This is a genomic window from Peribacillus aracenensis (genome assembly GCF_025175645.1).
In the GTDB taxonomy this organism is placed as follows: domain Bacteria; phylum Bacillota; class Bacilli; order Bacillales; family DSM-1321; genus Peribacillus; species Peribacillus aracenensis.
In genome coordinates this window covers 1-230,686 of record NZ_JANZMJ010000003.1, presented here as the reverse complement: position 1 = coordinate 230,686, position 230,686 = coordinate 1, and the positions used below count along the sequence as shown (strand labels likewise).

At 41.7% G+C, this 230,686-nt stretch carries 248 protein-coding genes, 1 pseudogene, 2 riboswitches and 1 other annotated feature (1 of these 252 cut by a window edge); of the genes and pseudogenes, 201 read left to right on the top strand and 48 right to left on the bottom strand.

The window, feature by feature from the left end:
- From mltG to N0M92_RS05365, 8 genes are all read left to right on the top strand, one after another.
- Positions 1-1,102 carry the 3' portion of an endolytic transglycosylase MltG gene (gene mltG / locus N0M92_RS05400; RefSeq protein WP_260284766.1) on the top strand. It extends 35 nt beyond the left edge of the window, so only the last 1,102 of its 1,137 coding nucleotides appear in the window; its start codon lies beyond the left edge, outside the window; the stop codon is at positions 1,100-1,102.
- 482 nt (positions 1,103-1,584) lie between these two features.
- The gene (locus N0M92_RS05395; protein WP_133352886.1) at positions 1,585-2,250 is read left to right on the top strand and encodes an O-methyltransferase; all 666 of its coding nucleotides are present in this window, start codon (positions 1,585-1,587) and stop codon (positions 2,248-2,250) included.
- On the top strand, positions 2,237-3,166 hold the full coding sequence (locus N0M92_RS05390) for a peptidase U32 family protein (protein WP_260284765.1): 930 nt from the start codon (positions 2,237-2,239) through the stop codon (positions 3,164-3,166). The genes N0M92_RS05395 and N0M92_RS05390 overlap by 14 nt, the downstream gene beginning before the upstream one ends.
- 32 nt (positions 3,167-3,198) lie before the next feature.
- A complete protein-coding gene (locus N0M92_RS05385; RefSeq protein ID WP_260284764.1) occupies positions 3,199-4,470 on the top strand; it encodes a peptidase U32 family protein in 1,272 nt (423 codons plus the stop codon).
- Position 4,471: 1 nt separating this feature from the next.
- Positions 4,472-5,110 carry a uridine kinase gene (udk, locus tag N0M92_RS05380; RefSeq protein WP_260284763.1) on the top strand — a complete coding sequence of 213 codons (639 nt, stop codon included), beginning with the start codon at positions 4,472-4,474 and terminating at the stop codon, positions 5,108-5,110.
- 305 nt (positions 5,111-5,415) lie between these two features.
- Positions 5,416-5,892: a transcription elongation factor GreA gene (greA, locus tag N0M92_RS05375; protein ID WP_192205694.1), complete on the top strand. Its 477-nt coding sequence runs from the start codon at positions 5,416-5,418 to the stop codon at positions 5,890-5,892.
- A 122-nt stretch (positions 5,893-6,014) separates the two neighbouring features.
- Positions 6,015-7,766 carry a peptidoglycan D,D-transpeptidase FtsI family protein gene (locus N0M92_RS05370; protein WP_260284762.1) on the top strand — a complete coding sequence of 584 codons (1,752 nt, stop codon included), beginning with the start codon at positions 6,015-6,017 and terminating at the stop codon, positions 7,764-7,766.
- An 87-nt stretch (positions 7,767-7,853) separates the two neighbouring features.
- On the top strand, positions 7,854-8,546 hold the full coding sequence (locus N0M92_RS05365) for a YrrS family protein (RefSeq protein WP_260284761.1): 693 nt from the start codon (positions 7,854-7,856) through the stop codon (positions 8,544-8,546).
- A gap of 65 nt (positions 8,547-8,611) precedes the next feature.
- Here N0M92_RS05365 and N0M92_RS05360 read toward each other — a convergent pair whose 3' ends face one another.
- Positions 8,612-8,824 (bottom strand): DUF2536 family protein, encoded by a 213-nt coding sequence (locus N0M92_RS05360; protein WP_048682770.1) that lies wholly within the window; start codon positions 8,822-8,824, stop codon positions 8,612-8,614.
- A 157-nt stretch (positions 8,825-8,981) separates the two neighbouring features.
- On the opposite strand from N0M92_RS05360, the gene N0M92_RS05355 reads away from it, so the two are divergent.
- From N0M92_RS05355 to N0M92_RS05330, 6 genes are all read left to right on the top strand, one after another.
- Entirely contained in the window at positions 8,982-9,620 is a 639-nt protein-coding gene (locus tag N0M92_RS05355; protein WP_260284760.1) for a class I SAM-dependent DNA methyltransferase, read from the top strand.
- A 16-nt stretch (positions 9,621-9,636) separates the two neighbouring features.
- Positions 9,637-10,332, top strand: a complete 696-nt coding sequence (mtnN, locus tag N0M92_RS05350) for a 5'-methylthioadenosine/S-adenosylhomocysteine nucleosidase (RefSeq protein ID WP_098369738.1) — start codon at positions 9,637-9,639, stop codon at positions 10,330-10,332.
- A 94-nt stretch (positions 10,333-10,426) separates the two neighbouring features.
- Positions 10,427-11,350, top strand: a complete 924-nt coding sequence (locus N0M92_RS05345) for a PLP-dependent cysteine synthase family protein (protein ID WP_260284759.1) — start codon at positions 10,427-10,429, stop codon at positions 11,348-11,350.
- A gap of 1 nt (position 11,351) precedes the next feature.
- Positions 11,352-12,488: a bifunctional cystathionine gamma-lyase/homocysteine desulfhydrase gene (locus tag N0M92_RS05340; protein WP_260284758.1), complete on the top strand. Its 1,137-nt coding sequence runs from the start codon at positions 11,352-11,354 to the stop codon at positions 12,486-12,488.
- Between the two features lie 114 nt (positions 12,489-12,602).
- Positions 12,603-12,866 (top strand): YrhC family protein, encoded by a 264-nt coding sequence (locus tag N0M92_RS05335; RefSeq protein ID WP_260284757.1) that lies wholly within the window; start codon positions 12,603-12,605, stop codon positions 12,864-12,866.
- Between the two features lie 481 nt (positions 12,867-13,347).
- A complete protein-coding gene (locus N0M92_RS05330) occupies positions 13,348-13,488 on the top strand; it encodes a YrzI family small protein (RefSeq protein WP_260284756.1) in 141 nt (46 codons plus the stop codon).
- A gap of 291 nt (positions 13,489-13,779) precedes the next feature.
- On the opposite strand, the gene N0M92_RS05325 is transcribed toward N0M92_RS05330, so the two are convergent.
- Positions 13,780-13,968 carry a hypothetical protein gene (locus N0M92_RS05325; RefSeq protein WP_260284755.1) on the bottom strand — a complete coding sequence of 63 codons (189 nt, stop codon included), beginning with the start codon at positions 13,966-13,968 and terminating at the stop codon, positions 13,780-13,782.
- A gap of 189 nt (positions 13,969-14,157) precedes the next feature.
- Between N0M92_RS05325 and sigK the strand changes: the two genes are divergently transcribed.
- Positions 14,158-14,880: an RNA polymerase sporulation sigma factor SigK gene (gene sigK / locus N0M92_RS05320; protein WP_048682796.1), complete on the top strand. Its 723-nt coding sequence runs from the start codon at positions 14,158-14,160 to the stop codon at positions 14,878-14,880.
- A gap of 192 nt (positions 14,881-15,072) precedes the next feature.
- Here the strand turns inward: sigK and N0M92_RS05315 are convergent, their stop codons facing one another.
- Entirely contained in the window at positions 15,073-15,375 is a 303-nt protein-coding gene (locus N0M92_RS05315; protein WP_260284754.1) for a hypothetical protein, read from the bottom strand.
- 162 nt (positions 15,376-15,537) lie between these two features.
- Between N0M92_RS05315 and N0M92_RS05310 the strand changes: the two genes are divergently transcribed.
- On the top strand, positions 15,538-17,328 hold the full coding sequence (locus N0M92_RS05310) for a M3 family oligoendopeptidase (protein WP_260284843.1): 1,791 nt from the start codon (positions 15,538-15,540) through the stop codon (positions 17,326-17,328).
- Between the two features lie 68 nt (positions 17,329-17,396).
- On the opposite strand, the gene pssA is transcribed toward N0M92_RS05310, so the two are convergent.
- Positions 17,397-17,936 carry a CDP-diacylglycerol--serine O-phosphatidyltransferase gene (gene pssA / locus N0M92_RS05305; RefSeq protein ID WP_192205680.1) on the bottom strand — a complete coding sequence of 180 codons (540 nt, stop codon included), beginning with the start codon at positions 17,934-17,936 and terminating at the stop codon, positions 17,397-17,399.
- 136 nt (positions 17,937-18,072) lie between these two features.
- Between pssA and N0M92_RS05300 the strand changes: the two genes are divergently transcribed.
- Positions 18,073-18,858, top strand: coding sequence for a phosphatidylserine decarboxylase (locus tag N0M92_RS05300; protein ID WP_260284753.1), 786 nt, complete (start codon positions 18,073-18,075; stop codon positions 18,856-18,858).
- A gap of 52 nt (positions 18,859-18,910) precedes the next feature.
- On the opposite strand, the gene N0M92_RS05295 is transcribed toward N0M92_RS05300, so the two are convergent.
- A complete protein-coding gene (locus N0M92_RS05295) occupies positions 18,911-19,051 on the bottom strand; it encodes a sporulation histidine kinase inhibitor Sda (protein ID WP_034311351.1) in 141 nt (46 codons plus the stop codon).
- Between the two features lie 465 nt (positions 19,052-19,516).
- On the opposite strand from N0M92_RS05295, the gene N0M92_RS05290 reads away from it, so the two are divergent.
- The 8 genes from N0M92_RS05290 to N0M92_RS05255 are packed head-to-tail and all read left to right on the top strand — an operon-like array spanning position 19,517 to position 24,530.
- The gene (locus N0M92_RS05290) at positions 19,517-20,038 is read left to right on the top strand and encodes a YqeG family HAD IIIA-type phosphatase (protein ID WP_192205677.1); all 522 of its coding nucleotides are present in this window, start codon (positions 19,517-19,519) and stop codon (positions 20,036-20,038) included.
- A complete protein-coding gene (gene yqeH / locus N0M92_RS05285) occupies positions 20,035-21,144 on the top strand; it encodes a ribosome biogenesis GTPase YqeH (RefSeq protein WP_397443805.1) in 1,110 nt (369 codons plus the stop codon). The genes N0M92_RS05290 and yqeH overlap by 4 nt, the downstream gene beginning before the upstream one ends.
- Positions 21,145-21,164: 20 nt before the next feature.
- Positions 21,165-22,007, top strand: coding sequence for a shikimate dehydrogenase (aroE, locus tag N0M92_RS05280; protein WP_260284751.1), 843 nt, complete (start codon positions 21,165-21,167; stop codon positions 22,005-22,007).
- Positions 22,001-22,291, top strand: a complete 291-nt coding sequence (yhbY, locus tag N0M92_RS05275) for a ribosome assembly RNA-binding protein YhbY (RefSeq protein WP_076365174.1) — start codon at positions 22,001-22,003, stop codon at positions 22,289-22,291. Before aroE ends, yhbY begins: the two co-directional genes overlap by 7 nt.
- 11 nt (positions 22,292-22,302) lie before the next feature.
- Complete coding sequence (locus N0M92_RS05270) at positions 22,303-22,872, top strand: nicotinate-nucleotide adenylyltransferase (protein WP_260284749.1); 570 nt, start codon at positions 22,303-22,305, stop codon at positions 22,870-22,872.
- Complete coding sequence (gene yqeK / locus N0M92_RS05265) at positions 22,862-23,434, top strand: bis(5'-nucleosyl)-tetraphosphatase (symmetrical) YqeK (protein WP_192205660.1); 573 nt, start codon at positions 22,862-22,864, stop codon at positions 23,432-23,434. Before N0M92_RS05270 ends, yqeK begins: the two co-directional genes overlap by 11 nt.
- Positions 23,434-23,790: a ribosome silencing factor gene (gene rsfS / locus N0M92_RS05260; protein ID WP_034308569.1), complete on the top strand. Its 357-nt coding sequence runs from the start codon at positions 23,434-23,436 to the stop codon at positions 23,788-23,790. The genes yqeK and rsfS overlap by 1 nt, the downstream gene beginning before the upstream one ends.
- Positions 23,787-24,530: a class I SAM-dependent DNA methyltransferase gene (locus tag N0M92_RS05255; RefSeq protein ID WP_260284748.1), complete on the top strand. Its 744-nt coding sequence runs from the start codon at positions 23,787-23,789 to the stop codon at positions 24,528-24,530. Before rsfS ends, N0M92_RS05255 begins: the two co-directional genes overlap by 4 nt.
- 105 nt (positions 24,531-24,635) lie before the next feature.
- On the opposite strand, the gene comER is transcribed toward N0M92_RS05255, so the two are convergent.
- Entirely contained in the window at positions 24,636-25,466 is an 831-nt protein-coding gene (gene comER / locus N0M92_RS05250) for a late competence protein ComER (protein ID WP_260284747.1), read from the bottom strand.
- A gap of 110 nt (positions 25,467-25,576) precedes the next feature.
- Here comER and N0M92_RS05245 point away from each other — a divergent pair, with 110 nt between their 5' ends.
- The 3 genes from N0M92_RS05245 (at position 25,577) to N0M92_RS05235 (ending at position 29,182) form a co-directional block, all read left to right on the top strand.
- Positions 25,577-26,212 carry a helix-hairpin-helix domain-containing protein gene (locus tag N0M92_RS05245; protein ID WP_260284746.1) on the top strand — a complete coding sequence of 212 codons (636 nt, stop codon included), beginning with the start codon at positions 25,577-25,579 and terminating at the stop codon, positions 26,210-26,212.
- An 84-nt stretch (positions 26,213-26,296) separates the two neighbouring features.
- The gene (locus tag N0M92_RS05240; RefSeq protein WP_192205654.1) at positions 26,297-26,857 is read left to right on the top strand and encodes a ComE operon protein 2; all 561 of its coding nucleotides are present in this window, start codon (positions 26,297-26,299) and stop codon (positions 26,855-26,857) included.
- Between the two features lie 18 nt (positions 26,858-26,875).
- The gene (locus tag N0M92_RS05235; protein ID WP_260284745.1) at positions 26,876-29,182 is read left to right on the top strand and encodes a DNA internalization-related competence protein ComEC/Rec2; all 2,307 of its coding nucleotides are present in this window, start codon (positions 26,876-26,878) and stop codon (positions 29,180-29,182) included.
- A 76-nt stretch (positions 29,183-29,258) separates the two neighbouring features.
- Here the strand turns inward: N0M92_RS05235 and N0M92_RS05230 are convergent, their stop codons facing one another.
- Positions 29,259-29,393, bottom strand: a complete 135-nt coding sequence (locus N0M92_RS05230; RefSeq protein WP_034308559.1) for a YqzM family protein — start codon at positions 29,391-29,393, stop codon at positions 29,259-29,261.
- A gap of 342 nt (positions 29,394-29,735) precedes the next feature.
- Here N0M92_RS05230 and holA point away from each other — a divergent pair, with 342 nt between their 5' ends.
- Positions 29,736-30,749: a DNA polymerase III subunit delta gene (gene holA, locus N0M92_RS05225; RefSeq protein WP_260284744.1), complete on the top strand. Its 1,014-nt coding sequence runs from the start codon at positions 29,736-29,738 to the stop codon at positions 30,747-30,749.
- 88 nt (positions 30,750-30,837) lie between these two features.
- Here the strand turns inward: holA and rpsT are convergent, their stop codons facing one another.
- Entirely contained in the window at positions 30,838-31,104 is a 267-nt protein-coding gene (gene rpsT, locus N0M92_RS05220) for a 30S ribosomal protein S20 (protein ID WP_034308554.1), read from the bottom strand.
- A gap of 274 nt (positions 31,105-31,378) precedes the next feature.
- Here rpsT and gpr point away from each other — a divergent pair, with 274 nt between their 5' ends.
- From gpr to deoC, 13 genes are all read left to right on the top strand, one after another.
- Entirely contained in the window at positions 31,379-32,497 is a 1,119-nt protein-coding gene (gene gpr / locus N0M92_RS05215) for a GPR endopeptidase (RefSeq protein WP_260284743.1), read from the top strand.
- 86 nt (positions 32,498-32,583) lie between these two features.
- A complete protein-coding gene (gene spoIIP / locus N0M92_RS05210) occupies positions 32,584-33,783 on the top strand; it encodes a stage II sporulation protein P (protein ID WP_260284742.1) in 1,200 nt (399 codons plus the stop codon).
- 21 nt (positions 33,784-33,804) lie between these two features.
- Positions 33,805-34,128 carry a YqxA family protein gene (locus tag N0M92_RS05205; protein ID WP_098369759.1) on the top strand — a complete coding sequence of 108 codons (324 nt, stop codon included), beginning with the start codon at positions 33,805-33,807 and terminating at the stop codon, positions 34,126-34,128.
- A gap of 175 nt (positions 34,129-34,303) precedes the next feature.
- Positions 34,304-36,139, top strand: a complete 1,836-nt coding sequence (gene lepA / locus N0M92_RS05200) for a translation elongation factor 4 (protein WP_260284741.1) — start codon at positions 34,304-34,306, stop codon at positions 36,137-36,139.
- Between the two features lie 89 nt (positions 36,140-36,228).
- Positions 36,229-37,380 (top strand): radical SAM family heme chaperone HemW, encoded by a 1,152-nt coding sequence (gene hemW / locus N0M92_RS05195; protein WP_260284740.1) that lies wholly within the window; start codon positions 36,229-36,231, stop codon positions 37,378-37,380.
- A gap of 124 nt (positions 37,381-37,504) precedes the next feature.
- Entirely contained in the window at positions 37,505-38,533 is a 1,029-nt protein-coding gene (hrcA, locus tag N0M92_RS05190) for a heat-inducible transcriptional repressor HrcA (RefSeq protein WP_260284739.1), read from the top strand.
- A gap of 99 nt (positions 38,534-38,632) precedes the next feature.
- Positions 38,633-39,229 carry a nucleotide exchange factor GrpE gene (gene grpE / locus N0M92_RS05185; RefSeq protein WP_260284738.1) on the top strand — a complete coding sequence of 199 codons (597 nt, stop codon included), beginning with the start codon at positions 38,633-38,635 and terminating at the stop codon, positions 39,227-39,229.
- Between the two features lie 37 nt (positions 39,230-39,266).
- On the top strand, positions 39,267-41,099 hold the full coding sequence (gene dnaK / locus N0M92_RS05180) for a molecular chaperone DnaK (RefSeq protein ID WP_260284737.1): 1,833 nt from the start codon (positions 39,267-39,269) through the stop codon (positions 41,097-41,099).
- A 296-nt stretch (positions 41,100-41,395) separates the two neighbouring features.
- A complete protein-coding gene (gene dnaJ, locus N0M92_RS05175; protein ID WP_260284736.1) occupies positions 41,396-42,511 on the top strand; it encodes a molecular chaperone DnaJ in 1,116 nt (371 codons plus the stop codon).
- Positions 42,512-42,547: 36 nt separating this feature from the next.
- A complete protein-coding gene (prmA, locus tag N0M92_RS05170) occupies positions 42,548-43,489 on the top strand; it encodes a 50S ribosomal protein L11 methyltransferase (protein WP_260284735.1) in 942 nt (313 codons plus the stop codon).
- A 137-nt stretch (positions 43,490-43,626) separates the two neighbouring features.
- On the top strand, positions 43,627-44,379 hold the full coding sequence (locus N0M92_RS05165; protein WP_260284734.1) for a 16S rRNA (uracil(1498)-N(3))-methyltransferase: 753 nt from the start codon (positions 43,627-43,629) through the stop codon (positions 44,377-44,379).
- Positions 44,380-44,385: 6 nt separating this feature from the next.
- Positions 44,386-45,723, top strand: a complete 1,338-nt coding sequence (gene mtaB, locus N0M92_RS05160; protein WP_260284733.1) for a tRNA (N(6)-L-threonylcarbamoyladenosine(37)-C(2))-methylthiotransferase MtaB — start codon at positions 44,386-44,388, stop codon at positions 45,721-45,723.
- Between the two features lie 156 nt (positions 45,724-45,879).
- Complete coding sequence (gene deoC / locus N0M92_RS05155; protein WP_260284732.1) at positions 45,880-46,551, top strand: deoxyribose-phosphate aldolase; 672 nt, start codon at positions 45,880-45,882, stop codon at positions 46,549-46,551.
- Between the two features lie 534 nt (positions 46,552-47,085).
- Here the strand turns inward: deoC and N0M92_RS05150 are convergent.
- Positions 47,086-48,018 carry a Na/Pi symporter gene (locus tag N0M92_RS05150; protein WP_260284731.1) on the bottom strand — a complete coding sequence of 311 codons (933 nt, stop codon included), beginning with the start codon at positions 48,016-48,018 and terminating at the stop codon, positions 47,086-47,088.
- Positions 48,019-48,254: 236 nt separating this feature from the next.
- Between N0M92_RS05150 and rpsU the strand changes: the two genes are divergently transcribed.
- The 26 genes from rpsU (at position 48,255) to N0M92_RS05020 (ending at position 72,494) form a co-directional block, all read left to right on the top strand.
- A complete protein-coding gene (gene rpsU, locus N0M92_RS05145; protein ID WP_028391853.1) occupies positions 48,255-48,428 on the top strand; it encodes a 30S ribosomal protein S21 in 174 nt (57 codons plus the stop codon).
- A 14-nt stretch (positions 48,429-48,442) separates the two neighbouring features.
- On the top strand, positions 48,443-48,886 hold the full coding sequence (locus N0M92_RS05140) for a GatB/YqeY domain-containing protein (RefSeq protein ID WP_192205606.1): 444 nt from the start codon (positions 48,443-48,445) through the stop codon (positions 48,884-48,886).
- A 306-nt stretch (positions 48,887-49,192) separates the two neighbouring features.
- Positions 49,193-50,512, top strand: coding sequence for an NfeD family protein (locus N0M92_RS05135; RefSeq protein ID WP_370662594.1), 1,320 nt, complete (start codon positions 49,193-49,195; stop codon positions 50,510-50,512).
- A 50-nt stretch (positions 50,513-50,562) separates the two neighbouring features.
- On the top strand, positions 50,563-51,552 hold the full coding sequence (gene floA, locus N0M92_RS05130) for a flotillin-like protein FloA (protein ID WP_387598227.1): 990 nt from the start codon (positions 50,563-50,565) through the stop codon (positions 51,550-51,552).
- 22 nt (positions 51,553-51,574) lie between these two features.
- Positions 51,575-52,078 (top strand): hypothetical protein, encoded by a 504-nt coding sequence (locus N0M92_RS05125; protein ID WP_260284730.1) that lies wholly within the window; start codon positions 51,575-51,577, stop codon positions 52,076-52,078.
- A 127-nt stretch (positions 52,079-52,205) separates the two neighbouring features.
- Positions 52,206-52,490, top strand: a complete 285-nt coding sequence (yqfC, locus tag N0M92_RS05120) for a sporulation protein YqfC (protein ID WP_034308511.1) — start codon at positions 52,206-52,208, stop codon at positions 52,488-52,490.
- 15 nt (positions 52,491-52,505) lie between these two features.
- Positions 52,506-53,693: a sporulation protein YqfD gene (gene yqfD / locus N0M92_RS05115; protein WP_260284729.1), complete on the top strand. Its 1,188-nt coding sequence runs from the start codon at positions 52,506-52,508 to the stop codon at positions 53,691-53,693.
- A 3-nt stretch (positions 53,694-53,696) separates the two neighbouring features.
- Positions 53,697-54,659 (top strand): PhoH family protein, encoded by a 963-nt coding sequence (locus N0M92_RS05110; RefSeq protein ID WP_260284728.1) that lies wholly within the window; start codon positions 53,697-53,699, stop codon positions 54,657-54,659.
- A gap of 178 nt (positions 54,660-54,837) precedes the next feature.
- Positions 54,838-57,012, top strand: a complete 2,175-nt coding sequence (locus N0M92_RS05105) for an HD family phosphohydrolase (protein WP_260284727.1) — start codon at positions 54,838-54,840, stop codon at positions 57,010-57,012.
- A complete protein-coding gene (gene ybeY, locus N0M92_RS05100; RefSeq protein ID WP_034308501.1) occupies positions 57,009-57,485 on the top strand; it encodes an rRNA maturation RNase YbeY in 477 nt (158 codons plus the stop codon). The genes N0M92_RS05105 and ybeY overlap by 4 nt, the downstream gene beginning before the upstream one ends.
- Positions 57,463-57,840, top strand: coding sequence for a diacylglycerol kinase family protein (locus tag N0M92_RS05095; protein WP_260284726.1), 378 nt, complete (start codon positions 57,463-57,465; stop codon positions 57,838-57,840). The genes ybeY and N0M92_RS05095 overlap by 23 nt, the downstream gene beginning before the upstream one ends.
- Before the next feature lie 39 nt (positions 57,841-57,879).
- A complete protein-coding gene (locus N0M92_RS05090) occupies positions 57,880-58,278 on the top strand; it encodes a cytidine deaminase (RefSeq protein WP_260284724.1) in 399 nt (132 codons plus the stop codon).
- Positions 58,271-59,200, top strand: coding sequence for a GTPase Era (era, locus tag N0M92_RS05085; RefSeq protein WP_260284723.1), 930 nt, complete (start codon positions 58,271-58,273; stop codon positions 59,198-59,200). Before N0M92_RS05090 ends, era begins: the two co-directional genes overlap by 8 nt.
- Before the next feature lie 97 nt (positions 59,201-59,297).
- Positions 59,298-59,441 carry a YqzL family protein gene (locus N0M92_RS05080; RefSeq protein ID WP_076365246.1) on the top strand — a complete coding sequence of 48 codons (144 nt, stop codon included), beginning with the start codon at positions 59,298-59,300 and terminating at the stop codon, positions 59,439-59,441.
- 33 nt (positions 59,442-59,474) lie between these two features.
- Positions 59,475-60,227 (top strand): DNA repair protein RecO, encoded by a 753-nt coding sequence (gene recO / locus N0M92_RS05075; RefSeq protein ID WP_260284722.1) that lies wholly within the window; start codon positions 59,475-59,477, stop codon positions 60,225-60,227.
- 58 nt (positions 60,228-60,285) lie between these two features.
- Positions 60,286-60,462 (top strand) — a binding site (T-box leader).
- 100 nt (positions 60,463-60,562) lie between these two features.
- A complete protein-coding gene (gene glyQ / locus N0M92_RS05070; protein WP_034308488.1) occupies positions 60,563-61,459 on the top strand; it encodes a glycine--tRNA ligase subunit alpha in 897 nt (298 codons plus the stop codon).
- Positions 61,446-63,515, top strand: coding sequence for a glycine--tRNA ligase subunit beta (glyS, locus tag N0M92_RS05065; protein ID WP_260284721.1), 2,070 nt, complete (start codon positions 61,446-61,448; stop codon positions 63,513-63,515). Before glyQ ends, glyS begins: the two co-directional genes overlap by 14 nt.
- Positions 63,516-63,677: 162 nt before the next feature.
- On the top strand, positions 63,678-64,316 hold the full coding sequence (locus N0M92_RS05060; protein ID WP_034308483.1) for a helix-turn-helix transcriptional regulator: 639 nt from the start codon (positions 63,678-63,680) through the stop codon (positions 64,314-64,316).
- Positions 64,317-64,332: 16 nt separating this feature from the next.
- On the top strand, positions 64,333-65,154 hold the full coding sequence (locus tag N0M92_RS05055; protein ID WP_397443803.1) for a pyruvate, water dikinase regulatory protein: 822 nt from the start codon (positions 64,333-64,335) through the stop codon (positions 65,152-65,154).
- A 514-nt stretch (positions 65,155-65,668) separates the two neighbouring features.
- Positions 65,669-66,124: a YaiI/YqxD family protein gene (locus N0M92_RS05050; protein ID WP_144526817.1), complete on the top strand. Its 456-nt coding sequence runs from the start codon at positions 65,669-65,671 to the stop codon at positions 66,122-66,124.
- A 51-nt stretch (positions 66,125-66,175) separates the two neighbouring features.
- The gene (gene dnaG / locus N0M92_RS05045; protein ID WP_192208344.1) at positions 66,176-67,981 is read left to right on the top strand and encodes a DNA primase; all 1,806 of its coding nucleotides are present in this window, start codon (positions 66,176-66,178) and stop codon (positions 67,979-67,981) included.
- 35 nt (positions 67,982-68,016) lie between these two features.
- Entirely contained in the window at positions 68,017-69,150 is a 1,134-nt protein-coding gene (rpoD, locus tag N0M92_RS05040; RefSeq protein WP_034308477.1) for an RNA polymerase sigma factor RpoD, read from the top strand.
- Positions 69,151-69,335: 185 nt separating this feature from the next.
- Positions 69,336-69,866: a hypothetical protein gene (locus tag N0M92_RS05035; RefSeq protein ID WP_260284720.1), complete on the top strand. Its 531-nt coding sequence runs from the start codon at positions 69,336-69,338 to the stop codon at positions 69,864-69,866.
- A 221-nt stretch (positions 69,867-70,087) separates the two neighbouring features.
- Positions 70,088-70,456 carry a cytochrome c550 gene (gene cccA, locus N0M92_RS05030; RefSeq protein WP_260284719.1) on the top strand — a complete coding sequence of 123 codons (369 nt, stop codon included), beginning with the start codon at positions 70,088-70,090 and terminating at the stop codon, positions 70,454-70,456.
- A 215-nt stretch (positions 70,457-70,671) separates the two neighbouring features.
- A complete protein-coding gene (locus tag N0M92_RS05025) occupies positions 70,672-71,379 on the top strand; it encodes a tRNA (adenine(22)-N(1))-methyltransferase (RefSeq protein ID WP_260284840.1) in 708 nt (235 codons plus the stop codon).
- The gene (locus N0M92_RS05020; RefSeq protein ID WP_260284718.1) at positions 71,376-72,494 is read left to right on the top strand and encodes a Nif3-like dinuclear metal center hexameric protein; all 1,119 of its coding nucleotides are present in this window, start codon (positions 71,376-71,378) and stop codon (positions 72,492-72,494) included. Before N0M92_RS05025 ends, N0M92_RS05020 begins: the two co-directional genes overlap by 4 nt.
- Before the next feature lie 47 nt (positions 72,495-72,541).
- Here N0M92_RS05020 and N0M92_RS05015 read toward each other — a convergent pair whose 3' ends face one another.
- Both N0M92_RS05015 and vrrA read right to left on the bottom strand, forming a co-directional pair.
- Positions 72,542-73,486 (bottom strand): 4-hydroxy-3-methylbut-2-enyl diphosphate reductase, encoded by a 945-nt coding sequence (locus N0M92_RS05015; protein ID WP_260284717.1) that lies wholly within the window; start codon positions 73,484-73,486, stop codon positions 72,542-72,544.
- Positions 73,487-73,612: 126 nt separating this feature from the next.
- Positions 73,613-74,305, bottom strand: a complete 693-nt coding sequence (vrrA, locus tag N0M92_RS05010; protein ID WP_260284716.1) for a VrrA/YqfQ family protein — start codon at positions 74,303-74,305, stop codon at positions 73,613-73,615.
- Positions 74,306-74,829: 524 nt separating this feature from the next.
- On the opposite strand from vrrA, the gene N0M92_RS05005 reads away from it, so the two are divergent.
- Together N0M92_RS05005 and N0M92_RS05000 are read left to right on the top strand one after the other, a co-directional pair.
- Positions 74,830-76,143: a DEAD/DEAH box helicase gene (locus N0M92_RS05005; protein WP_098369785.1), complete on the top strand. Its 1,314-nt coding sequence runs from the start codon at positions 74,830-74,832 to the stop codon at positions 76,141-76,143.
- Between the two features lie 12 nt (positions 76,144-76,155).
- Entirely contained in the window at positions 76,156-77,052 is an 897-nt protein-coding gene (locus tag N0M92_RS05000; protein ID WP_260284715.1) for a deoxyribonuclease IV, read from the top strand.
- A gap of 98 nt (positions 77,053-77,150) precedes the next feature.
- On the opposite strand, the gene N0M92_RS04995 is transcribed toward N0M92_RS05000, so the two are convergent.
- On the bottom strand, positions 77,151-77,411 hold the full coding sequence (locus N0M92_RS04995; RefSeq protein ID WP_260284714.1) for a DUF2624 domain-containing protein: 261 nt from the start codon (positions 77,409-77,411) through the stop codon (positions 77,151-77,153).
- A 214-nt stretch (positions 77,412-77,625) separates the two neighbouring features.
- Between N0M92_RS04995 and N0M92_RS04990 the strand changes: the two genes are divergently transcribed.
- From N0M92_RS04990 to N0M92_RS04980, 3 genes are read left to right on the top strand one after another with little or no spacing between them, the layout of a single operon-like run.
- The gene (locus N0M92_RS04990; protein ID WP_260284713.1) at positions 77,626-78,390 is read left to right on the top strand and encodes a metal ABC transporter ATP-binding protein; all 765 of its coding nucleotides are present in this window, start codon (positions 77,626-77,628) and stop codon (positions 78,388-78,390) included.
- A gap of 21 nt (positions 78,391-78,411) precedes the next feature.
- A complete protein-coding gene (locus N0M92_RS04985; protein WP_260284712.1) occupies positions 78,412-79,245 on the top strand; it encodes a metal ABC transporter permease in 834 nt (277 codons plus the stop codon).
- 15 nt (positions 79,246-79,260) lie between these two features.
- The gene (locus tag N0M92_RS04980; protein WP_034308449.1) at positions 79,261-79,686 is read left to right on the top strand and encodes a Fur family transcriptional regulator; all 426 of its coding nucleotides are present in this window, start codon (positions 79,261-79,263) and stop codon (positions 79,684-79,686) included.
- A gap of 36 nt (positions 79,687-79,722) precedes the next feature.
- On the opposite strand, the gene N0M92_RS04975 is transcribed toward N0M92_RS04980, so the two are convergent.
- Positions 79,723-80,307, bottom strand: coding sequence for a 5' nucleotidase, NT5C type (locus N0M92_RS04975; protein ID WP_260284711.1), 585 nt, complete (start codon positions 80,305-80,307; stop codon positions 79,723-79,725).
- A 166-nt stretch (positions 80,308-80,473) separates the two neighbouring features.
- Between N0M92_RS04975 and N0M92_RS04970 the strand changes: the two genes are divergently transcribed.
- Complete coding sequence (locus N0M92_RS04970) at positions 80,474-80,944, top strand: DUF4190 domain-containing protein (protein WP_260284710.1); 471 nt, start codon at positions 80,474-80,476, stop codon at positions 80,942-80,944.
- A 93-nt stretch (positions 80,945-81,037) separates the two neighbouring features.
- On the opposite strand, the gene ispG is transcribed toward N0M92_RS04970, so the two are convergent.
- The 4 genes from ispG to N0M92_RS04950 all read right to left on the bottom strand — a co-directional run bounded on the left by ispG (position 81,038) and on the right by N0M92_RS04950 (position 84,073).
- Positions 81,038-82,150, bottom strand: coding sequence for a flavodoxin-dependent (E)-4-hydroxy-3-methylbut-2-enyl-diphosphate synthase (gene ispG / locus N0M92_RS04965; RefSeq protein WP_260284839.1), 1,113 nt, complete (start codon positions 82,148-82,150; stop codon positions 81,038-81,040).
- Positions 82,151-82,362: 212 nt separating this feature from the next.
- A complete protein-coding gene (locus tag N0M92_RS04960) occupies positions 82,363-82,695 on the bottom strand; it encodes a LysM peptidoglycan-binding domain-containing protein (RefSeq protein WP_260284709.1) in 333 nt (110 codons plus the stop codon).
- Between the two features lie 119 nt (positions 82,696-82,814).
- Positions 82,815-82,943: an anti-repressor SinI family protein gene (locus N0M92_RS04955; protein WP_260284708.1), complete on the bottom strand. Its 129-nt coding sequence runs from the start codon at positions 82,941-82,943 to the stop codon at positions 82,815-82,817.
- 362 nt (positions 82,944-83,305) lie between these two features.
- Positions 83,306-84,073, bottom strand: coding sequence for a DUF1189 domain-containing protein (locus N0M92_RS04950; protein ID WP_260284707.1), 768 nt, complete (start codon positions 84,071-84,073; stop codon positions 83,306-83,308).
- 162 nt (positions 84,074-84,235) lie between these two features.
- Between N0M92_RS04950 and N0M92_RS04945 the strand changes: the two genes are divergently transcribed.
- Together N0M92_RS04945 and sodA are read left to right on the top strand one after the other, a co-directional pair.
- Entirely contained in the window at positions 84,236-84,721 is a 486-nt protein-coding gene (locus tag N0M92_RS04945) for a DUF456 domain-containing protein (RefSeq protein ID WP_260284706.1), read from the top strand.
- 143 nt (positions 84,722-84,864) lie between these two features.
- A complete protein-coding gene (gene sodA, locus N0M92_RS04940; protein ID WP_034308436.1) occupies positions 84,865-85,473 on the top strand; it encodes a superoxide dismutase SodA in 609 nt (202 codons plus the stop codon).
- A 65-nt stretch (positions 85,474-85,538) separates the two neighbouring features.
- On the opposite strand, the gene N0M92_RS04935 is transcribed toward sodA, so the two are convergent.
- A complete protein-coding gene (locus N0M92_RS04935; RefSeq protein WP_260284705.1) occupies positions 85,539-85,808 on the bottom strand; it encodes a hypothetical protein in 270 nt (89 codons plus the stop codon).
- 695 nt (positions 85,809-86,503) lie between these two features.
- Here N0M92_RS04935 and N0M92_RS04930 point away from each other — a divergent pair.
- From N0M92_RS04930 to phoU, 7 genes are all read left to right on the top strand, one after another.
- Positions 86,504-87,724 carry an MFS transporter gene (locus N0M92_RS04930; RefSeq protein WP_260284704.1) on the top strand — a complete coding sequence of 407 codons (1,221 nt, stop codon included), beginning with the start codon at positions 86,504-86,506 and terminating at the stop codon, positions 87,722-87,724.
- Positions 87,725-87,917: 193 nt separating this feature from the next.
- Positions 87,918-90,092 (top strand): peptidoglycan D,D-transpeptidase FtsI family protein, encoded by a 2,175-nt coding sequence (locus N0M92_RS04925; RefSeq protein ID WP_260284703.1) that lies wholly within the window; start codon positions 87,918-87,920, stop codon positions 90,090-90,092.
- Positions 90,093-90,300: 208 nt separating this feature from the next.
- On the top strand, positions 90,301-91,263 hold the full coding sequence (locus N0M92_RS04920) for a PstS family phosphate ABC transporter substrate-binding protein (protein WP_260284702.1): 963 nt from the start codon (positions 90,301-90,303) through the stop codon (positions 91,261-91,263).
- A 138-nt stretch (positions 91,264-91,401) separates the two neighbouring features.
- Positions 91,402-92,301, top strand: coding sequence for a phosphate ABC transporter permease subunit PstC (gene pstC, locus N0M92_RS04915; protein WP_054400661.1), 900 nt, complete (start codon positions 91,402-91,404; stop codon positions 92,299-92,301).
- A gap of 3 nt (positions 92,302-92,304) precedes the next feature.
- On the top strand, positions 92,305-93,183 hold the full coding sequence (gene pstA, locus N0M92_RS04910; protein ID WP_260284701.1) for a phosphate ABC transporter permease PstA: 879 nt from the start codon (positions 92,305-92,307) through the stop codon (positions 93,181-93,183).
- Between the two features lie 87 nt (positions 93,184-93,270).
- On the top strand, positions 93,271-94,026 hold the full coding sequence (gene pstB / locus N0M92_RS04905; RefSeq protein WP_228467711.1) for a phosphate ABC transporter ATP-binding protein PstB: 756 nt from the start codon (positions 93,271-93,273) through the stop codon (positions 94,024-94,026).
- 20 nt (positions 94,027-94,046) lie between these two features.
- Positions 94,047-94,700 (top strand): phosphate signaling complex protein PhoU, encoded by a 654-nt coding sequence (phoU, locus tag N0M92_RS04900; protein WP_260284700.1) that lies wholly within the window; start codon positions 94,047-94,049, stop codon positions 94,698-94,700.
- A 69-nt stretch (positions 94,701-94,769) separates the two neighbouring features.
- Here the strand turns inward: phoU and N0M92_RS04895 are convergent, their stop codons facing one another.
- Together N0M92_RS04895 and N0M92_RS04890 are read right to left on the bottom strand one after the other, a co-directional pair.
- The gene (locus N0M92_RS04895) at positions 94,770-95,222 is read right to left on the bottom strand and encodes a hypothetical protein (protein ID WP_260284699.1); all 453 of its coding nucleotides are present in this window, start codon (positions 95,220-95,222) and stop codon (positions 94,770-94,772) included.
- A 2-nt stretch (positions 95,223-95,224) separates the two neighbouring features.
- The gene (locus tag N0M92_RS04890) at positions 95,225-95,605 is read right to left on the bottom strand and encodes a hypothetical protein (protein WP_260284698.1); all 381 of its coding nucleotides are present in this window, start codon (positions 95,603-95,605) and stop codon (positions 95,225-95,227) included.
- A gap of 416 nt (positions 95,606-96,021) precedes the next feature.
- Between N0M92_RS04890 and N0M92_RS04885 the strand changes: the two genes are divergently transcribed.
- The 5 genes from N0M92_RS04885 to N0M92_RS04865 all read left to right on the top strand — a co-directional run bounded on the left by N0M92_RS04885 (position 96,022) and on the right by N0M92_RS04865 (position 99,629).
- The gene (locus tag N0M92_RS04885) at positions 96,022-96,630 is read left to right on the top strand and encodes a hypothetical protein (RefSeq protein WP_192205535.1); all 609 of its coding nucleotides are present in this window, start codon (positions 96,022-96,024) and stop codon (positions 96,628-96,630) included.
- A gap of 118 nt (positions 96,631-96,748) precedes the next feature.
- A complete protein-coding gene (gene rpmG / locus N0M92_RS04880) occupies positions 96,749-96,898 on the top strand; it encodes a 50S ribosomal protein L33 (protein ID WP_028391797.1) in 150 nt (49 codons plus the stop codon).
- 178 nt (positions 96,899-97,076) lie between these two features.
- Positions 97,077-97,649 carry a 5-formyltetrahydrofolate cyclo-ligase gene (locus tag N0M92_RS04875; RefSeq protein ID WP_260284697.1) on the top strand — a complete coding sequence of 191 codons (573 nt, stop codon included), beginning with the start codon at positions 97,077-97,079 and terminating at the stop codon, positions 97,647-97,649.
- A gap of 76 nt (positions 97,650-97,725) precedes the next feature.
- Positions 97,726-97,914, top strand: a complete 189-nt coding sequence (locus N0M92_RS04870; protein ID WP_230303033.1) for a hypothetical protein — start codon at positions 97,726-97,728, stop codon at positions 97,912-97,914.
- A gap of 176 nt (positions 97,915-98,090) precedes the next feature.
- The gene (locus N0M92_RS04865) at positions 98,091-99,629 is read left to right on the top strand and encodes a rhomboid family intramembrane serine protease (RefSeq protein WP_260284696.1); all 1,539 of its coding nucleotides are present in this window, start codon (positions 98,091-98,093) and stop codon (positions 99,627-99,629) included.
- Here N0M92_RS04865 and N0M92_RS04860 read toward each other — a convergent pair.
- On the bottom strand, positions 99,624-100,484 hold the full coding sequence (locus N0M92_RS04860) for a hypothetical protein (RefSeq protein WP_260284695.1): 861 nt from the start codon (positions 100,482-100,484) through the stop codon (positions 99,624-99,626). The two genes, N0M92_RS04865 and N0M92_RS04860, sit on opposite strands and share 6 nt — an antisense overlap.
- A 213-nt stretch (positions 100,485-100,697) precedes the next feature.
- Here N0M92_RS04860 and N0M92_RS04855 point away from each other — a divergent pair, with 213 nt between their 5' ends.
- The 5 genes and pseudogenes from N0M92_RS04855 (at position 100,698) to N0M92_RS04835 (ending at position 105,169) form a co-directional block, all read left to right on the top strand.
- Entirely contained in the window at positions 100,698-100,907 is a 210-nt protein-coding gene (locus N0M92_RS04855; protein ID WP_076365307.1) for a YqgQ family protein, read from the top strand.
- Positions 100,908-100,921: 14 nt separating this feature from the next.
- Positions 100,922-101,893, top strand: coding sequence for an ROK family glucokinase (locus tag N0M92_RS04850; protein WP_260284694.1), 972 nt, complete (start codon positions 100,922-100,924; stop codon positions 101,891-101,893).
- A 196-nt stretch (positions 101,894-102,089) separates the two neighbouring features.
- Positions 102,090-102,462: pseudogene (locus N0M92_RS04845) on the top strand (LTA synthase family protein); the annotation flags it as partial.
- A gap of 195 nt (positions 102,463-102,657) precedes the next feature.
- Entirely contained in the window at positions 102,658-103,824 is a 1,167-nt protein-coding gene (locus tag N0M92_RS04840; protein ID WP_260284693.1) for a M14 family metallopeptidase, read from the top strand.
- A 172-nt stretch (positions 103,825-103,996) separates the two neighbouring features.
- Complete coding sequence (locus N0M92_RS04835; RefSeq protein WP_260284692.1) at positions 103,997-105,169, top strand: YqgU-like beta propeller domain-containing protein; 1,173 nt, start codon at positions 103,997-103,999, stop codon at positions 105,167-105,169.
- Positions 105,170-105,212: 43 nt separating this feature from the next.
- Here N0M92_RS04835 and N0M92_RS04830 read toward each other — a convergent pair whose 3' ends face one another.
- Complete coding sequence (locus N0M92_RS04830; RefSeq protein ID WP_192205506.1) at positions 105,213-105,386, bottom strand: DUF2759 domain-containing protein; 174 nt, start codon at positions 105,384-105,386, stop codon at positions 105,213-105,215.
- Positions 105,387-105,619: 233 nt separating this feature from the next.
- Here N0M92_RS04830 and N0M92_RS04825 point away from each other — a divergent pair, with 233 nt between their 5' ends.
- Complete coding sequence (locus tag N0M92_RS04825) at positions 105,620-106,246, top strand: MBL fold metallo-hydrolase (protein ID WP_230303025.1); 627 nt, start codon at positions 105,620-105,622, stop codon at positions 106,244-106,246.
- Between the two features lie 381 nt (positions 106,247-106,627).
- Complete coding sequence (locus N0M92_RS04820) at positions 106,628-107,725, top strand: class I SAM-dependent methyltransferase (RefSeq protein ID WP_260284691.1); 1,098 nt, start codon at positions 106,628-106,630, stop codon at positions 107,723-107,725.
- Between the two features lie 55 nt (positions 107,726-107,780).
- Here the strand turns inward: N0M92_RS04820 and N0M92_RS04815 are convergent, their stop codons facing one another.
- Together N0M92_RS04815 and N0M92_RS04810 are read right to left on the bottom strand one after the other, a co-directional pair.
- Positions 107,781-108,023: a DUF2626 domain-containing protein gene (locus N0M92_RS04815; protein ID WP_076365317.1), complete on the bottom strand. Its 243-nt coding sequence runs from the start codon at positions 108,021-108,023 to the stop codon at positions 107,781-107,783.
- Positions 108,024-108,108: 85 nt separating this feature from the next.
- Positions 108,109-108,804 (bottom strand): helix-turn-helix transcriptional regulator, encoded by a 696-nt coding sequence (locus N0M92_RS04810; protein WP_260284690.1) that lies wholly within the window; start codon positions 108,802-108,804, stop codon positions 108,109-108,111.
- A 214-nt stretch (positions 108,805-109,018) separates the two neighbouring features.
- Between N0M92_RS04810 and N0M92_RS04805 the strand changes: the two genes are divergently transcribed.
- The 9 genes from N0M92_RS04805 (at position 109,019) to N0M92_RS04765 (ending at position 113,871) form a co-directional block, all read left to right on the top strand.
- Positions 109,019-109,399 carry a Spx/MgsR family RNA polymerase-binding regulatory protein gene (locus N0M92_RS04805; RefSeq protein WP_260284689.1) on the top strand — a complete coding sequence of 127 codons (381 nt, stop codon included), beginning with the start codon at positions 109,019-109,021 and terminating at the stop codon, positions 109,397-109,399.
- Between the two features lie 104 nt (positions 109,400-109,503).
- On the top strand, positions 109,504-110,580 hold the full coding sequence (gene comGA / locus N0M92_RS04800) for a competence type IV pilus ATPase ComGA (protein WP_260284838.1): 1,077 nt from the start codon (positions 109,504-109,506) through the stop codon (positions 110,578-110,580).
- Positions 110,564-111,598: a competence type IV pilus assembly protein ComGB gene (comGB, locus tag N0M92_RS04795; protein ID WP_260284688.1), complete on the top strand. Its 1,035-nt coding sequence runs from the start codon at positions 110,564-110,566 to the stop codon at positions 111,596-111,598. Before comGA ends, comGB begins: the two co-directional genes overlap by 17 nt.
- 79 nt (positions 111,599-111,677) lie before the next feature.
- The gene (gene comGC / locus N0M92_RS04790) at positions 111,678-111,986 is read left to right on the top strand and encodes a competence type IV pilus major pilin ComGC (protein WP_387598215.1); all 309 of its coding nucleotides are present in this window, start codon (positions 111,678-111,680) and stop codon (positions 111,984-111,986) included.
- Positions 111,979-112,437, top strand: coding sequence for a competence type IV pilus minor pilin ComGD (gene comGD / locus N0M92_RS04785; RefSeq protein WP_260284687.1), 459 nt, complete (start codon positions 111,979-111,981; stop codon positions 112,435-112,437). Before comGC ends, comGD begins: the two co-directional genes overlap by 8 nt.
- The gene (locus N0M92_RS04780) at positions 112,424-112,762 is read left to right on the top strand and encodes a hypothetical protein (protein ID WP_260284686.1); all 339 of its coding nucleotides are present in this window, start codon (positions 112,424-112,426) and stop codon (positions 112,760-112,762) included. Before comGD ends, N0M92_RS04780 begins: the two co-directional genes overlap by 14 nt.
- Positions 112,710-113,189 (top strand): competence type IV pilus minor pilin ComGF, encoded by a 480-nt coding sequence (gene comGF, locus N0M92_RS04775; protein WP_260284685.1) that lies wholly within the window; start codon positions 112,710-112,712, stop codon positions 113,187-113,189. Before N0M92_RS04780 ends, comGF begins: the two co-directional genes overlap by 53 nt.
- Positions 113,182-113,568: a competence type IV pilus minor pilin ComGG gene (gene comGG, locus N0M92_RS04770; protein WP_192205490.1), complete on the top strand. Its 387-nt coding sequence runs from the start codon at positions 113,182-113,184 to the stop codon at positions 113,566-113,568. Before comGF ends, comGG begins: the two co-directional genes overlap by 8 nt.
- A gap of 117 nt (positions 113,569-113,685) precedes the next feature.
- Positions 113,686-113,871 (top strand): YqzE family protein, encoded by a 186-nt coding sequence (locus tag N0M92_RS04765; RefSeq protein ID WP_063233067.1) that lies wholly within the window; start codon positions 113,686-113,688, stop codon positions 113,869-113,871.
- Between the two features lie 46 nt (positions 113,872-113,917).
- On the opposite strand, the gene N0M92_RS04760 is transcribed toward N0M92_RS04765, so the two are convergent.
- Positions 113,918-114,718, bottom strand: a complete 801-nt coding sequence (locus N0M92_RS04760; RefSeq protein ID WP_260284684.1) for a YqhG family protein — start codon at positions 114,716-114,718, stop codon at positions 113,918-113,920.
- A complete protein-coding gene (locus tag N0M92_RS04755) occupies positions 114,696-116,384 on the bottom strand; it encodes a DEAD/DEAH box helicase (protein WP_260284683.1) in 1,689 nt (562 codons plus the stop codon). Before N0M92_RS04755 ends, N0M92_RS04760 begins: the two co-directional genes overlap by 23 nt.
- Before the next feature lie 373 nt (positions 116,385-116,757).
- Positions 116,758-116,845: riboswitch (glycine riboswitch) on the top strand.
- Positions 116,846-116,848: 3 nt separating this feature from the next.
- Positions 116,849-116,932, top strand: a riboswitch (glycine riboswitch).
- Between the two features lie 141 nt (positions 116,933-117,073).
- Between N0M92_RS04755 and gcvT the strand changes: the two genes are divergently transcribed.
- Genes gcvT through gcvPB form a run of 3 tightly spaced genes read left to right on the top strand, consistent with a single transcriptional unit; the run spans position 117,074 to position 120,994 of the window.
- A complete protein-coding gene (gene gcvT, locus N0M92_RS04750) occupies positions 117,074-118,180 on the top strand; it encodes a glycine cleavage system aminomethyltransferase GcvT (RefSeq protein ID WP_260284682.1) in 1,107 nt (368 codons plus the stop codon).
- A gap of 17 nt (positions 118,181-118,197) precedes the next feature.
- Positions 118,198-119,544: an aminomethyl-transferring glycine dehydrogenase subunit GcvPA gene (gene gcvPA / locus N0M92_RS04745; RefSeq protein WP_260284681.1), complete on the top strand. Its 1,347-nt coding sequence runs from the start codon at positions 118,198-118,200 to the stop codon at positions 119,542-119,544.
- Positions 119,537-120,994: an aminomethyl-transferring glycine dehydrogenase subunit GcvPB gene (gcvPB, locus tag N0M92_RS04740; RefSeq protein WP_260284680.1), complete on the top strand. Its 1,458-nt coding sequence runs from the start codon at positions 119,537-119,539 to the stop codon at positions 120,992-120,994. The genes gcvPA and gcvPB overlap by 8 nt, the downstream gene beginning before the upstream one ends.
- Positions 120,995-121,154: 160 nt before the next feature.
- On the opposite strand, the gene N0M92_RS04735 is transcribed toward gcvPB, so the two are convergent.
- Positions 121,155-121,538: a rhodanese-like domain-containing protein gene (locus tag N0M92_RS04735; RefSeq protein ID WP_076365383.1), complete on the bottom strand. Its 384-nt coding sequence runs from the start codon at positions 121,536-121,538 to the stop codon at positions 121,155-121,157.
- Between the two features lie 203 nt (positions 121,539-121,741).
- Between N0M92_RS04735 and N0M92_RS04730 the strand changes: the two genes are divergently transcribed.
- Both N0M92_RS04730 and N0M92_RS04725 read left to right on the top strand, forming a co-directional pair.
- Positions 121,742-122,578 carry a lipoate--protein ligase family protein gene (locus N0M92_RS04730; RefSeq protein WP_260284679.1) on the top strand — a complete coding sequence of 279 codons (837 nt, stop codon included), beginning with the start codon at positions 121,742-121,744 and terminating at the stop codon, positions 122,576-122,578.
- A 391-nt stretch (positions 122,579-122,969) separates the two neighbouring features.
- The gene (locus tag N0M92_RS04725; RefSeq protein ID WP_260284678.1) at positions 122,970-125,540 is read left to right on the top strand and encodes a vitamin B12-dependent ribonucleotide reductase; all 2,571 of its coding nucleotides are present in this window, start codon (positions 122,970-122,972) and stop codon (positions 125,538-125,540) included.
- 132 nt (positions 125,541-125,672) lie between these two features.
- On the opposite strand, the gene N0M92_RS04720 is transcribed toward N0M92_RS04725, so the two are convergent.
- Positions 125,673-125,858, bottom strand: a complete 186-nt coding sequence (locus N0M92_RS04720; protein ID WP_192205479.1) for a hypothetical protein — start codon at positions 125,856-125,858, stop codon at positions 125,673-125,675.
- Positions 125,859-125,995: 137 nt separating this feature from the next.
- Here N0M92_RS04720 and splB point away from each other — a divergent pair, with 137 nt between their 5' ends.
- Entirely contained in the window at positions 125,996-127,021 is a 1,026-nt protein-coding gene (splB, locus tag N0M92_RS04715; protein WP_260284677.1) for a spore photoproduct lyase, read from the top strand.
- A gap of 84 nt (positions 127,022-127,105) precedes the next feature.
- Positions 127,106-127,987 (top strand): patatin-like phospholipase family protein, encoded by an 882-nt coding sequence (locus tag N0M92_RS04710; RefSeq protein WP_260284676.1) that lies wholly within the window; start codon positions 127,106-127,108, stop codon positions 127,985-127,987.
- Positions 127,988-128,009: 22 nt separating this feature from the next.
- On the opposite strand, the gene N0M92_RS04705 is transcribed toward N0M92_RS04710, so the two are convergent.
- Complete coding sequence (locus tag N0M92_RS04705) at positions 128,010-128,384, bottom strand: SA1362 family protein (RefSeq protein ID WP_081395494.1); 375 nt, start codon at positions 128,382-128,384, stop codon at positions 128,010-128,012.
- A gap of 138 nt (positions 128,385-128,522) precedes the next feature.
- Positions 128,523-129,476, bottom strand: a complete 954-nt coding sequence (locus N0M92_RS04700; RefSeq protein WP_260284675.1) for a DUF1385 domain-containing protein — start codon at positions 129,474-129,476, stop codon at positions 128,523-128,525.
- 334 nt (positions 129,477-129,810) lie between these two features.
- Between N0M92_RS04700 and N0M92_RS04695 the strand changes: the two genes are divergently transcribed.
- The 27 genes from N0M92_RS04695 to N0M92_RS04565 all read left to right on the top strand — a co-directional run bounded on the left by N0M92_RS04695 (position 129,811) and on the right by N0M92_RS04565 (position 155,113).
- Positions 129,811-130,323, top strand: a complete 513-nt coding sequence (locus tag N0M92_RS04695; protein WP_260284674.1) for a YqhR family membrane protein — start codon at positions 129,811-129,813, stop codon at positions 130,321-130,323.
- Positions 130,324-130,417: 94 nt separating this feature from the next.
- A complete protein-coding gene (gene aroQ, locus N0M92_RS04690; RefSeq protein WP_260284837.1) occupies positions 130,418-130,864 on the top strand; it encodes a type II 3-dehydroquinate dehydratase in 447 nt (148 codons plus the stop codon).
- Positions 130,865-131,926: a M24 family metallopeptidase gene (locus tag N0M92_RS04685; RefSeq protein WP_260284673.1), complete on the top strand. Its 1,062-nt coding sequence runs from the start codon at positions 130,865-130,867 to the stop codon at positions 131,924-131,926.
- Positions 131,927-131,952: 26 nt separating this feature from the next.
- A complete protein-coding gene (gene efp / locus N0M92_RS04680; protein WP_192205468.1) occupies positions 131,953-132,510 on the top strand; it encodes an elongation factor P in 558 nt (185 codons plus the stop codon).
- Between the two features lie 350 nt (positions 132,511-132,860).
- Positions 132,861-133,793 (top strand): stage III sporulation protein AA, encoded by a 933-nt coding sequence (gene spoIIIAA / locus N0M92_RS04675; RefSeq protein WP_260284672.1) that lies wholly within the window; start codon positions 132,861-132,863, stop codon positions 133,791-133,793.
- Positions 133,786-134,301, top strand: coding sequence for a stage III sporulation protein SpoIIIAB (gene spoIIIAB / locus N0M92_RS04670; protein ID WP_192205464.1), 516 nt, complete (start codon positions 133,786-133,788; stop codon positions 134,299-134,301). The genes spoIIIAA and spoIIIAB overlap by 8 nt, the downstream gene beginning before the upstream one ends.
- Before the next feature lie 21 nt (positions 134,302-134,322).
- Positions 134,323-134,526 carry a stage III sporulation protein AC gene (gene spoIIIAC / locus N0M92_RS04665; RefSeq protein ID WP_034308319.1) on the top strand — a complete coding sequence of 68 codons (204 nt, stop codon included), beginning with the start codon at positions 134,323-134,325 and terminating at the stop codon, positions 134,524-134,526.
- Between the two features lie 14 nt (positions 134,527-134,540).
- Positions 134,541-134,930, top strand: a complete 390-nt coding sequence (gene spoIIIAD, locus N0M92_RS04660; protein ID WP_228467710.1) for a stage III sporulation protein AD — start codon at positions 134,541-134,543, stop codon at positions 134,928-134,930.
- 33 nt (positions 134,931-134,963) lie between these two features.
- Positions 134,964-136,172 (top strand): stage III sporulation protein AE, encoded by a 1,209-nt coding sequence (gene spoIIIAE / locus N0M92_RS04655; RefSeq protein WP_260284671.1) that lies wholly within the window; start codon positions 134,964-134,966, stop codon positions 136,170-136,172.
- Positions 136,173-136,188: 16 nt separating this feature from the next.
- Positions 136,189-136,800 (top strand): stage III sporulation protein AF, encoded by a 612-nt coding sequence (gene spoIIIAF / locus N0M92_RS04650; RefSeq protein WP_260284670.1) that lies wholly within the window; start codon positions 136,189-136,191, stop codon positions 136,798-136,800.
- A gap of 7 nt (positions 136,801-136,807) precedes the next feature.
- The gene (gene spoIIIAG / locus N0M92_RS04645; protein WP_260284669.1) at positions 136,808-137,479 is read left to right on the top strand and encodes a stage III sporulation protein AG; all 672 of its coding nucleotides are present in this window, start codon (positions 136,808-136,810) and stop codon (positions 137,477-137,479) included.
- A 14-nt stretch (positions 137,480-137,493) separates the two neighbouring features.
- Positions 137,494-138,078, top strand: coding sequence for a SpoIIIAH-like family protein (locus N0M92_RS04640; protein ID WP_192205459.1), 585 nt, complete (start codon positions 137,494-137,496; stop codon positions 138,076-138,078).
- Positions 138,079-138,702: 624 nt separating this feature from the next.
- Positions 138,703-139,200 (top strand): acetyl-CoA carboxylase biotin carboxyl carrier protein, encoded by a 498-nt coding sequence (gene accB / locus N0M92_RS04635; protein ID WP_260284668.1) that lies wholly within the window; start codon positions 138,703-138,705, stop codon positions 139,198-139,200.
- A gap of 14 nt (positions 139,201-139,214) precedes the next feature.
- A complete protein-coding gene (gene accC / locus N0M92_RS04630) occupies positions 139,215-140,567 on the top strand; it encodes an acetyl-CoA carboxylase biotin carboxylase subunit (protein ID WP_260284667.1) in 1,353 nt (450 codons plus the stop codon).
- A 37-nt stretch (positions 140,568-140,604) separates the two neighbouring features.
- Positions 140,605-141,009 (top strand): Asp23/Gls24 family envelope stress response protein, encoded by a 405-nt coding sequence (locus tag N0M92_RS04625; RefSeq protein WP_222620245.1) that lies wholly within the window; start codon positions 140,605-140,607, stop codon positions 141,007-141,009.
- Between the two features lie 448 nt (positions 141,010-141,457).
- A complete protein-coding gene (gene nusB / locus N0M92_RS04620; RefSeq protein ID WP_098369841.1) occupies positions 141,458-141,850 on the top strand; it encodes a transcription antitermination factor NusB in 393 nt (130 codons plus the stop codon).
- Between the two features lie 69 nt (positions 141,851-141,919).
- The gene (folD, locus tag N0M92_RS04615) at positions 141,920-142,795 is read left to right on the top strand and encodes a bifunctional methylenetetrahydrofolate dehydrogenase/methenyltetrahydrofolate cyclohydrolase FolD (RefSeq protein WP_260284665.1); all 876 of its coding nucleotides are present in this window, start codon (positions 141,920-141,922) and stop codon (positions 142,793-142,795) included.
- Between the two features lie 146 nt (positions 142,796-142,941).
- Complete coding sequence (xseA, locus tag N0M92_RS04610; protein ID WP_260284664.1) at positions 142,942-144,294, top strand: exodeoxyribonuclease VII large subunit; 1,353 nt, start codon at positions 142,942-142,944, stop codon at positions 144,292-144,294.
- Positions 144,291-144,524 carry an exodeoxyribonuclease VII small subunit gene (locus N0M92_RS04605; protein WP_034308286.1) on the top strand — a complete coding sequence of 78 codons (234 nt, stop codon included), beginning with the start codon at positions 144,291-144,293 and terminating at the stop codon, positions 144,522-144,524. The genes xseA and N0M92_RS04605 overlap by 4 nt, the downstream gene beginning before the upstream one ends.
- Position 144,525: 1 nt before the next feature.
- Entirely contained in the window at positions 144,526-145,419 is an 894-nt protein-coding gene (locus N0M92_RS04600) for a polyprenyl synthetase family protein (protein WP_260284663.1), read from the top strand.
- A gap of 247 nt (positions 145,420-145,666) precedes the next feature.
- A complete protein-coding gene (dxs, locus tag N0M92_RS04595; RefSeq protein WP_260284662.1) occupies positions 145,667-147,559 on the top strand; it encodes a 1-deoxy-D-xylulose-5-phosphate synthase in 1,893 nt (630 codons plus the stop codon).
- A gap of 4 nt (positions 147,560-147,563) precedes the next feature.
- Positions 147,564-148,391, top strand: a complete 828-nt coding sequence (locus N0M92_RS04590; protein ID WP_260284661.1) for a TlyA family RNA methyltransferase — start codon at positions 147,564-147,566, stop codon at positions 148,389-148,391.
- A gap of 327 nt (positions 148,392-148,718) precedes the next feature.
- Complete coding sequence (gene ahrC / locus N0M92_RS04585) at positions 148,719-149,168, top strand: transcriptional regulator AhrC/ArgR (RefSeq protein WP_034308279.1); 450 nt, start codon at positions 148,719-148,721, stop codon at positions 149,166-149,168.
- A 22-nt stretch (positions 149,169-149,190) separates the two neighbouring features.
- Entirely contained in the window at positions 149,191-150,906 is a 1,716-nt protein-coding gene (gene recN / locus N0M92_RS04580; protein WP_260284660.1) for a DNA repair protein RecN, read from the top strand.
- 161 nt (positions 150,907-151,067) lie between these two features.
- Positions 151,068-152,360: a SpoIVB peptidase gene (spoIVB, locus tag N0M92_RS04575; protein WP_260284659.1), complete on the top strand. Its 1,293-nt coding sequence runs from the start codon at positions 151,068-151,070 to the stop codon at positions 152,358-152,360.
- Between the two features lie 330 nt (positions 152,361-152,690).
- Complete coding sequence (gene spo0A, locus N0M92_RS04570; RefSeq protein ID WP_192205450.1) at positions 152,691-153,482, top strand: sporulation transcription factor Spo0A; 792 nt, start codon at positions 152,691-152,693, stop codon at positions 153,480-153,482.
- A gap of 896 nt (positions 153,483-154,378) precedes the next feature.
- Positions 154,379-155,113: a glycerophosphodiester phosphodiesterase gene (locus tag N0M92_RS04565; protein ID WP_260284658.1), complete on the top strand. Its 735-nt coding sequence runs from the start codon at positions 154,379-154,381 to the stop codon at positions 155,111-155,113.
- Positions 155,114-155,156: 43 nt separating this feature from the next.
- Here the strand turns inward: N0M92_RS04565 and N0M92_RS04560 are convergent, their stop codons facing one another.
- A complete protein-coding gene (locus N0M92_RS04560; protein ID WP_192205447.1) occupies positions 155,157-155,393 on the bottom strand; it encodes a DUF2627 domain-containing protein in 237 nt (78 codons plus the stop codon).
- Between the two features lie 205 nt (positions 155,394-155,598).
- Between N0M92_RS04560 and N0M92_RS04555 the strand changes: the two genes are divergently transcribed.
- The 16 genes from N0M92_RS04555 to N0M92_RS04480 all read left to right on the top strand — a co-directional run bounded on the left by N0M92_RS04555 (position 155,599) and on the right by N0M92_RS04480 (position 175,141).
- Entirely contained in the window at positions 155,599-157,656 is a 2,058-nt protein-coding gene (locus N0M92_RS04555; RefSeq protein ID WP_260284657.1) for a sigma-54 interaction domain-containing protein, read from the top strand.
- Between the two features lie 369 nt (positions 157,657-158,025).
- Positions 158,026-159,123, top strand: coding sequence for a branched-chain amino acid dehydrogenase (gene bcd, locus N0M92_RS04550; RefSeq protein ID WP_260284656.1), 1,098 nt, complete (start codon positions 158,026-158,028; stop codon positions 159,121-159,123).
- A gap of 133 nt (positions 159,124-159,256) precedes the next feature.
- Positions 159,257-160,678, top strand: a complete 1,422-nt coding sequence (lpdA, locus tag N0M92_RS04545; RefSeq protein WP_260284655.1) for a dihydrolipoyl dehydrogenase — start codon at positions 159,257-159,259, stop codon at positions 160,676-160,678.
- Between the two features lie 24 nt (positions 160,679-160,702).
- Entirely contained in the window at positions 160,703-161,698 is a 996-nt protein-coding gene (locus tag N0M92_RS04540) for a thiamine pyrophosphate-dependent dehydrogenase E1 component subunit alpha (protein ID WP_192205443.1), read from the top strand.
- 12 nt (positions 161,699-161,710) lie between these two features.
- The gene (locus N0M92_RS04535; protein WP_101222514.1) at positions 161,711-162,694 is read left to right on the top strand and encodes an alpha-ketoacid dehydrogenase subunit beta; all 984 of its coding nucleotides are present in this window, start codon (positions 161,711-161,713) and stop codon (positions 162,692-162,694) included.
- Between the two features lie 26 nt (positions 162,695-162,720).
- On the top strand, positions 162,721-164,007 hold the full coding sequence (locus N0M92_RS04530) for a dihydrolipoamide acetyltransferase family protein (RefSeq protein ID WP_260284654.1): 1,287 nt from the start codon (positions 162,721-162,723) through the stop codon (positions 164,005-164,007).
- Positions 164,008-164,051: 44 nt separating this feature from the next.
- Positions 164,052-164,384, top strand: a complete 333-nt coding sequence (locus N0M92_RS04525) for a hypothetical protein (protein WP_260284653.1) — start codon at positions 164,052-164,054, stop codon at positions 164,382-164,384.
- 216 nt (positions 164,385-164,600) lie between these two features.
- The gene (locus N0M92_RS04520; protein ID WP_260284652.1) at positions 164,601-166,511 is read left to right on the top strand and encodes a methylmalonyl-CoA mutase subunit beta; all 1,911 of its coding nucleotides are present in this window, start codon (positions 164,601-164,603) and stop codon (positions 166,509-166,511) included.
- Between the two features lies 1 nt (position 166,512).
- Complete coding sequence (gene scpA, locus N0M92_RS04515; protein ID WP_260284651.1) at positions 166,513-168,705, top strand: methylmalonyl-CoA mutase; 2,193 nt, start codon at positions 166,513-166,515, stop codon at positions 168,703-168,705.
- A complete protein-coding gene (gene meaB, locus N0M92_RS04510; protein WP_260284650.1) occupies positions 168,705-169,832 on the top strand; it encodes a methylmalonyl Co-A mutase-associated GTPase MeaB in 1,128 nt (375 codons plus the stop codon). The genes scpA and meaB overlap by 1 nt, the downstream gene beginning before the upstream one ends.
- 196 nt (positions 169,833-170,028) lie before the next feature.
- Entirely contained in the window at positions 170,029-170,466 is a 438-nt protein-coding gene (locus tag N0M92_RS04505; protein ID WP_034308239.1) for a BrxA/BrxB family bacilliredoxin, read from the top strand.
- 638 nt (positions 170,467-171,104) lie between these two features.
- Positions 171,105-171,908, top strand: a complete 804-nt coding sequence (locus tag N0M92_RS04500) for a transporter substrate-binding domain-containing protein (protein WP_260284836.1) — start codon at positions 171,105-171,107, stop codon at positions 171,906-171,908.
- Between the two features lie 131 nt (positions 171,909-172,039).
- Positions 172,040-172,699, top strand: coding sequence for an amino acid ABC transporter permease (locus N0M92_RS04495; protein WP_207439437.1), 660 nt, complete (start codon positions 172,040-172,042; stop codon positions 172,697-172,699).
- Positions 172,692-173,414, top strand: a complete 723-nt coding sequence (locus tag N0M92_RS04490; RefSeq protein WP_260284649.1) for an amino acid ABC transporter ATP-binding protein — start codon at positions 172,692-172,694, stop codon at positions 173,412-173,414. The genes N0M92_RS04495 and N0M92_RS04490 overlap by 8 nt, the downstream gene beginning before the upstream one ends.
- Before the next feature lie 190 nt (positions 173,415-173,604).
- Entirely contained in the window at positions 173,605-174,594 is a 990-nt protein-coding gene (locus N0M92_RS04485) for an aromatic acid exporter family protein (RefSeq protein ID WP_260284648.1), read from the top strand.
- A gap of 31 nt (positions 174,595-174,625) precedes the next feature.
- A complete protein-coding gene (locus tag N0M92_RS04480; protein ID WP_260284647.1) occupies positions 174,626-175,141 on the top strand; it encodes a L,D-transpeptidase in 516 nt (171 codons plus the stop codon).
- Between the two features lie 37 nt (positions 175,142-175,178).
- Here N0M92_RS04480 and prli42 read toward each other — a convergent pair whose 3' ends face one another.
- Complete coding sequence (gene prli42, locus N0M92_RS04475; protein WP_260284646.1) at positions 175,179-175,274, bottom strand: stressosome-associated protein Prli42; 96 nt, start codon at positions 175,272-175,274, stop codon at positions 175,179-175,181.
- A 166-nt stretch (positions 175,275-175,440) separates the two neighbouring features.
- Here prli42 and mce point away from each other — a divergent pair, with 166 nt between their 5' ends.
- The 5 genes from mce to gndA all read left to right on the top strand — a co-directional run bounded on the left by mce (position 175,441) and on the right by gndA (position 181,989).
- Positions 175,441-175,866, top strand: a complete 426-nt coding sequence (gene mce, locus N0M92_RS04470) for a methylmalonyl-CoA epimerase (protein ID WP_260284645.1) — start codon at positions 175,441-175,443, stop codon at positions 175,864-175,866.
- Positions 175,863-177,413: an acyl-CoA carboxylase subunit beta gene (locus N0M92_RS04465; protein WP_192205433.1), complete on the top strand. Its 1,551-nt coding sequence runs from the start codon at positions 175,863-175,865 to the stop codon at positions 177,411-177,413. Before mce ends, N0M92_RS04465 begins: the two co-directional genes overlap by 4 nt.
- A 221-nt stretch (positions 177,414-177,634) precedes the next feature.
- Positions 177,635-178,756, top strand: coding sequence for a tripeptidase T (locus N0M92_RS04460; RefSeq protein WP_260284644.1), 1,122 nt, complete (start codon positions 177,635-177,637; stop codon positions 178,754-178,756).
- A gap of 503 nt (positions 178,757-179,259) precedes the next feature.
- Complete coding sequence (locus N0M92_RS04455; protein WP_260284643.1) at positions 179,260-180,534, top strand: DNA polymerase IV; 1,275 nt, start codon at positions 179,260-179,262, stop codon at positions 180,532-180,534.
- 42 nt (positions 180,535-180,576) lie between these two features.
- Positions 180,577-181,989, top strand: a complete 1,413-nt coding sequence (gndA, locus tag N0M92_RS04450; protein ID WP_260284642.1) for an NADP-dependent phosphogluconate dehydrogenase — start codon at positions 180,577-180,579, stop codon at positions 181,987-181,989.
- Between the two features lie 126 nt (positions 181,990-182,115).
- Here the strand turns inward: gndA and N0M92_RS04445 are convergent, their stop codons facing one another.
- Positions 182,116-182,289: a hypothetical protein gene (locus N0M92_RS04445; RefSeq protein WP_034308217.1), complete on the bottom strand. Its 174-nt coding sequence runs from the start codon at positions 182,287-182,289 to the stop codon at positions 182,116-182,118.
- Positions 182,290-182,584: 295 nt separating this feature from the next.
- On the opposite strand from N0M92_RS04445, the gene N0M92_RS04440 reads away from it, so the two are divergent.
- The gene (locus N0M92_RS04440; RefSeq protein ID WP_260284641.1) at positions 182,585-182,746 is read left to right on the top strand and encodes a hypothetical protein; all 162 of its coding nucleotides are present in this window, start codon (positions 182,585-182,587) and stop codon (positions 182,744-182,746) included.
- A 43-nt stretch (positions 182,747-182,789) separates the two neighbouring features.
- On the opposite strand, the gene zwf is transcribed toward N0M92_RS04440, so the two are convergent.
- Entirely contained in the window at positions 182,790-184,289 is a 1,500-nt protein-coding gene (gene zwf / locus N0M92_RS04435; protein ID WP_260284640.1) for a glucose-6-phosphate dehydrogenase, read from the bottom strand.
- A gap of 231 nt (positions 184,290-184,520) precedes the next feature.
- On the opposite strand from zwf, the gene rnz reads away from it, so the two are divergent.
- From rnz to N0M92_RS04410, 5 genes are all read left to right on the top strand, one after another.
- Positions 184,521-185,462, top strand: a complete 942-nt coding sequence (gene rnz, locus N0M92_RS04430) for a ribonuclease Z (RefSeq protein WP_260284639.1) — start codon at positions 184,521-184,523, stop codon at positions 185,460-185,462.
- Positions 185,463-185,525: 63 nt separating this feature from the next.
- On the top strand, positions 185,526-186,344 hold the full coding sequence (locus N0M92_RS04425) for a phytoene/squalene synthase family protein (RefSeq protein ID WP_260284638.1): 819 nt from the start codon (positions 185,526-185,528) through the stop codon (positions 186,342-186,344).
- 208 nt (positions 186,345-186,552) lie between these two features.
- The gene (locus N0M92_RS04420; RefSeq protein ID WP_076365486.1) at positions 186,553-187,548 is read left to right on the top strand and encodes an ABC transporter substrate-binding protein; all 996 of its coding nucleotides are present in this window, start codon (positions 186,553-186,555) and stop codon (positions 187,546-187,548) included.
- A 33-nt stretch (positions 187,549-187,581) separates the two neighbouring features.
- Positions 187,582-188,613 carry an ABC transporter permease gene (locus N0M92_RS04415; RefSeq protein ID WP_260284637.1) on the top strand — a complete coding sequence of 344 codons (1,032 nt, stop codon included), beginning with the start codon at positions 187,582-187,584 and terminating at the stop codon, positions 188,611-188,613.
- Positions 188,588-189,382: an ABC transporter ATP-binding protein gene (locus tag N0M92_RS04410; protein WP_260284636.1), complete on the top strand. Its 795-nt coding sequence runs from the start codon at positions 188,588-188,590 to the stop codon at positions 189,380-189,382. Before N0M92_RS04415 ends, N0M92_RS04410 begins: the two co-directional genes overlap by 26 nt.
- A 160-nt stretch (positions 189,383-189,542) precedes the next feature.
- Here N0M92_RS04410 and N0M92_RS04405 read toward each other — a convergent pair whose 3' ends face one another.
- Positions 189,543-190,094, bottom strand: coding sequence for a MerR family transcriptional regulator (locus N0M92_RS04405; protein ID WP_260284635.1), 552 nt, complete (start codon positions 190,092-190,094; stop codon positions 189,543-189,545).
- Between the two features lie 287 nt (positions 190,095-190,381).
- On the opposite strand from N0M92_RS04405, the gene N0M92_RS04400 reads away from it, so the two are divergent.
- The gene (locus N0M92_RS04400; RefSeq protein WP_260284634.1) at positions 190,382-190,813 is read left to right on the top strand and encodes a VOC family protein; all 432 of its coding nucleotides are present in this window, start codon (positions 190,382-190,384) and stop codon (positions 190,811-190,813) included.
- 99 nt (positions 190,814-190,912) lie between these two features.
- On the opposite strand, the gene proC is transcribed toward N0M92_RS04400, so the two are convergent.
- Positions 190,913-191,758 carry a pyrroline-5-carboxylate reductase gene (gene proC, locus N0M92_RS04395; protein WP_260284633.1) on the bottom strand — a complete coding sequence of 282 codons (846 nt, stop codon included), beginning with the start codon at positions 191,756-191,758 and terminating at the stop codon, positions 190,913-190,915.
- A 513-nt stretch (positions 191,759-192,271) separates the two neighbouring features.
- Between proC and N0M92_RS04390 the strand changes: the two genes are divergently transcribed.
- The 3 genes from N0M92_RS04390 (at position 192,272) to N0M92_RS04380 (ending at position 194,747) form a co-directional block, all read left to right on the top strand.
- On the top strand, positions 192,272-193,240 hold the full coding sequence (locus N0M92_RS04390) for an MBL fold metallo-hydrolase (protein WP_260284632.1): 969 nt from the start codon (positions 192,272-192,274) through the stop codon (positions 193,238-193,240).
- Positions 193,240-194,055 carry an SDR family NAD(P)-dependent oxidoreductase gene (locus N0M92_RS04385; RefSeq protein WP_192205418.1) on the top strand — a complete coding sequence of 272 codons (816 nt, stop codon included), beginning with the start codon at positions 193,240-193,242 and terminating at the stop codon, positions 194,053-194,055. Before N0M92_RS04390 ends, N0M92_RS04385 begins: the two co-directional genes overlap by 1 nt.
- 164 nt (positions 194,056-194,219) lie before the next feature.
- Positions 194,220-194,747, top strand: a complete 528-nt coding sequence (locus N0M92_RS04380; protein WP_260284631.1) for a YobA family protein — start codon at positions 194,220-194,222, stop codon at positions 194,745-194,747.
- A gap of 82 nt (positions 194,748-194,829) precedes the next feature.
- Here the strand turns inward: N0M92_RS04380 and N0M92_RS04375 are convergent, their stop codons facing one another.
- Positions 194,830-195,489: a C40 family peptidase gene (locus N0M92_RS04375; protein ID WP_260284630.1), complete on the bottom strand. Its 660-nt coding sequence runs from the start codon at positions 195,487-195,489 to the stop codon at positions 194,830-194,832.
- A gap of 415 nt (positions 195,490-195,904) precedes the next feature.
- Here N0M92_RS04375 and N0M92_RS04370 point away from each other — a divergent pair, with 415 nt between their 5' ends.
- The 3 genes from N0M92_RS04370 to N0M92_RS04360 all read left to right on the top strand — a co-directional run bounded on the left by N0M92_RS04370 (position 195,905) and on the right by N0M92_RS04360 (position 198,054).
- Positions 195,905-197,164 (top strand): Y-family DNA polymerase, encoded by a 1,260-nt coding sequence (locus N0M92_RS04370; protein ID WP_260284629.1) that lies wholly within the window; start codon positions 195,905-195,907, stop codon positions 197,162-197,164.
- 27 nt (positions 197,165-197,191) lie between these two features.
- Positions 197,192-197,524 carry a YolD-like family protein gene (locus N0M92_RS04365; protein ID WP_260284628.1) on the top strand — a complete coding sequence of 111 codons (333 nt, stop codon included), beginning with the start codon at positions 197,192-197,194 and terminating at the stop codon, positions 197,522-197,524.
- A 206-nt stretch (positions 197,525-197,730) separates the two neighbouring features.
- Complete coding sequence (locus N0M92_RS04360; RefSeq protein ID WP_260284627.1) at positions 197,731-198,054, top strand: iron-sulfur cluster biosynthesis family protein; 324 nt, start codon at positions 197,731-197,733, stop codon at positions 198,052-198,054.
- A gap of 293 nt (positions 198,055-198,347) precedes the next feature.
- Here N0M92_RS04360 and N0M92_RS04355 read toward each other — a convergent pair whose 3' ends face one another.
- From N0M92_RS04355 to N0M92_RS04345, 3 genes are all read right to left on the bottom strand, one after another.
- Positions 198,348-199,055, bottom strand: a complete 708-nt coding sequence (locus N0M92_RS04355; protein ID WP_260284626.1) for an ankyrin repeat domain-containing protein — start codon at positions 199,053-199,055, stop codon at positions 198,348-198,350.
- A gap of 109 nt (positions 199,056-199,164) precedes the next feature.
- Complete coding sequence (locus N0M92_RS04350; protein ID WP_260284625.1) at positions 199,165-199,626, bottom strand: nucleoside deaminase; 462 nt, start codon at positions 199,624-199,626, stop codon at positions 199,165-199,167.
- 52 nt (positions 199,627-199,678) lie between these two features.
- Complete coding sequence (locus N0M92_RS04345; protein ID WP_260284624.1) at positions 199,679-200,968, bottom strand: purine/pyrimidine permease; 1,290 nt, start codon at positions 200,966-200,968, stop codon at positions 199,679-199,681.
- Between the two features lie 224 nt (positions 200,969-201,192).
- On the opposite strand from N0M92_RS04345, the gene N0M92_RS04340 reads away from it, so the two are divergent.
- Complete coding sequence (locus N0M92_RS04340; RefSeq protein ID WP_260284623.1) at positions 201,193-202,104, top strand: LysR family transcriptional regulator; 912 nt, start codon at positions 201,193-201,195, stop codon at positions 202,102-202,104.
- A gap of 43 nt (positions 202,105-202,147) precedes the next feature.
- On the opposite strand, the gene N0M92_RS04335 is transcribed toward N0M92_RS04340, so the two are convergent.
- Positions 202,148-203,074, bottom strand: a complete 927-nt coding sequence (locus N0M92_RS04335) for an alpha/beta hydrolase (RefSeq protein WP_260284622.1) — start codon at positions 203,072-203,074, stop codon at positions 202,148-202,150.
- A 130-nt stretch (positions 203,075-203,204) separates the two neighbouring features.
- Here N0M92_RS04335 and N0M92_RS04330 point away from each other — a divergent pair, with 130 nt between their 5' ends.
- Both N0M92_RS04330 and N0M92_RS04325 read left to right on the top strand, forming a co-directional pair.
- A complete protein-coding gene (locus tag N0M92_RS04330) occupies positions 203,205-203,465 on the top strand; it encodes a YqkE family protein (RefSeq protein ID WP_260284621.1) in 261 nt (86 codons plus the stop codon).
- A 159-nt stretch (positions 203,466-203,624) separates the two neighbouring features.
- Complete coding sequence (locus N0M92_RS04325; protein ID WP_098369884.1) at positions 203,625-204,062, top strand: MarR family winged helix-turn-helix transcriptional regulator; 438 nt, start codon at positions 203,625-203,627, stop codon at positions 204,060-204,062.
- 45 nt (positions 204,063-204,107) lie between these two features.
- Here N0M92_RS04325 and N0M92_RS04320 read toward each other — a convergent pair whose 3' ends face one another.
- Complete coding sequence (locus tag N0M92_RS04320; protein ID WP_192205410.1) at positions 204,108-204,533, bottom strand: Ohr family peroxiredoxin; 426 nt, start codon at positions 204,531-204,533, stop codon at positions 204,108-204,110.
- A gap of 108 nt (positions 204,534-204,641) precedes the next feature.
- Here N0M92_RS04320 and N0M92_RS04315 point away from each other — a divergent pair, with 108 nt between their 5' ends.
- Entirely contained in the window at positions 204,642-204,764 is a 123-nt protein-coding gene (locus N0M92_RS04315; RefSeq protein ID WP_260284620.1) for a hypothetical protein, read from the top strand.
- A 47-nt stretch (positions 204,765-204,811) separates the two neighbouring features.
- Here N0M92_RS04315 and N0M92_RS04310 read toward each other — a convergent pair whose 3' ends face one another.
- Both N0M92_RS04310 and mciZ read right to left on the bottom strand, forming a co-directional pair.
- Positions 204,812-205,720, bottom strand: coding sequence for an aldo/keto reductase (locus N0M92_RS04310; RefSeq protein WP_260284618.1), 909 nt, complete (start codon positions 205,718-205,720; stop codon positions 204,812-204,814).
- Between the two features lie 55 nt (positions 205,721-205,775).
- The gene (gene mciZ / locus N0M92_RS04305) at positions 205,776-205,937 is read right to left on the bottom strand and encodes a Z-ring formation inhibitor MciZ (protein ID WP_260284617.1); all 162 of its coding nucleotides are present in this window, start codon (positions 205,935-205,937) and stop codon (positions 205,776-205,778) included.
- Positions 205,938-206,012: 75 nt separating this feature from the next.
- Between mciZ and N0M92_RS04300 the strand changes: the two genes are divergently transcribed.
- Both N0M92_RS04300 and N0M92_RS04295 read left to right on the top strand, forming a co-directional pair.
- Complete coding sequence (locus N0M92_RS04300; RefSeq protein ID WP_192205407.1) at positions 206,013-206,564, top strand: NUDIX hydrolase; 552 nt, start codon at positions 206,013-206,015, stop codon at positions 206,562-206,564.
- Complete coding sequence (locus N0M92_RS04295; protein WP_260284616.1) at positions 206,565-207,746, top strand: endonuclease Q family protein; 1,182 nt, start codon at positions 206,565-206,567, stop codon at positions 207,744-207,746.
- Between the two features lie 35 nt (positions 207,747-207,781).
- Here N0M92_RS04295 and N0M92_RS04290 read toward each other — a convergent pair whose 3' ends face one another.
- Positions 207,782-208,345, bottom strand: a complete 564-nt coding sequence (locus N0M92_RS04290) for a GNAT family N-acetyltransferase (protein ID WP_260284615.1) — start codon at positions 208,343-208,345, stop codon at positions 207,782-207,784.
- 139 nt (positions 208,346-208,484) lie between these two features.
- Here N0M92_RS04290 and spoIIM point away from each other — a divergent pair, with 139 nt between their 5' ends.
- The 17 genes from spoIIM (at position 208,485) to lysA (ending at position 224,212) form a co-directional block, all read left to right on the top strand.
- Positions 208,485-209,132 (top strand): stage II sporulation protein M, encoded by a 648-nt coding sequence (gene spoIIM / locus N0M92_RS04285; protein ID WP_192205404.1) that lies wholly within the window; start codon positions 208,485-208,487, stop codon positions 209,130-209,132.
- Between the two features lie 119 nt (positions 209,133-209,251).
- Positions 209,252-209,701 carry a ferric iron uptake transcriptional regulator gene (gene fur, locus N0M92_RS04280; RefSeq protein ID WP_034311309.1) on the top strand — a complete coding sequence of 150 codons (450 nt, stop codon included), beginning with the start codon at positions 209,252-209,254 and terminating at the stop codon, positions 209,699-209,701.
- A gap of 165 nt (positions 209,702-209,866) precedes the next feature.
- Complete coding sequence (locus tag N0M92_RS04275) at positions 209,867-210,097, top strand: YqzK family protein (RefSeq protein ID WP_370662551.1); 231 nt, start codon at positions 209,867-209,869, stop codon at positions 210,095-210,097.
- A 5-nt stretch (positions 210,098-210,102) separates the two neighbouring features.
- A complete protein-coding gene (xerD, locus tag N0M92_RS04270) occupies positions 210,103-210,996 on the top strand; it encodes a site-specific tyrosine recombinase XerD (RefSeq protein ID WP_260284614.1) in 894 nt (297 codons plus the stop codon).
- A 298-nt stretch (positions 210,997-211,294) separates the two neighbouring features.
- Positions 211,295-212,497, top strand: a complete 1,203-nt coding sequence (deoB, locus tag N0M92_RS04265) for a phosphopentomutase (protein ID WP_260284613.1) — start codon at positions 211,295-211,297, stop codon at positions 212,495-212,497.
- Complete coding sequence (locus N0M92_RS04260; RefSeq protein WP_260284612.1) at positions 212,498-213,310, top strand: purine-nucleoside phosphorylase; 813 nt, start codon at positions 212,498-212,500, stop codon at positions 213,308-213,310.
- A gap of 64 nt (positions 213,311-213,374) precedes the next feature.
- The gene (locus N0M92_RS04255) at positions 213,375-214,679 is read left to right on the top strand and encodes a pyrimidine-nucleoside phosphorylase (protein ID WP_192205400.1); all 1,305 of its coding nucleotides are present in this window, start codon (positions 213,375-213,377) and stop codon (positions 214,677-214,679) included.
- 198 nt (positions 214,680-214,877) lie between these two features.
- Entirely contained in the window at positions 214,878-216,044 is a 1,167-nt protein-coding gene (locus N0M92_RS04250; protein ID WP_260284611.1) for a D-alanyl-D-alanine carboxypeptidase family protein, read from the top strand.
- Between the two features lie 131 nt (positions 216,045-216,175).
- Entirely contained in the window at positions 216,176-216,526 is a 351-nt protein-coding gene (gene spoIIAA, locus N0M92_RS04245) for an anti-sigma F factor antagonist (RefSeq protein ID WP_034308142.1), read from the top strand.
- Position 216,527: 1 nt separating this feature from the next.
- On the top strand, positions 216,528-216,968 hold the full coding sequence (spoIIAB, locus tag N0M92_RS04240; protein WP_260284610.1) for an anti-sigma F factor: 441 nt from the start codon (positions 216,528-216,530) through the stop codon (positions 216,966-216,968).
- Positions 216,969-216,981: 13 nt separating this feature from the next.
- Entirely contained in the window at positions 216,982-217,749 is a 768-nt protein-coding gene (gene sigF, locus N0M92_RS04235; protein ID WP_260284609.1) for an RNA polymerase sporulation sigma factor SigF, read from the top strand.
- 284 nt (positions 217,750-218,033) lie between these two features.
- Positions 218,034-219,329, top strand: coding sequence for an NCS2 family permease (locus N0M92_RS04230; RefSeq protein ID WP_260284608.1), 1,296 nt, complete (start codon positions 218,034-218,036; stop codon positions 219,327-219,329).
- A 153-nt stretch (positions 219,330-219,482) separates the two neighbouring features.
- Entirely contained in the window at positions 219,483-220,103 is a 621-nt protein-coding gene (locus N0M92_RS04225; protein WP_260284835.1) for a stage V sporulation protein AA, read from the top strand.
- Positions 220,093-220,515, top strand: a complete 423-nt coding sequence (locus N0M92_RS04220) for a stage V sporulation protein AB (RefSeq protein WP_260284834.1) — start codon at positions 220,093-220,095, stop codon at positions 220,513-220,515. The genes N0M92_RS04225 and N0M92_RS04220 overlap by 11 nt, the downstream gene beginning before the upstream one ends.
- Positions 220,516-220,558: 43 nt before the next feature.
- On the top strand, positions 220,559-221,140 hold the full coding sequence (locus tag N0M92_RS04215) for a stage V sporulation protein AE (RefSeq protein WP_098370826.1): 582 nt from the start codon (positions 220,559-220,561) through the stop codon (positions 221,138-221,140).
- The gene (locus tag N0M92_RS04210; protein ID WP_397443800.1) at positions 221,118-222,611 is read left to right on the top strand and encodes a spore germination protein; all 1,494 of its coding nucleotides are present in this window, start codon (positions 221,118-221,120) and stop codon (positions 222,609-222,611) included. The genes N0M92_RS04215 and N0M92_RS04210 overlap by 23 nt, the downstream gene beginning before the upstream one ends.
- 272 nt (positions 222,612-222,883) lie before the next feature.
- Positions 222,884-224,212, top strand: coding sequence for a diaminopimelate decarboxylase (lysA, locus tag N0M92_RS04205; protein WP_260284833.1), 1,329 nt, complete (start codon positions 222,884-222,886; stop codon positions 224,210-224,212).
- A 38-nt stretch (positions 224,213-224,250) separates the two neighbouring features.
- On the opposite strand, the gene N0M92_RS04200 is transcribed toward lysA, so the two are convergent.
- Positions 224,251-225,120 (bottom strand): DUF1002 domain-containing protein, encoded by an 870-nt coding sequence (locus tag N0M92_RS04200; RefSeq protein ID WP_260284606.1) that lies wholly within the window; start codon positions 225,118-225,120, stop codon positions 224,251-224,253.
- Positions 225,121-225,702: 582 nt separating this feature from the next.
- On the opposite strand from N0M92_RS04200, the gene N0M92_RS04195 reads away from it, so the two are divergent.
- A complete protein-coding gene (locus tag N0M92_RS04195) occupies positions 225,703-226,047 on the top strand; it encodes a GNAT family N-acetyltransferase (protein WP_076365552.1) in 345 nt (114 codons plus the stop codon).
- Positions 226,048-226,075: 28 nt separating this feature from the next.
- Here the strand turns inward: N0M92_RS04195 and N0M92_RS04190 are convergent, their stop codons facing one another.
- Positions 226,076-226,612, bottom strand: a complete 537-nt coding sequence (locus N0M92_RS04190; RefSeq protein WP_260284605.1) for a DUF309 domain-containing protein — start codon at positions 226,610-226,612, stop codon at positions 226,076-226,078.
- A gap of 167 nt (positions 226,613-226,779) precedes the next feature.
- Positions 226,780-226,872, bottom strand: coding sequence for a YjcZ family sporulation protein (locus N0M92_RS04185; protein WP_081108854.1), 93 nt, complete (start codon positions 226,870-226,872; stop codon positions 226,780-226,782).
- Between the two features lie 215 nt (positions 226,873-227,087).
- Between N0M92_RS04185 and N0M92_RS04180 the strand changes: the two genes are divergently transcribed.
- The 5 genes from N0M92_RS04180 (at position 227,088) to N0M92_RS04160 (ending at position 230,402) form a co-directional block, all read left to right on the top strand.
- A complete protein-coding gene (locus tag N0M92_RS04180; protein ID WP_260284604.1) occupies positions 227,088-227,855 on the top strand; it encodes a segregation/condensation protein A in 768 nt (255 codons plus the stop codon).
- Entirely contained in the window at positions 227,842-228,423 is a 582-nt protein-coding gene (gene scpB, locus N0M92_RS04175; RefSeq protein WP_192205390.1) for an SMC-Scp complex subunit ScpB, read from the top strand. The genes N0M92_RS04180 and scpB overlap by 14 nt, the downstream gene beginning before the upstream one ends.
- A 55-nt stretch (positions 228,424-228,478) precedes the next feature.
- Positions 228,479-228,895, top strand: coding sequence for a hypothetical protein (locus N0M92_RS04170; protein WP_260284603.1), 417 nt, complete (start codon positions 228,479-228,481; stop codon positions 228,893-228,895).
- 22 nt (positions 228,896-228,917) lie between these two features.
- Positions 228,918-229,406 (top strand): YpuI family protein, encoded by a 489-nt coding sequence (locus N0M92_RS04165; RefSeq protein ID WP_260284602.1) that lies wholly within the window; start codon positions 228,918-228,920, stop codon positions 229,404-229,406.
- A 120-nt stretch (positions 229,407-229,526) separates the two neighbouring features.
- Positions 229,527-230,402, top strand: coding sequence for a superoxide dismutase (locus tag N0M92_RS04160; RefSeq protein ID WP_260284601.1), 876 nt, complete (start codon positions 229,527-229,529; stop codon positions 230,400-230,402).
- The last annotated feature ends 284 nt before the right edge of the window (positions 230,403-230,686 follow it).

The window sequence follows — 230,686 nt, the reverse complement described above, 5'->3', positions numbered from 1 at the left end:
ACATATCCAAATGAAATTGTTAGAACAGCAAGGAGAAGCCAAGCTGGTTCGTAAAATCATCATGATTACGATAGCTTCGCTTATTTTACTAATTGGGATTGTTGGTCTTGTGGGCTTTTTATATATCAACTCAGCCATGAAGCCAGTCGATCCGGATGATGATACCATCAAGAAAGTGAAAATCCCAATCGGTTCTTCCGTTAACGGAATTTCAACGCTGCTTGAAGAGCAGGGAATAATCAAGGACGCACGCGTATTCAAATATTATATTAAATTCCGCAATGAATCCGGTTTTCAGGCAGGGGAGTATAAATTATCACCTTCCATGCCTATTAAGGATATCGTCACAAGCATCAAAACCGGAAAGCTCATGAAAGAAGCTGCAATGAAGATAACGATTCCTGAAGGAAAGCAGCTGAGCCAAATTGCTGATATCATCGCAGTGAAGACGGGTGAAGATCCGAAAAAGGTCTTTAAGAAATTGAATGATAAAAAGTTCGTAAATTCCATGCAAGAGAAATTTCCGCAGCTCTTGACGTCGGAAATTGAAAATGAAAAGGTTTTATATCCGCTTGAAGGGTACCTTTTCCCGGCTACTTATGACTTTTATGAGGAAAAGCCGACCCTGGAGTCGATCGTCATCGAGATGCTGAAGAAAACCGAAGAAACATTGCAGGCTTACGAGAGCCAAATGGACAAGAACGGTTATTCCGTGCACCAGATGCTGACCTTCGCTTCGCTTGTCGAAGAAGAGGCGACGGCGCAAGTCGATCGCGGAAAAATAGCTTCCGTCTTTTACAATCGTATTGAGGAAGATATGCCGCTTCAAACGGATCCGACCGTTTTGTATGCGAAGGGTTCACATAAGAGCAGGGTATATTATAAAGACCTTGAGGTGAAATCCCCTTATAATACGTATAAGAACAAGGGACTGCCGCCAGGGCCGATAGCCAATGCCGGAACTACGTCGATCGATGCGGTACTGAAACCTGAGAAAACGGATTATCTGTACTTTTTGGCCACACCTGAAGGGGAAGTCCTTTACTCCAAGACCTTGGATGACCACAATAAAAAAAAGGCAGAGCATATTTCCAATAAATAAATGAAAGCTCTTTTCGTAAAGATTGTTGTTTTTAAAACGAAACAATTTAAGGTTGATTGGAGCGGAAGTGCGAGACTCCTGCGGGAGCAGCGGGCCAGGTGAGACCCCACAGGCGTTTACGCCGAGGAGGCTCACCGCCCCGCCCCGCGGAAAACGAGCAATGGAGAGGAAATCAACCACACCGCAATACTTGGTTAAGAACAAAGTATGCGAAAACTTCCTGAATGAAAAAATAGCAATGAGACTGTGGGGGGAGAGATATTACTTTCCCCTTGTTTTTATGATAGAATAGTACAAGTGAATTTTTGATCCGATTCTTATCGGTGACGTAACTCGGCGAATGCCGGGTTTTATTTTGAAAGATAAGGAAATGTAGATCGTCAAGCATACTTGTTTCAGCTCCTTGTGAAGAAATTGTCCAATCAATTTTTTCATGTTACTGACCAAGCGCTTTTGTTTTCCTTATAAATGGAGGAAACGTTTTGAACGGAAAAATAGAACAATATCTTCATTCCTTAATTCCGGAGCGTACGGGTTTGCTTAAGGAGTTGGAAGATTTTGCGATGGAAAATAATGTGCCGATCATGGAGCCCGAAGGCATTGAGGTGCTGCTTCAGATTTTAAGGCTTCATCAGCCAAAGGCGATATTGGAAGTAGGTTCGGCAATTGGCTATTCGGCCATTAGGATGGCTGAGACCCTTCCGGAAGCCCGAATCGTCACACTTGAACGGAATGAAGCCCGTATTGAGCAGGCAAGGGCTAACTTCAAGAAGGCGGGACTGTCGGAAAGGATCACCCTCATTGAAGGGGATGCCCTTGAAGCGGGACCGAAAGTGATGGAACACGGTCCGTTTGATATCATCTTCGTTGATGCAGCTAAAGGGCAGTACAAGCGATTCTTTGAACTGTTTGAACCATTCCTTGCTGATGCTGGCATTATCATTACCGATAATGTTTTATTCAAAGGCTTGGTTGCCGAAAACATTGAAGAAATGGAAATGACGAGAAGAAAGCGAGCCCTTATAAAAAAAATAAGAGACTTTAACATCTGGTTACATGACCATCCCAACTTCGATACCGTAATTTTGCCGATTGGTGATGGTGTGGCCATTAGTAAACATAGAGGTGACAAAAATGAAAAAGCCTGAATTACTTGTGACTCCGACAAGTGTCGATCATATGACAGAACTCATCGATGCTGGCGCTGACGCCTTCGTCATTGGCGAACAACGTTATGCGCTTAGGCTGGCAGGGGAGTTCAAACGTGAAGATGTGGAGAAGGCGATTGAGCTTGCACATGCTGCGGGCAAGAAAGTGTACGTATCGATGAACGCCATTTTCCACAATGAAAAAGTGGACGAGCTTGAAGGGTACGTCACATTCCTTAAAGAGGCTGGTGCCGACCGGATCATATTCGGTGATCCCGCAGTCTTGATGGCTGTCCGTGCCGTGGCACCCGATATGCCTCTGCACTGGAATACAGAGATGACGGTAACGAACTGGTACACATGTAATTACTGGGGGAAACGCGGTGCTGTCCGTGCCGTTGCTGCCCGTGAGATAAGTCTGGACGAGATAGTGGAAATGAAGGAAAATGCCGAAGTGGAGATTGAAGTCCAAGTGCATGGCATGACATGCATGTTCCAATCGAAGCGGACGCTCCTTGGTAATTACTTTGAATACCAAGGCAAGGCATTGGAAGTGGAAAATCGGAAGGAACAGCGAAATATGTTCTTGCATGATAAGGAACGTGAAAATAAATATCCGATTTATGAAGATGAGAATGGTACACATATCATGAGTCCGAATGATATGTGCATGATCGATGAACTGCAGGAATTGATTGAAGCGGAAATCGATTCACTGAAAATCGAAGGATTATTACAAACACCGGAATATATCATTGAAATGACAAAGTTATATCGGGAAGCGATTGACGTATGTGCTGAAGACCCTGACCGCTATGATGATGTGAAAGCGAAACTTTTTGAAAAAGTCAAAGCGGTTCAGCCGGATAACCGTGAGTTGGATACCGGGTTCTTCTTTAAAGAATCGGTTTATTAAAGAAAAGGGTAAGAGAAAGAGGAGGAATAGCCTTGAATGCTATTGCTGATAAAATTTCCAAGATCGTTGATGGAAAGAGAGTCATTGTAAAAAAACCGGAATTGCTGGCTCCGGCCGGCAACCTTGAAAAATTAAAAATTGCCGTACATTACGGCGCGGATGCCGTGTTCATAGGCGGCCAGGAATATGGTCTTCGTTCCAATGCAGGCAACTTCACGTTTGAGGAAATGAAGGAAGGCGTCGAATTCGCTAATAAGTATGGTGCTAAAGTATATGTAACAACCAATATCTTCGCACATAATGAAAATATCGATGGTCTGGATGAATACCTGGAAGGTCTTCAGGAGGCTGGGGTTCATGGCATCATCGTCGCCGATCCATTAATCATCGAAACATGTAAAAGGGTCGCTCCGAACGTCGAGATCCATTTAAGCACGCAGCAATCGCTGTCGAACTGGAAGGCTGTTCAGTATTGGAAAGAGGAAGGCTTGGAACGTGTCGTTTTGGCACGTGAGACGAGTGCTGATGAAATCCGTGAAATGAAGGAGAAGGTCGATATCGAAATCGAGGCTTTCGTTCATGGGGCCATGTGCATTGCGTATTCTGGACGCTGCACCCTTTCGAACCATATGACGGCGCGTGATTCGAACCGCGGCGGATGCTGTCAGTCTTGCCGTTGGGATTATGATTTATATGAGTTGGATCAAGACGGGGAAAAGGCTTTATTCGATAAAGAAGATGCCCCATTCGCAATGAGTCCAAAAGACTTGAAGCTGATTGAATCACTGCCAGGCATGATTGAAATTGGCATAGACAGCTTAAAAGTCGAAGGAAGAATGAAATCGATTCATTATATTGCAACAGTTGTCAGCGTCTATCGTAAAGTGATTGATGCGTATTGTGCCGATCCTGACCATTTCAAGATTAAACAAGAATGGCTGGAAGAGCTTGATAAATGTGCGAATCGTGAGACGGCATCATCGTTCATGGAAGGGGAAATTCCTGGGTATAAACAGCAAATGTTCGGGAATCATACCGTAAAGACTCGCTTCGACTTCGCAGGATTGGTGCTTGATTACAACGAGGAAACTAAAATCGTTACCATGCAGCAGCGTAATTTCTTCAAGCCCGGGGATGAAGTGGAGTTTTTTGGACCGGAAATCGAAAACTTCACTCAAAAAATCGGTACGATCTGGGATGAGTCAGGTAAGGAGCTGGAGGCAGCCCGCCATCCGCTTCAAATTGTCCGCATTCAAGTAGATAATAGAGTTCATGTGAACAATATGATGCGGAAGGAGAATTGATATGACAAGAAAGAAACCAGTGGTCATCGGAGTTACCGGAGGGTCGGGATCAGGTAAAACAAGTGTTACCCGTTCCATTTTTGAATTCTTTCAAGGGCATTCCATCTTGATGATCGAACAAGATTATTACTATAAAGATCAAAGTCATCTGCCTTTTGAAGAGCGCTTGAAAACAAACTATGATCATCCGCTTGCATTTGATAATGATTTGCTAATCGATCACATTAACGCATTGCTGCGCTATGAAACGATAGAAAAACCCGTTTATAATTATTCGATCCATACGCGTTCAGAAGAAATCATCACAGTGGAGCCCCAGGATGTCATCATCCTAGAAGGGATTCTTGTGTTGGAGGATGAGCGCCTCAGGGACCTGATGGATATGAAGCTTTATGTTGATACGGACGCAGACTTGCGGATCCTTCGTCGGATGACCCGTGATATTAAAGAACGGGGCCGTTCCATAGATTCAGTCATCGAGCAATACATCAGTGTCGTCCGTCCGATGCATAATCAGTTCATAGAACCGACGAAGCGTTATGCCGACATCATCATTCCAGAAGGCGGTCAGAACCATGTGGCGATTGACCTTATGGTGACAAAAATTCAAACAATCCTTGAACAAAAGTCTTTTTTGTAATAACATAGCATAAATAATGATAGGTGCCATTTTCCTCCGTTTATTTAAATAATCCCATTTATTTATTGGGAAAGACTGGACAAATGTTGGAAAACGCAATACTCTATTCTTGATACAGAACGAACCGGCTGTTCACCGCAGTCGGTTTATATACTAAGGAACGGATTGTTTCTTAGTATCGAAGCGCGTACTTTTTAAGTCGCGCAATTATATATTTTGACTCGATTTCAGGGTTAAGCACTATATAGTACATAAACTTGTCACAGCGAAAGCTTGCTGTAAAGAATTTGAAGGAGTGAAGGGTTTTGGCAATTGAAAAAGAATATCCAATGACTAAAGAAGGTAAGTTAAAGCTTGAACAGGAACTGGAACAGTTAAAAACGGTTAAACGTAAAGAAGTGGTGGAAAGAATCAAAATCGCCCGCAGTTTTGGGGACCTTTCCGAGAACTCAGAGTACGATTCCGCAAAAGAAGAGCAGGCTTTTGTTGAAGGACGCATTACAACAATTGAAAACATGATACGCAATGCAAAAATCATTGAGGGCGATGATTCGAATACAGATACAGTTTCTCTAGGGAAGTCGGTAACATTCGTGGAACTTCCAAATGGAGACGAAGAAACGTATTCCATCGTAGGAAGCGTTGAGGCTGACCCATTCGAAGGGAAAATCTCCAATGATTCCCCGATCGCGAAAAGCCTGATGGGGAAAAGGGTCGGCGACAAGGTATCGATCATGACACCTGGCGGCGAAATGAGCGTGAAGATTGTATCCATCGACTAAATAAAAGCAAAAGAGGGTGTCCATGGGGCATCCTCTTTTTTATCGAAAAAGTGCCGCGTTAAATTTGTTCATAATTGTTTAAAAATTCGCACCTCGTCAACAATGGTTACGAGGTGTATTTTATGAAAAAGAAACGAATGAGGTTGCTGGCTGTTTTTTTGACCACTTTCATGCTGATGCTCATAGGCAGGCTTGCCTACATCCAACTTGTATCGACAGAATCTTTTTCAAAGCATGATGTGAACCTGTTAGAAGCAAGCGTGAATCAGCGTTCACAGATAGTAAAGATTGATGATGGACGCGGAAAGTTTTATGACAGAAACGGAGAACCGCTTGCACATGAAGAAATCCCGACGCTCGTCCTATTTCCATTTTTAAAAAAAATGACATGGCCCATAGATGAAGTGGCCTCGATAATAGGCAAATCGGAAGCGGAGTTAAAACGGGCGATAGAACAAGCGGATGAACCATTCGTATTTGGCGGGGATGAACCGATAGAGTTGACGTCCAGCCAATCGAAGGCAATCAATGAATTGAAGATTCCCGGGGTTTTTGCCGTGAATGAGAAATTATATCCTGATCAGACCCCTGCAGCGCAATTGATTGGAACGACGAATATATCGGATGCGGAAAAGAAAAAACGTTATCCGGACATGAATTTATCTCCTGAAACGAAAATAGGCAATACGGGGTTGCAAAGGACCTTCGATGAGTTCTTGCTTTCCGCTGGGGAATCCAAGCTCGTTTTTCATGTGGACGCCAGTGGAGGCCCGATGTTCGGTGTCGATGTTAAATATGTGGAACCTGCAAATCCGCTTTACCCGGTGAAGGTCGTGACGACGATCGATAAAGAAATTCAGGAGAAAGCGGAGAAGCTCGTCGATGAACGCGGGATAAAAAAAGGCGGTCTCGTACTGATCGATATCGAAAAAAGTGAAATCGTCGCAATGGTATCACGTCCGGCGCTTAATATAAAAGATCCGAATGGCGAAGGGGCCGTCAATATGATGCTGACTCAAAAAACGCCGGGTTCCGTCTTTAAAACGGTCACGGCAGCAGCTGCCATCGATTATGAAGCGGCCAGTCCCACCAGGACATTCAATTGTAATTTGACGATAGACGGCAAAACGGATAAACAGAGGGAACTGGGCATGCTGAATTTTGAAAATAGCTTTGCCCAGAGCTGCAACAGGACGTTTGCCGAATTGTCACAGGAAATAGCAGAGAAGGATCCGGAATTTTTGGACAAATATGCAAAAATGTTAGGCCTTGTTGGTGAATCGGGCTGGCAAGGGGACGTCTATCACACGGAAGTGACGCAATTGCATCATGAACAAACCGGGAAGGTCTGGCATGATGACGATTTAAAAAAAGATCCTAAAATGATTGCCAAAACAGCAATTGGCCAGCAGGATGTCCAAACGACACCACTCGCAATAGCGAATATGATGGCAACGATTGCCCGCGGCGGCAAGAAGGAACAGGTCAAAGCCGTTTCAAAAGTCGAATTTAACAATAGTACGACCGTAGTCGATTTTCCGAATCAAAGTATTGGCGGCGAGACACTGTCTCCATATACAACGATGAAGATGCAGCATCTTCTTAGGAAGGTCGTGACGGAGGAGAAAGGGACGGGCGCTTCCTTGAGGGATTTGCCTGTGGAGGTCGCTGGCAAGTCTGGAACGGCTCAGACCAATATCGAAAAAGGGCAGCTGAATAAATGGTTTGCGGGCTACTTTCCATATAAAAATCCCAAATATGCTCTTGTTACCGTAAGTTTTGAAACGAAGGAAAACAGTTCCAGCATGACGCCCCTTTTTTCAGATATTGTAAAAGTCCTGTACTCCAAGGACCAGGACAAAAACGAGAATTGACGAAAAGTGTAGGAAACCCTTCCCTTCTATCTCAGGCTAAATCATGTTAAAATGAGGCAGTAAGAAATGGTAAGGGAGGAATGGACCTTGGGCTCACGTTTCAATCAGAGAGATCAAAAAAGAAAAGTAAATAAAATATATAATATTGCAATCACCATCGTTTCCATTTTAATCGTCATTGTCGCAGTCTCGATTTTCTTAAGTGATGATGGCACGGATTCAAAAAAAGCCACGACTGAGCCAAAGCAAATCGCTGATACAGATTCGGGGAAAGTAGCGGACAAGCCTGCTGGCAAAGAAGAAGAAACGGATTCTGAGAAGGAAGACGCAGTAGGAGATAGTAAAGCAAAAGAAGAAGGTAGTAAAGCAACAGAGGAAGATGCAGAAGATAAGGCTGAAGATGGTGCTGATCCAGAAAAAGCAGGAGATGCCGAACTTGTGGAAGTGGACGGCAGCGGCGATGGCAATGTTGCGTCTACATATACGAGTGAGGGCTGGAAACCAGTTGGAACTCAGCAATCCGGGGAGCATACTACAAGCTTCGACAAGGGCTCGGTCGATTGGAATGAAATGAGTAAAGCCATAGCAAGCGGGGCTGGAATCGATGAAGGCAGCATGAAGCTATGGTGGCTCCAAAACGGCGGTTCGCCCAGCACGGCAATCGGTACCGTTTCTGAAGGCGATAATCCTAAAACCTACCGCGTTTATATTGAATGGGTGGACGGATCAGGTTGGAAACCTGTAAAAGTCGAAGAGCTGAAGACAAACGATAAAAGGTAATGGTCAAAAATTTATATAAGAAAACCCCCGAAAGGAATTTCACTTTCGGGGGTTTTTCATGGTGATCACTTTTTTGCTTTAAAGTGGACGACTGCACTATAAAAACGTCTGCCTTCTTCACTTACATACATTTGGTGTGACACGGATTCCACTTGAAGCATGATTGCTTTATTGATTTCAATTTGTGATTGGATTTTTTCTTCAAGATTCTTAATGCTCTCTGCCTCGAAAAATTCTATTTTATCTTCGAATAAGTTTAAGTCGAGTTGAAAACTCATGACTGTTCCCCTCCAACATTCAGATACTGATAGTTTAACACCATTTTGGCCGAATCTGAACCGGTTGAATGATTTGCCTAAAAACAAGAACTGTTTCTGTGTCTATTTCATATTATGCTTATAGGTTTTATTATCTTATCATAAAAGGTGATTAAAAATGGGCAGAGAATTTATAGATTTATTTGAAGAGTGGTCGAAATCGTATGATGATACCGTTGGTGGACACGATATTGAGTATCAAGAGGTATTTAAACATTATGATAGTATATTGGACAGCGTCACGGATCGGGCTCATGGCCATGTGCTGGAGTTCGGAGTAGGTACTGGGAATTTGACGGAAAGACTTTTGAAGAAAGGCCTGAAGGTATCGGGAATAGAGCCTTCACCTGCGATGAGGGAAATAGCGGTAAGCAAGCTGGACGGAAGAACAGAAGTTGTGGATGGCGATTTCATCGATTTTCCGAAGCCGGAACAGGTTGATTCGATCGTGAGTACGTACGCGTTTCATCATTTAACCGATGAAGAAAAAGAAAAAGCTATAGCCAACTATGGAAAGTTACTGAATACTGGTGGTAAAATAGTGTTTGCGGATACGATGTATCAATCAAGGGAAGCGCATGAACAAGCGATTCAAGATGCAAGGCAGGCAGGCTTTCATAATTTGGCAAACGATTTGCAAACCGAATATTATACTACGATTCCTTTTTTGGAAAATGTTCTTGAAGCAAACGGATATAAGGTGAACTTCGAGCGCTGCAATCAATTTGTCTGGATTATGGAGGCTGAAAAATTATAGGAAGAGGTTTTTACTAATGAAGGTAGCCATAATCGGAGCAATGGAAGAAGAAGTTACGATTTTACGTGATAAATTGGAAGGTTTGGAGCAGGTGACCATTGCCGGTTCCGAGTTCAATACAGGCACATTGAATGGTGTCGAGGTCATTTTGCTTAAGTCGGGAATCGGTAAAGTGAATGCGGCAATGTCCACTGCGATCCTGTTAGAAAAATTCAAACCGGATGCGGTCATCAATACTGGCTCTGCCGGCGGTTATCATCCAGCACTTAATGTAGGGGATGTGGTCATATCCTCGGAAGTGCGCCATCATGATGTCGATGTGACGATTTTCGGATATGAATACGGTCAAGTCCCTCAGCTGCCTGCAGCTTTCACGCCGGATGAGAAGCTTTTCGCGATAGCGGAGGAAGCAGCAAAAGAAATCGAGGATATACAAGTGGCAAAAGGGTTGATCGTGACGGGGGATTCTTTCATGAATGATCCTGACAGGGTTGAATTCGTCAGAGGGAAATTCTCCGATTTATACGCGGTGGAAATGGAAGCGGCAGCCATTGCACAGGTAGCCTTCCAATTCAAGACACCGTTTGTCATCATTCGTTCCCTTTCGGATATCGCAGGTAAGGAGTCCAATATTTCCTTTGATAAATTCCTGGAAACTGCGGCTCTCCATTCAGCGGCACTGATTTTGAAAATGGTTGAAAAAATGAAATGAATGGTAAGTGATCAGCGGAAGCCTTTCTGCTGATCATTCTTTATTGCATAATTCTTATTAAGTTGGTAGGATAACTATGAAAGGATGTCCGAATATGAAAGTCTTTCAAAATATTCATGAGTTGATAGGGAAAACTCCGGTAATGGAAATCACCCATTTCCCGCTTCCGGATGAGGTCCGTATCTTTGCCAAACTGGAATACTTTAATCCGGGAGGCAGTGTGAAGGATCGGCTTGGTCAAGAACTGTTAGCCCAAGCATTACAGACAGGGAAGGTGAAAAAGGGCGGGACGATCATCGAACCGACTGCCGGAAATACTGGGATTGGCTTGGCGTTGGCTGCGATAAACAGTGGAGTCGACGTGATATTTTGCGTTCCAGAGAAATTCAGTGCCGAGAAACAGGAATTGATGCGTGCCCTTGGAGCGAATGTGATCCAGACCCCGACAGAGGAAGGAATGACAGGGGCAATCGCAAAGGCTAAGGCGCTGCTGGCTGAGATTCCGGGATCATATTGTCCCCAGCAGTTCGCCAACCCATCCAATCCTGATGCATATTATAAAACGCTGGGACCTGAAATATGGGAACAGATGGAAGGCGATGTGGCTGTGTTTGTAGCCGGTGCCGGGACGGGCGGGACATTCATGGGAACATCGCGATATTTAAAAGAAAAGGACGCTGCTGTCAAAACGGTCATAGTCGAACCAGAAGGATCGATTTTAAACGGCGGCAAGGCAGGACCCCATAAAACAGAGGGGATCGGGATGGAATTTTTACCTGCCTATATGGATGAAAGGTATTTTGACCAAATCCATACGGTAAGCGATCTTGAAGCTTTCCATATGGTAAAGGAATTGGCGATTAAAGAAGGCCTCCTTGTCGGCAGTTCTTCAGGCGCGGCATTTGCAGCGGCCATGAAAGAAGCGGCAAAGGCCCCACGGGGGTCGAATATCGTCGTCATATTTCCGGATTCCAGTGAACGATACTTAAGCAAAAAAATTTATCAGGGAGGTATTTAAAATGAGAAAGAAAACACAATTGATCCATGGCGGCATTTTTGGTGATGAAAAAACAGGAGCGGTTTCGGTGCCGATTTATCAAGTGAGCACCTATAAACAGGATGGTCCGGGGAACCATCGGGGATTTGAATATTCCCGTACAGGAAACCCAACCCGCCATGCCCTCGAAGAATTGATCAAGGATCTCGAAGAAGGAAAAAGAGGTTTTGCCTTCGGATCAGGAATGGCAGCGATGACCGCGGTTATGATGCTGTTCAGTCAAGGTGATCATGTATTGATGACAGATGACGTTTATGGAGGGTCTTTCAGGGTCATCACTAAAGTGCTTAACCGCTTCGGGGTGGAAGCTACGTTCATCAATACGAGTGACATCCACTCGATCGAAAAAGAGATAAAGGACAATACGAAGGCATTGTTCATTGAAACACCGACGAACCCATTATTGAAAATCACCGATCTGGAAGAAGTATCGAAAATAGCTAAAGAAAACGGTATCCTCACCATTGTGGATAATACCTTCAGTACGCCATACTGGCAAAATCCGCTTTCACTTGGAGCCGATATCGTGCTTCATAGCGCCACGAAGTACCTGGGGGGACACAGCGATGTTGTAGCGGGTCTTGTCGTGGTGAATGATGAGAATCTTGGGAATGACCTTCATTTCATCCAAAACTCTACAGGAGGCGTGCTAGGGCCTCAGGATTCATGGTTGCTTATGCGAGGCATTAAAACGCTGGGAATCAGGATGGAAGAACATGAAAAAAATACATCTGAAATCGTCCGTTTCCTATCCGGGCATAAAGACGTTTCGAAAATCTATTACCCGGGTCTTGAAAACCACCCAAATCATGATATTGCCAAAAAACAATCGCGTGGATTCGGCGGTATGGTTTCATTTGATGTCGGCAGTGCCGAAAAAGCTGAATCCGTTTTGAATAAAGTGAAATTCTTTACGCTTGCGGAAAGTCTGGGGGCAGTGGAGAGCTTAATTTCCATTCCGGCTTTGATGACACATGCTTCCATTCCGGCAGAGCGCCGTGCAGAGCTTGGAATAACGGATGGGTTGATTCGTATTTCAGTAGGTCTGGAAGATGTAGAAGACTTATTGGAAGACTTGGAACAAGCGCTGCAAGGATAATCGGAGAAGGACCGCTTCATTGCTGACTGCCATTATTTACACCCCTGTCATTTGGAATAAATATGGTAGAATGAGATATCGATATCTTATAAGCTTGAAAGAAGGTGGAATGGCATGAAAAACCGCAAAAAACAAACGGTTGCATTGCTGCGTTCGAAAATGGTCGATTTTAAACAATTTGCGATCACTTTGTTATGTGTGGGTTCGTTCTTCTATTTAGGAACCATCCTTCCCTCTGGCGACAAAGCGATGATTGACACATATGTCTATATGGGAGCGACCATAACGTTCCTGGGCATGTCCATAGTATTTTTCTCATTATCCAAAAAATACAAAAAGATCTTGGCCGAAATGGATGACCAAGAGTCTTTACAATAATAGAAGCAAACCTGATTCTTAATGGAATCAGGTTTTTTTTACTAACGTTGTTTCCCAATAGGGGCAGATTTACCATACTACTTGCCTTTTTAGGTAATAATAGCCCTTGAAAATGGGGAAAAAGATGGAAATTTCAAAAAAATAGGCAAAAGCCGTTTACAAATATTGAATTTGTGGATATACTTACCAGGTAATAAAAAATATTCCAAAGGAGGTCGAAGAAAATGACATTGTATCTATATGGAGTCGCCACTATCAGCCGGTCCGTTTCAATTGACAATCACATAACATTCGACCTGTGCCAAGCGGAATATTTCTAAAGCAATTTGGCTTTATTAATCATTCAGACATAGCGGCCGCAGGGAGAAGTGTTTTATCCTGCGGCCTTTTTATATTTTTTAAAAATCCCGCAGGAGGACGTAACTTTCTGCGGCCTTTTTATGCCTTTTTGTTGGGCCGCTCCCTTAAAGGAGGTGATATTATGACACTGAATATGCTTTTTTTCACAATCACGATTAAAATGAAAAAAATGACTGCCGAGGAATGTTTGCAACAGGAGAGATTCCACAAGATTCGGGAAGAACATCTAGATAAGGCGTTGAAACATCGTCCTTTTTTCTAAAAATACGAGGTTGGTATTCCGTTCATAAAAAAATTAAGAAAGGTGGAGGTTAATATGTTCAATTTGTTAAACGTAAGAGGAGAGAAGCGTTGCTATTGGCAGGAGAAGGATACCGGCTAACGCTGCCCGCGCATCCCAAGCCTTGTCATGGTTTGTATAAAAGGCATCATGATAAAGTGAAGGTATGGTTAGTAATGGTTATGACGCTGCTTAACTAGGAACTGCAACGTTGGAAATGAATATGTAAATGGAAAAACTCGGCACTCGGGCCGAGTTTTTTCTTTGCCTGAATCAGCAGCACGGACCTGATCCTCCAAAACCACATCCGCATCCCGGCAGCCACCAAAACCCGAAAATGAGCAATAAAATCAGGAGGACAATAAACAGGCCATAACCAAAGCAGTAACCGGACCCTGCATAACAAGGCGCGGGAGCCGGATAACCATAGCTGCATCCGTATGGTCCATAGTTATATCCCATCGAAAAAACCCCCTTTCCCTAAAAAATTCCCTATTATTATATGAACATTTTCTTCGTTCGTTTGGGAATTCATCCAGGGTGGTTTGAACATTCAACACTTTCATCATTTCTTTTAGTGGGACAGACACGAACAAGCCCACTGCTGCATAGGTATGAATAGGGAAGCCAAAGAAACGGGGGATGAAACCAATGCCCGGAATACTTACAGTTGTCGGTTATATTATCAAAGAATTTTACTTATTCGTTTCCTATGTGAAAAACAACGCTTTTCCCCAGCCCTTGTCATCTCAGGATGAAAAGAGATATCTGAAGCTAATGAGCGAGGGAGACGGTGATGCCCGTAACATCCTGATCGAACATAATCTCAGACTTGTTGCCCATATCGTCAAGAAATTCGAGAATACGGGCGAAGATACTGAGGATTTGATTTCGATTGGGACAATTGGTTTGATAAAGGCCATTGAGAGTTATTCGGATGGGAAGGGTACGAAGCTGGCCACATATGCGGCGCGATGCATTGAGAATGAAATCTTGATGCATTTAAGGGCGACAAAGAAAACGAAGAAAGATATTTCCCTGCATGATCCGATCGGTCAAGATAAAGAAGGAAATGAAATCAGTTTAATCGATGTACTGAAATCGGAATCGGAAGATGTCATCGATACGATTCAGCTCAATATGGAAATTGAAAAAGTGAAAAAGTATATTGATATTTTGGATGAACGCGAAAAGGAAGTCATTGTAGGCAGGTTCGGGCTGGATTTGAAAAAGGAAAAAACCCAGAGGGAAATCGCCAAAGAGCTTGGCATTTCCCGCAGTTATGTATCAAGGATCGAAAAACGTGCCTTAATGAAGATGTTCCACGAATTTTACAGAGCAGAAAAAGAGAAGGAAAAGAAAGCCAAAGGATAGGAATGGTAAAAGGCAAAGAGAGTGCGGGAAAATTTCCCCGCACTCATTTTTTAATATTTATTTCTGATCATATCTGCAAAAGCGTGATAAATCTCGATTCCCTGAAAAAGGAACATGCGTGAAGCGGTTAAAGATAAGACCCCTATCATAATAAAGCGAAACCACATATGAATCACTCCTCCATTTTAATTTTTATAAAATGTCAGAGCGTAAGGCTACGTAATTCGCCTGGAAAAAAACAGGACCGAGATATCGTCGGCGAAGATTTGAGTGAAAATAAAGAAAACTTAAAATCGAAAATTCGAAAAAGAGAATAATGATAAGAGACTGCCAGGAACTCAAGGAAGGCACGAAAGGCTGTTTCTTGTCGGCCTTATCCCAATGGTGCGCATCGGTATGTTCCTCAATGTTTAGCTGCTGTGCATGATGATGGAACTGTATGGGCAGTGTCCAAAGGAGCAGGATGATGGCAGACATGTGAATAAAGAATTTCATATGAATCAACCACCCCTTTCCCAAGAATATATTCATCATAACATGCTTTTAATCAGGGATATAGAAAAATGTTCCGACAAAATACTGAAAATTCCTTTTAATTAGAAAAATGTTGCATTTACCTCTATAATGGGATTAGTGATAAAAAGGGGGCAATGCATGATGGGATATTCTTTGACATGGGATTTGGATATCTTTTTTAAAGGAGGAAGCTCTTCTAAGGAGTTCCTGATTTTTTTAGATGAAATCAACGACGAGGTAAAAGAATTAGACCGAATTGTAAGCAATATCAATCCAGAAGGAAATGATGAGAGCCGTTTAATCCAGGCATTTGATCTTTTTAAAAATACCAATATGAAATCCACGCAGGCAAGTGCATTCATCGGCTGCCTTGAAGCTCAAAATGCACAGGATAAAAAGGCTGGTCAGCTGCGGATCAAACAGATGAAGATAGTCGCTTCACTAAAAATGGTGTTAAGCAAGCTGGATGAAAAGTTGATACAGCTTGATGATGCTTTCTTTAAAAAAATTCTCGAAAAAGAACCATTGAATGAATTGAAATTCGTATTGAATGAACGTCGGGAAAAGGCAAAGGAAAAGCTTTCCGTGAAGGAAGAATCATTAATCACTCAATTGGCCATGGACGGTTTCGAAGGTTGGAGCCAAATGTACGATACGATCGTCGGTTCAATGACCATCCCTTATAAAGGTGAAAAGCTTTCTGTAGGCCAAGCGGCGAATAAATTTTCCGATCCTGATGAAAGGAACCGGAAAGAATTATTTACTGCGTGGGAACAGGCTTGGGAGGGAAAGAGTGACCTTTTTGCCAGGACTTTGAACCACTTGGCCGGATTTCGTCTCAGTGTGAATGAAAAACGGGGCTGGGATGATATTTTGAAAGAGCCTCTTGAAATAGGGAGGATGAAAAAAGAAACCCTCGAAAGCATGTGGAATGTAATCGCCGATCATAAGGAGCCGCTTGTGAGGTTTTTAGAAAGGAAAGCGGAGTTACTGGATTTGGATAAATTAAGTTGGGCGGATTTGGATGCACCGCTCGCTGTTACAGCAGAGACCAAAGTAATGGATTATCAAGCAGGTGCAGACTTCATCATACAGCAATTCTCTAAGTTCGGCTCTCAATTAGCAAACTTCACCCAAAAAGCTTTTGAAGACAGCTGGATTGAAGCGGAGGACAGACCAGGTAAGAGACCAGGCGGTTTTTGCACCGGCTTTCCATTAAATAAGCAGTCAAGAATTTTCATGACGTATTCAGGCACCCCATCCAATGTATCGACATTGGCCCATGAATTGGGACATGCATTCCATTCATATGCGATGAGGGAGATCCATCCATTGAATCGGTCATATGCCATGAACGTTGCTGAAACCGCTTCTACTTTTGCTGAAATGGTCGTTGCGGATGCAGCTGTGAAGGAAGCTGCCAGTGAGGAAGAAAAGCTGGTGCTTTTAGAAGATAAAATTCAGCGATCCGTGGCATTATTGATGAATATCCATGCCCGCTACTTATTCGAAACAAGGTTTTATGATGAGAGGAAACAAGGGTATGTCAGTGCCGAACGGTTGAATGATCTGATGGTCGATGCACAAAAAGAAGCTTATGGGGATGCTTTAAGTGATTATGATCCAACGTTCTGGGCTTCAAAGCTCCATTTTTATATTACAGGTGTACCATTTTATAATTTTCCGTACACATTCGGATACTTATTCTCATTAGGCATATACGCGAATGCCCTGAAAGAACCAGCAGGATTCGAAGAAAAATATATCGCTCTATTGAAGGATACCGGTTCCATGAAGGTCGAGGATTTGGCTGAGAAACATTTAGGCGTCGATTTGAAGACCCGGGATTTTTGGGAAGAAGCGGTCAATGCCTGTATGGAGGATGTAGAAGAATTCTTGCGCTTGACCGACCCCCTGGTCCGAAAAGCTTGAGATGGGTTTTCGGAGGGAATATGAATGAAAAAAGCGGATGTCCGGTATAGGACATCCGCCTTTCTTATTTAAACTTTCTTCAATTTAAATGGACTGACCATAAGTAATGATAATATAATCATGAGGGATAAGAAAAAGACCGGATGGAAATACGGGATGGCTAGATAACTTAAAGTAGCGATGCAGCCCGCAACCGTAATTGGCACTCCTGTAAAATATCCATTGCTTTCACTTATATTGAAGCGGGCGAGACGAAATGCGCCACAGCCAATATAGAAAACCGTGAAGAGTGTGCCAGGTGCTCCGAATTCTATTAATATTCCTTGGTATAATAATAGAGCTGGTGCGACTCCAAAGGATATGATGTCACACATCGAGTCAAGTTGCTTACCCAATTCCGATTCAATGTTGAATTTCCGAGCAACCATACCGTCAAAGCGATCTGCAAGGGCAGCCAGGAAAATTAATAACAGGCTTAAATTCAATTGGCCGTGCATTACGGCAATTATCGCAAATCCACCAAGGGATAAATTAATTAAAGTAAGTATATTTGCTGTTTGTGCTTTCAATTTTTTAATGGATTGATCTAGGGCGTGTAATAAAAACATCTTTTCACTCCTTTCAAATGAAACAAATTAAAACAAAATATAGTAAACATAAGTATTTATTATATAATAATATTTTATTTAACACAATTTATGCAAGAGGATTTTAGAATAATTTTACAATTTGGAGTGGATTTATTTGTTTCAGTCTTTGTATCGCATTCTTATTGAACTGACGAATGGTCAGTATTCATCGGGTTTATTAAAGCATTTTAGCCAATCTCGTTGGAGCAGGCCCTTAATTTTACTATATGTAAAAACATTTAATCTTAATCAAGAGGAATTTGGTAAGGAGGTAAAAGCTTATACGAACCTGCACGAGCTATTTACCAGGCAGTTAAAGGCGGATGCCAGGCCAATTACGGCAGTTCCTTCTGCGGTAGCTTGTCCTGTGGACGGTGTTCTTGAGGATTCAGGGGAGATACGCGCTGATAAAAATATCGTCGTTAAGGGAAAGGTATATTCAATGGAGGAAATGCTCGGGGATGAGCTTTTTTTGGAAAAGTACTTAGGGGGCAAATATCTCGTGCTATACTTAAGCCCGAGTCATTATCATAGGATCCATGCACCAATAAAGGGTTCCGTGGTCAAACGTTGGACTCTTGGAAGGAAATCGTATCCCGTTAATAAATGGGGGATGAAATATGGAAAAGAGCCTTTATCAAAAAATTACCGGACAATAACTGAACTTCAAAATGAAGCGGGAAGTCTGGCAATGGTGAAAGTCGGGGCCATGTTCATAAATTCGATCGTCATTACTGATGAATCGGATGAATTGGAAAAAGGACAGGAATTTTCTTATTTCAGCTTTGGGTCCACAGTGGTGCTTCTTTTTGAAAAAGGGAGTTTTGAACTTGAAGGAAACATATCCATTCCCGCAGATGTCCGTGTGGGTGAAACAATCGGATTCATGAAGGCCGTCTAACTTCAAATGAAAATAAGAGGCTGACATTTGATGTCAGCCTATGTATTTCATATTAAAATATTGATCGGATTTTATGTGTCAGGGATCTTCGATGAATTTCCGTTTCTATGAGGCGGATGAAATCGGTACTCAACTTTAAATTCTGTGCTTTAAAATAGGATTCAAGCAACAGGTCATCAGATAGTTTTTGCATCAGAACGCCATTTGCGGCTGCTCACCTCCAGTAGGAATTGCGGGGAATAATTTGGTACTTACTTGCATATATTGATAAGTCTTCCTTGATGTACCCCTACTGTATCAGAAATAAACGTGGAGAACAATCGTTCTGTTATCCACAGTTGAAAGTGGATAACTTGTGGTTAAGTTGTTTACAAGGTAGGCGAAATGGTGCACATCAGTATGGGAAATGTTAGTAAAGTTATCCACAGGTTGAATAAATGAAATTTTTGTCGAAATCTTTTATGAATAATTAGTTCTTTTGTTCTGGTCAGACTGCAAATTTCCCATTATTTAATGAAAAATGCCTTTCCATATCAGAAAACATACATTATGATGTTTCTTTACCGACAGCCCTTTTTTCCTAATTTTTTTTGAAAGTGTGCTGAAAATTCGATATGATGGAGACGGTAAATTTTAACGAAAATATAGAGGTGTCAATATGCTTAAATTATTTTTGCCGAGTGAACATGTTAAAAGCATTTTTAATATAGATCCTCAAGAATTGAAAAAAAGAGGGATTAAGGGAGTCATTACCGATTTGGATAATACTCTCGTTGAATGGGACAGGCCAACTGCCACCCCCGATTTAATCAAATGGTTCGACAATATGCGGGATCATGGGATTTTAGTGACGATTGTGTCCAATAATAATGAAAATCGGGTTCGGGCTTTTTCCGATCCGCTTCACATTCCGTTTATCTTCCAGGCCAGAAAACCGATGGCAAGAGCTTTCCATAAGGCCCGTAAGACAATGGGGTTGAAATTGGAAGAAACGGTGGTAATCGGCGATCAGTTATTGACGGATGTATTGGGAGGGAACAGAGGCGGGTTTCATACGATCTTAGTGCTCCCTGTAGCACAAACCGACGAATTCAGGACAAGGATCAATCGTTATTTTGAAAGAAAGATCATGGCGTTTTTTAAACGAAAAGGAATGATAGAATGGGAGGATCACAATTGAACAATCATCAAGAATTAGTGTGCATCGGCTGCGGTGTGAAGGTCCAGACTGAAGATCCGAAGGAATTGGGCTTTGCCCCTAAATCAGCTCTGGAAAAGGAGACCATCGTTTGTCAGCGCTGCTTTAAATTGAAACATTATAACGAAGTTCAGGATGTTTCCTTAACAGACGATGACTTCCTGAAAATCTTGAATAAAGTAGGCGAAACCGACTCTTTAATCGTCAAAGTCGTCGATATTTTTGATTTCAATGGAAGCTGGCTGCCTGGCCTGCATCGATTTGTAGGAAGAAATGATGTTCTTCTGATCGGAAATAAGGTTGATTTATTGCCAAAATCCGTAAAGCCGAACAAGTTGATCAATTGGATGAAGCAATCGTCCAAGGAATTGGGTCTTAACCCGGTTGATGTCCTGCTTGTCAGTGCGGAAAAGGGAAAGCACATACTTGAAGCGGCTGATGCGATTGAGCGGTATCGGAGAGGTAAAGATGTCTATGTAGTGGGTTGTACGAATGTAGGGAAATCGACTTTCATCAACCGTCTTATAAAAGAAGTGAGCGGAGAAGGTGATATCATCACGACTTCCCACTTCCCTGGGACTACCTTGGATATGATCGAAATTCCTTTGGATGATGGACAGGCATTGATCGATACACCAGGAATCATTAATCATCATCAAATGGCTCACTATGTGGACAAACGGGACTTCAAGGTGATTATGCCGAAAAAGGAAATCAAACCGAGAGTGTACCAACTGAATGAAGCGCAGACGCTATTTTTCGGAGGGTTGGCCCGGTTGGACTATGTCTCAGGCGGAAGGCGTTCATTGACATGCTACCTTTCGAATGAATTGAATATTCACCGTACAAAACTCGAAAATGCCGATGAATTGTATAAAAACCATGCCGGGGAATTACTGACGCCCCCACGGCCTGAACAAATCGAGGAGTTTCCGAAGCTGATTCCACATGAGTTCTCCTTGAAAGATGGTAAAATGGATATTGTGTTTTCTGGTCTTGGCTGGGTGACGGTCAATGAGCCGGGAGCGAAAATCGTTGCACATGTTCCAAAGGGCGTCAATGTGATCGTTCGCAAATCATTAATCTAAATATAGGGGTCGTCAAGTCTATGAAAAAGATATATGGGGTAATGGGAGATCCAATTGCACATTCGATGTCACCGGACATTCATAATGATGCATTTGAAAAAGAAAATATAGAAGCGGTTTATCATCATTTTCATGTGACGAAAGAAGGTTTGAACGATGCCGTGAAAGGCATGAAAGCCCTTGGTATAGAAGGGTTTAACATCACGATTCCTCATAAGACTTCAATCATTCCTTTCCTTGATGAAGTGGATGAACTTGCCCTTGCAATCGGGGCTGTAAATACGGTTGTTAACAAAAATGGCAGGTTTATAGGGTATAATACAGACGGAAAAGGATTTTTCAAATCTTTATGCGATGAAATATCAAGTGACATCAAGGCTAAAAAAACGTTAGTGATCGGAGCGGGCGGTGCTGCGCGTGCGATTTATTTTACCCTTGTAAAAGAAGGGGTAAAGCAAGTTGATATTGCAAACCGGACAAAGGAAAGAGCGGCCCAGCTTGTTTCTGATTGCCCATATGATAAAGTATCGAAGGCACTCTCGATTATCGAAGCGGAAGAAAGCTTATCACAATATGATTTAATCATCCAAACGACTTCTGCTGGAATGAGCCCGGAATTGGATCATTCACCGTTAAAGGTCGACCAGCTTAAAACCGGTGCAATTGTCAGTGATATCATCTATAACCCCTTGCAAACCAAACTGCTTCGTGAAGCGGGGGAAAAAGGGGCGGAAACGCAAAATGGTTTGGGGATGTTCATCAACCAGGCTGCGCTCGCATTTGAGATATGGACAGGCATTATGCCGGATACAGCAAGAATGACAGATATTGTCTTGAACAAACTAGGAGGTAACACATGTTAACAGGAAAACAGAAAAGATTTTTACGATCAAAGGCCCATCACCTCAATCCAATTTTTCAAGTTGGTAAAGGCGGCGTCAATGATAATCTCATCAAGCAAATTGGTGAGGCGCTAGAAGTACGTGAATTAATTAAGGTCAGCATCCTTCAAAACTGTGAAGAGGACCGCGATGATGTGGGACTTTCTTTATCAAAAGGTGCACGGGCGGAATTGGTTCAGATTATCGGCAACACAATTGTGCTGTATAAAGAATCAAAAGAAAACAAACAACTTAAATTACCTTAAGGAACCTATCTATGAAAAAAATTGGAATTCTTGGCGGTACATTCAATCCTCCGCATATCGGGCATTTAATTATAGCGAATGAAGTGCTGGATGCCCTTGACCTAGATGAAATCAGGTTCATGCCGAATCACGTTCCTCCGCATAAGGAAAAATCGGAGGAAGTAACCGATATGGACAGGCTGGCCATGTTGGAAAACGCGCTAGCCGGAAACCCATCTTTTTATATTGAGGGTATTGAAATAGAAAGAAAAGGCACATCTTATACGTATGACACAATAAAATTGCTGAAAGAACTTGAGCCAACCAATGAGTTCTATTTCATAATTGGCGCAGATATGATTGAGTACTTACCAAATTGGCACCGTATCGACGAGCTGGTGCATATGGTCAATTTCGTCGGTGTGAAGCGCCCTGGATATAACGAAAAGACCTTATACCCAATCACGATGGTGAAAGTCCCCCAGATGTTCATTTCGTCTTCCATGATACGAAGGAAGTTAAGAACGGGGAAAACCGTGAAATATTTAATAGCAGATCCAGTGGTGAAGTATATTAAAGGGAATGGTTTATATGAATCGTGAGAAAGCATTGGCGCTGGTCAAAGAACAAATCACCGAGCGCAGGTACATTCATACATTGGGTGTGGTCGAGTCAGCGATTGAACTTGCTGAACGGTATGGTGCCGACGTCAAAAAAGCCGAACTGGCAGCCATTTTCCATGATTATGCAAAATTTCGTCCAAAAGAGGAAATGGAGCAAATAATAATCGCTGAAAAAATGGACCAGGCTCTACTTGAATACAATATGGAGCTGTGGCACGCTCCTGTCGGGGCTTATCTGGTGAAAAAGGAAGCTGGCATTCAGGACGCTGAAATCTTGGATGCGATTGCCTATCACACGTCTGGCAGGGTTGGCATGAGCCTATTGGATAAAGTCGTATACCTTGCTGACTATATTGAGCCGGGACGTTCTTTTCCCGGTGTCGATGAAGTCAGGCAGACGGCAAAGCAAAATTTGGATCATGCTGTCATTCAGGCTTTAAGGAATACAGTTGTTTTTTTAATGAAAAGAAATCAGGCAATTTACCCTGACACATTTAAGACATATAATGATTTGATCATGAATTTGAAGGAGAAGATGTAATGACTGAACGTGAACTTCTTGTAATTGCAGCAAAAGCGGCGGACGATAAAAGAGCGGAGGATATCGTGGCATTGAACATGCAAGGTATTTCCCTAGTAGCGGATTACTTTTTGATCTGCCACGGTAATTCTGAAAAACAAGTACAAGCAATAGCTCGTGAAATGAAGAGCAAAGCTGATGAATCAGGAATCAATGTAAAACGTCTTGAGGGTTTTGACGAGGCGAAATGGGTGCTTGTTGATCTTGGCGATGTAGTGGCCCACATTTTCCATAAAGATGAAAGAAATTACTATAATCTCGAACGTTTATGGGGAGATGCACCTTTTGAAGATCTAGAGAGTGAACTGACTTCATGACGTACGAACGCTTTGCCTATGTATACGATGAACTGATGAAGGACGCACCTTATGAAAAATGGCTGATGATCCTTACGGCGAAGCTGGAACAGTACGGAATTGGCGGCAGGAAAGTCCTGGATTTAGCGTGTGGAACCGGGGAAATGACCGTTGAATTGGCGCAACACGGTTTCGAAGTCACCGGTGTGGATTTATCTGATGAAATGCTTCTTGTTGCTAATGAAAAAGCGGTTAAGCTTGGATTATCGATTCCGCTTTTCCAGCAGGATATGGCAGAACTCGAAGGACTTGGCCAATTTGATTGTGTCACGATTTTTTGTGATTCGCTGAACTACCTTCGTAATGAGGAAGATATAGTCAAGACGTTCAGCCGGGTTCATGAGCATTTGAAAGATGGCGGATTATTTTTGTTTGATGTCCATTCCATTTATAAAATGGAAGAAATCTTTCGTGATAATACGTTTGCTGTCAATGGTGAAGAAGTATCCTATATATGGGACTGCTTCCCAGGTGAAGAACCTTATAGTGTGGAACATGATTTAAGTTTTTTCGTAAGGGATGATGAAAACGGTCTGTATGACCGGTTTGATGAGTTGCATTATCAACGGACCTATCCGGTTGAACAATATAAAAAGTGGTTGGAGCAAGCAGGTTTTACGGTTTCTGAAATTCTGGCGGACCTTGAAGAAGCACCGCTTGTAGCGGAAACCGAAAGAATCTTATTTGTAGCCAGTAAATGATAAAGAGGTCAAGAGCCTCCGTTCGTACATCTTACTGTACGAGCGGAGGTCTGACCTCTTCTTTTTTATACTTTCAGAAGGAGTTAAAGATATTGATTGCGAATATTAATAAGGATGGCCGAACTGCTCTTCAACTTCGTGAAGATCCTCTGCAAACTTTTCATGTGTCGCTTGAAAAAGATGATGGAACATTTCCCCGGTTTCCGCTTCTAAAACCTTGATCCCCTCACCTGTTATTCCACCCTTTACACAAACCTTTTCCTGTAAGGTCGGCAATGTATAAACCCCTTTACCGAGCAGTTCCCCTAAGCCAACCAGCATATTCTCAGTCAAAGTCGTAGCCGTTTCTTTATCTATCTTCGTCGTTTGGCAAGCCGCGTCAATAAAAGCTTGTGCTAAATAGCTGAAAAAGGCAGGACCGCAGCTGACGATATCGGAAGCTACCCGGGTGATATCATTTTCAATGATGACCGGTGCCGATATGGCAGAGGCCAAATCAAATAAAGCTGACACTTTCTCCTTACTGCAGCTCTTGCTGAAGCTCAGTAACGATACCCCTGAACCCACACGGTTGGTTATGCTCGGGATAAAACGGGCACAAGGGGCGTTCACGGCGGATTCAAGCTGGGAAACTGAAAGCGGGCTTGTGATGGAAATAACCAGCTGATCCCTTTTTATATGATGTTTGATGTCCTGTAATAGGCTGTTAATTTGCAATGGTTTTACACAGAGAAAGATAAAGTCCGCTTGTTGGACGATTTCGGCTGCGCTTTCCGCAACCTTGATACCAGGGTGTTTTTCTTTCAGTAGCAATGCTTTGGAAAGCGTGCGATTTGTAATGATTAGATCTGCCGGATTCAATATTTTTGCCTCCAGCCATGCCTCGATTAAAATGGTTCCCATATTTCCGGTTCCGATAACACCGATTTTCTTCAATTCCGATCAACTCCTCTCACTTAAAGCGATTGATTCTCCTAGAAACACTATGTATTTTTAATCTGTCCTATGACAATGTATGGTGCGAAATCCAATAAGGAGGTAAAGAAATGGAAGCGATTTTTAAACGGAAATGGATGTTGGTAACTGTTGCCGTGGCATTTGTGGCAGCGGGCATTTACTTTTTTTTGCAACAGGGGGAGGATCCGGCTGATACAGAAGATATTTTTGCCATTACTGCAAAAGATGCTGAAATTAAACAAAGTGAAGAGGAAACGCCTGCCGAACCTGAGATCATTAAAGTGGACGTTAAAGGAGCGGTCAAATCCCCAGGCCTATTCACTGCACAGGCAGGTGACCGGGTGATCGATTTGATTTCGGCTGCGGGGAGTTTTACGGACAAGGCTGATAAAGATAAAGTGAATTTTGCTCAAATCGTCGAAGACCAAATGGTCATTTATGTTCCGGAAATAGGTGAAGAAGACGAGGGGAAGCTGGAGAATATGCAAGTCGGGCCGTCTGGTGATGCCGTCTCTGGGAGGACATCAGGAGGACTGGTGAACTTGAATACAGCTACACAGGAAGAATTGGAAACCTTGACGGGAATTGGACCATCAAAAGCGAATGCAATCCTGGAATACAGAGAAACGGTAGGGAAATTCAAGGAGGTCGATGACTTGAAGAAGGTAACGGGAATCGGCGATAAAACGTTTGAAAGGTTACGGGATTCCATTTCGGTTAAATGAATGATTGAATATGCTACACAAATGGCCAGGAAGAGGGTAAAATTGAAGAAAATCATTCTAGTGGTAAGGGGATAGGGATAGAACATGAACAGAATTAGTTGGGATCAATATTTCATGGCGCAAAGCCATTTATTAGCTTTAAGAAGCACATGTACACGCCTCACTGTAGGGGCGACCATCGTCAGGGACAACCGAATCATTGCGGGGGGATATAATGGGTCCATTGCGGGAGGGACGCATTGTATTGATGACGGCTGTTATGTAATTGATAATCATTGTGTCAGAACGATACATGCAGAAATGAATGCACTTTTACAATGTGCGAAATTTGGGGTGCCCACTGATGGTGCAGAAATATATGTAACGCATTTTCCATGTCTTCAGTGCTGTAAATCACTCATTCAAGCTGGCATAAAGGCTGTTTATTATGCGGAGGATTACAAAAATCATCCATATGCCCTGGAATTATTCAAACAGGCAGGTGTCAAGACCGAGAAAGTTGAAGCAAAAGGGGCCATCGATGTTAATGGAAAACAAAAAAAGGACTTTGTATTTTCATTGCTGGCTCAGCTTGAACGAACAGACCTGACAAAAGAAGATTTAATGGAGTTGGAAAAGCAGGCCAATCAAATATTTGAAAATTAAAAAGGACGGGGGGCAGGCATGGCTAGACATCTTATCTTACTAGCCGTTTCGGCTACATTTGGTGTTACGGCCCATTCTTTTTTAAATGTAAGGCTGCTGATCATTATCTTTATTTTTCTCTGTTTCCTTTATTTTTCGGTGGGGTTAAGCGTGAAGGCACTAAGTTTTCATTTGGTGATCATGGGGATATTTTTAGGGGCTGCCTCCTTCTCCGATCACCGAAACAAAACTGCCTATCATGGTACGGAAAGCCGATTTATCATCACATTTACCGGCCAACCGAATATAGATGGAAATTCGTTAAAAGGTTTCGTGCGCGGTGAGAAAGGTGAACGGCTAGTGCTTCGTTATAAAATCACAACCGAATTGGAACAGGAAAAGCTGAGTCGGTTTCTGCGCATCGGTTTATCATGTCCGGCTGGAGGGACATTGCAAATTCCCGACAAAAACAGGAATGAAAACAGTTTCGATTACCAACGTTATCTTTTTCGCCAAGGCATCCATTGGATGTTCAAAGCAGATTCCATTTCCTTTGAAGAATGCAAAAAGGCTGAAAACTCGATTCCGGTTTCGATTCGTAATTTGCGCTTGAAGGGAATTACGTATATTATGGAACACTTTCCAGAAGAATCAAGCGGTTTTGTCACAGCTCTCATATTCGGCGACCAGACATATATAGATGAAGGCGACCTTACTAATTACCAGCGGTTGGGGCTAGTTCATTTACTTGCGATTTCCGGTCTCCATGTCAGTTTTTTAACGGGGATGTTATTTTACTTCGGCATCAGGGTTGGGATTACACGGGAAAGGATGATGGTGGCCATCTTAATCTTCCTTCCGGTTTACATGTTACTATCAGGTGCAAGTCCATCCGTGGTGAGGTCCTGTTTAATGGCTATGCTTTTCTTTCTGCTCCTGTTATTCAAGAAGCGACTCTCTGCGGGTGCCGCAATCGGATTGACTTATATGGCATTATTGTTTTTTCAGCCTAACATGATCTATGATATAGGTTTTCAGCTTTCATTCGCAGTCACTTTCTCCATTATCATGTCTTCAAGCATTTTCTTGCAATATCCTAAGAAAACAACGCAGCTATTCATCATCAGTTCCATCAGCCAATTGGCAGCCCTTCCGATTTTGCTTTTCCACTTTTTTGAAGTATCCTTTCTTGGCGTGTTTCTAAACGTATTGTATGTTCCGCTTTATTCCATCATATTGCTGCCGCTTTCGTTGATTTCCCTCCTTATTCATTTATTGCTGCCTCCCTTGGGGCAACCCCTCATATCATTATTGAATTTCACATTCGTACTATGCAATAAAGCCGCGGATGCGGCATCGGATTTGCCGTTGGCTTCCATTCCGTTTGGAAAACCATCTTTCATCATGATGGTATTACTTGTTATTTCCCTTTTAGGGTTATACCTGACTTGGGATATATCTTTTGAAAAAAGTAAAATCTGGTGCGGAATAATGATTGTCCTTTTGTTTTTTCAATATAATTTACAAAGGTTCTCTCCCTTTGGTGAAGTGCAGATCATCGACGTTGGACAAGGTGACTCCATTTTAATTATCCTGCCGTTCAATCGCGGCAATTATTTGATCGATACGGGTGGGCAAATTACATTTCCAATCGAGACGTGGGCAAAAAAGCGAAAGAAGTTCAACACCGCGGATGATATCATCATTCCATTATTGAAAAGTAAGGGAATCCACCAATTGGACAAACTCATTTTAACCCATCCGGATGCAGATCATATTGGAAGCGCAAAAGAATTGATTGAGAATTTTAAAACTGGGGAGATCATCATTGGAGGCTGGAGTGAAGAGCAATATAGGGATATGGATTTTGTGTCGGTGGCAAGAGATAAAAAAATGAAAATGACTGTACTGAGAAGGGGGGATAATTGGTTTGCTGGAGGAGCGCCGTTTGCTGTTCTCAGTCCATATAAGAAAGAGGAAAATAAGAATGATTCATCCATAGTTCTATTCACGGAGCTTGGGGGATTGTCATGGTTATTAACCGGTGATATGGGAGAAGAAGGGGAAAGGGAATTATTGAGCGCATTTCCGCAGTTGCAGGCGGATATCTTGAAGGTTGGACACCATGGCAGTAAAACTTCTTCTTCCGCGGCATTCCTTGAACAGATACAGGCGAAAGCGGCGCTTATTTCAGTTGGAAAGGATAATCGCTACGGTCACCCTCATGGAGACGTAATTGCGAATCTTGAGAAAGATGGCATAAAGGTGTTCAGGACGGACGAGGATGGTTCTATTATTTACAAGTATTACAAAAGCAGTGGAACCTTTCGGAAGATACTCCCATAGTATGTAGAAAATCAAAAAGAAAGAGACTGCAGCGGCAGCCTCCATCAGGAAAAATAAGTGCAAGTAGTTAAAGAAATCAGGATCCGACAGCTTTAATGACGACAGCTATGGTGAACATGGCAGCGAAAAATACAAAAGAACCGATGAATCCTATAGCGGAATCAGCGACGTCATCTGTTTTTGACTGAACATTCTTTTCGAATTCGTTCATTATTTACCCCTCCTATTTCTGCTAATAGTATAAAACATTACCAAAAAAAAAGCTACAGGCTTCATTCCTCATTTCCTTTACTGACAAGAGTTGACACAAATAGTTTGGGTTTTTGAGGTCAAAATATAAGTACAAACAAAGCAAGCGAAAGAGAAAAGCTCATTTTTTGTTCTACATGAATACTCTACCCGCTTTCAAGGAAGATTACCCGGGCCTTTCTTGTAAGTGTTCATATAGATCCGGAACTAGCCCTTTTTAAGGGTTAGTTCCCTTTATGGCTTGTCAAATGGTCCATCCACCTATACCATTAGAGAAGAATACATAGTAAAGAGGCGGATTCTATTGGTATTAGACGTTTGGAAAAGTATAAAAAAAGGGCAATTCGCTCCAGTATACTTGTTATATGGAACAGAAGCCTATCTAATTAATGAAACGAAGCAGCTATTGATCGAGAATGTCCTTCACGAAGATGAGATGGATTTTAACTTTGCTCAATTTGATTTAGAAGAGACGCCTGTTGAAACTGCGCTTGAAGATGTCGAAACCCTCCCATTTATCGGGGAAAGGCGCCTTGTTTTCATGCAAAACCCATTTTTTTTGACAGCTGAAAAAACGAAGTCAAGAGTTGAACATAATGTAAAAAGACTGGAAGCGTATTTGGCTGACCCGGTCCCTTATTCTATTGTCGTATTGACCGCACCTTATGAGAAACTGGATGAACGGAAAAAAATCACCAAGGAACTTAAGCGTAAGGCGGTTCTCGTTGAAGCGAAGAAGCTTGGTGATCATGAATTAAAGGGGTGGGTGAAGGAGAGGGTCGAAACTTCTTCAGTCCAAATAGATGAGCAGGCTATAGAGCTTTTACTTGAACTTGCAGGAACGAATCTGATGATGCTGACGAATGAACTGGATAAAATGGTGCTTTATGCAGAAGCTGATAAACATATAACGGTCGAGATAGTGGAAAAGCTGGTCGCTAAATCCCTTGAACAGAATATCTTCACGCTTGTTGATCATGTGTTACAGCGAAAGATGGAGAGTGCCATGACGATACTGCACGATCTTCTCAGGCAGAATGAAGAACCCATCAAGATCTTGAGTGTCATTGCAGGCCAGGTCAGGCTCATGTATCAAGTGAAGGAGCTTTCCCGTCAGGGTTATAGCCAGCAAAAAATTGCGGGTCAACTGAAGGTGCACCCTTACCGGGTAAAGCTGGCACTTGAAAAGACGGGGAAATTCCAGGAACGCGAGCTGTTGAGCATCATGAACGACTTAGCGGAAGCGGATTATAAAATGAAGACCGGCCAAGCGGATAAGGCAATCACGCTTGAGCTGCTGCTTTTAAAAATTAGATGATAAAAAAGGTGGCAGATATCCTGTCACCTTTTTTATGCAAAAAACGGCACAAAAAAAACGATCCGATTGGATCGTTTATTTTTTGTCATTATGCGTTAAGAGCGTTAAGTCTTTTCGCTAAACGAGATTTTTTACGGGCTGCCGCATTTTTATGGATTAATCCTTTAGATGCAGCTTTGTCTAATTTCACAGCAGCTGTTAAAAGAGCTTCTTTAGCAGCTTCAACGTTTTCACCAGCTAATGCAACTTCAGCGTTTTTCACTGTAGTACGCATAGTTGATCTAACAGTAATGTTATGAACGCGTTTTTTGTCGTTAATTTTCACACGTTTAATAGCAGATTTAATGTTTGGCATTCCGTTCACCTCCTACAAAGAAATCGAGATTATATGAACTCGACTTTTCAAATCCATATCAAATAGCACAAGTGATATTCTATCAGACTGCTCATAAATATGCAATACTTCAGATTGAGAATCGAAAAGGAATTATAATTTCGGGAATAAATTCATCTCGTCATCACTCATTGTACCAAAAAAATGAATAATAAAAAAGCAAAAATGACAGAATGTTTAAGAGAGACTATTGAAAATACTAGATTCGATACAATTCAAACATCAGGAGGCCGTTATGGAAAATAATTTGGACCTTAGTGAATACGGAATTCGTACAGATTTGGCGATAGAAGCAAAGGAAATTGCCCTTGAACATAAAGGTGTTGTAGAGGAAGTTGATGTATCCCGTATCGAAGGGGTCATTATCAAGGAAAAAGAAGTGGATGATCTGAAGGTATCCTTGGTCGAGGTCACGGCTGAGGGGGAAAAGGAAATCGGTAAGAAACAGGGCAGTTATTTGACCATCGAAGTGCAGGGCATCCGCCAGCAGGATACGGAAACGCAGCAACGGGTGGAAAAGGTGTTCGCCAACGAACTGGCTTACTTCATGAAACGGAATAAGATCACCAAAGAAAGCAGCTGTTTGGTTGTCGGTCTTGGTAATTGGAATGTTACGCCCGATGCTCTTGGACCAGCAGTCGTTGAGAACCTTGTAGTCACAAGGCATTTATTCGAATTGCAGCCGGAGTCCGTCAAGGAAGGCTATCGGCCGGTCAGTGCGATTTCCCCCGGTGTGATGGGGATTACGGGAATCGAGACGAGTGACATCATTAAAGGAGTCATCGAAAAAAGTAAACCTGATTTCCTGATCGTCGTTGACGCATTGGCTGCCCGTTCGATCGAACGGGTGAATTCCACGATTCAAATTACGGATACAGGCATCCATCCAGGGTCTGGTGTTGGAAATAAACGAAAGGAATTGAGCCATGATACACTGGGAGTTCCTGTTATAGCAATTGGAATACCTACCGTCGTGGATGCCGTATCAATTGCCAGCGATACGATAGATTATATTTTGAAGCACTTTGGCAAGGAACTGAATGAAGGGGACAGACCATCACGATCGTTGGCACCCGCTGGGTTCAGTTTCGGGAAGCGTACGAAGTTGACGGAAGAGGATATGCCAGGTGAAAAGGAGCGCCAAACCTTCTTGGGAATGATAGGTGTCCTCCCTGATGAAGAGAAACGGAAATTGATTTATGAAGTGCTGTCACCTCTTGGTCAAAATTTAATGGTTACACCGAAAGAAGTCGATGTTTTCATTGAGGATATGGCCAATTTGATAGCCAATGGTTTAAATGCAGCCTTGCATCATTCAATAAATCAGGATAATGCCGGCTACTACACCCGTTAAATCACTTTCAGTGCCCAAAAATGGTGTTCTACCCTTTCTAGCAAAGTCATAGGTATTAATAGACAAGCTATAGAGAGGGTGGAAGGATGAAAAGAAGAAATTCCCCAGGAATCATAACAGCCGTTCACGGATCAACAATAATAAAAACTTTTCTAGGTATTCTCGCCTTGCTTCTTTTTGTTTTTTCAGTAAGTGGGGTCATGACTTCCCTAAGACCGGAGTATCGGATATCTTCTAATTCCGTACATACTGTAGCCAACCAATTCTCGGGAAAAATGCTGTTCTCGATGCTGGCCAATGAAAACCATTATCTTTTTAATGCCCTGCCGGAAGGTAAGCAGGAATCAGTGATCACGAATCAATTGATAAAAGTCTCGACAAACATTTCACTCGAGGACCCGCGAAGTTTACTTGGAAGGGAACTGCCTGGCTTTTCGATTTTTGATAATGAAATCCTCGTTGCTGGGGAAGGAACGAACTATACGAATATGCCATATGAATCTTCGCCGCCAGTAGACGTCCTGAATGAAGAAAGGGATGCATCCCTGCAAAACCTGGATGAGATTGAAGAACCGGAAAAAGGAGCGGCAAATCAGCCGAAACAAACGACCAATGGACGGAAAGTGGTCGAGATTTACCATAGTCATAATCGGGAGTCATATCTTCCATATTTAAAAGGCGTGACAAATCCGGACCTGGCCTACCATTCTAAAATCAATATTACGAAACTCGGTGAACGGATGGTTGAAGATCTGGCTGATAAGGGGATTGGTTCCTCGCTCGATAAAACAGATATCATGGGAAATCTGAATAATAAAGGATTGAATTATGCCAAATCCTATCAAGAATCCCGAAAGTCTGTTCAGACGGCATTAGCCACTAACAAAAATCTAGAATATATGATTGATATCCACCGTGATTCGAAACGAAAAAAACATACGACCATTAACATTAACGGTAAAGATTATGCCAAGATTGCCTTCGTGATTGGGGGCAATAACCCGAACTTCGAAAAAAATGCCGCGCTTGCCAATAAGCTTCATAAAGCTTTGGAGAAAAAATACCCAGGTATTTCACGCGGGGTTATGAAACAAGGCGGAGCGGGGCAGAATGGAGTATACAATCAGGATTTATCAGGCAATTCCATGCTCATTGAAATTGGCGGTGTTGATAATACTTTCGAGGAAATGTACTTGACCGTAGATGCCTTTAGCGATGTTTTCAGTGAGTTTTACTGGGATGCCAAAGCAGTGGATAACCCGACCGGGGATTCGGAAGCGAAGTGATTTGAAAGGAGTTCTCTTATCATGGTTCGATTTTGGTTGAAATGTACAGGGATCGTGCTCGTATTATTTTTAGGTGTTCTGATTGGGATGCAGCAAGCAAACGACGGGATGAAAAAAATGAAGGGGTACGAAGATCCCTCTTTGAATAGTGCATTCATGATTAACCAATCGGACCAAGGGGAGATGGAAGCGGATATCCTTGGCGAAAAAGTAACAAGTCATGATTTAGAGACGAAAAAAGAAAAACTTGAAGAAATGAAAGCCTTCAACTTTTTTTCATCGATCGGCAAAACGCTGGGAGAGTCCATATCAGGTGCTTTTCAAGCCCTGATTGATATGATTTAGATATGAAACAAGTTGAGTGTGCCCTGCCAAAAGCTGCATCCGAATTCGGAATGCAGCCTTTTTTTATCCATTGCCCTGCAATGATGCTTCTTTTGTAACTATTCTGTTGAATCTTGCATTTTCTATTGATATAATAAAAAATAGTGTATTGTGTCGACTAGTGGGAGTGAACGTCATGAATAGAGAAGAAAAATTAAAAAGACAATCAAAAATTCGTAACTTTTCCATCATCGCTCATATTGATCATGGTAAATCTACATTGGCGGATCGTATCATTGAAAAAACGAACGCCATGACTCAGCGTGAAATGAAGAGTCAGTTGTTGGATTCCATGGATTTAGAGCGTGAGCGCGGAATTACGATTAAATTGAATGCGATTCAATTGAAATATAACGCGAAAGATGGAGTAGAATATATCTTCCATCTTATTGATACACCGGGACATGTCGATTTTACGTATGAAGTGTCACGAAGCCTTGCAGCGTGTGAAGGCGCTGTCCTTGTTGTCGATGCGGCACAAGGTATTGAGGCCCAAACGCTTGCAAACGTGTATCTAGCTTTGGACAACAACCTTGAAATCATTCCGGTCATCAATAAAATTGATTTGCCGAGTGCAGATCCGGAACGGGTGCGTGGAGAAATCGAGGAAGTGATCGGATTGGATGCTTCCGATGCAGTCTTGGCTTCGGCTAAAGCCGGAATCGGAATCGAGGAGATTTTGGAACAGGTCGTTGAATTGGTTCCAGCTCCACAAGGTGATCCCGATGCTCCTTTCAAGGCGCTTATTTTCGATTCACTGTTTGATGCGTACCGCGGTGTAGTTGCCTATATCCGGGTTGTCGAGGGTTCCGTTAAAGTGGGCGACAAAATCAAAATGATGTCCACTGGCAAAGAATTCGATGTTACCGAATTGGGTGTCTTCAACCCTAAGACCCAGCTGTTGGATGAACTGAATGTCGGTGATGTAGGTTTCCTTACGGCATCCATTAAAAACGTTGGTGATACGACTGTTGGTGATACGATTACAAGTGCCGCGAATGGCGCGACAGAACCATTGCCGGGTTACAGGAAGATGAATCCGATGGTATATTGCGGTTTATACCCGATTGACGCATCGAAATTCAATGATTTACGGGATGCATTGGAAAAATTGGAATTGAACGATTCAGCACTTCAGTTCGAAGCGGAATCATCGCAAGCATTGGGCTTCGGTTTCCGTTGCGGATTCCTTGGACTCCTTCATATGGAAATTATCCAGGAACGAATTGAACGTGAATTCAAAATCGATCTGATCACCACTGCACCTAGTGTTATTTATGATGTGGTCCAAACGGACGGAACGGTCCTGAAAGTGGATAACCCATCTAATATGCCTGATGCTCAAAAAATCGAACGGGTCGAGGAGCCATATGTCAAAGCAACGATGATGGCACCGACGGAGTTTGTTGGGGCAATCATGGAAATCTGTCAAAATAAACGCGGTAACTTCATTGATATGGAATATATCGATGAGACTCGTGTGAGCATTCATTACGAAATTCCGTTATCGGAAATCGTGTATGATTTCTTTGATCAATTGAAATCCAATACAAGAGGCTATGCTTCATTCGATTATGAGTTGATCGGCTACAAACCGTCCAAACTAGTGAAGATGGATATCTTATTGAATTCTGAAACTGTCGATGCTTTAAGTTTCATTGTTCATAAGGACTTTGCTTATGAACGCGGGAAGGTCATTGTTGAAAAATTGAAGAAGCTAATTCCAAGACAACAATTTGAAGTGCCGATCCAAGCGGCAATCGGGCAAAAAATCATAGCCCGTTCTTCAATTAGTGCAATGCGCAAAAACGTATTGGCTAAATGTTACGGCGGCGATATTTCCCGTAAACGTAAGTTGCTCGAAAAACAGAAAGAAGGTAAAAAGCGGATGAAACAAGTAGGTTCAGTTGAAGTTCCGCAAGAAGCTTTCATGGCTGTTTTGAAAATGGATGATACGACACCAAAAAAATAAATAAAATAAACGGTAGTTAGAAAAAAGAGGGTAGAGGAGATCTAGCCTCTTTTTCTATCGACTCATTCGATTAAAAGGTTGTGAACACAATGATCAAAAGCGCCTACCTCCATATACCATTTTGTGAACATATTTGTCATTATTGTGATTTCAATAAAGTATTTTTGCAGGGACAGCCGGTCGACGAATATTTACAGATGATGAAAAGGGAAATGGTGATGCAGCTTTCCAAATACCCGACTGAAGGTTTGGAGACGGTTTTCGTCGGTGGAGGGACACCGACCTCTCTAGATGAAAAGCAGCTTGCATTCTTATGTGAAGCAATCAATGAAACCCTGCCCTTTGATCCTGAAAAGGCTGAATATACATTCGAAGCCAATCCAGGGGATCTTTCGAGGGAAAAACTCGAGATACTTTATGATTCGGGGGTCAATAGGCTTAGCTTTGGAGTGCAAAGCTTCAATGATGAATTATTAAAACGAATTGGCCGGACCCACCGGGCCTCTGAAGTATATGAAACGATTCATTTGGCCCAAGAGGTTGGCTTTACGAATATAAGCATCGACTTGATTTATGGGTTGCCGGGCCAAACGATGGAAGATTTCAAGGATACGCTGGATAAAGCGATTGCCCTTCAATTGCCGCACTATTCCAGCTACTCATTGATCGTTGAGCCGAAGACGGTTTTTTATAACCAGATGCGAAGGGGCAAATTAAACCTGCCGCCGCAGGAGCTCGAGGCTTCGATGTATGAGAGGCTGATGGAAGAGATGGAGAAGCATGGTCTGCATCAATATGAAATCAGTAATTTTGCCCGAGCTGGGTTTGAAAGCAGGCACAACCTGACATATTGGAATAATGTGGAGTATTATGGGATTGGTGCAGGTGCACATGGCTATACTGGAGGTAATAGGGTGGCCAATCATGGGCCTGTGAAGAAATATATCACGCCATTGCAGGCGAACGAGCTGCCTGTGCTGGAAGAACACCCGGTACCGCTTCATGAACGGATGGAAGAGGAGATGTTTTTGGGGCTCCGGAAAACGGAAGGAGTTTCATTGGAAATCTTTAAGAATAAATTTTTTGTTGAAATGACGGAGATTTTCAGGAAACCGCTCGAAGAAGGGTCGGTAAAGGGTCTGCTTAAGGTGGAAGACGGGTTTGTGCGCTTGACTGAGCACGGCAAACTGCTGGGAAATGAAGTGTTCCAATCATTTTTAGGCGTTATTGATTCCGACTGAAGGAAATCTATGTAATTTTAACGGTGAATTAGCGGTTTTCATTGTTGACATCATAAGCTTCATTTGATAATTTATTAGTATATTAGCACTCGATAAGACAGAGTGCTAACAGAGGTGATCTTACATGCTAACTGATCGTCAATTATTGATTCTACAAGTGATAATCGAGGATTTCATCCATTCTGCCCAGCCAGTCGGGTCGCGAAGCTTGTCGAAGAAAGAAGAAATTACGTTCAGCTCTGCCACAATTCGCAACGAAATGTCTGATCTAGAAGAAATGGGATTTTTAGAAAAAACCCATACTTCTTCCGGTAGGATCCCTTCTGAAAAAGGGTATAGATATTATGTGGATCATTTACTTTCTCCTCAAGCTCCGAAAAAGAATGAAATGAAGATATTAAAATCCGTCTTTGTAGAACGAATTTATGAATTGGAAAAGATCGTTCAGAAGTCGGCGAAAATACTTTCGGAACTGACGAATTATACGGCGATTGTACTCGGGCCAAAAGTGAATGAGCATAAGCTGAAAAAAATCCAGATCATTCCTTTAAGTCCTGAAACGGCAATAGCCATCATTATTACAGATACAGGTCATGTGGAAAATCGAATGATTTCCTTACCGCCTTCTTTAGATATAAACGAAATTGAAAAGATGGTGAACATATTGAATTCCCGTTTGGTCGATGTTCCGTTAGTTGATTTAAAGGATAAGATCTATAAGGAAGTTGCAGTTCTATTGAGCCGCCACATTCATAACTATGGATCGATGGTCTCGATCCTTGCGGAGACCCTGACGGACACAAAACCCGAAAAAATATTTTTCGGCGGGAAAACGAATATGCTGAGGCAGCCGGAGTTCCATGATATTGCTAAAGTAAGCACGCTTTTATCGATGATTGAACAGGAACAGGGATTTTATGAACTTATTACTCAAAATCCATCGGGCATCCACGTCAAGATCGGCCGTGAAAATCAAAACACAGTGCTCGATGACTGCAGTTTGATTACGGCAACCTACTCAATCGGGCAGGAGCAAGTTGGCACATTGGCCATATTGGGTCCAACGAGAATGGAATACTCGAGAGTGATCAGTTTGCTTTCGTTTTTCTCGAAAGATTTAACGGCCCTGATGACAAAACTGTATCAAAAATAGTAGCAAAGGTAATATTGTTAAGGTGGCGGAGAAGTATATTCCGCGGCCTGGCATATTACTTTAGCATAAATTGTATAACCCTTTTAGGGAGGTGAGATTGTGACAGAAAATAAAAACGAAGAACAAACATTGGAAAATGAAACAATCGAGGAAAGCACTGCAGAAGCAGTTTTCGCTGAAGAAGAAATTCCGGCGGAAGAAAACCATGAGGAAACTCCGGTTGAAAAAGATGAACTTCAATTGGCTCATGAAAAGATTGCCGAACTTGAGGCGAAAATCGAAGAAATGGATAACCGTTACCTTCGTCTGCAGGCCGATTTTGATAATTCAAGACGCCGTGCCAAGCTTGATATGGAGGCGGCCCAAAAATATAGAGTTCAAAGTATTGCTAGTGATTTGGTGGAGGCTCTTGATAATTTTGAAAGAGCTACAAAAATCGAAGCGGATAATGAACAGACAAAATCCTTGCTATCCGGCATGGAAATGGTCTATAAAGCGATCATTGATGCATTGAATAAAGAAGGCATCGAACCGATCAGTTCAGTTGGCGAAGAGTTCGATCCGCGTTTGCATCAAGCGGTCATGCAAGTTCAAGATGAAAATTTCGGTTCGAACATCGTCGTCGAGGAATTCCAAAAAGGATACATCCTTAAAGACCGTGTGATTCGACCTGCAATGGTAAAAGTGAACGAATAGGATTTTTACATATAAATAATTGGGAGGTAGTGAAACTATGAGCAAGATTATTGGTATTGACTTAGGTACAACAAACTCTTGTGTATCTGTACTTGAAGGCGGGGAACCAAAAGTAATCCCGAATCCAGAAGGAAACCGTACAACTCCATCCGTAGTGGCATTCAAAAATGGAGAAAGGCAAGTAGGGGAAGTGGCGAAACGCCAAGCGATTACAAACCCTAACACTATCATTTCCATTAAACGCCATATGGGTACCGACCATAAAGAAGTCATTGAAGGAAAAGAATACTCACCTCAAGAAGTTTCTGCAATCATCCTTCAATACTTGAAATCATATGCTGAAGAGTATCTTGGTGAAAAAGTTACTAAAGCGGTTATCACAGTACCTGCTTACTTCAATGATGCAGAACGTCAAGCAACTAAGGATGCTGGTCAAATTGCCGGCCTTGAAGTGGAACGTATCATCAACGAACCGACAGCTGCAGCACTTGCATACGGTTTGGATAAAACGGAAGAAGATCAAACGATCCTTGTATTCGACCTTGGCGGCGGTACATTTGACGTATCGATCATGGAACTTGGGGACGGCGTTTTCGAAGTTAAGTCCACAGCTGGTGACAACCGTCTAGGTGGGGATGATTTCGACCAAGTCATCATCGATTACTTAGTTGAAGCATTCAAGAAAGAAAACGGAATCGATCTTTCAAAAGATAAAATGGCGGTTCAACGTTTGAAAGATGCAGCTGAAAAAGCGAAAAAAGATCTTTCCGGCGTAACATCAACTCAAATTTCTTTACCGTTCATCACTGCTGGAGAAGCTGGCCCGCTTCACTTGGATGTATCGATGACAAGAGCTAAGTTCGATGAGCTTTCTGCAGGTCTTGTGGAACGCACTATGGGACCAACTCGTCAAGCATTGAAAGATGCTGGTCTTTCAGCATCTGAAATCGACAAAGTAATCCTTGTTGGTGGATCTACACGTATTCCTGCGGTTGTTGAAGCGATCAAAAAGGAAATCGGTCAAGAACCAAGCAAAGGTGTAAACCCTGATGAAGTAGTGGCTATGGGTGCTGCAATTCAAGGTGGCGTATTGACAGGGGATGTTAAAGACGTTGTCCTTCTTGATGTGACACCACTTTCACTTGGAATTGAAACGATGGGCGGAGTATTCACGAAACTGATTGACCGTAATACTACGATTCCGACAAGTAAATCACAAGTATTCTCGACAGCTGCTGATAATCAAACGGCAGTTGATATCCATGTCCTTCAAGGTGAGCGTCCAATGTCAGCGGATAACAAAACTCTTGGTCGTTTCCAATTGAGTGACATTCCACCGGCACCTCGTGGAATTCCACAAGTTGAAGTGACTTTCGATATCGATAAAAACGGTATCGTGAACGTTCGTGCGAAAGATCTTGGCACAAACAAAGAACAAGCGATCACCATCAAATCATCTTCAGGACTTTCTGATGAAGAGATCGAACGCATGGTACGTGAAGCGGAAGAAAATGCCGATAGCGACAAACAACGTAAAGAAGAAGTCGAACTTCGTAACGAAGCCGATCAATTAGTTTTCCAAACGGAAAAAACGCTTAAAGATCTAGAAGGTAAAGTGGACGAAGCGGAAGTAACAAAAGCGAATGAAGCGAAGGATGAACTGAAAGCTGCAATCGAGAAAAATGAGCTTGAAGAAATCCGCGTGAAAAAGGATGCGCTTAACGAAATCGTTCAAGCTTTGACAATGAAGCTTTATGAAGAAGCGGCAAAAGCTCAGCAAGCTGGCGAAGCCGGTGCTGGCGAGTCTGCTAAAGACGATAATGTGGTTGATGCTGAATACACGGAAGTTAACGAAGAAGAGAAAAAATAAAAAGTGGCCCAATCGGGACACTGATATATTGGGCAGTATTTCTGCCTGCCATTGTAAAAAAAGTCAAAGTCAGGTTATCTTGACTTTGGCTTTTTTTACAGTGAATGGAATTCTGGAAGTGTTACAATCACTGGTGGGGAATCGTTGGATTTTAGAGGGAAATGTGTGCAAATTGGCACTGGCAATACCATTTGCAAAAATGTGTTAAAGCCGTTTGCACTTTTCTAGTTGATTATTATCTTCGTTCAGTGATAATATTACCTTTATGTGAATCGAATCGGGAGTGGATTTTAGATATGAGTAAACGCGAATATTATGAGGTGTTAGGCCTTTCGAAGAGTGCTTCGAAGGATGAAATCAAAAAAGCGTATCGAAAGCTCTCCAAAAAATATCACCCTGATATTAATAAAGCGGACGATGCTGCGGATAAATTCAAGGAAATCAAAGAAGCTTACGAAGTATTGAGTGACGAACAGAAAAAGGCCCATTATGACCAATTCGGACACACAGATCCAAATCAAGGCTTTGGCGGTCAGGACTTTGGCGGTTTCGGCGGTTTTGAAGATATTTTCAGTAGTTTTTTTGGAGGCGGCGGACGCAGGAGAGATCCTAATGCACCGCGTCAAGGGGCGGATTTACAATATACGATGACGCTCTCTTTTGAAGAGGCTGCATTCGGAAAAGATACTGAAATCGAAATTCCGCGTGAAGAGAATTGTGATACTTGTAAAGGATCCGGTGCCAAACCAGGTACAAAAGTGGAAAACTGTTCACATTGCCATGGAACCGGTCAATTGAATGTTGAACAAAACACAGCGTTCGGAAGGATTGTGAACCGGAGAGCATGTCACCATTGTCAAGGAACAGGGAAAATCATTCCTCATAAATGTTCAACATGCGGCGGTGACGGAAAAGTCCAAAAACGTAAAAAGATCCAAGTCAAGGTGCCAGCAGGCATTGATGATGGCCAGCAGTTGCGTGTAACCGGCCAAGGAGAGCCAGGAATCAATGGCGGTCCGGCAGGAGACCTATATGTAGTCTTCCATGTGCGCAGCCATGAATTCTTTGAGCGGGATGGCGATGATATTTATTGCGAAATGCCGGTTACTTTTGCCCAGGCAGCATTAGGGGATGAAATAGAAGTTCCAACGCTTCATGGAAAAGTGAAGCTGAAGATTCCTGCAGGTACACAAACAAGCACTCGTTTCCGTTTAAAAGGCAAAGGGGTTCCGAATGTCAGAGGATATGGCCAAGGAGATCAGCATGTGGTCGTATTAGTGGTCACGCCTAAGAAATTAACGGAAAAACAAAAGGACCTGCTTCGTGAGTTCAGTGATATCAGCGGACAAGGCGTAGATGAACAAGATGATGGATTTTTCTCAAAGGTAAAGCGTGCTTTTAAAGATAGGTGAATAAAAGTAAAAGAACAAATTGGGAGTTGGTAGATTATGAAGTGGTCTGAATTTGCAATCCAAACAACGAATGAAGCGGTTGAACCTGTTTCGAATATTCTTCATGAGGCAGGTGCGAGTGGTGTTGTCATTGAGGATCCTCTAGAATTAGTCAAGGAACGAGAAAATGTTTTTGGCGAAATCTACCACTTAAACCCAGATGATTATCCGAATGAAGGTGTAGTCATTAAGGCTTATCTGCCTGTTAACAGCTTCCTTGGCGATACCATTGATGCTATTAAGGAATCAATCAATAATCTCCTTCTTTTTGATATAGACCTTGGGAAGAATGTTGTTTCAATTAGTGAAGTGAATGAAGAAGAGTGGGCGACGGCTTGGAAAAAATATTATAACCCTGTCAAGATATCCGAACGTTTTACTATCGTGCCAACATGGGAAGACTACACTCCAGTAAGCAGTGACGAATTGATCATTGAACTTGATCCAGGCATGGCCTTCGGAACGGGTACACACCCGACGACGGTCATGTGCATCCAAGCGCTGGAGCGTACAGTGCAGCCTGGGGATTTAGTCGTTGATGTAGGAACTGGTTCTGGTGTTCTGAGTATAGCAGCGGCATTATTGGACGCAAAACGAATCCAGTCCCTTGATTTGGATGAAGTGGCAGTGCAGTCAGCCCAACAAAACGTGGAACTAAATAACGTGCAGGATAAAGTGTCTGTCTCACAAGGCAATTTACTGGATGGTGTGAATGAACAAGCGGATATCGTCGTGGCTAATATTCTTGCTGAAGTGATCATGCGTTTTACGGATGATGTAGCGAAAGTGGTTAAACCTGGCGGATATTTCATCGCTTCCGGAATCATTCAAACTAAGAAACAAGATGTAAAGGAAGCGATTATAGCATCTGGATTCACCGTTGAGGAAACGATTTTGATGGAAGATTGGGTGGCAATAATCGCGAAAAGAAATGATTAATTGAAAAGTTACTCTGATTATCGGTTTTTTTGATAGTCAGAGTACCTTTTTTTAGCTTGAATCTTTGCACGGCTTGCATTCCGGATTCCTGACTGTTAGCCTGTGAGTTTTTTAGACTAGACGAAGTAGGTGGCAGTGTGCAACGGTATTTTCTTAACGAAGTAGACATCAATGGAAACACGGTGAAGATATCAGGTGATGATTTTCACCATATAGCCAGGGTGATGAGAATGGGACCAGGGGAACGGATCATCACGGTGAAAGGTAATGGTATGACGGCTATCGCAGAAATTTCGGAAATTACTGATGATGCGGTTATAGGGACAGTTACCGAATGGAAGAATGAAGAAAAAGAACTTCCTGTAAGGGTTGTGATAGCGAGCGGTCTGCCTAAAGGGGATAAATTGGAATATATCGTTCAAAAGGGTACTGAACTGGGTGCCGTTGAATTTATCCCTTTTATTGCTGCTCGTTCGGTGGTAAAATGGGACCACAAAAAGGTAAGTAAGAAATTGGAGAGACTCCAGAAGATTTCAAAAGAGGCGGCTGAGCAGTCCCACCGCACGGTTATCCCTGCCATCAAGGAACCGATGACGGCAGATCAGCTTGCTGGTTATGCAACTGGTTTCGATCATAAATTAATCGCTTTTGAAGAAGAGGCGAAACGGGGGGAAGCTTCTGTACTCGCTTCTGTCTTGAAAGATTTAACTGCTGGGCAGTCCATCCTATTCGTATTTGGGCCTGAAGGTGGTTTAGCAGATAGGGAAATTGAAAAACTGACTGATGCCGGTTTTATGGCTTGCGGTCTTGGACCAAGAATATTAAGAACTGAAACAGCACCTTTATATGCACTTTCCGCTGTTTCTTATCATGTAGAACTTTTGAGGTGATGAAAAATGGCAACGGTCGCTTTCCATACATTAGGCTGTAAAGTGAATCATTATGAAACAGAGGCTATATGGCAATTATTCAAAACTGGGGGATATGATCGTGTTGAGTTTGAAAATGCATCGGATGTATATGTCATCAACACATGCACAGTGACAAACACTGGCGATAAGAAAAGCCGTCAGGTCATCCGTCGTGCCATTCGTAAGAACCCGAATGCCGTCATAGCGGTAACGGGATGTTATGCACAGACATCGCCGGCAGAAATCATGGCCATACCAGGTGTGGATATTGTTGTAGGAACACAAGATAGGGTTAAACTCCTTGATTACATTGAGCAATTCAAGGTGGAACGTGAACCAATCAATGCTGTAGGAAATATCATGAAAAACCGTGTCTACGAAGAGCTGGATGTACCTGCTTTTACAGATCGTACACGCGCTTCACTTAAGATCCAGGAAGGTTGCAATAATTTCTGCACTTTCTGCATCATCCCTTGGGCCCGTGGCTTGATGCGTTCCCGCGATCCAAAAGAAGTCATTCACCAAGCTGAACAGCTTGTCGAGGCAGGCTATAAAGAGCTAGTCCTCACCGGAATTCATACTGGCGGCTACGGAGACGATTTAAAAGACTATAATTTGGCGATGCTGCTGCAGGACTTGGAAAAAGTCGATGGGCTGAAGCGTATCCGTATTTCCTCCATTGAAGCCAGCCAAATTACAGATGAAATCATCGAAGTGCTGACGAATTCGAAAAAAGTGGTACGTCATTTGCATATACCAATCCAATCGGGTTCCGATACAGTTCTAAAACGGATGAGACGTAAATATACGATGGATTTCTTCGGTGATCGAATCGAAAAGTTGAAAATTGCACTTCCGGGTCTTGCTGTTACCTCTGATGTCATCGTAGGTTTCCCGGGTGAAACCGAAGAAGAATTCATGGAGACATATAACTTTATAGAAAAATATAAATTCTCCGAACTTCATGTTTTCCCTTATTCAAAAAGGACAGGGACTCCGGCTGCCCGTATGGAAGATCAAGTGGATGAAGATATCAAAAATGAACGCGTCCACCGCCTTATCGCGTTGTCGGATCAGCTGGCAAAAGAGTATGCCTCCCGATTTGAGGGGGAAGTTCTGGAAGTCATTCCTGAAACGAAGTTGGAAAGTGGCCTTTATGAGGGCTATTCCGATAATTACATGAAAATCGTCTTTCCGGCTTCAGATGAAATGGTCGGTGAAATCGTCAAAGTGAAGATTACAAAGTCTGGCTATCCATCTAGTGAAGGTCAGTTCGTGACGGTAGTGAAGGATTTTCCGTTGCAACAAGCATCCAATATCTAAGACAGCGGTTAATCGCTGTCTTTTTTTTATCCTCTTTTTATGTGTTTTCTTGGCACTTTCGGGTAAAGACTATATATATCGTCAAAGTGGATAAACTATGGTATCATGAGAGGTACGTACAACTAGTTATAGATTGTTTTTGAGGAGGATTTATTAATGTCACAAAATGTAGCAGGTATAATTGACCACACGTTATTAAAAGCAGATGCAACCAAAGAGCAAATTAAGGTATTATGCGAAGAAGCGAGAGAGTATAACTTTGCTTCCGTATGCGTAAACCCGACTTGGGTGAAATATGCAAGCGAACTTTTGGAAGGTTCAGAAGTGAAGGTTTGTACGGTCATCGGTTTCCCTCTAGGTGCAACCACGCCGGAAACCAAAGCTTTTGAAACGAAAGACGCCATCTCCAATGGCGCTCACGAAGTCGATATGGTAATCAATATCGGCGCATTGAAGGACAAGGATGATGAGTTGGTAGAGCGGGATATCCGTGCTGTAATAGCGGCATCCACTGGTAAGGCTCTTTCAAAGGTGATCATTGAAACTTCTTTATTGACTGATGAAGAAAAGGTCCGTGCATGTGAATTGGCCGTAAAAGCAGGAACGGATTATGTGAAAACATCAACTGGTTTTTCGACCGGCGGAGCGACTGTTGAAGATATCACGCTTATGAGAAAAACGGTTGGCCCGGATATCGGTGTCAAAGCTTCAGGCGGAGTCCGTAACACGAGCGATGCCCAGAAAGTGATTGAAGCTGGTGCAACAAGAATTGGAGCAAGTGCAGGTGTCTCCATCGTAAAGGGCTTAACGGCTGATTCTGATTATTGATTTTAAAAAGGGAACATATAATAACTCCCTGAAATAAAAGAGGCGAAGAAAAATATTTTATTTTTCTTCGCCTCTTTTTATTATTTCCATAAAAAACGGTTTGAACTGGTAATGACCCATGACTTTTACTTCCATGAAAAAAGAGGACCCGTATCATTTTTGGAACCCATGATTCAAAAAAAGCTTATTGTGGATTTAATAAATATTAAGGGGAATCAAACAGGAAGTAAAATTGCTTATATAAATGCATGAACAGGGGGAGGGAAATGAAAAAAGGTTTTTAATTTTTTTTTATCACTAACACTACTTTATAAGAGTGGTGAAATTTTGGGTATATGACACTTCAATAACCGTTTTTTGATTTAACATCTTTCTCTTGAGGTTTTGATATCAGCTGCTGTTATATCGAGTGGTTTGAGCTTATTGAAAAACCCCCAGTAATCATTCATCCATTTATATCTGGTGCAGCTACATGTGATATCCATCCTTCCTACGAAGCTGTCTAAAAGTCTCCAATGACTTTTGGACAGCTCCTTATTTTTTAAAATGTGGCCGATGCACCAAAAGAATGAGGTTGGAGAATTGCCTCGCAAATGGCAAGACGGCCAAAGAAGTCAAGATATTGAAAATGACACTGGCATGGGCCAGCTGTGTCCCTTTGTTTTCGGTGAAAAAGGCAGCAGTCCTTTCCAAGATGTCCACAAAAGGCAGGAATGCGGCAACCCCGATGACGTTTAGCCAAATATGTGCATAAGCTGTGAAGGCGGCTTGTCTACCGGAACCGATGCTGGCCATGTATCCGGTGATGCAAGTGCCTATATTCGATCCGAGCATGATGATGATTGCGGAAGAGACGGATAACTCCCCATTCATCAAAAAGCTCATGGCTATCCCGATGGTTGCCGAACTGGAGTGGATGAGTGCTGTCAATAATATCCCGGCTAATAGGGCATAGCTCATGTGGCCCTCTATGTAATGGATGAGCGTTTGTATGGATGGATAGGCTGCAATCGGTGTCGAAAGCGTTTTAAAACCACTCATCGCTGCGAAGATGGCCGAGATTCCGATCAGTGACATCCCTATGCTTCTTGGTAATGCTTTTGGCAAGAAGCAAAGGAAAGCGCCGCTTACGACACCGGGAATGATCCAACGATCCAGAGAGAAGGTCATGAACTCTGCTGTAAAGGTGGATCCGATATTCGTTCCAAGAATAATCCCAATTGTTTGCGGGAACGTTATGCTTCCTGCGGAAACGAGGCCGACCGTCATGACCATGACCGCCGAGCTGCTCTGCAGGATCCCGGTAAAGATGGTTCCGGCCATGAAGCCTTTCCATGGCTTATCCGTAACCTTTGAGAGAAAAGTTTTTAATGCTGCACCCGACATATTGAACAGTCCGATTCGTAAAACCGACATACCTGCCAAAAATATCGCAATGAATAAAAGGAATGAAAATAGCTCATGCATGACTGTCACCTCATAGTAAGCTTATGGCCCAATGACGGGAGACATGCTATAATTTGGATTCTCATGCAAATTGAATCATCGTTTCGTGAAAAATTATGATAATAACATGATGATATTCAAAATAAGTTTGATTTTATTAGTTGACCTGCTAAAGATGATATATTATAATTGTTTAGTACATGTATAACATGTTGACAACTTGAGTTAGTGTGTTGTTTTCGGAGGGAGGGAAAGAGATGTCTAAAACCGTCGTTCGTAAAAACGAATCGCTTGAAGATGCTCTTCGTCGTTTCAAACGTACTGTATCTAAAGCAGGATCGCTTCAGGAAGCTAGGAAGCGTGAATTTTATGAAAAGCCAAGCGTAAAACGTAAGAAAAAGTCTGAAGCTGCAAGAAAACGTAAATTCTAAGAGAGGGTGGAAAGATGAGTCTTCTCGAGCGTTTAAATAATGATATGAAACAAGCGATGAAGAACAAGGAAAAGGACAAACTATCTGTTATTCGGATGCTGAAAGCTTCTATTCAAAACGAAGCCATGAAGCAGAGACAAGATTTAACAGATGATGAAGAATTGACAGTGCTCTCTCGCGAATTAAAACAACGCAAAGACTCCCTCCAGGAGTTTGAAAACGCAGGTCGTTCAGATCTCGTGGATAAAGTCCGCACCGAACTAGTATACGTAGAGGCATATATGCCTGAGCAACTTTCAGAAGAAGACATTTCTAAAATCGTTAAACAAACGATTGAAGAAGTCAAAGCAACATCCAAAGCAGATATGGGGCGAGTTATGGGAGCTTTAATGCCTAAAGTTAAAGGTAAAGCGGATGGTTCTCTAGTAAACAAATTAGTACAACAACATCTATCTTAAACTCTAAACTTAAAACTCGAAACCTAACCGCAGGCAAATTGCCTGTGGTTTTTGTGTATTTCATGAATTTTTAGCGTATATTATTGAGACGCAGCCCAAGAAAATGGGGTCACTTTTAATTTTATTTGCTTTTTTTTGAAACCTTTTTCATATACATACGTAATAACTAAAGAACAGAGTAAAGGGTCGCTTCATTTGCTCCTTATTCGAATTTTAGTTGCGTGCTGAATTTACTGGTAGGTGTTCCTCCTGAACGATGGAGGCACTTACCGCGTTTAATACGGGAAAGGGGGCGTTCCGTTGAAAATTTGGCGTTATTTATCTGTACTCTTATTTGGATTGCTGTTCACCATGTCTTCTTTTTGGGGGGCGACGGCATCTGCAAACGAGAAGATCGTTTACCATGTTCCAATTGAAGAAACGGTGGAAAAGGGACTCTCGGCCTTTTTGGAGCGCGCACTGACCACTGCTGAGGCAGCTGATGCAGATCTTGTCGTTTTCGAGGTGAATACCCCTGGAGGTGCTGTGGATGCAGCGGGGGAAATTGCAAAGTTACTGTCGGATTCACCAATCAAGACAGTTGCCTATGTCAATAACAGGGCATTATCTGCAGGGGCATACATTTCTCTAAGTGCAGATGAGATCTATATGGTTCCAAGCGCCACCATGGGATCTGCGGCTGTGATAGATTCAACGGGGAATGCTGCAGGTAAGAAAGCGCAGTCTTATTGGTTAGCTGCCATGAAGACTGCTGCAGAACAAAATGGACGTGATCCCATATACGCCCAGGCGATGGCGGATGTTGACATCGATCTGCCCGAATATGGAGCGGAAAAAGGGAAGTTGCTGACATTTACAGCTGAACAGGCAAAAAAGGCTGGATATAGTGAAGGCACCGTCTCTGGGAAAGCGGAGCTGTATAGTATACTTGGAGTCGAGGATGCTGATATTCGGTCAATCGAAGAAAGCTTTCCTGAGAAACTTGCCCGCTTTTTGACCAACCCAATCGTCGTTCCCATTTTGTTAACGATAGCGGGAATCGGAATTGTGATCGAATTGTTTTCACCCGGTTTTGGAATTCCGGGGGTCATTGGGATCACCAGTCTTGTCTTATTTTTCTATGGTCATCTTGTCGCCGGTATCACCGGATACGAATCGTTGGCGATGTTCATCATCGGGGTCATTCTCGTACTAATTGAATTTTTTATCCCAGGGGGGATTATCGGGCTGCTCGGATTTACCGCGATAGTGGGGAGTTTATTCCTCGCAACAGGTGATCCGGTCCATATGACGATATCCTTGCTAATTGCGGTCACCGTATCCATTTTGGTATTCATCCTACTTGTAAAGGTGTTTGGAAAACAGATGAAATTTTTCAGGAAAATGATATTAACCGATGCAACAAAAACGGAACAAGGATATGTCAGCAATCCGAACCGTTTGGATTTATTAGGTGTAGAAGGGAAGGCCCTTACAGATTTGAGGCCTTCAGGAACAGCTTTGGTCAAAGAAGAAAGAGTGGATGTCGTGACTGAAGGAAGCTTTATTTCCAAAGGTTCGTCAATCATCATCGTTAAAGTTGAAGGATCAAGGGTAGTCGTCCGGGAAATTCCGGATTCAAATTAAAATTAAAAGATACAGGAAGGATGAATCATTAAGTGATAACTTCAGGAACGATATTTATTGTACTGGCAGTGATTGCTGCCATCATCGTATTGGCAGTGTTTTTCACATTCGTACCAGTAATGCTATGGATTTCCGCCTTAGCGGCAGGAGTCAAAATCAGTATATTTACATTAGTAGGGATGAGGCTTCGCCGTGTTATACCAAGCAGGGTCGTCAACCCGCTTATCAAGGCCCATAAGGCGGGTATCAATGTTTCAACGAATCAATTGGAGAGCCATTACCTTGCAGGCGGTAATGTCGATCGAGTGGTGAATGCATTAATTGCTGCAGAACGTGCCAATATCGTGCTTCCTTTCGAACGGGGTGCAGCCATTGACCTTGCAGGACGTGATGTACTGGAAGCCGTTCAAATGAGCGTTAACCCGAAAGTGATTGAAACTCCGTTCATCTCTGGTGTGGCGATGAATGGTATTGAAGTGAAAGCGAAGGCAAGGATAACGGTCCGGGCCAATATTGAACGCCTTGTCGGTGGTGCCGGTGAAGAGACGATCATTGCCCGTGTAGGTGAAGGGATCGTATCGACGATCGGTGCTTCGAAAATGCATACGGATGTACTTGAGAACCCCGATTTGATTTCAAGAACGGTATTATCGAAAGGGTTGGATTCAGGAACGGCATTCGAAATCCTTTCCATTGATATCGCTGAAGTGGATATCGGAAAAAATATCGGGGCCATATTACAGACGGACCAAGCCGAAGCCGATAAGAAAATAGCCCAGGCAAAGGCTGAAGAACGCCGTGCGATGGCTGTTGCACTTGAACAGGAAATGGTTGCCCGTGTTCAGGAAATGAGAGCGAAGGTTGTTCAATCCGAAGCGGAAGTTCCATTGGCCATGGCCGATGCACTGAAAAGCGGAAACCTTGGAGTGATGGATTATATGAATATCCAAAATATCACGGCCGATACGGATATGCGCGATTCCATCAGTAAAATATCAGACAATCCAAAAGATAACAACAATAACAATAATAATATTTAGGTCAGGGAAGGAAGGTCTTTAAATGGGAGATTTTATTGATTTCTTTCTCAAGAACCCATTCCTTATCATTGTCTTGATCGGTATTTTAACGTCCATGCTAGGAAAGAAAAAGCAGCCTCAGCAATATGATGATCCTAACAAGCCTCCGAAAAAGAAATGGCAGGAGGTCATGCGGGAGCTTCAAGGTGAAATGCAGCAGGAGAATCCGCAGCAAAGCCCTGCGCCTGCTCCCGTAAGGAAAGTCGAACAGCAGGCAGCTCAGGCTGTAGAAGTGATCGATGAGACGACGAATGAGGCGAACAAAAGGATTGCGGAGCTTAGAAGGCTTCAGCAGAAGTACGATCAGCAGCGTTTATATCAAAAAGCGAAGGCGGATCAAATCACATCAACGATTTCAGATAATGACAGTCCGGTCTATCGCAAAGGGCCTTCTTTTGGTAAAAAGCAGCTGATTGATGGCATCATCATGTCAGAAGTGCTGGGACCGCCAAGGGCGAAGAGAAGTCTTCAGAGGTCCAGAAGGTGATTCGGAACCACGGGCATTTTTAAGCCCGTCATTAAATGAGCATGAAAAAATAGACTTTCATCACTTATAATTTTGTGCTAGAACCCTCTTTCATTTCATACATTGAGATGAAAGGGGGTTCTTTTTTATGGCACGCAATTGGGGAAAAAAAGTGAAACAGCTTATGACCAAAACAATGGACCTTCCGCAAGATGTCATGATGGACCTGCCGCGAATTACAATGATCGGACAATTACATATTTATATTGAAAACCATCGTGGCTTATTGGCTTTTACAGACAGCGAAGTGCGATTGATGCTGAAAAATGGGCAGTTGCTGATAAAGGGAAATGCCTTTGTCATAAAGACGATTTTGCCGGAAGAAATCATGCTCGAAGGCAAAATCGATAAGGTCTATTTTATTAATGAATGATCCCGGGAGGTCTCCATGAAAAACCAATGGACAAACTATTATACAGGCTATGTAAAGGTAAAGGCTTATGGCAAAGGTGCAGAACGGCTGATTAATATGCTGACGAGAAGGGGGCTTCATATCTGGGATGTGAAGCGTGTTGGAAGTGAAGCCCTGATTTTCCATCTGGATATCAGGGATATCCCCAAACTCCGTCAGGTCATGCGTAAGAGCGATTGTAAAGTGAAGTTCATGCAGGGAAAGGGGTTCCCTTTCCTGATGAAGAGAGTCATGAAAAACAGTGGGTTTTTAGCGGGGATGATCGCTTTCCTGCTCTGTATATTTGTACTTTCCAATATGGTTTGGGGCATCGAGGTTCAAGATGCCAAACCGGCAACCGAGCATGCGATCCGGAAAGAATTGGACAAGATGGGTGTGAAGATCGGGAAGGTGCAATTCTTTGTTGATGATGTGGATACGATTCAGCGTAAGCTGTCGGATCGGATTGGGGCATTGACATGGGTAGGGGTAGAGCTAAAGGGAACGACATACCATTTTCGGGTAGTAGAAAAACGGCAGCCTAAAGAGGTCGAGAAAACATCTCCACAAAATTTGGTTGCTTCAAAAAAAGCGATCATCGCTGATATGTTCGTTGAAAAGGGACAATCTATTGTTAATGTGAATGATTATGTAGGAAAAGGACAGCTTCTTGTTTCAGGATTGATTGGAAAAGAGGATAAACAGGAGATTGTATCGGCACAGGGTGTAATAAAAGGGAAAACGTGGTATAAAGCGAAAGTGGAAGTTCCGTTAAAAACCAAGTTTTCTGTTTTTAACGGAGATGAAACGAGCAGGCACTTTTTGAAAATAGGGGGCTTTTCCCTTCCGGTATGGGGTTTCAAGGATCCGGGATATGAAAAACAGGAAAAAGAAACGACAGTGAGGCCTTTTCACTTTCTTCAATGGGAACTACCCATTTCCTATAAACAAGTGACCTTGAGGAGCAAGGAAGATATTGTACGAAGTTATACTGAGGAAGAAGCGGTGAAGGAAGGCCGGAAAATGGCTAAAGCAGAATTGAAAAAGCATTTGGAAGAGGAAGATGAAATCATCGAGGAAAAAATTTTGCACGAAAGCATGGAGAATGGTAAAGTTAAATTATCTATACATTACCAAGTTATTGAAGATATAGCGATTGGACAGCCAATCATTCAAGGAGACTAACGAATGGCAGATGATGTGAAAGTAATTAAGCTCGAAATAAAATCACCCAATGAAGCGATCGCATTATTGGGCAATGGAGATTCAAATGTAAAAGTGCTTGAAGAGGAGCTTGGCATTTCCGTCATAACCCGAGGTGAAGCGGTGAGTGTTGCCGGGGATATCGAGCGGGTAACGATGGGGGAGGAAATCCTCAATGCATTATTGACAGTGGTGAGAAAAGGAATTGCAATCAGTTCCAGGGATGTGCTTTATGCAATTGAAATGGCAAGAAAAGGCACATTGGAGTATTTCGGTGAATTATATGATGAGGAAATAGCTAAAACGGCTAAGGGGAAATCCATTAAAGTCAAAACAATCGGGCAAAGATACTATATCCAGGCTATAAAGAAACAGGATCTTGTATTTGGAATTGGGCCTGCCGGAACCGGGAAGACCTACCTTGCTGTAGTGATGGCCATCAACGCATTGAAAAATGGACATGTTAAACGGATCATCCTGACACGGCCTGCCGTCGAAGCGGGGGAAAGCCTTGGCTTTCTGCCTGGTGATCTGAAGGAAAAGGTAGATCCTTATCTACGGCCGCTGTATGACGCTCTCCATGACCTCCTAGGGATGGAACAGACGCAAAGGATGATTGAGCGCGGAACGATTGAAATAGCTCCTCTGGCTTATATGAGGGGCCGTACGCTTGAAGATGCCTTTGTCATATTGGATGAAGCCCAGAACACGACGGAAGCCCAAATGAAGATGTTCTTGACCCGGCTTGGTTTCGGATCGAAAATGGTCATTACGGGAGATCGGACCCAGATTGACCTTCCGAAAGGCATGAAGTCAGGTCTAGTCCGGGTAGAAGAGATCTTGAAGAATGTTAAAGGCCTTTCCTTTGTTTATTTTGAACAAAGTGATGTAGTAAGGCATCCGCTTGTCGCCAAAATCATTACTGCTTACGAGCAGGCGAAGTCATAAGAAGAAATCCGCCATTTAAATCGGCGGATTTTTCGTGATGTGTCTAAATGACAAACTTTATGGGGAAAAAGTGGATAAGAAGCTACATTTATCAATACGAAGGTGAAAATTCACATGAAAACTGTTATGATTTTACATATCTAGAATAATAAACATCATTTTTTTAGGAGGACCTTCCTTGAATCGTATCCAGAAATTTTTCACTCAAATAAAAGGGCTGTTGGTCCATCGCTTTTTTCAAGTGCTTCTGTTCATCATACTTGGTTTATTTGCGTATGCGTTAATGTTCTCCAATGTTAAGCCGGAAAGGGTCCAGGTAGAGCTTTTTAAGCCTGCGGAACAAACAATCCGTTCAACCAAGACTGTGGAAGATACCTATAAGACGGAACAGGAAAAAGAAGAGATTTCAAAACAGGTGGCGGATGTTTATTCTTTAAAAAAGGAATATGCCAAAAATAAAGTCGATCTGATTTCATCCATTTTCGATTCAGCAATAGAGGTCAATAAAGAAACGGACCCCGATAAAGACCATAAAGAAGAGGAGGGAAAAGACAATAAAAAAGAGACCGTAAAGACGGATGCTCAAAAAGTTTCCATATTAAAAGAAAAATTGACCGATGAAGTGAATAGAAATATCGAGGAATCCGTATTCCTGGCATTAGTTCAGGCGGATGAAGATGAGTTGAAAATAGCGAAGGATTCAACCATTACAGCCGTGAATAATGTGATGAGCTCGCGGATCGCTGCAAGTGACGTCGAAAATGCCAAGAAAAAGGTTGTAGAGGAATTGGATTATATGAGCATTAGTGGCGATATGAAAAAAGCCTCCACTTCCCTTGCACGTACGGCAATCATTCAGAATGTATTTTTCGATAAGGATAAAACCGAGGAACAGCGAAGGAAAGCGGTTGAAAGCGTGGAGCCGATCAGGATCCTTCAAGGTCAGATCATCGTTGAAGAAAATCAATTAGTGGACAGGGATGTATATAGGCAGCTTGAACTGGCAGGCTTCTTAAATACGGAGTCTACCATTTACCCGTATATCGGCCTGCTATTATTCATATTCCTGACTTTTGCCGCTTTTTATTACTATTTCTACTATTCCATTTCCAAAAAGGATAACAAGTACAATCAGTTATTGATCTTCAGTCTTGTCTTTATCCTTTCAATGGTTACCATGAAAACGGTCAGCATTCTGGCAGACTTGAAAAACTCGAATTTGGAATACATTTTTCCGGGTGCCATGGCGGCGATGCTTATCAAGATATTATTGAATGACAAGTTAACGGTGGCAATGATCATATTGTTAGGTTCGTATGGTACGATTATATTTAATGGTGATACACCTGGAAATCTGGATTTCTCGATGGGGCTTTATATCATTTTCGGGGGATTGACTGCCATCATCATTCTATCCAGGCCAAATTTCAAATCAAAGGTGCTGGTAGCTGGGCTGCTATTGTCTATAATCAATATAGCATTTGTTTTTTCGCTCATCTTTATTATGGACAGCCATTATACTAGAATGGAGTACTTGTATTATGCTGCTGCCGCCATAGGTTCTGGAGTGGGTTCAGCCGTTTTGACAATGGGCCTGTTACCGTTTTTCGAGGCAGGTTTCGGGATTTTATCATCGATTAAGCTTATCGAGCTCTCGAATCCCAATCATCCGTTATTGCGGAGGATCTTGATTGAGGCACCGGGGACATATCATCACAGTGTAATGGTCGCCAATTTGGCGGAATCGGCTTGTGAAGCCATCGGGTCGAATGGGTTGCTGGCAAGGGTCGGCAGCTATTATCATGATATAGGTAAAACGAAGCGGCCGCACTTCTTCATCGAAAATCAGATGAATGAAGAGAACCCGCATGATCGGCTGCAGCCGGAAACGAGCAGGGATATCATCATTGCCCATGCCGTAGATGGCGGGGAGATGCTGCGCGGTCACAAATTCCCGAAAGAGATTGTGGATATTGCAGAGCAGCATCATGGTACGACTTTATTGAAGTTTTTCTACCATAAGGCAAAAAAACAGGATGAGTCCACACTTGAAGCTGCCTACCGATATCCCGGGCCGAGGGCGATAATGAAGGAAGTGGCCGTCATCGGCATAGCCGATAGTGTGGAAGCGGCAGTGAGATCGATGAAGCACCCAACTCCGGAGAAGATTGAAGAGCTGGTAAGTTTCATCATTCAGGACAGGATTTCTGATGGTCAATTTGATGAATGCGACATTACTATGAGAGAATTGAGTATCGTGAAGCATTCCTTATGTGAATCGCTGAATGGTATCTTCCACTCCAGGATTGAATATCCGGAGCCGGATAAATTAGGACAGAAGGTGAAAGAATGATTTTAGCTATCGATTTAATGGATGAAACGAATGAAGTAACGGAGGAAGCTCAGCAGCTTGTTGAAAGCATTCTGCAATTTGCGGCAAGAAAAGAAAACATTGAAAAAGACACCGAGCTATCAGTTACATTTGTAGACAATGATAGGATTCGGGAAATCAATAAAGAATATCGACATAAAGATTCAGCTACAGATGTCATTTCCTTTGCACTTGAAGAAATGGGAGAAGATGAAGTGGAAATTGTCGGTGCGGAAATGCCCCGCATGTTAGGGGATATCATCATTTCCATTGAACGCACGAAAGAACAGGCTGAAGAATATGGTCATTCATTTGACCGGGAACTTGGATTTTTAGCACTGCATGGTTTTCTGCATTTATTAGGATTCGACCACATGAATGAAGAAGATGAAAAAGTGATGTTCACTAAACAAAAGGAGATCTTGGAAGAATATGGACTTTCAAGAGAAGGGTAAAAAAAAGTATCCTTTATTAAAAAGTTTCTCTTTTGCCTGTCAGGGAATTTTGGAGGCCGTTAGGACGGAACGCAATATCAAGATACATTTCGCGATAACGGCAATCGTCGTATTCTTTGGTTGGTACTTCTCATTGAATGGGATGGAGTGGCTTTTCATTTTAGCGGCAATAGCCGGTACGATTACGCTGGAGCTCGTTAATTCAGCGATTGAAAGGGTAGTGGACCTGGTAACGGATCAAATCCATCCGCTTGCCAAGCAGGCAAAAGATATTGCAGCCGGAGCTGTATTCATATATGCTATATTTTCTATAATAGTTGGATTGATTATCTTTTTGCCCAAGTTTGGCATGTAGGTTGCCAAAATGGTACTCAATTTGAAAGGAAGATGTGAATTGAATACAAAAGAATTGATTGAGGAAGCTAAAAAAGCAAGGGATAAAGCTTATGTGCCTTACTCCAAATTTAAGGTGGGGGCTGCCCTTTTAACCTCTGATGGAAAGGTCTATCATGGTTGCAATATAGAAAATGCTGCATACAGCATGTGTAACTGCGCCGAAAGGACAGCTTTATTCAGCGCTTATGCCCATAACGATAAAAAATTCACCAAACTCGCAGTCGTGGCAGATACCGATGGTCCCGTTTCCCCATGCGGGGCATGCAGACAAGTTATTTCGGAACTGTGTGAAAAGGATATGCCGGTCGTTTTGACCAACTTACATGGGGATATAAAAGAATTAACAGTACAGGAATTGCTTCCAGGAGCTTTTTCACCGGAGGATTTAAATGAATAAACTATTTGATGATACACAAGTAAAAGGTTACAAATCAGGTTTCATATCGATTATTGGACGACCCAATGTTGGGAAGAGTACATTTCTGAATCGGGTCATCGGTCAAAAGATCGCCATTATGAGTGATAAACCGCAAACTACAAGAAATAAGGTCCAGGGTGTACTTACGCAGAACGATTCACAAATGATTTTCATCGATACACCCGGCATTCATAAACCAAAGCATAAGCTTGGTGACTTCATGATGAAAGTGGCAACGAATACATTGAAGGAAGTCGATTTGATTCTCTTCATGATCAATGCGACGGAAGGATACGGACGCGGTGACGAGTTTATCATCGAAAAACTTCAATCCGTAAAAACGCCTGTTTTCCTGGTTGTAAACAAAATCGATGCGATGCATCCAGATGATTTACTTCCGATCATAGAAAAATACCAACAGCTATACCCTTTTGCGGCGGTCGTTCCGATTTCTGCGCTTGAAGGAAATAATGTTGATACACTGCTTGAACAAATCAAGGAACATCTGCCAGAGGGTCCCCAGTTTTATCCAGCTGACCAAGTGACAGACCACCCGGAGCGTTTTATCATTTCCGAATTGGTCCGCGAAAAGGTACTGCACCTGACACGTGAAGAAATTCCACATTCAGTGGCTGTTGTCATCGATTCAATTAAAAAAATGGACAACAGTGATACCATTAATGTCATGGCGACGATCGTTGTCGAACGCGATTCACAAAAAGGCATTGTCATCGGAAAGCAAGGGAAAATGCTTAAAGAAGTCGGCAGCCGTGCCAGAGTGGATATCGAAAACTTATTGGGCTCGAAAGTTTTCTTGGAACTATGGGTGAAGGTACAGAAGGATTGGCGGAACAAAGCAAGCCAGCTTCGCGATTATGGCTTCAATGAGAGCGAGTATTAATTAACAAAATTTACGCGTCATGAAAGTTCGGAAAACGGTCAAGCTAACCATATGGTCGGATATTCATTGCTAGTTAAAAATGAAAGGTGGGCTTTATATGTTGGATTTTACCTGGGAGTTATTTACTGAAACAGGTAATGTGGACACCTATTTGCTGTTTAAGGAGATAGAAGTCGAGAGACAGGAAAGACACTTGGTTTTGAACGATGAGCTAGCAGAAATTGATTTTCCTGTTTCATAGGTTAGTCTTGGCGAGCATGGGTGGTGTCTTGGTATGCTCCAAAAATGTGAGGGCATTGTCATAAGGCGAACTGCATATGGAGAAAATAACAAAATCATTACTATATATACCCGTGAGCTAGGAAAAATTGGCGTTATGGCTAGAGGAGCCAGTAAACCTAACAGCAGGCTTTCTGCCGTCACACAGCTTTTTTGCTCCGGGTATTTTCTCGTAACCACATCAACCGGACTCGGCAGTCTTCAGCAAGGCGAAATGGTCGATTCACTCCGTTTCATACGGGAGGATCTTTTTGCCACTGCTTATGCTTCATATATTGTTGAATTGCTTGATAAAAGCGTCGAGGATAAGAAACCGAATCCGTATTTATATGAATTGCTTTCGCAAACCTTGCATTACATAAACGAGGAATATGACGCTGAGGTTTTGAAATTCATTTTTGAAATGAAGATGCTGCCTGTAAATGGGATTAATCCAGTGCTGAATCAGTGTGCTGTATGTGGCGAAACGGAAGGGGAATTCTCCTTCTCGCTTCGGGAAGCGGGCTTTATCTGTCACCGCTGTCTGGGGAAGGACCCTTATCATTATAAAATTTCACCTGCGGCCGTCAAATTGCTTCGAATCTTTTATTATTTCGATTTATCAAGGCTCGGAAACATTTCCGTTAAGCCTGAAACGAAAAAAGAACTTCGGAAGATCATCGATGCATATTATGAGGAATATTCCGGTCTGCATTTGAAATCAAAAAAGTTCCTGAAACAGATTGATACGATGAAAGATATGTTTTAGGATCTGACCTATTGACATTCAATGCTAGTTTGTATAAAATTCTAATCATCAAAATAAGAAGATTGCGTTGATGGAAAAGAGTATCTGTCATTCTCCATAAAAAGCGAACCCGGGACGGTGGAAGCCGGGATATGGATTTACAGGGAAGGGCGTTTCCGGAGCATATTGCTTTGAAAAGAGGCCGTTTTATAAACGGCAATTAGGGTGGAACCGCGGGTATACTCTCGTCCCTATGCATTTCGCATAGGGACGGGAGTTTTTTGTTTGCCAAGATGTAATGGGTTCCTATTCCTGAATTTTAATAAGAGCCGTTTTAAATAATCTGGAGGTGTACGATGAATATTCAAAATATGATTTTAACGTTACAAAAGCATTGGTCTGAACAAGGCTGCATATTGATGAATGCTTATGATGTAGAGAAAGGGGCAGGAACGATGAGCCCATACACGTTCCTGAGAGCCATTGGACCGGAGCCTTGGAGCGTTGCTTACGTGGAACCTTCCCGCCGTCCTGCTGACGGCCGTTATGGCGAGAACCCTAATCGACTGTATCAGCATCATCAGTTCCAAGTGATCATGAAGCCGTCGCCTGACAATATCCAAGAGTTATATTTGGATTCATTACGCGCATTAGGGATAAATCCGCTTGAGCATGATATTCGTTTTGTGGAGGACAACTGGGAAAATCCATCACTAGGATGTGCTGGTCTAGGTTGGGAAGTATGGCTTGATGGAATGGAAATCACTCAATTTACCTATTTCCAACAAGTGGGCGGCCTTGAGTGTAAGCCGGTTTCAGTGGAAATTACATACGGAATCGAACGTCTCGCCTCTTACATTCAAGATAAGGAAAACGTATTTGACCTAGAATGGACAGATGGATTCACAGTTCGGGATATATTTGGCCAGCCGGAATACGAACATTCGAAATATACGTTCGAAACCTCCGACCTTGATATGCTATTCCAGCTTTTCACGATGTATGAAAAGGAAGCGCATCGCCAAATGGAAGAAGGACTTGTACATCCTGCATATGATTATGTTTTGAAATGTTCACATACATTTAACCTTTTGGATGCCAAAGGTGCCATCTCGGTGACGGAAAGAACGGGTTATATTGCCCGTTGCCGTAACTTAGCGCGTAAGGTTGCCAAAACCTTCTATGAAGAGCGGGAAAAATTAGGCTTCCCGATCCTGAAAGTGAAAGGGGAGAATACAAATGAGCAAGCGTGATTTGTTATTGGAGATTGGATTGGAAGAGCTGCCTGCCCGTTTTGTGACAGCATCAATGAAACAATTGTCAGATAAAGTACAGCAATGGCTAACGGAAAAAGCGATTGAATTCGGAACGGTTGAAGCTTTTTCCACACCAAGACGTTTAGCTGTATTGGTGAAAGATGTGGAAGAATCCCAAAAGGATATCGAAGAAGAAGCAAAAGGTCCGGCTAAGAAAATCGCTTTGGACAGTGAAGGCAACTGGTCTAAGGCCGCATTGGGATTCGTCAGGGGTCAAGGCATGACTCCAGAGGACATTTATTTTAAAGAACTCAAGGGTGTGGAATATGCCCATGTGAATAAATTCATAAAAGGACAGCAGACTGCTCAGCTTTTATCTGAGCTTCAGGAAATCATCAGCGGCATGACATTCCCGAAAAATATGCGCTGGGCTAATCAGGAGCTCCGCTTCGTCCGTCCGATTAAATGGCTGATTGCCTTATTCGGCAATGATATCGTTCCATTTAGCATTGCTGACGTGAAAACGGGCCGTGTAACAAAAGGACACCGTTTCTTGGGCGATAGCGTAATCATCGAGCAGCCGGAACGGTATGAGGATACGCTAAAAGAACAATTTATAATGGCGGATCCAGATAAACGCCGACAAGTTATATTGGATCAGATTAAAGAGCTTGAGCAGGAGAAAGGCTGGATCATCCCGGTCGATGAAGATCTGCTTGAAGAAGTCAATAATTTGGTAGAGTATCCAACGGTGTTATTTGGACATTTTGAAGAAGAATTCCTAGAGCTTCCTGCTGAGGTACTTATCACTTCAATGAAGGAACACCAACGTTATTTCCCTGTTAAAGATAAGGACGGGAAACTGCTTGCTTACTTTGTAACCGTGCGTAACGGCGATGACCGTCATTTGGATAAGGTCTCTAAAGGGAATGAAAAAGTATTGCGTGCCCGCTTATCGGATGCAGCATTCTTCTATAAAGAAGATCAGAAAAAAGAGATTTCGGATGCTTTGAAAAAACTTGACAGTATCGTTTATCATGAAGAAATTGGTACATTAGCCGAGAAAACTGCCCGGGTAACTGCAGTGACCGGTGCCCTTGCGGATGCTTTGAACTTAAAGGCCGAAAAAGAAATGGCGCTTCGTACAGCGGCAATTGCCAAGTTCGATTTGGTGAGTCATATGGTTTATGAATTCCCTGAATTGCAAGGGTATATGGGTGAAAAATATGCTCTCCTAAAAGGGGAAGCCAAAGAAGTGGCCGCAGCTATCAATGAACATTATATGCCAAGACATGCGGATGACATTGTACCGCCTTCAGTAATTGGTGCGGTTGTGAGTTTAGCTGAAAAAATTGATACTTTGTCTTCATTCTTCGCTATTGGTGTCATTCCGACAGGTTCCCAGGATCCTTACGCATTAAGAAGGCAGGCGAGCGGGGTCGTCCAAATCCTAGCTGAGAAAAAATGGGATATTTCTTTGGAGGAGCTTATTGTTTTAGGCCTTAAAGGACTGGAATCAAAAGGCATCTTAAAACGTGATCTTGAAGAAGTTAAAGCGGATATGTTCACATTCTTTAAAGCCCGTGTCAAACACCTGCTTCAAGAACAGCAAATCCGTTACGATTTGATTGATGCAGTTCTGTTCAATGAGATCGGCTATATCCATTCCATCGTGGAACGTGCACATGTCTTGAATGCGAAAAAAGACGAAGCTGGCTTTAAAGAAAATCTGGAAGCTTTGAGTCGGGTCATGAACATTGCCGTGAAATGTGACAAAAAGGTAACTGTCGACCCTAGTGCCTTTGAAAATGATCAAGAGAATGCGTTATACGTAAAATATCAAAAAGTGGCAAAGCATTATATGGAATCCAAAGATGAGAATGAGCGGTTTGAACAGCTTGTTTCGCTGCAAACGGAAATAGAGTCATATTTCGAGAATACAATGGTCATGGCAGAGGATGAAGCAATCCGTAATAACCGTTTATCCTTAATGAAGGAAATCAGTGATTTAGTTGCAGGTTTTGCTGCCATGAATAAAATCATCCTTACATGATCGAAAGGATGTATGGAAATCGGAAACCCTTTAAATAAGGGCTTCCGATTTCTTCAAAAGATAAATGGTCAATAAATAGGACAAAAATGCCCTAATTAAATAATTTAGTATATAATTATTAAATGAACAACTTTTGTTACTTTACTCTGCGAAAGCAGTGGGGTGGTGATTATAATCCAATTGAATAAGCGTCAGGAACAGATTTTACAAATCGTAAAAGAAAACGGACCGATTACTGGAGAACATATTGCGGATAGATTGAACCTTACCAGGGCGACACTTCGTCCAGATCTAGCGATTTTAACGATGGCAGGTTTTCTTGATGCCAGGCCCCGGGTGGGGTATTTCTATACAGGCAGGTCAGGGACACAGCTTTTGACAGATAGCCTCAACCATCTTTATGTACGAGACTACCAATCGATACCTGTCGTTGTTGACGAGGGCATTTCCGTATATGATGCAATAGTCATGATGTTTTTAGAAGATGTCGGAACAATGTTCGTCGTCGATAAGCATGCATTGCTTGTTGGTGTCTTATCAAGGAAAGACTTGTTGCGTGCGAGTATTGGGAAACAGGAGCTTAACTCCATTCCAGTCAACATCATCATGACTAGGATGCCCAATATAACCATGTGTTCAAAAGAAGACCTGTTGATTGATGTTGCCAAAAAATTGATTGATAAACAAATCGACTCATTACCGGTCGTCAAAGACACAGAAAAAGGCTATGAAGTAATTGGAAGGATTACAAAAACCAATATTACGAAAGCATTCGTAGCTTTGGCTGATGAAGGCTATTAGGGGGCTTGCAAAAGGAATGACGGAGAATATGAACGGTTCTATTATATATGTTGTATCGGATTCAGTAGGGGAAACAGCGGAATTGGTTACAAAAGCCGCTGCAAGCCAGTTCTCGGGATCTGCTTTTTCCATAAAGAGAATTCCGTATATTGAAGATGAACAAAACGTGGATGAAGTGATATCACTGGCTAAGTTGGATGGGGCGATCATTGCTTATACTCTTGTCAAGCCAGCCATTAGAGCGTATATGAAAGCACAGGTCGAGAAAGAAAACCTGTCTGCTTATGACATTTTAGGGCCGCTCATGGACATCCTTCAGGAAAGGGCGCCAAAAGGTCCGCTTAATGAACCTGGTCTGGTGAGAAAGCTGGATGATGACTATTTCAAGCGTGTGGAAGCCATTGAATTTGCTGTAAAATATGATGATGGACGTGACCCACGGGGCATTTTACGTGCAGATATCGTCCTTGTGGGTGTTTCGCGCACTTCCAAAACACCATTATCACAGTATTTAGCCCACAAGCGCTATAAAGTGGCGAACGTACCTTTAGTGCCTGAAGTGGAACCTCCAGAAGAGCTGTTCCTGGTACCTCCTGAAAAATGCATCGGTTTGAAGATCAGCCCGGAAAAGCTGAACCATATTCGTAAAGAACGATTAAAGTCACTTGGGCTCAATGATCATGCCATTTACGCAAATGTGGAGCGAATAAAAGAAGAATTGACATACTTTGATACAATCTTATCAAGGCTAAACTGTCCTATCATTGATGTAACCAATAAGGCTGTCGAAGAAACAGCCAATTTGATAATCAATATCCTTCAAAATAAAAACCGTTGATCCTTATAATTAAGGCAAATCAAAATGTGAGCTAGACACTCTATGTGTCAGCTCACATTTTAATGCCAAGGTCAAAAAAGGGAATAACAAGAATAAGTTCAAAATAATTACATAAAATCCCTCTTGGTTTCCAAGCGCAAATCCGTTGATTTGCATGAAAAAACATTCAGAATTTAAATGTTGGCATCTTCTAATCAAATAGACTATAATAAAAAATTGTGAGAAAAAAGTAATCTTAAGGTTTAGACTTAATTAATAAGGAATAAACTAAAGGTTAATGAGATGTCAAGGTTTTTATTATAAAAATAATTCGACATGTTCCGTATAATTCAGGTAGGGCTGGACTTTTTCAATGCAAAAGAGGTGCTTTCACTTAAATAAGCAGGTATTCTTTGAAGAATGATTTGTGCTCTTTTTAGAGGGAATCCTCTGAATCAATGCTGAAAATTCACCATATCTTCATAAATTTTAGGGGAGAAAAAGGATTATGCAGAAAGATGTAGAATTAGAAGGTATGAATAATAAACCTACGATACACGTCGATGCCGATGCATGCCCGGTGAAAGACGAAATCCTTCATTGTGCAAATTTGCACGATGTTGAAGTCTGTTTTGTTGCATCATATAAAAATATGATGAATAACCCTGAAGGTAAATGGGTTTATGTCGATGCAGACAAAGAAGCGGCAGATCTTTATATAGTAAACTCAGTAAAAAAGGGTGATATTGTCGTTACAGCAGATATTGGTTTGGCTGGGACCCTGCTTCCTAAAAACGTTTATGTCCTTTCGCCAAGGGGAAAAGAATACACTGACGAGAATATTTTCATGCTCTTGGATATGCGTTATCAGTCGGCGAAACTCCGCAGGCAGGGTAAACATACGAAAGGGCCGAAAGCATTCACAAAGGAAGATCGTGCATGTTTTACAAATAAACTTATGAAAACATTGTCGAACTTTGCAGGGAATTAGGAAACAGTATCGAATTAAAAACTATCACCAATATTGCAAGGTGGAAAAATGATAAATGGCCGTATAGAAGATGAGAAAATTAATCAAATTCGCGAAGCTGTTGACATTGTTGATTTAATTGGGGAGTATGTCCAGCTGAAGAAGCAGGGGCGCAATTACTTTGGCCTATGTCCTTTTCATGGTGAAAACTCGCCTTCGTTTTCCGTTTCAACGGAAAAACAAATTTTTCACTGTTTTGGTTGCGGGGCAGGCGGGAATATTTTTACCTTCTTGATGGATATAGAAGGCTACAGCTTTGTGGAATCTGCAAAAGTTTTAGCTGAAAAGGGAAATGTTCCTTTGGATGTTGAAATCAATAAGGATTCCAAGCGATCTAACATGCCGGCAGGCTCTCAGCAAATGATTGAAGCCCATGACCTGCTGAGGAAGTTTTATCATCATCTCCTCGTTAATACGAAAGAGGGGCAGGATGCTCTCGAATATTTACTTAAACGCGGGTTTACTGAAGAAACGATAGAAAAGTTCCAAATTGGCTACTCTTTGGATTCATGGGACTTCGTGTCCAAATTCCTTTTAAAACGCGGGTTTCCAGCGGAATACATGGAGCAGGCAGGGCTTATTATTTACAGGGAAAAAGACGAGTCATATTTTGACCGTTTCAGAAATAGAGTCATGTTTCCAATTATGGATCATCAAGGAAATACGATTGCGTTTTCAGGAAGAGCGATGGGGGACGATGAGCCCAAATATTTGAATAGTCCTGAAACGCCAATCTTTAATAAAAGTAAAACTTTATATAATTTCCATCATGCAAGACCACACATACGAAAGAAAGAACAAGCTGTCATTTTTGAAGGCTTTGCCGATTGCATTTCAGCGGTTGGCGCAGGTGTGGAGAATGCGGTCGCTACAATGGGTACTGCCCTGACGGACCAGCATATCCAGCTTTTAAAAAGAAATACTGACCAGATACTTATTTGCTACGATTCGGACTCTGCGGGATTGAACGCTGCCAATCGTGCAGTTAATATGTTACAGGACCATGAGTTTTCCGTGAAAGTCGCTCTCATGCCTGATAACTTGGACCCCGATGACTACATAAAGGAATTCGGTGAAAAAAGCTTTGTTTCTGAAGTAATAGGGGCCAGTTTAACCTACATGGCATTCAAAATGCATTATTTGCGTCGAGGGAAAAATGTAAATAATGAAGGAGATCGAATTCAATATATCGAAGAAGTCCTTAAGGAAATTTCGCGATTGCCCAATGCAGTGGAGAGGGATCATTATCTCCGGCAGCTATCCTCTGAATTTTCCCTTTCATTGGATGCGCTGGAACAGCAGCAGCGTCAGGTGTTCTTTACGGAACGCAAGAAGGGGACACTGCCGCAGCCAGCAGCTCCAAAGAAGATGGCCCTGCAATATGAGCATAAGTTAAAGCCTGCTCACCATAATGCTGAAATGAAGTTGATTGCCCATATGCTAAAAAGCAGGGATATGACATTCAAAATTCAGCAGTTGCTTGGTCAAACGGTCTTTCATGTAGATGAACATCAGGCAATCATCACCTATTTATATGCGTTCTATGAAGATGGACACGAACCGGATACAAGCTTTTTCCTTACTTATTTACCGGATCCAAACTTGAGAAGGATCGTTTCTGAAATAGAAATGATGTCAGTGAATGAGGAAGTTACCGATAAAGAACTGACCGATTGTATAAATCAAGTGTTGAAATATGAAAAGTTGTTAAAGATAAAAGAAAAACAAGTTGAAGAAAAAGATGCAGTTAGACGAAGTGATTATGTCACTGCTGCACAAATTGCCATGGAAATCATTAAATTGCGTAAAATGTTGTAGTCGTTTAGGTGTAAGTCCTGGAAGGAGGGGAACTAATGGCTGAAAAACCAGCACGTTCCAAACAAGTTGATAATGAATTTAGCCTTGAACAGGTGAAAGAAAAATTACTAGAGCTAGGTAAAAAACGGGGCTCTTTGACTTTAGAAAAAATTGCTGAAATGATTGGCGGTTTTGAGTTGGATTCCGATCAAATGGATGAGTTCTATGAGGTGTTAGCAGAAAATGGCGTCGAAATACTCACTGATGGTGAGGAAGACGAAGATGAAGACGATCCAGATGAGAAGAAACTTGCAAAAGAGGAAGAGTTTGACTTAAATGATTTAAGTGTTCCTCCTGGCGTTAAAATTAATGACCCAGTACGCATGTATTTAAAGGAAATTGGTCGGGTCGACCTTTTATCGGCAGAAGAGGAAATATCTCTGGCGACGAGAATTGAAGATGGAGATGAAGAAGCGAAACGCCGTTTGGCAGAAGCTAACCTCCGTCTTGTTGTCAGTATCGCCAAGCGCTATGTCGGACGCGGAATGCTTTTCCTTGATTTGATTCAGGAAGGTAATATGGGACTTATCAAGGCAGTGGAAAAATTTGATTACCGCAAGGGATTCAAGTTCAGTACGTATGCAACATGGTGGATTCGCCAAGCGATAACCCGTGCCATTGCCGACCAAGCAAGAACGATCCGGATACCGGTGCATATGGTGGAAACCATCAATAAATTGATCCGTGTCCAAAGACAGCTTCTTCAGGATTTAGGCCGTGAACCTTCTCCGGAAGAAATTGCGGAGGATATGGACTTAACACCTGAAAAAGTTCGTGAAATCTTGAAAATAGCTCAGGAGCCTGTTTCATTGGAAACGCCAATAGGTGAAGAGGACGATTCACATTTAGGTGATTTCATTGAAGATCAGGATGCGACTTCCCCATCGGAACATGCAGCATATGAACTTTTGAAAGAACAGCTTGAAGACGTATTGGATACTCTTACAGACCGTGAAGAGAACGTCTTGAGACTCCGCTTTGGGCTTGATGATGGCCGCACCCGTACTCTTGAAGAGGTGGGTAAAGTGTTCGGGGTCACCCGCGAGCGTATCCGTCAAATCGAAGCGAAGGCGCTACGTAAACTTAGACATCCAAGCCGCAGCAAACGCTTGAAAGATTTCCTGGAATAGAATGTATAGTCCTTTACAGAGCCCTCTTTGAATGCCTAGCGTTCGGGAGCGGCTCTTTTTTTAATTTTGATGTAAAAATATCCTTGAAAGAACAATACGTATCCATTTTTCCGTATAATGGAATCGGAAACAATTTACATAACTAAAAAGCTAAGCCGTTAAAAAGTGATGAGGAAGTGAGATCCATGGATGAGATGAGAAAGAAAATCATCATTCAAGAAATAAACTCCTGGAAGGAAAGCCGTATGCTTCCAGAACAATATTGTAATTATCTGCTTGCATTATACTGTCAAGGCGAACAGCCGCCATCTAAATCGATTAAAACCGAGAGCAAAAAAAACGACATCTTTTCAGGGCTGTTGATTGGGGCCCTTTTTGCATTTATTGTATTTTTGAATTATTTTACTGAAATACCCATAAGAATGCAAATGCTTATGACAACAATTTCAATACTTGTCTTTTGGCTGGCGGTCCGCCGCTTTAACGGCAGGAAGATCATTTTTCAAATGTCGTTGATGGGAATGGTGCTATCATTGCTTTTACTAACCATCAGTTTTGCGGAATTCATGGCACCCGGCAAAGTAGGTATCCTTTATATTTGCTTGTTCATTAATTGCGGAATCTGGATACTAATGGGCAAAAAACTGAAGCTGCTCCATTTTTCCATAGCGGGAGGCCTGGGAGCACTTGTCATTCTTTACTTTTTATTAATATAACCAGCGGTTTTAAATGATGAATTTAGGGTACTATGAACATATGTAAGAAAAAGTAAAATGTTTGGAAATATACATAAGTTTTTGACAATTTTAAGAAATTATATAATATCTTCTATTTTTGGGCTTTTACTTGAAACTCTTTTCAAGTAAAATAATATATAGTTGTTTGTATATAATATTAATTATGGTAAGTTTAGGTTCTACATAGGGGAGGAAATACTATGAATCGCAATCCAGTAATGCCTTTTATTATTATCATGGTTTTTGGTATTGGACTTATGTTTTTACTTTCGTTTAAAGGTTTGGGTGATGCCAAAGATCTTGCTAAGGAAAAAGAGGGCGGCGAAAAGACAGAAGAAACAGAAAATGCCTCAGCATCACCTGAGGACATTTATAAGCAAAACTGTATCTCTTGTCATGGTGACGCCTATCAAGGCGGTGTAGGGCCTGCTCTAAAAGGAGTTGGCGATCGTCTGTCGGTGGACGAGGTTAAAGAAGTGATCACTAATGGACGAGGTGCAATGCCGCCAGGTCTAGTCGAAGAACAGAATATTGACGCCATGGCCGAATATATTCATGGACTGAAATAAGTCATGAAACTGACTCAAGAAATCGTTGGAAAGCGAGCTTTTTGAGTCAGTTTTTCATTTTTCGGAAAAGGGAGATTCCAGGTGGAAGATTTCTTTTGCCAACTGATAGAAAGGGCCACATTTCTCCTATCTGTAATTTTTCGATTGAACTTGGTATAATCGAATGGGAAACTTATTATAGTAAGACATTATTTGAATTAAGAGAGTTGATAAATATGAATCATGAAAAACTATCGATGAGATTAGAACGTGTTGCCATACATATACCAAAAGGAAGCATTCTAGCAGATATAGGTTCAGACCATGCTTACTTACCGTGCTATGCGGTGACTAACGGCTTGTGTGACAGCGCTATAGCAGGTGAGGTTGTAGAAGGTCCCTATCAGTCGGCACGCAAGCAAGTGGCAATGACGGGGCTTGGGGACAAGATAGAAGTCCGTAAAGGAGACGGGCTTGAAGTATTGAATCCTGATGAAGCGACATGCATTACGATTGCCGGCATGGGTGGAACGTTAATATCAAGTATATTGGAAAGCGGAAAAGGAAAACTCGGCAAGGCAGAAAGGCTTATCCTTCAGCCTAATGTAGGTGCAGCGAATGTTCGCAGCTGGTTAATCGAAAACGGCTGGGAACTTAGTGGAGAGGAAATCCTTGAAGAAGATGGGAAAATCTACGAGATCTTAATTGCGAAAAAAGGAGAACCGCTCCGCCCTTATGGGGTGAACAAGCAAGTCGGCCTCACTTTCGGTCCATACTTAAGAGAGCAATTCAGTGACATTTTCATAAAAAAATGGCAGCTTGAGAAAAAACATTTGGAAAGAATCATCGAACAATTGGATGAAAGCGGAAGAAGCGGACTGGAAACGAAGCGCAATGAATTAACATCTCAGATTTCAGTAATTGAGGAGGTGCTTAAAGGGTGAAGACAGTGAATGGCCACGAAATCATTGAAACGTTTGAACAATTCTCCCCAAAGTATTATGCAATGGAGGGAGATCCAATCGGGCTGCATGTCGGGCAGCTCAATAAGTCGGTTACTAAAGTGCTGATTGCCCTTGATGTGCTGGAAGAGGTTGTAGACGAAGCGATAGAACATGGCGTGGAATTGATCATCGCCCACCATCCGCTTATTTACCGACCATTGAAAAAGATCGATACAAACGCAGCTGGAGGCCGAATCATCGAGAAGCTGATCAAACATGATATCGCTGTTTATGCTGCACATACCAATTTGGATGTTGCTAAGGGCGGAGTGAATGATTTACTTGCCGAAGCGCTACAATTGCAGGATACAGAGGTATTGATTCCGACTTATGAGACAGCTCTAAAGAAATTGGTCGTATATGTTCCAAAGACTGACGAACAAAAGGTGAGGGATGCCCTAGGTAAGGCAGGGGCCGGAGCGATCGGGAACTACAGCAATTGTTCGTTTTCCGGGGAAGGGACCGGACGCTTCTTGCCAGGTGAAGGCAGTGAACCGGTAATTGGCTCTAAAGGTAAGCTTGAAGAGGTAGCTGAAATGAGGATTGAAACGATATTCCCGGAAAATATCGAGAAGAAAGTGCTAGCTGCGATGATTAAAGCCCATCCATATGAAGAAGTTGCTCACGATATATATAAACTGGAGAACAAAGGTGAGTCTCTTGGATTAGGAAAGATTGGTGTACTTGCTGAAGAGATGACACTCGAACAATTTTCCGAACATGTGAAGCGGACTCTCGATGTTGAAAGGGTGCGTGTCGTTGGAGATTTGCAAAGTCCGATAAAAAAAGTGGCCGTTTTGGGCGGAGACGGCAATAAATACTTTACGACAGCGAAATTCAAGGGGGCTGATGTTTACGTTACAGGTGATATGTATTACCATACAGCCCATGACGCGATGATGATTGGATTGAATATTGTGGATCCGGGCCACAATGTTGAAAAGGTGATGAAAAAAGGTGTTGCACGAATCCTTGAAAAAATGTGCCGCGAAAAGAACTACGATGTTGAATTCATTCCATCCCGGCTGAATACAGACCCTTTCCGCTTCATTTAAATAACACGAAAAAGGCAGCCCTTAGTGGCTGCCTTTGTTTTTGTGCATCATTTCTTCACTTTAATTTTTGGTAAAATCTTATGCAATGGCGTTTTCTTTTCGGTATTCCAAGTCGATTCATCATTTGCTTCATATTGCTCTAGAAATGTGATGACTTCCTTCGTGATCGGAGTTGGTGTAGAAGCCCCCGAAGTGACGGCAACCGTTTCTGCATCCTTTAGCCATTCAAGGTCCAGCTCGGAAATGTCGGCGATTCGATAAGCTCTCGTACCGGCAATCTCTAGGGATACTTGTGCAAGACGGTTTGAATTATTACTCTTGGGATCTCCGACAACGATTAAAACATCAGCTTCGCCAGCTTGCTCGGCAACCGCTTCTTGGCGAACCTGTGTCGCTAAACAAATTTCCTTATGGACTTCGGCATGCGGGAACTTTTCCTTGACCTTATCCATGATATCCAAAACATCCCATTGGCTCATCGTTGTTTGATTGGTGACGATGATCTTATCACTATTCAAAGTCAAGGCTTCCACATCTTCATCCTTTTGAACCAGGTGAACGACATCAGGGGCAACTCCGACAGCACCTTCTGGTTCCGGATGGCCTTTTTTGCCAATATAAATGATTTGATAGCCTTCCGCTTGTTTTTCCCGAATTAAGTCATGTGTTGCGGTAACATCGGGACATGTTGCATCGAGTGTCACAAGCCCTTTTTTCTCAGCGATCTTCCTAATCTCAGGTGAAACGCCGTGAGCAGTAAAGATGACGGTTCCGCTGTCCACCTGTTCGATGATATCGTTGCGGTTGCTTCCGTCCAACGTGATGATGCCTTCTTCTTCGAACGCATCCGTCACATGTTTGTTATGCACGATCATTCCTAAAATGTAAATGGGACGTGGCAAGGTTTTATCTAAAGCCGCATTTCGGGCGATGACCATGGCATCGACAACGCCATAACAATAGCCGCGCGGGGAAATTTTAATCACTTTCATCTATGTGTCCTCCTTCAAGGCAAGAAACTCCCACTTTTTATACCTTTCTATTATATAAGACCATAGATGATATTACAAAACATCATATTTACATAAAATCAGTTATTGGAAAAATTTTTGCAGACATTATATATAAAGCTTGGGTCCGGATGACCTTTCCCTTTTCGCTTCGGTACGAACTTTGGCGATGGGGCTAGCTTTTTTAGCTTTATCTTTTTTCTTCGAATCCGTTTTTACCTCACTGCTTTTTTGTTCCTCAACCTTTGGCCCGCTTTCAACGGTAGCTCCCGCGTCCTTGGTCTCATCGGCTGATGATATGCTCCTGAAAACTTTCCACATGGAAGGCAGATTTTTAATCACTGGCCCGTATTGTTCCACCATAGGCGTGAATTGTTCCGCGGCCTGCAACACTTTTTGCGTGTTGGAAAGCATATTATTAAGTGAATCGGGGTTTTTTAATGTTTCGAAAATACCGCCTCCGCTGCTTCTTGAAGAGCTTTTGTTAGTGGAAGCGGCTGGCGCAAACAAATTGGGTGAAGCTCCTTTTTGTTTCGACTTACCGAGTATTTTTGACAATAGCCCCTCTTTCTTTGCTGGCGGCATTTCCTGCCGCTGCGGTTGGGAGAAAGGGCCTCGGAAACCTTTAGGTCCCTGTTGCTGTGGCATCTGCGGTCTGTTTTGGACCATCGGCCTCTGCATCTGCTGATAAGGATGGGGAATTTGCCGCGGCTGTCTGAAAGGAGCAGGTTGCTGCTGCATCCCTCGGCCATTGGGTGGCTGAAAACCGGGTCCGGGTTGACGATTTCTATTTGGGAACATAGGTTTCACCTCCTCAGTTTTTATATGCGATATACTCTTCTATATAAATTATGCAAATCGGCAAAAAAGGTTTGAGGAAAGAGTGACTGGGCAGTTGTGAAGTAACCGGAAAGAAGGTAAGATGGTAACGGTAGTCTTTTTAGCTCCATGTCTGCGGGGGATACGCTATGACCAGGACAGGGGCTTTTCGTTTGCAAGAGTCCATTTTAAGAGAACTAACCTTAGCGCATGCGCTTTTGTGATTTAAGTAAATGGGTCACAGGGAAAAAAGTAGATGGCCTGACCATTATGGGGCAATCCCTATTTTCTTCACGAGCAACCCCAGGCGCTTGCGCTTTTTGTGTAATCCAGCTTCAGCGCCTAGCTCGTTGTGAAAAAGAAGATTTCCCTCACAAGGCAAAAAGCGCCTTATGGGGCAATCCCTATTTTCTTCACGAGCAACCCCAGGCGCTTGCGCTTTTTGTGTAAAATTTATTATAATAACAGGACATGTCTAATGACTGACAGGGTAAAGGAGTTTTTTGATGAAACAAAATCAATTTGAACGATTTAATTTGAAAAGCTACATTCTAGATGCGGTTCGTACTTTAGGGTTCGATAAGCCGACGGAAATTCAAGAGCGCGTGCTTCCGTCGCTTTTAAAGGGAAGTAGCTTAATTGGCCAGTCGCAAACAGGTACAGGAAAGACACATTCCTATTTGCTGCCGATCATGAACAGGCTTGATGCTGGTAAAAATGAGGTTCAAGCGATTATTTCCGCACCAACCCGTGAGTTAGCGAACCAAATCTACAAAGAAGCTTTGAAAATTGCTGACCATTTCCCTGAGGATGAGCAGATTCAAGTCCGTTGTTTCATCGGTGGCACTGATAAACAGCGAATGATAGATAAATTGAAGACACAGCCACAATTGGTAATTGGTACGCCGGGCCGGATCAAGGATTTGGTTGAAGCTCAGGCATTACAGGTGTATACAGCTAAAATGCTTGTAGTCGATGAAGCGGACCTTATGCTAGACATGGGATTCATTGAAGATGTCGATTTATTTGCATCACGTATGGCTGAAAAAATTCAAATGCTTGTCTTTTCAGCAACCATTCCAGAAAAATTGAAGCCGTTTTTGAATAAATATATGGAGAATCCAAAGTATGTTCAAGTGAATCCCAAGCAAGCGACAGCTTCGAAAATTGAACATGTTCTTATACCGCTTCGCCACCGTAACAAAGAGCAGTTACTTCATGATATCATCGTTCGTTATAATCCATATTTGGCGATTGTTTTCACGAACACAAAGAAAATGGCGGATCATGTGGCTAATTCCTTGAGCGAAAAAGGATTGAATGTCGGCCGAATTCATGGGGATTTAACGCCTCGTGAGCGTAAAAAAATGATGAAGCAAATCAATGATTTGGAGTATCAATTCATCGTTGCGACAGATCTGGCTTCCCGTGGAATCGATATTGAAGGTGTAAGTCATATCATTAACTATGAATTGCCTTCAGACTTGGACTTTTATATCCATAGGACGGGTAGGACCGCTCGTGCAGGATATTCAGGCATTGCCACTACCATATACGATACTTCCGATGAAGATTCATTGAACCGCCTTGAAAAAATGGGCATTCAGTTCCGTGATGCCGATATCCAAAACGGTGATTGGGTTGATATCGACGAACGTAATAAACGAAAAAACCGTAAAAAACAAAAATCTGATATTGATGTTAAAGCGAGCAGGCACGTCAAGAAGCCAACTAAAGTTAAGCCAGGATACAAGAAGAAAATTCAACGAGATGTGGAAAACTTTAAAAAACGCGAACGTCGTATACAGAGAAAGAAATAGGGGAGAAATCAGATGCTGAAGATTGGATCGCATGTTTCAATGAGCGGGAAAGGTATGCTTCTTGCTGCGAGTCAAGAAGCGGCTTCGTATGGCTCCAACACATTCATGATCTATACAGGAGCCCCTCAAAACACAAGACGTAAAAAAATCGAGGATTTAAATATCGAAGCCGGAAGACTGCATATGGAGGAGAATGGAATCAGCGATATCGTAGTCCATGCTCCATATATCATTAACATAGGAAATACCACGAATCCAGCCACATATGAGCTTGGAGTCAACTTTTTACGCAGCGAAATCGATCGGACCGAAGCGATTGGCGCAAGGCAAATCGTACTTCATCCAGGTGCTCATGTTGGTGCAGGCAGTGAACTGGGGATCAAGAGAATCATCGAGGGTTTGAATGAAGTGCTGACTGCCGACGATAAAGTTCAGATTGCCCTTGAAACGATGGCGGGTAAAGGTTCTGAATGTGGCAGGTCTTTCGAGGAGCTGGCGATGATCATTGATGGTGTAACCCATAATGAAAAATTATCGGTATGCTTCGATACTTGCCATACTCATGATGCCGGATATAACATCATCGAGGATTTTGATGGCGTACTGAATGAATTCGATAAATTGGTCGGTGTTGATCGTATCAAGGTCCTTCATATAAACGATAGCAAAAACGAACGCGGTACCCGTAAGGACCGTCATGAAAACATTGGATTTGGTCATATTGGCTTTAAGGCGTTGAATGATATTGTGCACCATCCTCAATTAAGCACTGTTCCGAAAATCCTGGAAACACCTTATGTAGGGGAAGACAAAAAAGACAAAAGGGCACCTTATAAATTCGAAATTGATATGTTCAAGAATAATCAATTTGAAGAAGATTTATTGGAAAAGATCAGGTTCCAACAATAGTCATTATAGAAAAGGACGATTCATTGAAATGAAGATGAATCGTCCTTTCATTTTGCATTTGGATTAAGTATGCTCAAATAGCAACAGGCATAAGATCTTTAAAAAGTGGAAGTAAGGTTGTTGAAGAGGGATTCTATCTCCCTGGCTGTGCTTGCACCGGCAACTTTTGTAATTTGACCAAGTACGTTCTGTCTTTGACGTATATCAAAAATGTTAATATTTTTACCGGCTAGAAGTACAGTGATATCCTGTGCCTGTTTTTGAGTGAGTGCAACCTTATGCTGTTTAGCAAGGGAAAGCAGTTCACCGGGGCGTATATTGTTGATTTTATGATTGACCATCATTTCAAATAATTTCAAACGATCTCCTCCTTTGTTAAAACATATGAAGGAGGACGGCGGATGTGAACATGAAACTTCGTTTTGGTTACGGTAAATTGGTTCAGATGACATTTTTTTGTGTTTCGGGGTGTATCGGCACATGTTAAGAAGACCGGATTCTTTACAACTGGACTTCTTTGATTTATACTAACGATTGTTAATCGTAATGATTCTTAAAAAATAGGTGATCTCTTTGGACAATGTAGTAAACCCCATAGTTAAATTTGAAGATATATCTTACAAATATACAAAAGATCTAGTGCTGGAACATGTTTCACTTGAAATTCCCAGAGGGTCCTTCTTAGCTATCGTCGGGCCGAATGGATCCGGTAAGTCAACGCTTTTGAAGTTGTTGCTTGGTCTGTTTAAGCTCCAAAAGGGCAAAATTCAAATATTCGGGGAAGACATACGACGCTTTAAAGATTGGCAAAAGGTCGGGTTCGTTTCCCAAAAGGCGAATTCCTTCAACTCAGGATTCCCTGCCACTGTTTTTGAAGTGGTTCAGAGCGGTTTGACCAAAAAAATTGGCTTGTTTAAGTTTGCAGGCAAAGAGGATAAGCAAAAGGTGAAGAAGGCTTTGGAATCCGTGGATATGCTTGAATATCAAAACCGTAATATCGGGGAATTGTCCGGAGGCCAACAGCAAAGGGTATTCATTGCCCGTTCACTGGTCAGCGAACCGGAATTGATGATATTGGATGAACCTACGGTTGGCGTTGATTCAAAAAACGTCCATCAATTTTATGAAATGCTTGAGATGTTGAATAAAAAATTAGGAATAACCCTGATTTTAGTAACACATGATGTTGGTACTGTGACCGATAAAGTCACGCATGTCGCCTGCTTGAATAAAAAGCTTCATTTTCATGGGGATGCCCGTGAATATAATGAATTGGATGAAGGTGAGCTCTCGTCCATCTATGGACATGGGGTCCAATTTTTAAATCATGATCATTAATATGTTTTGGAGGATAGCCCAATGATATCGGGGATATTGCAATTTGAATTTTTGCAGAACGCATTCTTGACCGGAATCATCATCGGAGCGATTGCGCCATTAGTGGGCGTTTTTGTCGTGGTAAGGCGGATGTCGATGATTTCCGATGCGCTCAGTCATGTAGCGCTTGCTGGTATAGCGTTTAGTTTATTGCTGCAGAAGAGCTTTCTATCTTTAGCAGGATTGAATCCACTTTATATTGGAATGGCGTTTTCTGTAGGTGGTTCATTATTCATTGAAAAATTAAGAGGGGTGTACAAGCATTACCAAGAGCTTGCAATCCCGATCATAATGTCCGGAGGCATGGGTCTTAGTGTCATTTTCATATCCATTGCAGATGGCTTCAATACCGATTTATATGGTTATTTATTCGGCAGTGTCAGTGCCGTCAGCCGGGCGGACCTGTATGTCATTTTGGCAGTGGGGTTAATCGTAACCTTGATGCTTACCTTATTGTATAAAGAATTATTTCTGTTATCTTTTGATGAAGAGCATGCCAAAGCGTCTGGAATACCGTATAAAGCGATACATTTTATTTTTATTGTCATGGTCGCACTGGTCATTGCGGCTTCCATGAAAATCATTGGCATATTACTTGTTTCTTCGCTCATGACGCTTCCGGTAGCAGCTAGTCTCCGCTTTGCGAAGGGCTTTAAGCAAATGATCGGTTATTCGGTATTATTCGGTGAAGTTTCTGTCATTGGCGGACTATTCTTATCATACAACCTTGACCTCGCTCCTGGTGGGACCATTGTAATAATAGCTGTACTAATTCTCATCTTGTCAATTTTGTTTGATAAGTGGAAAAATCGATAGATGGGGTGATGTATTTTGAACGTAACTACTGCCATGCAACTTTTAAAAGATAAAGGTTTTAAGCATACAGGAAAGAGGGAAGAAATGCTTCAGCTTTTCTCTTCCAGTGATAAATATTTAACGGCCAAAGATGTATTGGAGAATATGAAGCAGGATTATCCAGGATTAAGCTTCGATACGATTTACAGGAACCTTTCCTTATTTGTCGAACTTGGCATCTTTGAAGCGACCGAGTTGGAAGGGGAAAAGCGTTTTCGTTTTACATGCGGTCATTCTTCCCACCATCACCATTTCATCTGTTTGAATTGTGGAAAAACGAAAGAAATCGAACTGTGCCCGATGCAGGAACTTCAGGAAAGCTTGAAGGACTACGATGTTTCGGGGCATAAATTTGAAATTTACGGACGCTGTCCCGCATGTAGCGTATCTTTGGAAGCATAAAAACCATTGACCTCCAGTCAATGGTTTTTTCTTGTCTCATTTTATACTCGCCACTTTCCCTGAAATCCAATTATTCACCCAGGCTGAGGCTTCTTGCCAATTGTTGACCCGAATCACCCTTTCAGGCACGGGATCTTGGTTGTAGGGGGTATTAAATAAAATCACGGGTATTTTACACTCTTCCGAAATCGCCACTGCGTTATCGTGCTTGTCCTCTAAAAAGAGATCGACTTCGAACTTTTTGGCTGCAGCAATCTTATCATGTGAACCTACAAGTTCTATATGATCATATAGGACTTGATTAGTCGTGAACCAATCCTTCGTTACATCCAATAGACGGGTGCTCCTGGCACTGATGAAATAAAGGTTGGCTTGTTCTGTCCATTTTTCCAATACATCTTTCGCACCCTCAGCCAATAATGATTCGGAATAGATGAGTGGTTCGGTCTCAATGAACCATTTAGTGAAATCCTCTTTTGGAACATTCACGAAAGGGAATAAGTCATATTCGGTAATGTCTTCATAAGCTAAATTCAGCTGAAAAGCTTTATTTAAAAAAGGGACCATGGAATCAGGTCTTGTGACAGTTCCGTCTATATCGATGCCAAAACGTTTTTTCATGATGAATCTCTCCTCATTTTCAATACTTGTAATAGTGTAACATATCCCCTCAGAGCTTTGGTAAAAACCCGTATTTATTTCCAAGACATGAAACCATTTTCACGATGGTTCCTGCAATTTTTACATACACTATAAATGCTTCACAAACGAAAGTGAGGGATGCGCGATGGAAAAAGATCAATACTCCAGTATCGACGATGAAATGCAATTGGCGAAAGAGGGCAGTGAACCAACCGTTGTGGATGATCAGCATCATGAACGGTATTATAATGAAGATACACCTGAAGATGACAGACGATATGAGAGTCGTGGGTCCATAACGAATATGGATAACCGGTATCAGGAAGAAACGTCTGCTGAGATTTCAACACCACCTCAGCGAATCGGGTCATATAGAAATGATGAACCTGTAGAGGATAATGGTTCGGGGGATGTGGCATCAAGAGGAAAAGCGATTGGTGTCATATCATTGATCATCTCCATTTTATCGTTATTCATGATGCCTTTCATTTTAGGGATTGTAGGTATCATTGTAGGAATAGTGGCCAGAAGCCGAGGGTCGAACCTGGGTACCTGGGCCATCGGCATAGGTGCAGTCTCCATCATCGTTGCCATATTCATCCTGCCGTTCTTTTAGCTTCATTAAACCCTTTGATGTCATTATGCATCAAAGGGTTTTTCAAATAAAACAAAAAAATCCCGATCATGAAAATTCGGGATTTTTTTCGTTTTATTTATTTAATGTAGCTGCAGCAGCAGCTTCGGCTCTTTGTTTTTCATAGTACTCTTCAGCGATTTTGTCAATTTCCTTTTTCAGTTCTTCGACCATCGTCTCTTCAGGCACTTTACGTACGATTTGACCTTTTCTAAACAGTAAACCTTCACCTCGGGCCCCGGCAATGCCGATATCCGCCTCACGGGCTTCTCCAGGTCCGTTTACCGCACAACCAAGCACTGATACCTTGATTGGTGCTTTAATCGTCTGGATGTACTCTTCAACCTCATTGGCGATGGAAATCAAATCAATCTCGATTCGGCCGCAAGTAGGGCAGGAAATTAAAGTGGCCATGTTAGACGCAAGGCCAAATACTTTTAGAAGCTCCCTTGCCACCTTCACCTCTTCGACAGGATCGGCACTTAAGGAAACACGCATCGTGCTCCCGATACCTTGACTTAGGATGGCACCTAGTCCGGCAGCGCTTTTTACGGTCCCGGAGAACAGTGTTCCTGATTCCGTAATTCCAAGATGTAAAGGATAATCGAATGCTTTTGAAGCTTTTTCATATGCTTCGATGGCTAAATTGACATCGGAAGCTTTCATGGAAACGATAATGTCATGAAAATCGAGGTCTTCCAGGATCTTGATATGGTGTAAAGCACTTTCCACCATTCCATCAGCAGTCGGGAAGCCATATTTCTCGATGATTTTCTTCTCGAGAGAACCAGCATTTACCCCGATTCGGATTGGGATTCCTTTAGCCTTTGCAGCTTTCACGACTGCTTCAACCTTTTCACGGCGTCCGATGTTACCAGGATTTATCCTGATTTTATCCGCTCCGCCTTCAATGGCCTTCAGAGCAAGTTTGTAATCGAAATGAATATCGACTACTAGAGGGATGTTTATCCGTTTTTTTATCTCAGAAATTGCATCAGCTGCCCTTTCATCCGGACAGGCGACACGTACGATTTGACATCCCGCTTCTTCAAGACGAAGGATTTCTGCAACCGTTGCTTCAACATCATGTGTTTTTGTCGTTGTCATGCTTTGTACGATAACTTCATTATTGCCGCCAATCGTTAAGTTTCCGACTTTAATTGGCCGCGTCTTGGTGCGATGTATGATTTCACTCAAGTGGAATTCTCTCCTTTAGGAAAAAATCAGTTTTGATTTTTAATTTGCTTCTCTGAAATATTGTATCAATGTACATACCGCTTGACAAGGAAATAGGTCACATAATCTTTTTTCAATATGAGATATTTCCTATTTCAGGATATACCTGGTGCTTGGAAATCCACTTTAATGGTTCTTGTGAAGGCGCAGATGCCTTTTGACAGTTATTTATAAACGGGTATCTTATATGTTTTGCCAATCTGCATATTTTCGGGTTTTAATCCTTCATTCAAACTTTGAAAGTCAGCGATGATCGTTTCGATTGGCTGATTGGATCCGTCTTTTTCCGTTTCAACAATGGAGAGTAAGGTATCCCCGGGTTTCATGGTGATTTCTTTATAAGCGGCAGATGGTGCGGATGCTGTCTGGCTGGCCGGCACGGCCGGTTCGCCTGTAGAGGCCGGTGGATGGGAAGCCGGCAGGGTACCCGTAGTCAAATCAAAATAAATAATGAATAAAGTGAAACAGAATGAGATAAAAAGCAGTAGCCGTTTCAATTTTCCATCCTCCCAAGCTTGTCTTTAATTCATCATACTTGGAGGGAACAAAAAATATGCCTAAAAATGGGCGGTTTTTTAAAATGGAATGTGAGATTGACCATTCATATCTATTTTGGTTATTGAGGAACATCCTTAATATTTGAATGTGTGCTAAGAAAGGAGCGAATTTCCTTTGGGGTCAGGCCGATCTTTTTTGCCTCCATTATGAGTAACAACCACTGTACATCAATATGACTCTCCTTCACGTCTATCACCTCTTAAATACTATTTCAAACATAAGTATAGGAATAACTTGGTGAGTATTTTGTCGAATTAAGTAGATATAAAAAAATGATTACTGTAGTCATATGCGGAAAGGCACGGATTAATCGATTTTATAAAAAAGCAAAAAGATCCGGAACAGGTGCGTCGGATCCTGGTTTGGAGGCTAATGAGTTCTATCTAAATTTAACATGTTGATAGAACCCGCGGGAGCAAAGAGGACCGCCAGCGGAAAGTCAGTGTCCTACGTTCCAATCAACGTTCGAATTTTACAAATCCATAAATACTGAAGGCAAACCCGATGAGAATCAAGTTTGCCTTCAGTATGAGTTCGAATCTTTTTAATTCAATTTCCAATCTTATTGGCTGATGTTTCTTTAATGGATAAATATAACATCATCAATGTCACAAACCAACTAATGATGGAAGCGAATGGTACAATTGCTTGGAAAGCATCCATGATGGTGAAGAATATGGTGGCAAGCGTTATGCTGTATGCACCGATTCTCCAAAGATGCCTATAGGAAAGTGGACGGCCAAGAGCATTTTTGAAAAAAAGACCGAAAGCGGCAAGGATTGTCACTTTAATGAAGATTCCGCTAGCAGTAAACAGGTATAATATAAGTAGAAGCAATGGAAGGATGATCGGCAGCACAGATTCCACTGAATCAAGCCAAGTGGATATTTCCTGATTATTTCCCTCCAGAACTGAATATGGAGAGGATTGCACGTTGCCTCCGGATACGAAAACCAGATCAGACTTTAAAAGCGCGACAGCCTCATCAGCTTTTGCAGCTACTTCTTCCGGGGTCAAGGTTCCCGTGCCATCTACAAAAATTTGATAGCCGTTTTTATTCAGGCTAAATGGCTCATCTTTTTCAGTCGTCAACGTGCCATTTTTGATTTCAAATGGCGGTAAGTCTTCGGATACTGTTTCGTGCATGGCATCTATCCCGTCAGCTACCATTGTACCGAAATAAAAAGCTGAAGGGAGAAAGGCGATGAGACTTATAAAGAAAACGAATAAAATCGTTTTCCCGATACCTTGGTTTTGAAAGGAAGCGATATCTTTAGGAGAATATAAGCTTACCCAAAGTTGTTTGAATATGTTCAATGTTTTCAGCACCTAACTATATAAGATTCCTAACCAATTTTAACTATATGGGAAAAATAAAACAACCTGTATTCCGCTTCATTGGTTTCAATCATCAGGAATGAGGCAATTATGGAGAGATAAAGACAAATCATAAATGATTTGAGAAAGGGGCGTTTAGTAATGGATACACTATTTTGGATAATAATTACCCTCATGTTCATAATGGGATTTGTCGGTCTGATTTTTCCAATCATCCCAAGTGTTTTGTTCATTTTCGGCGGAATATTGTTATATGGACTATTTTATTCTTTTGAACCATTTGGCTGGTTTTTCTGGACGGTCCAAATTTTATTCGTCATCCTTTTATTCGCAGCTGAGTATATTGCGAATATGGTCGGGGTCAAAAAGTATGGCGGCACGAAAGCGGGGATTTGGGGCAGTACGATAGGGCTTCTGGTCGGGCCATTCGTGATTCCGTTCGTCGGAATACTAATAGGTCCTTTCATCGGGGCATTCCTGGCTGAGATAATTGTACATAAAAAAGACCCGGTCACTGCTTCAAAAATCGGCCTTGGTTCCGTTATAGGCTTTATAAGCAGCGTAATCACAAAAGGCATCATTCAACTTCTGATGATTGGATATTTTATATTCGTGGTATTCTCATAGGAAATATAATCGAAAAATGAAAATTTGAAGCATAAGGTTTGAAACGGTTACAAAAATTTGATACTCTATTTCTAGCGAGCTTTAGGTATCTTTCGAGAACTGAAGCCCTCAAAAAAACAGCTTACATAGGGAGGAATTTTATTATGGCTTTTGAACTTCCGCAATTACCGTATGCATATGATGCATTAGAACCGCACATCGACAAAGAAACAATGAACATTCACCACACTAAACATCACAACACATATGTGACAAACCTGAACAATGCGCTAGAAGGCAACCAAGAACTTCTAAGCAAAAGCGTTGAAGAAATCGTCGCTAACCTTGATGCAGTACCTGAAGCTGTTCGTACAGCTGTACGCAACAATGGTGGCGGACATGCTAACCACACTTTATTCTGGGAAATCCTTTCACCTAACGGCGGCGGACAACCAACTGGTGAATTAGCGGATGCTATCACTTCAAAATTCGGAAGCTTTGACAGCTTTAAAGAAGAGTTCGCTAAAGCGGCTACTACTCGTTTTGGATCTGGCTGGGCTTGGCTTGCAGTCAACAATGGCGAGTTAGAAGTAACTAGTACACCGAACCAAGACAATCCATTATCAGAAGGTAAAACACCGCTTCTTGGATTGGACGTTTGGGAACATGCTTACTACTTAAACTACCAAAACCGCCGTCCTGAATACATCAATTCTTTCTGGAATGTTGTAAACTGGGATGAAGTTGCAAAACGTTACAGTGCTGCAAAATAATTTGTAATTAAAAAAGACAGGATTCCTTATGTGAAAAGGAATCCTGTCTTTTTTTTTCGTTTCTTTTAACCGAAAGGGAACATTAAAGAAAAACAATATAAAGGCAACTCGTATTGCTGTTTCGCCAAAAGAAGTGCAAGAAATGCAGGAGTAAAAGCTGCAAATATAAAAGAAACGCACAAATTCACGAGTAAAATCTTCAAATTTACGAGTAAAATCTTCAAATTCACGAGTAAAATCTTCAAATTCACGAGTAAACACTCCAAACTCACGAGTAAAAGCCCGAAATTCACGAGTAAACACTCCAAACTCACGAGTAAAAGCCCCGAATTCACGAGTAAACACTCCATTTCCTGAGTGAAATCTCGAAATTCACGAGTAAAATCTTCAGATTCACGAGTAAACGCTCAAAACTCACGAGTAAAAGCCCCGAATTCACGAGTAAACACTCCAAACTCACGAGTAAAAGCCCCGAATTCACGAGTAACGTACAAAATCACGAGTAAACGCTCCAATTCCTGAATGAAATCTCGAGATTCACGAATAAAATCTTCAAACTCACGAGTAAACGCACAAATTCACGAGTAAACACTCCAATTTCATGAACATCCCCTTCGTCTTCGTCAATCGAAGAGTTTTCTTTACACTGTTCTTATTGTTCAAGTACAAAAGGAAAACAGTGTAAGGGCAACTGTTTCTCTGTCATCGCCCTCCTGGCTCGCCAATCGAAGAGTTTTCTTTACACTGTTTATATTTTTCAAGTTTGTGTATATTGTTCAAGTTCAAAAGGAAAACAGTGTAAGGGCAACTACTTCTCTGTCTTCGCCAATCGAAGAGTTTTCTTTACACTGTTTATATTTTTCAAGTTTGTTTATATTTTTCAAGTTCAAAAGGAAAACAGTGTAAGGGCAACTGCTTCTCTGTCTTCGCCCTCCTGTCTCGCCAATCGAAGAGTTTTCTTTACCTTTTTTCACATAAATTCTTTTGTTTTTTCAAACACTAGAGTGGAATTTAAAGGAGAGTTAAAACAATGGGTATTTTAGAGAGATGGTTGGGTGAAGCGGGAGGGAAGAAGGATCTGCACCTCCTTTTGTTAATTGGCGGGCTGTACAGCCTAAGTATTGCTTTATCCAATACATTCGTTAATGTGTACTTGTGGAAACAATCCGGTCAAATTGTTGATATTGCCGTGTATAATCTAACCGTGGTGCTATTTCAACCGCTGACTTTTGTCTTTGCTGGCAGGCTGGCGAAAAAGGTTGATCGAATCATTGTTTTGCGTCTGGGTGTTATCTTTTTGGCCCTATTTTATTTATCAGTCCTAATGGTCGGCACGCGGGCTACGGAATTCCTTTGGTTGCTTGGAGGACTGTTAGGAATCGGTTATGGGTTTTATTGGCTTGCCTATAATGTATTGACTTTTGAAATAACTGAACCGGAAACAAGAGATTTCTTCAATGGTTTTTTAGGGATTCTATCATCATTTGGGGGAATGGTCGGTCCGATTCTTTCAGGGTTCATCATTTCGAGGCTAGAAAAATTCACGGGTTATTCCATTGTATTCGGATTGTCTTTGCTTTTGTTTTCCGTTGCGGTGTTTCTTAGCTTTTCGTTAAAAAGACGTCCAGCGCATGGCAGATACTGTTTCCTTCGGATATTGCAGGAACGGAAAAATAATCGGGATTGGCTCTTGATTACTCGTGCTCACTTTTTTCAAGGGATACGAGAGGGCACATTCATGTTCATCATTTCGATTATCGTTTTCATTCAGACGGAAAGTGAACTTGCATTAGGGAGCTATGGACTGTTAAATTCGGCCATATCATTCGTTGCGTATTTTTTAGCTTCACGGTATATAAAACAGCCGATGCGAAAAAAAGCAATTCTTATTGGAGGAATCCTGTTGTATGCAGGGGTCTTATTGATTGCATTTGATATCACATTCGGGAAGCTTCTCGTTTATGGGGCAATTGTCGCTACCGCTTATCCAATTCTTTTGGTCCCTTATATATCATTGACTTATGACATTATAGGCCGCGCTTGGAAAGCGGCGGAAATGAGGATTGAATATATCGTTGTCAGGGAACTGTTCGTTCATATTGGAAGGATTGTATCCATATCAGGATTCATAATTTCCGTCATGTTATTCGACCTAAAGCAATTACTGCCGATTTATCTGTTAATCGTCGGTGCAGGGCATACCGTGATATATTGGTTTGTACGGAAAATCGATATCATTGACCAAGATTGAAAAGAGGCCTTAGCGGCCTCTTTTCAATATACATGACTTACGGTTTTAGGATTTATGAGCCGTAAGTCACTTTTTATGTAAAGTTCGTTAGTTGTTTAATATTTCTAGAACACTAAGGTAGAAAAAAATATAAATGTTCTATAGAATAGTATAGGACCTATTATGACTATGTAAAAAGGATGTGTGGCTTAGTGTGAATAAAAAGAAAAAGAAAAAGACGCATGTGCCTTTCAGATTGAATATTCTTTTCTTTTTAGTATTTGTTTTGTTTTCCGCTTTAATTTTACGCTTGGGTGTTGTACAGATTGTTTATGGTGATGATTACAAGCGTGAGATTGAAAGAACAGAGGAAGTGACCGTGAATAATTCGGTGCCCCGTGGGAAAATGTATGACCGGAATTTAAAATTGATGGTCGATAACCAACCACTGGATGCAATTACATATACACGAAAGCAAGGTACGAAACAAACGGAAATGGTGGAAACGGCCGAGAAACTCGCGAAGTTGATCGAAAAGGAAACAGACAAAGTGACTGAGCGCGATAAAAAGGATTTTTGGATTTTGAAAAATCCAAAGCTGGCCGAGAAAAAGATTACGGATAAAGAACGGAAAAAAGTGGAAGAGGGCGAGATGGAAGAAAGTGATTTGTATAAGCTTCAGCTTGATCGGATTACTGAAGAAGAAACAAAGCTTTCGGAAAATGATCTGGAAGTCCTTGCCATCTACAGGGAATTTGCAAGCGGATATGCCCTTACCCCGCAAATTGTGAAAAACAAGAAAGTAACAAAAGAAGAATTCGCCAGGGTGAGTGAAAACCTTGATTCTCTACCAGGGGTCGATGTATCTACAGATTGGGATCGTTTTTATACATATAATAAAACACTTAAATCTGTATTGGGTAAAGTTTCCTCATCTGAAGAAGGGTTGCCCAGTGAAAGCCTGAATTACTACCTTGCACGTGATTACAGCCGGAATGACCGTGTAGGTAAGAGTTATATTGAGGCGCAATATGAAGATATCCTCCAAGGGCAGAAAGCGAAAGTAAGGAATGTGACCGATAAATCAGGAAATGTCGTCGATTCCGAAGTGGTTACCGAAGGTTCGCGAGGAAAAGATCTTATATTGACAATAGATATGGATTTACAGCTTGCAACAGAGGAAATCATTGAAAAGCAATTGATTGCCAAGAAAAAAATGGGTAACACCAAATTCTTGGACAGGGCCTTTGTTGTCATGATGGATCCCGATACAGGGGAAGTATTGACGATGGCTGGCAAGAAATATGAGAAGGACCCAAAAACGGGGAAATCCTCGATTGAGGACTTCGCATTAGGAAATATCACGACTTCCTATACGATGGGTTCTGCGGTTAAAGGTGCTACCGTTTTAACCGGTTATCAGCAAGGTGCGATCCAGCCGGGTACGTACTTTTATGATACAAAGCTTAAGATCAAGGGAACAAAAGCCAAAGGTTCATATAGTAACTTCGGGAACATAAATGATTTGACAGCATTGAAGGTTTCTTCGAACGTTTATATGTTCAGAACGGCAATTAATATTGCAGGTGCGCATTATGTGCCGAATGAGCCATTGAATATTAGTTCCAGCGCCTTTTCGACCATGCGGAATTCCTTTGCCCAGTTTGGCCTGGGTGTCCGCACGGGAATTGATCTACCGAATGAAATGAGCGGGTTCAAAGGTTCCGAAACATCTCCAGGTAAGCTGCTTGACCTTGCTATCGGACAGTATGATACGTACACACCGATGCAGCTCGTGCAATATGTTTCAGCCATTGCGAATGGCGGTAACCGCATGAAGCCGCATATGGTCAAGGAAATCCGCGATCCAGTTGATAATAACGAGGAATTGGGACCTGTTGCAGAAGACGTTTCACCGACTGTCCTTAATCGTCTTGATATGAAGGAAGAGTGGATTGAACGTGTTCAGAGCGGTTTCGATAAAGTGGCGATGGAACAAGGCGGAACAGCTTATAAGTATTTTGGGAATAAATCGTATACAGTGGCAGCTAAAACCGGGACGGCGGAAGCATTCTATGACGGCCCGAACCGGTTGGATTATAGTGAGCCCCAAGAAACGATGAACATCACGCTTGTTGGCTATGCCCCAGCCAAAAATCCTGAGGTCGCTTTTGCGGTCGTTGTACCGTGGGCATACCAAGGACATACAGGCCACAGCATGAGTAAAGAGATAGGTGAAGAGATTATGGATACTTATTTCGAACTGAAAAAAGAACGGGCTAAAAAGGATAAGGAAAATACCGAACCCTCGACTGATTTGAAAGTGGAGAATGGTAAAGACGTTCAAAAGGATCAGGCTGAAGTTAGGAAAAGCCAGGAAAATGAATAAAAGGTTAAAACACGTTTTCGGGTAAAACCGAAAGCGTGTTTTTTTGTGTGTTTTGAGAACGAGATCAGTACAGTTTTTTCATCTTTACAAATAACACACAATTATTTACTGAATATTTACAAATGCTTTAAACGGAATTTACAGTCTGAAAGTATGATGTGAGAGTAGGACAAAATAATCATAAAAAAATTCTTAGGGGGATTTACAAATGAGACGTTTCAAAGGTATGGCAATGACTGTAATGATGGGTGGAGTAATTGCAGTAGCGGCAGGTTGTGGATCCGATGACACTAAGACAAGCAGCAGTGAAGGAAAAGGGTCTAGCCAACTGCAGGGAGAAGTTATTACGGATGGTTCTTCAACGGTCTTTCCAATCATGGAGGCAGTTGCCGAAGAATATATGGGTACACAGCCTGATGTGAAGGTTTCAGTTGGATCGTCAGGAACAGGTGGGGGATTCAAGAAATTCATCGCTGGTGATACGGACCTAGCCAATGCATCCCGTCCGGTCAAAGAAGAGGAAAGTGCCTTACTTGATGAAAAGGGAGTTAAATATACAGAATTGAAACTGGCATTTGACGGGATATCAATCGTCGCCAATAAAGATAATGAATTCATCGATTCACTAACAGTCGAAGAGCTTCAAAAGCTGTGGGTGGATAATGGAAAGGTGAAGAAATGGTCTGATATACGTCCTGAATGGCCGAAGGAAGAAATTAAATTCTACTCTCCGGGAACAGATTCAGGCACATATGATTATTTCAATGAAGTGATCCTTGATGAAAAACCGATGGTGGAAAATGCCACGCTTTCAGAAGATGATAATGTCCTTGTACAGGGTGTTGAAGGTGATAAAAATGCGATTGGATTCTTCGGTTATGCCTACTATGCAGAAAATAAGGATAAGTTAAAGATCATTTCCATCGACAATGGCAAAGGTGCTGTTGAGCCAACACATGAAACGATCAAAAGTGGGGAGTATGCACCATTATCACGTCCACTTTACACATATGTAGCTAATAAGTCTGTAGCTGAAAAAGAACAAGTCGCAGATTATACTCAATTCGTCATTGAAAATGCGGGAGAGCTTGCTGAAGAAGTGGGTTATATCAGCCTGCCGGAAGAAGAATACCAGAAAGATCTTGATAAATTAAAAGAACTGGAAAAATAAACGATATTACAGGCTACTGAAATCCCGCCTTGATTCGATTAAGGCGGGGGTAACAGCTTGTAAATCCAAATATTGCGTGTCTGAAATGGAGGATGCAAGTTGGAACTTAGAAAAACAGAAACCTATTCTGTACAGCAAATGATCCTGGAAAAGAAAAGTAAGAAAAAAATAAATATGGAAAAAGTAATACCTAAGCTTTTGTTCCTTACGGCGGCAATTTCCGTTTTTACTACAATCGGGATAATCTTGACGCTTATATTTGAAACATTTATCTTTTTTGACAGAGTATCGATCGTCGAATTTTTTACAGAAGCTAAATGGCTGCCATTTGCATCTACACCTTCCTATGGGATTATGCCCCTTATCGTTGGAACGTTGAAGATAACAGTCATAGCAGCGGTGGTTGCAGTTCCAGTAGGGCTTGCAACAGCCATTTTCTTGAGTGAATATGCATCAGAGAAAACACGGAGAATCATTAAGCCGATTTTAGAAGTTTTAGCTGGGATTCCTACTATCGTTTACGGTTTTTTTGCCTTAACTTTTGTAACACCGGTTTTGCGGGATTTATTTCCTTCCCTTGACATGTTCAATGCCTTGAGTCCCGGGATCGTTGTAGGTATCATGATCATGCCGATGATAGCCTCATTGTCGGAAGATGCCCTTGTATCGGTACCTAAGTCGATTCGCGAAGGTGCGTATGCTTTAGGAGCAACGAAACTTGAAACGACAATTAAAGTGGTATTACCAGCAGCCATTTCAGGAATTGTGGCATCCATCGTCCTTGCTTTATCAAGAGCGATCGGGGAAACCATGATTGTGAGCGTTGCCGGCGGCTCGACCCCGAATATGAGCATGGATGTCACTTCATCGATTCAAACGATGACCGCTTATATCGTTCAGGTCAGTTCGGGGGATGCAGGATACGGGACAACGATTTACTACAGCATATATGCGGTTGGAATGACACTGTTCGTCTTTACGCTTGTCATGAATTTACTGGCGCAGTTCATCTCTCGCAAGTTCAGGGAGGAATATTAAGACATGAAACTGATAAACAAAAGTCATGTTGCAAAAAAAATGCCTGCTAGGCTGGCTGTTAACACGATTTTTAAAGGATTATTCTTCTTGGCAACATTGGTTGGCCTCCTCGTATTGGCCATCTTATTTTATCGGATATTCACTCAAGGAATTGGCAGTCTGAATGGGGATTTCCTTCAGAATTTCGCTTCAAGGAAACCTGAAGAGGCTGGTATAAAAGCAGCACTGATCGGTTCAATATGGTTGATGGCAGTCGTCGCTCCAGTTTCCCTGCTGCTTGGTGTTGGAACGGCCATATATTTAGAGGAATATGCCAGGAAGAATTGGATCACCACTTTTATCAAAGTGAATATTTCCAATCTGGCAGGTGTCCCGTCAATAGTATTTGGACTGCTGGGCTTAACGGTTTTCGTTCGTGCTCTAGCCTTGGACCGGTCCATATTGGCAGCAGGCTTGACCATGAGCCTGCTCGTTCTCCCGGTCATCATAGTAGCTGCCCAAGAGGCCATACGTGCCGTACCTCGTGATTTAAGGGAAGCTTCATTTGGAATGGGTGCAACAAAGTGGCAAACCATCTTGAAAGTGGTCCTTCCGGCTGCGATACCTGGCATTTTAACTGGAGGAATACTGGCTTTGTCAAGGGCAATCGGTGAAACGGCGCCATTGGTGGTGGTTGGCATACCAATGTTCATCGCCTTTCTGCCACAATCGGTCATGGATACATTTACAGTGCTGCCAATGCAAATCTATAATTGGACATCTCGTCCGCAGGAAGAATTCCAGCAGGTTGCTGCCGCAGGAATCATCGTATTACTCTTCCTGTTAATAATCATGAATTCAATAGCGGTTATTATTCGAAATAAATTCCAGAAAAGATACTGATAGGAGGAAGGAAGCGTGAATATGACCTTAACGAGAGAAAAAGAGTCACCGGCAAACGGAATCGAAAATGCCGGATCAGCTGCTTTGATGGAAAAGGTGTATGAAACATCCAATCTCAATTTATGGTATGGAGAAAACCATGCTTTGAAAAATATTAATCTGGATATGCATCAAAATGAAGTGACTGCCATCATCGGGCCTTCAGGATGTGGGAAATCCACATACATCAAAACATTGAACCGTATGATAGAACTAGTCCCGGATGTGAAAACGACAGGACAGATTAAATATAGGAATAAAAATATCCTCGATCAGTCCTATAAGGTGGAAGATTTAAGGACACAGGTGGGGATGGTTTTCCAAAAGCCTAATCCCTTCCCTAAATCAATTTATGAAAATGTTGTATACGGACCAAAGATCCATGGAATTAAAAATAAAAAAATTCTTGATGAGATCGTTGAAAAGAGTTTAAAAGGGGCAGCCATTTGGGATGAGGTGAAAGACCGTCTTCATGAAAATGCATATGGACTTTCAGGTGGACAGCAACAGCGCCTTTGTATTGCCAGATGTTTGGCAATCGAACCGGATGTCATATTAATGGATGAACCGACTTCTGCCCTTGATCCGATATCCACTTTGAAAATAGAAGAATTGGTCCAAGAACTGAAAAAGGATTTCAGCATCATCATCGTTACCCATAACATGCAGCAGGCAGCACGTATCTCTGATAGAACAGCCTTCTTCTTAAATGGGGAAGTCATCGAATATTCTGATACAAACACGATCTTCTCTAATCCGAATGATAAAAGAACAGAAGATTACATTACCGGACGCTTCGGTTAAAGAGAAAGGGAGATGCGATAATGATCGTTCGTGAAAATTTCGAGCTTCAATTGAAAGAGCTACAGGAGAAAATCGTGAAATTGGCTAATTTAGCTTCAGGTGCCATATCAAAATCATATGCCGCACTAGAAACCAATAATGTAGATGATGCTCTTGAAGTTATCGATGATGATACGATAGCTGATTTACTGGAAGAGGAAATCAATGACTTTGCGATTTTACTGATTGCCAAGCAGCAGCCGGTTGCGATTGATTTAAGGCGTATCATTGCTGCGATAAAAATCGCCTCGGATATTGAAAGGATGGCGGACTTTGGTGTGAATATAGCTAAAGCATCCATCCGGATCGGTGACCAGCCATTCATTCTGCCTTTAACACCATTAAAGCAGATGCATGATATTACATTAAAGATGATTCAACTTTCAATAGAAGCATTTGAGAAGGAAGATGTTGTCCTTTCAAGGGAAATCATTGAAATGGATGATGAGGTTGATCGCTTTTATGGAGATATGATTCGAAGTCTCCTTCGTCTTTCAGATGAAAAAAACCTGCAGCAGGTTACACAGCTTTCCTTAATTGCTCGATATTTGGAAAGGACAGCGGACCATACAACGAATATCGCAGAGAATATTTACTTCCTGGTAAGAGGCAGATATATCAGCAGGAATGAATGATACCATCCCAATTAAAAAAAAGAGAGGCTTTTTCTCGGACATCGTCCATTTAAAAGTCTCTCTTATTCATTAATGGGTCAAAGTATTGGCCAATTGTCTATATGACATATTATTAGTAACAACAAACTCGCCGATTTGTATTTTTTTTGAGAAATCCCGGTCATTCATGTAAGCTTCGAATTCAGCAGCATCATCGATGATTTTTTCTTTGTATAGGCTATCGGCAATTTCGGTTGTGGTCATATTCGTTTTCACTTTAATTGTATAGGTGACGATGGAAGGATCTTTTTTCGAAGCCTCTTTCTCCATTGAATCCTTATCCGAATCCTTTGGTTGGACGTTCTCTTTAGCTTCCTGCATAGGGAGTGTAACGACGAATCCTTTCTTCACGAGCAATTCCTTAGCTTCCTCAGCAGTAGGGGGAGTGCCCGCGGATAATCCGGTGCCATAATAAAAGCCAGCAAAGATTGTTGTGGTAAAAATGATACCGGCGGAAAGACCTTGCAGTCTTGCTTTGTTCATTTTCATTCACCCCGCACTCTTTGCTGCTCGATCACTGATATGGTTTGTTCCTTCGTCAACGAGGATTGTCTAGCGATCTGGTCCAAAGAAAGACCTTGACTATATAAAGATAGAACCTGGCTTTTTAGAATTTCATGAATGGGTTCGATATCGTTGGGATTGACAGGTGATTTATCCTTTACAGGGGGAACAATGTCGTCCTGGATAACGAATTCCTCTTCAAGAATCTTCACCTTCATCTTTAATTGATAGATATCCTGCATATACGTTAGTGTCATCTGTTCTAAATCTTCTTCTAATTTGGCAACTTTATCTTTACCGAAAAAGGAAATGATGAGAAGGACGATCGCTAATGAAAAAAGAAGGATGATAAGTATTTCCATGTTTTCACCTCAGATGATAAATTTCGACAATATACTTATATTTTACACATATTTTTAAAAAAATGGAGATTTTCCTATTCTAAGTGGGCCTTATACTTCATTTATTGTCTGTTTTTTAAATAATATTGTCGAAAAGCCTTATGACCGTCGTTGAAGAAAAAAAAATAGGTATTAAAATGGGAAAAAAACCTTTGAGAGATAACATACATAAAATTCGACAAAAAGTGTTTATTGTCCATAAGCCAATTCAGTGCTAACATAAAGATAGAATAAATCGAAAAAACAAAATATTATGAATAGTTAAAAATCGGTCGACCTATAAGAAAATGGTGTGCAGATTCTATAGTGGATTGTTTCACTGTCAGCGCCTAACGATAAGTTATATAAGGATAAATAAAGGGGAAGGGATGATTATTATGAATTCGCTATTCGCGTATATGCCGCAGGATAACCAGGATATATTTCGCAAGGGACTAAAGGTTGGACTATGGATGGATGAGAGTTTTGATTGGTATCCTGAGGAAGATATGATGAGTCATCCTAATGGAGAGATCCGGACACTTTCACAAACATATACCCAGGGGAAGGTGACCTTTTCGAAGTTCACGATTAGGAATACCTCATTCGAGACTAAGCGCCCTAAAGTGTTTTTTCACTATGAAAACGCTTTCGAAAGGCAGGCAGTAGCCTTTTACAGTCCGAATGAACGGGCGATTTTACATGTAGCCCCTCAATCGATTGCCTTATTGGGTGGATTGGTGAAAGGAAAAAGCATCTCTCAATATTGCATCCAAGGTAAGGGAAGCCTTTATCAGGAGGGATGCTTCAAATCATTGAAAGAAGGGCTCCTGGCTTATTCACCGCTCGCCAAAGGGGAAGTGACCAGCGTGTTTACGTTAGAGACGGAAATCTTACCGAAAGAATGTGTGGAAGCCGTGGCTTGGGTCATTCATGCTGAAACGAAAGAAGAAGCGAAAGTTATAAATAATCAGCTCCTCCTGACGATGCAAAACGTGAACAATTAAGAATTCAAAAAAGTAAATGTTGGATTTCCCAAAAAACATACTAGCAATTCGCATTGAATAATGCTATTATAGAAAAGTCCTATGTGAAAATGCCAATATGTTTGGAGGGAAATACACAATGCGCGTGAATATTACATTAGCTTGCACTGAATGTGGAGACCGTAACTATATTTCTAAAAAAAATAAACGTAACAATCCAGACCGTCTTGAGCTTAAAAAATACTGCTCAAGAGAAAAACGTAGCACGACTCACCGTGAAACAAAGTAAGCAACAGGATTTTTCCTGTTGTTTTTTTTATTCATTTTTTTAATTCCTTCTATCTCACTTTCCTTTAGTGAATATTTTCAGAAAGCACTAATGATTCGGCAATTTCCGACACGGTATTTTCGAAAATGAACAAATATTATGAGATAATGATAGAAGTAGACTAAAGGAGTCGGAAGAGATGAGAGAAAACAAGAATAAGCTCCGTCAAGAAGTCAGGTCCCGTTTAATGGTGCTGACTAAAGAAGAACATGAGGAACTATCGAACAGAATCGCCGAAAACCTATTTTCACTGGAGGAATGGAAAAAAGCTGAAACAATTGGCATCACCATCTCCATCCCGCCTGAAGTTCCAACGGTACGGATCATCGAACAAGCATGGAATGAAGGAAAAGAAGTGGCTGTACCAAAATGTGATCCTGAAAAAAAGACAATGGAATTCAAAAAAATCTCGTCCTTCAATCAGCTGGAGTCTGTTTATTACGGATTGCTAGAACCTGTGGCTGATACAGCCAAGGCTCGCAAAGAGGATTTGGATGCATTGATCGTACCCGGTCTTGCTTTTACCAAGGAAGGGTATCGCCTAGGCTTTGGAGGGGGCTATTATGACCGTTTCCTATCCTATTACCGGGGAAATACATTGGCCCTTACATACGAGCTTCAATTAATGGATGAACTCCCGATAGAGGTACATGATATAGCGGTCGGCAAACTCATTACCCCATCCAGGGTTATACGCACGTATGCCCATTAAGAAGAAGTTTATTAATTATCACTTTTAGCTCATAAAAATCCTGTCCTGTATCAAACTATTGATAGGAGGGATTGTTATGCTTCGATTAATTATTCAAATCTTCTTGGTAGGTTTAGTTGTTTATGCAGGTTACCAAAACCGGTACCGCCTGATAAATGTTGTGCTGTCCAACGGCATACTGAGAAGATTTCTAGTGACTAAATCCTTGGATATGCCAATGTTCAGGGATAAAATGATGCAAAGCATGTTCACTCAGACTAAATGAGGATGCCGGCATCTTAAAAAGGAACCTGATCAAGGGTTCCTTTTTTATTTATAAGGATAGGGGGGAGTGGAATTTAACAGTCTCCTTTTTTACTTTTTACATGTTTTCGTCTATAGTTTTAATTAAAGAAACAGGAATTTTAAAAGCTTAAGTTTCATTGGAAAGTGGGGAAGGCATTGGGATTTAAAGAGGATTATTTGTTTTGGGAAACCATAAGGGAGTTGTCTGCCCATTATGATTATCGAATGATCACTGTCACGGAAAACCATCAGGAGATTTGGCTTGAGAGCGATAAGAATAAGGAGTTTCCAGTCATGAGACTCATTCGACATGATTTGGATTGGGCTAATTGGCTGAAACGCGATATCGAACGAACATTGCAGAATGGGGAAAGGATCAGAAGGAAATTATACAAGAAGCCCATAAACATATTAAGTATCTATGTTAGTAAATTCGCCCCGGTGGATGATCATGAATTTAGCTCACGGGTGGCTTCCTTTAAAAAATCGAATGTTAACACGTTTCTGCTAACGAGTGAAAACTTTCATGATTCGTTGCAAAACCTTGAACTTGTTTTGAAAAAGCCACTTTCAATTCAAATTCCTGAAGAAAATGAAATAGATGAGGAAAAGGTCCTCGCAGTAAAGAAGGCCGCCATCTCGGAGTCAGTCAAAAAGGCTAAGGCAGAGCAAAAGGTATTTCAAAATGCCAATAAGCCATTCTTTACATATATATTCATGGCGATACAAATAGCTGTATTCATCTTGATGGAGTTTAATGGGGGCAGCACCAATTCCAAAACTTTGATCGAGTTTGGTGCTAAATTTTCCCCTTATATCATACAAGGGGAATGGTGGCGGTTCTTTACACCGATGATCGTCCATATTGGGTTCATTCATTTACTGATGAATACATTTTCATTGTATTTAATCGGCGCTGAAGTTGAAAGGATTTATGGGAATGCCAGGTTCCTTATCATCTATATATTCGCTGGTTTCGCTGGAACTTTAGGAAGCTTCATCATGACCCCGAATCTATCCGCAGGTGCGAGCGGAGCCATTTTTGGCTGTTTTGGGGCACTTCTGTACTTTGGCATCGTCTATCCGAAATTATTCATGCGCTCGATGGGCTCATCGGTGATTGTGTTGATCATCATTAACTTAATATATGGTTTCACCGTTTCGGGAATTGATAATGCAGGGCATATCGGAGGTTTGATCGGAGGGTTCCTGGCTGCTGGAGTGGTCCACCTGCCAAAATCCAAGAATATCTTTCGGCAGCTGGCTTTTCTGATAGGTACGGTAATACTGACCTATGCCCTGCTGCAATTTGGTTTCAATCATCAGGAAAGTGCAGCTATAGACGATAATACCATGGCCATAATGGCCCAAAAGTATATAAATGATGATGAAGAGGACAAAGCGGAAGAGATGCTATTCAAATATGTGAATGCAAATCCTGAAGCACCGCTATCGCTTTTTATGCTGGGAAATTTATCTTTTGATAAAAAGGACATATACAAAGCAAGGGATTATTATGAAAAAGCGATTGAAAGTAATCCTGATTTGCATGAAGCCCATTACAATCTTGCCTTAGTCTACATGAATCTCGAATCATTCGATCAAGCTAAGGAGCAAGCTGATAAGGCCATTGAGCTTGCCCCGGATAATAAGTCATACACTAAACTTCTGGCGGAAATTGAAAAGCAACTATAACAACTTTTGACGCAACATGATTGGGGTACCGTCTTTCAGGGTAAACAAGACAAGTATTTCACTTTGATTCTTCGCCATAAGCAATAGGGGGATGGTGCTACCTTGTGGAGTCACAGTGGATCCATCCTCCTTTTTTATTCCCAACACATAATTTTTGTAAAGTCCTTCCCATAGTTTTCCCACGATTTCCTCCCGTTTGAATTGGGGAAAGGCAGCAAGCCATTGATTTTTCTTTGAGGGCAGATCTGTTAAAGAGATGACATTGTATTGTTCCAGATTAACCTGAAAAGCTTGACCAGCTTTCTCCAAACCATTTCGAACCGTTTGATCTGTCAAGCCGTCCAGCGTTTTTTTCCACTGAACCTGTTCTTCTGAAAGGGGACGGTGGAAAAATTGAAAAACCGGTGTCGTTACTGTATACAGTTTATCTTTACTGAGCTGCTGGGCACTGGTGAAAATTGTGTCACTCGGATGAACTTCGGCATAATGAAACGTTACCGCTTCATAACGCCCGCTCTCGGATTCTTTAGATTTTGCTTTTTGAGAGAGTTCTTGTTTATTTTGGCGCCAATTTTTTAAAGCTCCTGCCAGTTTTCCATTTTTGTATAAAAGCGATACGTCTTGGCGTAAGTAAGCAGGCTGGTCCAAAGTAGACTCCACCCTCCAAGTGATGGTATAGGTGGAATCCCCGGTACCCTTCGGTGTCAGGTGGGTGGAGGCATAGTCAAAATGGAGCGAGGAATCGATGGGAAAAAAAATGATGGTTTCCTCTGTCTGTTTATGATTCGATAAATAAAGGATGACAAAAATGGTGGTTAAAACCAAAAAGACGGTATACTTCAATTGTACTTTCATTTTTCCCCTCCGTTTTCACGCGTGATGAATGCATTAAAAACATTAAGCTGTTAAATCAAATCGAAAGAGTCCACATTCTTGATATTTCATCATATGAATACAATTGGACATGTATGAGGGGGATGGGGGAAATTATCAAAGGGGAAATGGGCGCTTGTTACAAAGAGGCTGATTCGATATACTTTCCTATAGAAAAGAGTAAAGAGGTTTACTATGAAAACATATTATGATCTTCAACAATACTTGAAAAGATTTGGTACATTTATTTATATTGGTGATCGCTTAGCCGAGCTTGAACTGATGGAAGCCGAAATAAGGGAAATCCACCGTATGCAGATGATGGATACGAAAGATTATCAAATGGCGATTCTTTTAATTAGGCAGCAATTGTCTCTTGAAAGGGAAAAACAGAAAAAAAATTGATAAAAAAGGTGAGAATGATGGAAAAGTGGCTGATGGGTGTGGATTTAGGCGGTACAACTACCAAACTGGCTCTGATCAATTTATACGGAGAGATTATTCATAAATGGGAAATCGGCACGGACATCTCCGAAAAGGGAAAATTCATCACGATTAACATAGCTAAAGCAATTGATGCGAAGCTCGCGGAACTTAATGAACCGAAGAGTAAGATAGTAGGGATAGGGATGGGTGCTCCCGGACCCGTTAAATTTGTTAACGGTTCCATATATGAAGCCGTCAATCTAGGCTGGAAGGACTATCCTCTAAAAGATTTATTGGAGGTGGAGACATCTCTTCCGGCTGTGATCGATAATGATGCGAATATGGCAGCTTTGGGCGAAATGTGGAAAGGTGCCGGTAATGGCGCCAAAGACCTCGTTTGTGTAACTTTAGGAACGGGTGTAGGCGGCGGAATCATCCATAATGGGCAAATTGTCCATGGTACCAGTGGGGCTGCTGGAGAAATAGGGCATATAACGGTTGTAACGGACGGAGGCGCACCATGCAATTGCGGTAAGACTGGTTGTTTGGAAACGGTTGCTTCGGCAACGGGAATCGTCCGTATGGCTTTAGAGGCCTTGAATAACGTCGATGAACAGTCCATGCTTCAGCAGAAAATCGAAGAGGGAAATGCGGTTACTTCCAAACTGTTATTCCAATGCGCTGCAGCAGGTGATCCTTTGTCCAAAGCTGTGGTAAATAAGGTGGCCAATTACTTGGGGCTGGCACTTTCACATGTTGGGAATGTCATGAATCCAGATAAAATCGTCATTGGTGGGGGCGTTTCGCAAGCGGGAGACATTTTGCTTGATCCTGTCCGTTCTGCCTTCGAAAAGTATGCATTCAAACGGGTTAGTAAATCAACGAAAATCAGCCTGGCCACACTGGGCAATGATGCAGGGGTAATAGGTGCAGCCTGGCTCATTAAAAGCCAACTGAATACGTGATCCCTTGCTGCCCTTTTTGAAAACAGGGCTATAAAAAAAAGGATGGAATCTTCAAAAAATTCCTCCATTTTGAGGGCGGGGGCAATCGTTCCTGCTTTTGCATAGGGGAGAACCATGACCCATGATTAAGGCGCTCTGCATCATGGCTCCAGCGCTTTTCCGATGAGGAGGGACCAGGATTGAAACGGAAATTTAAAATTATGTCCGTGCGAATCAAAAAGAGGTTAATGATGTCCTTTATGGTCTGGCAAAAGGCAAAAATGATCGTAGTATCATTGGAATCCACTCAAAGCTTTGTCATCAATAAAACTGTCAACGGTGAAGAAATCACTCCTTTTCTGAACCAATTCATTAAAGAGAGCTATTATTTCAATAACTTTTATCACCAAACTGGCCAGGGGAAAACATCCGATTCAGAATTTATTATTGAGAATTCCCTCTATCCTTTAGGTAGGGGTGCCGTATTTTTCACTCATGCCCAAAATGAATACAAAGCCATCCCCGAAATCTTAACGGAAAAAGGTTACAATACGGCTACCTTCCATGCCAATAATAAAAGCTTTTGGAGTACTCCGACAAAATCATTTATGGGGATTTGCTCCGATTTTATGAGCAACGTTGATAAAGGAAACCTGGCACAATCCAGGTTTTTTTGTTTTTTCGGGAGAATCAGTAGCACTACAATTATGAAACACATTAGACTTCCTGAACATCTTTCTGTTTTCGCCTCATAAAGATAAAACAATGAAAGGGGCGGAGGCTGAATGAAAGTTGTGAGCAGAAGCGGGGATGATTTGGCATATTACAGTCAATTGTTCCAAATTCCCCGGGTTTTGATTGAGGATGCCAATCCCGCAATTACTGGCGGGGTTTTGCCAAATGGCAGGGAAGTACAGATACCTGGGTACATTGTTCAGGAAGAGTCCCGGTTAGATATTGATTTTGCCGAAATCGCTTTACAATATCACCTGCCCATCGATGGGATAATATTGTTGAATCAAGATGGACAAAAACCTTTTTCCGTACCCGTCCGGGTGATGAATCCCATGATTGTCACCGACAAGCCTTATGGATATCAATCACTTCTTGACGATCTCGATATTCTATCTTTTCATTACCCCTTTATTAAGGTTGAATCGATCGGGAGGAGTGTGTTGGGAAAAGAACTACTTGAGGTAAGAATCGGTCAAGGTGAAAAGGTCATACATTATAACGGTTCATTCCATGCTAATGAATGGATCACTACGGCAGTTTTGATGAAATGGCTGAATGATTTTCTGCTGGCGGTAACGAATGATCGTACACTATGTGAAATGGATTGTATGCCCTTCTATCGGGATATGACCATTTCGATGGTTCCAATGGTGAATCCGGATGGAGTCGAGCTTGTCCTAAAGGGGAAGGAGGCGGCAGAGGGGAAGGTTGATGTTTTAAAAATAAATAATGGTAATCCTGCTTTTTATGCTTGGAAAGCCAATATCCGCGGTGTAGACCTGAATAATCAATATCCTGCCAATTGGGAGATCGAAAAGCGCAGAAAGATTCCAAAAGCTCCTGCCCCGAGGGATTTTCCAGGAGAGACCGCGCTATCAGAACCAGAAGCATTGGCCATGAAGGAGCTGGCAATAAGACGGAATTTTGAAAGAGTGCTTGCACTTCACACCCAGGGAAAAGAATTCTATTGGGGATATGAGGGCCATGAGCCCGAACAGGCAGCGAATGTTGCGAGGGAGTTTGAGGAGCGCAGCGGATATCGGGCCGTACAATATGTTGACAGCCATGCCGGGTATAAAGATTGGTTCATTCAGGAATTTAAACGGGGTGGATTCACAATCGAACTGGGAAAGGGCATCAATCCGCTTCCGCTATCCCATTTGCCTGGTATATATGAAGATTCTGTCAAGATTTTGATGGCAGGCCTATATATGTGATGGATTCCCCTAAGGAATATACTTCCAAAAAAATATAAGATCATTATCCGCCACATTTTCTCTTTTTTACTTTATAATGAAAGAGAGTAAGGATTCGATTGGTCAGTCCTTACTCTCTTTCTAATGTCTCGCTCACATATGCCAGGCGTTTTAGTTTTGAAGTGGGAGGTGTGTGGAGATTAAAGTATCCAAAGCAGCACTTTGTATGCGGCTTTCCATTTGTAAGATGTTGTGTTTCGTCCCATTATTTATCTCCACTATCCTTCTTATCTCGGCTTGTGAGCCTTCCAAGGACCTTAGTAAACCCGTAAATGTTACGGAAAAAGAACATTCCCAATCCAACATGGAAATTTCAGTAAGCAATTTAAAGGTCCCGACTGCAGAAACGGAAAAAATCGAAGCCATTTTTGGATGGCTGGATTCTAAAACCATTTTATATTCTGTGAAGCGGGATGGTAATGAATTATCCCAGTTGATGACATGGAATTTGGAGACGAATGATACTTCCGTTTTCTATCAGCCGGCTTTTGCGTTTTCTGAAGTATCGATCAGTCCGTCTGGTACGCATATCTTGTTATCGTCCTTCACCTCTTCGGATAAGGCATCAATCACAGTACTCGATAAAACGGGAAATCCATTGTATTCCGTGGCGATCCCAGCCTATGAATTAGCTTATGAGTGGAATTCATTTAAAGATGGCCAGTTGTTTGTATCGAGTTTTTATGAAGATTGGACATACAGCAGTTATGTGTTGAATCCAGATGAACAAACTATGGAAACTCTGGACTTTCCGCAGCCCTTTGCTCAATGGGCAAGTGAAAATGAATTGATGTTTCTGGATTGGGACAAGGAAGAACCTGCTTTGACGGCTCCCCTAGAAAGAAAAGCGCTGAATGAGGATGGAGCGGACAGTATTATGCTCGATGTCATTCACTTTAAAAAGATAAAACAAGCGCTGATGACGATTCAAGTGGAGACAGAAAAAAAAGATCGGGGTACATATGCATTTTATGATTCTACAAACAAGCCGATCCACTCTTTTTCCGTGCCGCTATTGAAAAGCTTTTCAGATTGGGTGATCCCATCCTATGATTTCATTGAAAAAAACAAGGAATTCATAACCTTCATTCCTAATGAATCAAAAGATGCGGACCAATATGAGGGAAGGTTTACCTTAACTAAATTAAATTGGGAAAAAGGCACACAAGAAGAATTGATGAAGGACATGGAAAATGAACCATTAAGCTGTTCGCTTGATGGCAACTTCTGCTTATATGGATATCAATTTGAGAAAATCATTGATATGAAAACCCATCAAATACAAAGATTGTTCAAACAAACATGATGACCTAAATAACAAAAGCTCGCCGGATGGCGAGCTTTTTTCTTCAATGGGCAACAGGAAAACCGCTGTTGATGATAGTCATGACAGTGAACCAGCCAAACACGACTGCACTGCCGGCTGCAAAAATGAATCCTAAGAAGTTTCTCTTTTTTAATGAGGTAAACACAGCTGCTACTGCTAATATAGCCACAAGTCCGAAAACAACCATTAATATCATGTCAAAACCCCCTTTTTCCGTAATGAATACCTAATCCCTAATAATATACCCAGAGAATAAAGCAACTACCAAAAATATGTAGAAAAGATTGCATTTGTTAATATCTTAATATTTTTTCAATTATTTGTCGAGGTTTAATAGGTGACACTTCTATGACTTGAGTAAACTGGATTAACATTAGCAGCATAATTAGTGTAAGATGAAGATAGAAAATAATATTGGAGTTGATGGAAATGAAATGGAAACAAATTCCTTTAGGCCCGCTGCAAACGAATTGTTATGTAGTCTCCGATGGACAGGATTGCATCATTTTCGATCCGGGTGAAGAGCCACAGAAAATCATACAGTACATACAAACAAAAAATTTAAAGCCTTTGGCGATTTTATTGACACATGCACATTTTGACCATATCGGTGCTCTTGATGCTATTCGGGATCATTATGGGATACCTGCATATATTCATGAAAAAGAGGCCAAGTGGCTGCTTGATCCCGCGTTGAATGGTTCTCAAAACTGGTTCCCAGAAAATCCGATGCGAATGAAGCCTGCCGATCACATCCTGGCAAATGAGCAGGAGCTTACTATTGGAGGATTCACTTTCGAAGTATTCGAAACTCCCGGACACTCACCAGGGAGCGTTTCGTATTATGTGAAGGAAGAACGCTTCCTCTTTTCAGGGGACGTCTTGTTCCAAGGAAGCGTTGGCAGAACCGATCTAATAGGCGGAAGCGAGGCAGTGCTGTTAAATAGCATTGAAACGAAGCTGCTGACACTTTCTGATGATGCTATCGTTTTTCCTGGGCATGGGCCTGTCACAACCATTATGGATGAAAAGAATACTAATCCCTTTTTGAGATAATGACTTTTGCAGGTGCCATATGGCACCTGTTTTATTTTTAGCATTATATAATGTAAAAATATTGAAATGGGTCATTTCCGCAACTATACTGAATAAAAAAACGTTTTGACATTCACCTTTACAAGGCTTAAAGAAATTTCTGGTATCTTCCTAGTGTGGATGACTCTTCTGATCCTGCTCTAAAGTAAGTTGCATATATTAATATTTGCCGGAAGCATTCATTTTTTTAATGGTGGCACCCTTAAGAACTGTGAGATGAAAAATTGAACATTTTGTGAACCTTAATTGGTCGATAAAAAAACTTATTCTTGCGTTTTATTAAGAAAAAGGAAAGTTTAATTTTCAATATGATGGAAGATCATGGAGACGGAGGCTATTGTGTTGAAAAATCACTTGAAGGAATTGATTGCAGGAAGCCCCCAAAAAAGGATTTCCTATCATGACTATATGGATGCTGTTTTATATACGCCAAATTTAGGCTACTATGCACGCGCAAAAGAGAAAATTGGCTCAAGCGGGGATTTTTATACGTCTGGCAATGTTGGGGATGCATTTGGGAGATCACTGGCCAGGTGGTTCGTTTATTTGATAAAAAGGTGCGGAGTTTCACCAAGAATCATCGAGGTCGGTGCAGGGGACGGTAAACTGGCTTATGACATCCTTGTTTTTATAAAAGAAATGGAACCGGAGATATGGGACTCTCTGACTTATATCCTTGTGGATGGCAGTCCATTTCATAGAAAGGTTCAGCAAGAACGTATAGGGATGTTCAAACAGGCAGTTTCTGCCCCCAGTTTAGAAAAATGGACGAATGTAAATGGAATCGTCTTTTCAAATGAACTTTTCGACGCGCTGCCTGTACATGTCATTGAAAAGTATAACGGAGCCCTGGTAGAGTTATTCGTCACTGAAAAGGAAGGCGAATTGGTGGAAGAGAGGGAACCTTTGGACAACCCTGAGATTCTATCTTACCTTACAGAACGAACTATCACCTTAAATGAAAAACAACGATATGAAGTTCCGCTAAAAATGGTCCTTGAATATGAGAAGATCGTTTCCTGTATCGAATCGGGTATTCTCCTTACGATTGATTATGGCTATACCGAAAGGGAATGGAAGGAGCCAGCTCATCTTCAAGGGAGCTTGAGGGGCTATCATCAGCATCAAATGATTAAAGATGCGCTTATGTATCCTGGTGATATGGATTTGACGACACATATCCATTTTGACACATTACTCGAGATTGGAAAAAGAAAGGAACTTTCCAATCAGGGGCTATTTCTTCAAAATGATTTCTTGCTTAAAGCAGGGATATTGGAGGAATTGAAGGACCATCAAGGAACTGATCCATTCTCGAAAACGGCAAAGCGCAATCGTGCAATTCGGGGGCTAATCGTTCCAGGGGGATTTAGTGAACATTTCAAAGTGCTGCTCCAAACAAAGAATATAGCAGAAGATGTGAGGATCTTTCCTGAATGATGACAAGTAAAAACCCATGAATCAAAATTCATGGGTTATGTAATATTGCTTGTTCTTAATGCGCGGTACCCGGAGTCATCATAAATACGCTCCAGTAGGAAAATCCTGCAAAGAAAACGGTAAGATAGGCGCCGAAAACATAAATATACATGCGCTCAGATAATTTCAAATAACTTAAAAGTACAAAAAAGATCGTTTGTGCAAAGAAAAGCAAAGACGTTTGATGCATATGGCCAAGATAAAAGAAAATTGCCATAATTCCTGTCCAAAATCCACATACTCTGAACATGCGTTCCACCCGAATCCCTCCTTATGTCTAGACGTGTACATTCAAAATAATTATAAATGAAATTGTAAGGTAATGTAAAGGATGCCTTTTGTTTCTATGTGAGAACCGAAGCCTGGTATGAGCATGTTGCACAATTGGACATCATATTTTCTAATTCCACAATATTGACATTCTCAAACAAGGCTTCGAACATACCTTCTAAAAATGAATTGTGCATGGAGCAGATTGTTCTTGGCTCCACTTCAGCCACTTCCTTAAACGGGCAATTGAAGATACGGAAGTATATTTTATTTTCTTCTTCGCTTGCTTGTATTTCAGGAGATAATCCTGCGAGTGTAGCCGCATTTTTAAGCATATTGACCTTTTCCCCAAAACCAAGTCCATCGATCGATGTCAAGGCTAGTTGCTGATTGATCAATTCCTCCCCGAATACTTTTCCTGTTTCATAAAGTGCCTGTTTTCCTTGTTCCCCTAATGTCATCATCGTCTTGATGGCAATCTTTGACAGCAGCTGATAGTTCCTATATGGAAAATTTAGCTGAATGACTTTATCGGATAATCGATAAAGTCTGCTGGGACGACCCCCTTTCCCGGTCTTTCGGGCATCAGAGGTCAACATATCGATATCCTCCAGTTTTGACAAATGCAAACGGGCCACATTTGGATGGATGTTAAAAGAATCGGCGATTTGCTGTACCGATACATCACCATGCTTATTCACAATATACTGATATATATTATATCTGGTGGGATCAGCTAACACGTTTGTTATTTTTAACGTTTGTTCCATTACTTCCTCCTGCTATTCCATAGTTTAACTATGTCCATTATAATGCAGGCAGAAAAAAATGGAATAAAAGAAAGAGCAAACTCCCTTTAATTTATAAAATGTTCACAAATAAAGCGGATTAATAAGTAAATATCTATACAACAATTGTGCAAATGTTATACAATCGTTACATAGATTAATAATGTATACAAATTGTGAACGGGGAGTGATTAGTATGGCACAGTTAACTTTCTTTTCGTATCCAAGTTGTACCTCTTGCCGCAAAACAAAAAAATGGTTAAGGGCCAATCATGTTTCCTTCGATGAGCGACATTTATTCAGAGAGACTCCAACTGTAGCAGAGTTAAAAAGAATTCTTGAATTGACATCGGAAGGGCTTGATGAAGTCTTAGCAACAAGAAGTGAAGCATACAAAGACTTACAAATTAATATGGACGAAATGATGCTTTCCGATGCAATCCAATTATTAACAAAAGAACCGAAGTTATTAAGAAGGCCCATTCTCATAGACGGGCAAAAACTGGTGATTGGTCATAATGTAGACGCATTAAGGAATTTGGTTTCCAAAAGTCTTGATTTGAAAATGAGCATGTGAGATGATTCTCGATTTTTTTCGGGAATTTTTTTTTTTTTGAAGGCAGGAATTTGTCGTGGATTGTCGAATCCATACAACAAGAATCATAGGAGGTGATGAATGAATTGATATCGATTGAAAAGACCGCAGAAAAAATACTGACCCGTGCTGTCCAGGAATCGGCATCGGATATCCACATTTTTTTTCGAAGGGAGGGACCTCTCATCCAATTCAGGATAGACAATAAGCTTGTTCCAAAGGAAACGTTATCATTCTTTGAAGCAGAGAGGCTGATCGCTCATTTGAAGTTTCTTGCCTCGATGGATATAGGGGAGAAAAGGAGGCCCCAAAGTGGTGCCATCACCATCAATTTGGCCAACCAGGTGGTCGGACTCCGCCTTTCCACTTTACCCACTGCCCATCTCGAAAGTTTGGTCATCCGCTTAATACCCCAGCAGAATATCCTTCCTCTAGAACAGTTATCCTTATTTCCAAGCACCGTTCAAAAATTGATTGCGCTCCTGAAGCATTCCCATGGCATGCTCATATTTACCGGCCCGACTGGCAGTGGAAAAACCACGACACTATATTCCCTGCTTCACCATGCCAATGAGATGATCAATCGAAATATTATTACACTTGAAGATCCCATTGAAAATGTATCCGAAAAGGTATTGCAAGTCCAAATTAATGAAAAGGCGGGCATTACGTATTCTGTCGGTCTAAAAGCTGTTCTGAGGCATGACCCAGACGTGATCATGGTTGGGGAAGTCAGGGATGCAGAAACCGCCAAGATCGCAGTGCGTGCCGCATTGACCGGTCATTTGGTACTTACAACCATGCATACAAGGGACGCCCGAGGGGCCATCTCCAGGTTACTGGAATTTGGTGTCAGCTTGCTTGAGGTTGAACAGAGTTTGATTGGCGTGACAGCACAGCGGCTGGTTGAATTGCGATGTCTTCCATGTAAAGGGGACTGTGCTTTACCTTGCAAAATGACTGCCAGGAATAAAAGGGCAAGTGTATATGAATTGCTATATGGAAAAAGCCTAGCTGAGGTTCTCGGGATAATGGGAAATGAAAAAGGAAGGGCAACGGTCAGCTACCGCCAATTGAAGGATGAAATCGGAAAAGCGGTTGCAATGGGCTATGTGGATTCCGAGGAATATGAACGGCTGGTATATGATGAAACCAAAAAGTAAATGGAAGGTAAAAGAGCAGGCAGTCTTTATTTCGAAGCTAGGTGAATTATTGAATCATGGTTATCCTTTGGCGGATGCTTTACATTTTCTTGAGTTTCAGGGATCAAAGAAGAAAGCGGAAGACTTCACTCAGGCTAAAGCGGATTTAAGGAACGGTTACCCGTTGCACATGGTGCTGACCCATCTTGGTTTTCATCCGCAGCTTGTAAGTTATATATTTTATGGAGAACAATATGGCGACCTGGAACGGGCGTTGAAAGAAGGAGGGCGATATTGGAAGAAAAGAACCGAGGATATGGATAAAGTAAAAAAGTTAATGGTGTATCCCGTATTCTTAGTCCTTTTTGTAAGCATCGTTTTTTATATCCTTCAGAGTGTTCTCCTTCCCAAATTCCAGACAATCTATTTCACGATGGATGTCGATCAGCACGCACTCTTAAAATTAATGACAGCCTCCACATTCATTCTTCCAGCACTCCCCTTCTTTTTACTCGGATTGCTCCTATTCTTGTATGTACTCAAACGATTTTGGTTTAACGGATTGTGCCCATTAAGGCAGCGAAGGATTTTGATGGGAATTCCGATATTCGGGACCTTCATCAAATTATACGAAACTTATTTTTTTGCTAGCCAATTCAGTGGCTTACTTTCAGGAGGGCTATCGATAAACGATAGCATCAAATTATTCTCGATAAATCAACAGCAGCCTTTTTATCAAAAACTATGCAATATCATTAAGGATGATTTGATCGAGGGCAGATCACTTGAAATGATTTTCCGTGAGCTCCCATATTTTGATAGGAATTTACCGGTGGTCGCTGCAAATGGTCAAAAATACGGCAGACTTGATGCGGAGCTGCTTCATTACAGTCGTTTTTTACTGGAGAAAATTGAAGAGAGAATGAATGCAATCTTGAAAATCATTCAGCCTCTTATGTTTTCACTTATAGGTCTTTTGATCGTATCCATTTATTTGGCAGTTTTGCTGCCGATGTTCTCACTGCTCGAAGGTATATAGGATTTCATTTTTTTGTATTCAGGAGGTGAAAATGCTCGAAGGTCATCTGGTATTCAGATGGTTTCAGGAGCATGATGATATGTTGAAAAAAATGAATGAACGTGGTTTTACACTAATTGAAATGCTTATTGTTTTACTGGTAATATCCATCCTTTTGATTATAACGATCCCCAATATCACGAAGAACCAATCAACGATCCAGTCTAAAGGATGTGAAGCATTCGTGAAGATGGCCCAAGCACAGGTACAGGCTTATGAGATCGACAATGCTAAACTGCCCGGAAGTATCGGTGAATTGGAAAGTCAAGGCTATCTCAAACAGACATCCTGTCCTAATGGGGATGATATTAGTTTGGATAGTAAAGGGAAGATAACGGTCGTTGAGTAGGAGAGAAGCGAAAATACGGCATTCCAATGGGGGGTATACACTATCTGAAACTCTCATTGTCCTCGCTATTTTTGTACTCCTGATCTCCATCGGTCCTAATCTATATCCTAGCTTCACAAAAGGAATGGAAAATAGGCTATTCCTTTCTCAATTCCATGAGGATCTTTTCTATGCACAACAGTATGCCATCAGTCATGAGAGCTTGATTTACCTCCATATTGATAATACCCAAAAGGTTTATACCGTTTCGTCATATAAGGAAGGGGTCGTCCTAGAGAGAAGCATACCGAAGGATATACAGTTTTTAAGTGGCACTTTGGGGTTCAGCTTTCATTTTAATCAGTACGGAAATGCTTCAAAAGCCGGAACGATTATGATTGACACCTCAAAGGGAAAGTACAAGCTGATCCTCAATATCGGTAAAGGGAGGTTCAGGATTGAGAAATTGTAAAGGTTACGTCTACCTTGAGCTGATAGCCGCTTTTGCCGTTTGTATATTCCTGGTCCTTGCCATTTTGCCAATTCTTGAAGTGTTATTGATGGATCGGAAAGATATTGCCGTAAGGACAGAAGCCCACCATTTATTATATGAAAGATTGACGGCGTTTATGGATGGGGAGATAGAAGCAGTTGGTCAGGAGATCATTTATAAAAAAAAATCCTATGAATTGGTTTGGAAGGACCATGGGGATTTCCCGGGAATGATTGAAGGGTGTGTACGTTATGAAGATGAATCGGGTAATCTGGAATCCATTTGTGATGCTGCGAAAAAATGATGGCTTTACGATGATCGAAATGCTTTTTTCTTTAATGATTTTAATGACGACGTCCCTTTTTGTTCTACAGCTTTTTTCTATCATTCACACCCAAATGGGATTCGTTGATAAATTGCATCCTAAAGAGTGGGAGGTCTTTACCATGCAAATGAAGCAGGAGGTCCGAAGTTCCAAAGTTCAGGATGTAATGGGAAATAAATTATATTTGCTTTCAGGTGAGCAATTATCATCGTATGAACAATATGAAGATAAGGTCCGAAGACGAGTGAATGGAATGGGGCATGAGGTCATCTTGCAGAACATTTCTGAATTTCAGGTTGAGAAGGATGGCGGCGCCATTGTAATAAATATAACGGATAAAGCAGGGACTGCCTTCAGTCGAAGATTTCACCCATTCATTAGGAATGTTGCGAAAGTCGATGAATAATCAAAAAGGAGTCGTTTTCCCGATGGTCATGATTGTAGCGAGTGTTTTCATCATGTTCACGATCCTAATGATAGACCAGTTTATCATTGATAAAAAGTTTTATAAAGAAGTGGAAGAATCGCTTGTGGCCGATCACCTTGTCCATCTAGCCATCAAGGATGTGACGGCAGATTGGGGCGAAGAGATTCCAAAAATCATCCAGGGGGAAATTTCATATCCCAATGGTGTGGTGCGGTATTCCTTGATGAAACAAGAAGGCCCTTACGTTTATATCGAGTTTTCTTCCACGACCAAAAATGATCGCGAGGGGAGGGTCATCATTCAATACGATAAAGAAGCTGGGCAAGTGAAGGAATGGTTGGAAAAGCAAGCGGTGTAATACGCAAGATCAACACTTTTTTTAAACGGAACGCGACAGGTTCACGTGTTCAGGGTACAAGCGAAAGAATAAAAGGAGCGTAAACCGGACATACTTTGCATAGGGTGATGATTTTAAATGTCTACAAACGCTTATATCAAATACCTGACGCAGCAGCTTGTCGAGTATTTTAATCTGACGAAAAAAGAACGAAAAGAAAAGCGCCGTCACAGAAAAGAGGATAAAAATCATGGTATGTCCCATTGGTTTGGCATTGTCCCTTTTGCTTTGTCGATGTTCGTAAGGAAAAATATCAAAAAATGAAACAGATGTCCCGAACTTAGGACATCTGTTTCTTTTCGTTCTATACTTATCCCAATGCCCTATCTGACAGGTAAAATAATCCTCCGTTTATGATGGATATTCTGATGTTGGGTTCATATTGGGCTTTTAGTGCTTCTTTCTCGGTATAATAACTCTCACTTTTTTCGTCCATATCCTTGTAAAAATGCTCCAATAAATTCAAATCATTCTGCCAGCGCAGCATTGCTTCCTCCGCCCAGGAATGGTCATCATCCTCGAAACTGGTCCTGATGTATGTATCCAGTCTTGCCAATCCACTCTTGGGCATGATTAAAGGTGAAAGCGTAAAGGAGTAATCCGGTATTTTTGGGGTGACCTTTACAGGTAAAACCCGATGGTGAAACCTTTCCATGATTTCACCCGAGATTAAATTCAATCCGATCGACATGAAAGTATCTTTTTTACGGTCGCATTGATAGGATATTTTCACATTCAGGGTCAGCCAAGGAAACAAAGGATTATTTCCGCCGCCCTTTGGTGGAGGAGTATCCTCAAAAAGTCTAGTATATCCTGCCAGCTTTTTGGTTGATTGAATAATCTGATGTAGGCGTGGGGAGCCAAAATGAATCATTTCTCCCTTTAAATCGGCTGGAGCCTGTTCTGGATCGGTAATGAAAGTCATCTGTGCTGGGTTCGGAACGCCACCTGTTTTTTCTAGATAATGCCAATAAAAGGGTCTGTTCATCAATTCTTTATCCATTTCAATCGTCAATTGGACTGTAAGGTGGGTCGGCGCATTATCCAGTATTTCACAATCGTTGGCCTGAAAGTAAGTTTTTAAAAAATCATGAATTTCCCGTTGCTGCATGAACCTCACCTTCCTTCATGGATTGGGCGAATTGGATTAATGATGAAAAATTATCCATCTTAATCCTCATTTCGCCCTCTGTTTTGGACTCGCCGACCACATCGATTAAATATTCTTCAATGTTGTTAATATCCAGTTTGGTTAGAATATCATCCAATTCTCCAATTACTTTTTCAAATAAATTTATTTTTTCGTATAGTAACTTCAGAATATGTTCTTCTACTGTATTTTTCGTGGCAAAGTTATAAATCATTACATCTTCTTCCTGACCAAGGCGGTGAATCCGTCCAATTCTCTGTTCGAGCCTCATGGGGTTCCATGGCAGGTCAAAATTAATCAAGTGATGGCAAAACTGAAGGTTTATCCCTTCCCCGCCAGCTTCTGTTGCAATTAATACCTGTATATTCTTTTGGAATAATTCTCTCATCCAGTCTTTCTTTCCGCGCTTAAAACCGCCTCGGAAAGGAACCGAAGAAATTCCATTCTGCTGTAGGTACCATTGGAGATATAGCTGAGTCGCCCGGTATTCGGTAAAGATAATCACTTTGTCATCAATTTTCTTGATCAGTTCCAAAGCTTTTTCAGCCTTGGAGTTCTGAACTGTTTCATTCACTTTAGAAAATAAATCATCAAGCTTTGCCAAAAAGTCAGGGGAAGGCTGATCATATTTTTCTTTCATATTCTTTAAAGTATAAAAGACCGCCTCTCTGCTGCTGCATGCTTCCCTTTGGAGGGTGAGAGCCGAAAAGGCGCTTCCTTTTGATCCATCCGAAATAGGCTTGAATTTGGAAACAGCATCATACAATGCCTGTTCCGTTGGAGAAAATTCAATGGTGATGGTTTCCACATGCCGTTTTGTCCATTCAATGCCAGTATCGGCCCGCCGGTTTCGAATCATGACAGTATTGACCAGTTCCTTTAGGTGTTCATCTTCAATGATGTTGCGGCCTTTCCCTTTATACTTTTCCGAAAAGAGCGAAGCATTTCCCAAGTGGCCCGGTTTCAATAACGAAACGAGGTGAAAAATCTCCTCGACTTTATTTTGAATCGGAGTGGCTGTCAGGAGTAAACAAAATTTCTTTTTCAGATTTTGGACGAATTTATAGTTCTTCGTCTTATTATTTTTAAGTTTATGAGCCTCATCAATAATGATGAAGTCATATTCCTGAGTGAAAATGATATCTCGATGTGGAGCGCGTTTCGCTGTATCGATGGATGAAATGACTACATCACAGGATTCCCAAACATAACTTTTTCTCTGAACGACTGCAGGTATATGAAACTTGGTATTCAATTCAAAAGCCCATTGTGTGACAAGGGAGGCTGGAACAAGGATCAATACTTTTTTTACAAGGCCCCTAATCATATACTCTTTTAGGATCAAGCCTGCTTCAATTGTTTTTCCGAGCCCCACCTCATCAGCTAAAATGGCCTTTCCATTCATCTTTTCCACCACTTGCTTCGCTGCTTCCAATTGATGGGGAAGCGGGGTTAACTGCGGAAGGTGCTTGGGCGCCTGTAAACCTTCAAAATCAGGGATGATAAGATTTTCCTCCATTTGAACCGCCAACTTATAAAGATCCCAATTTCCCCATGGACCGTCATTTTCCATTTTTTGCAGAAGCTCGTCATTCCATTCAGAATTGAAGGATATATTGATTTTCATAGAAATAACTCCCTCTTAAATCATAATTTCCTTAATAAAGGGTCAAAACCCGAACATTTCGTATGTGAAGTAAGAAAAATATTTCTCTTCAAAAGATATTGCAGAGATAAGTTTCTTAGGGTAGGATATAAGTATATTTAGAAAATTCAATTTCCAAACGCTACAAAGAATCTTTGTACATCTATTTTGCAGTTCGCGTTTTCTTAGTATGGGCTATAGGCTCTTAATTTATCCAAGATTACTGAAGGAGACACTCAAACGGTTTCTGAAGTTTTAGGAGAATTGGCAGAGAATGCATTACATGATGCTCAAAGGTTTTACCGATGCTTGGGGCTATTTCGCTTCCTTTCATTGGCGAACCATTCATATGCGGGTGAAGATAAGGGGAGAGACTACGGATGTAGCGCCGAAGGAGCAAACTTAGCAGTGAATCTCTCAGGCAAAAGAACTCTTATTGGACGCAACTCTGGAGAGCGCCGCCCGTTTTGGGACGGCCACCAAAGGGGAAAACCTATTACATAGGTAAACTTTCAGGTTTCAGGACAGAGAAAAAGCTCAAATGGGCTTTCTCTGTCCTTTTTTGTGCTTTTTTCACATCATGAATCAGGATATACCTGATGCGAAATGACAAGAAGCTTTTGATAATGAAGCCAATTAATTTTTTAAAAAAATCTGAAGGGGGTCATTTTTTGACCAATTTAAAAAGAACACCACTATTTGAGGTTTATCGTGAATACGGAGGTAAAACGATCGATTTTGGCGGCTGGGAACTTCCTGTCCAATTTTCGGGTATTAAGGACGAACATGAAGCCGTACGTACAAAAGCGGGGTTATTCGATGTTTCCCATATGGGGGAAGTCGATGTTAAGGGTCCTGGGAGCCTTTCCTTTTTACAGAAGATGCTGACTAATGATATATCAAAGCTGCAGCAGGGCGGTGCCCAATATAACGCCATGTGTTATGAAAACGGAGGCACGGTTGATGATCTTATCGTGTATAAAAGGGCAGAGGATGACTATCTGCTCGTGGTCAATGCAGCGAATACAGAAAAAGATTTCAATTGGCTTCAAGCTAATTTAATGGAAGATGTCCAAATTACGAATGTATCGAGTGACTATACACAGCTGGCACTTCAAGGACCATCTGCAGAAAAGATATTACAAAAACTATCGGGAAATACTGACTTAAGTGAAATTGGATTTTTCAAGTTCAAGGAAAACGTCCTGATTAACGGTATCTCCACGTTGGTATCCCGTACTGGATACACTGGTGAAGATGGTTTTGAGATATATAGTGACAGTGAAAATGGTCCTGCCCTTTGGAAGGCGATTATGGAAGCCGGAAAGGAAGAGGGGGTTCAGCCGATTGGTTTAGGTGCTCGTGATACACTGCGTTTTGAAGCGAAACTGCCGCTGTATGGGCAAGAGCTTTCAGCGGACATCACCCCGATAGAGGCCGGTATTGGTTTTGCAGTGAAAGTGGATAAGGAAGTGGATTTTTTCGGGAAAGCCGTTCTTGCTGAGCAAAAGGAGAATGGAGCTCCCCGCAAGCTTGTGGGAATTGAAATGATTGACCGTGGCATTCCGCGTCATGGGTATAAGATCTACAGCGGTGATAAAGTCATTGGTGAGGTCACGACCGGTACCCAATCACCCACGTTGAAGAAAAACGTGGGATTGGTACTTATCGATAAGGAATTTTCGGTACTGGATGCGGAAGTCGAAGTGGAAATCCGTTCCAAGCGTTTGAAAGCCGTTATCATACAAACACCTTTTTATAAAAAACCACGTAAATAGAGGGGAATGGTCATTAGATGAAACATCGTTATTTACCTATGACAGAGCAAGATAAACAAGAAATGCTGGAAGTGATAGGGGTATCTTCTGCTCAAGAACTTTTCAATGATATCCCTGAAAGCGTTCGTTTTCAAGGAGAATACGATATTAAGCCTGCTAAATCGGAACCTGCATTAATGAAAGAATTATCAAGGCTTGCTGCCAAGAATGCGGACCTTAAAAACTATGCTTCCTTCCTTGGTGCGGGTGTCTATGATCATTACGCACCGGTCATCGTCGATCATGTTTTATCCCGTTCAGAGTTTTATACGGCTTATACACCGTATCAGCCAGAAATTTCACAGGGCGAGCTTCAGGCGATCTTTGAATATCAAACGATGATATGCGAATTGACGGGAATGGATGTAGCTAACTCTTCCATGTATGATGGCGGGACGGCGCTAGCCGAAGCAGCCATGCTTGCTTCAGGCCAGACGCGGCGCAAGAAGATTCTCATTTCAGGAACCGTTCATCCTGAATCAAGGGAAGTTGTGAAGACATATGCGAAAGGGCAACGGGTGGAAGTGGTCGAAATTCCTTATAAAGACGGTGTGACGGATTTAGCTGCTTTAAGGGAATTGGCGAATGATGACATTGCAGGAGTGATTGTGCAATATCCGAACTTTTTTGGCCGCATCGAGCCATTGAAAGAAATGGAGGAAATCATTCATGGTGTCAAGTCCATGTTTATCGTTTCCAGTAACCCGCTTGCATTGGGAGCTTTGACACCCCCTGGAGCACTCGGTGCAGATATCGTAACGGGGGATGCCCAGCCATTCGGCATTCCAGCGGCATTTGGGGGACCTCATTGTGGCTATTTTGCCGTTACCAATAAACTTGTTCGGAAAGTTCCGGGACGACTCGTCGGTCAAACGGTGGATGAAAACGGTAAAAGGGGGTTTGTACTGACCCTTCAAGCTCGTGAACAGCACATCCGCCGTGACAAAGCCACATCCAACATTTGTTCCAATCAAGCTTTGAATGCCTTGGCAGCTTCTGTCGCAATGACCGCGCTTGGGAAAAAGGGTGTCAAAGAAATGGCTGTGCAAAATATTCAAAAAGCGCATTATGCGAAAAAAACAATTATGGCAAAAGGGGTGGAAGTGATATTCGACGGTCCTTCATTTAATGAATTTGTCATTAAACTGCCTGCTTCGTTTTCAGAAATCAATAAAAACCTTTTTGAAAAAGGGATGATCGGCGGCTTCGATTTAGGGACGGTTTATCCTGAGCTGAAAGATCATATGCTGGTCGCGGTAACTGAACTTAGAACTAAAGAAGAAATTGATGCACTTGCGCAGGAATTGGGGGATCAACATGAATAATCAAGATCAATCACTCATTTTTGAAATCAGTACTTCCGGTCGAATCGGATACAGTCTGCCAGAAATGGATGTTGCAACTATTTCGCTCGAAGAAATTCTTCCTGCCGACTACATCCGTGAAGAAGAGGCAGAACTTCCTGAGGTGTCCGAACTTGATATCATGCGTCATTATACAGCACTTTCCAAGCGGAATCATGGGGTGGATTCGGGTTTTTATCCGCTGGGTTCATGCACGATGAAATATAATCCGAAAATAAATGAAAATGTGGCGCGCTTCAACGGTTTTGCCCATATCCATCCATATCAGGATCCGGCTACTGTTCAGGGAGCATTGGGACTATTATTTGATTTGCAGGAACACTTAACGGAAATCACCGGGATGGACCAAGTGACATTACAGCCTGCAGCAGGTGCTCACGGTGAATGGACTGGATTGATGATGATTCGCGCTTTTCACGAAGCGAATGGCGATACAGAACGGACTAAAGTGATTGTACCTGATTCTGCACACGGTACGAATCCTGCCTCTGCAACTGTTGCCGGGCTTGAAACGATTACAGTGAAGTCGGATGAAAATGGGTTAGTCGACCTTGAGGATTTAAAGCGTGTTGTCGGACCGGATACCGCGGCCTTGATGCTGACGAACCCCAATACATTGGGATTGTTTGAAGAAAATATTTTGGAAATGGCCCAACTTGTCCATGACGCAGGTGGGAAGCTTTATTATGATGGAGCCAACCTGAATGCAGTTCTATCAAAAGCACGACCGGGTGATATGGGCTTTGATGTGGTTCACTTAAATCTCCATAAAACATTCACAGGCCCGCATGGCGGCGGCGGCCCGGGTTCTGGTCCTGTAGGGGTGAAGTCGGACTTGATCCCTTACTTGCCTAAACCGCTTGTGGTCAAACAAGGTGAGCAATTCGTTCTTGATTATGATCGTCCGCAATCCATCGGCAGGGTAAAACCTTATTATGGTAATTTTGGGATAAACGTGAGGGCATATACGTATATTCGGTCAATGGGGCCTGATGGTCTTAAAGCCGTCACCGAGAATGCGGTCATCAATGCCAATTATATGATGCGTAGGTTGGAACCATTTTTTGACTTACCATATAATCGTCATTGTAAGCATGAATTCGTATTAAGCGGACGCCGTCAAAAGAAATTAGGGGTAAGGACCCTCGATATAGCCAAAAGATTGCTGGATTTCGGTTATCATCCTCCGACCATTTACTTCCCGTTGAACGTGGAAGAAGGAATGATGATAGAACCGACTGAAACCGAGTCGAAAGAAACGCTGGATGCGTTCATCGATGCGATGATCCAGATTGCCAAGGAAGCGGAAGAAACCCCGGAAATCGTTCAGGAAGCTCCGCATACAACCGTTATAAAGCGGCTTGACGAAACTCTTGCTGCAAGAAAACCTGTTCTGCGTTATCAAGCATAGACTGATAGCTTGCACGAAAAAAATCCCTGCCTGCCGGCGGGGATTTTTTCATGTTTATGTAAGAGTTCATTAAAGTTCAACAGTTAACTTTCATTCCCTAAAGCCCGTATGATGCACAAGAAGTCTTTTTAATTTAAAAGAGCCCATGCGGAGATGGGGCTTATTTCTTTGCTTTGATTTTCCCGGTCCACATCTTGAAACCGCCCTTTAGGTGAAAAAGTTCCCTGTAGCCCTTTTTGTATAGCATGGCTGCAGCTCTTCCGCTGATGATTTCGCTCTGAGCGTACAAATATACAGGCTTGTCCGGCCTAATTTCGACCAAGCGGGTTTTCATTTGAGTCATAGGGATGTTTCTTGCGCCTAAGATATGACCATTATCGAAATCATTCGGTTCCCGCACATCGATTAGCTGCACTTTTCTGTAGTTAGCGATAAATTCGTCCTGTGTTAATGTTTTAACGATTTTACGCTGGCGGTACCAATTAAAAAGTGAATACGCAATAACCACTCCCAAGATGATGAGCAGTGTATATAATATTTCCAAACATAAAAACTCCCTTCTACCTTAACGAATACAGACAATCCTTATTATATAATTGCTTTACCCAATAATCAAAAAGAATTTTCATCAAATTCTTCATCGACTTGATAGCACGTTCTTTTTTAGAGTGTTAAAGTCTGTTAAACTACTACATGTGAGTTTTTTGTGGGGGATTGAAAAACAGTCTATTGAAACGAGGGGTAAGGATGACTAAAGAAAAATGGGGTTTTATAGATTCGGGGTATTGTTCACCGGGTTTTAATATGGCTTTGGACGAAGCACTGTTAAACTGGCAAAGCGAAGGTGGAATTCCGCCAATCATACGCTTTTACGGCTGGGATCCAGCAACATTGTCGATTGGTTATTTTCAAAAGGCTGAAGCGGAAATTGATTTGGAAGAGGTCAAAAGGCAGGGCCTTGGTTTTGTTCGCAGGCCAACAGGAGGACGAGCGGTACTGCACGAGCATGAATTGACTTATAGCGTAATCGTTCCAGAATCCTATCCGGGAATGCCAACTACCGTTACTGAAGCATATCGTGTCATTTCTGAAGGAATATTAATGGGGTTCAGGAATCTGGGATTGGATGCTTATTTTGCCGTGCCTCGAACCGATCAGGAAAAAGAGGCTTTAAAATCGCCCAGGTCTTCCGTCTGTTTTGATGCTCCAAGCTGGTATGAACTGGTCGTCGAGGGCAGGAAGGTCGCTGGCAGCGCTCAAACCAGGCAAAAAGGCGTCATCCTTCAGCACGGGTCCATTTTGCTTGATCTTGATGATGATAAGCTTTTTAGCGTATTTAAATTCTCAAATGACAGGGTTAAAGAGAGAATGCAAAAAAACTTAAAAAATAAAGCTGTGGCCATAAATGACATTGCTGGAAGAAAGGTTACCATCCCTGAAGCGAAAGAAGCTTTTGAAAAAGGTTTTGCCGAAGGACTTTCGATTGATTTAGAGCCGTACGTCCTAACCGAAAAGCAATTACAGGAAGTGAAGGCCATTGCAGAAAGTAAATATGAAAGCGATGAATGGAATTTCATGAGATAGAAGAAGTGGGATAATAAGAGTGATAAAAGAAAAAAGTTTTTTCAGATTTTTTGACTAAATAAGGTATCCCTTGCAGGGATAAGCCCTAAAAGGGATGGGGAAAAAGCAAGGTCCAAATTAATTGAAATCTGATGAAAAATTATCGTAAATCGACATTTTCCTCCCTTTTGCTAACTATATTAATTGATTTATCGTTTGACAAAATTAAAAGTTATTCAAAACAAACACAATATATAGTAGTTGAAATATTTAATGCGACACTATATGTTGATTTTTGAGTTTCGCTATGATAAATTTAGGGTACTTGTTAAGCGAAACGGACATGTAAGGCTACATAAGGATTTTTGCGGCAGCAAGAACGGATCTTGAAACATATAAAGGAGAGGGAATTATGTCGGTTGTAATAAAAGAAGCTTTAAAGGTTGATCTAGAAAGGTTGAATAAGGATATTTCTTTATTTCCCCAGGTTCACCCTGTAACTGCTGATATGAAAATGGCGCATAAGGGAGTGTCCCGTCTAGTCATGCTTGACCGCTATTCTTTTAAGGATACTGAAAAAATCACACTCTCGGCAGGCGATTTCGTCGTGTTGACGATTAAGGAAGATCCGAAATTCCCGGCAAGGGGTCTCGGTTACATCGTTGAAATTGATTGGGAAACCAAAAAAGCCAAGGTATTGGTGGATGAAGAATTCCGTGGCGTATTGGATAATCCGGAAGAAGTGGAGACGGGAATTGTTAACCGTCCGTTGGATATAATCGAAAAGCCGCTTGAAATATATTATGAACAAATTGCGAAACGTAATGCAACGGGCTTGGCATCAGTGGAAACCACGGAAGAAAAAAGAACGGAATGGTTCAATAAATTCTATGAAGAATTAAAGAACCTTAATTTCGTCCCGGCAGGACGAGTATTATACGGTGCAGGTTCCAATACGGACGTTACTTATTTCAACTGCTATGTAATGCCATTCGTACCGGATTCACGTGAAGGGATCTCAGAACATAGGAAACAAGTGATGGAGATCATGAGCCGCGGCGGCGGAGTGGGTACGAACGGATCGACACTGCGTCCAAGAAACACTCTGGCAAAAGGGGTGAATGGAAAATCCTCGGGTTCAGTATCATGGCTTGACGATATTGCAAAACTGACGCATCTTGTTGAACAGGGCGGCAGCAGACGCGGCGCGCAAATGATCATGCTTGCTGATTGGCATCCTGATATTGCGGAGTTCATCATTTCCAAAATGCAAAATCCAAGGATTCTGCGTTACCTAGTGGAAAACACTAAAGATGAAGCCATCAAGAAATATGCGACGGATAAATTGAAATTCACGCCGCATACAGAACAGGAAACGGCTATGTATCAAGGGATCATCAATTATAAGGAGATTCCTGGCCAAGGTGGGTTCAGTGAGAAAATCATTAGGGATGCAGAAGAAAAGATCCGTACAGGTGGAACGTACAGTGTCCATAATTCGGATTTTCTGACTGGAGCCAATATCTCTATTTGCCTGACTAAGGAATTTATGGAAGCGGCGGAACAAGATGCGGAATACGAATTGCGTTTTCCTGATGTAGAGAGCTATAATGCCGAAGAAATGGCCATTTACAATGAAGAATGGCATAATGTCGGTGATGTTCGTGAATGGGAAAAAATGGGTCACAAAGTCCGTGTTTACCGTAAAATCCGAGCTAAAGAGCTTTGGAACTTAATAAACATTTGTGCGACATATTCTGCTGAACCAGGAATTTTCTTTATCGATAATGCTAATGAAATGACGAATGCCAAAGCATACGGTCAGCAGGTCGTTGCCACGAACCCTTGTGGCGAACAGCCATTGGCCCCATATTCAGTATGTAACCTTGCGGCAGTCAATTTGGCTGAAATGGCTGATAAAGATAGCAAAACGGTTAATTTCGAGAAACTTAAGCAAACCGTCGAAGTCGGTGTGCGTATGCAGGACAATGTCATTGATGCAACTCCTTATTTCTTGGATGAAAACAAAAAACAGGCACTGGGCGAGCGACGGGTTGGACTTGGTGTAATGGGTCTGCATGACCTGTTGATTTACTGTGAAACGGAATATGGTTCTGAAGAAGGAAATATCCTGGTTGACAAGGTGTTTGAAACGATTGCGACTACTGCTTACAGGGCTTCCGTGGAACTTGCTCAAGAAAAAGGCAGTTTCCCGTTCCTGATCGGGTCAACGGACGAAGAAACCAATGAGCTTAGAACACGTTTCACCCAAACTGGGTTTATGGAAAAAATGCCGGAAGATATCAGGGAAAGTGTTGCTGCACATGGCATCCGTAACTCTCATTTATTGACAGTGGCCCCTACAGGAAGCACAGGAACGATGGTTGGGGTATCAACAGGTCTTGAACCATATTTCTCTTTCACGTATTTCCGCAGCGGCCGTCTGGGTAAATTCATAGAGGTGAAGGCTGACATTGTACAGGAATACTTGGAACGTCATCCGGAAGCCGATACAGAAGAGCTTCCAAAATGGTTCATTTCCGCTATGGAATTAGCCCCGGAAGCGCATGCTGATGTTCAATGCATCATTCAGCGCTGGATTGACAGTTCGATCAGTAAGACAGTCAATGCGCCAAAAGGATATACGGTCGAACAAGTTGAAAAAGTATATGAACGTCTATATAAAGGCGGAGCAAAAGGCGGTACTGTATATGTGGACGGAAGCCGTGACAGTCAGGTCCTTACGCTCAAAGCGGAAGAAAACCAAATGGACGAGCAGCTTGAAATGGATGAATTGGCAGATGTGGAAGTTAAGAAGAAAGTTGTTTTGGTCGATACGATAAATGAACTGCGTTCGACGAATGTTACAATTGGATCGGAAGTGGGTAACACTTGCCCGGTCTGCCGTAAAGGTGAAGTCCAGGAAATGGGCGGATGCAATACATGCACAAATTGCGGAGCGCAATTGAAATGCGGGCTATAAGCTGATGGAAGGGAAGTCGTTAAGTATGCTGCAAAGCTATCTTAACGGCTTTTTTTTCAAGTAACAGCCTGTTCAGTTACATAGCAAAAGAAGACCGAATCCTCGTAAATTCGGTCTTCTTTTTGCGTTCAATCAACCATTTTCATTTTGCTGCCCTATTTCCTTTTCAGCTAGATATTGGTTGCCATCTTTCAATACCGAAAATTCATCGACCGAGTCTCCAGGTATATTCCTTGGATTTGGATATTTATTATCTGTTTGGACGGTGATCGCTTGTTTCCCCGTTCCATTTGTCAAGAAGTCTCGTTTATTAACCATATCGCATCTCCTTCATTTTGAATTTCCAAGTATAAACAATCATGAGGCTAACAGAATAAAGAAAAACTATCCTTATGAATTAGATTGTGTAGTTCGATTGAAAATATGAACAAATCGATAAAAGAATGGAGATCGAAATGAAACCATTTATGCCACAGTTAGTATATATTGAGCCAAGGGCACTGGAATACCCGCTTGGCCGGGAATTAAAAAAGAAATTTGAAGATTTGAACATTGAAATCCGTGAGACCACATCGCATAACCAAATTAGGGATCTACCTGGAGAAAATGATCTGCAAAAATATCGTGTCGCCAAATCGACGCTTGTGGTAGGAATCAGAAAAACATTGAAATTCGATTCCTCAAAGCCATCTGCTGAATATGCCATACCTCTTGCTACAGGGTGTATGGGGCATTGTCACTATTGTTATTTACAGACGACACTCGGATCAAAACCATATATTAGGACATATGTGAATCTTGATGAGATTTTCGAAGCAGCCGAAAAATATATAAATGAGAGAAAGCCTGAAATTACCCGTTTTGAGGCAGCCTGTACATCGGATATCGTCGGAATTGACCATTTGACACATTCGTTAAAAAGGGCTATAGAATATTTTGGGAAAAGTGAATATGGGGTTCTAAGATTCGTAACTAAATTTCATCATGTCGACCATCTGTTGGATGCTGAACATAATGGAAAAACAAGATTTCGCTTCAGTATAAATTCACGTTATGTGATAAAGAATTTCGAGCCCGGAACTTCGAGCTTCGAAGAAAGGATGGAAGCGGCACGTAAAGTGGCAGGGGCAGGATATCCCCTCGGTTTTATCGTAGCTCCAATATATCGTCATGAAGCATGGAAGGAGGGCTACCATGAATTATTCGAACGGTTGAGTGAGGCTTTGAATGGGGTGGATATCCCTGACTTGACCTTCGAATTAATTCAGCATCGGTTTACTGGCCCAGCAAAAAAAGTGATTCAAAAAAACTACCCGAAAACAAAATTGGAACTGGACGAAACAAAGCGTAAATATAAATGGGGCCGATATGGAATTGGTAAATATGTTTATCAAAAAGAAGAAGCCGAAGAACTGGAAACGACCATTCGTGGGTATATCGCGGAATTCTTCCCTAAAGCGGAAATTCAGTATTTTACCTAATCAAGGCAATTTTCTATTAAAAACTGTCATAAATCGCTCTAATCCTGCTTAGAAATGTAAAGACCGGATTAGGGGAGGGCAGCTATGATTATTGACGGCGTTTTTTCCGGAGGCGGGATTAAAGGCTATGGTTTAGTGGGAGCCCTGCAGGAATTAGAAGAACGGGGATTTGTATTCCATCGAACAGCCGGTACAAGTGCAGGATCCATAATTGCAGCTTTCGTAGCAGCTGGGTACACAGGTGAAGAATTGGAAAAGCTTTTTCTTGATATAGATTTAAGCACCCTGCTGGACAAAAGGCGTGGTATTTTGCCTATCCCGTTTGCCAAATGGATCCTTCTATACTGGAAACTTGGCCTTTATAAAGGCAACGCACTGGAGACATGGGTCGCCGGTAAACTTGCCGAAAGGAATGTAGTCACCTTTAAGGATATTCGACCGAAATCCCTCAGAATCATAAGCTCTGACATTACAAATGGGAAATTGGTGGTACTGCCTGATGATTTACCGAACTATGGCATTGATCCGAGCACTTTTCCAGTGGCAAAGGCAGTAAGAATGAGTTGTAGCATTCCTTATTTTTTTGAGCCAGTCAAACTTTATGTCGGAAAACGCAAGTTCCTTTTTGTAGATGGAGGTGTGTTAAGCAATTTTCCAATGTGGCTATTCAATTCCGATCATGTAAGAAAGGAAAGGCCAGTCATCGGTTTGCGGCTAAGTGTCGATGAGATATGGAAACCGCATGAGGTCGATAATGCGGTTGAATTGTTCTCCGCATTATTCAAAACGATGAAAGATGCCCATGATGCAAGGTATATTTCCAAGAAACACGTCCATAATATTGTATTTATCCCGATGAAGGGAATTTCTGCAATGGATTTCAATCTGAATGATGAAACAAAGGGTGAATTGATGAATCTGGGCAGGCAGTACACGAGAGAATTCCTTAAAAAATGGACTTATTGATTGTAAATAAAAAATCGGGCTCTTAAAAAGAAGCCCGATTTTTCTTTTTATTCTTTTTCCCTTCGATGACGGTTAAGTGACTATCCGTTTTCTTTCTCCATTTTATTTTCTTTGAAGATTTTGCTGCAGAGAAGCTAGCCACATTATCTTTTTTCGAAGTTCGGTTTTTTAGCCTTTTTTTCGATTGACGGGCAGCCTTTCGGAATGCTTGCTGCTCTTTCTTAACTGGTTTTCCCTTTGTTAATCCGGTATAAATCATATAAATAATCCCTGCGACAATGGCTATTATGAGAATGTTTCTAAAAAAGCCAATCGGGTCATTAAATAGTCGGCTCATTAGTCCGAGGACTCCGAGGGCGATGATTCCGTATATCATGAAAGATATGAAACGTTTCAACAAAGACACCTCCTTAAGAGCATCATAAGCATTTTTAGCTTATTTTAAACATCATTAATGTAAAATATTTGAAAAAAAGTAAAGAGCATTCCCATAGTTAGTATATGATTTTCCATAATCAAAATGTGTATAGATGTTTTACACAATTACATCGGATTCTAAACTTTTTTCTGTTTCTTTTTCCATCCTTAACAGTTCTTGAAAGGATGCTAATGCGACTTCGACTTGATCATCGGTAGGGGCTTTGGTTGTCAATAACTGAAGCCAAAGGCCGGGATAGCCGAGGTAACGAAGAAAGGGAATATCCCTTACTTTGTTGGTCAACTGCAGTACCTCGAAGGCTATGCCAAGCACGACGGGGATTAGCAATACTCGATCCACGACACGGAGCCATAATGGATCGGTCGGAACGAGCATATAGACGAACATGCCTACAATGACTGTAAATAGAATGAAGCTGCTGCCGCAGCGATAATGAAGGCGTGAACTTGCCTGCACATTTGCTACGGTCAATTCTTTTCCGCTTTCAAAGCAATTGATCACCTTATGCTCTGCCCCGTGATACTGAAAGACACGCTTGATCAAAGGCGTCATGGATACTACGTAAATGTATACCAGCAATAATATCAACTTGAACAAGCTTTCCATTAAAACCTGGGCCATATGGCCGCTGAATTTGGGTCTTGTCAATTCGGCAAGAAAGACTGGAATCAAAGTGAAAAGCAACTTCCCGAATAGGAAGGAAAGAACACCGATTACGGCAACTCCCAGCCAAACACTTATTTTAGAAGATTCTTTCGTTTCTTTTTTCTTTTCTTCCTGCTTTTCCCCGTCTTCTTCTTCATACTGTTCAGTTGAAAAGTTTAGATGTTTCGAGCCGGTGGCACTTGACTGAATCAGTGATACGATACCGCGTAGAAACGGTACTTTTTTTAAGCGGCTGACAACAGGTTTCGATTCACGCGGAAGATGATAATATACAATCGTTGAATCTTTGCGGCGTACCGCAGTGACTGTGTGATGTTTGCCGCCGAACATGACGCCTTCCACTACAGCCTGCCCTCCATAAACGGGTTTTTGAACCTCAGACATTTCTACACCAACCTAATAGTTATTCACGTAGCTCTCTCAAGGGTGCTAACATGTTTATTATCAAGCATCACAAGGGTTTAAAGGCGTTCCAATAAAATTGAATGGAAGCTTTAACCCTGCGATTACTTTATGAATGTTAAATCACAGGAAGGTAGTATCCTGTGTACATTATAAACTTCCACAGAGGATGGGTATTTTCCTCTGAAAAAAGTAGATTATTTATGATTTAATCATACAGAATAAATCACAAAACCTCTAGTGATTCTCCTTCCTAAGAACAAAAAAAAATAGTTCTAATTAACAAAGGGCATACTACGTAGCGGAGGTGATTGATATGTCTTCTAATGAAAATGGACAAATTCAACAGGGATATCAAAGCATGTTAATCTACAATGTACTTGCTGTCGGTTTTGTTGGGGGGGCTTTAGCCAGTTTTATCGGTATCTGTGCCCATTATTTTAATTTTATGGATTTCAGCCCAAAATTCATACTAACTTCATGGTCCAACATGACTTGGATCGATCAGTGGCTCGGTACGGTAATGACCATAATTTTATTCGGGATTCTATCCGTGGGGATCGCTTTTTTATACTATAGTCTTTTTAAAAGGATGAAGAGTACTTTTACGGGTATTTTTTTAGGAGTGGTTTGCTGGGCTTTGCTGGTATTTGTCCTAAAACCGATGTTCGTCGATTTGCCAACCTTTTCTAAAATGTCAGCAAATACGGTTATAACAAGTATCTGCATTTTTATTATATACGGACTTTTTATAGGGTTTTCTATATCATACGATCATCAGGAATATATGCGCCAAAAAAACAAAGCCGAGAAGCAGTCGGAAAGCTGATTGCTTATTGGTTGTAAAAAAGTAGTAAGACAATTTGTAATTATGATAGAATGTTCATGGAAAGCATTCTTTTAACATGAGCAGGTGTTTGATGATGACAAAAATTTTACTAATCAATGGTCCGAATTTAAATCGCTTGGGGAAGCGGGAACCTGCGCATTATGGATCCTCGACGCTTGCGGATGTGGAAGCACAATTGATGCAGCAAGCTCAAGGGTTAAATGTGGAATTAACCTCTTTTCAAACAAACCATGAAGGAGCGATTATCGACAAGCTACATTGGTCAGAGGATTATGGGATCGACGGGATTATTATTAATCCTGGAGCTTTTACTCATTATAGCTATGCGATTCGTGATGCAATAGCCGGAATTGATGTTCCTGTGGTGGAAGTGCATATTTCGAACATACATGCCCGTGAAAGCTTTCGGCATGAATCAGTGACCGCAGCGGTATCGGCGGGACAGATTGTCGGCTTGGGGATACACGGATATGAATTGGCGTTGCAGGCGATCACAAAGATTGCAAAGGGGAGAAATTAAATGAATAAACTAATGCGCTTAAGGGCCTCAATGGAAAAGGTGGGCATTGATGGTTTTTTGATCACCAGTACATATAACCGCCGATTCATGACCAATTTTACGGGAAGTGCAGGCGTTGTCCTTATTTCCCAAAAAGAAGCTAAATTCATCACTGATTTCCGATACGTGGAACAAGCGGGCAAGCAGGCACCGGATTATGAGATCGTTCAACATAAAGGAACCATCATCGAAGAAGTAGGCAAGCAGGCTAAAGCGATGAATATCGGCAAGCTGGGCTTTGAGCAAGAGCACCTGACTTATGCTACATATAAGGCATACGAGGCGGCCATTGATGGTCAACTTTCGCCGGTGTCAGGTGTCATTGAGAATTTACGCTTGATAAAGACTTCATCAGAGATTAAGATATTAAAGGAAGCGGCTGCTATTGCTGATGCTGCGTTTACACATATCCTGGATTTCCTGCGTCCAGGGATCTCGGAACTGGATGTATCCAATGAACTTGAATTCTTTATGAGGAAACAAGGGGCAACCTCTTCTTCCTTCGATATCATTGTAGCATCCGGCATAAGGTCCGCACTTCCGCATGGAGTGGCTACGGATAAAATCATCGAAAATGGCGATTTTGTCACATTGGATTACGGGGCATACTATAACGGATATGTGTCTGACATCACTCGGACATTAGCAGTTGGCAAGCCAAGTGAAGAACTTATTAATATTTATGACATTGTTTTGGAAGCTCAACTGCGGGGAATGGCTGGGATCAAACCTGGTATGACTGGCAGGGAAGCGGATGCACTAACTCGTAATCTAATTGAAGAAAAGGGATATGGGCAGTATTTTGGTCATTCGACCGGACATGGAATCGGTCTTGAAGTTCATGAAGGTCCAGCATTATCCTTAAGGTCTGATATCATTTTAGAACCAGGTATGGCTGTAACCGTTGAACCGGGCATTTACTTACCGGGTGTAGGCGGAGTGCGGATTGAAGATGATACAATCGTTACAATTGAAGGTAACGAAGCACTTACTCATTCAACCAAAGAGTTAATCATTCTGTAAACATGTACATGTAGGAGGACAAATTTATGATTTCTGTAAACGATTTTCGCACGGGTGTTACAATTGAAGTAGATAATGGAATTTGGCAGGTTATCGAGTTCCAACATGTTAAACCTGGGAAAGGTGCAGCTTTTGTACGTTCTAAACTTCGTAACCTTCGTACGGGTTCAATCCAGGAGAAAACATTCCGTGCTGGTGAAAAAGTCGCTAAAGCACATATTGAAAACCGCAAGATGCAGTACCTTTATGCAAGTGGAGATAGCCATGTATTCATGGATAACGAAACGTATGACCAAATCGAACTGCCTGCTTCAAGCATTGAACGTGAACTTAAATTCCTTAAGGAAAATATGGAAGTACATATCATGACTTTCCAATCGGAAACACTTGGGGTCGAGCTTCCAAACACAGTGGAACTTGAAGTGGCGGAGACTGAGCCGGGAATTAAAGGAGATACATCTTCAGGCGGCACGAAATCAGCCGTACTTGAGACGGGCCTTTCGGTTCAAGTTCCATTCTTCATCAACCAGGGTGACAAATTATTGATCAACACTAATGAAGGATCTTACGTATCACGTGCATAAATGAAAGGAGGCCGAGATTAATTTCTCGGCCTCCGTTTGTTGTGGGTTCTATCGAGGAAATGCTTACCTGGAAAAGAAGACTTCGGCACTCCTGCTGAAAAACTGGCTAGCCGAGATACCAAGACGCTTGGCAGACAGTCGGCGGAATGGGAGTGGATTTTCTGGGATGCAGCTTGAACTTTCTAAAATAAAAACACTGTAGACCGAGATTAATTTCTCGGTCTTTTTTTTTATGAACCGGGAAGATATAAAAAATCAATAATCGGTCTGTTTCTTTAATAGCCTGTCATCATTATGGGCTTGTCGGCATATATTTTATTGAAAGTGGTGTATACAGGAGGATTGTCAAAATGGAAACGATTCTTTCTTTTTTACCGAAAAAATTAAACGAGCAACTCCGGGGTATGACACCGATGATGATCGATAGGATGGAAGAGCTGCGAATTCGGGTTGGAAGGCCGCTTGAGGTCATCGTGGGAGGGGAACCATACTTCTTTTCCTATGAAGTGACCCATCTGGATGCAGATCAATTATTGAATCAAATAGGTCAATTTTCGTTATATACACTTGAGGAAGAATTAAAGCGAGGTTATATAACCATAGCGGGCGGACATCGGGTGGGGCTTGCTGGAAAGGTGATCCTTGAAAATGGGTCGGTCAAAGCGATCAGGGATATATCCTCATTCAATATTCGGGTTGCGCGTGAAAAAATAGGTGCAGCTGAACCACTCACTTCATATTTGTATGACGAAGAATGGCAGCATACTATGTTGATCGGTGCTCCGCAAACGGGAAAAACGACCATATTACGTGATATTGCAAGAATGATATCCAGTGGTAATGAAAAACGCGGCATCGCTCCTCAAAAGGTGGGGATAGTGGACGAGCGCTCGGAAATTGCCGGATGTGTTCACGGAGTGCCGCAGCTCAAATTTGGAACAAGGGTTGATGTGCTCGATGGATGTCCTAAAGCGGAAGGGATGATGATGATGATCCGTTCAATGTCCCCGGATGTATTGATCGTGGATGAAATAGGTCGTGCAGCAGATACACAGGCTGTGCTGGAAGCGGTGAATGCAGGCATTAAACTTATGATAACCACACATGGCCATACACTGGATGAGGTTAAGAAGCGACCTTTTATCGCCGAAATATTAAAGCAAAACATCTTTGAACGTTTTATAGAATTACAGAGAAGTAAATCCGGTAAGCGGAGCTACAAAGTCCTTGATGCATCGGGGGTTCCCATTTTCTTGGGAGAAGGTGTGAACCCGCATGTTTAAGATAATAGGAGCAGCGATAATTATTATTGCAACGACATGGGCAGGTTTCGAAGCTGCGAAAAAATTAAGTATGAGGCCTCGTCAACTCAGACAGCTGAAAGTCGCCATGCAATCGCTTGAAGCTGAAATCATGTATGGTCATACACCCTTGAAAGAAGCGGCAAGGAAACTTTCTAAACAGATGGCCAAACCTTTATCCATCTTTTTCGATACATTTGCAAATCGACTCGAGTCAGGTGAGACCACCGTCAAAGAAGCATGGGATGATAGTTTAAAGAAAATATGGCAATCCCTTGCTTTACAACAGGGAGAATTCGAGATTCTTTCACAGTTTGGGGAGACGCTTGGAAAAAGCGATAAATATCATCAGCAAAAGCAAATCATGCTAACGATGGCACACTTGGAACGGGAAGAGAGCGATGCACTCGACCGACAGGGGAAATATGAAAAAATGATGAAAAGTCTTGGTTTTTTAACAGGGCTATTATTGATCATCTTGCTGATGTAGGAATATGTGGGGGGAATGGAAATGGGCATTGATGTGGACATCATATTTAAAATAGCGGGTGTTGGGCTAGTTGTGGCATTTCTTCACACGATACTCGATCAGGTTGGGAAGAAGGAATATGCCCAGTGGGTGACACTTTTTGGATTTATCTATATTTTATTCATGGTTGCTTCTGTTGTAGAGGATTTATTTCAAAAAATTAAATCTGTATTTCTATTTCAGTAAGGGAGGGATTCGCGATTGAAATCATAAAAATCGTGGCCATTGCCCTAGTTGCCACCTTTTTGGCACTGATCGTCAAAGAGCAAAAACCAAATTTCGCATTCCTGCTAGTCGTTTTTGCAGGGTGCTCCATCTTTCTTTTTTTAGCTGACAAAATATACGAAATCATTTTGATGTTAGAAAAAATTGCAGTTAATGCGAATGTAAATACCGTGTATCTAGAGACCATCTTAAAAATAATCGGAATTGCCTATATTGCAGAATTCGCTTCTCAAATTACAAAAGATGCGGGGCAAGGCTCGCTAGCTTCCAAAATAGAATTGAGCGGAAAAATCTTGATCCTTGCCATGGCAATTCCGATTTTGACGGTCATTATCGAAACGATTTTACAGATGCTCCCAAGTTAACGGATTATTCCTACTAGTCAATGAGGTGAATGTATGAAGCAGCGGATGCCTTACTTATCCATTCTATTCGTTTTACTCTTTTTTTTGCATGCATCTATTGGACAAGCTGCCGAAAATCCAGAAAATAGCAAAAATGATCAAGAGCCGATCATGCAGTCCGAACTGGTACAAGCCCAAATAGAAAGGCTGGGTGTCGATGAGCTCAAACAATATTGGGATGACATCGTTACGGAATATGGAGGATTCTTACCGGAAAGCCAGAAAGGGAGCTTCATGGATTTTGTCAGCGGCGATAAGAAATTTTCCTTTGACCAATGGATAAAGGGAATGACAAAATTCATCTTTCATGAACTGCTCGTGAATGGAAAGCTGCTGGGATCACTCATTTTATTAACCGTTTTCAGCATGTTCCTCCAGTCTTTGCAGAATGCGTTCGAGCAAAGCTCCGTAAGTAAGGTCGCTTATGCAATCGTTTATATGGTGCTGATCATTTTGGCACTTAACAGTTTTCATGTGGCGATGGAATATACAAAAGATACGATAGATTTGATGATTTCCTTTTTAATGGCGCTCATCCCCTTACTCTTGGCATTGATAGCTGCTTCAGGCGGACTTGTATCGGCAGCATTCTTTCATCCGGTATTGATGTTTTTGATGAATACAAGCGGCATCTTGATCCAGTTTGTCGTCCTTCCGTTATTATTCTTTGCAGCGATTTTAAGCATAGTCAGCACGCTGACCGAACATTACAAAGTGACTCAGATGGCACAACTTCTCCGTAATTTTGCCATCGGTATCCTCGGAGCATTCATGACCATATTCCTTGGTGTGATCTCCGTTCAGGGAGCATCGTCAGCTGTAGCAGACGGAGTGACCATCAGGACAGCCAAATTCGTGACAGGTAACTTTATACCGGTAATAGGGCGCATGTTTACCGATGCAACGGATACGGTCATCAGTGCCTCCGTTCTTTTAAAAAATACTGTTGGCTTGTCAGGCGTCATCATTCTCTTGCTCATTACCACATTTCCCGCCATAAAAATCTTGATGATTTCTTTTGTATATAAATTGGCAGCGAGTCTTTTACAGCCGCTGGGCGGAGGTCCTGTAATAAAATGCCTTGACATTATAAGTAAAAGCATGATTTATATTTTCGCTGCATTGGCCATTGTCTCACTCATGTTTTTTTTAAGTGTCACGGTCATTATCGCCTCTGGAAACATTACCCTGATGGTTCGTTAGAAAGGAGGAGGGCTTGGTGAGTTTTTTAGCTGGCTGGGTATCCAACATCATCATTTTTGTATTGCTGGCTACTGTGATTGATATGCTTCTTCCCAATTCAGCTTTACAGAAGTATGCAAAAATGGTCATCGGACTTTTACTGATTGCAATCATCATCACTCCTATATTGGGATTATTCAATATGGATTTCGACGATATTCTCACTGCGGCTACTAGTGAATTTAAGGATCAGGAAAAAAAAGATTTAGGAAATTTGACAGAAATGAAGAAAAAAGAAATACAAGCTACCCAGGGTGCATATATTTTAAAACAAATGGCTGTTGACTTACAGGCAGAAGTGGAAGAGGAGCTGATGGTGGATTATAACATGAAGATTAGTTCAATTGATGTAGGGGTCAAGAATGAGGAAGAACCGGGTGTTGATGATCTGCAGAACATAACCATCTCATTGGAAAAGGCAGAAGGGAAAGAAAACTCGGAGATAGAGGCAGTAGCGAAGGTTGATATCAATGCAGATGGCCCATCATCCACTTCGAATGATGCCAATCTGGATGCTGTCAAAAGGTTTCTGGCAACAAGTTGGTCTGTTGATGAAGAAATCATTGAAATCGCCGGGGAAAGGAAGTGACTGAGTATTGAACAAAGACAAAGGTCCATTATCCTGGCTGCAAAAACTATTAAATAAAGACCCTGACCAAAAAGAGCCTAAGGAAAAAAAGCCTTCCCTGTATGTCTATGCTCTAATAGTTGTCCTTTTGGGAGCGGGAATCATGATGGCCGGGAATTTGTTAACCACCAACCAGACTGGACAAACACCTGAAGTGAAGACTGTATTCAATAATGATAAACAGCAGGGTGATGAGGGGGATGTTGAAACATTCGGCCAGAAGAAATCAGAATTCAAGACAACAAAAGACTATGAAATATATCTTCAAAATGAAATGAAGGAAGCGCTTGAATCCATCGCAGGCGTCCAGGATGTAAAAGTCGTGATCTACGTCGATGCATCCGAGAAAAAAGTATATGAAAGAAACAAAGTCACCCAAAAACAAGTCACTGAAGAAACCGACCAGGAAGGCGGAAAAAGGACGGTCGAAGACACATCTGTTGATGAACAGCTAGTTTTGGTCAAGAGCGGTGAAAAAGAAGGACCGATCATTTCGGAAACGAAAAAACCTAGTGTACGAGGAGTCCTGGTTGTCGCTAAAGGGGCCGAAAACATTCAAATAAAGAAGTGGATCATCGAAGCTGTCACACGCTCACTTGATGTACCGAGTCACAGGGTTTCTGTCATGCCTAAAAAATAAGGGGGAAAATCTACATGTTATTAAAAAAACAAACCGTTTGGTTATTGACTATGCTAAGTTTGGTCGTTGTGCTTTCAGTCTATTATCTAACCGCTCCTGAAGAAAATGCCGCCGATATGACGGCAACAGAGCAACAAGAAAATAAAGCAGAAACTAAAACAGAGAACAAAGCGGATACAAAAGGGGAAAATAAAAGTGAAAAAGAAACGACCAAAAATACAGAAGGTTCATCTGTGACCATTGCATCTGGAGATGAGTTCGAATCGTTAAGGATGCAGATCGAAGATGAACGGGCGAAGCTGAATGAAGAATTGACTGCAAAGATGGGCAACACAGAACTATCAGCTGAAGAAAGAGACGAGGCTTATGCAAAAATCGAACAATTAAGTGAAACGAAAGTAAAAGAAAATATCATCGAAAACTTAATAGTTGCCATGGATTACAATGCCGCACTGGTCCGGGTGGACGGTACGGATGTAAAGGTGAGTGTCAAGGCCGATAAACAAACGAAAACAGAGGCCAATAACATTATTCGCCTTGTAAGGAAAGAAGTGAGCGATGCACAAAATGTTGTGGTCGATTTCCAACCGGAAAAGTAAACACACATACAGAAAAAAATGCTGATACAGAACAGTTCAACTTCATAAAATTTTGAAAGCCTCTTTAGTAAAAAAAAGGAGGCTTTTTTATTATGATTTTTTTAAACTATCTTACAATCTGGAAATTTTAGAGGAAAAGTTTTTTTATGTCAATTGGCATAAGGAACTCAAATAAAAATGGTGATAATGACCATCCGTAATATTCTAGAAAAGTAATATAAATGGATATTATTGCTGATTTTTTAGGAATTAAAGGCAAAATTCAAGAGAAGGCGTTAAGGTGCCCCAGTTGAAAAATATTCACAATATTATAATAAAGGTGTAAGATAGAAGTATGGATAATAAGTTACAACTAATCTATCATTGAATTTGTATAAGCTAATATTGTATGATGTTAGAAGCTGGTCATAAACTTTTCAATTTTCTTCGGGAAACAATATTTTGAGAAAGTGAAATATCTGTTATAATACAGATGAGGTTTGTATTCAGTTTATTCGCATTCTCATAAAGAAAGCGGCTACTTTGTGCAGTATTGGACAAAGTAGGATAAGCTAAGGGTATGGTTACATAAAATATTATTGCCTCACACAAATTCATACTAAATTAGACAAGGGGTGCCACAAAATGAAAGTGCAAGAAATTCGTGAAATTATTAAGCTAGTCGATCAATCAAATATCAATGAATTCGTTTTTGAAAATGAAGGAACGAAACTTAAATTGAAAAAAACTGAAGCGGGTACAGTATTACAATCAGTAGCTGCTCCAGATGTTGTTCAAGCCAATGCAGCTGTAGAGGTCAAGCCCGCAGCGGCCCCTGCTCCTGCAGTGACGAAAGCTGTTGAACCAGCAAAACCTGCCGCTGCAGTCAGCGAACAGGAAAATTTACATAAAATCACTTCTCCGATGGTAGGGACATTCTACCAATCTCCTGCACCAGATTCACCTGCATACGTAAAAACAGGTGATAAAGTAACGGGGGATTCCATCGTCTGCATCGTGGAAGCCATGAAACTTTTCAATGAAATCGAAGCTGAAGTAAGCGGTGAAATCGTTGAAGTCCTTGTAAAAGAAGGGCAGCTTGTAGAATATGGTCAACCGTTATTTTTAGTAAAGCCGGAATGAGGAGCTGTTTCTAAATGATTAAAAAGGTATTAATTGCCAATCGCGGGGAAATTGCTGTCCGAATCATCCGGGCATGCAAGGAATTAGGAATCGAGACTGTTGCAGTCTATTCAGAAGCAGATAAAGAAGCATTGCATGTTCAAATTGCAGATGAAGCATATTGTATCGGTCCTAAATTATCAAAAGACAGTTATTTGAATACAACGAACATTATCAGCACAGCCAAGAAAACGGGATCTGATGCAATTCATCCAGGATATGGATTCCTAGCTGAAAATGCCGACTTTGCTGAGCTATGCCGTGAATGCAATATCATTTTCATCGGTCCTAGCCCCGAAGCGATCAATAAAATGGGAACAAAGGACGTAGCAAGGGAAACCATGCGCAAAGCTGGTGTACCGATCGTTCCAGGTTCCAAAGGAATAATTAAAGATACGGATGAGGGTGTAGCCCTAGCTAATGAAATGGGCTATCCAGTCATCATCAAAGCTACTGCCGGCGGAGGCGGTAAAGGTATCCGCGTTGCGAGGACGGAAGAAGATCTCATCAAGGGCATTAACATTACGCAACAGGAAGCCGCTACGGCATTTGGGAATCCGGGCGTGTATATTGAAAAGTTCATCGAGGACTTCCGTCACGTTGAAATACAAGTCATGGCAGATAATCATGGCAACGCAATCCATTTAGGTGAGCGTGATTGTACGGTCCAACGACGTTTGCAAAAACTTGTTGAAGAAACCCCGTCACCAGCGTTGGATGGTGAAACACGTGCGGAAATGGGGCAGGCGGCAGTAACGGCTGCACTTGCCGTTAACTATTCAGGTGCCGGAACAGTAGAATTTATTTATGACTATGTGAATAGAAAATACTACTTTATGGAAATGAATACACGTATCCAGGTTGAACACCCAGTTACGGAAATGGTAACGGGCGTGGATTTGATTAAAGAACAGATCAAAGTTGCTTCAGGTAACAAACTATCGCTTTCACAAGAAGATGTCACTTTTAACGGATGGTCTATCGAATGCCGGATAAATGCGGAAAATCCAGAAAAGAATTTCATGCCTTCCGCAGGTAAGATTCAAATGTATTTACCGCCAGGCGGCTACGGAGTTCGTGTGGATTCCGCGGCATACCCTGGGTACTCGATACCGCCGTATTACGATTCCATGATCGCTAAATTGATCGTCCATGCATCGACTAGAGAAGAGGCGATCGAGAAGATGAAACGCGCCTTAGGTGAGTTTGTCATTGAAGGGATCAGTACCACAATTCCTTTCCATATTAAGTTACTTCAACATGAACAATTTGTTTCCGGGGAATTTAATACCAAATTCCTTGAAATATATGATGTAATGAACTCATAATGTAAAGGAAGACAGGAGGTGCTTTTGAATGAGTGAAATGGAAGGCCAATTACTGGAAATGAATGATTATAATAGTGGGCTGGGCAAAGTGGAGATTGCGCCTGAGGTAATAGAGGTTATTGCGGGTATCGCTGCATCGGAAGTTGAAGGTGTTGCACATATGCGCGGGAATTTCGCTACGGGTGTTGTTGAAAAGCTTGGTAAAAAGAACCACGGTAAAGGTGTTAAAGTGGACTTAACGGGAGAATCCATCAAAGTCGAACTTTATTGTGTCATGAAGTTTGGTGTTTCAATTCCGAAAGTTGCTCAGGAAGTGCAAGATAACATTCGTGAAGCTTTGTTGAATATGACCGCTATCGACGCTGGCGAAGTGAACATTCATGTAGTGGGCATTGCGTTTGAAAACGCTAAACAAGAAGCGGATTACGAACAAGAAGTGTAAGTGTTCATTCGATTCACACCTGCAAAAACCCGGCAAAAAGCCGGGTTTTTGTTTTTTTGAATGTATACTCCGTGATACCCCTAATTTGGAGCCTGCTTATAATATTAAATTTAAATGAACATAATAAAGCGGTGTCTGGAAGTTTCCCTTTAATTCAAGGGTGATTTCTGTTAGAGTGTAAAAGGTGAAATATGAGCATGAAAGCTAGGCATGAGCTTTTTGACACTTTCAAAAAGTATGGGACTGTGTTGGCCGTTTAATTGGAAAGTAATCTTGAGATGTTATCTTGATTCAAGATATTGAACCTTTTGGCCTTGAATTTAGTGGGATTTAGCTTGATTTTTTAAAAAAAATAGCGAAAATCTTAATATTTTTGAAAAAATGTTATTTAATGTTCGTTTGTTCTAGCATTTTCATATATAATAGTAGATGTTAAAGGAGTAAGATTATGAAAAGAAGAGAAGCCCGTGAAAAATCCCTTCAAGCACTATATCAGATAGATATTGCCAACTCGAATGCAGAAGAAGCAATGGAAAGCGTATTGGATGGTGCTCCAACTGATGAATATTTCAGGAAATTAGTAATGGGGATAACGGAAAATCGAGAACAAATTGATGGAATGATCAGGGACAATTTAGAGAATTGGACGTTGGAAAGACTGGCGAACATTGATCGGAATTTACTGCGGATCGCGGTTTATGAAATGGTTCACAGTGAAGATGTTCCTGTAAGTGTTGCAATGAATGAAGCTATTGAAATTGCTAAGAAATTCGGTGATGATCAATCGAGCAGCTTTGTAAATGCCGTTTTATCCAAGGTAAAGGTGAAAAGCGGCAGCTAAAGTTGCAGCCTTGAACAAGGATTCTCGCAGCAATTTCTTTAGCGAAATTAACTTGGGAGGAATAAACACATGTCAGCTCAAATCATTAATGGTAAAGAAATTGCAGAGTCAGTTAGGCAGGACATCAGTAAGGAAGTTCAACAATTACGTGAAAAAAATATCGTTCCGGGTTTGGCTGTAATCCTGGTGGGTGACAATCAAGCATCACAAACTTATGTGCGCAATAAGCAAAAGGCCTGTGAGGATTTGGGCATGCATTCCGTATTGATTAAAAAGCCTGAGGAGCTCTCGCAGGAGGAATTAATTCAGAGCATTGCTGAATTAAACCAGGATGACAGCATTCATGGTATATTGGTGCAGCTGCCATTGCCTGGACATATTCAGGAAAAAGCGATCATTGAAGCGATTTCGCCTGAAAAGGATGTTGATGGATTCCACCCGATTAATATTGGGCGGATGATGACAGGGCAAGATACCTTTTTACCTTGTACTCCATACGGCGTCATGGTGATGCTTGAGTATATCGACTATGACCTTGAAGGTAAGCATGTTGTCATCGTAGGGAGAAGTAATATCGTCGGAAAACCAGCCGGACAATTATTTTTAAATGCAAATGCAACCGTTACATACTGTCATTCACGGACAAAGGATCTTGCCTATTATACAAAGCAAGCCGATGTCGTTGTGGCAGCTGTCGGAAAGAGGGACACGATTACGAGTGACCATATTAAAGAAGGCGCAGTCGTCATTGACGTCGGAATGAACAGGAATGATGAAGGGAAGCTTTGCGGTGATGTGGCGTTTGATGAAGTGAAAAATAAGGCTTCATACATTACACCTGTTCCTAAAGGCGTTGGTCCAATGACGATTACGATGCTTATGAAGAATACGGTCAAATCTGCTCAAAAAGCACATGAACAGTACGAGCAAGCAATAAAAAGCTGAAAAAACGTTAAATTATTTTAAAGAAGCGGACCTCTTGTTTTATAATAACGGGAGACCGCTTTTTTCCATTCATGGATTGATCAAGTTTCAAGTGTAATCTATAGCGGTTTTCTTTATATCCGATTTCCATCGGAAGGAGACATGATATGAGCAACCAACAATATTTGAGTGTGTCGGCTTTAACGAAGTACATCAAAAGGAAGTTCGATGCCGACCCCCATTTGCAAAATGTATACATAAAAGGTGAAATTTCGAATTTCAAACAACATACAAGCGGACATATGTATTTTACTTTAAAGGATGAGAAAGCCCGACTCCTCTCCGTTATGTTTGCCGCCAATAATAAAGGGATGAAATTCCTGCCCGAAAATGGCATGAAGGTACTTGTTAAGGGTGATATATCATTATATGAAGCAGGAGGACAGTATCAGCTTTATGTGAAAAGCATGGCCCCTGATGGTGTGGGGGATTTGTATCTTGCCTATGAACAGCTGAAGAAAAAGCTGGAGGCGGCAGGTTTGTTTTTGGCCGAACACAAGAAGCCGATCCCGCAGTACCCTAAGTCTGTAGGTGTCATAACATCGCCGACCGGAGCGGCATTAAGGGATATCCTGATAACCATCAAGCGGAGATATCCAATTGCCAGGATCATCGTTTATCCAGCCCTTGTACAAGGGAATAATGCAGCTAAATCGATTGCCAAGGCAATTTCCATGGCTAACGCAAGGGCGGAAAGCGATGTTCTCATTGTCGGAAGAGGCGGTGGATCGATCGAGGAACTATGGGCGTTTAATGAGGAGATTGTGGCTGAATCGATTTATGATTCCGATATACCGGTAATTTCTGCTGTAGGTCACGAAACCGACTTTACAATTGCTGATTTTGTCGCCGATATGCGTGCTCCTACACCGACTGGTGCAGCAGAGTTAGCGGTTCCTCACTTGAATGAAATACTCGAACGCCTGATGAACCGCAAGAACCGATTGACCCGCTCCATTCAAGAAGCGGTGAATTTTGAACGAACCCGGTTGACCAGGATGGAGAGGTCTTATGCCTTCCGTTATCCACATAAAATGTATGAACAGAAGCTGGAACAGCTAGACAAGACGATGGACAGGCTAGGAAGGACCAGCACCCGGTATTTCATGAAAAAGAGAGATGAGCTTAATCAGCTGAACGATATTCTGAAAAAGCAGCATCCTGAACAAGCTGTGCAAAATGCGAAAGATGAATTACAGCAGCATGCAAAGGTTTTACGTAGGGCCATGGAAGCCATCTATCGGCAAAAATCACAGCAGTTCGTCCATATAACTGCCACTTTATCTGCCCTAAGTCCACTAAAAATCATGGAACGGGGTTATGGATTGGTTTTTGCTGAGGATGAGACATTAGTGAAAAGTACACAGCAAGTATCCAAAGGGGATAAGATAGCGGTTTCGATAAAAGATGGAACACTTGAATGTGAAATTAAAGAAATAAAGGAGCGGATTGAACCATGACAAAAAAACAGGAAGCTACATTTGAAGAAGCGATGGAGAATCTCGAAAAAATTGTAGAGCAGTTGGAAGAAGGCGATGTACCCTTGGAAGAAGCCATCTCCATATATAAACAAGGAATGGATTTATCAAGGCTTTGCCATTCAAAGCTTAAGGCAGTTGAAGATCAGTTGACTCAAATTTTACGCGAAGATGGGGAACTTGAAAACTTCGCTGTACAGGAGGAAGAATGACATGGGTACAGAGTCCTTTGAAATGTTTTCTAAAGAATATAAGGCGATTATAGAACGGGAAATCGTGGAATATGTCAATAAACTTAAAGCTCCGGCAGTGGTCAAAGAAGCCATGGTCTATTCACTGGAGGCAGGAGGTAAACGGATTCGCCCGTTATTGGTCTTTGCCGTTCTGGAGGCCTTTGGAAAAAACTTGAGGATGGGGATTCCTGCAGCGGCTGCCATTGAAATGATTCATACATATTCTTTGATTCATGATGATCTTCCGGCGATGGATGATGATGATCTCCGCCGCGGAAAACCGACGAACCATAAAGTGTTCGGTGAAGCGGTAGCAATACTGGCGGGTGATGCGCTTCTTACATATAGCTTTCAATTGGTGACGGATATGATCGATCCCGAGGTGACGGCTGAAATGAAGCTGAACCTGGTAAGTGAAATTGCGAATTCTGCCGGAGCCGAAGGAATGGTTGGAGGTCAAGTTGCGGATATGGAAGGTGAAAATAAACAGTTGACCCTTCAGGAATTGGAGTATATACATGAACATAAAACAGGGAAGTTATTGACTGCAAGCATCCTTTCCGGTGCTATATTAGCCGGGGCGAATGAAGAACAGCAACTGCATTTACGTGACTTTGCATACCACCTGGGGCTTGCTTTTCAAATTCGCGATGATATCCTGGATATTGAAGGGTCGGTCGAGTTGATCGGCAAGCCGGTTGGCAGTGATGTGGGGAATCATAAAAGTACATATCCATCTTTACTTACGCTTCAAGGGGCAAAGGAAAAGTTGGAACATCATATAGAACTTGCCCATGCCGCTTTAGGAAAAACAACCTTACAAACTGGTTTGTTGAACGATCTAACTGATTTAATAGCGAACCGTAATCATTGATTGTGGCTAAATTTGTTATCAATTGAGGTTTTATGGTATACTCATTGTGCAAAAATATGTGAAAATCAAAATGAATTTTTTTATTGAGATACGTGATAAAATAGGTATGATAAGCCGCCGAAATCACCTGGGTGTTGGCGGCTATTTTTTAACTTAAAACCAATTTTTCGGTCTAGTCATCCATTCCTCTTTAATGAGGCTTTGTTTATGCTTACAACCGAAAATTACAGAAAGTGAGTGGTCCTGTTTGGATCTTCTATCTATAAAAGACCCTTCTTTTTTGAAGAAGATGAATAATGAAGAACTTGTTGAGTTAAGTGTGGAAGTACGTAAATTTCTTGTGGAAAAATTATCGGTGACGGGTGGGCATATTGGGCCCAATTTAGGTGTCGTCGAGTTGACTATAGCCTTGCATAAAGAATTCGACAGTCCGAATGATAAAATTTTATGGGATGTCGGGCATCAATCCTATGTCCATAAAATCCTGACTGGCAGAGCAGGAGAGTTCGACACCTTAAAGAAATATAAAGGTCTTTGCGGTTTTCCGAAAATGATTGAAAGCCCCCATGATGTTTGGGAAACAGGTCACAGTTCGACTTCCCTTTCAGCTGCAATGGGAATGGCGGCTGCCCGTGATATCAAAGGTGAAAGCAGTTTTATTCTGCCTGTAATCGGGGACGGTGCACTAACAGGCGGAATGGCGCTTGAAGCGTTGAACCATATCGGTGATGAAAAAAAGGACATGATCGTTATCCTGAATGATAATGAAATGTCCATAGCCCCTAACGTAGGTGCTTTACACACGATATTGGGAAGATTGCGGACAGCAGGTAAATATAACTGGGCAAAAGATGAATTGGAGCTGCTTTTGAAAAAAATACCTGCAGTCGGTGGTAAACTTGCAGCTACAGCTGAACGCTTGAAGGATAGCATGAAGTACTTATTGGTATCAGGAATCTTTTTCGAAGAGCTTGGTTTCACATACCTTGGACCGGTAGATGGTCATAATTATGAAGAATTGCTGGAGAATTTAAGATATGCCAAGAAAACGAAGGGACCTGTACTGTTGCATGTCATCACCAAAAAGGGCAAAGGATATTCACCTGCCGAATTGGATACAACAGGGAACTGGCATGGGACAGGTCCATATAAGATCGAGACTGGCGATTTTGTGAAATCCCCTAGTAAAGGTCCTGCTTGGAGCGCTCTTGTAAGTGATACTGTCAGCAGGCTGGCTCGTGACGATGAGCGGATTGTCGCGATTACACCTGCAATGCCCGTAGGATCGAAGTTGGTGGGCTTTTCTCAAGAGTTCCCAGAGCGTTTCTATGATGTAGGGATTGCCGAGCAGCATGCTGCAACTTTTGCTGCAGGATTGGCAACGCAAAAAATGAAACCTTTCCTGGCTATTTATTCAACCTTCCTGCAAAGAGCTTATGACCAGGTCGTTCATGATATCTGCCGTCAAAATTTGAACGTATTCATAGGGATCGATCGTGCCGGATTGGTTGGTTCCGATGGTGAAACGCATCAAGGCGTTTTCGATATTGCATTCTTACGCCATGTTCCGAATATGGTGTTGATGATGCCTAAGGATGAAAACGAAGGTCAGCATATGGTCAATACAGCCTTAAAATATAATGATGGTCCGATTGCTATGCGTTTCCCTCGTGGGAATGGTTGGGGAGTTGTGATGGATACCGAATTAAAGCAGATTCCAATCGGTTCGTGGGAAGTTCTTAAAGAAGGAACGGATGCTGCGATCTTAACGTTCGGAACAACGATTCCCATGGCTCTTGAAGCGGCAGAACTGCTGGAGAAAGAGGATTATTCAGTTAAGGTGATCAATGCCCGGTTCATTAAGCCTTTGGATGAGAACATGTTAAGCAGTCTCCTTGGTGAAAAAATGCCAATCTTGACAATAGAAGAAGCGGTACTTCAAGGTGGTTTTGGTAGCTCTGTACTTGAATATGCCCATGATCAAGGATTTTATGGGGCAATTATAGATCGAATGGGAATACCTGATTATTTCATTGAACATGGAAGTGTCGATGAACTTCTTGAAGAAATCGGTTTAACGACTGAGACAGCCATCAAAAAGATTAAAATGATAACACCCAAAAAAGAAAAAAGGGCCTGACAATATGAAAGTGATGAAAGAAAGAGTAGATGTATTACTTGTAGAACAAGGCCTGGCCGATACACGTGAAAAAGCGAAGCGTATGGTTATGGCAGGTCTTGTCTACGCGAATGAAGAAAGGTACGAAAAACCGGGGGAAAAAGTACCGGTCGATCTCGAATTTACGATCAAAGGAAAAGTCATGCCCTATGTTTCAAGAGGCGGTCTTAAACTTGAGAAGGCATTAAGGGAATTCGATTTACAAGTGAATGGAAAAATACTGCTTGATATAGGTTCATCAACTGGTGGGTTCACGGATTGTGCTTTGCAAAATGGCGCCATAATGTCTTATGCGCTTGATGTCGGCTATAATCAGCTTGCCTGGAAGCTTAGGCAGGATGAGCGGGTAAAAGTAATGGAACGGACCAATTTCCGTTATGTTACACCCGCCGATCTCGATGGGGAGATGCCAAACTTTGCAAGCATTGATGTTTCTTTCATCTCGCTTACGTTAATTTTACCGGTGCTAAAGACCTTGCTCGTCCCGAATAGTGATGTCGTTGCCTTGGTTAAACCGCAATTCGAAGCTGGTAAGGATCAAGTGGGGAAAAAGGGGATTGTTCGTGATCCCAAAATCCATAAACAAGTGTTAGATAAGATCATTTCTTTTTCTTTAAAGGAAGGCTATGATATTAAGGATGCCTCTTTCTCGCCGATTACCGGCGGTGATGGAAATATTGAATTTTTACTTCATTTACATTGGCAAGGCTCAAAGGAAGTGGGAACGATATTGCTTTCGAAAACGGTTGATGACATCGTTGGAGAGGCCCATGCCCAATTTAAAAAAGAATAGTTAGAACTTTGTATGGGCTCCTTTGGCTGAATGGTTGGCTAAAGGAGCTTTTTAACTATACATTGTGCATCGTGTACTTGAATCATTTATCGATGGATACATAAAATAGGTAAGTGCAAATAATAGACTTATATTCATTTTTAGAGAAAAAAGTTGTACAATTGCATAAAAATCCGATAACATTAATATTAGCCACTTTCAAAAGCGGCCTATTTGCACGTACTGATGATTGAAGCAATCCCATATTGGGACAGACTGCTTAAGTAAGAAATGAAAGTGAACCATTACCATTAAATGAGCAACAGTTGAGAAGAGGTGCTTCTACTTATGAATAAAGGACAACGACATATAAAAATAAGGGACATTATAACGAATAATGATATCGAAACCCAGGATGAGTTAGTTGAAGAATTGAAATTAGCTGGATACAATGTAACTCAAGCCACTGTTTCTAGGGATATTAAAGAGCTTCACCTTGTAAAAGTGCCTTTAACGGATGGAAGATATAAATACAGTCTGCCGGCCGACCAACGTTTCAATCCACTTCAAAAATTAAAGAGAATCCTTGTCGATGCATTTGTACGCATTGACTCTGCCAACAATTTACTGGTTATGAAGATGCTTCCAGGTAATGCCCAGGCAATCTGTGCATTGATTGATAATTTAAATTGGCAAGAAATACTCGGAACGATCGGCGGCGACGATACTTGTTTAATTATCTGCCGTTCTGAGGAAGATGCAAAGATCATTTCCGGCAAATTCTTGGACATGCTCTAATAATGTTGTGAGGTGACCTAGTTTGTTAACAGAACTATCGATTAGGAATTTTGCGATCATAGACAGCCTGTCCGTTTCATTTGAGAAAGGCTTGACGGTCTTGACAGGAGAAACAGGGGCAGGGAAGTCAATCATAATAGATGCCGTTCATCTTTTGGTGGGGGGACGTGGTTCTGCAGAGTTCATTCGGCATGGTGAGTCGAAGGCTGAAATAGAAGGATTATTCCAAATTGAAGATGAAAAACACCCCGTCTTTGCCAAAGCGGAAGAGTTTGGCATCGATATGAATGATGGGATGGCGATACTTCGAAGGGATATCTCACTGAGCGGCAAAAGCGTTTGCAGGGTAAACGGAAAGCTTGTAACGATTGCCATCTTACGTGAGATAGGACGGACGTTGATAGATATCCATGGCCAGCATGAACATCAGGAATTAATGGACGAACGACTCCATCTTCCACTGCTCGATCAATTCGGCGGTGAAAAGATCGCATCTGCACTCACTGAATACCAAAAGCTATATAAACGTTATGAAACCGCTTCTAAACAATTGAATGGTTTGAGCCAAAATGAACAGCAAATGGTCCACCGCCTTGATTTGATCCAATTTCAATTCGATGAAATCCAAAAAGCTGATTTGAAATTACGCGAAGATGAGGAATTGATGGAAGAGCGGAAGAAAATTAATAATTTTGAAAAAATCCATGAAGCGCTGCAAACCAGTTATAATGCTTTAAATGGTGAGCAGCATGCAATTGATTGGCTTTCCGTAGCCATGAATAATTTGGAGGAAGCGGCAGGGCTTGATGAAGGTTTAAAGAACAGCTCTGAAACCGTTTCAAATAGCTACTTCCTGCTTGAAGAGGCTGTGTCTAACATCCGTGACCAATTAGACTCTTTGGATTATGATACAGAACGGGTGGAATTCATTGAAAGTCGCCTTAATGAAATAAATCAATTAAAGCGTAAATACGGGCGGACCATCGAGGAAATCCTGGAATATGGGGCCGCTATTGAAGAAGAAGTCGAAAAACTTCAAAATAGGGAAACCCATATAGCGAAGCTTGAAAAGGAAATGAAATCCATCAAGGCAGATTTAATTGTCGAAGCAAAGAACCTGTCTGAACTTCGCCAGAAATTCGCTCAGCAGCTAACAAAAAAGATTCATCAGGAATTAAAAGATTTATACATGGAAAAGACAATTTTCGAACCACATTTCCTTCAAACGGCCTATACTTTCGATGAATTGTCAGATAGGGGCATCAATCAGTCAGGGCTGGATTCAATGGAATTTTATATTTCCACCAATCCAGGTGAACCATTAAAACCTCTATCTAAAATCGCATCTGGTGGTGAACTGTCGAGGATCATGCTTGCATTGAAAAGCATATTCTCCAAGCACCAAGGCATAACGTCCATTATCTTTGATGAAGTGGATACAGGTGTGAGCGGACGGGTTGCGCAATCCATTGCAGAAAAGATCTATAAAGTGGCAACTGGATCACAAGTACTGTGCATATCCCATTTGCCACAGGTGGCAGCTATGGCGGATACTCACCTTTTCATAGCGAAAAATGTAAGGGCCGGACGCACGAATACCTCGGTAAAGCCGTTAATTGAAACTGAAAAAATAAAAGAAATTGGCAGGATGATTTCAGGAGTAGAGATAACGGATTTGACTAAACAACATGCAAATGAATTAATCCAGCTTGCCAAAAGGCTGAAGATAACAACTTGAAGGGCCGGTAAGTAGATTAATTAAACTAATCATAAGCATTCATTGTAAAGCTATCCAAAAACGGATAGCTTTTATTTTTTGCACCTGTTATAAATGACTGTCATGAGGGCTAAATTAAAGGTGTAGCCATTAAGTTTCAGAGAGCGAGGAGAGTGAATGGATTGAAATTTATATGGATAAACAGAATCATCGGTGGAATTCTCCTTGTTTCGCTATTAACATTAGGGTTATACCAGCCATCTCGTGAATATTTTTTAATTCCAAATCATCTTGTACTATTTGAAGGAAGTCAATATAGTATTTCCAAGTCATTGCCTGTTTCTGCAAAAACTTCGAGATCCAGTGATGGAATTTCGCTTCATGATGAACAAGCCTCGATTACACTTGGTGCTGAGAAACCGGGTACGAATGAAGTGTTACTGGATGTAGCAGGCTTGCCTGCCAAAAAGGTCGACATCAGGGTGTTAAAAGATTTTAAGGTCATGCCTGGTGGCCAATCCATTGGAGTAAAGCTTAATACTCTTGGGGTGCTCGTAGTAGGTCATCATCTTATTGATACTGCGCAGGGGAAAAAATCACCGGGAGAAAAAGCGAAAATTGAAATCGGTGATATTATTACAGAAATCAATGGTCAGACGATAAAGAAGATGGGGGATGTAACCCCTTTTGTTCAGCAGGCAGGTGAAAAGGGTGAGGCGTTGAATCTTGTCATTAACCGTGATAATGAAGTGCTCCACAGTACCCTATTACCTCTAAAAGATAAGAATGAAGGAACTTACAAATTAGGTTTGTATATCCGTGATTCGGCAGCTGGTATCGGAACGATGACGTTTTATCACCCGGATTCAAAAAAATATGGGGCGTTGGGACATGTCATATCCGATATGGACACAAAAAAGCCGATTGTTGTTAAGGACGGACAGATTGTTCAATCGACGGTCACATCCATCGAAAAAGGAAGCAATGGTGATCCCGGAGAAAAATTGGCACGCTTTTCTTCTAATAAAGAAAAAATAGGAAATATCAATCGCAATAGTCCCTTTGGAATTTTTGGGAAATTAAATCAAGATTATAAAAATGGAATTAACGACAAGCCACTCCCCATCACCCTTTCCCATGAGGTAAAGGAAGGACCAGCAAAAATCCTTACAGTGGTGGACGGTTCTAAAGTGGAGGAATTCGATGTCGAAATCGTCAGTTCCATACCACAGAAGTTTCCTGCAATTAAAGGTATGGTCATAAAAGTGACGGATAAAGAATTGCTGCAAAAAACAGGTGGGATCGTTCAAGGTATGAGCGGCAGTCCTATCATACAAAATGGGAAATTAATCGGTGCAGTCACACATGTATTCGTTAATGATCCTACAAGTGGGTATGGAGTCCATATCGAATGGATGTTAAACGAAGCCGGTATAAATATATACGACAAAAATAATTTTGAAAAGGCAAGCTAAGAATCCGGGTATCCTTTTGGATGCCCCTTTTTAATGGAAAGTTATGGTTAGCAGAGGTTTTGGGTAGGAATTAAATTTGATTTCTTTAAAAAATAGAGGCTTTTTTGAAACGATGTGATAAAATGATAACGATATGAAGATTTTTCGACAATCGCTTTATTCGAATAGCAAACGAAGTCGAAAACAAGAGATATCCGGAGAATAATATTGAATTCCTTATATTTTTTCAAAAATAAAAGGAATTTAGTTTCCATTGTCGAAAAGTTCAATTACAATAGAATTTAGTCATATAGAAAAAAAGACCAATTGTAGTTGAGGAGGAAATCAAGCGTGAAAAAAATTAAGGTGTGCGTTGTAGATGATAATAGAGAACTTGTTGGCCTTCTGGATGAATACATTTCTGCACAGGAAGACATGGAAGTAATTGGGGTGGCACATAACGGTCAAGATTGCCTGGGGATGCTTGAAAGCGTTGACCCGGATATATTGATCCTCGATATTATCATGCCTCATTTGGATGGGTTAGGTGTACTTGAAAAACTTCGTGAAGTAAAACGGGGTGCTATGCCTAATGTGATTATGCTTACTGCATTTGGTCAAGAAGATGTAACGAAAAAAGCTGTTGATTTGGGTGCGTCTTACTTCATCCTGAAACCATTCGATATGGAAAATCTGGCCAATCACATACGTCAGGTAAGCGGTAAAGGGCAGGCGGTTTTAAAAAATCATAGTCAATTTAGCTATCGTCCCCAAAATGAATCCAAGCCGAAGAACCTCGATGCCAGCATCACAAGCATCATTCACGAGATTGGAGTGCCTGCACATATTAAGGGCTATTTGTATTTAAGGGAAGCGATATCGATGGTATATAATGATATTGAACTATTGGGTTCTATCACCAAAGTTTTATATCCGGATATCGCAAAAAAATACAATACTACGGCCAGCCGTGTCGAACGTGCTATCCGGCATGCGATTGAAGTGGCCTGGAGCCGTGGAAATATAGAATCCATATCATCTCTTTTCGGATATACCGTAAGCATGACTAAGGCAAAACCTACAAATTCCGAATTCATTGCCATGGTTGCCGATAAGCTGCGCCTAGAACATAAAGCTTCTTGACAGGGGTAGGGAAAAACCGGTTGTAAGGATTCAGGGTAACAATTGACCATATAAAGGCTAGAGCCGCTAAATATAAATAGGAACTCTCCGTTCTGGAGGTAAAGGACAGGAAGAAGTTGCTTCTTGATTTTTTCTAATCGGCAACTTCAAAATTTTTACGCCGGTTTAAAAAATTAAACGCCTTTTATTTATTGGATTTTAAAGGAAATCCCATAAATAAAAGGCGTTTTTGTTTGGTCGAAAAAGCGGTACAAATCATTTTAGACGAAGTAGGTAGCAGTGGTTAAAAGACCGGACAGAAAACCAGCGGGAGTTTCCTGAAAGCCGATCTTCACGGTTGAAAAGAAGGGGAAATTAATCGGCGGCGTGATTGAAGCAAATGGAAAGTGAGGGCGGCAGTAATCGGGAATCGAATGGAACGGAAAACGTTAATAATAGTGAAGGGATTTAACCGTGATCTTTTAAAGAAGAATTGAATGAGATTTTGCTTTTATATAAATCAAAAATAATGGAACTTGAATCAATGAAGGAAAAGCTGGATATATATGAAATTCTCCGGGACGATTGGGTGAGAAAAGTTTTCAATACGAACAAACAAAAAATCAATTCGAGAGGATGATGCCTCAAATATCAATTGGACGAAAAATGGAAGTCAATCATGGACATGCCTGAATCAAAAGGTGAGGGGAAATTACGATTGGTCAAATGTCCTTCCCGGATATCCGCTTGCAAATCAAAAGCTTGGAAAAGAAATTGGGTGTTCTGACGAAAGGAACATTCTATGCAGAAAATAACCACCTGCATTTTGATTGAAGGATTGATCTAGATGAAAATAATTTGCTGTTTCTGTTCATAAATTGGGATATAACAATTATTGAGAGAGGCGGCGTTTCATCATGACCTTAATCTTTGCGCATCGAGGCTCTGCAGGTACACATCCGGAAAATACGATGGCGGCGTTCAAAGAAGCTGCCCGTGTCGGGGCGGACGGAATTGAAACGGATGTCCAGCTCTCGAAAGATGGGGAAGTGGTCATCATTCACGATGAAAAGCTCGATCGTACAACGAATGCCTCGGGGTATGTAAAAGAGCGGACCTTGATGGAGTTAAAAAAACTTAATGCTTCTGCAACCCATAAGGGTAAATTGGGAAAAGAAAAGATTCCGACGCTTGAAGAACTGTTTATTTGGCTTTACGATAATCAGCTTTTTTGCAATATTGAATTGAAAAATACTCTTTTTCTGTATCCAGGCTTAGAAGAGAAAGTCATCCGGCTCATCCGTACTTACGAAATGGAGGAAAGGGTAATCCTTTCTTCATTCAATCATTGCAGTTTGGTCAATTGCCACCAATTGGCCCCTGAATTGGAAACCGCACCGCTTTATAGGGATGGTCTATACATGCCGTGGATATATGCCAAGGCAATAGGCGGTAGTGCGATCCACCCAAATATCAGGGTTGCCCCTGATGCACTAATTCAAGCATCGATGAGTATGGGTGTTCCTGTACGGCCATATACCATTAATAAAGAAGCAGAGATGAAGCGGTTATTCAAACTGGGGTGCAGCGGCATCATTACCGATTTTCCCGAGGAAGCCGTACGAATCAGAGAAGGATTGAAATCAAGATAAAAAAAGAAGGTGCCATATGAGATATGGCACCTTCTATTTACGTTTAAAATTTAGTGAACCTGCTTTGGACCTTATTTTGTTTTCGGTCTCGATGAAGGATGAAGCCGGCGATAAAGGCTATTCCGCCAATCGTTATGAGCAGCCCTATTAAAAATTGCAGCCAAAGGAATGGATAGGGAGGCTGTAAAATACCGAATACCATGTCCCTCATTATTTTTATGCCATAGGCAGCAAAGGCTCCGGGTATAAAAAGAATCAAAAAAGCGATTAAACGTTTCATGCGGTCAAATCCCTTCCGAAAATTCCGTCTTTAAAAAATGATAAAGGATATAAATTATTTGTCAAGTTCCGGGAATCAAGATAATGACTGGGAGTTGGTGGCTGTTTTTAAAGGGAGCCAATATGGTAAAATGGTTGGGAGTATGAAAAAAATTGCAGGGAACGATCTATTAAAAGGGGTAATTATATCTTAAGGGGGATGGCTCATGCAAAAGGTCATGATAGTAGGGGGAGGAGTGGGAGGGACAACCGTGTTGAAACTCCTCTCGGAAAGTGAAGTATTCTCCATTGTTTGTATGGCTGATACAAATGAATCTGCTGAAGGGATGCTTGCAGCAAATGAACGAAGGATTCCTACAGTGACTGATTGGAGCGTGGGATTGGAGCGGGATTTGGACATCATTTTTGATACGACCGGAGATCCATCTGTCTATAAAAAGATAAAAAGGGACATGGGCGAACAAACGATTCTCATTCCTGGAAGTGTTGCCCTCATTATGACTAAGCTGTTTGAAGAGAAAAATCGATTAATAAGTAAATTGGAGAATGCCTCGGCAAAAATGGACTTGATTCTTAATACGACCAGTGAAGGAATGGTGGTGATTGATCATGAAGGATTCATCATCATGTTCAATGATAGTGCGGAACGTGCATCTGACACAAAGCGTGAAGATGTGATTGGCAGACATATCAAAGATTTCATCCCTTCTACTGGCTTGCTGTCAGTTATGCAAACGAACCAAAAAGAAGTAAATCAGGAAATCACCCTTAGCAATGGGATGGAACTCATAACGACAAGGATCCCTCTTGTGAATGCCGATAAAGAAATCATAGGGGCTTTTTCCATGTTTAGGAATAAAACGGAAGCTGTACAATTGGCAGAGCAGATCACTGATTTAAAAGAGATACAGACGATGCTCCAGGCGATCATTCAATCCAGTGATGAAGCCATATCTGTTGTGGACGAACAAGGCAGGGGGCTTTTGATCAATCCGGCATATACAAGAATCACCGGCTTAACAAAGACCCAAGTGATCGGTAAGCCGGCTTCCATCGATATTTACGAAGGTGAAAGTATGCATATGAAAGTGCTTCAGACAAAAAAACCTGTTCGGGGTGTCAATATGCGTGTCGGCCCAAAACATAAGGAAGTGATCGTAAATGTTGCTCCAATCATTGTGGATGGGTGCCTGAAAGGGAGCGTTGGCGTCATTCATGATGTATCGGAAATTCAAGCTTTGACCCACGAACTGAATCGGGCAAGACAGATTATCCGGACATTGCAGGCTAAATATTCCTTTGATGATATAATTGGGGCTTCCGAAGAGATGAAGCTTCCCATTGAACAGGCGAAATTATCGGCAAGAACACCTGCTACTGTCTTATTAAGAGGGGAATCAGGGACCGGCAAAGAGTTATTTGCACATGCCATACATAATGCGAGCGATAGGAAATTCAATAAATTCGTACGGGTAAATTGTGCAGCCATCTCGGAATCATTACTTGAAAGTGAACTGTTCGGTTATGATGAAGGAGCCTTTACTGGGGCAAGCAGGGGGGGAAAGGTCGGTTTTTTTGAAGAGGCAAATCAAGGGAGTATCTTTTTGGACGAAATTGGTGAATTGCCAGCCAACATCCAAGCTAAATTACTTCGGGTATTACAAGAAAAGGAAATCATCAGAGTGGGGGGGACGAAGCCAATCCCCATCAATGTCCGGGTAATAGCCGCTACGAATATCAATCTTGAACAGGCCATCGCAAACGGATCATTCAGGGAAGACTTGTATTTCAGATTGAACCGCATGCCTATTTTCATTGCACCATTAAGAAAGAGAAAAGAAGATTTGAGAGAATTGGCGGAGCATTTGATTAATAAAATCAATCAGGAGTATGGACGGAGCATAGAGGGAATTACAGCAGCAGCTATACATAAAATGCAAATTTACAACTGGCCGGGTAATGTCAGGGAACTGGAAAACATCTTGGGGCGGGCAATCATTTTCATGAAATTGAACGAGACGGTCATTGATATACAACATATTCCGGATTTTATCGAAGAGATTCCAGTAAAACAGGAGAAATTATTATTGAAGCCTTCTGGCTACGTATCGGGGAAACCGCTCTCGGAGATAATAGACCAGTATGAAGCCGAAATCATTCAGCAGGCGTTCCATGCCCACAAGGGAAATAAAACACTTACGGCAAAAGCGCTGGGGATTTCAGTTAGAAATCTATATTACAAAATTGAAAAACTAAAACTATGAAAATTTTTGCACGCAAATAATTGCGTACTATGAAAAAAACTGCGTGGAATTTTCTGATTTATTTTAATTTAAGCGAGACTCCACTTCTAACATGAAATTTTTTTGAATTTGTTATAGGCTATAGTTGCCCAACATATTAACCAGCATCTCCTTTATTTGGATAAAAAGGCTCGCATTATGTATTTAATTGGCATGTTATTTGCATATTTAAAAGTGAATGGTTCTTTAACGGGAACCATTCCCCAGTGGGGAATATATCATGCTAGTAGCGGATTTTATTTTAAATGAACGTAGTAACAAATAAGAATGAGGAGTAATTCAGTGTTCTCATATCTGATATGTAATAAAACATCTAGGGAGGATTCCTTTATGGAAATTTTTAAATATCTTGAAAAGTATGATTACGAGCAATTGTTATTCTGTCAGGATAAACAATCGGGTTTAAAAGCGATTATTGCCATTCATGATACGACGTTAGGACCTGCGCTTGGAGGCACAAGGATGTGGACGTATGCATCTGAAGAAGATGCCATTGAAGATGCCTTAAGGCTTTCAAGAGGAATGACATATAAGAACGCAGCTGCCGGCTTGAATTTAGGCGGGGGAAAAACTGTCATCATCGGCGATCCCCGTAAGGATAAAAATGAAGAAATGTTCCGTGCCTTCGGAAGGTATATACAAGGGCTGAATGGGCGTTATATAACAGCGGAAGATGTAGGTACAACGGTTGAGGATATGGACCTCATTCATGAGGAGACGGATTTTGTCACTGGGATTTCCCCTGCATTCGGTTCTTCGGGGAATCCTTCCCCTGTAACTGCCTATGGGGTATATCGCGGTATGAAAGCTGCTGCGAAAGAGGCATTCGGAACTGATTCTTTAGAAGGCAGGGTGATTGCGGTCCAAGGCGTCGGGAATGTTTCTTATAACTTATGCCGTCACCTTCATGAGGAGGGCGCCCAGCTGATCGTTACGGATATCAATAAAGAAAGCGTGGCCCGTGCGGTTGAATCCTTTGGGGCGACTGCAGTTGATCCTGACGAAATTTATGGAGTCGACTGTGATATCTATGCACCTTGTGCATTAGGGGCTGTCATAAATGATCATACAATCAATCAAATCAAGGCGAAGGTCATTGCTGGTGCGGCCAATAATCAATTAAAGGAACCTGTTCATGGCGATCAAATTCATGAAAAAGGTATTATATATGCACCTGATTATGTAATTAATGCAGGTGGAGTCATAAACGTGGCCGATGAGCTTTTAGGATATAATCGGGAAAGAGCCCTTAAGAAAGTGGAAACGGTTTATGATACAATTGAAAGAGTCATCGAGATTGCAAAACGCGATCAAATCCCAACATATAAAGCAGCGGATAGGATGGCAGAGGAGCGAATTGCCCGCATGAGGAATTCAAGGAGCCAATTCTTGCAAAATGAAAAACATATCTTGAATGGAAGAAAATGATTGTAGTTTCACAAGATATAGATTCCTGTGTTTTTTTAATTTAAACACAGGAATTTTCAACATGGATAACGTAATAAACATATGCCAAGTAAAAATGGTGACAAATAGTATGTATTTGTGAGGAGGAGTGGTTTTGGCTGAAGATTTTGACCTCGTTATACTCGGAGGAGGAACTGGCGGGTATGTGGCGGCAATAAGGGCTGCTCAATTAGGATTGAAAACGGCTGTCGTGGAGAAAGGCAAGCTCGGCGGAACGTGTCTACATAAAGGCTGTATCCCTTCGAAAGCACTTTTAAGGAGTGCGGAAGTTTATCAGACTGCAGTGAAAAGTGAGGAATTCGGTATAGTTACCGGGGATGTAAAGGTAGACTTCCTTAAGGTGCAGGAAAGAAAGAATAAAGTGGTCGATCAACTCTATAAAGGTGTTCAGCACTTGATGAAACAAGGAAAGATAACGGTTTATGAAGGGTTAGGGCGTATACTTGGTCCTTCTATATTTTCACCGATGCCTGGGACAATTTCCGTGGAAATGAATAATGGCAGTGAAAATGAAATGCTCATTCCTCAGAATGTCATCATTGCTACCGGTTCGCGTCCGAAGACACTGCCCGGTTTAGCTATTGATGGGGAATTGGTGCTTACATCGGATGAAGCTCTAAAGCTTGAGAGCCTGCCAAAATCAATGATTATTGTAGGCGGTGGAGTTATCGGCATTGAATGGGCTTCGATGCTCAATGATTTTGGTGTGGAAGTGACAGTGCTGGAATATGCAGATAGAATCATCCCGACTGAGGACCATGATATTTCCAGTGAAATGCTTCGTCTCTTAAAGAAAAAAGGCGTCAAATTCGTTACAGGTGCGAAGGTATTGCCTGAAACCCTAAAAACGGATGATTCAGTTACCATTTCTGCAGAAGTCAATGGTTCGGTGGAGGAGTTCACAGCTGAAAAAATGCTGGTTTCCGTAGGCAGATCAGCTAATGTTGAAGGGATTGGCCTTGAAAATACGGAAATTGTGAAAGAAAAAGGCTTTATTGAAACCAATGACTTCTTCCAAACGAAGGAATCACATATCTATGCAATCGGTGATTGTATTGGCGGTCTCCAGTTGGCTCACGTTGCCTCCCATGAAGGTATTACGGCCGTTGAACATATCGCAGGCCAAAAACCGGAAAGGCTGGATTATTCGCTCATTTCAAAATGTGTGTATTCAAGCCCTGAAGCTGCAAGTGTCGGTTTGACGGAAGAACAGGCAAACAAAGAAGGCTATGACCTTAAAATTGGGAAATTCCCATTCCGTGCAGTTGGTAAGGCCCTTGTTTTCGGGGAAGCGGATGGCTTTGTCAAAATCATCGCCGATAAGAGAACGGATGATATACTGGGCGTTCATATGATCGGACCACATGTTACGGATATGATTTCAGAAGCCGGACTTGCAAAAGTGCTTGATGCGACACCTTGGGAAATAGGCAAGACAATTCATCCGCACCCAAGTCTCTCTGAAGCAATCGGAGAGGCGGCCCTTGCTGTCGATGGACGTGCCATTCATTCATAAAGAATAAGGTCAGGAGGTTTTATGATGGTAGAAAAACGTCATGAACAATTAGGCTTAAATGAGGAAACGGTTTTAGATATGTATCGGACAATGCTTTTGTCCCGCAGAATTGATGAGCGCATGTGGCTTTTAAACCGATCCGGGAAAATTCCCTTCGTGATTTCCTGCCAGGGGCAAGAAGCTGCACAGGTTGGGGCTGCGTTTGCGCTGGATCGGCAAAAGGATTATGTACTGCCTTATTATCGGGATGTAGGTGTAGTTCTTACCTTCGGAATGACCGCAAAAGACTTGATGCTTTCAGGTTTCGCGAAAGAGGAAGATCCCAATTCCGGCGGGCGCCAAATGCCTGGTCATTTTGGTCAAAAGAAAAATAGGATCGTCACTGGTTCATCGCCTGTAACGACACAGGTCCCGCATGCTGTTGGAATTGCACTTGCAGGGAAGATGGAAGGTAAGGATTTGGTGACATTCGTAACGTTTGGAGAAGGTTCATCCAATCAGGGCGATTTTCATGAAGGGGCCAACTTTGCAGGTGTGCACAAGCTACCGGTCATTTTCATGTGCGAAAATAATAAGTATGCGATTTCCGTTCCTATTGAGAAACAGCTATCGTGTGAAAATGTTTCCGACAGGGCGATTGGCTATGGGATGCCTGGAATAACGGTGGATGGCAATGATCCATTGGAAGTGTATGCAGCTGTGAAAGAAGCGGCTGACCGTGCACGAAGGGGAGAAGGCCCTACACTTGTAGAAACCGTTTCATACAGGCTCACGCCTCATTCAAGTGATGATGATGACCGAAGCTACCGGACTGCGGACGAAGTGGCCGAAGCCAAAACGAAGGATTCGATAATGACATTTGGAGCGTATTTAAAAGAAGTGGGAATCATGGATGATGGCCTTGAGAAACAAATGAATGATGAAGTCATGAAGATAGTAAATGAAGCAACCGATTATGCTGAAAATGCTCCATATCCGAAGGCTGAAAGTGCTATGAATCATGTGTATGCACAAAAGTAAGGGGGTAATAGAATGCCAGTGATTTCTTATATAGATGCCGTGACAATGGCAATGAGGGAAGAGATGGAACGCGATTCCCGTGTATTCGTATTGGGAGAGGATGTAGGAAAAAAAGGTGGGGTCTTTAAAGCCACTAATGGTTTGTACGACCAATTCGGTGAAGCAAGGGTCATCGATACCCCGCTCGCTGAATCTGCAATTGCAGGAGTGGGAATTGGAGCCGCCATGTATGGGCTGCGGCCGATAGCTGAGATGCAATTTGCTGATTTCATCATGCCTGCCATTAACCAAATAGTTTCAGAGGCAGCCAAAATTAGATACCGTTCTAATAATGACTGGAGCTGTCCTATGGTAATCCGTGCTCCGTATGGAGGAGGAATTCATGGAGCTCTTTACCATTCACAATCGGTTGAAGCGATTTTTGCCAATCAGCCGGGCTTGAAAATTGTGATGCCTTCCACTCCGTATGATGTAAAGGGGTTGCTTAAAGCTGCCATTCGCGATGAAGACCCAGTGCTTTTCTTTGAACATAAACGCGCATACCGCTTGATTAAGGGTGAGGTACCGACTGAAGATTATGTCCTTCCCATCGGTAAGGCGGATGTGAAAAGGGAAGGGGAAGACATTACTGTCATCTCCTATGGCCTTTGTGTGCATTTTGCCCTTCAGGCAGCTGAAAAATTAGCTGCAGATGGAATTTCTGCACATGTTCTTGACTTGCGTACGGTCTACCCTTTGGATAAGGATGCTATCATAGAAGCAGCTTCTAAAACGGGGAAAGTATTACTGGTTACGGAAGATAATAAAGAAGGAAGCATCATGAGTGAGGTTGCAGCCATCATTGCCGAGCATTGCCTTTTTGATTTGGATGCCCCTGTAAAGCGGTTGGCCGGACCTGATGTACCTGCCATGCCATATGCGCCTACGATGGAAAAACAATTTATGGTCAATCCTGATAAGGTGGAAAAAGCAATGAGGGAATTGGCCGAGTATTAATGACTGTTAAGAAGGAGGAACGAATTATGGCTATGGAATTAATGAAGATGCCTCAACTAGGCGAAAGTGTCACAGAGGGGACCATCAGTAAATGGCTTGTGAAGCCCGGGGATCATGTCACGAAATACGACCCGCTAGCTGAAGTGATGACGGATAAAGTAAATGCTGAGGTTCCTTCTTCCTTTACCGGCATCATCAAGGAATTGAAAGCGGATGAGAATCAAACATTGGCAGTCGGCGAAGTCATTTGCTCGATTGAAGTTGAAGCGGCAAAGACGGATAACGGAAATGCTGGGCAAGTTTCTCATAGTGAGGAAATTGTTGATGCACCTGCTATAAGAGATGTGCAGCAAGCGTCGGCCGAACCATCAAGGAAAGCTCGCTATTCGCCAGCTGTGTTAAAACTTTCCCAGGAGCATGGAATCGATCTTTCGAAAGTTAAAGGAACGGGAAATGAGGGACGGATCACCCGTAAAGATTTACTGAAACTTGTTGAATCAGGGAATCTTCCTAAGGCGGATGAGCCTTCCGCCATATCCGATTCGGCACCTGTAGAGAACGCACCTCAAGTTAATCGTCAAGCCAGTCCAGTACCTAACATGCCGACTGCGGCTGGGGACAAGGAAATACCTGTTACCGGCATCCGTAAGGCAATTGCATCCAATATGTTGAAAAGTAAGCACGAAATTCCGCATGCTTGGACGATGGTGGAAGTTGATGCAAGCAATATGGTGAAGTTGCGTGATAATCTTAAATCCGAGTTTAAACAAAAAGAAGGCTATAATTTAACGTACTTTGCCTTTTTCGTCAAAGCGGTTGCTCAAGCTCTTACGGAATTTCCAGAGCTCAATTCGATGTGGGCAGGCGAAAATATCATACAAAAGAAAGAAATCAATATATCCATAGCCGTTGCAACCGAAGATGCCTTATTTGTACCGGTCATTAAAAATGCCGATGAAAAATCAATTAAAGGTATAGCAAGGGAGATACAGGAACTTGCATCCAAAGTGAAGGCCGGTAAGTTAAAAGCGGAGGATATGCAAGGTGGTACGTTCACTGTTAATAACACTGGCTCATTCGGTTCTGTCCAGTCCATGGGAATCATCAATTATCCACAGGCGGCCATTTTACAAGTTGAAACGATTGTAAAACGTCCAGTGGTCATAAATGATATGATTGCAGTACGAGATATGGTGAATCTCTGTTTATCACTTGATCATCGTGTTTTGGACGGACTGGTATGCGGACGATTCCTTGCAAGGGTTAAAGAAATCATCGAAAAGATTTCCAAAGATAACACTTCCATATACTAAAATGATGACCGGAAGGTTGTACCTTCAGACTGTAGGCAAACTCGATGAAAAACGAGTTTGCCTACAGTTTTTTTAATTGGTACAATTTGCCCGTTAATTGGAACTCCGCACTCGATTTCCCGGGCGGGTTGCCCTCGGCACTCTTGGTGCCTATGGGGTCTTTCCTTGGACGCGCTATTCCTGCTGGAGTCGTGCACACCCGTTCCAATCACCTTTTTCAAAAAAATTTGATAGAAACAATGACTATGGTGACGAGGGTGGTTCCTGACCATCTTTTAATCCAGCAGTTATTGATTCGCCAAGGTTTAGACCCTGTCATTTCTCTTTTCCGTAGAAAAACATCGACAAAAATTTTATTTTTGCTATTATTTTATTAAGGGCTGTTCTAATACAGGTCAGCGGCTGTACTTGATTTAAAAAAGGTGAAATAGGCTAGTGGTTTCCCTAATAACCGATTTGCTAATTTCTATTGTCTTAAATTTAAAGAAAATTATGGTAGAATGTTAGTATAATCCAGAACAAATTGACGGGAGGGTGGTTTTCTTATCCAAAACTGACTGAGCGTTCGTTCTCCCAATGAAAGGACAGGGCTTATGATGCGGCAGAAGATAAGAAAGCGATTACAGATGGAACTGAAAGATGTAAAAAACATAACCTTTCCTAAGCCTTCTTTTGAAGAGTGGAAAGAAGCTGCGGAAACAAGTTTAAAAGGGAAAAGTGTAGAAAAATTAAAAACGAATACATATGAGGGCATCACTTTATCACCGCTCTATACAGAAACGGAGGATTCAACGGAAAAAGTAGCTGAATTACCAGGATTTTTCCCTTTCACCCGAGGAACTTCCCCAACGGGATATCACGAAAAACCTTGGCTTGTCGTTCAACCTGTAAGCGGTATCACGGCTGAAGAAGCAAATGAAAAGATGAAGGCTTCATTCAAACGCGGTCAAAATGTCGTGGCATACCCTGCACGATTGCTTGCCGAGGGCGCAAGGGCAGAAAAATTGTTTAAGGATATCCCATTAAAAGGAATTCCGGTTTTCATTGACTTAAAGGGGAAACAAAAAGGATTATTCCCTCAATTCAAGGCGGTAGCCGAAGCACAAAATACCCAATTGACAGGCGTTATTGCTGAAGATCCCATTGCAGAATGGCTCATTTGCGGTCAGCTGCCAGAAGATACGGATAACTATTTTGCAGACTGGCTGAAGACGATCCAAGATTATCAGAGTGTAGGCAGGGATTTAAAAACAATTTTGATTAATACGGCAGTCTACCATAATGGGGGAGCTAATGCCGTACAAGAAATAGCTTATGGATTAGCGGCTGCCGTCCAATATCTATTGGAAGGTCAAAAACAAGGGCTTTCCATTGCTTCGGTTTCCAAAAAAATAGTATTCTCTTTTGCTTTGGATTCAAATTACTTCATGTCCATCGCTAAACTGCGGGCTGCCAGAAGGCTTTGGGCAGGACTTGCAGAAGCTTTCGAAACGGCATCGGATCATTTTAAAATGGCGATACATGCCGTTACTTCCGAGTTGACAGAAACGCTTTATGATCAGCATGTCAATATTCTTCGGACCACAAATCAAGCTTTCGCTGCAGCTATTGGAGGCATTCAATACCTTCAAATTCATCCATTCACACATGCAACTGGTGAAACCGATGATTTTTCAGAAAGAATTGCCCGTAACACTCACTTGATTTTAAAAGAAGAAACAAACATAACAACAGTGGTCGATCCTGCTGGCGGTTCATGGTATGTTGAGCAACTAACGGATGAATTGGCTGAAAAGGCTTGGGCAAAATTCCTTGAAATCGATGCAGCTGGAGGGATACTTGAGCTAATTAAACAAGGCACCCTTCAGAAAGAAATAGCTGAAGTTTACCAAGGAAGAGTCCAAAATGCGGCTTTCAGAAAAGAAAGCATCATCGGAACGAATGTCTATCCGAATCCCGCTGATAAGATTAAAACCCCGACACGGAATAACCATGTGTCATATATGAACGTTGAGAAGCCGGTTGGCATTACCCCACTTGACATGAATCGGGTATCCATTCAGTTCGAACAGATAAGACTACGCAGTGAAAAGTATAAAGAAATAAGTGGAACGGCTCCAACTATTGGTTTGATTAATTTGAAAAATCTCAAATCCTTTAAACCTCGTGCAGATTTCGTTAAAAGTCTTGCTGCTGCAGGTGGTATTGAAACGAACGGCAGTGAGGGGTGTCAAACCGTGGAGGAAGCAGTCAATTATGTAGCTGCGACCAAGCTCCCTATCTATTGTGTTTGCGGCAGTGATGCTGACTATTCGGAATTAGCACCAGCCACCATTAAAGAAATTAAAAAGCAATTCCCTGAAATCACTATTTATTGTGCCGGCAAGCAAAAAGAAGAATTGGAGATTACACTAAATGAAGCCGGAGTCAAAGATTTTGTCCATGTTAAAACAAATGCAATATCCATTTTATCGGAATTATTGCAGAATCTTGGGGTGAACTAAAATGAAAAGACCGAATTTTTCTGCTATAAATCCTGCTAAGCCTGAGATTAAAGGTACGGTGGAAGCATGGAAAAAGGAAGCCGAAAAAGCAGTTGAAAAAAACATGGAGGATCTTCTGTTTGAAACCAATGAACAAATAAAAATCAAACCGCTTTATGTTGAGGAAGATAATCGCGATTTGGAGCATATGGAGAGTGTGCCAGGCATCGCTCCTTTTACAAGAGGGCCCTATCCTTCCATGTATGTCAATCGTCCTTGGACGGTACGTCAGTATGCAGGTTTTTCGACTGCCGAGGAATCCAATGCGTTTTACAGGCGTAATCTGGCGATGGGGCAAAAAGGGCTCTCAGTTGCTTTTGATTTAGCTACACACCGTGGTTATGACTCCGATCATCCACGCGTTGTCGGTGATGTGGGGAAGGCGGGAGTTGCCATTGATTCCATTCTTGACATGAAAATCCTGTTCGACGGCATTCCGCTTGATCAGATGTCCGTGTCAATGACGATGAACGGTGCTGTATTACCCATTCTTGCATTTTATATCGTGACAGCGGAAGAACAAGGCGTAACACAGGATAAGCTTTCAGGCACAATTCAAAATGACATCTTAAAGGAATACATGGTTCGAAATACGTATATCTATCCACCGGAAATGTCCATGAAAATCATAGCTGATATATTTGAGTATACATCCAAATATATGCCCAAGTTCAATTCCATTTCCATCTCCGGCTATCATCTGCAAGAAGCGGGGGCGCCGGCTGATATCGAACTTGCCTATACGTTGGCGGATGGGCTTGAGTATGCACGTACCGGAATGAAAGCAGGTATTGATATCGATAAATTTGCACCGCGCCTTTCATTCTTTTGGGCCATAGGAATGAACTATTTCATGGAAGTGGCGAAAATGAGGGCAGCTCGTTTCATTTGGTCAAAACTGATGAAACAATTCGAACCGAAAAATAATAAAGCGATGGCATTGAGGACGCATTCCCAAACCTCAGGCTGGAGCCTCTCCGAACAGGATCCGTTTAACAATGTCGCTAGGACCCTTATTGAAGCGCATGCGGCTGCACTTGGGCATACACAGTCCCTGCATACGAACGCATTGGATGAGGCCATTGCCTTGCCAACTGATTTCTCGGCACGCATTGCCCGTAACACACAGTTATATCTGCAGGAGGAAACCGGGATCACAAAAGTAATCGATCCATGGGCGGGTTCATACTATGTAGAATCGCTCACTAATGAATTAATCGACCGGGCTTGGGCTCACATAGAAGAAATCGAAGGTCTGGGTGGAATGGCGAAGGCGATTGAAACCGGCCTTCCAAAAATGAGGATCGAGGAAGCAGCTGCAAAGCGTCAGGCTAAAATCGATTCTCAAGTTGAAACGATCGTGGGCGTCAATAAGTATCGTTTGAAAAAAGAGGATCCTATTGAAATACTGGAGATTGATAATACGGTAGTTCGCGAAAGTCAGCTTAAGCGTTTGAGCGAATTAAAAGCGAAACGTGATCAGGCAAAGGTGGATGAAGCTCTTCAAGCGCTATCCATGGCTGCCAGAACTGGCGAAGGTAACCTTCTAGAACTAGCTGTGCAAGCTGCAAGAGTACGGGCTTCATTAGGTGAAATATCCGATGCGATCGAAGAGGTTGCTGGACGTCACAAAGCAACGATCCGTTCCATCAGCGGCGTATATAGCTCGGCCTACTCAAAAGAAGCGGAAATTGAGGAAGTCGTCCGCATGACGGAAGAGTTCCTTGAAAATGAAGGAAGAAGGCCGCGATTGTTAATGGCTAAAATGGGTCAGGACGGTCATGATCGTGGAGCTAAAGTAGTAGGAACGGGGTTTGCGGATTTAGGCTATGATGTCGATATCGGTCCATTATTTCAAACACCGGAAGAAACAGCCATCCAAGCCGTGGAAAATGATGTGCATGTAGTCGGAATGAGTTCGCTTGCTGCCGGCCATAAAACTTTGTTGCCGCAGCTTATGACGGAACTGAAGAACTTGGGCCGTGAGGACATAATAGTGATCGTAGGCGGCGTCATCCCTGCACAGGATTATGATTACCTAATGGAAAATGGGGCTACAGCCATTTTTGGACCTGGTACGGTCATACCACAGGCAGCGAAGAAAGTGCTTCAGGAAATATACAATCGCCTCGGATATGAGGAAGTGGCCCAATAATGAGTGAAGACAAGAAGCCGGAATGGGTCGATCTTAACAATCAGGAAGGTTTTGCTTCTTCATTAAAGCCAGGTGTGGAATTAGCAGCCAGCCAAAACAAGCCTTCAAAAAGCAAATTCGTCAAAAAACATAATGTAAACATACCTGTCCATGAACTTAAAGAGGGAATCATAAAAGGGGACAGGGCCAAGCTAGCTAAAGGGATTACATTGGTTGAAAGCAATGCATCACACCACTTGGATCATGCACAGGAATTATTGCATGCCATCCTTCCACATACAGGGAACTCGATTCGCATCGGGATTTCCGGAGTGCCCGGTGCCGGAAAAAGCACCTTCATCGAGACGTTCGGAACTTACTTATGTGACAGGGGCCATAAGGTTGCCGTTCTAGCTGTCGACCCAAGCTCTTCGATCAATGGCGGAAGTATATTAGGTGATAAGACAAGGATGGAGGAACTGGCAAGAAACCCTCATGCCTTCATAAGACCTTCACCATCCGAAGGCACTCTAGGCGGAGTTCACCGCAAAACGAGGGAAACGATGTTGCTTTGTGAAGCGGCAGGATTTGATGTGATACTGATCGAAACTGTCGGTGTCGGTCAGAGTGAAGCTATAGTACGTAGTATGGTCGACTTTTTCATGCTCCTTGTCCTAACAGGTGCCGGAGATGAATTACAAGGGATGAAAAAAGGGATTCTGGAACTTGTGGACGGAATTGTGGTCAATAAAGCCGACGGAGAGAATATTCCGCTAGCGATTAGGACGAAATCCGAATATAGCAGAATCTTGCACTTCCTTCAGCCTGCAACAAAGGGATGGGCAGGAAAGGCATATGCTTGTTCCGCCATCACCGGTAAAGGAATCCCTGAGCTTTGGGATGTTTTGAATGAATTTTCCGATATGACCAAAGAATCGGGTGTTTTTCAAGAACGGAGAAGAATGCAATCTAAGGAATGGCTTTATTCATTGATTGATCACCAGCTTAAAACGATGTTTTATAAAAATGAAACCGTCAAAGGTCTTCTCCCTATACTCGAGAATCAAGTGATGTCAGGGAATAAAACGGTCACTGCTGCTGTTAAGCAGGCCTTTGGATCTTTTACAGAAACATTTAAATCAAATTAAAAAAGAAATAGGATGGGCAGCGTGGAATGTCTCCTGGCATGCCCCATCCTTTTGTATGCCTAGTTATTTCGCAAATGGTTCTCGCTTCTATTTCATTCGAAACGGTTTATGCGGTTTTAACAGGTAAATTTATTGAATCAAGAAGTGGCAATTGTTATGATAGGGTTGAAGAGAAAACTTGGAAGGAGCAAATGCCATGAATATGGATTTTAATTTTTTAATGAACGACGTAGTCAAACAGGCTCGCGATGAGATAAAGACTGCTGGATATACAGAATTGACTACTCCCGAGGAAGTAGAGGAAGTATTTGCGCAAAAAGGAACGACACTTGTCATGGTAAACTCCGTTTGTGGCTGCGCTGGGGGAATTGCTAGACCTGCAGCTGCTCATGCAATCCATAATGATAAACGCCCAGATCAGCTTGTAACCGTTTTTGCTGGGCAAGATAAAGAGGCGACGGAAAAAGCCCGTGATTATTTCGAAGGGTATCCGCCGTCATCACCATCATTTGCATTGCTGAAGGATGGAAAAATCATCACCATGATAGAGCGTCATGAGATTGAAGGGCACCACCCGATGTCTGTAGTAGAAAAATTACAAGACTACTTCGATCAATATTGCGAAGAAGTGTAAGCCCATAGCCATAGCTAAAAAACCCGCCAATCGGCGGGTTTTAGTTTGACGACAAAAGGGGGTTCGGAAGTAGTCTCATCCCGAACCATGATTATAAAAAGAAGACTTGGCTATCCTTTATGAATGTTACCTTTTTTATAGGGGATGAAATCCTTATTGGATTGAAGATATATGCGACACTCCTTCCGAATAACTGTCTAGCCGAGACCCCGCAGGCGCTTGCGCGAGGAGGCTTGGCAGACAGCCGTCGGGAAGGGAGCGGATTTCTGAAATCAACTTGAATGTTTTTTTTAGAAACAAACCGTAGTCAAACTCTCTTTTCTTGAAGTTTGAATACAGTCTGAAAACCGCCCTTTCGGCGGATTTTTTTATACAGGATTTTGCATAAGTCAGGGGCATTTAGGAAAGAAGATAGATAAGGATGCCGGTATATTCCCTTTGGAGCTTTAAACGCAAAATTTAGAAATGGAATTATAGTAATATTCTGAAAAATAAATCTATTATTTACGTTATTGAATAATTATAAGAGTGTGTTAAAATACACATTAGTGTATGAATATTAGTTATTCAAATTTTAACTAAACCAAATTCAATAACAAGAGAATTGAAAATATCATTTTGGAGGAATAATAATGAAGTTGAAAAAGCAGTTAGCATTGTTGCTTACTTCTGTTTTATTAGTAGGTATTTTAGCAGCATGCGGAACATCGGGGAAAGAAGATAAGGACACAGCAGGTACAGACGGCAAAAAGGTCCTGGTAATGGGAACATCTGCGGATTATCCGCCATTTGAATATGTTGAAACATCTAAAAGTGATGAAATTAAAGGATTTGACATCGATATCGCTAAAGCAATCGGAAAAAAATTAGGTTATGAGGTTGAAGTGAAGGACATTGACTTTAATAGTCTTGTGCCTGCTCTGGAAAATAAATCGGTCGATTTCGTTATCTCTGGAATGACTCCAACTGAAAAACGTGAGCAATCAGTCGATTTCAGTGATATTTACTATACAGCTAAAAACATGATCATCACGACAAAGGACAGCAAAATCAAAACTGTTGAAGATTTAAAAGGGAAAACCGTAGGCGTACAGCTTGCATCCATTCAGGAGACATTGGCAAATGACTTGAATAAATCCCAAGATATCGGGATGAAAATTGAAAAACGGAATCGTATACCTGAGGTTGTTCAAGAAATGTCAACAGGACGTTTCGATGCCGTAATCATGGAAGATACTGTTGCAAAAGGCTACTTGAATGATAATAAAGATTTGGTGGGGCATTTGATCGAGTCCGGTGAACAAGATGCTGGTTCGGCTATCGCTTTCCAAAAGGGAAGCAAGTTAACTGAAGAATTCAATGCCGAGTTGAAAAAAATGTTAGAGAACGGTGAAATGGAAAAGTTAATATTAAAATGGTTCGGTGGCAGTGAAACTAAATAATACAGAGAGATGAAAAGCGTTCAGAAGAGATTGAGTATGCCTTCTGAACGTTTTTCCGCGCTTTATTGTTAATAAAATGAAGCAGGAGGAAGGACCTGGTATAAAGGCCTTCATAAGAGAGGATGAATGGAGTGAATCTGGAATTTGAAAGGATTATGCCTTCCCTTCCATATATCCTGGAGGGGATACCGACAACATTAAAGGTTGTAGCGGTAGCGGCCGTAATCGGATTTGTTTTGGGAATTTTACTATCTATACTTAAAATCAGCAGAATTAAGCCCTTAAATTGGATTGCTGACTTTTATACATCCATTTTTCGCGGTACACCTTTGGTGTTGCAATTAATGCTGATTTATTTTGGTTCACCACAAATATTAGGGATTCAAATCGAAGCCTTCCAAGCAGCATTTTTAGCATTCGGGCTAAATTCAGCGGCATACATCTCTGAAATTATCAGGGGAGGCATTTTAGCTGTCGATAAAGGCCAACGAGAGGCATCGCTTGCACTTGGGGTTCCCTATTCAGGTATGATGCTAAATATTATCCTTCCGCAGGCCATCAAGAATATCCTGCCATCGCTTGTGAACGAATTGATTTCCTTAACCAAGGAATCAGCCGTTGTCACAATTATTGGATTAGGGGATATCATGCGCCGTTCTTATATTGTCGGCGGTGAGACATATAAATTCTTCGAGCCGATATTATTTGCCGGTCTCATTTATTATGTGATGGTCATGGTTCTCACCATCTTAGGCAAAGTGATTGAAAGGAGAATGAGACGCAGTGATTAAAATTGATGGACTCAAAAAAAACTATGGTAAGCTCGAAGTATTAAAAGGAATCAGCACCGAGATAGGGCAGGGAGAAGTGTTAGCAATCATCGGCCCATCCGGTTCGGGAAAATCAACTTTCTTACGCTGCATCAATATGCTTGAAACTCCAACTGATGGTCAAATCATGTTTAAAGATCAAATCATCACTGAAAAAAAGACCAATATCATGAAAGTGCGTGAAAATGTCGGGATGGTATTTCAACATTTTCATTTATTTCCGCATAAAACCGTACTGGAGAATCTGACATATGCACCTATGAAGGTGAAAAAACTATCAAAGGCCGAGGCTGTAAAACAAGCTCGTGAACTCTTGAACAAAGTAGGTTTGTCCGATAAAGAATCGACTTATCCTAATCGTCTATCAGGCGGGCAAAAACAAAGGGTCGCGATTGCGCGGGCATTGGCAATGAACCCGGAAGTAATCCTTTTCGATGAACCGACTTCAGCGCTTGATCCCGAGATGGTAAAAGAAGTGCTCGAGGTTATGAAGTCACTGGCACATACGGGGATGACCATGCTGATCGTAACGCATGAAATGGGATTTGCCAGGGAAGTGGCCGATCGTGTACTATTCCTGGATGGGGGTCTGCTTGTTGAGGAAAGTGCTCCGGAAGAATTCTTTTCCAATCCGAAAAGCCAGCGTGCAAAAGACTTCTTGGAAAAAGTTTTATAAGCTGAAGAAAATAGTATATAATTGTAAAAAAGGTAACGTTTAGGTTACCTTTTTTATTTTTTTCCTATAATGTATTTTTGTGTGAATGTATTTAGAAAAAATGGAAATTTAACTCGTAAAGGACTGTAAAAATATCTGATTTCCTGATAGTATTATAATAGATAGAGAAAGAGCCGGGTGATACATAACAATGTTTAAAATCGGGTACAGGACGATTAAAACTGCTTTGGGGGCCACCCTGGCAATTATTATTGCACAAATGCTTAATCTCGAATATTTCTCTGCTGCGGGAATCATTGCGATCTTATGCATTCAAGTTACAAAAAAGAAGTCGGTGTATGCCTCCTGGCACCGGTTTTTAGCTTGTTTGATCGCAATGGCCTATGCATCCCTATTCTTTCATTTCATCGCATTCCATCCGCTGATAATAGGTTTGATTCTCTTGATTTTCATTCCAACGGCTGTTGCCTTGAAGATTAATGAGGGGATTGTGACGAGCAGCGTCATCATCATGCATCTATACGGGGCGGGTGACATCACTTTTTCCCTGCTGATCAATGAAACGATATTAATCGCGGTTGGAGTTGGTGTGGCGCTTGTCATGAATCTGTACATGCCCAGTGTCGATGACAAACTGCTGGCCTACCAGGAAAGCATCGAAACGAACTTTAGTGCGATCTTGATGGGAATTGTCCGCTATTTAAGGGATAATGATCACACATGGGATGGTAAGGAAATCACCGAAACGGCCAATCTTCTTAATCAAGCCAAAAGCCTTGCCTTCAGGGACGTGGAAAATCATTTTTTAAGGGAGGAAGACCTGTATTACCATTATTTCAAAATGCGTGAAAAGCAATTTGAAATAATTGAGCGAATTCTGCCCCTTGTCACGAATATTCCATTGGTCGTAAAGCAAAGCGGAATAGTGGCTGATTTTATAGAAGATTTGGCAGAAAACGTCCACCCACAAAATACGGCCATTCTTTATCTGAAGAAGCTTGAAGAAATGGAGATTCATTTTAGGGGAATGGCACTGCCGCAGACAAGGGAAGAGTTCGAATCCAGGGCCGCATTACTGCAGCTCATGAAGGAAATGGAGCGTTATTTATTGTTGAAGCATTCCTTCAAGGGACTACCCAAGCAGAAAGGCAACCGAATGAAAAAGAGGCACTTGGCTTAAACTAAGCAAAAAAGTGAAGGAATGATACAACATGAAATGGATTCTTTCTTTGTTGCTTATGCTACTTTTGTGGCCGTTGCAGGTACAGGCCCAACCTCAATCGGTTAAGCCTGGCGATCCGTTTATCATCATCAATAAAGCTAACAATAAATTGGCGTTCATTGATGATAATGAGGTCAAGGAAATTCTGCCGGTCGGTACGGGAAAGAGTCAGGAACTTACACCCGAAGGGATTTTCACGGTCAAGGTAAAGGCAGTCAATCCATATTACCGGAAAAAAAATATTCCTGGCGGCGATCCCAGGAACCCTCTGGGGTCGCGGTGGATTGGATTCGATGCACGAAATACCGATGGGAGGATTTACGGCATTCATGGTACGAATAATCCATCATCAATTGGTAAATACATTTCAAATGGCTGTGTACGGATGCATAAATCCGATGTAGAGCGTTTGTACGAAAAAGTCCCCATCGGCACTAAAGTTTTGATCACCATATCGAACGAGGATTTCGAAACGTTGGCAAAGAAAAATGGAGCGATAAAATAAAGAGAGGGAAGCTTTGCTCCCCTCCCAACGGTTTCTATTACAAAAGAAATGCGATACCTGATAATAAGCTCATTAATAACATTGAGATAAGCATTAAATACACGACGATTTTTCTGACTTTCTTGTTTCCCATATGCTCTCTCCCTTAAAACAGTTTAATTGATTTTATTTTAACTTGAACATTTAGTAGAAACAAGTAAAAGTATAATGTTCATATTATTCCGAATCTTAAAAGGCTTTAATGCAAGATTAGTAGTATTCTAATGGAGTCATCCAATAATACATAGCATGGGGGTTTTATGATGATTAAAAATATCGATCATATAGGTATTGCCGTCAAGTCACTGGAGGAGACCTTGCCACTTTACACGGAAACGTTGAAATTGAAACTTGAAGGAATCGAGACAGTTGGGAGCCAAGGAGTGAAAGTGGCCTTCATCCTGGCAGGCAATACCCGTTTGGAGTTGTTGGAAGCGTTGTCACCGGCAAGTCCAATCGCCAAATTCATCGAAAAACGCGGTGAAGGGATTCATCATGTGGCACTTGGCGTCGATGACATCGAAGAGAGAATAAAAGAAATCAAAGAATCTGGATTGCGGATGATTGATGATTCATCAAGAAAGGGAGCACACAATGCGGATGTTGCTTTCGTTCATCCCAAGTCTACCGCGGGTGTATTATATGAGCTTTGTGAACAAGCAGTATCAAAGGAGGAGCAGGAATGACAGACATATACGATACGATCAATGACCTATATGACAGACGCCGCAAAGTGGAAATGGGCGGCGGAGAAGAAAGAATCGATAAGCAGCATGAAAAGGGCAAACTTACTGCAAGGGAAAGAATTGAACTTTTAGTTGATCCGGGTACTTTCATAGAGCTTAATCCTTTTATCAAACACCGTAATACCAATTTTGGCATGGAAAAGGAAGAAGGGCCAGGAGAAGGGGTTGTCACCGGTTACGGAAAGGTCAACGGCCGTGATATTTATCTGTTTTCACAGGATTTTACTGTTTTTGGCGGGGCACTCGGTGAAATGCATGCTCTGAAAATTGCCAATGTTATGGATTTGGCAGCGGAGAATGGAGCCCCTTTCATAGGTTTAAACGATTCTGGTGGGGCGCGTATTCAAGAAGGCGTGGTTTCGCTTGACGGATATGGCCAAATTTTTTACCGGAATTCCATTTATTCAGGGGTCATACCACAGATTTCGGTTATTATGGGACCTTGTGCAGGTGGAGCCGTATATTCCCCAGCCATAACAGACTTTGTCTTCATGGTTGAAAAAACGAGCCAAATGTTCATAACAGGTCCTAAAGTCATTGAAACGGTTACAGGGGAAAAGATTTCATCTGAAGGATTGGGTGGAGCGGCAGTACATAATACCATAAGCGGTAATGCCCATTTCAAGGGAGCATCTGAGGAGCAAGTATTGGCGGACGTTAGACGTCTCCTGAGTTATCTTCCACAAAACAATGAAGAGAAGCCGCCGGTTTTGGAAGCCGACGAAGGAGATGACTACCGTCCGGACTTAACGGATGTAGTCCCTTATGAAGGGATCCGTCCATATGATGTTCGGAAAGTATTGGAGCAGGTTGTCGATGAGGATTCCTTTATGGAAGTTCAAGAGGGCTTTGCGAAAAACATAGTGGTCGGCTTGGCGCGTATCAAAGGGAAATCAGTGGGGCTTGTCTGTAACCAGCCAAAGGTGTTGGCTGGGGGACTTGATATTGATTCATCAGATAAGGCTGCCCGTTTTATTCGTTTCTGTGACTCGTTCAACATTCCGCTAATTACATTTGAAGACGTTTCAGGGTTTTTCCCGGGCGTTAAACAAGAACATGGCGGGATCATTCGCCATGGTGCAAAGCTGCTATATGCTTATTCGGAAGCAACAGTACCAAAATTGACGATCATTCTGCGTAAAGCGTACGGAGGAGCTTACGTTGCTCTTAATAGTAAATCCATCGGTGCGGATCTGACGTTTGCATGGCCGAATGCTGAAATCGCTGTAATGGGATCTGCTGGAGCGGCAAATATCATTTTTGCCCGGGAAATTCAAAATAGCCAAGATCCGGAAGCGACACGTGCAGCTAAAATTGAAGAATACCGTGAGAAGTTCGCCAATCCATATGTTGCCGCAAGTCTTGGAATGGTGGATGATGTAATTGATCCCCGTGAAACCAGGATTAAGATCATTCAATCTCTTGATATGCTGCGCAACAAAAAAGAAAACCGGCCATGGAAAAAACACGGAAATATTCCGTTGTGATCCGGTCCAACATTACAAGGAGCCCAAATTATCTTTTTTGGGCTCCTTTCCATACTGGGGAAGATATCATTAAAAAGAAAACCATTTATAAGCCATCATTCACATTTTGGCAGGGAAATGGCCAGCATGCCATTCTGGGGCCTTCCTTTTCACTTTATTTGCCGGGGCGCCGCTTTTAGAAGTATAATTAAAGAGGAAAACTTTTTTGGAGGTTTTATTTTATGATAAATGAAGAACGTTTAGTTAAAGAATTTATGGAATTGGTGCAGATTGATTCCGAAACGAAAAATGAAGCAGCCATCGCCAAAGTGCTGAAAGAAAAATTCGGGGCACTGGGTGTAGAGGTTTTTGAAGATGATACAACAGCAGTTACCGGTCATGGTGCAGGGAATTTAGTATGTACTTTAAAAGGAATGAAAGAAGGCGTGGATACCATTTATTTCACATCCCATATGGATACGGTTGTACCGGGTAATGGAATCAAGCCTTCCATCAAGGATGGATACATAGTGTCAGACGGAACGACCATTTTAGGTGCGGATGACAAAGCTGGATTAGCGGTCATGTTAGAAACGCTTAAAGTGTTGAAAGAACAGAATATCGAACATGGTACAATTGAATTCATCATTACAGTAGGTGAAGAATCTGGCTTGGTTGGGGCAAAGGCATTGGATCGCTCCCTTGTAACGGCTAAATTCGGTTTTGCACTTGATAGTGATGGAAAAGTGGGAAATGTGGTTGTTGCTGCACCTACTCAGGCGAAAGTATCTGCAACCATTTTAGGCAAGACTGCTCATGCTGGTGTAGCTCCTGAGAAAGGCGTTTCGGCCATTACGATCGCTGCCAAAGCAATCTCTAGAATGCCATTGGGCAGAATCGACGAGGAAACGACAGCCAATATCGGACGTTTCCAGGGGGGACAGCAAACCAATATTGTTTGTGACCATGTTGAAATCCTTGCAGAAGCAAGATCTTTGATTCCTGAAAAAATGGAAATACAGGTAGCGAAAATGAAAGAGGCATTCGAGACTGCAGCCATTGAAATGGGCGGACGTGCTGAAGTTGAAGTTAACGTCATGTATCCTGGTTTTAAATATGGTGCTGGTGATCATGTAGTCGAAATCGCAAGAAAGGCAGCAGAGAAAATCGGCCGTCCTTGCGAGCTGGTTAAAAGCGGCGGAGGAAGCGATGCGAATGTCATTGCAGGCTTTGGCATCCCTACTGTCAATCTCGCAGTGGGCTATGAAGATATCCATACTACGAATGAAAGAATCCCAGTTGAGGAATTAACGAAGCTAGCTGAAATGGTTGTCACTATCATCAAAGAAGTATCAGGGGAATAATCACCCAAAATATGACAGGTAGATGGAGGAGAGTTTCCTGAGTAAAAAGGTATCGGACTTCTTGCAGAGGGCGTGGAATATGCCGTGCCTAATGAATTCGTGATTCCATCGCAAGACCTGATGCCTTGCTTTCCGGATTTCCTGTAACCAGGTAAATCAGCCCAGGCTATGATGGTCAAAGGTGGATTGCAATAAAGACGGATATCCTCCATCAAACTATTGTCCAGGGTCACGTGAAATCTTGATTTTACCGAATATATTCAAGGGGTTGCCTTTTGATTACGATCATTGATCGGCAAAAACTCGTATATATTTGCCAAGGTGTTAACAGTATTGAAGGAATATATGAACAGTCATCAATGACATGATGGCTGTTTTTCTTGGAGTGGAAGCATCTTTCAACGTGGTTACCAAAGATAAATAGGGGTACCTTAATAGAAGTGATTTTTTATTGGGCCTATTATCCGGTATTTTTTAATTTTACAAGGATGTGACGGTCAAACATGAAGGACATGTATCCCAAAAATGGCAGGGTCATTCTCCATGTAGACATGAATAGTTTCTATGCTTCAGTGGAAATGTCATATGATGTTTCATTAAAAGGCAAACCGCTTGCCATTGCTGGCAATGTTGAAGAGAGAAGGGGCATAATCGTCACCTGCAGCTATGAGGCGAGGAAGTTCGGGGTTAAAACGACCATGCCGATTTGGCAGGCGAAAAAACTATGTCCTCAATTAGTCATTCAGAAACCGAATTTCGAGCGTTATCGAAAGGCATCGCTGGCTATTTTTGATGTTTTAAGACAATATACAGAGATGGTTGAACCGGTTTCGATAGATGAGGGGTATCTGGATATTAGTGAATGCGCCGAATTGGGATCTCCTTTAGATATAGCCAATAGCATTCAGGAAAGAATTTTTAATACGATGGATCTCCCTTGCAGCATCGGGATTGCCCCTAATAAATTTTTGGCCAAAACTGCTTCTGATATGAAGAAGCCAATGGGAATCACTGTGTTAAGGAAACGGGACATTTCGGAAAAGCTCTGGCCTTTACAAGTTGGCCAAATGCATGGCATCGGGGATAAGACCTCGGAAAAGCTTCGAACTATCGGGATAATGACGATCAGGGACCTTGCACATGCCAATGATAGGCAACTTAAACAGCTTCTAGGGATCAATGGCATCCGTTTGAAAGATAGGGCTAATGGAATCGACCAAAGGGCAGTGGATCCCGAAGCGATTTTTGAGCATAAGAGCATTGGGAACTCTACAACTCTTCCGCATGACTCCACCAATCAAAAAGAACTGATCGGTGTACTGGATAAGCTATCCGGGAAGGTAGCAGCCCGTTTGAGAAATAAACGCCTGCTTGGTCAAAAAATAGGTGTGACGATTCGTTACAAAGACCGCCGCACAATAACGAGAAGCAGAACGGTCCCTAATCCAGTTTTTGAAAAAAAGGATATTTTGGATGGAGCTATCGATCTCTTTATGAAAAATTGGAATGGGGAAGGAATCAGGCTTCTTGGTGTCACGGCCTATGATGTCATCGAAAAAGAGTCGGCCTTCAAGCAACTGGATATTTTCTCCTTTCAAGAGGATGCAGAAAAAGAACCTCTGTATGAAGCGATGGAACACTTGCAAAATAAGTACGGAGAAAATATTATTAAAAAGGGATTACCCTTGAAAAACCGTTCAATTGGAACAGACACTAGCTTCAGCAAAGATTTCTTTGGGCAATCCAGGAGGAATGATCCTTCTTTTGACAAAGAATAGCGTACAAGCTGTGTAAAGATATAGAGAAGGGAAAGATGAAGCATGACAAAACAACAGATTGGCGTTATCGGACTAGCCGTAATGGGCAAGAACCTTGCATTTAATATTGAAAGCAGGGGATATTCAATTTCCGTGTATAATCGCTCAGGATCAAAAACGGACGAAATGATGAAGGAAGCGGAAGGCAAAAACGTAACAGCCGCTTATACGCTTGAAGAATTCGTCAATTCTTTGGAAACGCCACGCAAAATTTTATTGATGGTTAAAGCCGGGGCGGCAACAGATGCAACGATCGAGCAATTAAAACCGTTACTTGAAAAAGGCGATATCGTTATTGATGGAGGGAATACCTTCTTCAAGGACACTCAGCGCCGCAATGAGGAATTAAGCAAGCTTGGCATTCATTTCATCGGTACAGGCGTCTCAGGAGGGGAAGAAGGAGCTCTAACAGGTCCATCCATCATGCCTGGAGGTCAAAAAGAAGCATATGAACTTGTTGCACCGATTTTGAAGGATATTTCAGCTAAGGTCGACGGTGATGCTTGCTGTACGTATATCGGACCGGATGGAGCAGGTCATTATGTTAAAATGGTACATAATGGTATTGAATACGGGGACATGCAGTTGATTTCCGAATCATATTTCCTTTTGAAAAATCTCCTTGGATTATCTGCCGAAGAATTTCATGAAGTCTTTACTGAATGGAATCAAGGGGAACTTGACAGCTATTTAATTGAAATTACTGCTGATATTTTCAAAAAATATGATGAAGAAACCGGTAAGCCGATGGTCGATGTCATTTTAGATAAAGCTGGCCAAAAAGGTACGGGGAAATGGACAAGTCAAAGTGCGCTTGATCTTGGCGTTCCGCTTCCAATCATTACGGAATCCGTGTTTGCCCGGTTTATTTCAGCAATCAAGGACGAGCGTGTTGAAGCGAGTAAAATCCTTCGTGGTCCAAAAGCCGAATCATTTACAGGCGACAAAAAGGCTTTGATAGAAAATATCCGTAAAGCACTTTATATGAGCAAAATCTGTTCATATGCACAAGGATTTGCACAAATGAAAGCAGCATCAGAAGAAAATGACTGGAACTTGCAATATGGGGAAATCGCGATGATTTTCCGTGGCGGCTGTATCATTCGTGCACAATTCCTCCAAAAAATCAAAGAGGCGTACGATCGTGAAGCGAACTTGAACAATCTTCTTTTAGATCCATACTTCCAAGGGATCGTCGAAAGCTATCAAGGAGCTTTACGTGAGGTAGTGTCAACGGCTGTGATGAACGGAATTCCGGTTCCTTGCTTGTCATCAGCACTTGCCTATTTCGACAGCTATCGCACAGAAACGCTGCCAGCTAACCTGATTCAAGCTCAGCGTGACTATTTTGGAGCTCATACTTATCAACGTATTGATAAAGAAGGAACGTTCCATACCGAATGGATGGAAAAATAAAAAGTTCAAGCCGGTATAAAAGGGGATCCCCTTTTATACCGGCTTTTTTTGGTTGTAATATTCATCATGTTTAAGTACCTCGGATGCACAGAAGAAAAGGGCGCTTCCATGCGCCCTCTTTTTTTGCTATCTCCGATGCTCTACAAGGTCGATGACCCCTAATACAACATGTGCCAAACCGAAACCAAAAACCGTATTAGCAACCATTTTGTTTGAGCCCCGGGTCTGCTTCATTGCATAACCCGCAGCTGTCACGGCTGTGCCCAACGCTGTTGGAATTAATCCTTCACGAATGTCCATAAGTTTAATCCCTCCACACCGAAGTTAGTGGTGCCGTCCTCTGGCACCTTTTCTAGTGTAACCTTAGCAAGGATTTAGCATTCTTTTTTTTATGAGGGTAAAAATGGTAAAAATGAACTAATTGTAAATAGTTCCAATTATTTTACCCTTTTTAGGGAAAATGTAGTATGATGTATGTCATTCATCCTTGCTTTTTAGGTTTAAACACCTGCGGAAAAAGGAATATAAACATTGAAAGAGTTGGTCGGACCGTAGGATACAGTAGGCAGAAAGAAGAGAGAAGGAGCGGAGACTTATGTTCATCATCTGGTGGGCTGTAGCCATTTTTTTATTTTCCATTGCCTTAGAATCTGGTGTTTCCTTTTGGCTTAATTCAGAAATAGAGGAAGAAATGTCTAAGCCCAAGGAAATGTTTGATATTATCCGGAATAAATTGCTGAGGAAAAGTGTTTCATGAATGAAGAAGGGATGCAGATTCAAATCTGCATCCCTTCTTCATTTCAGTCAATATCATTTTCGTTATTCTTGATTTCCCACCAAATATGTCCGTCTTCTTCCAGGAGTTCATCGGATGCCAGCGGACCTGTGGATCCCGCTTCATAGTTAGGGAAAGACTCGTCCTTAGTATTTTCCCATGCATTGGAAATGGTATCGACGAACTTCCATGATAGGGCAACCTCGTCCCAGTGCGTAAAGTTGGTAGCATCCCCGCGCATGCTGTCAAACAATAGCTTTTCATATGCCTCAGGAGAATTGATGTGTTCGATCCCTTTGTTGGAGACGGTCAGTTTTACTGGCTTTGTATTGGATGTCGTCCCGGATTTCTTAACATTTAAGTACAGTGTGATCCCTTCGTCAGGCTGGATATGGATAACGAGAAGATTCGGGTTCAGCGTTTCTTCCGTTTTATAATACAGATTCATTGGGATATCTTTGAATTGAACGACGATATTCGTTGATTTGACATCCATCCTCTTACCGGTACGGATATAAAAAGGAACACCGGCCCAACGGAAGTTATCAATCATCAATTTACCCGCCACATAGGTCTCAGTGTTGGATTCGGGATCTACATTATGTTCATTGCGGTAGGCCGGAAGTGTTTGACCGTCTATCGTTCCTTCCCCATATTGGCCACGGACGAAGTATTGATTGACTTCGTCCACTTTCATTGGTCGAAGTGAGCGCAATGCCCGCACTTTTTCGCTTCGAATCTCTTCTGTCGTCAAAGCGATCGGGGGTTCCATGGCAAGTAAGGCCACCATTTGGAGCAGATGATTTTGGACCATATCCCTTAGGGCACCGCTGGTTTCATAGTAACGTCCACGTTCTTCAACGCCAAGTGTTTCGCTTGAAGTAACCTGGATATTGGATATATATCTGTTATTCCAAAGCGGCTCGAATAGGGCATTTGAAAAACGTATGACCTCAATATTTTGTACCATTTCTTTACCTAAATAATGATCGATACGGTAGATTTCATCTTCAGCGAATGCCGTTCGAATCTGCCCATTCAATTTTTGTGCTGTTTCGAAACTGTGTCCAAACGGCTTTTCTATGACAAGGCGCTTATATCCATTCGTGTCGGTCAGGCCTTGAGCTTTAATCTGTTCGGCAATCGTTCCGAAAAACTCGGGTGCCATCGCCAAATAGAAGATCCGGTTTCCTTCTAATTGATATTGTCCGTCCAATTTTTCGGCAATGTCCTTCAACTGCAGATATGATTCCGAACTGGAGACATCATGGGAGTGATAATGGAAATGGGAAATGAATTCGTCGACCTTTTCTTTTGCATGTCCGAAAGTAAGTATGGAATCCTTGACACTTTTTTGGAACTCCTCATTCGTCAATGGCCTCCTTGCTACTCCAACCACTGCGAACTTATTTATTTTCTCTTTTTGAAATAGTCGATATATGGAAGGAAACAATTTCCTTTTCGCTAAATCTCCGGTAGCACCAAAAATCATGATAAGTGCTGTGGGTTTATTGTTTTCTGTCATGTTAAAACCTCAACTTTCCGTTAAATCTGTCTATAAAGTTGGAATTCCCGTATGTGTACCAATTTCTAATTTTACGTTTAGCTTTCCCTCAAAGCAATCAATTTGCGCATTTTTTCTCATATTTCATTAAAAGTTTAATTTGGTTTCGGTTTTTAGGGGTCATAAATGAAACAGGGCTTTGGTTATGCTATAGTTAATCATAAAGAAGCATTTGCAACGGAGGTAGTATGAGTGGATTTCGTTTTATTGGGTACAGGCGCCGGCGTTCCGGCTAAAGCGCGTAATGTGACATCAATCGCCCTGCAATTATTGGAAGAACGAGGGACGGTTTGGTTATTCGATTGTGGGGAAGCAACACAGCATCAAATATTAAAAACCGCGGTCAAGCCGCGAAAGGTTGAAAAGATCTTCATCACCCATTTACATGGTGACCATATCTTCGGACTGCCTGGATTTTTAAGCAGCAGATCTTTTCAGGGCGGTGTGGATAAATTGACCGTATATGGTCCACAAGGAATAGATGCATTTATTAAGACGAGCTTACAGGTGAGTGGAACTCATTTAAAATATCCCTTGGAAATCATCGAAATTGAAGAAGGCGCAGTGTTTGAGGATGAACAATTCACAGTCACGGCCATGTCGCTTGATCATGGCATTTACAGCATCGGTTACCGGATTGTTGAAAAAGATCGTCCAGGAAGCTTACTGGTCGACCGGCTGCGTTCTGAAGGTGTGAAGCCGGGGCCTCTTTTTAAAGCATTGAAAAATGGACAAACAGTCTGTCTCGATGATGGCCGTGTCTTAAATGGGAAGGACTATCTCAGTGCTCCGCAAAAAGGACGGATCATCACGATTCTTGGTGATACAAGAATGTGCAGCAATGCGCTCATTCTTGCTGAATCGGCGGATTACCTTGTTCATGAAGCTACATTTTCAGCGGAAGAATCCGAAATGGCATCAGCCTATTATCATTCGACCACGATTCAGGCTGCAGAAACGGCTTTGAAAGCGGGAGCTAAGAATCTAATCCTTACGCATATCAGCTCACGGTATACTCCGGAGGATGCCGAGAGGCTAAAAGAGGAAAGCAAAGCGGTCTTTGCAAACACGATTATGGGTGAAGATCTAATGGCAATTAAAGTTCCTTTGTATTCAGGGGAATCGGGCAGCTGAAATCAAAGCCAATGTTTGATATAATTAATCAATTGTTCATTGGATATTTAAAGGAGTGTAAATATGACTGACAAAAGTGACCTACATACTAAAGCAATGGATTTTCTCCTAAAAACAAGCCGGACTTTTTTCATTCCAATCAGCTATCTTCCAAAGGGATTGCAAGAGGCTATTGGAGCTGCGTACCTTTGCATGCGCGCCATCGATGAGATCGAGGATCACCCCGGTCTTCCTGCAGATATTAAGGTTTCCCTTTTAAAGGCTCTTAGTGAGTTGCTTGATGCGGATTTCAGGGAAGAAGATCTTCAATCGTTATTTGAACCATATAAGGATGATCTTCCCGAGGTGACCCTGTTTCTTTCGGACTGGATTGAATTTTGTCCTTCCGGTGCAAAAGACAAAGTCTTGGAATCGACAAAGGAAATGGCCGAAGGCATGGCAAAATGGGTTACTATGGACTGGCAAATCCATAATGAAGAGGAACTCGATGATTACACATATTATGTTGCAGGTTTAGTGGGGGTCATGCTGTCTGATATGTGGAACTGGTACGATGGAACCGAAACGGACCGCGAACTTGCCATCGCATTTGGACGCGGACTCCAAACGGTCAATATCCTGCGTAACCGTGAGGAAGATGCAGAACGTGGTGTGAACTTTTATCCGGATGGCTGGGGTTTCGACGAGATGCTTGCCCATACGGAACATAATCTTGCATTAGCCGATGTGTACATTGGAGAGATTGAAACGAAAGAGATCATCCAATTCTGTAAAATACCCTTGGAATTGGCAAAGGCCACATTGAAAGCCCTAAAAGAAGGCAAAGAAAAAATCGATCGTACTACAGTTACCGAAATTGTCAGCCAAGTTGTCGAACACTGATTTTTCCATAAAGCTGCTTTGAAAGTTACCATCCCTTTCAAAGCAGCTTTTTTTATGTTTTATATTTAGAACTCAAAAAATTCTAAAAAGTTAAAAAATATATTGGAATAATTGGGACTAAACGATTATAATTTAGGAAATAAAAGCGAAAAAGTTGACGTCGCTAGAAAAAGCCTAATCTTAAATAAGAAAAAAGCGGGGGGAAAATATGAAAAAGAAATTATATTCAACTGCAGCTATGACATTGGTCGCAGGATTATTATTGGCTGGGTGTGGAAATGACAAGGAAAAAGATACGGCAAAGGATGAAAGCAAAAAGGATACCTTCAACATTGGAGTAACACAAATCGTTCAGCATGATTCCCTGGACCAGGCTTATGAAGGGTTCCAGGCGGCATTGAAGGATAGTGACATCAATGCCAAATATGATCTTCAAATTGCACAGGGTGACCAAAATAATAGTCAAACGATCGCCAATAACTTTGTTGGGGATAAAGTGGATTTAATCTTTGCCAATTCTACTCCTAGTGCTCTTAGCGCTTTGAATGCGACAAAGGATATACCAATCGTTTTTACATCGGTTACCGATCCTGTAGCGGCGGAGCTCGTTACATCTTTGGATAAGCCAGGCGGAAATGTGACGGGTACGACGGATTCCCATCCTGAAGCCATTGCCAAATCAATGAAATTCCTGGCAGAAGAACTTGGCGCCAAGACAATTGGGACCGTTTATAATACAGGGGAGCAAAACTCCGTCGTCCAAATAAAAAACGTGAAAGCGGAAGCAAAAAAAGCGGGCTTGAAAGTCGTTGAAGCATCCGTGTCCACTTCAGCCGAGGTTAAACAGGCAACGGAATCATTAATCGGAAAAGCCGATGCTTTCTATATCATTACTGATAATACCGTTGTTTCAGCACTGGAATCGGTCATTTCGGTGGCAAATGATAAAGATATTCCATTGTTTGTTGGTGAGCTTGATTCCGTGAATGCTGGTGGTTTTGCAGCATATGGATTCAGTTACTATGATATTGGTTATGAAGCGGGGCAAAAAGCGGTTGAAATCTTGAAGGATGGCAAAAAGCCTGGAGATATCGCAGTTCAATATCCACAAAAGCTGAAATTGGTCATCAATGAAAAGGCAGCAAAAGATATGGGTGTTGAAATAAAAGAAGAATGGAAAGCAGATGCTGAGTTTGTAAAATAAACTCTGCTTTTGTTCGGGGAAGGAAGAAAAAAAATGTTCTCAGCTTTATTCAACTCTTTTGAGTCGGGAATGATTTATGCGATTATGGCACTAGGTGTTTATTTAACATTCAGGATTCTCGACTTCCCTGATATGACTGTGGAAGGCAGTTTTGTGACAGGTGCCTCTGTGGCCGCCATTATGATCGTTAACGGTTTCTCGCCAGCCATGGCCACGTTTTGTGCCATGGTGGCAGGTTTCATTGCTGGGACAATAACGGGATTCCTGCATACGAAAGGGAAAATCAATCCACTTCTGGCAGGTATCTTAATGATGATTGCCCTCTATTCCATCAATTTAAGGATCATGGGTGCATCCAACATTCCGTTGCTTTCTCAAACGACCATTATCACGAATATCCAGGATGCATGGGCTGGCACTGGCATGGACAATATGTTGAATGGTCTTTTATCGATCGTGGGCCTTGGTGATAGCTTGCCAAAAACGTGGGCCATACTAATTGTTATGTTGATTGTGGCTTTAATCATTCAAGCTGGGATGTCAGCTTTTTTAAAAACGGAAATCGGTCTAGCTTTACGGGCAACGGGTGATAATGAAGAGATGGTCAAGAGTTTTTCCGCCCATACAGGAAACATGAAGATCCTGGGCCTTGCGATTGGAAATGCACTTGTGGCTTTCTCGGGTTCCTTGGTTGCCCAATATAATGGGTTTAGCGATATTGGCATGGGGATTGGAATCATCGTCATCGGATTGGCATCCGTTATAATTGGCGAAGCATTATTTGGTTCCAAAACGATTGCACGTGCGACCCTTGCGGTCATTGGAGGAGCGATCATTTACCGAATCGTCGTAACTTTGGCACTTCGCGTAGAATTTCTTGAAACAGGCGATGTTAAATTAATTACGGCACTTATTGTGGTAGGGGCACTTGTCATTCCGAAAATTACCGATAAACAAAAAGAGAAAAGCCGAAAGAAAAGGCGTCTCAAAGAAATACAGATGCGCCATGGCGGGACTTTATCGAAAGGGGGAGAAGGATATGCTTCAGTTAAATCAGATTTATAAGGTCTTCAATGAAGGGACACCAGATGAAAAGCTAGCCCTTGGGAATCTGGAGCTGCAGATGGCAAAAGGCGAATTTATTACAGTCATCGGGAGTAATGGGGCAGGTAAATCGACGCTGATGAACATGATATCCGGCAAAATTCTCCCTGACGCCGGTGAAGTCATCATTGATGGGGAAAATGTATCGGCCATTGAAGAACATGCCCGTGCTAAAATGATTGGCCGTGTTTTTCAGGATCCCATGCTTGGTACGGCTCCACATATGACGATTGAAGAAAATATGGCAATCGCTTATGGCAGAACCAATAGAAGAGGATTAGGCTTCGGGGTGACAAAAAAACGGAAAGAACTTTTTAAAGAATGTTTGGGTACCCTTCATTTAGGCCTGGAAAATCGGATGAGTGCAAAAGTGGGATTATTATCAGGAGGGGAGCGCCAGGCATTATCATTGTTGATGGCGACCTTCACTGATCCTAAAATCCTCCTTCTTGATGAACATACAGCCGCTCTCGATCCTTCCAGGGCAGAGCTTGTTACAAATCTGACGAAGGAAATCGTCGAAAAGAACAAGCTAACGACGTTGATGGTGACTCACAATATGCAGCAGGCAATCGATCTTGGAAATTCCTTGATCATGATGGATAAAGGACAAATCATTTTTGAAGCAAGAGGTGCTGAAAAGCAGAAGCTTACCGTTGAAAAACTGCTTAACGAATTCCAGCGCATCAAAGGCGAAAAAATGCTCAATGACCGTGCAGTGTTGATTTAAGATGAGAAAAGGCCCGACCCAGGTGAGACTTAAACCTTGGCCGGGCCTTTTTATTTTTGGGGTGATTAATTAGATCAGGTCCTATTACTGAAGAAATGCCTGGCATGAGAAAAATGGCTATCGTGGGGTGCTCATGATCCATCTTGAATGATAATCGATGTTAATCGCTGTCGGCTGTGCTCCATGATGAACTATCATTCTTTCTGTTTCCAAAAATCATTTTTATAAATGGCCTTTTCTTTGTCTTTTTAGTGGCAGCAGCCTCTTCAGCCGCGAGTAAATAATCAAACGGCTGACCCATTGGTGTTTCTAACGCTTCGATACGGGCTTCGAGTTTCTTAACGAGTTTGTGCATGTCTTCCATTTCACTTCTGTGCTGTAAAAGCTGATAGGATACAACATCGTCCGCTTTTGTTTTCAGCCCATTTTCAAGCCGGGTGACCCGTTCTAGCAGTTGATCATGTTCTTTATCCGATTCGGAGTGTTTCTGGATGGTTGCTTTTCTAATTTTTTTCTCTGAGATGCTGACCTTTTGGAGAATGATGCCTTCGTTCAGCTGATCTTGGATTTTTCTCAATAATGCAATGTCTTCATCCGAAAACTGGTAGTGGCCAAGCTGATTCCGTTCTACTTCCATGTTCAATTGGGTGACCCAGCGTTGAATCGTACTATGGGAAACATTCAGTAACCGGGCAACTGCACTTGTATTCATCGAGATTCCCCCTTTTGGTTGTTGAATTCGATAAGTATGAGGGAATTCCTTTACAGATGACAAAACATGTATTCATTCGGCAAAGAAAGTGAAATTCCTACGTAATTTGCATAAGGATCAATTCAAGGTGGAATCCCCCTTGGAGTGATCCTTCTGCAATTGTTGAGCACTTTTAGGAACTTTAAGAAGCATTTGTGATGGTGTGGCTGATAACCAATCAAGATATAAAGGGAAAAGTGATCCAGATGTCGAATTTACCCTTAAAACATGGAAAAAGGAGGACTAGCATGAACAGGATCAACATTATCACTTTAGGTGTCAGGGATATTACTGAATCATTGAGGTTTTACCGGGACGGATTGGGATTCCGTACATCGATTAAAGAGGACGAACCCGCAATCGTATTTTTTAATAATGCCGGAACGAAACTTGCTTTGTATCCTTTAGAGGAGCTAGTAAAAGACATCAATGAGAAAGAACCGCCTAAGAAAAAGGGGTTCCCGGGTCTTACGCTCTCTTATAATGCTAAATCAATTGAAGAAGTGGATGATGTGATCGACAAGGCTGGAAAGGCTGGGGGAACAATTGAAAAATCACCTCAGGATGTTGTTTGGGGAGGATACAGCGGATATTTTTCAGACCCCGACGGTTACTATTGGGAGGTTGCGTATTCGAAGGATTGGAGTTTCGATGAAAATGATATGCTGATTATAAAGTAACGCTGTTACCCTTTATAAGATGCGCGGATCTTATAAAGGGCTGTTGCCTGGCCACTGCTGTAGGAGTGGCCAGGCAACAGCTGATCATCATCATGCGTCTTACTGCGAAACTACATATTTGGCTAGTTCTTTACTTATTTGATTTCCCATTCGCTTCGATTGCTCTGTCGCTTCTTGTACACAGGCAATGAATGCTTCTTCCACTTGATGTGCTTGAAGTGCTTTCAGACCTGCTTCAGTCGTTCCGCCTGGTGAAGTTACTTCCTTTCTTAGTACGGCAGGCGTTTTTGGTGATTTCTGTAACATATCGGCCGCACCCATCAGTGTCTGCAAAATCAATTGCTTGGCGGTTTCGGAATCGAGACCTATTTTTTCTGCCGATTTTTCCAATGCCTCTACCAAGTAATAAATATAAGCCGGGCCGCTGCCTGATAAGCCTGTTACCGCATCTAGCTGGGTTTCGTCTACGACTGCCACCGTACCTACCGTTTCAAAAAGGGTAATCGCCGTTTGTAATTGCGAGTCCTTCGTATGACCGTTAGCCGCAAGGGCCGTTGCTGATTTTCCTACAGCTGCCGATGTATTAGGCATGGCACGGACGATCGAGAACCGCTTGTTGGCGATTCCTTCCAAGCTTGTTGTATGGACCCCGGCAACAACGGAAATGAACAGCATTTCCTCACGGATGTATTCTTTTATTGATTGCATCGTTTCTAAAATATCTTTCGGTTTCACCGCCAGGACGACAAGGCTTGCATCCTGTACTAATTGCTGCAGCGATCTTGTGGCAGTAACACCATATTGGTTCTTTAAATAATCGAACCGATCATCATTTGATTTATTTGTTACAAAAATATTTGCTGGTTCGATCACCTGTTGGGTCACCAGCCCTGAAATGATTGCTTCTGCCATCGATCCAGCTCCGATAAACGCGATTTTTTCCATATTTCCCGCTCCTTTTTCTTTTGTATTTTCGGCCTTTTTTTTGAAAAACAAAAAGACCCCTCATCCAATAAAGGACGAAAGGTCTAGCTTCCGTGGTACCACCTTTGTTCAACTTTTCCATAACGAATAAACAGAAAAGCTGCACTTGAATCCTCTAACGCGGGAATTACGTCAGGTTTTCCTGAAGGCTCATAAGGTAGGTTCAATAATGAGGGGGCGGTGAAGCCTTTCAGCACATTCCGAGCTTCACTCTCTTTACGCCATCATAAATTTACTTGGCCTTAATCAATGCCACGCCGTCTTTAATTACTTGTGATTATGAAGGATATATCAGTACTCTGTCAATGATAATATATGCAAGGACGACAAAAAGTAGACATGAATTATGTGAAAATAATGACAGTGATTTAAAATACATGTAAAATGGTAATTATACATGATAAGTATACTAGGAATCCTGTTTAGCGTATAAAAAGATTTATATAAATATAATTTTCTAAGGTGGATAAGATAATGGCGAATTGGAATGGAGATATTGCAAAACTTGCTTTGCCCACGCCGTTTGCAGTGGGTGATGTGAATGTTTATGTAGTTAAAGGGGATGCTTTAACGTTAATCGATACGGGAGTGAAAACAAAACGATCAAAGGAAGCCCTGACTAAAGGGCTTGGGGATTTGGGACTGAAACTGACCGATATCGAACAAATCATTTTAACCCATCATCATCCTGATCATGCTGGTGCACTCGATTTCTTTGAAAAGGAAATCCCGGTTTATGGACACAAAAATAATCAGCGCTGGTTGACTATCAGTGATGAATTCCTTGAAACCCATAATCGTTTTTTCCTTGATTATGCCACAAAGTTCGGAGTGGCAGAAGAGCTGAAAAATGAACTGACCCATAACCGCAACGAAATCAGTTTCCTTAGTGAACGGAAGCTTCATGGATATTTGGCTGAGGGAGATGAGCTCCCTGGTCTTCCAGGCTGGAAAGTGATCGAGACTCCTGGGCATGCTCAAAGCCATTTATCCTTTTACCGGGAAAGTGACGGTGTCATGATTGCAGGCGATCACTTGCTTGCCAAGATCTCACCTAATCCATTAATGGAACCACCTTTACTTCCCGGAGGCATGAGGCCTCGTCCTTTACTGCAATATAATGCATCACTTCAGAAATTATTGGATCTTTCCATCACCACTGTTTACTCCGGACATGGATCTGAAGTGGAAGGAGATGCGGTTGCCGACTTGATTCAATATCGATTCGAGCGGCAGCATAACCGTGCCATGCAGGTGAAAAACATGCTTCAAGATCGGCCTTTATCGGCCTTTGAAGTTTGTCAGCAGCTTTTCCCGAAAGTATACCTTCAGGAAGTTGGCCTGACACTTTCGGAAACGGTCGGTCAGTTGGACTATTTAGAAGACTTGGGTGAAGTCGAAACAGAAATCCAATCAGGGGTCATTCTGTATTCAATCGCTTAATGTTCGCAAGGAGGCTCATTTTTTTGAATAAGTTGCAAGGTAAAGTCATTGTTATTACCGGTGCTTCCGGAGGGATTGGCAAGGAAGTTGCCATTCAAAGTGCAAAGCAGGGAGCCCGTCTCGTCCTCTTGGCCAGAAGCCTGGATAAATTACTGCAGCTAAAGAATGAACTGATCACCCAATATGGGATTGATGCATATGCCTATAAGCTTGATGTTGCAGATACTGATCAGGTGACAAATGTATTTAATGACATCCATGCGCAAATAGGAGAAGTGGATGTGTTGGTCAACAATGCTGGTTTCGGCACGTTTAAAGAAGCACAGGATACGGAGTTAAATGAAACGAAAGCAATGTTTGCTGTCAATGTCATTGGATTGATGGCCTGCACAAAGCTGGTTCTTCCGTATATGAAGCTGAGAAAAGCGGGGCATATCATCAACATAGCTTCACAGGCCGGTAAAATCGCCACTCCTAAATCAACATTGTACTCTTCGACCAAGTTCGCGGTTCTTGGCTATTCAAACGCACTTCGGCTCGAGCTGATGGACGATCATGTTTTTGTGACCACCGTCAATCCTGGACCCATAGAAACGAATTTCTTTAACATTGCGGATGAATCAGGTACATACTTAAAGAATGTTGAAAAATTCATGCTTAAGCCTGGAGATGTCGCTGCCAAAATCGTAGCGGCGATGCTGACCAATAAGAGGGAAATCAATCTCCCTGGCTGGATGAATTTAGCTGGGAAATGGTATAACATGTTTCCAAAGATCACAGAAACATTAGGGAAAAAAGCATTTTTTAAAAAGTAGGCTAAACTTTCGATTCCGGAAAAGGCGAAAGTCGGTCTAATAATAGGCAAAGGGGAATGTCGATGACATTCCCCTTTTGGAAATGACCGAAGTTGTCTATATTAAATAAATAATTGGTAACTATTTCAGGGAGAAGCCGTCTATTTCTATTAGGAGGGATTTGTATGAAGATGATAGTGAACCTTTATATCTCTATTTTCGTTGCTTTTATTCTGGGCAGCTGCCAATCCCCTGATTGGAACATGGATGAAGTCATTGATAAGGGGGAAGAAGGTTTCGTTACGGATCTTGACGATAAAAGGATTTTGATTAAAGGGACGTATTATAAGGTGACCAATGATACATATATTCAAGATCAACATGGTAATGACCTCGATTATTCCGACCTGGAAATCGGCATGAAAGTGAAGCCGTGGCACCGGGGCGGGGTGGAGAAATCATTTCCTGGGAAAGCGGAAGCGAAACTGATTCTTGTTTTGACGGATGAAAAAAGCTTAGCCGAACAAAGGGCGGTCACTGCTGCCCTCGATCATGTCAGCAAAGCGGAAAGTCAGCGATTCATGGTTCTCGAAGTCGTCCATTTACCATCAGAGCATGTTTATAATATCGAAATGATGAATCGTTCAAACTTAGACTCTTCATTCATGGTGACAGTAGAAGATTTGACGGATGAAATATTATATATAAAATAAAACAACCGGACTGAATCACTTTGGAATTCTGTCCGGTTGTTTTATGGGGATTCGCTCACAAGAATAAGATTTTGTCCTGATCTTATAAAGTTTTCGCACCTAAATATTTTGGTTTCCAATAAGAATTATCCATATCCGCGATGGCTATTCCTTTAGAAGACGTTGCACTAATGAATTGACCATTTCCGATATAGATTCCAACATGGGATACTCCTGTTCTTCCAGAAGAAGTATCAAAGAATACAAGGTCGCCCTTAGCTGGTGAAGATACTTTTAAACCTGTATTGGAATAGAGCAATGATGTTGTACGCGGTAAGGTAATTCCTTGTGATTTCTGGAATACATAATAGACGAACCCTGAGCAGTCGAATCCAGTCGGTGTCGTCCCGCCCCATTTGTAAGGTTTGCCTATTAAAGTTTTTGCATAGCTTATCAGGCTTGTATTATTGACATTATAAACACCAAGCGCATTAAATGTGCCTCGGCCGGCAATTCCATCGGCAGTTAACCCTTTGGCCTTTTGGAATTTTTTTACTGCGGATTCAGAATAGGTGCCGTAATATGTAGTCAGTGAACCTGTATATGTGAAATACCCTTTGGTTTTTAAAAGTTGTTGTAGTTGTTTGACATCGCTGTGTGTCATTCCGGGTCTGAGGGTTTGATCTCCAATATTTGCAGAGGCTTGCAGTGGGGTTAGCATCATGGCAGATGCAACAGCAGCTGAAGCGATCCATTTCTTCATAATTTTCATTTCCTCTCTATCTATCTCTCTATAATTCTTAACAATATTATCCTACAATACCATTATGACAATTAGACATATTTTTGGTTACAGTTTCATTACAAAAAATGAGCAGTAAGACTAAATGAAAAATGGACGAAAGTCTGTTGAAAAAGGTGTACGAATTTTAAAAAACTGAGTATATGGATTCATTAAAAAATATTCAAGCTACTAATTGATTCTCTTTTAAAAAAACAATTTGGATATGGAGTTTAAATTTGGTATTTTATCCATTTTTAGTGTCGTTTATATTTTTCAAGGAAATTACAATAAAAAGTAGAAATTTGTATGAAAACTTCCATTGAATAAGAACGTATATTCGGTTAAAGTTATGAATATAATAAAAGCGAACGTATATTCTTGTTAGGGTGAAGAAATGATGGATTATGGGAAGATGCCGAAACAATCAATTATGTGTATCGATATAAAAAGTTTTTATGCAAGCTGTTCAGCAGTCATGCTTGGTCTGGACCCGCTTGATTGTTATCTGGCGGTGGTTGGTGATTTGAAGAGGACAGGGAGCATTGTGCTCGCGGCTTCTCCAAAAATGAAGAAGGAATTTGGCATCAAGACAGGGTCGCGGATGTTTGAGATCCCGAATGATCCGAGGATTGTCGTCGTTGAACCTAAAATGGCGACCTATTTAAGGGTTTCGACGGAAATCACCCGCTTGTTCAACCGGTATGTGCCCAAAGAAGCGATTCACGTATATAGTGTGGACGAAAGTTTTGTGAAAGTCGATGGTGCCGCTTCTTTATGGGGAGATGCCCAGATGATAGCTGAAAAGATAAAGGATGAAATCGAACGCGAATTACAGCTCCCTTGTGCAATTGGAATTGGACCGAACATGCTTATGGCAAAACTTTGCCTTGATTTGGATGCCAAACATAAAGGGATTGCCGAATGGAAGTATGAGGATGTGCCAAGCAAACTTTGGCCGATTTCCCCGCTTCGTGAAATGTGGGGGATCGGCAGGCGCGTTGAAAAAACCCTTCATGGAATGGGGATATTTACAGTTGGGCAGCTTGCCAATTATGATCTTGAATTACTTGAAGCGAAGTTTGGGATTATGGGCAATCAGCTTTACCACCATGCGTGGGGAATAGATTTATCCGATATGGGGGCAACGATCATCGAAGGGCAGGTAAGCTTCGGCAAAAGCCAAATCCTGCTGCGGGATTATAAGGAGGAGCATGAGGTGAAGCAGGTCATGCTGGAAATTTGCGAAGAAGTTGGAAGAAGGGCACGCACCCATCGCAAGGCAGGAAGAACGGTGAGCCTAAGCATTGGTTACAGCAAGGATGAGTTTGGCGGGGGTTTCCATCGTTCGCGTTCGATTAGCGAACCGACCAACATTACGATGGAGTTATATAAAGTTTGCCTGGAGCTTTTTCATGAGAACTATAAGCAAAAAACGGTTCGGAGCATAGAGGTCAGACTCTCGAATATTGTGGATGATAACGAAATGCAGCTGACTTTATTCGATGCTTCGCGCTGGAAGAAGCGGGAATTGAGTTACACGGTTGATCGAATTCGCCATAAATATGGAGCCAAATCGTTATTGCGTGCTGTTTCGTATACGGAAGCGGGTACAGCCGTTTACCGAAGCAGGCTGCTTGGTGGGCATAAGGCGTAAGGTGACTTTTTGAAGGGAGGGAAAAGAATGATTCGTGATCGCGGCCGTATCAAATGGACATCGATGATGTTGCCGGAGCATGTGAAGATGCTGCGGGATTGGGTGGTGGAGGATGGCTATGAAACGAAGCGCATCCTGGATGAGCAGCAACTGGAAGAAATGAATGCTGTAATGGGGGAAGCGATGGAGGAAAGAAAGGATGTTACGATTGCACATTATGAAGGAAACCGGTATCAGCTGTTAATCGGCAGGATCCATTATTATAATGAATCTACCCAAAAGCTTCATATCGTTGATCGGTTTCAGCAGGTTCACTATATCGGGCTTTCCGATATAGCGGATGTAAGGATAACGGAATGATGAGCGGAAAGGCTGTTCCAAGGGACAGCCTTTCATTTTTGAAACGGCATCGTGATGAAAGGGATTACGATGCGTAAGAGAATCGGCATTTGCTAGCACGGTGTTCGTGTGGCTGATCTTGCAAAAGGAAGCAGGCAGTTTCTTTAACAGAAGCGTTTTTATCGTTTATAATGGGGGAAAGGAAAGACATCGGGAGGCGTGCAATCATGTATATTGAATGGACGGAAACAGCGGCTGAGAAAATAGTCGATAAGGTACAGGAACAAGAAGGATATTTACAGTTGAAATATGATACTGATGGCTGTGGCTGCGTGGTAAGTGGTGTGACCGCTCTATGGTGGGTCAAGGAACCTGAAGAAGGTACCGAAAAAGTGGAAACAAACGGGATTCCTCTATATGTGGAGAAATCAAAAATGATTTTCCTTGATGAAGTCATGACAATAGACTTTGTTGCGGAAGCGAACAGCTTTCAATTAAAAAGTCCGAATCAAATCTTAAACCCGAGGATGAGCTTTTTTAATAAAATCTAAATGAAGCAATGAGGGAATCTTGGATTGGTATTATCCCCTTAGATAGACAGTGAACAAAAAGAGCATGATGAAATGTTCTTAACAGTCTATCTGGGAGGGGCTTCTAAGGTATGTTGCTGCAGGAAGACATAGTGTAGGCAACAATAAAGAAGTTTAATTTTCAATATAAAATGCTTTTTCCGCACTTTAAATTGAAGGGGGAAGCCACAATCGCGCACGATTGTGGAACATCCATATAAATGAGGTAAAAAAAGCTGTTATTTTGGATACAAATAATAACAAATTCACTATATTTATTTTGCTCCTGCTTTTAACAAAATCTTCTCAATCTCTTTATACCCTTCCTGACGTGCGTGTTGTAAAGGAGTCACATTTTTATTGTCTGGTATGTTCACATCCGCTCCATGTTCTATCAGCAATTGCACCGTTTGCTGCTGCCTTGCGTTTCCATTATTCAGAATGATTGCCTCGATTAAAGCTGTCCAACCTAGGCTATTGACATGATTTACATCAATTTCAGTATGGGTAACAAGTTCTTTGACTACATCGACGTACCCATGTTCCGAGGCTGGTATCAAAGCTGTTCCTCCATATCTGTTAGTAATGGTGGGGTCGGCACCTCCATCAATCGTAAACTTCAAGATTTCAATATATCCTTCTGCACCAGCATATAGGAAGGGAGTATTTTTCATGTCATCTTGGATGTTGACGTCCGCACCTGCCTCAATTAGGACTTTTGCAGTCTCTACATCATTGCTATATGTTGCAATCATGGTAGCAGTTCGTCCCTTTGAGTCTTGTACATTAATATTTACGCCTTCCTTAATCAGTTCTCTAATGGTATCAGTATCTCCACGTTCGGCAGCTTGAAGTAGCTGTTCATTTACTCCTTCTCTCACGATTTCTCTCTCCTTTACTTGTTTTTTCGGTTCATCACTGTCATTTGGGACACATCCTTGAAGCAAGAGAATACATCCTATAAATGCCGCCCACTTCCACATAAATACCAACCTCTATTCTTGTTTTTCCACTTTTTACTTGAGGTCTCAATTTTATACTCTGCGCCTTTTTCTCTTGGAAGAGCATAGAACTATTCCTTCACCATGCTTTTTAATAGGTAATTTCTTTCCAAAGAGCAAAAGGATCATTTTTTTGGGGGTTTCTATCTATCTTAATTAATTTAATGTCTCGCTCTTCCATTGGGAGAGCTATTTGCTGATAAACGTATTTCGTTCCTAGCCCAATTTTTTCTTCCTCGTCCGCAGTATATGCATAGTAAACATTTTTAAAATGTGCCAAGTAAATGGCGCTTAAACACATGGGGCAAGGCTCCCCGCTTGCGTAGAGTTCACATTCGGAAAGATCAGCAGTGCCAAGGGTGCAGCAAGCTTTACGAATAGCCTGCATCTCCGCGTGCGCAGTTGGATCGTGTGTTTCTAGAACATCGTTTACTCCTTTTGCAACAATCTCCCCATTTTTAACGATGAGTGCACCAAACGGCTTTCCCTTTTTGTTTTTGGTATTATCGTAAGCTAACTCTATTGCCAGTTGCATGAATTCTTCGTGACTCATTTATAACACCCCTTTTGAAAAAAATTGTTGTATCTACAATGACTTATCCTTATTAATCTTTTGTTTTCCATAGCTGTTCCAGCAGGATTACAATCATAGTACCAACAAGCAACCCGTTGCTGCAGACATATTGCAAAATAGAAGGAAGACCTTGAAAAATCCCTGCAGGCAGAAACATTATTCCAATGCCCATCAACAATGTGATTCCTAATATAGTCAATCGGCGTTGGTCTAGTTCTTCCCGTTGAATAGACTGAATGGCAATGCCGATCATTTGAACGAATGATGCCATTAGTGCAGCACTAGCAATAGGGACTGGAAGCAAAGAGAAAAAGTTAACGATTGCAGGGATAAAAGCTATCCCCGATAAAGCCAAGCATGCTATAAGAAACGGTTGAATTTGTTTTTGCCCTGTCAATTGGATAAAACCAGCGGATACTGGCAATGGAACGATTCCAATCGTAGAAAATATAGAAGCTATAAAATGGGAAATGCCTCCAGCCCAAATACCACGATTGAGGGTTTGTTTTTCATCTTTCCGAGATTCTGGCACCACTTGTTTAACAGCTGTAATGGATGCAATCGTATTTGATACTAAAAGAAACATAAACAGAATAGAAGTTAATATGATTCCGCCATTCAGCTGTGGGACTCCCCAAGCAAATATTTCCGGTAGTTTAATGAAAGAATCTGATTGGGATAACAAATTGGAGGTTTTACCCAATAAGAAATATAGCGACCATCCTAATAAAATCCCAATTAGAACGGCGTAACTTTTAATCCAGCCTTTCCCTTTAACGGATAACGTAATGATCAGTAAAAATACACCGAATGAAATCGCTGATGCTCCATAATCAGGACGGGAGTGCTCTCCTTGAAATGCAATCATTCCTTCCAAAAAAACACCACTAAGTTGAAGAGCCAGGATCAAAAGAAAGGATCCGGTTACTAAAGGCGTGAACAAAAATAGCAGCTGATTAACAAAACCGGTTATACCAAGGATGAAGAGCAAAAGACCAGCAACGATCAATCCGCCTTCTAAAATTTGTAAGGTTTCATTCGTGTTTTGCCCCTGCTGAATAGCGACATCTGCCAATATTACAAACACACTAACCCATGAACCTGCTGGTCCGTCAGCAATTGGATAGCGATGCCCGAAACATCCTTGCATAAAAGAACTAATTCCTACTACCAAAAATGTTCGCTGCATTAATTCAGAAATTTCCCCGATTGACATATGAAAGATGCCACCAATTACGATCGGTAATGCAATAGAGTTCGCCAGTAGAAAAATAAACCATTGAAATGTACTTAAAGTGCTTTTAAAACGAAGTATCTCCATATTGAACCACCTTCAGAAAATTATTATTAAAAATTTCAGGGATTAATGCGCTTCCGTCTCTGCAAATTGGGCTCAATGTATTTAAAATAATTCTCCGACTTGGAATATAAAATATGTTTCTGCTTCAATCTAGATTTATGATATCTTATAAAGTAATATATGAAAAATATAAAAAAAATTGGTTTTACTTAAGTTTTTCATATACTAAAGATAGAGGTGTCTAAATGGACATAAGACAACTGCGATATTTTATTGCGATGGTAGAAGAAAGAAAAATTACTGCTGCAGCTGAAAAGCTTCATATCTCCCAGCCTCCATTAAGCCAACACTTGAAAGCGATGGAAGATGAACTAGGAACTAAATTACTAGTGAGGAATAGGAGAAATTTAGAAGTTACTGAAGCGGGGAAATCTTTATATAAATATGCCTTACAAATGACTCAGTTAATGGAAGAAGCTAAAATGGAAATTAAGGAAATTGGAAATGGAGTAAACGGAAGACTTACGATAGGCATAAATACTTTTTCGGTAGTCGAATTATCAAAATTACTTCAACAATTCCACCAAAAATACCCTAAAGTTACCTATAAAATACAACAAAATGAATCGTCTCAACTTTGTAAATTAGTGAGAGACCGAATAGTAGAGCTAGCGATTATACAATTACCGCTCGAGTTAGATGATTTTTCAGTCATCCATCTAAATACAGAACCTTTTTACTTTATTACGTCAAACAACCAGAAGTCTTTTAATCATGAGGTCTCACTTGCTGAAATTCAAAACTACCGACTCATTTTACCTAGCACGGAAGGATTAGGTGTCCATTATATGATTTTGGAGGCATTTTCGAGGCATCAACTGCGTCCTAACATTGTTGCCGAGTGTTCGGATATCTCCCTTTTATTGGATTTAGTTGAATCTGGCTTTGGAGCGTCAATTGTTCCAGAAACCGTAATCAAAAAATACAAAAGTCACTATTTACAAGCTTCCAAAGTTATGGTTACCGAGCTAACTTCATCAACGGGAATAATATGGTTGAAGGACTATTACCTGTCAGGCGCAGCTCAAAATTTTATTAACCTATTAACAGAGACCATGTTCGCTCCCAATAAAAACTTGACGGCCTTTCCCAATTGAATGCCGAGAAAAGACCGTAGTTTAAAATATGCTTTTTTATTGTCTACTTGACAGGGGAATGTGTCCTTCTCATGACAAGTTTTAGAAACTGATCGATTTGATCTTCATATTCTCTTGGATTTTCATTGTAAGATTGAGCGTGGGCCCCTTTTTTAGCGATGTACAGCTGCTTTGGGCCCTCTTTTGCTGCATATAATTCCGCTGTCATGGAAGCGGGAATGAAACTGTCATTTTCACTATGGATGAAGAGCACGGGGTTTCGGATATTTTTCATATAATCGATTGGTGACACTTCATTTGTCCAATATCCATCACGGAGTTTGATGAACGTACGCCCAAGCGGAAACACGGTCCAAGAGGGAAGTGGGACTACTTGTTTAAGCTGGTGTTTGATCTGATCCTCGAAATTTGAAAATGGACAGTCGGCAATGTAAAAATCAGCACCATCTTCAAGCATTCCGGCATATAAAAGCAGGGTTACAGCCCCCATGGATTCTCCATGAATGCCAATATGAAGGTTGGGACCTTTACGTCTTTTCAATTCATCGATTACAGCCTTCAGGTCGAATTTTTCATAATGTCCATAACTGCTCGTCTTGCCCCCGGAGTCCCCATGCCGGCGGTGGTCATAAATGATGGCATTGAAGCCTCGCTTAAGAAAAATATTCATGTACTTAATCGAATTGACTTTGTTCTCCGTCACACCATGGGAAATGACCACCCACTTATTAGTATCATGCGGTTCGATAAACAAGCATTTCAAGGAATATCCGGACGGTGACGATACCCAAATTTCCGTTTTAGGCAGATTATCAAAATCCTCCGTGATCAGGCGTTTAGCCATGATTTCACGATTCTGGATAAAATCATCTTCCTTCTTTTTCATGTACATGATCCGATTGGAAAAATAAATGCCGACGCCGATGATATACGATAGGATTCCAGCCAGTGTAAACCACCATTTCTTCATGGGAGGTCCTCCTCAGTTGATTTTCTTTATTTTACCATGAGGGAAATGGGAAAACACTGTTTGAAAACCATGACGAGGAAAACGGCAGTCGTGATATAATAATTTCATAAATGGCCAGGAGGTTTTAAGGGTGAAAAAGAAACAGCAGCGAAATCAAAATCAAAGCAAAAACCAAGATAAAGAATCATCTTCATTGAAACTCGGTGATATGATCAATCAAGATATCATGTCCCAGCTTCGTCAAAAGCAAAAAGAACTTAATGAGGCTGAACAAGAAAAACGGGCAGCGGAAGAAGAAGAAAAACGCGAAGAAAGGAAGCGTCGGGAGAAGAATAAATCATTCGAAGAACTATTGGGTGAAAGCAATCTGAACTGGAAGAACTATAAATGAAGAACAGGGAGCGGTTTATTAAGAGAGCTGGCTCCCTTTTTCCGTTCAGGAAGACCATTCCTTGCTGATATTCCTTTATTTTATAATGTATAACGATTATATTAAAGATAAGTTCGATATGCTTTCATATCGGATGGACTACAATTAGCTGGTGATATGATGCAAAGTAAAATAGAAAAAGTACTGGAAGACCAATTATGTTTCCTGCTTTATGCAAGTTCAAGGGAAATGACGAAGAAATATAAACCGCTGCTTGATAAACTCGAAGTGACATATCCTCAATACCTTGTTCTTCTTCTATTATGGGAACAGGATACACTTACAGTAAAAAAACTAGGGGAGCTCCTTGCCCTCGACTCAGGAACGCTTACCCCCATGTTGAAACGAATGGAGCAGAATGGCTTGATTGTCCGTGAACGTTCGTCTGAGGATGAACGGTCTGTCATGATTAAGTTGACGGAAAAGGGACTTGGTTTACAGGAAGAGGCCTGTTTCATTCCAGATCGCATTTCGGCAATGTCGGGTGATGATAAGAAGGTGGTTGAGGATTTAAAAGCTTCGCTGCTCCAACTATTGAAAACATTACAGGAATTTTAGCAAAGAAAAGACGCTTGGTGATCCCAAGCGTCTTTTTGTTGGATTTCAATCTACATCTATTTCAAAGGCGACGTCCACATTGCCATTGATCGCTTTTGAATAAGGACACATTTGATGCGCTTTATGAACAAGGGTTTCGAACGTCTCCTTGTCGACCCCGGATCCCTTCACGGCCAAAGTTACAGCCAAGCTGTACTGATGCATCTCACCCATCAAAAGACTGACGTTTGCGGTGACTTTGGAATCGAAAGAAACGCGTTCAATTTTACCAACTGATTGCAAAGCACTATCAAAACATGCAGCATATCCAGCTGCAAAAAGCTGTTCCGGATTAGATGCTTCAGGCATCTGTTTAGCCCTAGGTGTACCAGGCATCGCAATATCAACCGTGAAGTTTCCGTCAGCAGAAATTGCCGTTCCTTCTCTTCCGCCATCAACTGTTACAGACGTTGTAAATAATGTTTTTGTCATCATTTTTTCTCCCTTATCTTCTTATTTTTAATTGTGCACAACTGAATTTTACAGCATTAAATTGTGGATGTCCAATGAAAAAATTAAAAATGTTGGTATGAAGTTAAATTGATTTGGAAGGATTGGAATGATGGGGAACTTGAAAGCGGTAAAGAAGCAGTAAGGCGAAAAAATGAAGGAACGGAAAAAGGCTGCCTATCACGTTGGTTAAACGTAGATAGTGCAGCCTAAAGGATGTTCTGACGTTCCTTTGAAACATTTAGTTTAGTTTTATTCTTTTACTCCCGGTGACTTTCATATTTGTTCGCTTTGGTCAACTGCTTCAAGATATCCAACTCGGTTTTGGACAGTGAAGGGCTGTTAGCGGCCTGGCAGTTCTCGCGGAGCTGCTGTACTGAGCTTGCTCCTGGTACAATGGTAGCAACGCTTTGGTGTGACAATACATATTGAAGTGCGGTTTCATTCAACTTCCTATCAGAAAGTTTGTCCTTTATTTGCGGAAGCAAATCTTTAAGTTCGTGATAGCTATAGTCAAGGTATCCATCCTCATTTGCCTTTTCAAGCATTTTTTCACTGAGCAGCCCTTTGGCAAGGGGGCCACGGGCGATAATGCTGATCTGTTTGTTGGCCAAAAGGGACAGCCACTCTTCTGGGCGGCGGTCAAGTAGATTAAACTGCATCATCACGGAATCAAGCTCAGACTTTTCAGTGAATTCCTTGATTACATTCGGACGAATCGAAGAAATACCATAATGTCGGATATAGCCTTCTTTTTTCAAATCTTCAAATGCTTCTACCGTTTCTCCGATATTGTCTGAAATGGTGCCGCCATGTAACTGATAAAGATCAATATAATCAGTACCCAATCGCTTTAAGCTATCTTTTACTGCCGTTTTAATATAGGCGCCAGATGGATCCCAGCTCCAGGAATCTTTATTTTCATTCCAGCGGTTTCCGACCTTGGTGGCTATGTATACCTTATCGCGGACTGATTTTAAATTCTTTCCGACGATTTCTTCATTCATTCCGAAATCATATAAGTCAGCCGTATCAAAATAATTGATTCCTTCATCTAAAGCGGACTGTATGATTTCGGATGCCTGATTTTCAACAGTCCCCAATGACATGCATCCAAGCCCGATTTCAGAAACTAGCAAGTCAGAATTTCCTAGTCTGCGTTTTTTCATGTTATCCACTCCCTTTACTTCATTGTAAAGGAGAAATCCATTTCACTCAAAGAATTCACTTGATCCGTTTTAAAGGAGTGGGCGGCGCCTGATCATGTATGTCGGTAATCCAATCATTGATATAGACATATTGATTTTGTAATTGCTTTAGTTTTTGAAGGATTTCCCAACTCTTTCCGGATAAAGTAACGCTTTTTTCCAATACGTAAACTTTCATTAAATCGCCCTCCATCTCTATTATGGTAAAATGTATGAGGAATCATGCTGCAATTAGAACAAAGGAGTGGTCAGGATGAAAAAGTTTGAAGAAAAAACGCTGTCTTCGAAAAAAATCTTTACGGGAAAGGTAATCAGCCTGCAAGTGGATGATGTAGAGCTTCCAGATGGGAAAACGGGTAAACGTGAAATAATCAAACATCCGGGGGCAGTTGCCATCATAGCTCTCACGGCAGACAATAAAATCATCATGGTTGAGCAGTACCGTAAAGCGCTGGAAAGGAGCTTGGTGGAAATTCCTGCAGGAAAGCTGGAAAAAGGCGAAGAGCCGGTTCTGTCGGCTAAACGGGAACTGGAGGAGGAGACAGGCTATGAATGCGAAAAAATGGAGCACATCATATCCTTCTATACATCCCCAGGTTTCGCCGATGAATTGGTCCACCTTTATATGGCCCACAATTTGAAAAAGAAAGAAAATGCGGCCCCACTGGATGAAGATGAATTTGTCGAGATGCTTGAACTCACGTTGGAGGAAGCTCAAACTTATATGGATGAAGGGAAAATCCAGGATGCCAAAACGGCATATGCAGTTCAGTATCTGCAGTTGAAAAGGGCGATGACATCATAAATGAAAGAATTTTACGCTGACCTGCATATCCATATAGGCAGAACGAGAAGCGGAAGGGCCGTAAAAATAACAGGTGCTAAAACGTTAACCTTCAGCAATGTGCTGCAAGTGGCAAGTGAAAGGAAGGGCCTTGATCTAATCGGAATAATCGATTGCCATTCTCCTGAAATTATCGAAGAAATCGAAGCGGGGATTCTTGATGGCGAAATCACGGAAAAGATTGAAGGCGGACTTCAATACAAGAATACAACCATCATTCCAGGCTCGGAGATTGAAATTTATGATCAGAATTGTAATGGACCGATCCATGTCCTCGCCTATTTTCCCACTTTAAAAGCGATGAAGGAATTCTCTTCATGGATGGGCGGACATGTTAAAAATATCACCTTGAGCTCCCAAAGGATTTATTGTGATGGAAGAACGCTGCAAAAGATCGTGAAGTCACTGGGCGGCCTGTTTATTCCGGCACATGTTTTTACCCCATTTAAAAGCTTATATGGAAAAGGGGTGCGATCCAGTCTGACAGAGGTATTCGATCCGAAGCTAATTGATGCCATCGAACTTGGTTTAAGTTCAGATACAGAAATGGTCAAGGATATCGAGGAGTTGGACTCCTATGTATTCGTGACAAATTCCGATGCGCATTCGCTTGGGAAAATCGCCCGTGAATATCAAAAAGTCCTGCTTGAAGAACCAAGTTTCAATGAGCTGGCAAAAGCGCTTAAAGAAAAAGGGAATCGTAAGGTGGCCGTTAATTATGGATTGAACCCCTTATTGGGAAAGTATCATCAAACCGTATGTTCAAGGTGTTTACACCAGGTATTGAGGGATGATGAACAATGTCCCGAGTGTGGTAATAAATCCATTATTAAAGGGGTATCGTCCAGGATCGAAGAACTCTCCATTTCCGGGCTGGACGGAAGAAACGGAAGGGAAAGGCCGCCGTATATCCATCAAGTGCCACTCGATTTCATCCCAGGGCTCGGTCCTAAATCCATGGAAAAACTGCTGGCGGCATTTGGAACAGAGATGAATATCCTTCATGAAGTTACGCTTGAACAGCTCATGGAAATCGTTCCTGAAAAATTGGCGTGCTACATCGATTCTGCCAGGAAAGGGACGCTTTCTTTTGAAGTGGGGGGCGGAGGAAAGTACGGAAAGGTCAAAAAGGAATTAACCTGAAAAAGTCCTGACAGATGAGATCTGTCAGGACTTTTTTAGGTTGTTGTTTTTGCATAAATGGAGGTGTCCCGCACTTCCTTGCCGTCTGCACTGAGGCAGTCATTACGCAAAATACCTTCTAGGGTATATCCCAGCCTCTCAGGAATCCGTTTGCTGGCTATATTATTAGGGTCACAGCGGATTTCGACTCGTTTTGCTCCATAATGGTAAAAGGCAAATTTGGTTAACCTTTCCACTGCCTCCGTTATGTAGCCTAGTTTACTGTATCTTGTATCAATCCAATAGCCAATTTCGAATTTAGGGATATCCCAATTAATTCGGTGCAGACCAGTGGAGCCAATGAATTGATCGTCTTCTTTCCTATAAATATGGAGCCTGATATCCTCTTTTAAAATAAAGTCCGCAAAGGACTTAAGGACGTTCTGTTCAGAAGTTTCCAACGAAAAATCTTGATGTGCAAACGGCAGCCACTGTTTCAATTCAGGTTTAGAATGGACAATGGCTTCGTAAAGGTCCAGGCCATCGCCAGGTTGACAAGGTCTTAGATATAATCGCGGGGTTTCAATTTTTTCGGGAAAATCCATTAATATAGCTTTCATTTCCTGCCTCCATATTATTGATATGGAAAATTATAACACGGATTGGATTCAAAGTGTTTGGCTGATGGGGAAAGTTTTCTTAGCATAAATGAGAGAGTGAAAACATAGATTCTAGTAAGCGGAGTTGGGAGGATGAAAGATGAAAAAAAAATCTGTCGTACAAAATGCCGTAATGAAACATATTAACGAACATTCCTCATTATATGTCTTTATCACTGTGCTTTTTTTGATGGGTGTCATTTTTGGGGCAATATTGGTGAATAGCTTGAGCTTTACCCAAAAGGAAGACTTGTTCTATTATTTATCGCAATTTTTCGGACAAGTATCCAAGGGTGAATTTGCATCTTCGCATGATATGTTCAGCCAAAGTATTATGCATAATATAAAATATATCGGGGTCATCTGGATTCTGGGAATATCGGTCATCGGTTTGCCTGTCATCCTGGTTTTGTTATTTATAAAAGGGATGGTTGTTGGATTCACAGTCGGCTTTTTAGTCAATCAAATGGGATGGAGCGGATTCTTATTATCGTTTGTCGCCATTCTGCCCCAAAATATATTCATCGTCCCGATATTCATCGTAATAACCGTCCTTGCCGTCGCACTATCAATGAAAATGATCAGCCGGATTTTCCTAAAGCAGGTTCGTGAACCGCTGAAGCCGATAATTTCGCGGTATATTTTCTCCTTGGTTTTGTCGGGGTTATTTTTGATTACGGCTGCTGCGTTTGAAGCGTACCTATCCCCTTCTTTAATGAAAAATGTCGTAAGTTTATTGGGTCATTAATGAAAATTTACCGTTCCCGCAAATTTTTTTATCATTAACAAGAAATCTATTTTGACAGTTTTCCCTCTTTTGATATAATGGATAAGATAGCGGCGCGGGAGGGAATATTAGGTATGGAAATAGAAAACAGAATTGATAGGATAAAAAAGCAGTTACACTCGTCCAGCTACAAATTAACGCCTCAGCGAGAAGCGACCGTCCGCGTTTTACTTGAGCATGAAGAGGATCATTTAAGCGCAGAAGACGTTTACCTCCTTGTCAAAGAAAAGTCGCCGGAAATTGGATTGGCAACAGTTTACCGTACGCTAGAGTTGCTGACTGAATTGAAGATAGTAGATAAAATTAACTTTGGAGACGGGGTTTCCCGTTATGATTTAAGACAAGAAGGAGCTGCGCATTTCCATCATCATCTTGTTTGTGTGGAATGTGGTGCGGTAGATGAGATCCAGGAAGACCTACTTGAAGACGTAGAAGACATTGTGGAACGCGACTGGAACTTCAAGATTAAAGACCATAGATTAACCTTTCATGGCATTTGTCATCGATGTCATGACAAAGAAGAAAATTAAGGTGAATGAAGTCGGACCTTTTCCATTTAATGGAGAAGGTTTTCTGCATTTTAAAAACCTATTTTCTCAAGGAAGAGCTGTTTTTGTTTTCTCCTTTCCGAAACACGTATAAAACTTGTCCTGTTGGGCATAGATTGATACAAAGGATCGAATGGGAGGGGAAAGATGATGAAAACATCATTATCGCTTGTTTTGCACACGGCTAAAGTGATGGTTCTCTTTGTTAGCTTCACTGTTCTTTTTTATATAGGAATGGTATGGTTAAATCAGGAATATCAAAGTTATCATCGTTATGATGAACCGAAAGGCATGGCCGTAAAAGTATCGAAAGCTGTTGATACGGGTGATGATGCATGGCTTGAACGCTTAATGTTGTTTTATTTAAACGGGGAGTAATGAATATGGAGAATCAAATTAGGGATTTCATTCATTTTTTAACCATTGAAAAAGGACTTGCCAAAAATACGCTCGTCTCGTATGAGCGTGACTTAAGATCATATTGGAGCTATCTGAAAGATGTTGAAACCATTGAAGCCTGGAATGATTCACGGCGGGTGAACATCCTGCATTTTCTCGTGCATTTGAAGGATCAAGGGAAATCGTCGAAGACGGTGGCGCGTCATATAGCTTCCATTCGGTCTTTTCATCAATTTCTTCTAAGGGAAAAAGTAACCGAGCAGGATCCGTCCATACATATAGAAACACCAAAACCGGAACGAAGCCTTCCAAAGGTATTAAGCATGGAAGAGGTTGAAGCACTCTTGGATGCCCCGAAGAAAATGGATGAATTCGGTTTACGCGATAAGGCGATGCTAGAACTGATGTATGCGACGGGTATGCGTGTCAGTGAGTTAATATCCATGGATGTGAGTGATGTCCATGCATCGATGGGTTTTGTCCGTTGCGTAGGGAAAGGAAATAAAGAGAGGATCATTCCGATTGGACAAACTGCATTGGGTGCGATAGAACATTATATGGAAAGTTCCCGGGGGAAAATGGCCAGTCCCAAGCACAGGACAGATTCACTTTTTTTGAATCATCATGGAAACAGGCTGACAAGGCAGGGATTTTGGAAGATTCTAAAAAAACTTGTAAAATCGGCACAAATTGAAAAAGAAATTACACCGCATACACTAAGACATTCGTTCGCGACACATCTATTGATGAACGGAGCTGATTTACGTGCCGTCCAAGAAATGCTTGGTCATGCGGATATTTCGACAACTCAAATTTATACACATATTACGAACGTACGGATCAAGGATGTATATTCAAAATTCCATCCGCGAGCTTAAAAGAATAGTAGAATGATAGAAAAGGTTGTGAATTTAACTGCGGGCAGTTGAAGGATCAGCCTTATTCTCCGTTTGTACGGACTGCTATAGGGGCTGCAATTAATTCCAATGTGCATCTTGGGGCACTTTGTTTCATTCCGAAATATATTATTTGTCTACATCATGGTAATCGTTTACAATGTAGAGAGGTCAGACTTCTGACGTTCTCGCGATTTCATTTAAATGAAGAGTAACTGAGCAGAATAAGGGTATTATAGAGAGTATAAAAAGTGATTTACTATTTTAGGAGGAATGACTCATGAAAGGAAATTCAGCATTTAAACGAATATTTGTAGTAGTTATGGATTCAGTTGGGATTGGCGAAGCGCCTGATGCAGATTTATTCGGCGATAAAGGGGCGGATACACTTGGCCATATCGCAGAAAGAATGAATGGATTGAACATGCCGACTCTCGCAAAATTGGGTTTAGGCAATATCCGTGAAATCAAGGGGATTGATAAAGCTCAGCAACCTCTCGCATACTATACGAAAATGAAGGAAGCCTCTACAGGAAAAGATACGATGACTGGACATTGGGAAATCATGGGGTTAAATATATCGACTCCATTCCGTGTATTTCCAGATGGCTTCCCGGAACTATTAGTCAATGAACTCGAGGCGAAGGTGGGTCGGGGAATTATTGGGAACGTCCCGGCAAGCGGCACGGAAATCATTGAAAGGCTTGGCGAGGAACATATGAAAACGGGTGCGCTGATCGTTTATACATCAGCTGATTCCGTATTACAGATTGCTGCACATGAAGATATCGTCCCAATAGACGAATTGTACAAGATATGTGAAATTGCCCGTGAAATGACAATGGCAGATGAGTTCAAGGTTGGACGCGTGATTGCCAGACCGTTCACAGGTGAACCAGGCAACTTCAAAAGAACGCCTAACCGTCATGATTATGCGTTGAAGCCTTTTAACCGGACTGTAATGGATGAATTGAAAGATTCTGGATATGATGTGCTCGCAATCGGGAAGATCTCTGATATCTTTGATGGGGAAGGTGTCACTGAATCATTGAGGACTGTATCCAATATGGATGGAATGGATAAATTAATCCAAACGGTAGAACAGGATTTCAAAGGATTAAGTTTCCTTAATCTAGTCGACTTCGATGCTTTATACGGTCACCGCCGCGATCCAGAGGGATACGGAAAGGCATTGGAAGAATTCGATGCCCGGATGCCGGAAGTCCTTGATAAACTGAAAGAGGATGATCTATTGATCATCACTGCCGATCACGGGAATGATCCGGTCCATGAAGGAACCGATCACACACGTGAATATGTCCCATTATTAGTTTATTCCAAACGATTTAAAGAAGGTGCCGAACTACCGATAAGAGATACATTTGCTGATATTGGAGCGACGGTCGCTGCTAATTTTGATGTAAAAATGCCTGCCTTTGGAAAAAATATATTAGGCGATCTAAATTTAGGGGAGAGTAAATAGATGTTTAATAAAATAGAGATTGCTGCTTCATTTATAAAAAGTAAAATTGAAGGCTCTCCGGAGATAGGACTGATTCTTGGTTCCGGGCTTGGAGTATTGGCGGATGAAATTGAAAATCCGATAACTATTCCATACCACGAAATTCCGGAATTCCCGGTATCGACTGTGGAGGGACACGCTGGACAGCTTGTCATTGGACATTTAAGTGGCAAAAAAGTTGTAGCCATGCAAGGACGTTTCCACTTTTATGAGGGCTACTCGATGGAGAAGGTCACTTTTCCTGTACGTGTAATGAAACTACTTGGTGTTGAGCAGTTAATTGTAACGAATGCTGCCGGAAGCGTAAATGAAAGCTATGAACCAGGTGACTTGATGCTCATTACGGATCATATTAATTTAATGGGGGCAAATCCATTGATTGGTCCTAATGAAGAGCGCTTCGGCCCTAGATTCCCTGATATGTCGGAGGCTTATAATAAAGGCCTTCGGACGCAAGCAAAAAAAATAGCAGCTTCACTAGGATTGGATATTAAAGAAGGTGTCTATATCGGAAATACAGGACCGACCTATGAGACGCCGGCAGAAGTGAAAATGGCAAGGATCCTTGGCGGGGATGCAGTTGGCATGTCGACAGTTCCGGAAGTTATCGTGGCTAGGCATAGTGGTATGAAGGTGCTTGGAATTTCATGCCTTACAAATATGGCCGCAGGCATTCTTGATCAGCCTTTGTCGCATGAAGAGGTAATTGAAACGACTGAAAAAGTGAAAAGCAGTTTTCTTGAATTTGTTAAGCATATCGTTAAGGACATATAAAACGAACAAAAATACAAGTACACCTAAAGAGATCCGGTGTCTTTGAAAAAGTGGGGATTCTAATATGAGAATGGTAGATTTAATCGAGAAAAAGCGTGATGGAAAGGCTCTTACTACGGAAGAAATACAGTTCATCATCAAAGGGTTTACCGATGGCACGATTCCGGATTACCAAATGAGCGCTTGGTCAATGGCAGTTTATTTCAAAGGCATGAATGAGCAGGAACGTGCTGATCTAACCATGGCGATGGTCGAATCAGGAGATCAAATTGATTTATCGATGATTGAAGGAATTAAAGTCGATAAACATTCAACAGGCGGTGTTGGTGATACCACAACTCTAGTGCTTGGACCATTGGTTGCTGCTGTAGGTGTTCCAGTGGCAAAGATGTCAGGACGCGGTCTTGGTCATACAGGCGGAACGATCGATAAGTTGGAGTCTGTAAAAGGATTTCATGTCGAAATAGAAAATGACGAGTTCATTCGACTTGTTAATAAAAATAAGATAGCTGTCATTGGACAAAGTGGTAACCTGACTCCAGCCGACAAAAAGTTATATGCATTGCGTGATGTTACGGCTACCGTTAACAGTATCGGTTTGATTGCTGGCTCGATCATGAGTAAGAAAATCGCCGCTGGTGCAGATGCAATTGTACTTGATGTTAAAACGGGAGCGGGCGCTTTCATGAAAACTCTCGAAGATTCCGAAGAGTTGGCGCATGCAATGGTTAGCATTGGAAACAATGTGGGACGAAACACGATGGCCGTCATTTCCGATATGAGCCAACCGTTGGGTTACGCAATCGGAAATGCTTTAGAAGTGAAAGAAGCCATCGATACGCTTAAAGGAGAGGGACCGGAAGATTTAACGGAACTTTCTTTAACACTAGGAAGCCATATGGTATACCTTGCCAAAAAGGCAAGCTCGCTGGAAGAAGCAAGAACCTTGCTGGAAAATGCGATTAAGGATGGTTCTGCACTTAACTCATTCAAGGTTTTCCTAGAAGCGCAGGGAGGCGATGGTTCAGTTGTGGATCAGCCGGAAAAACTACCGCAGGCTGCTCATACTTTCGAGCTGGAAGCGAAAGAGGACGGCTATGTATCGGAAATCATCGCTGATGAGGTAGGAACGGCAGCCATGCTGTTAGGCGCCGGGCGGGCAACAAAGGAATCAGAGATTGATTTGGCAGTCGGACTGGTACTTCGTAAAAAAATCGGGGAAACCGTGGCAAAAGGTGAATCCCTAGTGACGATTTACAGCAATTTTGAAGATGTTTCAAAGGTAAAAGAAAAATTGTATGAAAGCATTGCGATTTCAAAAGAGAAAATAGAAAAACCTACATTGATCTATAAAGAGATCATGGAATAAACGTAAAAAGGCCGCTATTGAGCGGCCTTTTTACGTTTATTCCATTGAATGTTAAAAGAGGATGCCCATGCGCATCCTCTTTTAATTTGGTTCACTTTGTTGCCCTATATCCAGTATATGTTTCAAAATTCATCTTTATTTGTATAAAAATGGGTTTAATGGAAAAAATAAAACCTATAAAGATTGGAGGGTATGGAGATGAAGCGGATTTTTTCTCTATTTTTAACCGTTTTGGTAGCATTGGGTTTTAGCATCCCACATACAAAAGCAGCTGAAGAAAAAGGAGTCGAATTGGCGGCAAATGCTAAATCCGCTATTTTGATTGAACGGGATACAGGTACTGTTCTCTATGATAAAAATGCAGACGTTCGTCTTTCACCGGCAAGCATGACGAAAATCATGACGATGCTGTTGATCATGGAAGCGATTGATAAAGGCGAACTTAGCATGAAGGAGAAAATCAGGACTAGTGAGTATGCAGCATCGATGGGCGGTTCCCAGATCTTTCTCGAGCCAGGTGAGGAAATGACCACAGAACAAATGCTCAAGGGCATCTCGATTGGTTCGGCGAATGATGCATCGGTGGCGATGGCTGAACGTCTAGCTGGTTCGGAAGAAGAGTTTGTTAGGAAAATGAACAAAAAGGCGAAAGATCTCGGGTTGAAAAATACAAAGTTCCAAAACGCAACAGGCCTTCCTGTTAAAGATCATTACAGTTCGGCACATGATATGTCGATCATGGCAAAGGAATTATTGAAATACGATACGATTACAAGGTTCACGGGTACATATGAAGATTATCTCCGTGAAAATACCGAAAAGAAATTCTGGCTTGTCAACACGAACAGATTAGTGAAATTTTACCCTGGGGTTGATGGATTGAAGACAGGATTCACAAATGAAGCGAAGTATTGTTTGACAGCGACTGCTAAAAAAGGGAATATGCGTGTCATTGCCGTCGTTTTCGGAGCTGTTTCTCCAAAAGAACGAAATGCTCAGGTCACCAAGATGTTAGATTATGCATTTTCACAATACATCACATACCCTATTTATAAACGCGGTGAGGTGTTAGGTGAAGCCAAGGTAAGTAAAGGACACAAAAAATCCGTGGTGGGGGTCACAAGTGAACCTATTTCAGTTTTGACAGCCAAAAACGGAACGGCAAAGGACTTTACAAAAAAAATCACGCTTGATAAAGATTTGGCTGCCCCGATTAAAAAAGGGGATGAAATTGGTACGCTTGAATTGAAGAAAAACGGTAAGGTGTATGTCGAATCTCCGATCGTCGCGAAGGAAACTATTGAAAATGCAAGCTGGTGGCAATTGTATAAAAGAGCTTTCGGCATGTTTACCCACGCGAAATAGAATAAATTGTCGCATTGCCTGTTAATCGTACTAATTTAGGCGAAACTCCACTAGTTTTGCTAGTAAGGAGGAATCGGCAGGTGAAAAAGAGAATTTGACTCTTTATAAGACAGTGAAGGAGGCTGTATATAATGAGTCTTACGATTAATATGGAGGCGAAAAACCGCGTATTGTGCATTCGTCTCAAAGGTGATTTGGATCATCATACAGCAGAAAAATTGAAAAACCAGGCAGAGGCAGCCATTCAAAAGCATAATATTAAGCATATCATCCTTAACATGGAAGAATTGGATTTTATGGACAGTTCGGGGCTCGGAGTTATTTTAGGGCGCTATAAGCAGGTAAACAAAAAGCAAGGTGAAATGGTGGTCTGTGCAATTTCTCCAGCAGTAAAGCGGTTATTTGAGATGTCAGGGTTGTTTAAAATTGTTAAAATGGAACTATCTGAAAAAAACGCTTTGCAAAGACTGGGGGTTGCCTAAGATGAAAAATAAAATGGAAACGAAATTTTCTGCACTTAGCCAAAATGAATCTTTTGCCAGGGTAACTGTTGCGGCTTTCATTGCCCAATTGGACCCGACGATGGATGAATTGACAGAGATCAAGACTGTCGTGTCAGAAGCCGTTACGAATTCGATTATCCATGGTTATGAAAGTGATCCGGAAGGATGGGTCTACATTTCAGTGGTCATCCAAGGAGATACTGTGGAATTGACCATCCGGGATGAAGGACTGGGCATTGAAGACGTCGAGGAGGCTAAACAGCCGTTATTTACGACAAAACCCGAACTTGAACGTTCCGGTATGGGATTCACCATCATGGAAAACTTCATGGATGAAATCAATATTATTTCCCACAAGGGCGAAGGCACGATCATTCGATTAAAAAAGCACTTAACTACAAGCAGAGCTTTGTGCAATTAAGGGAGACTTGCATATGGATGTGGAGGTTAAAAAAGAGAAGAGCAAGAAAGGCCAGCCCCATTTAAAAGATGAGGAATTGCGGAATTTAATCCAACGCAGCCAGAGCGGTGACCAAGATGCGAGGAACCTGATTGTCAACAGCAATCTGAGGCTTGTATGGTCAGTGGTGCAAAGATTCCTCAATCGAGGTTACGAACCGGATGACCTTTATCAAATAGGCTGTATTGGCCTATTGAAGTCCGTGGATAAATTTGATTTATCGTTTGATGTGAAATTCTCAACGTATGCTGTGCCTATGATCATTGGTGAAATCCAACGTTTTATCCGTGATGATGGAACGGTTAAAGTAAGCCGGTCACTAAAGGAAATGGCGAATAAGATTCGCAGGGCCAAAGAGGAACTTTCAAAAACTTATGGCCGTGTTCCGACTGTCAATGAATTGGCGGAACATCTAGAGCTGTCGCCAGAGGATATCATCATGGCCCAAGAAGCTAGCAGGAGCCCTTCTTCGATCCATGAAACGGTTTACGAAAATGATGGAGATCCGATTACTCTTCTTGACCAGATCGCCGACCATAATGAAACATCCTGGTTCGATCAAATCGCTTTGAAAGAAGCCATACATGAATTGAATGAACGTGAAAGGCTGATTGTTTTCCTGAGGTATTATAAGGATCAGACGCAATCGGAAGTGGCGGCAAGGCTTGGTATTTCCCAAGTCCAGGTGTCAAGGCTGGAAAAGAAGATTCTTCAACAAATGAAAAACCACATGAATCAGTGATTCATGTGGTTTTTTTTATTGAGCTGAAAATAAATCTTGATTTTAGGAAAAAGTAAAAGTGATTCCTTATCAAGTAGGGCGAAAATATGAATGGGGTCGATTTTTTAGTTGAATTTAGAGATAAAAACGAATATTATAGTAAAGGTCGCGTTTCTCATTCGTTTTTTATCTTTTTTTCAATGAATAACGATCAAGAAAAACGTCATTGCAGTACAATATTAGGACACCTTGTACTTTCGTGCAAACGGTTGTCGGTGTTTCCTTTAGATCTGGAGGTCTAAAATATGTTTTTGGAAAAGTTTTTCTCCCTGAAAGAAAATGGGACAGATGTCCGTACAGAAGTCATGGCAGGTATTACGACATTTTTAACCATGGTTTATATCCTTATTGTGAATCCGGCTTTATTGTCTTCAATCGGAATTCCATTTGAACAAGTTTTCATGGCAACGGTCATATCAGCGGTGATTGGTACCCTTATCATGGGGCTTGTTGCAAAATACCCGATTGCGATAGCACCAGGTATGGGTTTGAATGCGTATTTTGCCAGCGTAGTGGGGGCACAGGGCCTTTCATATCAGACCGTATTCGGTACGGTTTTCATTGCTGGTTTACTATTTCTATTAATTAGCGTGACAAGCTTGCGTAAAATGATAATTGATGCGATTCCTAACTCATTAAAATATGGCATCACGTCCGGAATTGGTTTATTCATTGCGTTTATCGGATTGAAAAATGCTGGAATCGTAGTGCCTAATGAATCAACGATGGTGTCGCTTGGAGATTTGCACCAGCCTGGAACCGTTTTGGCGCTAGCAGGTTTATTCATTACCTTGATTTTTATGGCCCGTAATATTAAAGGGGCAATTTTCATTGGTATGATCATTACGGCAATCATTGGCTACTTTATCGGTTTGCTCAACTTTGATGGGGTCTTATCTGTACCTCCAACACCGGTATTTTTCGATATCGATATTGCTGGGGTCTTCACGAATTCATTATATTCAATTGTTTTCGCCTTTTTACTTGTGACGATCTTTGATACGACAGGAACCTTGATTGGCGTGACGGAACAGGCTGGACTAACGAAGGATGGGAAAATCCCTCGTGCCAAGAAAGCCTTTTTAGGTGATGCGATTGCGACGACAGTCGGCTCGATGTTTGGTACAAGCCCTTCGACGGCATATGTTGAATCGAGTACGGGAGTAGCCGCAGGGGGACGTACGGGATTAACCGCTACTGTCGTGGCAATCTTGTTTGCTGCGTCGATTTTCTTTTCTCCATTGATATCGGCAATTTCTTCCGTTCAAGCAATCACAGCTCCCGTTTTGATCATTGTAGGATGTTTCATGATGGAAGGGCTGGCTAAAGTAAATTGGAAAATTTTCGATGAGGCGTTTCCGGCATTTGCGATCATTTTAACGATGCCGCTTACTTCAAGTATATCTACAGGGATTGCGATCGGGTTCATTACATTTCCCCTTATGAAGGTATTCAGTGGAAAAGGAAAATCGGTACATCCTCTCATTTATATTTTTGGATTTATATTTTTGATTCAGCTGATTTTCTTCCCTACTCATTAAAGTATGAATGTAATCAAAAAGACATGCTGTCATTGCAGCGTGTCTTTTTTTGTTTTAAATTAGTAATATTTGGACATGGTTCACTTCCTGCATTTTCAAACTGTTTCCAAACCATACTACTATCATAAGGAAATAAAAGGTCGGGATGTGATGATAGTGGCAGTTGTATATATCAGGATGAGGAACCGTGTACAAGTAAAGGGAAATCAAACGGTGAGGATAAAAGATATTGCAAGGATAATCGGACCTGAAGAAGTGATTACCATCATTGAAGAAATTATATTATTAACGGTCAAGAAGGAAGATAAGAATATTATTGTCGTTGATTTGGCTCAAGTAATCGTGGCCATCCGCAAGATGGACCCGACTATTGAACTGGAGTCATTCGGGCCCTCCCAAACGATCATCGAAATCATCTTCTCGAAAAAGAAAATGTCATTCCTGACATTCGCCTTGGTTTGGTTTTTGTTATTTATCGGCGGCGGGATGACGATCATGAATTTTCATGTGGATGTCAGCATGGGGGAAGTGCATCAAAAAATCTTTACTATAATCACGGGGAAAGTGGAAGATAAGCCATTATTGATCCAAATCCCATATAGTTTCGGCCTTGGTATGGGCATGATTCTATTTTTTAATCACTTTTTTAAAAAACGCTTCAATGAGGAACCTAGTCCGCTCGAGGTTGAAATGTTCAACTATCAGCAGGATTTGGACAGTTATGTAATCATGAATGAAAATAAGGAGAATGTGCGCCACCTTGATGACCGGTAAAATTATATTTGGAATCTTTGTCGGTTTGGCCGGGGGTTTTGCGACAGGTGCCGGTTTTGTAGCGTTTTTAACTGTACTTGGGGTGATTCCGAGACTGACTCAGCTGACCAAAACAATGAAGATGATTCATTACTATGAAGGAGCCATCATTACGGGCGTTGTCGCAGGGACATGGTTAGGATTACAGGAAACGGAATTTTCCCTCCCATATTTTTTATTAATTCCGATCGGTTTGGCTGACGGGATATTTAATGGAATGCTTGCTGCTGCCTTAACTGAAGTACTGAATGTATTTCCGGTTCTGTCAAAGCGAATCGGAATTCAAGAGAAAATCATTTATCTGTTAATGGCACTCGTATTGGGGAAAATAGCCGGATCATTATTCCAATGGATTTATTTAGTGGATTTATAAGTTTATAAGGTAACTATTCCTGATGATGAAAGGTAGGCCCAAGATGGTGACCAAACGAAAAGTGATATTGATTACGGATGGAGATGAGTATGCGAAACGGGCTGTCGAGCACGTAGCGAAGGAAATAGGGGGAAGGTGTATCTCCATGTCCCAAGGTAATCCATCACGATATACGGGCTTGGAGCTAGTTGAATTAATAAAAAAGGCGAAGTATGATCCGGTATTGGTCATGTTTGATGATAGCGGTTTTATCGGAGAAGGATCAGGCGAACAGGCAATGAAGGTAGTTGCCGGTCACCCTGATATTAATGTCCTTGGTGTGATAGCGGTCGCTTCAAAGACTAGAAGGGAAGAATGGACCAAAGTGGATATCTGTATTGACCGTGATGGTAACCTGACACCGAACGGGGTTGATAAATACGGAGCCGAAGAATTTGAACTCGGCAAGATAACTGGAGATACGGTGTATTGCATCGATCAATTACATGTTCCCATAGTAGTGGGGATAGGGGATATCGGGAAAATGTCCCATCAGGATGATTTTAAAAGAGGAGCACCGATAACAAAGCTAGCGGTGGAAATCATATTGGAAAGGAGTGGTCATGATGACTTCAGAAAAACCTGAAAACATGAAACCGATTCCGAATAGGGTAGCGGAAGTTGACGCGTACATGGAAAAGAATGTAGGTCTGGGCGTCAGCTTCGACTTAGGGGTAAGAAGGATAAAGGTTCTAAGAAAAGATGTGCATCTTTACTATGTAAACGGGCTGACGGATACAGAGTACATCATTGGAATCCTCGATTCTCTTATTCATAACAAAAATGCGGAAATCTTGACCACTAAAGTTTTTGATGCAGTCAAAGACTTGCTTGTACACCAATCCGTTGAGGAAATTAAGACGATGGATGAGCTTGTTGATCAGGTTTTATCCGGATTAATAGTCGTTGTTGTTGATGGTAAACCAATAGGATTGGTTGTGGATGTCCGGAGTTATCCAGGGAGACAGCCAGTAGAACCCGATACGGAAAAAGTCGTCCGTGGATCAAGGGACGGTTTTGTCGAGAATATCATCATTAACACAGCGATAACAAGACGGAGGATCAGGGATGAAAGATTACGTTTCGAAATGTTGCATGTAGGGGAACGATCGAAAACGGATATATCCATCGGCTACATTAAAGATATTGCCGATCCTGATTTAATTGAAATCGTTCGTAAGGAATTGAATAGTATTGATGTTGATGGCATAACGATGGCTGATAAAACGATCGAAGAGTTCATCGTCAAGCAAAAATATAACCCATACCCGCTTGTCAGGTACACGGAACGGGCTGATGTAGCTGCAACACATTTACTTGAGGGGCATGTCCTTATTTATGTGGATACGTCACCGAGTGTCATCATAACCCCGTCCACTCTTTTCCATCACATGCAGCACGCTGAGGAGTATCGGCAGGCACCTGCTGTTGGATCCTTGGTACGCTGGGTCCGATTTCTCGGGATTTTCGTTTCGTTATACTTGCTGCCGATTTGGTTATTGTTTTGTTTAGAGCCTTCCCTCCTGCCGGAGAAGCTCGAGTATATCGGGCCGAATGAAAAAACGCATATACCCATTGTGATCCAAATCTTCATTTCCGATATTGGGATAGAATTTTTAAGGATGGCAGCCGTCCATACCCCAACCCCGCTTTCTACGGCAATGGGCTTAGTTGCGGCAGTTTTGATCGGACAGATAGCGATAGATGTTGGGCTATTTGTTCCTGAGGTGGTTCTCTACGCTTCCGTAGCGACAATCGGTACATTTGTCACTCCGAGTTTAGAACTAGGGGTTGCGAATAAGATTTCCCGATTAGTCCTGCTAGTATTGGTCGCTTTATTTAAAGTGCCTGGCCTAGTCATTGGCATCACACTCTACATTATTATGCTTACTAATATAAAGACGTTAAATACGCCTTATTTATGGCCGCTTCTCCCGTTTCAGCCAAAGGCCCTGTCACATATAATATTAAGAAGACCTTATCCTGGCACTATAGAACGACCGAGTATTGTACATCCCCAGGATCTCTATAGGCAGCCGAAAAAATCTAAAGGTTGATGTTGTCGAAAAGTTGTGGTAATTTAATTTTATTCGAATAAAAGAGGTATTGTTAGGCTTCACAAAGAGAGAGAGCTACTATGACTCTTTGGAGTTTAAACCAATCTGTCTTTCCCTTCGAACTACAAAGCAGTCATAGAGAACAATATTTACATGGGATCGATTCGGATGAGGCTTGTTCATATAGAGAACCTTTTACAGCAGGGTTTCTTTATTTGAGGCTGCCTCATTTCTTATTAATCTTAGTTTTAAGTCAGGAAGGTGAGGCAATCATGCATTTGTACGGAACCGGTGGTGTAAATGAACGTGGACACCTGGAGATTGGCGGAGTGGACACGATCGAATTGATCGAGCAATTTGGAACACCATTATATGTTTATGATGTAGAGTTAATTCGCGAACGGGCAAGAGGGTTCAAGAGAACATTTGAGGAATTGGGGATTTCGGCTCAAGTTGCTTACGCAAGTAAGGCCTTTTCTTCAATTGCCATGATCCAGTTGGCAGAGCAAGAAGGACTTTCCCTCGATGTTGTCTCGGCAGGGGAATTGTATACGGCAATTAAGGCGAATTTCCCAACAGAACGGATTCATTTTCATGGAAATAACAAAAGTGATGAAGAGCTACATATGGCTTTGGATCATGACATTGGCTGTATAGTAGTCGATAATTTTTCAGAGTTGACATTGTTAGAAGAAATTTGTACAAACCGTGAACAAAAGGTGAAAATCCTTCTTCGTGTAACACCAGGTATCGAAGCCCATACGCATGATTATATATTGACAGGACAAGAAGATTCGAAATTTGGTTTTGATCTTATTAACGGCCAGGCCGAAGCTGCCCTTCGGCAAGCACTGCAAAGTGAATTCCTCGAAGTGCTGGGGCTTCACTGTCATATCGGTTCCCAGATCTTTCAAACGACCGGTTTCCTTCTTGCAGCCCAAAAAATTATTGGCAAGCTGAATGATTGGCACGGCTCGTTAGGGTTTCAACCAAAGGTATTGAATCTCGGAGGGGGGTTCGGGATTCGGTATACACAAGAGGACGACCCGCTACCGGCGTCCCGATATGTTGAGGAAATCGTTAGGGAAGTGCAGAACCTGATTGCGGATTCTGATTTAGTGATGCCAGAAATCTGGATCGAACCTGGCCGTTCATTAGTCGGAGACGCCGGTGTGACACTGTACAAGGTCGGTTCTGAAAAGGAAGTTCCTAATGTTCGTAAATACATTGCCGTTGATGGGGGCATGAGTGATAATATACGTCCCGCTCTTTACGAAGCGAAATATGATGCCATTCTCGCAAACCGGCCGCTTGACCCTGTAGAAGAGACAGTGTCCATTGCCGGAAAATGCTGTGAAAGCGGGGATATGTTGATTTGGGATTTACCATTGCCAAAAGCCGGCCGCGGTGATGTCTTGGCGGTATTTTGTACAGGGGCATATGGATATTCCATGTCGAATAATTACAATCGGATTCCAAGACCGGCAGTCGTCTTTGCCGAAAATGGAGAAGCCCGGTTGGTCATCAAACGTGAGACGTACGAAGACCTTATCCATTTGGATTTGGCCCTTCATGAAGCGGCAGTCGTCACTAAAGAATAGAAAAAAGGATGGCAGTTGCCATCCTTTTTTCATTTGATTCAGCTGAAAAGTGACTTGATTGCGTCTATTAAACTAATGAAGACTTCTTTCAATTTATCCAGAAATGATTGACCCTCTTCGGATTCAAGAAAATTGGAAAGTTTATCTTTAGCTGCAGTAAGCTGATCACCGACAGCGTTCCAATCAATATCCAATTCTTTTAGCTTATTGAATAGATCAATTAAACTTTGAATTTGAGCATCATTTAAGCTGATTCCAAGGTCTTTTGCTGAAGACTCGACAACCTCGCGGACCTCTTCAGTATTGGCTGGTGGATTTGCAGCCATTTCCTCTTTGATTTTCGTAACCAGTGCAGAGGCTTCTTCTGTACCGATTTCGTCACCCAATTTTGCTGTTTTCACCATTTCTTCATTCGCTGCCTGTTTCACATCTTCAGGAATCTTCTTATCTGCAGAGATTTCATAGGCTTTAATGACTCCTGTCAAAGCCGCTGTACCGGAAACGGGTATAGGTGCTGTGACATAAACGGTGGCATCTTTTACTCCAGCAGTTGCCAGTGCATTGATATACATTTCATCGGAAACCCAGTTAATGTTTTTAGACTCCAGTTTAAGTCCGGTACCTTTTTCCTCCAAAGTAATGGCAGAAGATGAAATCGCTTTTGTACCGATCAGACGACTAGCGATATAGTCACCTAAGTATTCATGTTCTTCCGCATTAGTAACTGTCAGGACCTCGACATCGTTTGGAGCTTTCATTTCTGATAAGATCATATTTTTTTGTTCATTTGTCAAATTCTCACCAAGTGTGACGATCATTTCACCAACAGCTGCATCTGCAAAAGCTTTATATGGCAATAATAGACATAATAAAATGGTCATAATGACCCATTTATTCATTTTTTTCATGATAATCCTCCTTAACTTTTCCTGCTGAATTGGGAATCTTTCAATAAAAGGGCGGCACTTTAAATCAGATTCATAGTATTTGACGAAACAAAGGATAAAAAAGATACATATTTTCCTGAAAAAAATTTATATAGCCCAGGATAGCTAGGTTTTTTTAAACGAAAAAGTTGGGTGTATCTTTGTCTTTTATACCTGAAAGGACACTCTATGAACCTAGATCACTTTACCAATGTAGTAAAATCGAAGCAAGATTGCAAGGATATTTGTCAGATTGTGTTAAGTTATAGTAGAATGAATTCGTTATTTAAATATTTGGACCATTCATAGAGGGAGTATGGAATGAGGAAAAGTAATAAGGCTCTTTTACTTATGATGCTTATTATCGCTTTGATGTGGGGAATCGTATATTGGCTGTTTATCGCTTAGCACATAGCACACCGATAAATCAAGTGCTGAAAGTGATGTTGAAACGAACGGGATTTTTATGTATGATGTAAATGTTATATGTGAGGATTATTATTCAAAGCAAATTAATCGGAAACAGGAAGATAATAAAAACGTTATTTAGTAACGAGGGATATTATGTTGATTAAGTATAAGAAAAGTTATGAGAAGTTTGCCATGGGATTATTATCTTTCATGCCAAATGAAAAAGAGATAAAAACGCTTCGGAATACGATGAAGAATTATGAAACGGATGAAAATCTACAGCTGTTCTTATGGAAAGATGAAGAGATTACGGGCTTGATCGGGATAGAGGTCTCTCCAAACCACATTGAGATACAACATATATCCGTAAATCCATCCTTCCGGAAACAAGGTATCGGTAAAACGATGGTCAGGGCCATCAAGGAGCAATATCCTGACAAAGAATTAAAAGCAAATGAGTTTACGGAAAGCTTTCTTGACAGGTGTGAAGATTTTTGAATTTGAAAGCTTGAATGGAGGACCACCTTTAAGGGCGGTCCTCCATTCTTGTTTTTCGAAGGGCTAGCTGCCGAGCCCTTTCTGAAATGACATCCGAACGGTCACGCATTAGATGCTTATCAACTATTGCTGCATTAGCCATGTCGCTATCTGTACCCCACATGTACCCTTCTTGCAAACAGATGGACTGGCATTTTTCAATCAAGCTTTGATCGGCTATCGGCAGATTAATGCTTTTATATGGCTTTTGTGATAACATTCGCTCATGGGTGTCCTCGAGCAATTTGAACAGTCGTTCTGGATCGAGTCCCAACTTCAGGAGTTCGGCCTTTTTAAGGTGGAGATTTGCCAGGGCTTTAGACAGGGTCCTTGAAGCCCCTTTTTTATTTCCCCTGCGATCATGATACAGGGCAACCGCAATTTGAATGAGTCCGACCCAATGAGAGTCACGCTCTTTTGGTGCGGTTTCCTTCCAATATTCTTCGAGAATTTCATGACATTCGAAGTAATCCCTTGGCCCATGGAAATGGACAAGGAAAGAAAGGTAATCTTCCGCGTAATTCAATAGGAGCACCCCTTTTGTTTGATGGAATCATCTTAAGTAAGGCAAAAAGCCATTTTCTTATAGCTTAAGAGCCGCTATGTATACTCACTAAGTTTAGCATAGAATTTTTTCCTGGAAAATAAAGAAAGCCGATTGCAAGGCAATCAGCTTGATTCATCAATCTTGAATTAACACCATGAAGCACCGACGATAACTAATAAAATGAACAATACTACAATAAACGCGAATCCGCCGCCGTGCCCAAAACCACCTGCGCCCATAATAAGTTCCTCCTTTGTTCTGCTATTCTTACATTTCTAGGTTATGTTGGATTTCGGAATGTGATTGGGCAACGACCCATTTGACGGTAATCCCAAATAAAAACTTTTCTAAGGTCAGTAAATTATTATTTGGATAAAGGGCGGCAATCCACTATACTTGATTAGTAAAAGAAATAGGTCTATATTGGCCAATTAGATTTAAATGAGGTAATTTAATGGGTTATAATATAAAAATTGACGCTTTCGAAGGACCGATGGATTTACTTCTGCATTTGATTAATCGCCTGGAAATAGACATCTACGATATTCCGATGGCTGATATTACAGATCAATACCTAAGTTACATCCATACGATGCAGCATCTTGAATTGGATGTCGCCAGCGAATATCTAGTGATGGCTGCAACGCTGCTTGCCATCAAGAGTAAAACGTTGCTACCGAAGCATGAAGATGAACTAATGATGGATGAAGATGGGGAAATGTTTGAGGAAGATCCACGTGATGAGCTTGTGGAAAAACTATTAGAATATAAAAAGTATAAAAATGCAGCCGAAGAATTTAAAGGGATGGAAGAAGAAAGAAGCTTGATTTTCACCAAACCCCCAAGTGATTTATCAGTTTATGTAAAAGAAGCGGAAAGTGATAAGCAAGAGTTGAATATAAGTTTATACGATATGTTGGGGGCTCTTCAAAAACTGCTGCGAAGGCAAAAAATTCAAAAACCGCTTTACACGAAGGTAACGAAACAAGAGATATCGATAGAGAAACGAATGGATGAGATCATGATTGAATTACAATCCATTAAAGGAAAGAAAAGTTTTTTTGAACTGTTCTCGCTCCCGGTTAAAGAGCATATCGTCATCACTTTCATGGCGGTGCTGGAACTGATGAAATTAAATGAAATCATCGTTGAGCAGGAAGATAATTTTTCGGACATCATGATTGCTGCTAAGGAAGGTGTAGAACCAGTTGGAAGTTATTAATTGGAAAGGGATTCTTGAGGCATTATTGTTTGCTGCCGGAGATGAAGGGCTATCCGTCAAACAAATTGCCTCTGTCCTGGAGATTACGGAATATCAAGCAACGGACATCGTTGAAGGTTTAAAGGAAGAATATATATCGGATGTACGCGGGATTCAGGTGATCGAAATAGCGGGTGTTTATCAAATGGCGACAAAGAAAGAGCACTCGGATTACTTGAAAAGGCTGGTGGAAACATCAAGCACTCAAGGATTGTCCCAGGCGGCTTTGGAAACACTCGCAATCATTGCCTATAAACAGCCGATTACTAGAGCTGAAATTGATGAAATTCGCGGAGTGAAAACGGATCGCCCCATTCATACACTTGTCACTAAAGTCTTAATAAAAGAGGTCGGACGTGCTGAAGGCTCGGGCCGGGCTTATTTATATGGGACAACAAAAGAGTTTTTGGATTACTTCGGCCTGAATTCCATTGATGAATTACCGCCTCTCGCCGATAATTCGGATGATGGCTTTGAAAATGGTGAAGCCGATCTGTTTTTTGAAAAATTTCAGCAAACAATCGAATAACATTTTTCAATAAATTGTGATAATATAGAAAAAAATGAATGCGGGGGGATTGCAGGTGCGAATTGTAGCATGCAATGGATTTGGGCTTGAAAAGGAAAAGTCAAATTCACCTGAGGACTTCTTTAATCGATCCGTTATACAATACATAAGGGATGGAGAAGAAAAGACACTGAATGTACTGTATCTTCGCTATTTTGATGAGATGGTCACCCGTTGGACCCCATATCCCGCCAATCCTATATTCAAAAGCACTAACAGAGATATTTATATGGCTGATATCATTGCCATGGTCTGTTTACTTAAAGATCCGAGCCTGGTTAACCGAAAACGTATTTATATAAATGCAGAAAAAGAGATGGCTGGTTATTTCGAAAATATAGATTTTGAAAAATTGGAGAAAGTGTTTATATCTATTGACCAAGCTAAACCATATGATATAGAGTCACATGTTGACTATTATATTCAATCTTAATCATTTTGAGGAGGGTTCACGGTTGGGGAATACTTTGGTAAAATCTCAGCTTGAGGATGTAAAAGGGTTTTTAGAAACGACAGTGGCTCAACTAGAAGAATTTATGAATGAGACGACCTATTCTAAGCTGCAAGAGGAAAAAAGCGGGGATGAAACCTATTATAAAGGAATCCTTTCTAGTTTAAGAAGAATGCTTGTAAGTTGTGAAGAGGGCTTGGAGGCTTGCCAAATCGTTCTAAAAAATGATGCTTTCAATAAAGCTGCAGCTGAAAAGACGCTTTATAGAGTTTATCATCAATGTATCGAAGAATACTTTTCCCCAAAATCAGATAGGTGGTTTGAGGACAGCAGATCTGCCTATACAGGAAAAAACTCGATTAAATTTCACCAAAGTGTACCTGATAGCATAATATCCATTCTGAAGGCCGTGGAAAGTGGATTCCAGACGATGCGTGAAGAATTGGAGTTTTATGAAACGGATTACCGGACGAAAATGTTACAGTCAAGATAATGAAACAGCTGGGCTTAAGAGGCCTAGCTGTTTTTTTAGCTATAAATGGAATCTCCGCTTAATCGAAACATAAAATACTTTGATGATTTATGTGCATAAAGGTTAAGAGGAGGTTGCAAGATGTCTGATGAAAGAGATTATGCTAAAGAGGTAAGTGATTGGGTTGATGGAGTGATGGAATATCTAGAGAAGATCGATATCACCGATTTGCCATTGCTGTCGAATATTGAACGGCTTTCCCAGTTGACAAAAGATATGGATGAGGAAGAAATGGATTATGAGGATATGGTCCTGATTGAAGAAGAGATGGCTCGGGTCTACCAGGAAATTGAAGAACTCGCTAGAGAATTCAGTATACAGGATAGGCAATCAGTGCCCATTGGGAAGCATACGCTACCGCCGTTACCTTATGCCTATGAGGCGTTGGAACCGACGATTTCAAGGGAAATCATGTATCTGCACCATGATAAGCATCATCAAGCATATGTCGATGGTCTGAATAAAGCAGAATTGATGATGAAAAAAGCGAGGGAAACGAAAGATTTTTCCTTGTTGAAACATTGGGAAAAAGAAGCAGCCTTTCATGGGTCAGGCCATTATCTCCATACGCTGTTCTGGGAAGAGATGATTCCGGGAGGGGGCGGACAGCCAAGGGGGGATTTACTAAATCAGATTGAGACGGATTTTGGAAGCTTTGCAGCTTTTAAAAGTCATTTTAGTGAAGCAGCCAAACAAGTAGAAGGAGTTGGCTGGGCTATTTTAGTCTGGGTTCCGCGTGCGCGGCGGCTAGAAATACTTCAATCGGAATTGCATATGGTTTTGACCCAGTGGGATACGATCCCAATTCTTGTTCTTGATGTATGGGAACATGCTTATTACCTGCAATATAAAAATAATCGGGCAGCCTATGTGGACAAATGGTGGGACGTTGTAAACTGGCCGAAAACTGCCGTAAGGTTCACCGAAGCGAAAAAACTTATCTGGAAAAAGCAATAACTGACAAAATATAGGGAGCCTTTTGAGAACCAGCAAATATACGAGCCGTGAAGGTTCGTTTTTTTTTTTGCATGAAATATTGTATCAAGAATTTTTTAGGGAAAATATGGGAAGGATATAAAGGAGAGCTGCAAATTTTTATTTTGGAAGCGACTTATGATTCTCATTTGGATATTATAATTAGATTGAAAAGGAGATGATATCATCTTACGAAATAATGAGCATGTGTCTTATATAAATCCTTGAAATAACATTGGAAACGTGTTAAAAATGCTACTTTGAAG

What these genes read in the sequence shown, in the direction of transcription:
- N0M92_RS05390 (WP_260284765.1), top strand. Translation starts at nt 2,237, where the DNA reads ATGAAAAAGCCTGAATTACTTGTGACTCCGACAAGTGTCGATCATATG.
- udk (WP_260284763.1), top strand. Translation starts at nt 4,472, where the DNA reads ATGACAAGAAAGAAACCAGTGGTCATCGGAGTTACCGGAGGGTCGGGA.
- N0M92_RS05370 (WP_260284762.1), top strand. Translation starts at nt 6,015, where the DNA reads ATGAAAAAGAAACGAATGAGGTTGCTGGCTGTTTTTTTGACCACTTTC.
- N0M92_RS05360 (WP_048682770.1), bottom strand. Translation starts at nt 8,824, where the DNA reads ATGAGTTTTCAACTCGACTTAAACTTATTCGAAGATAAAATAGAATTT.
- N0M92_RS05355 (WP_260284760.1), top strand. Translation starts at nt 8,982, where the DNA reads ATGGGCAGAGAATTTATAGATTTATTTGAAGAGTGGTCGAAATCGTAT.
- mtnN (WP_098369738.1), top strand. Translation starts at nt 9,637, where the DNA reads ATGAAGGTAGCCATAATCGGAGCAATGGAAGAAGAAGTTACGATTTTA.
- N0M92_RS05345 (WP_260284759.1), top strand. Translation starts at nt 10,427, where the DNA reads ATGAAAGTCTTTCAAAATATTCATGAGTTGATAGGGAAAACTCCGGTA.
- N0M92_RS05340 (WP_260284758.1), top strand. Translation starts at nt 11,352, where the DNA reads ATGAGAAAGAAAACACAATTGATCCATGGCGGCATTTTTGGTGATGAA.
- N0M92_RS05335 (WP_260284757.1), top strand. Translation starts at nt 12,603, where the DNA reads ATGAAAAACCGCAAAAAACAAACGGTTGCATTGCTGCGTTCGAAAATG.
- N0M92_RS05330 (WP_260284756.1), top strand. Translation starts at nt 13,348, where the DNA reads ATGACACTGAATATGCTTTTTTTCACAATCACGATTAAAATGAAAAAA.
- N0M92_RS05325 (WP_260284755.1), bottom strand. Translation starts at nt 13,968, where the DNA reads ATGGGATATAACTATGGACCATACGGATGCAGCTATGGTTATCCGGCT.
- sigK (WP_048682796.1), top strand. Translation starts at nt 14,158, where the DNA reads ATGCCCGGAATACTTACAGTTGTCGGTTATATTATCAAAGAATTTTAC.
- N0M92_RS05315 (WP_260284754.1), bottom strand. Translation starts at nt 15,375, where the DNA reads ATGAAATTCTTTATTCACATGTCTGCCATCATCCTGCTCCTTTGGACA.
- N0M92_RS05310 (WP_260284843.1), top strand. Translation starts at nt 15,538, where the DNA reads ATGGGATATTCTTTGACATGGGATTTGGATATCTTTTTTAAAGGAGGA.
- pssA (WP_192205680.1), bottom strand. Translation starts at nt 17,936, where the DNA reads ATGTTTTTATTACACGCCCTAGATCAATCCATTAAAAAATTGAAAGCA.
- N0M92_RS05295 (WP_034311351.1), bottom strand. Translation starts at nt 19,051, where the DNA reads ATGCAAAAACTATCTGATGACCTGTTGCTTGAATCCTATTTTAAAGCA.
- N0M92_RS05290 (WP_192205677.1), top strand. Translation starts at nt 19,517, where the DNA reads ATGCTTAAATTATTTTTGCCGAGTGAACATGTTAAAAGCATTTTTAAT.
- aroE (WP_260284751.1), top strand. Translation starts at nt 21,165, where the DNA reads ATGAAAAAGATATATGGGGTAATGGGAGATCCAATTGCACATTCGATG.
- yhbY (WP_076365174.1), top strand. Translation starts at nt 22,001, where the DNA reads ATGTTAACAGGAAAACAGAAAAGATTTTTACGATCAAAGGCCCATCAC.
- N0M92_RS05270 (WP_260284749.1), top strand. Translation starts at nt 22,303, where the DNA reads ATGAAAAAAATTGGAATTCTTGGCGGTACATTCAATCCTCCGCATATC.
- yqeK (WP_192205660.1), top strand. Translation starts at nt 22,862, where the DNA reads ATGAATCGTGAGAAAGCATTGGCGCTGGTCAAAGAACAAATCACCGAG.
- rsfS (WP_034308569.1), top strand. Translation starts at nt 23,434, where the DNA reads ATGACTGAACGTGAACTTCTTGTAATTGCAGCAAAAGCGGCGGACGAT.
- N0M92_RS05255 (WP_260284748.1), top strand. Translation starts at nt 23,787, where the DNA reads ATGACGTACGAACGCTTTGCCTATGTATACGATGAACTGATGAAGGAC.
- N0M92_RS05245 (WP_260284746.1), top strand. Translation starts at nt 25,577, where the DNA reads ATGGAAGCGATTTTTAAACGGAAATGGATGTTGGTAACTGTTGCCGTG.
- N0M92_RS05240 (WP_192205654.1), top strand. Translation starts at nt 26,297, where the DNA reads ATGAACAGAATTAGTTGGGATCAATATTTCATGGCGCAAAGCCATTTA.
- N0M92_RS05235 (WP_260284745.1), top strand. Translation starts at nt 26,876, where the DNA reads ATGGCTAGACATCTTATCTTACTAGCCGTTTCGGCTACATTTGGTGTT.
- N0M92_RS05230 (WP_034308559.1), bottom strand. Translation starts at nt 29,393, where the DNA reads ATGAACGAATTCGAAAAGAATGTTCAGTCAAAAACAGATGACGTCGCT.
- rpsT (WP_034308554.1), bottom strand. Translation starts at nt 31,104, where the DNA reads ATGCCAAACATTAAATCTGCTATTAAACGTGTGAAAATTAACGACAAA.
- gpr (WP_260284743.1), top strand. Translation starts at nt 31,379, where the DNA reads ATGGAAAATAATTTGGACCTTAGTGAATACGGAATTCGTACAGATTTG.
- spoIIP (WP_260284742.1), top strand. Translation starts at nt 32,584, where the DNA reads ATGAAAAGAAGAAATTCCCCAGGAATCATAACAGCCGTTCACGGATCA.
- N0M92_RS05205 (WP_098369759.1), top strand. Translation starts at nt 33,805, where the DNA reads ATGGTTCGATTTTGGTTGAAATGTACAGGGATCGTGCTCGTATTATTT.
- lepA (WP_260284741.1), top strand. Translation starts at nt 34,304, where the DNA reads ATGAATAGAGAAGAAAAATTAAAAAGACAATCAAAAATTCGTAACTTT.
- hemW (WP_260284740.1), top strand. Translation starts at nt 36,229, where the DNA reads ATGATCAAAAGCGCCTACCTCCATATACCATTTTGTGAACATATTTGT.
- hrcA (WP_260284739.1), top strand. Translation starts at nt 37,505, where the DNA reads ATGCTAACTGATCGTCAATTATTGATTCTACAAGTGATAATCGAGGAT.
- dnaK (WP_260284737.1), top strand. Translation starts at nt 39,267, where the DNA reads ATGAGCAAGATTATTGGTATTGACTTAGGTACAACAAACTCTTGTGTA.
- dnaJ (WP_260284736.1), top strand. Translation starts at nt 41,396, where the DNA reads ATGAGTAAACGCGAATATTATGAGGTGTTAGGCCTTTCGAAGAGTGCT.
- prmA (WP_260284735.1), top strand. Translation starts at nt 42,548, where the DNA reads ATGAAGTGGTCTGAATTTGCAATCCAAACAACGAATGAAGCGGTTGAA.
- mtaB (WP_260284733.1), top strand. Translation starts at nt 44,386, where the DNA reads ATGGCAACGGTCGCTTTCCATACATTAGGCTGTAAAGTGAATCATTAT.
- deoC (WP_260284732.1), top strand. Translation starts at nt 45,880, where the DNA reads ATGTCACAAAATGTAGCAGGTATAATTGACCACACGTTATTAAAAGCA.
- N0M92_RS05150 (WP_260284731.1), bottom strand. Translation starts at nt 48,018, where the DNA reads ATGCATGAGCTATTTTCATTCCTTTTATTCATTGCGATATTTTTGGCA.
- rpsU (WP_028391853.1), top strand. Translation starts at nt 48,255, where the DNA reads ATGTCTAAAACCGTCGTTCGTAAAAACGAATCGCTTGAAGATGCTCTT.
- N0M92_RS05140 (WP_192205606.1), top strand. Translation starts at nt 48,443, where the DNA reads ATGAGTCTTCTCGAGCGTTTAAATAATGATATGAAACAAGCGATGAAG.
- N0M92_RS05125 (WP_260284730.1), top strand. Translation starts at nt 51,575, where the DNA reads ATGGGAGATTTTATTGATTTCTTTCTCAAGAACCCATTCCTTATCATT.
- yqfC (WP_034308511.1), top strand. Translation starts at nt 52,206, where the DNA reads ATGGCACGCAATTGGGGAAAAAAAGTGAAACAGCTTATGACCAAAACA.
- yqfD (WP_260284729.1), top strand. Translation starts at nt 52,506, where the DNA reads ATGAAAAACCAATGGACAAACTATTATACAGGCTATGTAAAGGTAAAG.
- N0M92_RS05110 (WP_260284728.1), top strand. Translation starts at nt 53,697, where the DNA reads ATGGCAGATGATGTGAAAGTAATTAAGCTCGAAATAAAATCACCCAAT.
- ybeY (WP_034308501.1), top strand. Translation starts at nt 57,009, where the DNA reads ATGATTTTAGCTATCGATTTAATGGATGAAACGAATGAAGTAACGGAG.
- N0M92_RS05095 (WP_260284726.1), top strand. Translation starts at nt 57,463, where the DNA reads ATGGACTTTCAAGAGAAGGGTAAAAAAAAGTATCCTTTATTAAAAAGT.
- era (WP_260284723.1), top strand. Translation starts at nt 58,271, where the DNA reads ATGAATAAACTATTTGATGATACACAAGTAAAAGGTTACAAATCAGGT.
- N0M92_RS05080 (WP_076365246.1), top strand. Translation starts at nt 59,298, where the DNA reads ATGTTGGATTTTACCTGGGAGTTATTTACTGAAACAGGTAATGTGGAC.
- recO (WP_260284722.1), top strand. Translation starts at nt 59,475, where the DNA reads ATGCTCCAAAAATGTGAGGGCATTGTCATAAGGCGAACTGCATATGGA.
- glyQ (WP_034308488.1), top strand. Translation starts at nt 60,563, where the DNA reads ATGAATATTCAAAATATGATTTTAACGTTACAAAAGCATTGGTCTGAA.
- glyS (WP_260284721.1), top strand. Translation starts at nt 61,446, where the DNA reads ATGAGCAAGCGTGATTTGTTATTGGAGATTGGATTGGAAGAGCTGCCT.
- N0M92_RS05055 (WP_397443803.1), top strand. Translation starts at nt 64,333, where the DNA reads ATGACGGAGAATATGAACGGTTCTATTATATATGTTGTATCGGATTCA.
- N0M92_RS05050 (WP_144526817.1), top strand. Translation starts at nt 65,669, where the DNA reads ATGAATAATAAACCTACGATACACGTCGATGCCGATGCATGCCCGGTG.
- rpoD (WP_034308477.1), top strand. Translation starts at nt 68,017, where the DNA reads ATGGCTGAAAAACCAGCACGTTCCAAACAAGTTGATAATGAATTTAGC.
- N0M92_RS05035 (WP_260284720.1), top strand. Translation starts at nt 69,336, where the DNA reads ATGGATGAGATGAGAAAGAAAATCATCATTCAAGAAATAAACTCCTGG.
- cccA (WP_260284719.1), top strand. Translation starts at nt 70,088, where the DNA reads ATGAATCGCAATCCAGTAATGCCTTTTATTATTATCATGGTTTTTGGT.
- N0M92_RS05025 (WP_260284840.1), top strand. Translation starts at nt 70,672, where the DNA reads ATGAATCATGAAAAACTATCGATGAGATTAGAACGTGTTGCCATACAT.
- N0M92_RS05015 (WP_260284717.1), bottom strand. Translation starts at nt 73,486, where the DNA reads ATGAAAGTGATTAAAATTTCCCCGCGCGGCTATTGTTATGGCGTTGTC.
- vrrA (WP_260284716.1), bottom strand. Translation starts at nt 74,305, where the DNA reads ATGTTCCCAAATAGAAATCGTCAACCCGGACCCGGTTTTCAGCCACCC.
- N0M92_RS05005 (WP_098369785.1), top strand. Translation starts at nt 74,830, where the DNA reads ATGAAACAAAATCAATTTGAACGATTTAATTTGAAAAGCTACATTCTA.
- N0M92_RS05000 (WP_260284715.1), top strand. Translation starts at nt 76,156, where the DNA reads ATGCTGAAGATTGGATCGCATGTTTCAATGAGCGGGAAAGGTATGCTT.
- N0M92_RS04985 (WP_260284712.1), top strand. Translation starts at nt 78,412, where the DNA reads ATGATATCGGGGATATTGCAATTTGAATTTTTGCAGAACGCATTCTTG.
- N0M92_RS04975 (WP_260284711.1), bottom strand. Translation starts at nt 80,307, where the DNA reads ATGAAAAAACGTTTTGGCATCGATATAGACGGAACTGTCACAAGACCT.
- N0M92_RS04970 (WP_260284710.1), top strand. Translation starts at nt 80,474, where the DNA reads ATGGAAAAAGATCAATACTCCAGTATCGACGATGAAATGCAATTGGCG.
- N0M92_RS04945 (WP_260284706.1), top strand. Translation starts at nt 84,236, where the DNA reads ATGGATACACTATTTTGGATAATAATTACCCTCATGTTCATAATGGGA.
- sodA (WP_034308436.1), top strand. Translation starts at nt 84,865, where the DNA reads ATGGCTTTTGAACTTCCGCAATTACCGTATGCATATGATGCATTAGAA.
- N0M92_RS04930 (WP_260284704.1), top strand. Translation starts at nt 86,504, where the DNA reads ATGGGTATTTTAGAGAGATGGTTGGGTGAAGCGGGAGGGAAGAAGGAT.
- N0M92_RS04920 (WP_260284702.1), top strand. Translation starts at nt 90,301, where the DNA reads ATGAGACGTTTCAAAGGTATGGCAATGACTGTAATGATGGGTGGAGTA.
- pstC (WP_054400661.1), top strand. Translation starts at nt 91,402, where the DNA reads ATGATCCTGGAAAAGAAAAGTAAGAAAAAAATAAATATGGAAAAAGTA.
- pstA (WP_260284701.1), top strand. Translation starts at nt 92,305, where the DNA reads ATGAAACTGATAAACAAAAGTCATGTTGCAAAAAAAATGCCTGCTAGG.
- pstB (WP_228467711.1), top strand. Translation starts at nt 93,271, where the DNA reads ATGGAAAAGGTGTATGAAACATCCAATCTCAATTTATGGTATGGAGAA.
- phoU (WP_260284700.1), top strand. Translation starts at nt 94,047, where the DNA reads ATGATCGTTCGTGAAAATTTCGAGCTTCAATTGAAAGAGCTACAGGAG.
- N0M92_RS04895 (WP_260284699.1), bottom strand. Translation starts at nt 95,222, where the DNA reads ATGAACAAAGCAAGACTGCAAGGTCTTTCCGCCGGTATCATTTTTACC.
- N0M92_RS04890 (WP_260284698.1), bottom strand. Translation starts at nt 95,605, where the DNA reads ATGGAAATACTTATCATCCTTCTTTTTTCATTAGCGATCGTCCTTCTC.
- N0M92_RS04885 (WP_192205535.1), top strand. Translation starts at nt 96,022, where the DNA reads ATGAATTCGCTATTCGCGTATATGCCGCAGGATAACCAGGATATATTT.
- rpmG (WP_028391797.1), top strand. Translation starts at nt 96,749, where the DNA reads ATGCGCGTGAATATTACATTAGCTTGCACTGAATGTGGAGACCGTAAC.
- N0M92_RS04875 (WP_260284697.1), top strand. Translation starts at nt 97,077, where the DNA reads ATGAGAGAAAACAAGAATAAGCTCCGTCAAGAAGTCAGGTCCCGTTTA.
- N0M92_RS04870 (WP_230303033.1), top strand. Translation starts at nt 97,726, where the DNA reads ATGCTTCGATTAATTATTCAAATCTTCTTGGTAGGTTTAGTTGTTTAT.
- N0M92_RS04860 (WP_260284695.1), bottom strand. Translation starts at nt 100,484, where the DNA reads ATGAAAGTACAATTGAAGTATACCGTCTTTTTGGTTTTAACCACCATT.
- N0M92_RS04855 (WP_076365307.1), top strand. Translation starts at nt 100,698, where the DNA reads ATGAAAACATATTATGATCTTCAACAATACTTGAAAAGATTTGGTACA.
- N0M92_RS04850 (WP_260284694.1), top strand. Translation starts at nt 100,922, where the DNA reads ATGATGGAAAAGTGGCTGATGGGTGTGGATTTAGGCGGTACAACTACC.
- N0M92_RS04840 (WP_260284693.1), top strand. Translation starts at nt 102,658, where the DNA reads ATGAAAGTTGTGAGCAGAAGCGGGGATGATTTGGCATATTACAGTCAA.
- N0M92_RS04830 (WP_192205506.1), bottom strand. Translation starts at nt 105,386, where the DNA reads ATGATATTAATGGTTGTTTTCGGACTTGTGGCTATATTAGCAGTAGCA.
- N0M92_RS04825 (WP_230303025.1), top strand. Translation starts at nt 105,620, where the DNA reads ATGAAATGGAAACAAATTCCTTTAGGCCCGCTGCAAACGAATTGTTAT.
- N0M92_RS04810 (WP_260284690.1), bottom strand. Translation starts at nt 108,804, where the DNA reads ATGGAACAAACGTTAAAAATAACAAACGTGTTAGCTGATCCCACCAGA.
- N0M92_RS04805 (WP_260284689.1), top strand. Translation starts at nt 109,019, where the DNA reads ATGGCACAGTTAACTTTCTTTTCGTATCCAAGTTGTACCTCTTGCCGC.
- comGB (WP_260284688.1), top strand. Translation starts at nt 110,564, where the DNA reads ATGAAACCAAAAAGTAAATGGAAGGTAAAAGAGCAGGCAGTCTTTATT.
- comGC (WP_387598215.1), top strand. Translation starts at nt 111,678, where the DNA reads ATGTTGAAAAAAATGAATGAACGTGGTTTTACACTAATTGAAATGCTT.
- comGF (WP_260284685.1), top strand. Translation starts at nt 112,710, where the DNA reads ATGAAGATGAATCGGGTAATCTGGAATCCATTTGTGATGCTGCGAAAA.
- comGG (WP_192205490.1), top strand. Translation starts at nt 113,182, where the DNA reads ATGAATAATCAAAAAGGAGTCGTTTTCCCGATGGTCATGATTGTAGCG.
- N0M92_RS04765 (WP_063233067.1), top strand. Translation starts at nt 113,686, where the DNA reads ATGTCTACAAACGCTTATATCAAATACCTGACGCAGCAGCTTGTCGAG.
- N0M92_RS04760 (WP_260284684.1), bottom strand. Translation starts at nt 114,718, where the DNA reads ATGCAGCAACGGGAAATTCATGATTTTTTAAAAACTTACTTTCAGGCC.
- N0M92_RS04755 (WP_260284683.1), bottom strand. Translation starts at nt 116,384, where the DNA reads ATGAAAATCAATATATCCTTCAATTCTGAATGGAATGACGAGCTTCTG.
- gcvPA (WP_260284681.1), top strand. Translation starts at nt 118,198, where the DNA reads ATGAAACATCGTTATTTACCTATGACAGAGCAAGATAAACAAGAAATG.
- gcvPB (WP_260284680.1), top strand. Translation starts at nt 119,537, where the DNA reads ATGAATAATCAAGATCAATCACTCATTTTTGAAATCAGTACTTCCGGT.
- N0M92_RS04730 (WP_260284679.1), top strand. Translation starts at nt 121,742, where the DNA reads ATGACTAAAGAAAAATGGGGTTTTATAGATTCGGGGTATTGTTCACCG.
- N0M92_RS04725 (WP_260284678.1), top strand. Translation starts at nt 122,970, where the DNA reads ATGTCGGTTGTAATAAAAGAAGCTTTAAAGGTTGATCTAGAAAGGTTG.
- N0M92_RS04720 (WP_192205479.1), bottom strand. Translation starts at nt 125,858, where the DNA reads ATGGTTAATAAACGAGACTTCTTGACAAATGGAACGGGGAAACAAGCG.
- splB (WP_260284677.1), top strand. Translation starts at nt 125,996, where the DNA reads ATGAAACCATTTATGCCACAGTTAGTATATATTGAGCCAAGGGCACTG.
- N0M92_RS04710 (WP_260284676.1), top strand. Translation starts at nt 127,106, where the DNA reads ATGATTATTGACGGCGTTTTTTCCGGAGGCGGGATTAAAGGCTATGGT.
- N0M92_RS04700 (WP_260284675.1), bottom strand. Translation starts at nt 129,476, where the DNA reads ATGTCTGAGGTTCAAAAACCCGTTTATGGAGGGCAGGCTGTAGTGGAA.
- N0M92_RS04695 (WP_260284674.1), top strand. Translation starts at nt 129,811, where the DNA reads ATGTCTTCTAATGAAAATGGACAAATTCAACAGGGATATCAAAGCATG.
- aroQ (WP_260284837.1), top strand. Translation starts at nt 130,418, where the DNA reads ATGACAAAAATTTTACTAATCAATGGTCCGAATTTAAATCGCTTGGGG.
- N0M92_RS04685 (WP_260284673.1), top strand. Translation starts at nt 130,865, where the DNA reads ATGAATAAACTAATGCGCTTAAGGGCCTCAATGGAAAAGGTGGGCATT.
- efp (WP_192205468.1), top strand. Translation starts at nt 131,953, where the DNA reads ATGATTTCTGTAAACGATTTTCGCACGGGTGTTACAATTGAAGTAGAT.
- spoIIIAA (WP_260284672.1), top strand. Translation starts at nt 132,861, where the DNA reads ATGGAAACGATTCTTTCTTTTTTACCGAAAAAATTAAACGAGCAACTC.
- spoIIIAB (WP_192205464.1), top strand. Translation starts at nt 133,786, where the DNA reads ATGTTTAAGATAATAGGAGCAGCGATAATTATTATTGCAACGACATGG.
- spoIIIAC (WP_034308319.1), top strand. Translation starts at nt 134,323, where the DNA reads ATGGGCATTGATGTGGACATCATATTTAAAATAGCGGGTGTTGGGCTA.
- spoIIIAE (WP_260284671.1), top strand. Translation starts at nt 134,964, where the DNA reads ATGAAGCAGCGGATGCCTTACTTATCCATTCTATTCGTTTTACTCTTT.
- N0M92_RS04640 (WP_192205459.1), top strand. Translation starts at nt 137,494, where the DNA reads ATGTTATTAAAAAAACAAACCGTTTGGTTATTGACTATGCTAAGTTTG.
- accB (WP_260284668.1), top strand. Translation starts at nt 138,703, where the DNA reads ATGAAAGTGCAAGAAATTCGTGAAATTATTAAGCTAGTCGATCAATCA.
- accC (WP_260284667.1), top strand. Translation starts at nt 139,215, where the DNA reads ATGATTAAAAAGGTATTAATTGCCAATCGCGGGGAAATTGCTGTCCGA.
- N0M92_RS04625 (WP_222620245.1), top strand. Translation starts at nt 140,605, where the DNA reads ATGGAAGGCCAATTACTGGAAATGAATGATTATAATAGTGGGCTGGGC.
- nusB (WP_098369841.1), top strand. Translation starts at nt 141,458, where the DNA reads ATGAAAAGAAGAGAAGCCCGTGAAAAATCCCTTCAAGCACTATATCAG.
- folD (WP_260284665.1), top strand. Translation starts at nt 141,920, where the DNA reads ATGTCAGCTCAAATCATTAATGGTAAAGAAATTGCAGAGTCAGTTAGG.
- xseA (WP_260284664.1), top strand. Translation starts at nt 142,942, where the DNA reads ATGAGCAACCAACAATATTTGAGTGTGTCGGCTTTAACGAAGTACATC.
- N0M92_RS04605 (WP_034308286.1), top strand. Translation starts at nt 144,291, where the DNA reads ATGACAAAAAAACAGGAAGCTACATTTGAAGAAGCGATGGAGAATCTC.
- N0M92_RS04600 (WP_260284663.1), top strand. Translation starts at nt 144,526, where the DNA reads ATGGGTACAGAGTCCTTTGAAATGTTTTCTAAAGAATATAAGGCGATT.
- N0M92_RS04590 (WP_260284661.1), top strand. Translation starts at nt 147,564, where the DNA reads ATGAAAGTGATGAAAGAAAGAGTAGATGTATTACTTGTAGAACAAGGC.
- ahrC (WP_034308279.1), top strand. Translation starts at nt 148,719, where the DNA reads ATGAATAAAGGACAACGACATATAAAAATAAGGGACATTATAACGAAT.
- N0M92_RS04565 (WP_260284658.1), top strand. Translation starts at nt 154,379, where the DNA reads ATGACCTTAATCTTTGCGCATCGAGGCTCTGCAGGTACACATCCGGAA.
- N0M92_RS04560 (WP_192205447.1), bottom strand. Translation starts at nt 155,393, where the DNA reads ATGAAACGTTTAATCGCTTTTTTGATTCTTTTTATACCCGGAGCCTTT.
- N0M92_RS04555 (WP_260284657.1), top strand. Translation starts at nt 155,599, where the DNA reads ATGCAAAAGGTCATGATAGTAGGGGGAGGAGTGGGAGGGACAACCGTG.
- bcd (WP_260284656.1), top strand. Translation starts at nt 158,026, where the DNA reads ATGGAAATTTTTAAATATCTTGAAAAGTATGATTACGAGCAATTGTTA.
- N0M92_RS04540 (WP_192205443.1), top strand. Translation starts at nt 160,703, where the DNA reads ATGGTAGAAAAACGTCATGAACAATTAGGCTTAAATGAGGAAACGGTT.
- N0M92_RS04535 (WP_101222514.1), top strand. Translation starts at nt 161,711, where the DNA reads ATGCCAGTGATTTCTTATATAGATGCCGTGACAATGGCAATGAGGGAA.
- N0M92_RS04530 (WP_260284654.1), top strand. Translation starts at nt 162,721, where the DNA reads ATGGCTATGGAATTAATGAAGATGCCTCAACTAGGCGAAAGTGTCACA.
- N0M92_RS04525 (WP_260284653.1), top strand. Translation starts at nt 164,052, where the DNA reads ATGAAAAACGAGTTTGCCTACAGTTTTTTTAATTGGTACAATTTGCCC.
- N0M92_RS04520 (WP_260284652.1), top strand. Translation starts at nt 164,601, where the DNA reads ATGATGCGGCAGAAGATAAGAAAGCGATTACAGATGGAACTGAAAGAT.
- scpA (WP_260284651.1), top strand. Translation starts at nt 166,513, where the DNA reads ATGAAAAGACCGAATTTTTCTGCTATAAATCCTGCTAAGCCTGAGATT.
- meaB (WP_260284650.1), top strand. Translation starts at nt 168,705, where the DNA reads ATGAGTGAAGACAAGAAGCCGGAATGGGTCGATCTTAACAATCAGGAA.
- N0M92_RS04505 (WP_034308239.1), top strand. Translation starts at nt 170,029, where the DNA reads ATGAATATGGATTTTAATTTTTTAATGAACGACGTAGTCAAACAGGCT.
- N0M92_RS04485 (WP_260284648.1), top strand. Translation starts at nt 173,605, where the DNA reads ATGTTTAAAATCGGGTACAGGACGATTAAAACTGCTTTGGGGGCCACC.
- N0M92_RS04480 (WP_260284647.1), top strand. Translation starts at nt 174,626, where the DNA reads ATGAAATGGATTCTTTCTTTGTTGCTTATGCTACTTTTGTGGCCGTTG.
- prli42 (WP_260284646.1), bottom strand. Translation starts at nt 175,274, where the DNA reads ATGGGAAACAAGAAAGTCAGAAAAATCGTCGTGTATTTAATGCTTATC.
- mce (WP_260284645.1), top strand. Translation starts at nt 175,441, where the DNA reads ATGATGATTAAAAATATCGATCATATAGGTATTGCCGTCAAGTCACTG.
- N0M92_RS04465 (WP_192205433.1), top strand. Translation starts at nt 175,863, where the DNA reads ATGACAGACATATACGATACGATCAATGACCTATATGACAGACGCCGC.
- N0M92_RS04460 (WP_260284644.1), top strand. Translation starts at nt 177,635, where the DNA reads ATGATAAATGAAGAACGTTTAGTTAAAGAATTTATGGAATTGGTGCAG.
- N0M92_RS04455 (WP_260284643.1), top strand. Translation starts at nt 179,260, where the DNA reads ATGAAGGACATGTATCCCAAAAATGGCAGGGTCATTCTCCATGTAGAC.
- gndA (WP_260284642.1), top strand. Translation starts at nt 180,577, where the DNA reads ATGACAAAACAACAGATTGGCGTTATCGGACTAGCCGTAATGGGCAAG.
- N0M92_RS04445 (WP_034308217.1), bottom strand. Translation starts at nt 182,289, where the DNA reads ATGGACATTCGTGAAGGATTAATTCCAACAGCGTTGGGCACAGCCGTG.
- N0M92_RS04440 (WP_260284641.1), top strand. Translation starts at nt 182,585, where the DNA reads ATGTTCATCATCTGGTGGGCTGTAGCCATTTTTTTATTTTCCATTGCC.
- zwf (WP_260284640.1), bottom strand. Translation starts at nt 184,289, where the DNA reads ATGACAGAAAACAATAAACCCACAGCACTTATCATGATTTTTGGTGCT.
- N0M92_RS04425 (WP_260284638.1), top strand. Translation starts at nt 185,526, where the DNA reads ATGACTGACAAAAGTGACCTACATACTAAAGCAATGGATTTTCTCCTA.
- N0M92_RS04420 (WP_076365486.1), top strand. Translation starts at nt 186,553, where the DNA reads ATGAAAAAGAAATTATATTCAACTGCAGCTATGACATTGGTCGCAGGA.
- N0M92_RS04415 (WP_260284637.1), top strand. Translation starts at nt 187,582, where the DNA reads ATGTTCTCAGCTTTATTCAACTCTTTTGAGTCGGGAATGATTTATGCG.
- N0M92_RS04410 (WP_260284636.1), top strand. Translation starts at nt 188,588, where the DNA reads ATGCTTCAGTTAAATCAGATTTATAAGGTCTTCAATGAAGGGACACCA.
- N0M92_RS04405 (WP_260284635.1), bottom strand. Translation starts at nt 190,094, where the DNA reads ATGAATACAAGTGCAGTTGCCCGGTTACTGAATGTTTCCCATAGTACG.
- N0M92_RS04400 (WP_260284634.1), top strand. Translation starts at nt 190,382, where the DNA reads ATGAACAGGATCAACATTATCACTTTAGGTGTCAGGGATATTACTGAA.
- proC (WP_260284633.1), bottom strand. Translation starts at nt 191,758, where the DNA reads ATGGAAAAAATCGCGTTTATCGGAGCTGGATCGATGGCAGAAGCAATC.
- N0M92_RS04390 (WP_260284632.1), top strand. Translation starts at nt 192,272, where the DNA reads ATGGCGAATTGGAATGGAGATATTGCAAAACTTGCTTTGCCCACGCCG.
- N0M92_RS04385 (WP_192205418.1), top strand. Translation starts at nt 193,240, where the DNA reads ATGTTCGCAAGGAGGCTCATTTTTTTGAATAAGTTGCAAGGTAAAGTC.
- N0M92_RS04380 (WP_260284631.1), top strand. Translation starts at nt 194,220, where the DNA reads ATGAAGATGATAGTGAACCTTTATATCTCTATTTTCGTTGCTTTTATT.
- N0M92_RS04375 (WP_260284630.1), bottom strand. Translation starts at nt 195,489, where the DNA reads ATGAAGAAATGGATCGCTTCAGCTGCTGTTGCATCTGCCATGATGCTA.
- N0M92_RS04370 (WP_260284629.1), top strand. Translation starts at nt 195,905, where the DNA reads ATGATGGATTATGGGAAGATGCCGAAACAATCAATTATGTGTATCGAT.
- N0M92_RS04365 (WP_260284628.1), top strand. Translation starts at nt 197,192, where the DNA reads ATGATTCGTGATCGCGGCCGTATCAAATGGACATCGATGATGTTGCCG.
- N0M92_RS04360 (WP_260284627.1), top strand. Translation starts at nt 197,731, where the DNA reads ATGTATATTGAATGGACGGAAACAGCGGCTGAGAAAATAGTCGATAAG.
- N0M92_RS04355 (WP_260284626.1), bottom strand. Translation starts at nt 199,055, where the DNA reads ATGTGGAAGTGGGCGGCATTTATAGGATGTATTCTCTTGCTTCAAGGA.
- N0M92_RS04350 (WP_260284625.1), bottom strand. Translation starts at nt 199,626, where the DNA reads ATGAGTCACGAAGAATTCATGCAACTGGCAATAGAGTTAGCTTACGAT.
- N0M92_RS04345 (WP_260284624.1), bottom strand. Translation starts at nt 200,968, where the DNA reads ATGGAGATACTTCGTTTTAAAAGCACTTTAAGTACATTTCAATGGTTT.
- N0M92_RS04340 (WP_260284623.1), top strand. Translation starts at nt 201,193, where the DNA reads ATGGACATAAGACAACTGCGATATTTTATTGCGATGGTAGAAGAAAGA.
- N0M92_RS04335 (WP_260284622.1), bottom strand. Translation starts at nt 203,074, where the DNA reads ATGAAGAAATGGTGGTTTACACTGGCTGGAATCCTATCGTATATCATC.
- N0M92_RS04325 (WP_098369884.1), top strand. Translation starts at nt 203,625, where the DNA reads ATGCAAAGTAAAATAGAAAAAGTACTGGAAGACCAATTATGTTTCCTG.
- N0M92_RS04320 (WP_192205410.1), bottom strand. Translation starts at nt 204,533, where the DNA reads ATGACAAAAACATTATTTACAACGTCTGTAACAGTTGATGGCGGAAGA.
- N0M92_RS04310 (WP_260284618.1), bottom strand. Translation starts at nt 205,720, where the DNA reads ATGAAAAAACGCAGACTAGGAAATTCTGACTTGCTAGTTTCTGAAATC.
- mciZ (WP_260284617.1), bottom strand. Translation starts at nt 205,937, where the DNA reads ATGAAAGTTTACGTATTGGAAAAAAGCGTTACTTTATCCGGAAAGAGT.
- N0M92_RS04300 (WP_192205407.1), top strand. Translation starts at nt 206,013, where the DNA reads ATGAAAAAGTTTGAAGAAAAAACGCTGTCTTCGAAAAAAATCTTTACG.
- N0M92_RS04295 (WP_260284616.1), top strand. Translation starts at nt 206,565, where the DNA reads ATGAAAGAATTTTACGCTGACCTGCATATCCATATAGGCAGAACGAGA.
- N0M92_RS04290 (WP_260284615.1), bottom strand. Translation starts at nt 208,345, where the DNA reads ATGAAAGCTATATTAATGGATTTTCCCGAAAAAATTGAAACCCCGCGA.
- spoIIM (WP_192205404.1), top strand. Translation starts at nt 208,485, where the DNA reads ATGAAAAAAAAATCTGTCGTACAAAATGCCGTAATGAAACATATTAAC.
- N0M92_RS04275 (WP_370662551.1), top strand. Translation starts at nt 209,867, where the DNA reads ATGATGAAAACATCATTATCGCTTGTTTTGCACACGGCTAAAGTGATG.
- xerD (WP_260284614.1), top strand. Translation starts at nt 210,103, where the DNA reads ATGGAGAATCAAATTAGGGATTTCATTCATTTTTTAACCATTGAAAAA.
- deoB (WP_260284613.1), top strand. Translation starts at nt 211,295, where the DNA reads ATGAAAGGAAATTCAGCATTTAAACGAATATTTGTAGTAGTTATGGAT.
- N0M92_RS04260 (WP_260284612.1), top strand. Translation starts at nt 212,498, where the DNA reads ATGTTTAATAAAATAGAGATTGCTGCTTCATTTATAAAAAGTAAAATT.
- N0M92_RS04255 (WP_192205400.1), top strand. Translation starts at nt 213,375, where the DNA reads ATGAGAATGGTAGATTTAATCGAGAAAAAGCGTGATGGAAAGGCTCTT.
- N0M92_RS04250 (WP_260284611.1), top strand. Translation starts at nt 214,878, where the DNA reads ATGAAGCGGATTTTTTCTCTATTTTTAACCGTTTTGGTAGCATTGGGT.
- spoIIAA (WP_034308142.1), top strand. Translation starts at nt 216,176, where the DNA reads ATGAGTCTTACGATTAATATGGAGGCGAAAAACCGCGTATTGTGCATT.
- spoIIAB (WP_260284610.1), top strand. Translation starts at nt 216,528, where the DNA reads ATGAAAAATAAAATGGAAACGAAATTTTCTGCACTTAGCCAAAATGAA.
- sigF (WP_260284609.1), top strand. Translation starts at nt 216,982, where the DNA reads ATGGATGTGGAGGTTAAAAAAGAGAAGAGCAAGAAAGGCCAGCCCCAT.
- N0M92_RS04230 (WP_260284608.1), top strand. Translation starts at nt 218,034, where the DNA reads ATGTTTTTGGAAAAGTTTTTCTCCCTGAAAGAAAATGGGACAGATGTC.
- N0M92_RS04220 (WP_260284834.1), top strand. Translation starts at nt 220,093, where the DNA reads ATGACCGGTAAAATTATATTTGGAATCTTTGTCGGTTTGGCCGGGGGT.
- N0M92_RS04215 (WP_098370826.1), top strand. Translation starts at nt 220,559, where the DNA reads ATGGTGACCAAACGAAAAGTGATATTGATTACGGATGGAGATGAGTAT.
- N0M92_RS04210 (WP_397443800.1), top strand. Translation starts at nt 221,118, where the DNA reads ATGATGACTTCAGAAAAACCTGAAAACATGAAACCGATTCCGAATAGG.
- lysA (WP_260284833.1), top strand. Translation starts at nt 222,884, where the DNA reads ATGCATTTGTACGGAACCGGTGGTGTAAATGAACGTGGACACCTGGAG.
- N0M92_RS04200 (WP_260284606.1), bottom strand. Translation starts at nt 225,120, where the DNA reads ATGAAAAAAATGAATAAATGGGTCATTATGACCATTTTATTATGTCTA.
- N0M92_RS04195 (WP_076365552.1), top strand. Translation starts at nt 225,703, where the DNA reads ATGTTGATTAAGTATAAGAAAAGTTATGAGAAGTTTGCCATGGGATTA.
- N0M92_RS04185 (WP_081108854.1), bottom strand. Translation starts at nt 226,872, where the DNA reads ATGGGCGCAGGTGGTTTTGGGCACGGCGGCGGATTCGCGTTTATTGTA.
- N0M92_RS04180 (WP_260284604.1), top strand. Translation starts at nt 227,088, where the DNA reads ATGGGTTATAATATAAAAATTGACGCTTTCGAAGGACCGATGGATTTA.
- N0M92_RS04160 (WP_260284601.1), top strand. Translation starts at nt 229,527, where the DNA reads ATGTCTGATGAAAGAGATTATGCTAAAGAGGTAAGTGATTGGGTTGAT.